Source organism: Pandoraea anapnoica (assembly GCF_902459765.1).
In the GTDB taxonomy this organism is placed as follows: Bacteria; Pseudomonadota; Gammaproteobacteria; order Burkholderiales; family Burkholderiaceae; genus Pandoraea; species Pandoraea anapnoica.
This window is the reverse complement of record NZ_CABPSP010000002.1, coordinates 1-230686: the sequence shown is the minus strand read 5'-3', so window position 1 is coordinate 230686 and position 230686 is coordinate 1. Positions and strand designations below refer to the sequence as shown.

The 230686-nt window shown below is 63.6% G+C and carries 200 protein-coding genes and 2 pseudogenes (1 of these 202 cut by a window edge); 119 read left to right on the top strand and 83 right to left on the bottom strand.

Annotated elements, in window-relative coordinates; genetic code table 11:
- Both purL and PAN31117_RS04165 read left to right on the top strand, forming a co-directional pair.
- Positions 1–3984, top strand: the 3' portion of a protein-coding gene (gene purL / locus PAN31117_RS04170; RefSeq protein WP_150737105.1) for a phosphoribosylformylglycinamidine synthase. 48 nt of this gene lie to the left of the window's left edge; the window shows 3984 of its 4032 coding nt (coding positions 49–4032); the start codon falls outside the window, past its left edge; its stop codon occupies positions 3982–3984.
- Positions 3985–4192: 208 nt separating this feature from the next.
- A complete protein-coding gene (locus tag PAN31117_RS04165) occupies positions 4193–5785 on the top strand; it encodes a hypothetical protein (RefSeq protein WP_150737104.1) in 1593 nt (530 codons plus the stop codon).
- A 117-nt stretch (positions 5786–5902) separates the two neighbouring features.
- Here PAN31117_RS04165 and PAN31117_RS04160 read toward each other — a convergent pair whose 3' ends face one another.
- The 6 genes from PAN31117_RS04160 to PAN31117_RS04135 all read right to left on the bottom strand — a co-directional run bounded on the left by PAN31117_RS04160 (position 5903) and on the right by PAN31117_RS04135 (position 10399).
- Entirely contained in the window at positions 5903–6697 is a 795-nt protein-coding gene (locus PAN31117_RS04160; RefSeq protein ID WP_150737103.1) for a peptidylprolyl isomerase, read from the bottom strand.
- Between the two features lie 62 nt (positions 6698–6759).
- Positions 6760–7023, bottom strand: a complete 264-nt coding sequence (locus tag PAN31117_RS04155; protein ID WP_150737102.1) for a BolA family protein — start codon at positions 7021–7023, stop codon at positions 6760–6762.
- 25 nt (positions 7024–7048) lie between these two features.
- Entirely contained in the window at positions 7049–7582 is a 534-nt protein-coding gene (locus tag PAN31117_RS04150) for a septation protein A (protein WP_150737101.1), read from the bottom strand.
- Between the two features lie 118 nt (positions 7583–7700).
- Positions 7701–8120: a YgiW/YdeI family stress tolerance OB fold protein gene (locus PAN31117_RS04145; protein WP_150737100.1), complete on the bottom strand. Its 420-nt coding sequence runs from the start codon at positions 8118–8120 to the stop codon at positions 7701–7703.
- Positions 8121–8284: 164 nt separating this feature from the next.
- The gene (gene msrB / locus PAN31117_RS04140) at positions 8285–8707 is read right to left on the bottom strand and encodes a peptide-methionine (R)-S-oxide reductase MsrB (RefSeq protein ID WP_150737099.1); all 423 of its coding nucleotides are present in this window, start codon (positions 8705–8707) and stop codon (positions 8285–8287) included.
- Between the two features lie 174 nt (positions 8708–8881).
- Complete coding sequence (locus PAN31117_RS04135; RefSeq protein ID WP_150737098.1) at positions 8882–10399, bottom strand: protein adenylyltransferase SelO; 1518 nt, start codon at positions 10397–10399, stop codon at positions 8882–8884.
- Between the two features lie 264 nt (positions 10400–10663).
- Between PAN31117_RS04135 and PAN31117_RS04130 the strand changes: the two genes are divergently transcribed.
- The 10 genes and pseudogenes from PAN31117_RS04130 (at position 10664) to PAN31117_RS04090 (ending at position 20785) form a co-directional block, all read left to right on the top strand.
- A complete protein-coding gene (locus PAN31117_RS04130) occupies positions 10664–12292 on the top strand; it encodes a 3-(methylthio)propionyl-CoA ligase (protein ID WP_150737097.1) in 1629 nt (542 codons plus the stop codon).
- Between the two features lie 208 nt (positions 12293–12500).
- The gene (locus PAN31117_RS04125; protein WP_281349130.1) at positions 12501–13466 is read left to right on the top strand and encodes a branched-chain amino acid ABC transporter permease; all 966 of its coding nucleotides are present in this window, start codon (positions 12501–12503) and stop codon (positions 13464–13466) included.
- Positions 13466–14749: a branched-chain amino acid ABC transporter permease gene (locus PAN31117_RS04120; RefSeq protein WP_150737095.1), complete on the top strand. Its 1284-nt coding sequence runs from the start codon at positions 13466–13468 to the stop codon at positions 14747–14749. The genes PAN31117_RS04125 and PAN31117_RS04120 overlap by 1 nt, the downstream gene beginning before the upstream one ends.
- Positions 14746–15300, top strand: a pseudogene (locus PAN31117_RS04115) (ATP-binding cassette domain-containing protein); the annotation flags it as partial. The gene PAN31117_RS04120 and the pseudogene PAN31117_RS04115, both read left to right, overlap by 4 nt.
- Positions 15289–15573 (top strand): ABC transporter ATP-binding protein C-terminal domain-containing protein, encoded by a 285-nt coding sequence (locus PAN31117_RS27915; protein WP_442417688.1) that lies wholly within the window; start codon positions 15289–15291, stop codon positions 15571–15573. The pseudogene PAN31117_RS04115 and the gene PAN31117_RS27915, both read left to right, overlap by 12 nt.
- A complete protein-coding gene (locus PAN31117_RS04110; RefSeq protein ID WP_150737093.1) occupies positions 15566–16282 on the top strand; it encodes an ABC transporter ATP-binding protein in 717 nt (238 codons plus the stop codon). The genes PAN31117_RS27915 and PAN31117_RS04110 overlap by 8 nt, the downstream gene beginning before the upstream one ends.
- Positions 16283–16373: 91 nt before the next feature.
- A complete protein-coding gene (locus PAN31117_RS04105; RefSeq protein ID WP_150737092.1) occupies positions 16374–18470 on the top strand; it encodes a 3-hydroxyacyl-CoA dehydrogenase NAD-binding domain-containing protein in 2097 nt (698 codons plus the stop codon).
- 16 nt (positions 18471–18486) lie between these two features.
- Positions 18487–19092 carry a bifunctional nicotinamidase/pyrazinamidase gene (gene pncA, locus PAN31117_RS04100; protein ID WP_150737091.1) on the top strand — a complete coding sequence of 202 codons (606 nt, stop codon included), beginning with the start codon at positions 18487–18489 and terminating at the stop codon, positions 19090–19092.
- Between the two features lie 138 nt (positions 19093–19230).
- Entirely contained in the window at positions 19231–19671 is a 441-nt protein-coding gene (locus PAN31117_RS04095; protein ID WP_150737090.1) for a PaaI family thioesterase, read from the top strand.
- 118 nt (positions 19672–19789) lie between these two features.
- Positions 19790–20785: an NADP-dependent oxidoreductase gene (locus tag PAN31117_RS04090; RefSeq protein ID WP_150737089.1), complete on the top strand. Its 996-nt coding sequence runs from the start codon at positions 19790–19792 to the stop codon at positions 20783–20785.
- Between the two features lie 65 nt (positions 20786–20850).
- On the opposite strand, the gene PAN31117_RS04085 is transcribed toward PAN31117_RS04090, so the two are convergent.
- The 3 genes from PAN31117_RS04085 to ygfZ are packed head-to-tail and all read right to left on the bottom strand — an operon-like array spanning position 20851 to position 23145.
- Positions 20851–21690 carry an NRDE family protein gene (locus tag PAN31117_RS04085; protein WP_150737088.1) on the bottom strand — a complete coding sequence of 280 codons (840 nt, stop codon included), beginning with the start codon at positions 21688–21690 and terminating at the stop codon, positions 20851–20853.
- On the bottom strand, positions 21681–21995 hold the full coding sequence (locus tag PAN31117_RS04080; protein ID WP_174990816.1) for a DUF4936 family protein: 315 nt from the start codon (positions 21993–21995) through the stop codon (positions 21681–21683). Before PAN31117_RS04080 ends, PAN31117_RS04085 begins: the two co-directional genes overlap by 10 nt.
- Positions 21996–22017: 22 nt before the next feature.
- Positions 22018–23145 (bottom strand): CAF17-like 4Fe-4S cluster assembly/insertion protein YgfZ, encoded by a 1128-nt coding sequence (gene ygfZ / locus PAN31117_RS04075; RefSeq protein WP_150737086.1) that lies wholly within the window; start codon positions 23143–23145, stop codon positions 22018–22020.
- Positions 23146–23330: 185 nt separating this feature from the next.
- Here ygfZ and mltG point away from each other — a divergent pair, with 185 nt between their 5' ends.
- The 5 genes from mltG to PAN31117_RS04050 all read left to right on the top strand — a co-directional run bounded on the left by mltG (position 23331) and on the right by PAN31117_RS04050 (position 27790).
- Positions 23331–24326, top strand: coding sequence for an endolytic transglycosylase MltG (gene mltG / locus PAN31117_RS04070; protein ID WP_150737085.1), 996 nt, complete (start codon positions 23331–23333; stop codon positions 24324–24326).
- Positions 24327–24349: 23 nt separating this feature from the next.
- The gene (tmk, locus tag PAN31117_RS04065; RefSeq protein ID WP_150737326.1) at positions 24350–24985 is read left to right on the top strand and encodes a dTMP kinase; all 636 of its coding nucleotides are present in this window, start codon (positions 24350–24352) and stop codon (positions 24983–24985) included.
- Between the two features lie 194 nt (positions 24986–25179).
- A complete protein-coding gene (gene holB / locus PAN31117_RS04060; protein ID WP_150737084.1) occupies positions 25180–26220 on the top strand; it encodes a DNA polymerase III subunit delta' in 1041 nt (346 codons plus the stop codon).
- A 29-nt stretch (positions 26221–26249) separates the two neighbouring features.
- Positions 26250–27032, top strand: coding sequence for a TatD family hydrolase (locus tag PAN31117_RS04055; protein ID WP_150737083.1), 783 nt, complete (start codon positions 26250–26252; stop codon positions 27030–27032).
- Positions 27033–27115: 83 nt separating this feature from the next.
- On the top strand, positions 27116–27790 hold the full coding sequence (locus PAN31117_RS04050) for an ankyrin repeat domain-containing protein (RefSeq protein WP_150737082.1): 675 nt from the start codon (positions 27116–27118) through the stop codon (positions 27788–27790).
- A gap of 62 nt (positions 27791–27852) precedes the next feature.
- Here the strand turns inward: PAN31117_RS04050 and PAN31117_RS04045 are convergent, their stop codons facing one another.
- The 3 genes from PAN31117_RS04045 to otsB form a co-directional block, all read right to left on the bottom strand.
- Positions 27853–28671: a crotonase/enoyl-CoA hydratase family protein gene (locus tag PAN31117_RS04045; protein ID WP_150737081.1), complete on the bottom strand. Its 819-nt coding sequence runs from the start codon at positions 28669–28671 to the stop codon at positions 27853–27855.
- A gap of 82 nt (positions 28672–28753) precedes the next feature.
- A complete protein-coding gene (gene otsA, locus PAN31117_RS04040; RefSeq protein WP_150737080.1) occupies positions 28754–30172 on the bottom strand; it encodes an alpha,alpha-trehalose-phosphate synthase (UDP-forming) in 1419 nt (472 codons plus the stop codon).
- Entirely contained in the window at positions 30169–31044 is an 876-nt protein-coding gene (otsB, locus tag PAN31117_RS04035; RefSeq protein WP_150737079.1) for a trehalose-phosphatase, read from the bottom strand. The genes otsA and otsB overlap by 4 nt, the downstream gene beginning before the upstream one ends.
- 388 nt (positions 31045–31432) lie before the next feature.
- Between otsB and PAN31117_RS04030 the strand changes: the two genes are divergently transcribed.
- Complete coding sequence (locus PAN31117_RS04030; protein WP_150737078.1) at positions 31433–34066, top strand: PepSY domain-containing protein; 2634 nt, start codon at positions 31433–31435, stop codon at positions 34064–34066.
- Positions 34067–34178: 112 nt separating this feature from the next.
- Entirely contained in the window at positions 34179–34463 is a 285-nt protein-coding gene (locus PAN31117_RS04025) for an acylphosphatase (protein ID WP_150737077.1), read from the top strand.
- 86 nt (positions 34464–34549) lie between these two features.
- On the opposite strand, the gene PAN31117_RS27675 is transcribed toward PAN31117_RS04025, so the two are convergent.
- Positions 34550–36193: a methyl-accepting chemotaxis protein gene (locus tag PAN31117_RS27675; RefSeq protein WP_150737076.1), complete on the bottom strand. Its 1644-nt coding sequence runs from the start codon at positions 36191–36193 to the stop codon at positions 34550–34552.
- 272 nt (positions 36194–36465) lie between these two features.
- On the opposite strand from PAN31117_RS27675, the gene PAN31117_RS04015 reads away from it, so the two are divergent.
- Positions 36466–38205 (top strand): hybrid sensor histidine kinase/response regulator, encoded by a 1740-nt coding sequence (locus PAN31117_RS04015; protein WP_150737075.1) that lies wholly within the window; start codon positions 36466–36468, stop codon positions 38203–38205.
- Between the two features lie 20 nt (positions 38206–38225).
- Here the strand turns inward: PAN31117_RS04015 and trhA are convergent, their stop codons facing one another.
- From trhA to PAN31117_RS04000, 3 genes are all read right to left on the bottom strand, one after another.
- Positions 38226–38891: a PAQR family membrane homeostasis protein TrhA gene (gene trhA / locus PAN31117_RS04010; RefSeq protein WP_150737074.1), complete on the bottom strand. Its 666-nt coding sequence runs from the start codon at positions 38889–38891 to the stop codon at positions 38226–38228.
- Between the two features lie 44 nt (positions 38892–38935).
- Positions 38936–39490, bottom strand: a complete 555-nt coding sequence (locus PAN31117_RS04005) for a peroxiredoxin (protein ID WP_150737073.1) — start codon at positions 39488–39490, stop codon at positions 38936–38938.
- A gap of 203 nt (positions 39491–39693) precedes the next feature.
- Positions 39694–40200, bottom strand: coding sequence for an Lrp/AsnC family transcriptional regulator (locus tag PAN31117_RS04000; protein WP_150737072.1), 507 nt, complete (start codon positions 40198–40200; stop codon positions 39694–39696).
- A 172-nt stretch (positions 40201–40372) separates the two neighbouring features.
- On the opposite strand from PAN31117_RS04000, the gene ilvB reads away from it, so the two are divergent.
- From ilvB to astA, 6 genes are all read left to right on the top strand, one after another.
- Positions 40373–42205, top strand: coding sequence for a biosynthetic-type acetolactate synthase large subunit (gene ilvB, locus PAN31117_RS03995; RefSeq protein WP_150737071.1), 1833 nt, complete (start codon positions 40373–40375; stop codon positions 42203–42205).
- A 137-nt stretch (positions 42206–42342) separates the two neighbouring features.
- Positions 42343–43122, top strand: a complete 780-nt coding sequence (locus PAN31117_RS03990; RefSeq protein WP_217424831.1) for a basic amino acid ABC transporter substrate-binding protein — start codon at positions 42343–42345, stop codon at positions 43120–43122.
- A gap of 152 nt (positions 43123–43274) precedes the next feature.
- Positions 43275–44027, top strand: a complete 753-nt coding sequence (locus PAN31117_RS03985; RefSeq protein WP_150737070.1) for an amino acid ABC transporter permease — start codon at positions 43275–43277, stop codon at positions 44025–44027.
- Entirely contained in the window at positions 44011–44733 is a 723-nt protein-coding gene (locus PAN31117_RS03980; protein WP_150737069.1) for an amino acid ABC transporter ATP-binding protein, read from the top strand. The genes PAN31117_RS03985 and PAN31117_RS03980 overlap by 17 nt, the downstream gene beginning before the upstream one ends.
- Before the next feature lie 201 nt (positions 44734–44934).
- The gene (locus PAN31117_RS03975) at positions 44935–46176 is read left to right on the top strand and encodes an aspartate aminotransferase family protein (RefSeq protein WP_150737068.1); all 1242 of its coding nucleotides are present in this window, start codon (positions 44935–44937) and stop codon (positions 46174–46176) included.
- Positions 46177–46374: 198 nt separating this feature from the next.
- Positions 46375–47439, top strand: coding sequence for an arginine N-succinyltransferase (gene astA, locus PAN31117_RS03970; protein WP_150737325.1), 1065 nt, complete (start codon positions 46375–46377; stop codon positions 47437–47439).
- A gap of 28 nt (positions 47440–47467) precedes the next feature.
- On the opposite strand, the gene PAN31117_RS03965 is transcribed toward astA, so the two are convergent.
- Genes PAN31117_RS03965 through PAN31117_RS03950 form a run of 4 tightly spaced genes read right to left on the bottom strand, consistent with a single transcriptional unit; the run spans position 47468 to position 52307 of the window.
- On the bottom strand, positions 47468–48442 hold the full coding sequence (locus PAN31117_RS03965) for a Csu type fimbrial protein (protein WP_174990814.1): 975 nt from the start codon (positions 48440–48442) through the stop codon (positions 47468–47470).
- A complete protein-coding gene (locus PAN31117_RS03960) occupies positions 48439–50991 on the bottom strand; it encodes a fimbria/pilus outer membrane usher protein (protein ID WP_150737066.1) in 2553 nt (850 codons plus the stop codon). Before PAN31117_RS03960 ends, PAN31117_RS03965 begins: the two co-directional genes overlap by 4 nt.
- 8 nt (positions 50992–50999) lie before the next feature.
- Positions 51000–51755 (bottom strand): fimbrial biogenesis chaperone, encoded by a 756-nt coding sequence (locus PAN31117_RS03955; protein WP_174990813.1) that lies wholly within the window; start codon positions 51753–51755, stop codon positions 51000–51002.
- Positions 51756–51779: 24 nt separating this feature from the next.
- On the bottom strand, positions 51780–52307 hold the full coding sequence (locus tag PAN31117_RS03950; protein ID WP_150737064.1) for a Csu type fimbrial protein: 528 nt from the start codon (positions 52305–52307) through the stop codon (positions 51780–51782).
- Between the two features lie 577 nt (positions 52308–52884).
- Between PAN31117_RS03950 and PAN31117_RS03945 the strand changes: the two genes are divergently transcribed.
- The 9 genes from PAN31117_RS03945 to PAN31117_RS03905 all read left to right on the top strand — a co-directional run bounded on the left by PAN31117_RS03945 (position 52885) and on the right by PAN31117_RS03905 (position 65979).
- Positions 52885–53457, top strand: a complete 573-nt coding sequence (locus PAN31117_RS03945; protein WP_150737063.1) for an HdeD family acid-resistance protein — start codon at positions 52885–52887, stop codon at positions 53455–53457.
- A gap of 95 nt (positions 53458–53552) precedes the next feature.
- The gene (gene dps, locus PAN31117_RS03940; RefSeq protein ID WP_039398040.1) at positions 53553–54038 is read left to right on the top strand and encodes a DNA starvation/stationary phase protection protein Dps; all 486 of its coding nucleotides are present in this window, start codon (positions 53553–53555) and stop codon (positions 54036–54038) included.
- Between the two features lie 184 nt (positions 54039–54222).
- Positions 54223–56928: a bifunctional acetate--CoA ligase family protein/GNAT family N-acetyltransferase gene (locus PAN31117_RS03935; protein ID WP_150737062.1), complete on the top strand. Its 2706-nt coding sequence runs from the start codon at positions 54223–54225 to the stop codon at positions 56926–56928.
- Between the two features lie 91 nt (positions 56929–57019).
- The gene (gene corA, locus PAN31117_RS03930) at positions 57020–57997 is read left to right on the top strand and encodes a magnesium/cobalt transporter CorA (protein WP_150737061.1); all 978 of its coding nucleotides are present in this window, start codon (positions 57020–57022) and stop codon (positions 57995–57997) included.
- Between the two features lie 237 nt (positions 57998–58234).
- The gene (locus PAN31117_RS03925) at positions 58235–59581 is read left to right on the top strand and encodes a CaiB/BaiF CoA transferase family protein (RefSeq protein ID WP_150737060.1); all 1347 of its coding nucleotides are present in this window, start codon (positions 58235–58237) and stop codon (positions 59579–59581) included.
- Positions 59582–59741: 160 nt separating this feature from the next.
- Positions 59742–60584, top strand: a complete 843-nt coding sequence (locus PAN31117_RS03920) for a sulfite exporter TauE/SafE family protein (protein ID WP_150737059.1) — start codon at positions 59742–59744, stop codon at positions 60582–60584.
- A gap of 585 nt (positions 60585–61169) precedes the next feature.
- On the top strand, positions 61170–61679 hold the full coding sequence (locus PAN31117_RS03915) for a hypothetical protein (protein WP_150737058.1): 510 nt from the start codon (positions 61170–61172) through the stop codon (positions 61677–61679).
- A gap of 206 nt (positions 61680–61885) precedes the next feature.
- Positions 61886–62560 carry a response regulator gene (locus PAN31117_RS03910; RefSeq protein ID WP_046292140.1) on the top strand — a complete coding sequence of 225 codons (675 nt, stop codon included), beginning with the start codon at positions 61886–61888 and terminating at the stop codon, positions 62558–62560.
- A gap of 29 nt (positions 62561–62589) precedes the next feature.
- Complete coding sequence (locus PAN31117_RS03905) at positions 62590–65979, top strand: hybrid sensor histidine kinase/response regulator (RefSeq protein WP_150737057.1); 3390 nt, start codon at positions 62590–62592, stop codon at positions 65977–65979.
- A 65-nt stretch (positions 65980–66044) separates the two neighbouring features.
- Here PAN31117_RS03905 and PAN31117_RS03900 read toward each other — a convergent pair whose 3' ends face one another.
- Positions 66045–66950, bottom strand: a complete 906-nt coding sequence (locus PAN31117_RS03900; RefSeq protein WP_150737056.1) for a LysR family transcriptional regulator — start codon at positions 66948–66950, stop codon at positions 66045–66047.
- Between the two features lie 129 nt (positions 66951–67079).
- Here PAN31117_RS03900 and hmgA point away from each other — a divergent pair, with 129 nt between their 5' ends.
- Together hmgA and fahA are read left to right on the top strand one after the other, a co-directional pair.
- Entirely contained in the window at positions 67080–68399 is a 1320-nt protein-coding gene (gene hmgA, locus PAN31117_RS03895; RefSeq protein ID WP_046292137.1) for a homogentisate 1,2-dioxygenase, read from the top strand.
- A 127-nt stretch (positions 68400–68526) separates the two neighbouring features.
- The gene (fahA, locus tag PAN31117_RS03890) at positions 68527–69801 is read left to right on the top strand and encodes a fumarylacetoacetase (RefSeq protein WP_150737055.1); all 1275 of its coding nucleotides are present in this window, start codon (positions 68527–68529) and stop codon (positions 69799–69801) included.
- A gap of 35 nt (positions 69802–69836) precedes the next feature.
- Here the strand turns inward: fahA and PAN31117_RS03885 are convergent, their stop codons facing one another.
- The 4 genes from PAN31117_RS03885 to astE form a co-directional block, all read right to left on the bottom strand.
- On the bottom strand, positions 69837–70037 hold the full coding sequence (locus PAN31117_RS03885) for a hypothetical protein (protein ID WP_150737054.1): 201 nt from the start codon (positions 70035–70037) through the stop codon (positions 69837–69839).
- Between the two features lie 137 nt (positions 70038–70174).
- The gene (ydiK, locus tag PAN31117_RS03880) at positions 70175–71359 is read right to left on the bottom strand and encodes an AI-2E family transporter YdiK (RefSeq protein WP_246188908.1); all 1185 of its coding nucleotides are present in this window, start codon (positions 71357–71359) and stop codon (positions 70175–70177) included.
- 128 nt (positions 71360–71487) lie between these two features.
- The gene (locus PAN31117_RS03875) at positions 71488–73449 is read right to left on the bottom strand and encodes a hypothetical protein (RefSeq protein ID WP_150737053.1); all 1962 of its coding nucleotides are present in this window, start codon (positions 73447–73449) and stop codon (positions 71488–71490) included.
- A gap of 245 nt (positions 73450–73694) precedes the next feature.
- Positions 73695–74765 (bottom strand): succinylglutamate desuccinylase, encoded by a 1071-nt coding sequence (astE, locus tag PAN31117_RS03870; protein ID WP_174990812.1) that lies wholly within the window; start codon positions 74763–74765, stop codon positions 73695–73697.
- Between the two features lie 197 nt (positions 74766–74962).
- Here astE and astD point away from each other — a divergent pair, with 197 nt between their 5' ends.
- From astD to PAN31117_RS03840, 6 genes are all read left to right on the top strand, one after another.
- Complete coding sequence (gene astD, locus PAN31117_RS03865; RefSeq protein ID WP_150737051.1) at positions 74963–76444, top strand: succinylglutamate-semialdehyde dehydrogenase; 1482 nt, start codon at positions 74963–74965, stop codon at positions 76442–76444.
- An 83-nt stretch (positions 76445–76527) separates the two neighbouring features.
- On the top strand, positions 76528–77889 hold the full coding sequence (astB, locus tag PAN31117_RS03860; protein ID WP_150737050.1) for an N-succinylarginine dihydrolase: 1362 nt from the start codon (positions 76528–76530) through the stop codon (positions 77887–77889).
- Positions 77890–77953: 64 nt separating this feature from the next.
- Complete coding sequence (locus tag PAN31117_RS03855) at positions 77954–78502, top strand: NADPH-dependent FMN reductase (RefSeq protein ID WP_150737049.1); 549 nt, start codon at positions 77954–77956, stop codon at positions 78500–78502.
- A 217-nt stretch (positions 78503–78719) separates the two neighbouring features.
- On the top strand, positions 78720–79013 hold the full coding sequence (locus PAN31117_RS03850; RefSeq protein WP_039403045.1) for a DUF1488 family protein: 294 nt from the start codon (positions 78720–78722) through the stop codon (positions 79011–79013).
- 271 nt (positions 79014–79284) lie between these two features.
- Positions 79285–79494: a DUF2964 family protein gene (locus PAN31117_RS03845; RefSeq protein WP_150662890.1), complete on the top strand. Its 210-nt coding sequence runs from the start codon at positions 79285–79287 to the stop codon at positions 79492–79494.
- Positions 79495–79710: 216 nt separating this feature from the next.
- On the top strand, positions 79711–79902 hold the full coding sequence (locus PAN31117_RS03840; protein WP_150574330.1) for a DUF2964 family protein: 192 nt from the start codon (positions 79711–79713) through the stop codon (positions 79900–79902).
- Between the two features lie 50 nt (positions 79903–79952).
- Here the strand turns inward: PAN31117_RS03840 and PAN31117_RS03835 are convergent, their stop codons facing one another.
- Complete coding sequence (locus tag PAN31117_RS03835; protein ID WP_150737048.1) at positions 79953–80702, bottom strand: class I SAM-dependent methyltransferase; 750 nt, start codon at positions 80700–80702, stop codon at positions 79953–79955.
- A gap of 261 nt (positions 80703–80963) precedes the next feature.
- Between PAN31117_RS03835 and PAN31117_RS03830 the strand changes: the two genes are divergently transcribed.
- On the top strand, positions 80964–82262 hold the full coding sequence (locus tag PAN31117_RS03830; RefSeq protein ID WP_150737047.1) for a TIGR03862 family flavoprotein: 1299 nt from the start codon (positions 80964–80966) through the stop codon (positions 82260–82262).
- Positions 82263–82331: 69 nt separating this feature from the next.
- Here the strand turns inward: PAN31117_RS03830 and PAN31117_RS03825 are convergent, their stop codons facing one another.
- The 4 genes from PAN31117_RS03825 to PAN31117_RS03810 all read right to left on the bottom strand — a co-directional run bounded on the left by PAN31117_RS03825 (position 82332) and on the right by PAN31117_RS03810 (position 86593).
- Positions 82332–83492, bottom strand: coding sequence for a methyltransferase (locus PAN31117_RS03825; RefSeq protein WP_150737046.1), 1161 nt, complete (start codon positions 83490–83492; stop codon positions 82332–82334).
- 118 nt (positions 83493–83610) lie between these two features.
- Positions 83611–85563, bottom strand: a complete 1953-nt coding sequence (locus PAN31117_RS03820) for an FUSC family protein (RefSeq protein WP_150737045.1) — start codon at positions 85561–85563, stop codon at positions 83611–83613.
- A gap of 22 nt (positions 85564–85585) precedes the next feature.
- Entirely contained in the window at positions 85586–86236 is a 651-nt protein-coding gene (locus tag PAN31117_RS03815; protein ID WP_150737044.1) for an HAD-IB family hydrolase, read from the bottom strand.
- A gap of 6 nt (positions 86237–86242) precedes the next feature.
- The gene (locus tag PAN31117_RS03810; RefSeq protein WP_150737043.1) at positions 86243–86593 is read right to left on the bottom strand and encodes a hypothetical protein; all 351 of its coding nucleotides are present in this window, start codon (positions 86591–86593) and stop codon (positions 86243–86245) included.
- 287 nt (positions 86594–86880) lie between these two features.
- Here PAN31117_RS03810 and bcsB point away from each other — a divergent pair, with 287 nt between their 5' ends.
- From bcsB to PAN31117_RS03770, 8 genes are all read left to right on the top strand, one after another.
- A complete protein-coding gene (gene bcsB, locus PAN31117_RS03805; protein ID WP_174990811.1) occupies positions 86881–89238 on the top strand; it encodes a cellulose biosynthesis cyclic di-GMP-binding regulatory protein BcsB in 2358 nt (785 codons plus the stop codon).
- Positions 89239–90468, top strand: coding sequence for a cellulose synthase complex periplasmic endoglucanase BcsZ (gene bcsZ / locus PAN31117_RS03800; RefSeq protein WP_174990810.1), 1230 nt, complete (start codon positions 89239–89241; stop codon positions 90466–90468).
- On the top strand, positions 90453–94307 hold the full coding sequence (locus PAN31117_RS03795) for a cellulose synthase subunit BcsC-related outer membrane protein (protein ID WP_150737041.1): 3855 nt from the start codon (positions 90453–90455) through the stop codon (positions 94305–94307). Before bcsZ ends, PAN31117_RS03795 begins: the two co-directional genes overlap by 16 nt.
- A gap of 80 nt (positions 94308–94387) precedes the next feature.
- Entirely contained in the window at positions 94388–95167 is a 780-nt protein-coding gene (locus PAN31117_RS03790; RefSeq protein WP_150737040.1) for a cellulose synthase operon protein YhjQ/BcsQ, read from the top strand.
- On the top strand, positions 95164–97839 hold the full coding sequence (bcsA, locus tag PAN31117_RS03785; RefSeq protein WP_150737039.1) for a UDP-forming cellulose synthase catalytic subunit: 2676 nt from the start codon (positions 95164–95166) through the stop codon (positions 97837–97839). The genes PAN31117_RS03790 and bcsA overlap by 4 nt, the downstream gene beginning before the upstream one ends.
- 18 nt (positions 97840–97857) lie before the next feature.
- Positions 97858–99498, top strand: coding sequence for a cellulose biosynthesis protein BcsG (bcsG, locus tag PAN31117_RS03780; protein WP_150737038.1), 1641 nt, complete (start codon positions 97858–97860; stop codon positions 99496–99498).
- 127 nt (positions 99499–99625) lie between these two features.
- Positions 99626–100624 carry an aldo/keto reductase gene (locus tag PAN31117_RS03775; protein ID WP_150737037.1) on the top strand — a complete coding sequence of 333 codons (999 nt, stop codon included), beginning with the start codon at positions 99626–99628 and terminating at the stop codon, positions 100622–100624.
- Between the two features lie 247 nt (positions 100625–100871).
- Complete coding sequence (locus PAN31117_RS03770) at positions 100872–101810, top strand: universal stress protein (RefSeq protein ID WP_174990809.1); 939 nt, start codon at positions 100872–100874, stop codon at positions 101808–101810.
- 36 nt (positions 101811–101846) lie between these two features.
- Here PAN31117_RS03770 and PAN31117_RS03765 read toward each other — a convergent pair whose 3' ends face one another.
- A complete protein-coding gene (locus tag PAN31117_RS03765) occupies positions 101847–103097 on the bottom strand; it encodes an NAD(P)/FAD-dependent oxidoreductase (protein WP_150737035.1) in 1251 nt (416 codons plus the stop codon).
- 324 nt (positions 103098–103421) lie between these two features.
- Between PAN31117_RS03765 and PAN31117_RS03760 the strand changes: the two genes are divergently transcribed.
- Positions 103422–104678 (top strand): MFS transporter, encoded by a 1257-nt coding sequence (locus tag PAN31117_RS03760; protein WP_150737034.1) that lies wholly within the window; start codon positions 103422–103424, stop codon positions 104676–104678.
- A gap of 70 nt (positions 104679–104748) precedes the next feature.
- Here the strand turns inward: PAN31117_RS03760 and PAN31117_RS03755 are convergent, their stop codons facing one another.
- From PAN31117_RS03755 to PAN31117_RS03740, 4 genes are read right to left on the bottom strand one after another with little or no spacing between them, the layout of a single operon-like run.
- Positions 104749–105399: a TetR/AcrR family transcriptional regulator gene (locus tag PAN31117_RS03755; RefSeq protein ID WP_150737033.1), complete on the bottom strand. Its 651-nt coding sequence runs from the start codon at positions 105397–105399 to the stop codon at positions 104749–104751.
- Positions 105396–106913 (bottom strand): efflux transporter outer membrane subunit, encoded by a 1518-nt coding sequence (locus tag PAN31117_RS03750; RefSeq protein ID WP_150737032.1) that lies wholly within the window; start codon positions 106911–106913, stop codon positions 105396–105398. Before PAN31117_RS03750 ends, PAN31117_RS03755 begins: the two co-directional genes overlap by 4 nt.
- On the bottom strand, positions 106910–110119 hold the full coding sequence (locus PAN31117_RS03745; protein ID WP_246188907.1) for an efflux RND transporter permease subunit: 3210 nt from the start codon (positions 110117–110119) through the stop codon (positions 106910–106912). Before PAN31117_RS03745 ends, PAN31117_RS03750 begins: the two co-directional genes overlap by 4 nt.
- Positions 110116–111318, bottom strand: coding sequence for an efflux RND transporter periplasmic adaptor subunit (locus tag PAN31117_RS03740; RefSeq protein ID WP_150737322.1), 1203 nt, complete (start codon positions 111316–111318; stop codon positions 110116–110118). Before PAN31117_RS03740 ends, PAN31117_RS03745 begins: the two co-directional genes overlap by 4 nt.
- A 683-nt stretch (positions 111319–112001) precedes the next feature.
- On the opposite strand from PAN31117_RS03740, the gene phbB reads away from it, so the two are divergent.
- Positions 112002–112745, top strand: a complete 744-nt coding sequence (phbB, locus tag PAN31117_RS03735; protein ID WP_150737031.1) for an acetoacetyl-CoA reductase — start codon at positions 112002–112004, stop codon at positions 112743–112745.
- Positions 112746–112787: 42 nt separating this feature from the next.
- Positions 112788–113378, top strand: coding sequence for a hypothetical protein (locus PAN31117_RS03730; protein ID WP_150737030.1), 591 nt, complete (start codon positions 112788–112790; stop codon positions 113376–113378).
- On the opposite strand, the gene PAN31117_RS03725 is transcribed toward PAN31117_RS03730, so the two are convergent.
- Positions 113360–115378 carry a PHA/PHB synthase family protein gene (locus tag PAN31117_RS03725; protein WP_246188906.1) on the bottom strand — a complete coding sequence of 673 codons (2019 nt, stop codon included), beginning with the start codon at positions 115376–115378 and terminating at the stop codon, positions 113360–113362. The two genes, PAN31117_RS03730 and PAN31117_RS03725, sit on opposite strands and share 19 nt — an antisense overlap.
- 111 nt (positions 115379–115489) lie before the next feature.
- Positions 115490–116173: a phosphatase PAP2 family protein gene (locus PAN31117_RS03720; protein ID WP_150737029.1), complete on the bottom strand. Its 684-nt coding sequence runs from the start codon at positions 116171–116173 to the stop codon at positions 115490–115492.
- A gap of 277 nt (positions 116174–116450) precedes the next feature.
- Between PAN31117_RS03720 and PAN31117_RS03715 the strand changes: the two genes are divergently transcribed.
- The 8 genes and pseudogenes from PAN31117_RS03715 to tam all read left to right on the top strand — a co-directional run bounded on the left by PAN31117_RS03715 (position 116451) and on the right by tam (position 123823).
- Positions 116451–117602: an acyltransferase family protein gene (locus tag PAN31117_RS03715; protein WP_150737028.1), complete on the top strand. Its 1152-nt coding sequence runs from the start codon at positions 116451–116453 to the stop codon at positions 117600–117602.
- A 125-nt stretch (positions 117603–117727) separates the two neighbouring features.
- Positions 117728–118720, top strand: a complete 993-nt coding sequence (locus PAN31117_RS03710; RefSeq protein ID WP_150737320.1) for a sensor domain-containing diguanylate cyclase — start codon at positions 117728–117730, stop codon at positions 118718–118720.
- A 169-nt stretch (positions 118721–118889) separates the two neighbouring features.
- The gene (locus tag PAN31117_RS03705; RefSeq protein ID WP_150737027.1) at positions 118890–119762 is read left to right on the top strand and encodes a M23 family metallopeptidase; all 873 of its coding nucleotides are present in this window, start codon (positions 118890–118892) and stop codon (positions 119760–119762) included.
- A 144-nt stretch (positions 119763–119906) separates the two neighbouring features.
- Entirely contained in the window at positions 119907–120893 is a 987-nt protein-coding gene (locus PAN31117_RS03700; RefSeq protein WP_174990808.1) for a metallophosphoesterase family protein, read from the top strand.
- 15 nt (positions 120894–120908) lie between these two features.
- The gene (locus PAN31117_RS03695; protein WP_150737026.1) at positions 120909–121307 is read left to right on the top strand and encodes a cupredoxin domain-containing protein; all 399 of its coding nucleotides are present in this window, start codon (positions 120909–120911) and stop codon (positions 121305–121307) included.
- 97 nt (positions 121308–121404) lie between these two features.
- Positions 121405–122115, top strand: a pseudogene (locus PAN31117_RS03690) (RNA polymerase sigma factor); the annotation flags it as partial.
- The gene (locus PAN31117_RS03685) at positions 122108–122953 is read left to right on the top strand and encodes an anti-sigma factor family protein (RefSeq protein WP_246188904.1); all 846 of its coding nucleotides are present in this window, start codon (positions 122108–122110) and stop codon (positions 122951–122953) included. The pseudogene PAN31117_RS03690 and the gene PAN31117_RS03685, both read left to right, overlap by 8 nt.
- A 54-nt stretch (positions 122954–123007) precedes the next feature.
- Positions 123008–123823, top strand: a complete 816-nt coding sequence (tam, locus tag PAN31117_RS03680; protein ID WP_150737024.1) for a trans-aconitate 2-methyltransferase — start codon at positions 123008–123010, stop codon at positions 123821–123823.
- On the opposite strand, the gene PAN31117_RS03675 is transcribed toward tam, so the two are convergent.
- On the bottom strand, positions 123754–125163 hold the full coding sequence (locus PAN31117_RS03675) for a chloride channel protein (RefSeq protein ID WP_150737023.1): 1410 nt from the start codon (positions 125161–125163) through the stop codon (positions 123754–123756). The genes tam and PAN31117_RS03675 overlap by 70 nt on opposite strands.
- A gap of 121 nt (positions 125164–125284) precedes the next feature.
- Between PAN31117_RS03675 and PAN31117_RS03670 the strand changes: the two genes are divergently transcribed.
- Together PAN31117_RS03670 and PAN31117_RS03665 are read left to right on the top strand one after the other, a co-directional pair.
- Positions 125285–125542, top strand: a complete 258-nt coding sequence (locus PAN31117_RS03670; RefSeq protein WP_150737022.1) for a hypothetical protein — start codon at positions 125285–125287, stop codon at positions 125540–125542.
- Between the two features lie 5 nt (positions 125543–125547).
- A complete protein-coding gene (locus tag PAN31117_RS03665; protein WP_150737021.1) occupies positions 125548–126447 on the top strand; it encodes a helix-turn-helix transcriptional regulator in 900 nt (299 codons plus the stop codon).
- Here PAN31117_RS03665 and PAN31117_RS03660 read toward each other — a convergent pair.
- The gene (locus tag PAN31117_RS03660; RefSeq protein ID WP_150737020.1) at positions 126380–127363 is read right to left on the bottom strand and encodes a LysR substrate-binding domain-containing protein; all 984 of its coding nucleotides are present in this window, start codon (positions 127361–127363) and stop codon (positions 126380–126382) included. The two genes, PAN31117_RS03665 and PAN31117_RS03660, sit on opposite strands and share 68 nt — an antisense overlap.
- A gap of 206 nt (positions 127364–127569) precedes the next feature.
- On the opposite strand from PAN31117_RS03660, the gene PAN31117_RS03655 reads away from it, so the two are divergent.
- Positions 127570–128286: a sulfite exporter TauE/SafE family protein gene (locus PAN31117_RS03655; RefSeq protein ID WP_150737317.1), complete on the top strand. Its 717-nt coding sequence runs from the start codon at positions 127570–127572 to the stop codon at positions 128284–128286.
- A gap of 42 nt (positions 128287–128328) precedes the next feature.
- Here PAN31117_RS03655 and PAN31117_RS03650 read toward each other — a convergent pair whose 3' ends face one another.
- On the bottom strand, positions 128329–129222 hold the full coding sequence (locus PAN31117_RS03650) for a LysR substrate-binding domain-containing protein (protein ID WP_150737019.1): 894 nt from the start codon (positions 129220–129222) through the stop codon (positions 128329–128331).
- Positions 129223–129371: 149 nt separating this feature from the next.
- Between PAN31117_RS03650 and PAN31117_RS03645 the strand changes: the two genes are divergently transcribed.
- Both PAN31117_RS03645 and PAN31117_RS03640 read left to right on the top strand, forming a co-directional pair.
- Complete coding sequence (locus PAN31117_RS03645; RefSeq protein ID WP_150737018.1) at positions 129372–129902, top strand: sugar ABC transporter; 531 nt, start codon at positions 129372–129374, stop codon at positions 129900–129902.
- Between the two features lie 48 nt (positions 129903–129950).
- Positions 129951–130796, top strand: a complete 846-nt coding sequence (locus PAN31117_RS03640) for an MBL fold metallo-hydrolase (protein ID WP_150737017.1) — start codon at positions 129951–129953, stop codon at positions 130794–130796.
- Positions 130797–130831: 35 nt separating this feature from the next.
- On the opposite strand, the gene PAN31117_RS03635 is transcribed toward PAN31117_RS03640, so the two are convergent.
- Positions 130832–132034: a YbfB/YjiJ family MFS transporter gene (locus PAN31117_RS03635; RefSeq protein ID WP_150737016.1), complete on the bottom strand. Its 1203-nt coding sequence runs from the start codon at positions 132032–132034 to the stop codon at positions 130832–130834.
- A 176-nt stretch (positions 132035–132210) separates the two neighbouring features.
- Positions 132211–133140 carry a LysR family transcriptional regulator gene (locus tag PAN31117_RS03630; RefSeq protein WP_150737015.1) on the bottom strand — a complete coding sequence of 310 codons (930 nt, stop codon included), beginning with the start codon at positions 133138–133140 and terminating at the stop codon, positions 132211–132213.
- 102 nt (positions 133141–133242) lie between these two features.
- Here PAN31117_RS03630 and PAN31117_RS03625 point away from each other — a divergent pair, with 102 nt between their 5' ends.
- A complete protein-coding gene (locus tag PAN31117_RS03625; protein ID WP_150737014.1) occupies positions 133243–133914 on the top strand; it encodes a glutathione S-transferase in 672 nt (223 codons plus the stop codon).
- A 119-nt stretch (positions 133915–134033) separates the two neighbouring features.
- Positions 134034–134498: a nuclear transport factor 2 family protein gene (locus PAN31117_RS03620; RefSeq protein WP_150737316.1), complete on the top strand. Its 465-nt coding sequence runs from the start codon at positions 134034–134036 to the stop codon at positions 134496–134498.
- A gap of 43 nt (positions 134499–134541) precedes the next feature.
- Here the strand turns inward: PAN31117_RS03620 and PAN31117_RS03615 are convergent, their stop codons facing one another.
- From PAN31117_RS03615 to PAN31117_RS03605, 3 genes are all read right to left on the bottom strand, one after another.
- On the bottom strand, positions 134542–135879 hold the full coding sequence (locus PAN31117_RS03615) for a DUF2252 family protein (protein WP_246188923.1): 1338 nt from the start codon (positions 135877–135879) through the stop codon (positions 134542–134544).
- A 76-nt stretch (positions 135880–135955) separates the two neighbouring features.
- Positions 135956–136402 (bottom strand): type II 3-dehydroquinate dehydratase, encoded by a 447-nt coding sequence (locus PAN31117_RS03610; RefSeq protein ID WP_150737012.1) that lies wholly within the window; start codon positions 136400–136402, stop codon positions 135956–135958.
- Positions 136403–136406: 4 nt separating this feature from the next.
- Positions 136407–137750: an MFS transporter gene (locus tag PAN31117_RS03605; protein WP_370855722.1), complete on the bottom strand. Its 1344-nt coding sequence runs from the start codon at positions 137748–137750 to the stop codon at positions 136407–136409.
- 128 nt (positions 137751–137878) lie between these two features.
- Between PAN31117_RS03605 and PAN31117_RS03600 the strand changes: the two genes are divergently transcribed.
- Both PAN31117_RS03600 and PAN31117_RS03595 read left to right on the top strand, forming a co-directional pair.
- The gene (locus tag PAN31117_RS03600; protein ID WP_039398139.1) at positions 137879–138664 is read left to right on the top strand and encodes an IclR family transcriptional regulator; all 786 of its coding nucleotides are present in this window, start codon (positions 137879–137881) and stop codon (positions 138662–138664) included.
- A gap of 68 nt (positions 138665–138732) precedes the next feature.
- The gene (locus tag PAN31117_RS03595; RefSeq protein ID WP_150737011.1) at positions 138733–139410 is read left to right on the top strand and encodes an HD domain-containing protein; all 678 of its coding nucleotides are present in this window, start codon (positions 138733–138735) and stop codon (positions 139408–139410) included.
- Positions 139411–139412: 2 nt separating this feature from the next.
- On the opposite strand, the gene PAN31117_RS03590 is transcribed toward PAN31117_RS03595, so the two are convergent.
- Complete coding sequence (locus PAN31117_RS03590; RefSeq protein ID WP_150737010.1) at positions 139413–140312, bottom strand: LysR family transcriptional regulator; 900 nt, start codon at positions 140310–140312, stop codon at positions 139413–139415.
- 109 nt (positions 140313–140421) lie between these two features.
- Between PAN31117_RS03590 and PAN31117_RS03585 the strand changes: the two genes are divergently transcribed.
- Complete coding sequence (locus PAN31117_RS03585; RefSeq protein WP_150737009.1) at positions 140422–140934, top strand: DMT family transporter; 513 nt, start codon at positions 140422–140424, stop codon at positions 140932–140934.
- Between the two features lie 325 nt (positions 140935–141259).
- The gene (locus PAN31117_RS03580) at positions 141260–142897 is read left to right on the top strand and encodes a methyl-accepting chemotaxis protein (protein WP_150737008.1); all 1638 of its coding nucleotides are present in this window, start codon (positions 141260–141262) and stop codon (positions 142895–142897) included.
- 25 nt (positions 142898–142922) lie between these two features.
- On the opposite strand, the gene dapA is transcribed toward PAN31117_RS03580, so the two are convergent.
- Positions 142923–143903 (bottom strand): 4-hydroxy-tetrahydrodipicolinate synthase, encoded by a 981-nt coding sequence (dapA, locus tag PAN31117_RS03575; RefSeq protein WP_150737007.1) that lies wholly within the window; start codon positions 143901–143903, stop codon positions 142923–142925.
- A gap of 577 nt (positions 143904–144480) precedes the next feature.
- Here dapA and PAN31117_RS03570 point away from each other — a divergent pair.
- Positions 144481–145581, top strand: coding sequence for a BON domain-containing protein (locus PAN31117_RS03570; RefSeq protein ID WP_150737006.1), 1101 nt, complete (start codon positions 144481–144483; stop codon positions 145579–145581).
- Positions 145582–145660: 79 nt separating this feature from the next.
- Here the strand turns inward: PAN31117_RS03570 and PAN31117_RS03565 are convergent, their stop codons facing one another.
- The gene (locus tag PAN31117_RS03565; protein WP_150737005.1) at positions 145661–146620 is read right to left on the bottom strand and encodes a sigma 54-interacting transcriptional regulator; all 960 of its coding nucleotides are present in this window, start codon (positions 146618–146620) and stop codon (positions 145661–145663) included.
- Between the two features lie 168 nt (positions 146621–146788).
- Between PAN31117_RS03565 and PAN31117_RS03560 the strand changes: the two genes are divergently transcribed.
- Together PAN31117_RS03560 and PAN31117_RS03555 are read left to right on the top strand one after the other, a co-directional pair.
- Positions 146789–148201 carry a sigma-54-dependent transcriptional regulator gene (locus PAN31117_RS03560; RefSeq protein WP_150737004.1) on the top strand — a complete coding sequence of 471 codons (1413 nt, stop codon included), beginning with the start codon at positions 146789–146791 and terminating at the stop codon, positions 148199–148201.
- A 28-nt stretch (positions 148202–148229) separates the two neighbouring features.
- Positions 148230–148871, top strand: coding sequence for a DUF4142 domain-containing protein (locus tag PAN31117_RS03555; protein ID WP_246188901.1), 642 nt, complete (start codon positions 148230–148232; stop codon positions 148869–148871).
- A 137-nt stretch (positions 148872–149008) separates the two neighbouring features.
- Here PAN31117_RS03555 and PAN31117_RS03550 read toward each other — a convergent pair whose 3' ends face one another.
- Together PAN31117_RS03550 and PAN31117_RS03545 are read right to left on the bottom strand one after the other, a co-directional pair.
- Positions 149009–149479, bottom strand: coding sequence for a VOC family protein (locus tag PAN31117_RS03550; RefSeq protein ID WP_150737003.1), 471 nt, complete (start codon positions 149477–149479; stop codon positions 149009–149011).
- A 50-nt stretch (positions 149480–149529) separates the two neighbouring features.
- Complete coding sequence (locus PAN31117_RS03545; protein WP_150737002.1) at positions 149530–149835, bottom strand: hypothetical protein; 306 nt, start codon at positions 149833–149835, stop codon at positions 149530–149532.
- An 80-nt stretch (positions 149836–149915) separates the two neighbouring features.
- On the opposite strand from PAN31117_RS03545, the gene PAN31117_RS03540 reads away from it, so the two are divergent.
- Entirely contained in the window at positions 149916–150164 is a 249-nt protein-coding gene (locus PAN31117_RS03540; RefSeq protein ID WP_150737001.1) for a hypothetical protein, read from the top strand.
- Positions 150165–150345: 181 nt separating this feature from the next.
- Positions 150346–151710 (top strand): GGDEF domain-containing protein, encoded by a 1365-nt coding sequence (locus tag PAN31117_RS03535; RefSeq protein ID WP_174990807.1) that lies wholly within the window; start codon positions 150346–150348, stop codon positions 151708–151710.
- Positions 151711–151752: 42 nt separating this feature from the next.
- Here PAN31117_RS03535 and PAN31117_RS03530 read toward each other — a convergent pair whose 3' ends face one another.
- A complete protein-coding gene (locus PAN31117_RS03530; protein WP_150574278.1) occupies positions 151753–152538 on the bottom strand; it encodes an FRG domain-containing protein in 786 nt (261 codons plus the stop codon).
- A 159-nt stretch (positions 152539–152697) separates the two neighbouring features.
- A complete protein-coding gene (locus PAN31117_RS03525; protein ID WP_150736999.1) occupies positions 152698–153204 on the bottom strand; it encodes a DUF2938 domain-containing protein in 507 nt (168 codons plus the stop codon).
- A 103-nt stretch (positions 153205–153307) separates the two neighbouring features.
- Here PAN31117_RS03525 and PAN31117_RS03520 point away from each other — a divergent pair, with 103 nt between their 5' ends.
- The gene (locus PAN31117_RS03520) at positions 153308–153769 is read left to right on the top strand and encodes a helix-turn-helix domain-containing protein (protein ID WP_150736998.1); all 462 of its coding nucleotides are present in this window, start codon (positions 153308–153310) and stop codon (positions 153767–153769) included.
- 2 nt (positions 153770–153771) lie between these two features.
- Here PAN31117_RS03520 and PAN31117_RS03515 read toward each other — a convergent pair whose 3' ends face one another.
- From PAN31117_RS03515 to PAN31117_RS03495, 5 genes are all read right to left on the bottom strand, one after another.
- Entirely contained in the window at positions 153772–155274 is a 1503-nt protein-coding gene (locus tag PAN31117_RS03515) for an enterochelin esterase domain-containing protein (protein ID WP_246188900.1), read from the bottom strand.
- 8 nt (positions 155275–155282) lie between these two features.
- Positions 155283–157838: a TonB-dependent receptor gene (locus PAN31117_RS03510; RefSeq protein ID WP_150736996.1), complete on the bottom strand. Its 2556-nt coding sequence runs from the start codon at positions 157836–157838 to the stop codon at positions 155283–155285.
- 143 nt (positions 157839–157981) lie between these two features.
- Positions 157982–158986: a FecR domain-containing protein gene (locus PAN31117_RS03505; RefSeq protein WP_150736995.1), complete on the bottom strand. Its 1005-nt coding sequence runs from the start codon at positions 158984–158986 to the stop codon at positions 157982–157984.
- Positions 158983–159492 (bottom strand): sigma-70 family RNA polymerase sigma factor, encoded by a 510-nt coding sequence (locus PAN31117_RS03500; protein ID WP_150736994.1) that lies wholly within the window; start codon positions 159490–159492, stop codon positions 158983–158985. The genes PAN31117_RS03505 and PAN31117_RS03500 overlap by 4 nt, the downstream gene beginning before the upstream one ends.
- A 153-nt stretch (positions 159493–159645) precedes the next feature.
- On the bottom strand, positions 159646–160563 hold the full coding sequence (locus PAN31117_RS03495; RefSeq protein ID WP_150736993.1) for a helix-turn-helix transcriptional regulator: 918 nt from the start codon (positions 160561–160563) through the stop codon (positions 159646–159648).
- A gap of 218 nt (positions 160564–160781) precedes the next feature.
- Between PAN31117_RS03495 and PAN31117_RS03490 the strand changes: the two genes are divergently transcribed.
- From PAN31117_RS03490 to PAN31117_RS03470, 5 genes are all read left to right on the top strand, one after another.
- On the top strand, positions 160782–161540 hold the full coding sequence (locus tag PAN31117_RS03490; protein ID WP_150736992.1) for a crotonase/enoyl-CoA hydratase family protein: 759 nt from the start codon (positions 160782–160784) through the stop codon (positions 161538–161540).
- A gap of 28 nt (positions 161541–161568) precedes the next feature.
- Entirely contained in the window at positions 161569–162495 is a 927-nt protein-coding gene (locus PAN31117_RS03485) for a 3-hydroxyacyl-CoA dehydrogenase NAD-binding domain-containing protein (protein ID WP_150736991.1), read from the top strand.
- A 61-nt stretch (positions 162496–162556) separates the two neighbouring features.
- A complete protein-coding gene (locus tag PAN31117_RS03480) occupies positions 162557–163477 on the top strand; it encodes a beta-keto acid cleavage family enzyme (RefSeq protein WP_150736990.1) in 921 nt (306 codons plus the stop codon).
- 64 nt (positions 163478–163541) lie between these two features.
- Complete coding sequence (locus PAN31117_RS03475; protein ID WP_150736989.1) at positions 163542–164723, top strand: ABC transporter substrate-binding protein; 1182 nt, start codon at positions 163542–163544, stop codon at positions 164721–164723.
- Positions 164720–166579, top strand: coding sequence for a feruloyl-CoA synthase (locus PAN31117_RS03470; RefSeq protein ID WP_246188899.1), 1860 nt, complete (start codon positions 164720–164722; stop codon positions 166577–166579). The genes PAN31117_RS03475 and PAN31117_RS03470 overlap by 4 nt, the downstream gene beginning before the upstream one ends.
- A gap of 110 nt (positions 166580–166689) precedes the next feature.
- On the opposite strand, the gene PAN31117_RS03465 is transcribed toward PAN31117_RS03470, so the two are convergent.
- Entirely contained in the window at positions 166690–167952 is a 1263-nt protein-coding gene (locus PAN31117_RS03465) for an MFS transporter (protein ID WP_150736987.1), read from the bottom strand.
- Between the two features lie 210 nt (positions 167953–168162).
- On the opposite strand from PAN31117_RS03465, the gene PAN31117_RS03460 reads away from it, so the two are divergent.
- Together PAN31117_RS03460 and PAN31117_RS03455 are read left to right on the top strand one after the other, a co-directional pair.
- Positions 168163–168840: a cupin domain-containing protein gene (locus tag PAN31117_RS03460; RefSeq protein WP_150736986.1), complete on the top strand. Its 678-nt coding sequence runs from the start codon at positions 168163–168165 to the stop codon at positions 168838–168840.
- Positions 168841–168873: 33 nt separating this feature from the next.
- Positions 168874–169731, top strand: coding sequence for an IclR family transcriptional regulator (locus tag PAN31117_RS03455; protein WP_150736985.1), 858 nt, complete (start codon positions 168874–168876; stop codon positions 169729–169731).
- An 18-nt stretch (positions 169732–169749) separates the two neighbouring features.
- Here the strand turns inward: PAN31117_RS03455 and PAN31117_RS27010 are convergent, their stop codons facing one another.
- The gene (locus tag PAN31117_RS27010) at positions 169750–169893 is read right to left on the bottom strand and encodes a hypothetical protein (RefSeq protein WP_174990806.1); all 144 of its coding nucleotides are present in this window, start codon (positions 169891–169893) and stop codon (positions 169750–169752) included.
- Between the two features lie 17 nt (positions 169894–169910).
- A complete protein-coding gene (locus tag PAN31117_RS03450; RefSeq protein ID WP_150736984.1) occupies positions 169911–170924 on the bottom strand; it encodes an NAD-dependent epimerase/dehydratase family protein in 1014 nt (337 codons plus the stop codon).
- Between the two features lie 96 nt (positions 170925–171020).
- On the opposite strand from PAN31117_RS03450, the gene PAN31117_RS03445 reads away from it, so the two are divergent.
- The 9 genes from PAN31117_RS03445 (at position 171021) to PAN31117_RS03405 (ending at position 181371) form a co-directional block, all read left to right on the top strand.
- Positions 171021–171911 (top strand): LysR family transcriptional regulator, encoded by an 891-nt coding sequence (locus tag PAN31117_RS03445; protein WP_150736983.1) that lies wholly within the window; start codon positions 171021–171023, stop codon positions 171909–171911.
- 104 nt (positions 171912–172015) lie between these two features.
- On the top strand, positions 172016–172747 hold the full coding sequence (locus PAN31117_RS03440) for an alpha/beta hydrolase (protein ID WP_246188898.1): 732 nt from the start codon (positions 172016–172018) through the stop codon (positions 172745–172747).
- A 29-nt stretch (positions 172748–172776) separates the two neighbouring features.
- Positions 172777–174402, top strand: a complete 1626-nt coding sequence (locus tag PAN31117_RS03435; RefSeq protein ID WP_150736982.1) for an AAA family ATPase — start codon at positions 172777–172779, stop codon at positions 174400–174402.
- 239 nt (positions 174403–174641) lie between these two features.
- The gene (locus tag PAN31117_RS03430) at positions 174642–175742 is read left to right on the top strand and encodes a PAS domain-containing sensor histidine kinase (RefSeq protein ID WP_150736981.1); all 1101 of its coding nucleotides are present in this window, start codon (positions 174642–174644) and stop codon (positions 175740–175742) included.
- Positions 175733–176377 carry a response regulator gene (locus PAN31117_RS03425; RefSeq protein WP_174990804.1) on the top strand — a complete coding sequence of 215 codons (645 nt, stop codon included), beginning with the start codon at positions 175733–175735 and terminating at the stop codon, positions 176375–176377. The genes PAN31117_RS03430 and PAN31117_RS03425 overlap by 10 nt, the downstream gene beginning before the upstream one ends.
- Positions 176378–176639: 262 nt before the next feature.
- Positions 176640–177911 carry an amidohydrolase family protein gene (locus tag PAN31117_RS03420; RefSeq protein ID WP_150659465.1) on the top strand — a complete coding sequence of 424 codons (1272 nt, stop codon included), beginning with the start codon at positions 176640–176642 and terminating at the stop codon, positions 177909–177911.
- 28 nt (positions 177912–177939) lie between these two features.
- The gene (locus PAN31117_RS03415) at positions 177940–178476 is read left to right on the top strand and encodes a DUF1097 domain-containing protein (RefSeq protein WP_039398196.1); all 537 of its coding nucleotides are present in this window, start codon (positions 177940–177942) and stop codon (positions 178474–178476) included.
- A gap of 208 nt (positions 178477–178684) precedes the next feature.
- Positions 178685–180355, top strand: a complete 1671-nt coding sequence (locus PAN31117_RS03410) for a gamma-glutamyltransferase family protein (RefSeq protein ID WP_174990841.1) — start codon at positions 178685–178687, stop codon at positions 180353–180355.
- Positions 180356–180480: 125 nt separating this feature from the next.
- Positions 180481–181371: a LysR substrate-binding domain-containing protein gene (locus PAN31117_RS03405; RefSeq protein ID WP_150736978.1), complete on the top strand. Its 891-nt coding sequence runs from the start codon at positions 180481–180483 to the stop codon at positions 181369–181371.
- Positions 181372–181419: 48 nt separating this feature from the next.
- Here the strand turns inward: PAN31117_RS03405 and PAN31117_RS03400 are convergent, their stop codons facing one another.
- From PAN31117_RS03400 to PAN31117_RS03380, 5 genes are all read right to left on the bottom strand, one after another.
- The gene (locus PAN31117_RS03400) at positions 181420–182259 is read right to left on the bottom strand and encodes a bifunctional allantoicase/(S)-ureidoglycine aminohydrolase (RefSeq protein ID WP_150736977.1); all 840 of its coding nucleotides are present in this window, start codon (positions 182257–182259) and stop codon (positions 181420–181422) included.
- Between the two features lie 175 nt (positions 182260–182434).
- Complete coding sequence (locus PAN31117_RS03395; RefSeq protein WP_150736976.1) at positions 182435–183670, bottom strand: amidohydrolase family protein; 1236 nt, start codon at positions 183668–183670, stop codon at positions 182435–182437.
- 219 nt (positions 183671–183889) lie between these two features.
- Positions 183890–184399 (bottom strand): AidA/PixA family protein, encoded by a 510-nt coding sequence (locus PAN31117_RS03390; protein WP_150736975.1) that lies wholly within the window; start codon positions 184397–184399, stop codon positions 183890–183892.
- A gap of 28 nt (positions 184400–184427) precedes the next feature.
- Positions 184428–184928: an inclusion body family protein gene (locus PAN31117_RS03385; RefSeq protein WP_150736974.1), complete on the bottom strand. Its 501-nt coding sequence runs from the start codon at positions 184926–184928 to the stop codon at positions 184428–184430.
- 368 nt (positions 184929–185296) lie between these two features.
- Positions 185297–185950, bottom strand: a complete 654-nt coding sequence (locus PAN31117_RS03380) for a GntR family transcriptional regulator (protein ID WP_150736973.1) — start codon at positions 185948–185950, stop codon at positions 185297–185299.
- Between the two features lie 262 nt (positions 185951–186212).
- On the opposite strand from PAN31117_RS03380, the gene PAN31117_RS03375 reads away from it, so the two are divergent.
- The 3 genes from PAN31117_RS03375 to PAN31117_RS03365 all read left to right on the top strand — a co-directional run bounded on the left by PAN31117_RS03375 (position 186213) and on the right by PAN31117_RS03365 (position 189934).
- Positions 186213–186680: a VOC family protein gene (locus PAN31117_RS03375; RefSeq protein WP_224786775.1), complete on the top strand. Its 468-nt coding sequence runs from the start codon at positions 186213–186215 to the stop codon at positions 186678–186680.
- 292 nt (positions 186681–186972) lie between these two features.
- On the top strand, positions 186973–188022 hold the full coding sequence (locus PAN31117_RS03370) for a porin (protein WP_150736972.1): 1050 nt from the start codon (positions 186973–186975) through the stop codon (positions 188020–188022).
- 106 nt (positions 188023–188128) lie between these two features.
- The gene (locus PAN31117_RS03365) at positions 188129–189934 is read left to right on the top strand and encodes an LVIVD repeat-containing protein (protein WP_150736971.1); all 1806 of its coding nucleotides are present in this window, start codon (positions 188129–188131) and stop codon (positions 189932–189934) included.
- Between the two features lie 135 nt (positions 189935–190069).
- Here PAN31117_RS03365 and PAN31117_RS03360 read toward each other — a convergent pair whose 3' ends face one another.
- Entirely contained in the window at positions 190070–191038 is a 969-nt protein-coding gene (locus tag PAN31117_RS03360) for a 2-hydroxyacid dehydrogenase (RefSeq protein WP_217429629.1), read from the bottom strand.
- A gap of 156 nt (positions 191039–191194) precedes the next feature.
- On the opposite strand from PAN31117_RS03360, the gene PAN31117_RS03355 reads away from it, so the two are divergent.
- From PAN31117_RS03355 to PAN31117_RS03315, 9 genes are all read left to right on the top strand, one after another.
- A complete protein-coding gene (locus PAN31117_RS03355; protein ID WP_150737311.1) occupies positions 191195–192151 on the top strand; it encodes a fumarylacetoacetate hydrolase family protein in 957 nt (318 codons plus the stop codon).
- A gap of 37 nt (positions 192152–192188) precedes the next feature.
- Positions 192189–193223, top strand: a complete 1035-nt coding sequence (locus tag PAN31117_RS03350; RefSeq protein ID WP_150736970.1) for an ABC transporter substrate-binding protein — start codon at positions 192189–192191, stop codon at positions 193221–193223.
- A gap of 62 nt (positions 193224–193285) precedes the next feature.
- Positions 193286–193843, top strand: coding sequence for a VOC family protein (locus PAN31117_RS03345; RefSeq protein ID WP_150736969.1), 558 nt, complete (start codon positions 193286–193288; stop codon positions 193841–193843).
- 29 nt (positions 193844–193872) lie between these two features.
- Complete coding sequence (locus PAN31117_RS03340; protein ID WP_150736968.1) at positions 193873–194616, top strand: ABC transporter permease; 744 nt, start codon at positions 193873–193875, stop codon at positions 194614–194616.
- Complete coding sequence (locus PAN31117_RS03335) at positions 194613–195473, top strand: ABC transporter ATP-binding protein (RefSeq protein WP_246188896.1); 861 nt, start codon at positions 194613–194615, stop codon at positions 195471–195473. Before PAN31117_RS03340 ends, PAN31117_RS03335 begins: the two co-directional genes overlap by 4 nt.
- On the top strand, positions 195473–196426 hold the full coding sequence (locus tag PAN31117_RS03330) for an alpha/beta hydrolase (RefSeq protein ID WP_150736967.1): 954 nt from the start codon (positions 195473–195475) through the stop codon (positions 196424–196426). Before PAN31117_RS03335 ends, PAN31117_RS03330 begins: the two co-directional genes overlap by 1 nt.
- A gap of 86 nt (positions 196427–196512) precedes the next feature.
- Positions 196513–197418, top strand: a complete 906-nt coding sequence (locus PAN31117_RS03325; RefSeq protein WP_150736966.1) for a dihydrodipicolinate synthase family protein — start codon at positions 196513–196515, stop codon at positions 197416–197418.
- Positions 197419–197511: 93 nt separating this feature from the next.
- Entirely contained in the window at positions 197512–198777 is a 1266-nt protein-coding gene (locus PAN31117_RS03320) for a porin (protein ID WP_174990802.1), read from the top strand.
- 50 nt (positions 198778–198827) lie between these two features.
- Complete coding sequence (locus PAN31117_RS03315; protein WP_150736964.1) at positions 198828–200237, top strand: amino acid permease; 1410 nt, start codon at positions 198828–198830, stop codon at positions 200235–200237.
- 74 nt (positions 200238–200311) lie between these two features.
- Here the strand turns inward: PAN31117_RS03315 and PAN31117_RS03310 are convergent, their stop codons facing one another.
- Positions 200312–201889 (bottom strand): hypothetical protein, encoded by a 1578-nt coding sequence (locus PAN31117_RS03310; protein WP_150736963.1) that lies wholly within the window; start codon positions 201887–201889, stop codon positions 200312–200314.
- 223 nt (positions 201890–202112) lie between these two features.
- On the opposite strand from PAN31117_RS03310, the gene PAN31117_RS03305 reads away from it, so the two are divergent.
- Positions 202113–202799 (top strand): class I SAM-dependent methyltransferase, encoded by a 687-nt coding sequence (locus PAN31117_RS03305; protein WP_150736962.1) that lies wholly within the window; start codon positions 202113–202115, stop codon positions 202797–202799.
- Positions 202800–202812: 13 nt separating this feature from the next.
- Positions 202813–203256, top strand: a complete 444-nt coding sequence (locus tag PAN31117_RS03300; protein WP_150736961.1) for an Rrf2 family transcriptional regulator — start codon at positions 202813–202815, stop codon at positions 203254–203256.
- Positions 203257–203382: 126 nt separating this feature from the next.
- On the opposite strand, the gene PAN31117_RS03295 is transcribed toward PAN31117_RS03300, so the two are convergent.
- A complete protein-coding gene (locus PAN31117_RS03295; RefSeq protein ID WP_150736960.1) occupies positions 203383–203913 on the bottom strand; it encodes a thioredoxin family protein in 531 nt (176 codons plus the stop codon).
- A 229-nt stretch (positions 203914–204142) separates the two neighbouring features.
- Between PAN31117_RS03295 and PAN31117_RS03290 the strand changes: the two genes are divergently transcribed.
- From PAN31117_RS03290 to PAN31117_RS03270, 5 genes are all read left to right on the top strand, one after another.
- Positions 204143–204511 (top strand): GFA family protein, encoded by a 369-nt coding sequence (locus PAN31117_RS03290; protein ID WP_150736959.1) that lies wholly within the window; start codon positions 204143–204145, stop codon positions 204509–204511.
- Entirely contained in the window at positions 204508–204699 is a 192-nt protein-coding gene (locus tag PAN31117_RS03285; protein WP_150736958.1) for a hypothetical protein, read from the top strand. The genes PAN31117_RS03290 and PAN31117_RS03285 overlap by 4 nt, the downstream gene beginning before the upstream one ends.
- An 8-nt stretch (positions 204700–204707) precedes the next feature.
- Positions 204708–205448, top strand: a complete 741-nt coding sequence (locus PAN31117_RS03280) for a response regulator (RefSeq protein WP_150736957.1) — start codon at positions 204708–204710, stop codon at positions 205446–205448.
- Complete coding sequence (locus PAN31117_RS03275) at positions 205445–206782, top strand: ATP-binding protein (RefSeq protein WP_150736956.1); 1338 nt, start codon at positions 205445–205447, stop codon at positions 206780–206782. The genes PAN31117_RS03280 and PAN31117_RS03275 overlap by 4 nt, the downstream gene beginning before the upstream one ends.
- Positions 206783–206971: 189 nt before the next feature.
- Positions 206972–207205 carry a DUF4148 domain-containing protein gene (locus PAN31117_RS03270; protein WP_174990800.1) on the top strand — a complete coding sequence of 78 codons (234 nt, stop codon included), beginning with the start codon at positions 206972–206974 and terminating at the stop codon, positions 207203–207205.
- Between the two features lie 127 nt (positions 207206–207332).
- On the opposite strand, the gene PAN31117_RS03265 is transcribed toward PAN31117_RS03270, so the two are convergent.
- Positions 207333–208310 (bottom strand): AraC family transcriptional regulator, encoded by a 978-nt coding sequence (locus tag PAN31117_RS03265; protein ID WP_150736954.1) that lies wholly within the window; start codon positions 208308–208310, stop codon positions 207333–207335.
- Between the two features lie 94 nt (positions 208311–208404).
- Between PAN31117_RS03265 and PAN31117_RS03260 the strand changes: the two genes are divergently transcribed.
- On the top strand, positions 208405–209238 hold the full coding sequence (locus tag PAN31117_RS03260) for an oxidoreductase (protein ID WP_150736953.1): 834 nt from the start codon (positions 208405–208407) through the stop codon (positions 209236–209238).
- 90 nt (positions 209239–209328) lie between these two features.
- On the opposite strand, the gene PAN31117_RS03255 is transcribed toward PAN31117_RS03260, so the two are convergent.
- Together PAN31117_RS03255 and PAN31117_RS03250 are read right to left on the bottom strand one after the other, a co-directional pair.
- Entirely contained in the window at positions 209329–209616 is a 288-nt protein-coding gene (locus PAN31117_RS03255; protein WP_150736952.1) for a YciI family protein, read from the bottom strand.
- A gap of 87 nt (positions 209617–209703) precedes the next feature.
- The gene (locus PAN31117_RS03250) at positions 209704–210120 is read right to left on the bottom strand and encodes a DUF4440 domain-containing protein (RefSeq protein ID WP_150736951.1); all 417 of its coding nucleotides are present in this window, start codon (positions 210118–210120) and stop codon (positions 209704–209706) included.
- Positions 210121–210529: 409 nt separating this feature from the next.
- On the opposite strand from PAN31117_RS03250, the gene PAN31117_RS03245 reads away from it, so the two are divergent.
- From PAN31117_RS03245 to PAN31117_RS03235, 3 genes are read left to right on the top strand one after another with little or no spacing between them, the layout of a single operon-like run.
- Complete coding sequence (locus PAN31117_RS03245; protein ID WP_246188895.1) at positions 210530–212536, top strand: TonB-dependent receptor plug domain-containing protein; 2007 nt, start codon at positions 210530–210532, stop codon at positions 212534–212536.
- An 11-nt stretch (positions 212537–212547) separates the two neighbouring features.
- Complete coding sequence (locus PAN31117_RS03240; protein ID WP_150736950.1) at positions 212548–213921, top strand: ABC transporter substrate-binding protein; 1374 nt, start codon at positions 212548–212550, stop codon at positions 213919–213921.
- On the top strand, positions 213909–215282 hold the full coding sequence (locus PAN31117_RS03235) for a di-heme oxidoreductase family protein (protein ID WP_150736949.1): 1374 nt from the start codon (positions 213909–213911) through the stop codon (positions 215280–215282). Before PAN31117_RS03240 ends, PAN31117_RS03235 begins: the two co-directional genes overlap by 13 nt.
- 24 nt (positions 215283–215306) lie before the next feature.
- Here the strand turns inward: PAN31117_RS03235 and PAN31117_RS03230 are convergent, their stop codons facing one another.
- The 12 genes from PAN31117_RS03230 to PAN31117_RS03175 all read right to left on the bottom strand — a co-directional run.
- The gene (locus PAN31117_RS03230; protein ID WP_150736948.1) at positions 215307–216635 is read right to left on the bottom strand and encodes an NAD(P)/FAD-dependent oxidoreductase; all 1329 of its coding nucleotides are present in this window, start codon (positions 216633–216635) and stop codon (positions 215307–215309) included.
- A 49-nt stretch (positions 216636–216684) separates the two neighbouring features.
- Positions 216685–217452 (bottom strand): ABC transporter ATP-binding protein, encoded by a 768-nt coding sequence (locus PAN31117_RS03225; RefSeq protein ID WP_150737308.1) that lies wholly within the window; start codon positions 217450–217452, stop codon positions 216685–216687.
- A 65-nt stretch (positions 217453–217517) separates the two neighbouring features.
- Positions 217518–218285 (bottom strand): ABC transporter permease, encoded by a 768-nt coding sequence (locus tag PAN31117_RS03220; protein ID WP_174984222.1) that lies wholly within the window; start codon positions 218283–218285, stop codon positions 217518–217520.
- 74 nt (positions 218286–218359) lie between these two features.
- The gene (locus tag PAN31117_RS03215; protein WP_150736947.1) at positions 218360–219373 is read right to left on the bottom strand and encodes an ABC transporter substrate-binding protein; all 1014 of its coding nucleotides are present in this window, start codon (positions 219371–219373) and stop codon (positions 218360–218362) included.
- 104 nt (positions 219374–219477) lie between these two features.
- A complete protein-coding gene (locus PAN31117_RS03210; protein WP_150736946.1) occupies positions 219478–220440 on the bottom strand; it encodes a LysR family transcriptional regulator in 963 nt (320 codons plus the stop codon).
- Positions 220441–220874: 434 nt separating this feature from the next.
- Complete coding sequence (hutG, locus tag PAN31117_RS03205; protein ID WP_150736945.1) at positions 220875–221837, bottom strand: formimidoylglutamase; 963 nt, start codon at positions 221835–221837, stop codon at positions 220875–220877.
- Positions 221838–221862: 25 nt separating this feature from the next.
- Positions 221863–223080: an imidazolonepropionase gene (gene hutI / locus PAN31117_RS03200; RefSeq protein ID WP_150736944.1), complete on the bottom strand. Its 1218-nt coding sequence runs from the start codon at positions 223078–223080 to the stop codon at positions 221863–221865.
- Positions 223081–223087: 7 nt separating this feature from the next.
- Entirely contained in the window at positions 223088–224467 is a 1380-nt protein-coding gene (locus PAN31117_RS03195; protein ID WP_150736943.1) for an L-histidine transporter HutT, read from the bottom strand.
- Between the two features lie 198 nt (positions 224468–224665).
- Positions 224666–226222 carry a histidine ammonia-lyase gene (gene hutH / locus PAN31117_RS03190; RefSeq protein WP_370855721.1) on the bottom strand — a complete coding sequence of 519 codons (1557 nt, stop codon included), beginning with the start codon at positions 226220–226222 and terminating at the stop codon, positions 224666–224668.
- 22 nt (positions 226223–226244) lie between these two features.
- Entirely contained in the window at positions 226245–227924 is a 1680-nt protein-coding gene (hutU, locus tag PAN31117_RS03185) for a urocanate hydratase (protein ID WP_150736941.1), read from the bottom strand.
- Between the two features lie 188 nt (positions 227925–228112).
- On the bottom strand, positions 228113–228868 hold the full coding sequence (gene hutC, locus PAN31117_RS03180) for a histidine utilization transcriptional repressor HutC (RefSeq protein WP_150736940.1): 756 nt from the start codon (positions 228866–228868) through the stop codon (positions 228113–228115).
- 117 nt (positions 228869–228985) lie between these two features.
- On the bottom strand, positions 228986–230686 hold a 1701-nt coding region (locus PAN31117_RS03175), incomplete at its 5' end, for an RCC1 domain-containing protein (RefSeq protein WP_370855720.1).

The following is a 230686-nucleotide window of genomic DNA, read 5'->3' as shown; positions in this document are numbered from 1 at the left end:
CGCCAGCAACGTCTTCTGCAGACCCTGCAAGCCATCGACAGTTCGATCGTGCGCATCGATGCGCGCTACGTCCACCTGGTCGCCAGCGCCGAGCCGCTGTCGGGTGACGATGTCGCTCGCGTCGCCGGTCTGCTCACTTACGGTGAACCGATGCGCGAAGAGCCGGTGGGTGACCAACTGCTGGTGATTCCGCGTCTGGGTACGATTTCGCCGTGGGCAAGCAAGGCGACGGATATCGCCCGCAACTGCGGCATCGATCATGTGCGCCGTATCGAGCGCGCAGTGGAATACACGATTGGCGTGAAGTCGGGCCTGCTGGGCGGCAAGAAGTCGCTCGCCGCCGACGTGCTCGCCCGAGTGGCCTCCGTCCTGCACGACCGCATGACCGAAACCGTCGTCGCGACGCGCAAGGATGCCGAGGCGCTCTTCGTCGAACTGCCGGCCAAGCCGCTGCAGACGGTCGACGTGATCGGCGTGGGCCGCAGCGCGCTCGAAGCGGCGAACCGCGATCTGGGTCTGGCGCTGGCCGAAGACGAAATCGACTATCTGGTCGACGCGTTCACCACCCTGAAGCGCAATCCGACCGACGTCGAACTGATGATGTTCGCGCAGGCCAACAGCGAGCACTGCCGTCACAAGATTTTCAATGCCGACTGGACCATCGACGGCGAGCGTCAGGACCTGACGCTGTTCAAGATGATCAAGAACACGCACCAACTGCACCCGCAGGGCACGGTGGTGGCGTATTCGGACAACGCTTCGGTGATGGAAGGCGCCGAAGTCGAGCGCTGGTATCCGCGCGGTGCCGACGGCAAGTACGGCCGCAGCGTCGAACTGACGCACACGCTGATGAAGGTCGAGACGCACAACCACCCGACGGCGATTTCGCCGTTCCCTGGCGCGTCGACGGGCGCGGGCGGTGAGATTCGCGACGAAGGTGCGACGGGCCGTGGATCCACGCCGAAGTCCGGTCTGACGGGTTTCACCGTCTCGAATCTGGCGCTGCCGGATGCGCGTGAATCGTGGGAAAACGACCGCGACGTGGCCGTGCCGCCGTCGCTGCGCAAGCCCGACGACACCGGTGCCGAATACGGTCGCCCGGACCGAATCGCGTCGCCGCTGCAAATCATGATCGACGGCCCGCTCGGCGGTGCTGCGTTCAACAACGAGTTCGGCCGTCCGAATCTGGGCGGCTACTTCCGTACCTACGAGCAGAATGTGGGCGGTCGTGTGCGTGGCTATCACAAGCCGATCATGATCGCGGGCGGCATGGGCAACATCGCCGCGCAACATACGCACAAGCATGACCTGCCGGCCGGCACGCTGCTGATCCAGATCGGCGGCCCGGGCATGCGCATCGGGATGGGCGGCGGTGCGGCCAGCTCGATGGCGACGGGCACCAACACGGCCGAACTCGACTTCGACTCGGTGCAGCGTGGCAACCCGGAAATCGAGCGCCGTGCGCAGGAAGTCATCAACTGGTGCTGGCGTCAGGGCGAAGCCAACCCGATCCTGTCGATTCACGATGTGGGCGCAGGTGGCATCTCGAATGCATTCCCCGAACTGGTCGACGGCGCAGGCAAGGGCGCACGTTTCGATTTGCGTCAGGTGCAGTTGGAAGAGTCGGGCATGTCGCCCGCCGAAATCTGGAGTAACGAAGCGCAGGAGCGCTACGTGCTCGCCATCGCACCGGACAGCTTCCCGGCATTCCAGGAAATCTGCCAGCGCGAGCGTTGCCCGGTGGCGGTCGTGGGTGTCGCTACGGACGAGCGTCAACTGAAGCTGGTCGATCCGATGCATCCGGAATCGCCGGACCCGGTCGACATGCCGATGGACGTGCTGCTCGGCAAGCCGCCGCGCATGCACCGTAGCGTCACGCGTGTGAAGCAAGAACTCCCGCCGGTGGATGTCACCGGCCTGTCGCTGGACGAAGTGGCGCGTGCCGTGCTACGTCACCCGACGGTAGCGAGCAAGTCGTTCCTCATCACCATTGGCGATCGTACCGTGGGCGGCCTGACGGCACGCGACCAGATGGTCGGCCCGTGGCAGGTGCCGGTGGCCGACTGCGCCATCTCGCTGATGGACTTCGCGGGTTATCGCGGCGAAGCGATGACGATGGGCGAGCGCACGCCGCTGGCGGTGATCGATGCACCGGCATCGGGCCGCATGGCGGTCGGTGAAGCCATCACCAACATTGCCGCAGCACCGATTACGTCGCTGGACCAGATCAAGCTGTCGGCCAACTGGATGGCCGCGTGCGGCACCGAAGGCGAAGACGCTGCGCTGTTCGACACGGTGAAGGCCGTCGGCATGGAACTGTGCCCGGCGCTGGGTCTGTCGATTCCGGTCGGCAAGGATTCGCTGTCGATGCGTACGAAGTGGGACGACGCCGGTCGCAACAAGGATGTTGTCGCGCCTGTGTCGCTGATCGTGTCGGCATTCGCACCGGTCGAAGACGTTCGCGGCCATCTCACGCCGCAACTGCGCTCGGTCGCTGACGCAGGCGAGACGGTCCTGATCGCCATCGATCTGGGCCACAACAAGAACCGTCTGGGCGGCAGTATCCTCGCGCAGGTGACGCAGCAGATCGGCGATGTGACGCCCGATCTGGACGATCCGGCGGATCTCAAGCGTTTCTTCGACGCCATCCAGAAACTCAACAGCGACGGCAAGCTGCTCGCGTACCACGATCGTTCGGACGGCGGTCTGTTCGCCACAGTTGCTGAAATGGCATTCGCCGGTCACGTCGGCGTGTCGCTCAACGTCGACATGCTTACGCTCGACGAAGGCTTCGAGTCGGATTATGGCGACGCCAAGGATTGGGCGAAGCAGACCGTCGGCCGTCGCGAAGACAAGACGCTGCGCGCGCTGTTCTCGGAAGAGCTCGGTGGCGTGATTCAGGTGCGTGCTTCGGAGCGCGACGCTGTGTTGCAGACGCTGCGTGAAGCGGGTCTGTCGTCGTGCACGAACGTGATCGGCAAGCCGAACACGAGCGACGTCATCGAAATCTATCGCGATGCCAAGAAGGTCTTTGGTGCGTCGCGCGCCGAACTGCAACGCGTGTGGACGGAAGTGAGCTGGCGCATTGCGCGTCTGCGCGACAATCCGGCCGCAGCGGACGCCGAGTACGAAGCGCTGAACGATACGAGCGACCCGGGCCTCTCGCCGAAGGTGACGTTCGATCCGAGGGAAGACATCGCGGCACCGTTCATTTCGTCGGGCGCGCGTCCGAAGGTGGCCGTCCTGCGCGAGCAGGGTGTGAACTCCCATCTGGAAATGGCCTACGTGCTGGACAAGGCTGGTTTCGAGGCCTACGACGTGCACATGAGCGATCTGCTCGCGGGCCGTCACTCGCTCGAAGCATTCAAGGGCTTCATCGCTTGCGGCGGTTTCTCGTACGGCGATACGCTGGGTGCAGGTGAAGGCTGGGCGAAGACGATCCTGTTCAATCCGTCGCTGGCCGAGCAATTCGCGGGCTTCTTCAATCGCGCCGACACATTCGCGCTGGGCGTGTGCAACGGTTGCCAGATGATGAGCAACCTGTCGAACCTGATTCCGGGTGCGGCGGCATGGCCGAAGTTCACGTACAACCAATCGAAGTACGAAGCGCGTCTGACGCAAGTGGAAGTGCTCGATTCGCCGTCGCTGTTCTTTAAGGACATGGCCGGCTCGCAATTGCCGATCGTGATCGCACACGGTGAGGGCTTTGCCAACTTCGGTCAGCAGGGCAACATCGATCAGGCGATTGCTGCGATGCGTTTCGTCGACCATCGTGGCCAGCCGACCGAGCAATATCCGTTCAACCCGAACGGTTCGCCTCGCGGTCTCACTGCAGTCACGACCGGCGACGGCCGATTCACGGTGATGATGCCGCATCCGGAGCGCGTGTTCCGCACCGTGCAGATGAGCTGGGCGCCGGAGCATTGGGGCGAAGACAGCCCGTGGATGCGTATGTTCCGTAACGCGCGCCGCTGGGTGGCCTAAAGCGTTAAATGAGGCGTCACGCATGACCGAATGACGTCGCGCGTGATAGGCACGTCTGAAAGACCGCCTTTCCCGAGAAGGGGAAGGCGGTTTTTTTACGTCCGAAGCCTCCATCGCCTGACGTCATGACCTGTCAAGGTTGACAGTTGTTGGCCGTTCTCGCGGCGTGGCCCAATGAGCGCGGGCGGACTTCTCGCGAGACAGTGTCATGGCGACTATCATTTCCCGCTGTGTTGCGGGTTTGTGCGCTTGCGCCTTGCGGTGCTTGCTGACGCTGGCATCCATCGGCATCGCCATGCACTGCGCGCAGGCGTTTGCCGTCTCCGGTTCGGATGTCGCGAAACTGATCAACCAACGATACGACTCGCGCGTCGAAAGATGCGCAGTCGACCGCCCGATATGGATGTGTAGTGGCCTGATCGTGCGTCCGCTCACGGGCGGTGCTTCGCAGCAGTTTGCGGCATTGAGCGCAGCGGAAACGCAGACCCAGTCGGTCAATCTCGCGTTTGTGCGAGGCGACTTGCGCTCGACGTCGTTGGGGGCCACGGCGGGTTTCATTCTTGCCGATGGACTGACCGCGACGGGTTGGCATAAGCCCTTCGACGTGCGCTGCGTGTATCCATTTTCGGTGAGCCCGCCGGGGACTTCCGGGTCGCACGGTTGCGACCTGCTGGGGAGCGCGCCGCCGATCCCGCCGGACTGGAGCTCGTGCGCGGCGAACGCCGTGATCGATGCAACATCGTGGGTCGCACACTTCGTTGCGAATGGCCAGAACGTGCTGCGTCAGTGCTCGCTGAGTGCATACATCGCCTCACAGTTTAACGTAGCGATGCAGGCGCACGAACAGGTGTCCGATGCACTCGCGCAGACATCTCTGTCGCTGTTGAGCGCGGCATGGAATCCGGCTGCACCGTCAAGCATCCCCATTCAGGCGTTCTATTACGACGTCGGCACACCTGGCCAGCTATTGCAGGCACAGCGCTACCAAATTCAGTACTTCACGGCGACTGGCGAATGGATGCCGATCCTGCGTGTGGCGTTCGTGCCGGGGCAAGGCGCTACATTCGGCTTCGACGAGACCGAGCAGATGGATGAGGGTTTTCGTGTCGCGGAGCAACTGACGAAGCGATATGCCGACACGTCACCGGACTGCAATGGCGGGACAAAGGCGGCGTATTACTGCAACGGGGTTTTGATTCGTATCGTCGCTATCAAGGATATGCCGATCTGGAATCCGCGTGCGGACTATATCGTTCGGGACGGCGTGTCTTTCAGCTTCCTACGCATCGATGCCAAGGTGACGTCACTGATCAGCGGGCGTGGAGGGACAGGGTTCATCATGAAGGAATTCAATGCGCCAACGGCTCAGGCGCTGGTCATGAAATGCGCATTTCCTGCCGACGGTGGAACCGCTGGGCGTCCCGACAGCTGTCTTGCTGCGGGCCAGACGAGGTACTGCGATGCACTTGGTGTCACGACTTACGCGGCTTGGCTGAACGCACGTTGCCCATTTCAAGCGACGCCAGCGCAATTTCAACTGAGTGTTACGGTGCGGCGCGATTATGTCAGCCCGGGGGCTTGGAATGAGCAGACGTTCAAACCGTGGCCTCCCAATATTCCTGAAAAGCTTCCATTAGAGGCCTTCGTTAATGTCGGAGACGGCGGAGCCGATGCTCGCGTGGTGCAACAAGGCTACTTCAATGCCACGGGACGCTTCTTGCCGATCATTCGCGTCAATGTCGTCGCTGCACCGGCGAGCATTTTTACCTATGTTCCGGGCGACCAGATCGGGGCGAACTAAGGTGCGGGGGCGATACGCTGTGTTTCATCGGCATGTTCGCTGCCCGATCAGCCAACAGCCGAACAAACAAAAATCCCGCCGAAAGGCGGGATTTTCGTATTGAATTGCGGCGCTGCCTTACTGAATCTTAGCCTTCTTTTCCAGGCCTTCGATAAAGCTTTGCAGCTTCTCTTCCTGCATCTGCTGCACGAGCTGCGGCTTGACGTCTGCGAGCGGCGGAATCTGCGCGTCGCGCACGTCGTCCAGTTCAAGCACGTGGTAGCCGAACTGCGTCTTCACCGGCGATTGCGAATACTGGCCCTTTTGCAGCTTTTGCAACGCGTCGGCGAACTCAGGCACGTAGGCATTGGCCGGCGACCAGTCGAGGTCGCCACCGTTTTGTGCCGAACCCGGATCCTTCGAGTACTGCTTGGCGAGGTCGGCGAATTTCGCGCCGCCCTTGAGCTTGGCGATGATGTCCTTGGCCGTGTCTTCGCTCGGCACCAGAATGTGGCGTGCGTGATATTCCTTGTCGCCGAACTGCTTCTTCAACTGGTCGTAACGCGCTTGCAGGTCAGCGTCCGTCACCGGCGACGTCTTCTGGAAGTCGGTGATGAGCGCGCGGATCAGCACGCCTTGCTCGGCCAGCTTGAGCTGCTGCTTGACGCCCGGGTCCGTAGCAAGCCCCTTGCTGATGGCTGCCTGCGCGAGCACTTCGCGCTTGACCAGTTCTTCGCGCACCTGCTGTTGCAGTTGCGGCGAGTTCGGCTGACCCTGACGGACCATCTCGCGCAACATGGCGTCGGCGCGGGCCACAGGCACCGGCGTGCCATTCACGACGGCAACGTTCTGGGCGAGGGCGGGGAGGGTGACGGCGGTCAGCGACACGGCTGCGCCGAGCGCCAGTGCCGTGCGGGCGAGTTTCAATGCCATGCTGTTTTTCCTAACGAATGACGAAGGCAAGATTAATCGACGGGGGACGCGTCGCAGGCTAGTTACGCTTCGCCAGGGGCGAGCGCAACGATGGCGAGGGCGTGAATGCCGTTCTGCATCAAATCGGCTAGCGCATCATACACCAGGCGGTGACGCGCAACGCGGTTACGTCCGGTAAACGCGGCGGATACGATGCGCACGTTGTAATGCCCGCCCGAGGCGGCGCCAGCGTGTCCGGCGTGCCGTGCGCTATCGTTCTCAAGCACAAACTCGAGGGGGGAGAGCGCAGCAGTGAGCCGCGCTTCGATTTGCTGTTCCATGGTCATGGCGGAGGCTTCCTGACAGACGACGTTACTCGTCCTGTTTGATGTACTTCGCGAGCCACAGGCTCTGCACGACGATGAACACGACCATGAGGCCCATGCCGCCGAAGAGCTTGAAGTCGACCCACGTGTCGGTGGAGAAGTGATAGGCGATGACCAGATTGAGCACGCCCATCGCGAGGAAGAAGAGCGCCCAGCTGAAGTTCACGGCGCGCCACAGATGCTCGGGGAGCGCCATTTGCTTTTCCATCATCGCGCGAATCAGATTCTTGTCGAACATCAGTTCGGCGACGAACAGCGTGATGCCGAAGAGCCAGTAAAGCGCGGTGGGCTTCCACTTGATGAAGGTCTCGTCGTGCAGCAGCATGGTCGCGCCGCCGAACACCACGATAATCGCAAGACTCACCCATTGCATGGGTTCCACCTTGCGGTGGCGCAACCACATCCAGATAACCTGAGCAATCGTCGTGACGATCGCGATGCCGGTCGCAACGTAAATGCCGGCGAATTTGAAGGCGACAAAAAACAGGATGACCGGTAACAGGTCGAAGAGAAATTTCATGAAGTCTCGGCTTGGGGGCTTCGGAGGTTTCCGCCCCCGGCGCAATGGCCGGGGCGCAAACCCGCATTATATTTCAAAGGGCCAGCTTCAACTTCGCTTCAACCTCGATTTGCCCCGCTTACTTGACGATTTCGATGCGCTTCACGTCAATATCGTTCGGCTTCATGCGGTGGGTGTCCACCTCGCCGATGATGCGCACCAGCGTCTCCGGGGTGATCTGCTGACCCGTCGGCAGGTACTTGTCGTCGAGTTCGATTTCAATCGAGCCGGAAGGGTCCTGGAACGTGTAGTGCTCGTGCTTGATCCGGTTGACGATGTGCCCCTCGATGACGGCCTCCATATCCTTCGGGGCCTTGAGCGCCTGTTCGACCGTCACGGCGCGCGGCATGACGGTCGGTACTGCCACCGTGCCTCCGGCCGTCGCACCGGCTTGCGGCACGTTGATTTGCGCGTGTACCGGAGCGCTAAGCATGACGCCGCCGGCAATTAGCGAGGCGGCGACGGTGAGGCTAAGGCGGCGTTCGGATTTCTTGGACATGACATGGGCTCCCAGTAGAAAGTCAGGTGGACGCAAGACTAAGGCCAGAAGTTGCCAATTGCCGGAGAAAGGCGCGAAATTCACGCCGATTCACCGTGATTCAGCGGCGTGTGACCGCCTTTTGAAAGCGGACGCCGTGGCGTCCGCTAGGCAGAAGATTACCCTCAGTCGTCTTTCGGCTTGTCGGACGCTCCCGCTTTGTCCTCAAAGTTCAACGATGCCGAGTTGATGCAATAGCGCAGGCCGGTTGGCTGCGGGCCGTCTTCAAAAACGTGCCCGAGGTGGGCGTCGCAATTGTGGCAGCGCACTTCTACACGCACCATGCCATGACTGTAATCGGCGATTTCGTCGATCCCGGCGCCGTCAATCGGCTTGGAATAGCTCGGCCAGCCGCATCCGGCATCGAACTTCTCGGTCGACTCGAACAGCGGCGCGCCGCAGCACACGCAGCGGTAAGTGCCGTCCTTCCAGTGATCCCAGTAACGACCGGTAAAGGCGCGCTCGGTCGCCGCGTGACGGGTGATCTGGTACTCGACATCGTCGAGTTGGGCACGCCATTCGGCATCGGTCTTTTCCACTTTGCTCATAGAAGTCTCCTGTGGGGCGCCAGCGCGGCGTTGGTCACCGTGCGTCGCATACGTTCAGTTGGATTCAAAAGGGTACAAAGGGGTTCGGTGCGTCAGGTAGCGAATGTGGGGACGAAACCCGGCTTTGCAACGGGCGTCCACGGCCCCCGGCTGCCCTGCGCCGAACCGGAAAGTTCAGGACGAGCAGCTCACTTCCAACTGACCAGCCCAGTCCGGCGGCAACTCGGCGTAGCGCTCGAATTCGGGTTGTTCGTCATATGGATGCGAAAGCACCTTGAGCAGCGTGTCGACCTCAGAGAAGTCCTTCTCGTTCGCGCGACGAATGGCCACTTCCGCCAGATGGTTGCGCAGGATGTATTTCGGATTGACGAGCCGCATCGCGACGGCGCGTTTCGTGTCGGTGCTGGCCTCGTGGCGCAGACGCGCGCGGTAATCGACCGCCCACGCGTCGAAGCCCGGACGGTCGATGAACATGTCGCGCAGCGGGGCGTCCGCGTCGGGGTTGTCCAGTTGCAACGTCGCCAGCGTGCGGAACAGACGCGTGAAATCGACGCGCCCTTCGTGCATCAGCTTGAACAGCCGGTTGATGAGCGCCTCGTCGTCGGCATGCGACTCGCGCAGGCCCAGCTTGGCGCGCATGCGCAGATCGATTTCTTCGGCAAAGCGCGTCTTGAAAACGGGCAGCACCGATTTCGCCTGTTCGACGGCCGCTTCGCCTTCGCCGAACAGCGGGAGCAGCGACTGCGCCAGACAGAACAGGTTCCAGTACGCGACGTTCGGCTGCGCCTGATAGGCGTAACGTCCCTGCGTATCGGAGTGATTGCAGATGTGATGTGCGTTGAAGCCATCGAGAAAACCGAACGGGCCGTAATCGATCGTCAGACCGAGAATCGACATGTTGTCGGTGTTCATCACGCCGTGGCAGAAACCCACGGCCTGCCAGTGCGCCACGAGCTCGGCCGTCGCGTCGCACACGGCGCTTAGCAGGGCGAGATAAGGATTGGCTTCCTCGCGACAGTGCGGATAGTGGTGATTGATCGTGAAGTCGGCAAGCTGACGCAAGGCTTCGTACTGATCGCCCGCCCAGAAGTGTTCGAAGTGGCCGAAGCGGATGAAACTCGGCGACAGACGCGTGACGACCGCTGCGGTCTCGATCGTCTCGCGGCGCACCGGCGCGTCCGAGCCGATGACGCACAGCGCGCGCGTGGTCGGCACGCCGAGGTGAAACATGGCTTCCGAGCCGAGAAATTCGCGGATCGACGAGCGCAGCACGGCGCGTCCGTCGCCCATGCGCGAATACGGCGTGAGACCGGCGCCCTTGAGCTGAATCTCCCAGCGCCCGCCGGGGCCGTCCGATTCACCGAGCAATAGCGCACGGCCGTCGCCCAACTGACCGGCCCACACGCCGAACTGATGCCCGGAGTAGACGCTGGCGAGCGGATCGCCACCGGCAAGCGGCGTATTGCCTGCGAACGTGGCGAGGAATTCAGGATCGCGCGCGGCGTCCGGCGACCAGCCGAGCAGACGCGCGGCATCGGCGGAGAAACCGACGAGGTAGGGCGCGGGGAGCGGTTGGGGCGGCAGACGGGTAAAGAACTCGGGGCCGAGCGTCGCGAAACGGTTCGCCAACGGTAGCGGTCCGAACGGCTTGGGCGAGGCGGAAACAGTGGCGGAGCGGTCGGTAGCCAGCATTGGGGATGTTCCTGATGGTGAACAAACATTCTACTTGAGGTGTCCGTTGCTTGCTGCCAGGTTGCGTACACTGGCGGGGCGTTGCCCGTGTTGCGCCGCACAAGCGATGAGCGTTGACCGGGCGAGCGTGCACGTCAAGAATGATTTACGAACACCGCTTTCGTATCGCCGCTGTTCAATCGCTCGCCGTTCAATCCTTCAATCGTTGTTCCCCGACGTATCCCCGTAATTCCGGTTTTTCCGACTTTTCTGGAGATTCGACGTATGGCAACACCGCTCCTCGGCCAGATGATGGCCGCGCCGCTCCTGATTTCCTCGCTGCTCAAGCATGCCGCTCGCCACCATGGCGACACCGAGATCGTGTCGCGCCGTGTCGAAGGCGATATCCATCGCTATACCTGGCGCGACGCTGAGCAGCGCGCGCGCCAACTGGCTCAGGCCCTGCGCCGCCTGGGCGTGAGCGACGGCGAGCGCGTGGGCACGCTGGCATGGAACGGTTACCGGCACCTTGAGTTGTACTACGCCGTCTCCGGCATGGGCAGCGTGGTGCATACCGTCAATCCGCGGCTGTTCCCGGAGCAGATCGCCTACATCGTGGGGCATGCCGAAGACCGCTACGTCGCGTTCGACATCAACTTCCTGCCACTGGTCGAAGCGATTGCGCCGCTGTGCCCGGGCGTGCAGGGCTGGATCGCGATGACCGATGCGGCACACATACCTGCGTCGAATTTGCCGTTGCTTTGTTATGAAAACCTGATTGCCGCTGAGGATGGTGACTTCGTGTGGCCGTCGATGGACGAGAACACGGCGTCCGGGCTTTGCTACACGTCGGGCACGACGGGCAATCCGAAAGGCGTGCTGTATAGCCATCGCTCGACGGTGCTGCATGCGTTCGGGGCGTCGCTGCCCGATGCCATGTGCATGTCGGCGCGCGACGCCGTTCTGCCCGTCGTCCCGATGTTTCATGTGAATGCGTGGGGACTGCCGTACTCCAGCGCGCTCACCGGCGCAAAGCTGGTGTTCCCCGGCAAGGATCTCGACGGCAAATCGCTTTACGAACTCTTCGAAGCCGAGGGTGTGACGTTCTCGGCAGGCGTGCCTACCGTCTGGCTCGGCCTGCTGACGTATGTGAAATCGATTGGGGCCCGTTTTTCCACGCTGGAGCGAACGGTCATCGGCGGTTCGGCATGCCCGCCCGCCATGTTGCAATCGTTCGAAAAGGATTATGGCGTTCGCGTCATTCATGCGTGGGGCATGAGCGAAATGTCGCCGCTCGGTACGTTGTGCCACCTTCGCAAGCATCATCGCGAACTGCCTGAGTCGGAGCAGCAGCGCATTCTTGAGAAGCAGGGGACGGCCATTTACGGTGTCGATCTGAAGATCGTCGGGCCCGATGGCGAGGCGTTGCCGTGGGACGGCAAAGCGTTCGGCGATCTGCACGCGCGCGGCCCCTGGGTGCTAGACCGTTATTTCCGCGCCGAGGCGTCGCCCCTGATCGATGGCTGGTTCCCGACCGGCGATGTGGCGACCATCGACCCGGAAGGCTACGTGCAGATCACGGACCGCAGCAAGGACGTCATCAAATCTGGCGGTGAGTGGATCAGTTCCATCGACGTCGAGAACGTCGCAATGGCGCATCCGGAGATTCACGAAGCCGCGTGCATCGCGATTCGTCACCCCAAATGGGAGGAGCGCCCGTTGCTGGTGGTCGTGCGTAAGCCCGGCTCGACGCTCAGCCGTGAGGACGTGCTGGCGTTCTATCAGGGGCGCGTCGTGAAATGGTGGATTCCGGATGACGTGGTCTTCGTCGACGAGATTCCACATACGGCGACAGGCAAGATGCTCAAGCTCAAGTTGCGGGAGAAATTCCGCGATTACGAGGCGGGGACGTGACGTTTCCGGTTTGAGGGCGGCGGGCACCGAAGACCGGATCGGAAGCTTCCGACTCAGCGCTGCTCGTCGTCCGAAATCCAGCATTTACGCCGTTTTTCGGGCGATACCGGGCCATTCCGGCGGCACGCCCCCTCTATAATGTCACCCTGAATTTCCCCCGATGCGGCGCTTGCGCCGCGTCTTTCATTGGCTTTCCGAAGGAGACGCAGTGCATCTGCTGAGTGCGACCGCCGGCCTCGTACTGGTAAACGGTGTGAGCTACGGCTTGCTGCTGTTTATGCTGTCGAGCGGGCTCACGCTGATTTTCAGCATGCTCGGCGTGCTGAACTTCGCGCATGCCAGTTTCTACATGCTCGGCGCGTACTTTGCTTATGCATTAACGGGCGCGGTCGGTTTCTGGGCGGCGTTGATCGTCGCGCCGCTGCTGGTCGGCGTCGCGGGTGCATTGTTTGAGCGCGTCGTCCTGCGACGTCTGCGTGCGCGTGGCGCGCTGGCGGAACTGCTCGCCACGTTCGGGCTGGCCTATATCGTGGTGGAGTTGGTGCAACTCGTATGGGGGCGCGGGCCGGTCGACTATGGCGTGCCGATAGCCTTCGAAGGCGTTCTCGTTCATGTGGGCGGGATTGCGTTGCCAGCCTATCGTCTGTTCCTGATGGGCCTTGCCTGTGCGATTGCGCTGCTCGTCTGGGTAGCCTTTCGTGCGACACGCGCCGGGCTGATCCTGCAGGCGGCGTTGTCGCAGCCTGCTATGACGCAGGCGCTGGGATACGACGTGCCGTCTCTGTACACAGGGGTGTTTGCGTGCGGTGCGGCGCTGGCCGCCCTTGCCGGCGCCGCAGGCGGCAACGTGCTGGTGACGGAGCCGGGCATGGCAGCGACGGTCGGCAGCGTGGTGTTCGTCGTCGTAGTCGTCGGTGGGCTCGGTTCGCTGGGCGGCGCGTTCGTCGCATCGTTGCTGATCGGGTTGCTGCAAACCTGGGCGGTGACGAGCGACGCGACACTCGATCAATGGTGGTCGCGAGGCGGGGCCGGTGACGCTGTCTCTCCCCTGTCGTTCCTCGCTCCCTTGTTGCATCTGAGCGTTGCGCAACTGGCACCGGCCGTCCCTTATCTGCTCATGGTCGCGGTGCTGTTGTGGCGGCCGCGCGGGCTATTCGGCGTGAGGGAGGGGTGATGGACGAGGTGGTCGTCAACGCACCGCATGCGCCGCACGCGAGTCCTGCGTCGTGGCGTCGCCGCACCGCCGTGTGGGGTGCCTTTGCCGCCATCTTGTGTGCGGCCCCATGGTGTTTCCCGTCCGACGCGGCGCTGACCCTGATGACGCAAATGGGAACCGCCGCGATCCTTGCGCTCTCCTTCAATCTGCTGCTTGGCTCGACGGGCCTGCTCAGCTTTTGTCATGCAACTTACGCGGGCATCGGCGCGTATGCCGCTGTGTGGTGCATGAATCGCATCGGTATTCAGGGGTTGCCGGTGTCGATGGTGCTCGTGCCGTTCGCGGGGGCGCTGGCGGGGGGCGTAGCGGGCGCCACGCTCGGCTATGTCACGACACGTCGCGCCGGCATGACATTCGCCATGATCACACTCGGTGTGGCTGAGCTTGTCTGGGTCATGGCCGCGATGCTGCCCGAGTGGTTTGGCGGAGAGCGTGGCATTCCCACCGACCGCACGCTTGGCGCTGCATGGTTCGGCGTCACGTTCGCGACGCAGCGCGAAGTCTATGGGCTGGTCGCTTTCTGGTTGTTCATCTCTGCAGGCATGATGTTTGGCGTGACACGCACGCCGTTGGGATTTCTGGCGCGCGCCGTGCGCGACAACCCGGTACGGGTCGCATTCCTCGGGCAGTCACCGACCGCTGTGCGATACCGCATGCAGATCATCGCGGCAGCGTTCGCCGGCGTGGCCGGCGCATTGGGCGCGATGAATTTCGAACTGGTGAGTGCCGACACATTCAGTCTGGAACGCTCGGGTGTTGTGCTCGTCTTTACGGTGCTGGGCGGGGTGTCGTATTTCGCCGGGCCGATGCTCGGGGCTGTCGTTGGCGTGTTTGCGACCGTCGTGCTCGCCACGATAACGCGTGCGTGGCAACTCTATCTCGGTCTGGGATTTCTGGTCGTCGTCGTGTTCGCGCCGGGCGGCATGGCGGGCCTGCTGGCGGCGCATTGGCAGGCATGGCGTGACGGTGCGCTTCGCAAGCTTTGGAAGCCCTACGCAGCCGTGTGTGTGGGTGTTGCGCTGACACTGTTTGGTGGCGTCGCGATCATCGAAATGATCTATGCCGCGCGCCTTGCCGTCGATGGCGTATCGACCGACGGCCTGAGCCACCGTTTTGGCGCGGGTGCGTGGATGCTCGCCGTTGTGGCGGGTTTTGCGGGCGGGGCCATCCTGACGGTTGCAGGGCGTCGCTTGCGCCGCAAGGTCAGCAACGTCGCGGTGACGGCGGAGGCCCTGCGATGAGCCCATTCGTCATGCGCGCGGTTCCGGCGGCGACCCCGGCTCAGGCGTTGAGCGTTCGGGGAGTCGGTAAAGCGTTCGGACGCACGCAGGTTCTCAATGGCGTCGATCTCACGCTCTCGCCCGGCGAGCGGCTTGGCATCATCGGACCCAATGGCGCAGGGAAAAGCACGCTGTTCGATGTCATCACGGGACGAACGCGTCCCGATAGTGGGCGGGTGCTGATGCATGGTCGCGATGTGACGGGCCGCCCGCCCCATGTCATCAGCAGGCTCGGGTTATCGCGCAGCTTTCAGACGTCGCAATTGTTCGGGCAGATGAGTGTGATCGACCATTTGCGGTGTGCCGGTCTTTGGCCGAGCGGCCATCGTTATACGTTCTGGCGGCGTACGCGCGGTCTGGACGATGTGACCCGGCGCAGCGAAGCATGGCTCGAACGTCTTGGGCTGGAGGCCCGGCGCGACGTTCCTGCGGGTGCGTTGAGTTACGCGGAGCAGCGTGTGCTGGAAGTCGGTTTGTGCGCGGCATCGGCGGGCGACGTGATGTTGCTCGACGAACCGACCGCTGGCATGAGTCAGTCGGAGTCCGTGCGCATGGTGTCCCTGATCGCCGAATTGAGCCGTGGGCGCTCGCTGCTCATGATCGAGCACGACATGCATGTCGTGTTCTCGCTTGCCGACCGAATCGCGGTGCTGGCGCGTGGTGCCGTGATCGCGTGCGATACGCCGGACCGGGTTCGTACGCATCCCGACGTGCGGATGGCGTATCTCGGCGAATTCGCGGATAGATTCGACGTCGACGCAACGAGCGAGGGCCGCGATGCTTGAGTTGATCGACGTCAGAGCCGGTTATCGCGGCAGTCGCGTGTTGCAAGGCGTGACGATGCGGGTCGCACCGGGCGAGATCGTGGCGGTGCTTGGACGTAATGGGGCGGGGCGCTCTACGCTGGCTCGCGCCATCATGGGGCAGGTGGCCCGCGAGGGAGAAATACGCTGGCACGGGCAATCGCTGACCGCACTGGCGTCACATCGGATCGCCAGACTGGGCGTTGGTTACGTGCCGGAGACGCGCGATGTCTTCGGGCCGCTGACGGTGCTCCAGAATCTGCAGCTTGGCCAGCGTGCTGTAAAGCAACGCACAGGTGCGGGCGACTCCGGCCGAGGAATGACGGTCGCGCAGGCCTTTGAGCGCTTTGAAGAGCTGGCGCCGCGACGCGATGCACCGGCCGCTTCGCTATCGGGTGGTGAGCAGCAATTGCTTTCCCTGTGCCGGGCCATGATGGCCGGGCCGGATTTGTTGATCGTCGACGAACCGACCGAGGGGCTCGCGCCGCGTGTGGTGGCACGCATTGGACGCATTCTCACGGACTTGCGGGCGACGGGCGTCGCCATTCTGTTGATCGAACAGAAGCTTTCGCTCGCGCTGAGTTGTGCGCAGCGCGTTGCCGTCATGGGGCGCGGAGCGCTGGTTTTCGAGGGCACGCCGGAGGCCCTTGCGGCCGCGCACGAGATCCGTCGCGAATGGCTTGAGGTGTAGCGCTGCGCTAGAATCGGACGATCGTCTTGCCGCAGCTTGCGGGATCGCGGCACCCCCAACCGACGCCAACACTATAAGGAAAGAGACAAGGATGAGCACGGCTTATGAGGTTCGTGACGGCGTGGCCGTCATCACGCTGGAGAATCCCCCGGTCAACGGTCTGGGGCATGCAACGCGTGCAGGCATTGCGCAAGGTCTGACGCAAGCCCAGGCGGATGCGCAGGTGCGCGCGATTGTGCTGATCGGTAGCGGTAAGGCGTTCTCCGGCGGAGCCGATATCCGTGAGTTCAATACGCCAAAAGCCACGCAAAGTCCGCTGCTCGTCGACGTGATCAATGCGCTCGATGCGTGCACCAAACCGGTCGTCGCGGCGGTGCATGCGGTCGCCATGGGCGGTGGTCTGGAACTGGCGCTCGCTTGTCACTACCGCGTGGCGTTGCCGGGCGCGCAAATTGCCTTGCCGGAAGTGAAGCTGGGCTTGCTCCCGGGGGCGGGCGGCACGCAACGCCTGCCGCGTGCTATCGGCGTCGCGCGTGCGCTCGACATGGTCGTCACGGGGCGCGTCGTGAAGTCCGAAACGCTCGTCGGTACGCTTTTTGCTGATGTTTTCGAGGGCAATCACGACGATCTGCTGGCGGGCGCAATCGCGTTTGCCAGTGACGTCGCCGACGCCGGGAACGCACTGCCGCGACTGCGCGACGTCGCAATCGAAGACGCCGATGGCTCGGCTCAATTGGCCATCGACGCCGCACGAGACAAGGTGCAGCGCGAGCAACCGCATTTTCCGGCGCCGCATAAGTGTGTGGCGGCAGTCGAAGCGGCGTTGCAGCGTCCATTCGACGAAGGCGTCAAATTCGAGCGCGAGTGTTTCGTCGCACTGGTGAGTTCGCCGGAGTCGAAGGCGCTGCGCCATGCGTTTCTCGGTGAGCGAGCGGCCGCCAAGATTGCGGACGTGCCCGACGATACGCCGGTGCGCAGCATTGAACGCGTGGCCGTCATCGGCGCGGGAACGATGGGCGGCGGTATTGCGATGACGTTTGCCAATGCGGGCATTCCCGTCACGCTGGTGGATACGACTGAAGCCTCGCTGGCGCGCGGCGTCGAGGCCATGCGCAGCAACTACGCTCGGGCTGTCACGCGCGGCAAGCTGTCGGCCGACGAGGCGGAGAAGCGGCTGGCACGTATTCACGGCAGCACCGATTTCGCAACGGTGGCCAACGCCGATCTGATCGTCGAAGCAGTTTTCGAAGACATGTCGATCAAGCAGGTTGTTTTCCGTGAGCTGGACAAAGTCGCGAAGTCCGGCGCAATTCTGGCATCGAACACCTCCACGCTGAATCTCGACGTGCTGGCGGAAGCGACTTCGCGTGCGGCGGACGTCATCGGCATGCATTTCTTCAGCCCGGCGAATGTCATGCGTCTGCTCGAAGTCGTGCGCGGCGGGCAGACGGGCAAGGATGTGCTTGCGACGGTGATGAAGCTTGCGAAGCGTATCGGCAAGCTGGCCGTGGTGGCGCGCGTGTGCGACGGGTTCATCGGCAACCGCATGCTCGAACCGTATTTCAAGCAATCGCAGTGGATGGTCGAGCAAGGCGCGACGCCTGCGCAGGTGGACGCCGCCATCGAACGTTTCGGCTTCGCGATGGGACCGTTCCGGACGAGCGATCTGGCGGGCAACGATGTCAGTTGGGCGATTCGTAAACGCCGTCATGCTGAGCAACCGGGGATCGCGTATCCGAAGATTGCCGACGTGCTTTGCGAAGCGGGGCGTTATGGCCAGAAGACGCACGCCGGCTGGTATGACTATGCCGACGGTGATCGTACGCCGCGAGAGTCCGCCAAAGTTGCACAAATGCTCGACGACTATCGCAAGACGAATGGCATTACGCCACGCGTCTTCTCGGATGACGAGATTATCGATCGCCTCGTGTACGCACTGGTGAACGAAGGCGCCAGAGTGCTGGCCGACGGAACAGCGGCGCGCGCGTCAGACATCGACATGGTGTATCTGAATGGCTACGGCTTCCCGTTGTGGCGCGGTGGCCCGATGCTGTACGCCGATACGGTCGGACTCGACAAGGTGCTCGCGCGTGTGAAGACTTTCGAAAGTGGCGAGCACGGCGAGGACTGGGTACCCGCCGCGCGACTGGTCGAACTGGCCGAAGCCGGGAAGCGTTTCAACGGCTAAGGGGGAGAGGCGGGACATGAAGCCAATGGACGAAGTGCTGCTTGTGATCGACGTGCAGAACGATTTCATGCCGGGCGGCGCGCTGGCGGTTCCCCATGGGGACGAGGTGGTCCCGGCGATCAACGCGCTGGCGAGTCAGTTCTCTCATGTGGTGATCACGCAGGACTGGCATCCGGCGGCGCACGTGTCGTTTTCAGACAATCATCCAGGACGTCAACCGTTCGAAACGATCACGTTGCCGTACGGGGAGCAGGTGCTGTGGCCGGCGCATTGTGTGCAGAACACGCAGGGCGCAGCGTTACATGCGGATTTGCATATTCCGCATGCGCAGGCGGTGGTGCGTAAGGGCTATCAGACGAGCGTCGACAGCTACTCGGCGTTTCTGGAGGCCGACCGCAAGACACCAACGGGCCTCGCGGGCTATTTGCGCGAAAAGGGCGTCAGGCGCGTGCATTGCGTGGGACTCGCGACGGATTTTTGCGTCGCGTGGAGCGCGCTCGACGCCAAAGCCGCAGGCTTCGATGCGTGTGTGATCGAACACGCGTGCCGCGCCATCGACCTGAACGGTTCGTTGGCCACGGCATGGGCGGCATTGGCCGCTGCGGGCGTGTCACGCGAGTAGATGTGCGTAGACGCGCCTCGGCGTGATCGCAGGTTCACCGATGAAAATCAGACGTTGCGCCGAATGGGCGACGTCGTTAGTTGAAGACAGGACGATGGACAAGTTTTACCGTGAAGGCCAATGTGGCCGGAGTTCCCTATGAGTGGGCTGACGATTCGTTCGGGATTTATCGATCATCTGGGCATCGAGTTGTTGCGCGCCGAGAACGGCGAGTCGGAGTTGCGTCTGGACTTGTCGGCCAAGCATCTCAATAGCTGGGAGGTGATGCACGGCGGCGTCACGATGGCGCTGCTCGATGTCGCACTGAGCACCGCAAGCCGTAGCGTTGCAACGGAAGGCACGGGCGTCGTAACTATCGAAATGAAGACGAGCTTCATGCAGCCCGGTTCAGGTGAAATGCGTGCGTTCGGCCGATTGTTGCATCGCTCGACGACGATGGCGTACTGCGAAGGTGAAGTGCGCGATGCTAACGGTAAGCTGGTCGCCAAGGCGATGGGCACGTTCAAGTATCTGCGTCGTTTGGCGGTCGGGCGCGAAGTGCACGAGCAACGCCGACCTGGCGAGCCAAGCGGGGATTGAGGTTGGGCTAAGCGCGACGGACGCAACCTGATCGCGCGGCCGGGTTACTCGTTCACGTGTTTCAGCCACGGAGCGCGTTCACGAAATTCATGCATGTCAATCATGCGGAGGAGGTCTCATGACGATCAATCGCCAGATTTTGCTGGTCTCCCGCCCGACGGGAGAAGCCACCCTCGATAACTTTCACCTTGCCGCCCCTGAGCTTCCGGAGCTGGGCGACGGGCAGGTGCTGGTGCGCAATTTCTACCTTTCCCTCGATCCGTACATGCGTGGCCGGATGAGCGACGCGAAGTCGTACGCGCCTCCGCAGCCGCTCGATACGGTGATGATCGGTGCGACCGTGGGTGAGGTGATCGAGTCGCGAAATCCGGACTGGCAACCGGGGGATGCCGTGACGGCCATGTTCGGCTGGCAGGAATACGGCATTTCGGACGGCAGCAATCTGCGTCGTCTTCACGATGCGAGTGTGCCGATGAGCGCTTATCTGGGTGCGGCCGGTATGCCGGGGGTAACGGCCTGGTACGGTCTGAACCGGATCATTGCGCCAAAGGCGGGCGAGACGGTTGTGGTGAGCGCTGCGTCCGGCGCGGTGGGTAGTGTTGTAGGGCAGTTGGCCAAGCGCGCAGGATGCCGTGTGATTGGCATCGCCGGTGGCGAGCAGAAGTGTGCATACGTCGTGGAGACGCTCGGCTTCGACGCGTGTGTCGATTACAAGGCGGGCAACGTCTACGAAGCATTGCGTGACGCGGCGCCTGACGGCATCGACGGATACTTCGAGAACGTGGGAGGCGAGGTGTTCGACGCCGTGATGCGCAACCTCAATGCGCATTCGCGCATCGCGCTGTGCGGCATGATCGCGGGGTACAACGGCGAGCCGATTCCGATGAAGTACCCTTCGCTGCTGCTCACGCAACGTGTGAAGCTCGAAGGCTTCATCATCATGGAACACCTGGATATCTGGCCGCAGGCGCTCAAGGAGCTGACCGAAGCGATCTCCGCCGGTGAGCTGCGTTACCGCGAGTCGATGACGCAGGGCATTGAGAGCGCACCCGCCGCATTCCTCGGATTGCTCAAGGGCGAGAACTTCGGCAAGCAGATCGTGCGGTTGGTTTAAGCCTCCGGCCGGGTGGCCGGATGGCGAATGCCGGTGACCCGGTGACGCCGTTGGGTCACCGTCGGTCAGGCGTGGTTGACGTCGAACCGGTAGTGCTGCAGATCGCGCAATTCGCTCGCAGGTTGCGACGGCGAGACGGTCGACTCGGTCACTTCGATTACGCCGTCGCGGTGATAACGCAGCAACGTCGTGCAACGCGTTCCGTAAGCCGGCGATGCGATGAACGCCGCCGAGAGTTTTTTCTCCCAGTCTCGCGTCACGCCGGTTTCCGGAAGTGATTCGTCGTCGGCTTCGGCGGCGTCGCGCATAACTTGCATGAGCGCGATGTCGTCGGCACCGTTCTCCAGCGCGTCGCGCAGCGCATTACGTCGACTCACCAGCTTGGGCCACGGCGTGTCCAGAAGCGCGTTCGACAGTCCGTGAAAGCCCGGCACGATCGCGTGGGCCACAGGAAGTGACGTTTGGCCTCCTGTTCGTTTCGCGGTCTGCTCATCTCCCGTAAGCGTCTCCCGATTCCCCAGCGAATACAACTTACCCGCCGGCAAATCGCCGGCAAGCAGGTTGAAGCCCGCATATTCGTGGGCATGCTTCTCTACGCGCGCCAGATCGTCATCAAATGAGGTCGCGTCGAGCATGGCGGACACGAGCAGGCCCCGCGACGGCGAATCCTTCGGTGTCATCGGAGCCCGCCCATCGCGGAAGTTGGTCAAGGCGGCGAAGCGTCCCGCACGATTGACACCCATCCACGTTCCGCCGCCGCGCAAATCGCGCCCGGCAAGCACATCGGGACGATCCGTCCACCAATGCAGCGGCTCGGCGGCGCGTTCGAAGAATTCGTCGCGGTTGGCAAGAACGATCAGCGGCGTGGCGGCATCGGGCTGCCAGGAGAAGACGATCAGGCACATGGGGAGGAGGGCGTCGGGATATCGACGAAGCATTCGACGTGGCGTCCGCCTTCGAGCAACGACGCCAGACCGGACTCGACGGCCAGTTCCGGCAGCGCCTCGACGAAGGCGGCATCGATGTCGTCGTATCGCTCCATCCAGGTGGTGCCGCCCTTGGCGACGTCATTGACTGAGACGTCGGCGCGCCATTGAATGCGGCCGGAAACGCCGAAGCGCCCGGCCGTCAATGCAAAGAGGCGCACGACAGCCTCACGGGCGGCGTCGGTCTGCGTTGTCGAGACACGGTAGTAGACGTAACAGTCCATCGGCGCTGGCTGTGAGGCCGACTCAGGACGCTGCGGCCGACGATGCCGACGACGGCGGCGCTTCCGTCGGATCGATGATCTCGTAAGGCAGCTCACCGAACGCCAGTGCCGGGCCGTCGACCGTGCCAAGGCGGACATCGTCGGCTTCGCGCGCGGTGAGTTTCAGCTCGACGAGGACGTCATAACCGCCATTCGGTGCGGGTGCAGCCTGCACGACCATGCCGCAGGGCTGCTCGGAATCACTCGTTTCGACCAGTTCCTGTCCCGGTGCCGGCAGCACGCCGTCAACATGGGCCAGATGGAGCCGACGCTTGATCGTGCCGCGATACTGGCTGCGTGCGACGACTTCCTGCCCCGGGTAGCAACCCTTGCGGAAGTTCACGCCGCCAACGACCTCCCAGTTGATCATCTGCGGCACGAACTGCTCTTGTGTTGCCATAGTGACACGGGCCACGCCGCTTTGAACGTCGAGCCAAGCTGCGAGCGTCGGGTCGACAGCGAGGACGCCTTCCGTGGCAACAAGCGAGTTCCAGGCTTCGGCGGCTTGCGCAACTGGGACGCTCCAAAGGAAGCGCGAAAGCGAGCGGGCCGTACCGGCATCAGGCAGACGAATCAGGCTGGTGCCGTTGCCGGGGGCATCGCCCATGGTGGCATGCGCGGCTGCCAGCGCGGCGGCGGGCAGCGACGCGAACGTCCGCGACAGCACGGCCTCAACGGCCGGGCCACCGACGTGCAGCAGGACATGCGTAGCCGTGCCGTCCGTCAGTTTCGCTTTCGCGCGCAGCACGAACATCGACAGACGTTTCTGAACGGCGGCTTGCACGGTGGCGTCGCTGGCGAGATAGATGGTGGCGTCGGGGGATGTGTCGCGCCACATCAGGAAGGTCGCGAGCAGGCGTCCCTTGGCCGAGCAATAGCCTGCCAGACGCGCCTGCACGGGCGAGAGACGTTCGACGTCGCTGGTCAACTGACCGTGCAGGAACGCGGCCGCGTCGGCGCCGTTCACGGCAATGAGGCCGGTGTCGCTCGCCAGGGCGACGAAGCTGCCCGTGCGCAACGCATCGAACTGTGCGGCGCGCGCATCGGACGAAATATCGGAAAGAGAAGCGGCTGCCGCTTGCGGCAGAAGATCACGCCATGTGGAGGTCATAAACGAAAGTGCCTGTCAATCTGTGAGGGTTCGGCAAGTCAAAGTATTATATTGGGTCTTCCGCCAGGACGTGCGAGCCCGGTTCGACGCGCAAATGCGCCGCCCGACACCGTTGCCGCCACGCGCGCCCGGCAGACGAGTCCCCCGAACCCGCTGTCGTCATTGCGCGACTTATCCTGCAATTCATGTACTTCATCAAACGTCTGTTTGTCCTGTTGATCGTCGCGGCACTGGCGGCCGGCGGCGCTTTCTATTATTGGGCACAAGCGCCGCTGCAACTGGGCAAGCCGACGCTGGACGTCACGATCAAGCCTTACAGCTCGGTGCGCAGTGTCGCCACGCAGTTGCGCTCGGGCGGCGTGCCGGTGCATCCGCTGCTATTCAATCTGCTCGCCCGCGTGATGGACGTGGGTACCAAGCTCAAGTCGGGCAACTACGAGTTCGCGACCGGCGTTACGCCCATGGAGGTCATGGACAAGCTTGCCCGCGGCGACGTCAACCAATACGTGGTGACGATCATCGAGGGCTGGACCTTCAAGAAGATGCGTTCCGAGATCGATGCCAACCCGGCATTGCGTCACGACACGGCCGGGCTGCCCGACGCCGACCTGATGCAACTCGTGGGCGCAGATCGCGCGGAAGCCGAAGGCATGTTCTTCCCCGACACGTACCTTTTTCCGAAAGGCACCAGCGACGTCGATATTTACAAGCGCGCTTATCGGCTGATGCAGAAGCGTCTGGACGAAGCCTGGGCGTCGCGTGCACCGGGCTTGCCGTACGCCACGCCGTACGAGGCGCTTATCATGGCCTCTCTCGTCGAGAAGGAGACGGGGCAGGCCGTCGAGCGCGGGCAAGTGGCGGCGGTGTTCGTCAATCGGCTGCGCAAGCGCATGCTGCTGCAGACCGACCCGACGGTGATCTACGGCATGGGCGATCTGTACACGGGACGTCTGCGCAAGCGCGACCTGCAAACGGATACGCCGTACAACACTTACACGCGCGCCGGCCTGCCGCCGACGCCGATTGCGCTGCCGGGCGTGGCGTCGCTGGCGGCGTCGCTCAACCCCGCGCCGACCGACGCCCTGTATTTCGTGGCGCGCGGCGACGGTACGAGCCACTTCTCGACCAATCTTCAGGAGCACAATCGCGCCGTGGACAAATATCAGCGAGGTGAGCAATGACGCAATCCCCGGACGCACCGGCCGTGGTGCCGGGCAAGTTCGTGACTTTCGAGGGCATCGACGGCGCGGGCAAGAGTACGCACGTGAATGCTTTTGTCGACGCACTGCGTCGGGGCCTCGCCACCGTTGGCCGTGACGTGGTGGCGACGCGCGAGCCGGGGGGGACGCCGCTGGGCGAAGCGCTGCGCAAGCTCGTGCTCGACGAGCCGATGGATATCGAAACCGAGGCGCTCCTGATGTTTGCGGGTCGCCGCGAACATCTGGTGAAGGTGATCGAGCCCGCGCTCGCACGTGGCGACTGGGTCGTCTCCGATCGTTTTACCGATGCGACGTTTGCGTATCAGGGCGGCGGGCGTGGCCTGTCACGCGACAAGCTGTCGATTCTTGAGCGCTGGGTGCAGGGCACGCGCCAGCCCGATCTGACGATTCTGTTCGATCTCGATCCGGCGATCGCCGCCGCGCGACTCGCCGGCGCCCGCGCGCCCGACAAGTTCGAACGGGAATCGGCCGCATTTTTCACCCGGGTGCGCGAGGAGTATCTTCGTCGTGCCGAGGAATCGGGCGGGCGCATCGTGCTGATCGATGCCGCGCAAAGCATCGACGCCATCGCAGAACAACTCGCCGACGTATTCGCACGGCTGGGATTGCCGGGGCACTAGGCAACACCAGGCGCGCTTGCGGAAAGAGACGGACTTCATCCGGTTTTCCCCGACGCGCGCATAATTCGGATATCCACGTCGATGGCTGACGTTGGGCACGTAACGATTTCCCGCGATCTCCCTCAGACACGCGAGTCGGTCGGCGCGCCCATGCAGCATCCGAAACACCTGCAACATCCGGCCAAGGAGCCCACATGCTGTATCCGTGGCAGTCAGAGGACTGGACACGCCTTAACGACCTGCGCACTCAGATGCCGCACGCCCTGCTATTGCAGGCGGTGCCGGGCATTGGCGAGGTGGTGCTTGCGCGGACGTTCGCGCAGGGCCTGCTGTGCGAATCACCGCGTGCCGATCATCTTCCATGCGGTACTTGCGGCGCATGCCAGTGGTTCGCGAGCGGCAATCACCCGGACTTCCGCGTGATTTGCCCCGAAGCGCTGGCGGACACGCTGCCCGGCGCAGACGCGCGCTCAGAGGCCGACGGCGACAAGAAGACGAAAACGCCGAGTAAGGAAATCAAGATCGAGCAGGTGCGCGAGGTCATCGACTTCGCCAGTCTTGGCTCGCATCGTCAGGGGCGTCGTGTCGTGTTGCTGTATCCGGCCGAGTCGCTCAACGTGCACGCGGCGAACGCCTTGCTAAAAACGTTGGAAGAGCCGCCCGAAGGCGTTGTGTTCCTGCTGGTGACGACGCAACCCGACCGCCTGCTGCCGACGATTCTGTCGCGCTGCCGTCGACTGGTGCTCACGCGTCCCGACGACGCGCAAGCCACGCAATGGTTGATGGGCGAGGCTGGCCTCAATGCAACCACCGCTGCGGCCGTGCTTGCGGAAGCAGGCGGTGCCCCGCTTGCCGCGCGCGCGCTGGCCGAGCCCGACGAGCGTGGCTGGCGCGACTGGCTGCTGGGGCAGCTCGCGCAAGGCGGCGCGATCGACGCTTTCGCCTGCGCCGAACAACTGCACAAGGGCAGCCTGCCGGGCATTCTGGAGACGTTGCAACGCTGGTGTTTCGACGTACTTGCCGAGCGCATGGCCGGTGCCGTTCGTTTCTTCCCGACGCAGGCACAGGCGTTGCGCCGCTGCGGCGATTCGACCGACGACGTCCGTCTGCTTGGCTTCCTGCGCGAGCTGGCGCAACAGCGTCAGGTGCAGAATCACCCGCTCAATACGCGCGTGCTGCTCGAAGCGCTTTTCCTGCAATACAAACAGTTGTTCGGTGGACCCGCATCGCTTTGATGCAGGTCGTCGGCAACCGATCGCACATCATGTTCATCGATTCGCACTGTCATATCAATTTCCCGGAGCTCTCCGAGCAGATGCCGGACTTGCTCGCCCGTATGCGCGAGAACAAGGTCAGCCATGCGCTGTGTGTCTCCGTCGATCTGCCGACGTTGCCGCAGGTGCTGGAGATCGCGGCGCAGTACGAAAATGTCTACGCGTCCGTAGGCGTGCATCCCGACTATGAGGACACACCCGAGCCGAGCGTCGACGATCTCGTGCGTCTCGCGGCCACACCGAAAGTCGTCGCCATCGGAGAAACCGGTCTCGACTACTACCGGCTCGAAGGCCGCAGCATCGAAGATATGGAATGGCAGCGCGAGCGGTTTCGCACGCACATTCGTGCTGCTCGCGCGACTGGCAAGCCGCTGATCATTCACACCCGCTCGGCCGCAGACGACACGCTGCGCCTTATGCGTGAGGAGGAGGCCGGCGAGCCGGCAGGCGTGATGCATTGCTTCACCGAGAGCTGGGATGTCGCGAAAGGCGCGCTCGATCAGAACTTTTACATCTCGTTCTCGGGCATCGTCACGTTCAAGAGCGCGCGCGATTTGCAGGACGTTGCGCGTCGCGTGCCACTCGATCGCATGCTGATCGAAACAGATTCGCCCTATCTCGCGCCGGTGCCGTATCGCGGCAAGCTCAATCAGCCGGGCTATGTACGTCATGTGGCGGAATTCATCGCGGATTTGCGTGGCGAGCCGTTGCAGAAGATTGCTGAGGCGACAAGCGAGAACTTTTTCCGCCTCTTTGCCACGGCGAAGCATTGAACTCGCATCGCGCGTAGCTTTCGAACCGACGTTTTTGCCGACGCTTTTAACTGAACTTCCCGGACGACCGATAGGAGCCCCCGATGCGTAAATTTTCAGTGATCCACGTCTTCACGCTGCTGAGCGTGTTGTGGCTGACGGCGTGTGCTACGGCCGCGACCTCCAATACGTCGCTGGTTAAGGCGGTCGTGTTTGACGACACCAACGCTGTGCAACAGGCGCTTAAGGCCGGTGTCGATCCGAACACGCGCGACGAGAAGGGCGATCCGTTGCTGGTAATTGCGATGCGCGAGAAGTCCGTTGGCGTCGCCAAATTGCTCATTGAAGACAAGCGTACCGATCTGGATGCCACGAATCGCGCGGGCGAGAACGCCATGATGATCGCGTCGCTGCAAGGCCTCACGCCGATGGTGAAGCTCCTGATCGACAAGGACGCCGAAGTCAACAAGAAGGGCTGGGCGCCGCTGCACTACGCGGCGACGAACGGTCATGACGACATCGTGCAAATGCTGCTCGATGCGTCGGCTTATGTCGATGCGGAATCGCCGAACGGCACGACGCCGCTCATGATGGCCGCGCGCGGTGGCCATATCAGCACGTGCAAGGTATTGCTCGACGGTGGGGCAGACGTTCGTCTCGCGAACCAGTTGAAGATGACGGCCATCGACTTTGCGAAGCAGGCCAATCAGAAGGAAATCGCAGACGGCCTGAGCAAGCGTCTGGCGCAACTGCCGCCGCTCCCCGCGCCGGCCCGATAAGGCCCTAAGCGTCGGTTGCTTTACTTCCCAACGCTGGGGTTACAGGCGGCACGAGGGCAGGGCTAAGGCGTCTCGCGCGGCGCACCGTGCCGGCCTGCCCCGGCCAGAAATGCACGGGCGCCGGCGACGCCTTCCGAGAACACGACCTCGTGTCCGGCGGCTCCCTCCTGACGCAGCGCTGCGTCCAACGGCAGATCCCACTGTGCGTAGGCCGCCCGGCGGTCGGCGCGCAGTGCGCCTTGCGGTAACTCGGCGATCTGATGCGCCAACGCAAGCGCACCCTGACACGCCATGCCTTCCGGCACCAGCCGGTTCACCAGCCCGATCTCGAATGCCTCCTGAGCGCCCACGGCGCGTCCGGTCAGGATCATGTCGAGTGCCCGGCTCATGCCGATCAGACGCGGCAGGCGAACCGTTCCCCCATCGATCAGCGGCACCCCGAAGCGGCGGCAGAAGACGCCGAACGTAGCGGAGTCGTCCGCGACGCGCAGGTCGCACCATAACGCCAGCTCCAGTCCACCCGCCACGGCATGACCGGTGACGGCCGCAATGACGGGCTTGTCCAGATGACGTCGCGTAAGGCCCATCGGGCCGTCGCCACTGCCATCGGGCGTGACGTCGTTGCGACGTTCGGGATCGTCGAAGGCCGAAAGATCCGCACCAGCGCAGAATGACGCACCCTTGCCGCATAGCACTGCGACGCGCGCGTTTTCGTCCTGCTCGAAGCCGAGCAGCGCGTCGCGCAACGCCGTCGCCATGTGGCGGTCGACGGCATTACGACGGGTCGGACGCGCAAGCGTGACGAGCGTCACCGGCCCGTCGGTCTCGACTTCGATGCACGGGGTGTCGGCAGGGTCAGAGGTGTGGCTCCGTTGGCGCATGGCATGCCTCCTTAGGGCGTCGTCCACGGCCGTCCTGCGTTGTCGTCGGACCGAATGTATCGGACCGGCGCAGGACCGGCAGTCAGGCCGCGGTGGGTTGGGCGCAGCGCAACAAGGCCGGAGTCGCGGCCGCCGGCGCGCGCAGATCGGTAATGAAACGGTCGCGCCACGTCGACAGGTTGTGCTCGCGCAAGGTACTCATCATGCTCTCGTGCCGCGACTGGCGCTCCGACAGCGACATGTTCAGCGCCGAGCGCAGGGCTTCGGCCATGCCGTCGATGTCGTAGGGATTCACAATCAGTGCGCCGTCGAGTTCCTGCGCCGCCCCGGCAAAACACGACAGCACCAGCACGCCGGGGTCGGCCGGATCCTGCGAGGCGACGTATTCCTTGGCGACGAGGTTCATGCCGTCACGCAACGGTGTGACGTATCCCACCTGCGATGCGCGGAAGAACGACATCAGCACTTCGTGATCGTAGCGCTTGTTGATGTAGCGCAGCGGCGTCCACGCCAGGTCCGAGAATCGGCCGTTGATATGACCGGCCAGCGTTTCCAATTGACGCCTGATTTCGCCATAACCCGCCACGTCGGAGCGGCTTGGCGGTGCCACCTGAACGAAGCTCACCGTCCCTTGCTGGTTCGGCCACAGCTCCAGCAGTCGTTCGAAAGCGCGAAAGCGTTCGAGCATCCCCTTCGAATAATCCAGACGGTCAACGCTCATGATGAGCTTGCGTTCCTGCAATCCTTGCTTCAGATCGAGGATGTGCTTGACGGTCGCGCGGGCAGTCGCCTGTTTCTGGATCTCGTCCGGATACACGCCGATCGGATAGACGCCCGTGCGCAAAGTTCGGCCGTACGCGGTGATCGTGCCGTCGCTGTTGAGCGTGGCGCCGCCGAGCCGGACCAGATAGTCGGTGAACGCAGTGCGGTCCGTCTCGGTCTGGAAGCCGACCAGATCGTATTCGCACATCGCGCGTACGAGCGCTTCATGCGGCGGCACCGTCATCAGGACTTGCGGCGACGGGAACGGGATGTGAAGAAAGAAGCCCAGTCGCTGGCGCAGCCCGATCTGACGACACGCCTGGGCGAAGGGCAGCAGATGATAGTCGTGCACCCAGATGAGATCGTCGTCTTTGAGCAGCGGGGCGAGCAGCGCAGCGAAGCGTGCGTTGACGTGGCGATAGCCGTTGTAATCGTCGCGTTGATACCGCGTGAGGTCGTCGCGGTAGTGAAACGTCGGCCACAGGGTCGCATTGGAGAAGCCGCGGTAGTACGTGTTGTAGTCGCGGCGGGTGAGCGGCACGGTGGCGAAGGTGACGTTGTTGCGATGCGCGATCTCGGGGGCGGTGGCGGGCGCCGCGTCGATCTCGCCGTTCCAGCCGAACCACATGCCTCCGGTGTCCTTGAGCGCATCGAACACGCCGATGGCCAGGCCGCCGGCAGTGGGTTTGCCCTCGGTCATGGGCGCGACCCGGTTCGATACGATGACTAAGCGACTCATACGTCTGTCTCCTGTGAGGGTTGAGGCGGGGCCGGGGAGGTGTCGCCGTGCAGCGTGAGCAGCCAGGCGGTGAGCGCCTCCGGCGAAGGCAGCCGGTGGTGCGCACAGGTTTCTCCGTCCCCGATCTTGATCGTGATGCCACCCAGCGCATTCACGTCGGCAAAACCGGCCTCGTCGGTGAGGTCGTCACCGGCAAACAGCGGCGTTCGACTCGCAAACGGGGCCTCGTTCAGAAGTGTCGAAATGGCGCGGCCCTTGCTGACATTGCTCGGGCGTAGTTCGAATACCAGCTTGCCCGGCTGTAGCGAGAACCGGTCGGCGTGCAGATCGGCCAGCGCGCGCATGGTGTCGCGCGCCACGCCTGCCAGTTCGGGCGCGCCGCGATAGTGAAGCGCCAGCGCACAGCCCTTGTTCTCGAGCAACAGCCCCGGATGTTGCGCGACCAGCGCTTGCAGCGGGGCGGCCATGGCGGCGACGCGTTCGGTGTCGGCCGCGTGACCTTCGGCACGCGCCAGCTTGCCGTTTGCATGACGAATCTCTGCACCGTGCAGGCCGGCGGCCGGCACGCGCAGCGGGGCGAGCAGGCCGTCGATCTCGTCAATGGCGCGACCCGATACGACAGCGATTGCACCGTTCGCCCGCTCGAACAGCCGCGCCAGCACACGGGCGGTGTCGCGAGGCAGTTTGACTGCGTCCGGACGCGCCGCCAGCGGTGCCAGGGTGCCGTCCAGATCGAAGAAGAATGCCACCGTGGCAATGTTGACGGCGTGCTGCGCAGGCGGATGGGCCGCGAACGCAGTCGCAGACGTCGCTGACGAGGGGACCGTTGGCGTCACGCTGGTGACGGGCGGGGAAGACGTTGTGGGTTGCATGGCTCTCCGTCGCTGTCGTGCCGCAGGTCCACAGGTCGTTCCAGGGCCAGCAGGAGGGCTAGGTATTGGGCAGACGAGACGTCACGTGCGGCGGTATTGAAGGGCGGGAGCGCGGATATCCGCGCGGAATGTATTCATCCTAGCCGCTCAAAAAGCGACAAGACGTCGTCCGATGTATGAAATTCCTGTCAGATGACGCCTACAGGCGGCGCGGCAGACGTTTGACGACATCCTCAAGACGAAGAAATATAAGTAGGTATTGAATATGAGAATCGTTTGCAATAACATTCGATAATTGCCGCATAGTGCTCCATCCGGGGAATGCGGCACGGCACACCTGCCACGCACGCGCCACCACCGGCGCACGGACGTGCGTCGGACGACAACAATGATGAAAAGACTGTGGTTTCAACTGCACTGGTTCTTCGGCATTACGGCCGGTCTGGTGCTTGCGGTGGTTGGCCTGACCGGCGCACTGCTTTCCTATTACGAAGAACTCACCCGCGCATTCAGCCCGGGTGTCATGACTGTGGCTGCGCGCGACACGGCACCTTTGACGGTACCTGACTTAGTCGCGCGCGTGCATGAGGCCGTACCCGACCGACGCATCTTGTTGATGACGGTCACGCGCAATCCCGAGGACGCCGTCGGTGTGCGACTCTCTATCGGTGACGGCACGCGCGGCGAGACCTATTTCGTCGACCCGTACACCGGGCAGATGCTCGGCCGCTCGCAGGCCGACGTCGTTTTCCGCTTCATCATGGACATCCACCGTTTCTTGACGGTGGACGGCATCGGCAAGCAGATCACGGGCGCGGCAACGCTGCTTCTGTTTCTGCTCGCGGCGAGCGGTTTATATCTGCGCTGGCCACGCCGGATCGGTAACTGGCGCGCATGGTTTCACATCGATTTCAAGAAGCAGGGACGTCCGTTCCTGTGGAATCTTCACGCCGTGATCGGCACGGTCGTGCTGGTGCCATATCTTTTGTCGGCGACGACGGGGCTGTACTGGTCGTACGACTGGTGGCGCGGCATGCTGTTCTCAATGGCTGGCGTCCAGCAGCCTGTGCGGAACAAGCAGCCGGAGAAGCCGAAGATGGCAAAGCAGGGCGACGCGAATGCCAAGGGCGAGCGCAAGAAGGCGTTGCCCGATCTGGCGTCGACCTCCGCAGACGACATGAGCACGGTGTGGGACAGCTTCGTCACACGCGTGCCCGATTACACGAAGGTCTATCTGCGCCCGTCGCAGAAGGCAGGCGGCCCGCTGCAAATGACGTGGCTCGACAAGTCCGTGCCGCATGAGCGTGCGTTCAGCCGGATGGATATCGAACCGGCGTCGGGTTCGATTCGCAACGAGGAGCGTTACGCGCAGAAGATGACCGGTGGCCAGTTGATGACGAGCATCTACGCGCTGCACCGTGGCAGTTTCTTCGGGCCGGCGGGCATCGTCGTCATGATGCTGTCGAGCCTGATGATGCCGGTGTTCTTCGTCACGGGCTGGATGCTTTATCTCGACCGGCGCAAGAAGAAGCGTGCATTGGCGGCGTCGCGCCCGGCGCAGGGTGCCGATGGCGTGAATGGCGAGAGTGGCCCGAGGGGGGGGAATGCACCGTCGAGCGGCGGTTCGTTCGCCGACGAAGGCGTGCTGATCGGATACGCAAGCCAGAGCGGTGTGGCTGAAGGTCTCGCCTGGCAGACGGCCGGTATGTTGCAGGGGGCGGGCGTGCCCGCACAAATTCAGCCGCTGGCGCGTATCGGACAGGCGCAGCTCGGCGCGGCCAAACGCGCGTTGTTCATCGTGAGCACGTTCGGTGACGGCGAGCCGCCCGACAGCGCGCGTCGTTTCTCCCAGCAACTGATGAATCAGGCGATGGCGCTGCCCAAGCTGCGCTTTGCCATGCTTTCGCTCGGTGATAGTCATTACGACACCTTCTGCGGTTTCGGCCGCAAGCTCGACGGCTGGCTGCGGGCGCAGGGCGGTGTGGCGGCGTTCGAACCGATTGAAGTCGACCGTGGCGATCCGGGCGCCTGGGCAAGCTGGCAGGAACGTCTGGGCGAATGGCTCGGTCGTCCGCTGGTTGCCATGAAGGCCGAGGATGGTCCGCGCTTTGCGTCCTGGACGCTTACCGAGCGCGAAGTACTCAATCCGGGCAGCACCGGTTTGCCTGCCTACCATCTCGCGTTCACGCCGCCGCAAGGCGCGCAGTGGGTGGCGGGCGATCTGGTCGAGGTGCTGCCGCGCCATACGGCCGCGCGTATCGATGCGTTCCTTTCGGGCAGCGTCTGGGCGTCGGACGTGCGCGTGAGCGTGGCCGGGCGCGAGGCGTTGCTGGGCGAGGCGTTGCGCGAGCGCGTACTGCCCGACGCCGCACCGCCGGCCGGCGTCGACTTGCAGGATTGGCTCGAACGTCTGGCACCGTTGCCCGAGCGCGAGTATTCGATTGCATCGACGCAGGACGAGGGCAAGCTGATGTTGCTCGTGCGTCAGACGCGCAATCCCGATGGCTCGCTGGGGCTCGGCTCGGGCTGGCTGACGCACGGTGTGGCGCTGGGCGATAGCGTGACGATGCGTGTGCGTCCGAATCCGGGCTTCCACGGCCCGGCAGACGCACGGGGCATGATTCTGATCGGCAACGGCACCGGGCTGGCCGGGCTGCGCGCCCATCTCTCGGCGCGCATCGCGAAGGGACAGGTTCGCAACTGGCTGATCTTCGGCGAGCGCCAGGCGAGTCACGACGCTTTCCACGACGCGACGTTGCGCGAGTGGCAGGCGCAAGGCGGTATCGCCCGTCTGGACCGCGTCTATTCGCGCGATCAGGCGGAGCGAATCTACGTACAGGATCACGTCCGCCAGTCGGCGCAAGAGATTGCGAAATGGGTGGCCGACGGTGCTTCGATCTACGTCTGCGGCAGTCTTGCGGGCATGGCCCCTGCGGTCGACGCGGCACTGGCCGAGGCCATCGGCGCAGACGCTCTGCTGGACCTCTCGGCACAGGGGCGCTATCGCCGCGACATCTATTAGACGTGCACCGGTGGTGTGCTAACGTAGTGACAGGGCTCGATAGTTATCGGGCCCTTTTTCCATCAGACGCCATCGAAGTTCATCGAACGTTCCGGCGACGGCAGGAGGCGCAATGACGACAACGTGGCAAATCGTGGTGCACGGGCTGGTGCAGGGCGTGGGGTACCGCGCTGCGTGCGTGGTCGAAGCGCGCAGGCTCGGTCTGGCGGGATGGGTGCGAAATCGCCGCGATGGTACCGTGGAAGTCATCGCGCAAGGCGAGGCTGCGCAGTTGCTGGCGCTGTGCGAGTGGATGCGTGAGGGGCCGCGAGGGGCGCAGGTGTCGTCCTGCGACGTTGACAAGGCGTGGGTGGCAGAGTCGCCGCTCAAAGGCTTCGAGCAGCGCGCCAGCATCTGAAGTCTCAGCGCGCCTGCCGCATTTGCATCCCCGCCGCAAGCCCGCCGAAGCGACGGCGGGCAGAGCGGGGCGGTACAACAGGGCTATCAGGCGGCGAGCGCCAGCGCGCCCGGTGCGCCGGCCGGAGCCGTGCCGCCCGTGCTGTGCGTCTGCGCGTGGCTGGCTTCGTGCGACGACAGACGGAACAGCGCCACCGACTCGCGCAGGCGGGCAGCCTGCGTTTCGAGCGCGGCCGCTGCGGCCGAGGCTTCTTCGACGAGCGCAGCGTTCTGCTGCGTCATCTCGTCCATCTGCGTGACGGCCATGTTGACCTGTTCGATACCGCTTGACTGCTCCACGCTCGCGGCGGAGATCTCGCCCATGATGTCGGTCACACGTTTGACGGACTGCACGACCTCCGCCATAGTCGAACCGGCACGCTCGACCAGACGCGTCCCGACCTCCACACGATTGCCCGACGCTTCGATCAATCCCTTGATCTCCTTGGCGGCCGAGGCGCTGCGCTGCGCCAGCGTGCGCACTTCGCCTGCGACCACGGCAAAGCCGCGGCCCTGTTCGCCCGCGCGTGCCGCTTCGACGGCCGCGTTCAGCGCCAGGATGTTCGTCTGGAAGGCGATGCCGTCAATGACCGTGAGGATGTCAGAGACCTTTTGCGAGGCTTCGGCGATGTCGCGCATCGTCGTCACGACTTCCTGAACGACGTCGCCACCGCGCGAGGCGGTTTCCGAGGCCGTGACGGCCAGCTGGCTGGCGGCACGAGCGTTCTCGGCGTTCTGTTTCACGACGGCGGTAAGTTCTTCCATGCTCGCGGCCGTTTGCTCCAGCGACGATGCCTGCGATTCCGTGCGACGCGACAGGTCGGCATTGCCATCGGCGATCTCACGGGCGCTGCCGTGAATGGCTTCGGTGCTCTCGCGCACCGTGCCCACCGTGCTGGCCAACCCGTCGCGCATGCGGCCGAGCGCACCGAAAAGCTGGCCCATCTCGTTGCGCGTACGTTGCTCGATGCGCTGGCTCAGATCGCCGGCGGCCATCCGCTCGAAGTACGCAATGACCTCGCGAATCGGGCGCAGGACGGCGCGCGCAAGCATGGCGCGGCCCCACAGGGCAAGCAGGAGTGCGATGACGAGCGTGGCGCCCATCGCGATGCGCATCACGTTGTAGCGCTGCTGAGCGGCGTCGTAGCGCGCTTGCTGACGCGCAACCTGAATGTCCTGAAGCTCGCGCATGAGCGTATCGACACCGTTGTAAGCGGCTGGTGCGACGCGCGCCTGAATCTGATGGAACCCGGCGACATCGCCTTGCTTGAGCGCGTTGAGCGCGGGCGTGATCACCTTATCGAAAAAGGCCTTGCGCTTTTCGTCGGCGGCCTTGGCCAACTCCGCTTCGTGTACATCTTCTTTGGGACGTTTCAGATAATCGTTCCAGAGGGCGTCGGAAGTGGCGATGTATTGGGTGCCTCGTTTGAGGACTTTGTCGGATTCTTCGGGATTGGCTCCGAGGCTGACGTACGACGCATAGGTCGCCATCGACAGGCGGGTTCGGAGGATTTGCTCGCCAGTTCCCTTGAGTTCGGCCAGGGCGGGGGTATCTTCCGTGGCCATCTTGCTCAGGGAGTCGTTGCTGGAACCGAGCGCCCAGAGGCCCAGCACGCTGGCGAGGACGAGAAGTGCACCAAGCAAACCTAGGACCAGTGTCAGGCTGGCCCGAATCGTAATGTTCTTATACATATTGATCGATGGATTGAATGCCCAGGCCGCGCCAGGAGATTGCGGGCCTCCCCGTCCATCGGTGAGTGCAAGACAGGGCATAGGGATTATCGGCATATGAGAAGCAGAACTTGAGCCATTCGGGCTCGGGGGATTCCGAAAGTGCGCCTGCGCGGGAAAAAGTTCGGAATTTGCGCAGTCGCAAGCGTCACGCAAACGGCCAGACTTAAAGGCTGTTTCACTTTCTTCAGTACGCCGAAGCGCGTGAATCGTGATGCGGCGTCAATGACGCGATGAATCCCGACAAATTCAAGTTCCGAAACAGAAGTGATGGAAGTCATGCCAACACCGCAAGCCCCGATCCGAAGGCGTATGCCTCGGAGGGCGACAGCCTGCCGGAAGGATTCGTAAGGAATGCTGCCGAACACGGCCCGGCAGACGCCGGCACGTTTCGCATGGCGCTGGTGCACGAGTTACGTGCACCGCTCCAGGTGCTACAGGGGCATCTCGATGCGCTGTGGGACGACGCTGGGGAGGTCGCCGGGGCGAAGGGCGTATCCGCGCCGCGCGAGCGGCTGGGCAACATGCGAAGCATGCTCGATGTACTCGCCGGGGCCGTAGACGATGTCTTGGACCTAGGGCAGGACGACGTTGCGCAGTTGCCGCTGCGAGAGGCGGTGTTCGAGGTGCGCCAGAGCCTCGATGCCGAAGTCGATGCCTTTGCCGAATTGGCGCGTCGCAAAGGGCTCGATCTGACGTGTGAGATCGCGGACGCAGTGCCCGTCTTTTTGTGGGGGGACGGCGCGCGTTTGCGGCAGATATTGCGCACGCTGATCGATAACGCGTTGAAGTACACGGTGTTCGGTGGCGTCGCGGTGAGGGTCGCATGGGCCTGCGAGGCGATGGGTTCGGATGAGGCGGACTCTGCCGATCTGCCTGACGGCGATGACACTGCCCACGCTCCGCATCTGACCATTCGCGTCACGGACACGGGGCCGGGCATTCCGGCTGGGATGGAAAACGCGGTGTTTGCCGCGTTCGCCCGCGCGCAAACGTCGGTGAAGGGCACGGGGCTTGGGCTTTGGGTGGCGCGCCAGTGGACGTGGCGTCTGCGGGGCACGCTCTGTGCCGAGCCTTGCGCGTCCGGTGCGCGATTCCGATTGTCGGTGCCATTCGCTTTGCCGGGAGGCGGTGAAACGGCCAAGGCCATGGACGACGCGCCTGCCGAGGGAAGTGCAACGTTACCTGGGGCATCGGCACCCTGGCCCGAGAGAGAGGTCGTCGAAGTGGCTGTGCGCCCCGGGTTACAGGCGCTTGTCGTGGACGACCATGTGATGAATCGAAGGATTCTGGCCGATCAGTTGACGTCGCTCGGATGCCATGTCGCCAGTGCGGAGGATCTGACGGACGCGCTCGTGCAATGGATTGCACTCGACGTCGATGTCGTGCTGACCGACGTGCACCTCGACGGCGTGAGCGGTCTGGCGCTCGCGAAGACGCTGCATGCGCTCGCCCCGATGCTGGGCCGCCGGGAGCCGGTCGTGTACGCGGTGACAGGCTCGGTGGTGGAGGCACGCGCCGCCCGTGAGGCCGGGCTGGACGGTGTGCTGACGAAGCCGGTTTCGCGTCAGCGGTTATCGCAAACGCTGGCGGTACGCTGGCCGGCGTTGGAGGAGGACGATGACGACCTCGCCCCCGATGTGACGTGCAGTGTCGGCAGCGATGCAACGTCGGAGGTGACGCTATCGCTCTGCCACGAGAAAAGCTCACCGAAATCGCGGTCGGCGCTAAGGGATGACCCCTACGCGCGACGTATGATGCGAGATGAAATGGCGAAGGATCTGGCGCGCTTTCGTCGTCTTTTGGCGAGACGCCGTCGCGAAGACCTTGAAGCCGCCCAGGGTCTCATTCATCGCATGCGAGGCGCGTGCCGCATGTTCGGCGATCCGGCGTTGACCGAGCGGTGCGACCGGCTCGCCGAAAGGCTGGCGAACTGCCGGTGCACTGCGCAGGGCGGAGGGGACGACGGATGATCGGAAAGAATCCGAAAGCGTCAGATGTAGCGCCAGACGGCGAGGTAATGACAGACGGTGCCGCCGATGGCGAAGAGGTGCCAGACGAGATGCCCGAATTTGATGTGTCCGTCGAGCGAATAGAAGATCGCCCCGATGGTGTAGGCGGCGCCACCGGCATATAGCCATCCTGCGCCGGGGCCGGGAATGGCGGCCAGCACCGGCCCGGCGACCAGGACCGCCATCCAGCCCAGTCCGATGTAGAGCAGCGTCGAGACGAGCGGGCGATCGAGCAACCCGAGCGACTTGGCGACGAGCCCCGCGATCGCCATCGCCCAGACGCCGGTGAGCAGAGGCCAGCCCCACGGATCGTGCAGGATCTTGACGGTGAAGGGTGTGTAAGTGCCTGCAATGAAGAGAAAGATGGCGCAATGGTCGACGCGCATGAACACGCGCTTCGCTCGTCCGTCCGGCAGCCCGTGGTACAGCGCGGATGCCAGATAGACCACGACCATCGTGACGGCGAACACGCCGATGCCGATCTGCTGCACGGTGCTCGGCAGAGGTGGGCGTACGGCGGTGAAGAGAAACGGGATCGCTGCGAGCGCGGCCAGACAGGCGAGGCCGTGGCTGAGGCTGTTGGCGAGTTCTTCGCTGCGGGTCTGTGCGCGGGCGATGGTCCTCGCCGTCGGTGTAGCCGTGGTCATGCCATCCTCATCGGGGAGTCGTCAGTGATGTCTGTGCGATGCCTTCAGTGATGCATCTCATGCCACTTGCGAACTGCATCCATCGTGTTCTGGACGTGCTTGTCCGGATCCATGCTGACGTAGCTGTAGATCACCTTTCCATCGGGCGCGATGACGTAGGAGATGCGATTGGCGATGTTCGGTTTGAGGGCGAGGACGGCGTCGTACGCCTTCATGATCTTCTGATCGGTGTCGGCCGCCACGGCAAACTTGCTGCGGCACTCGGACACGGAGAACTTGTTGAGCGTGTCGATGTTGTCGTGCGAAACGCCGATCACCGTCGCGCCCATCTCCTTGAACTTGTCGGTCGCTTCGGCAAAGTCATGCGCTTCGATCGTGCATCCGGTGGTGAATGCAGCGGGGTAGAAGTACAGCACGACGGGGCCCTGTTTGAGCGCGTCCGCGAGCGAGAACGTGAAGACTTTGCCGCCGAGCGAGGCTTGCGCCTTGAAGTCCGGCGCCGATGCGCCGTTCTGCAATGCCGCATGGGCGGGGATCATGCACCAGGCCGTGACACCGACAATCGCTGCAGCGGCGGTCATTCCTAACCAACGTTTCATGCAAGGCTCCCGAAGTGGATGCTTAAGGATAGAGGCTTGCGGGGGCGCTGTCCAACGTACTCCGCGTCGTTGACGAGGGCTTTTGCACCCCGTGAGGTGGCGAACCGCGCGTTGTTTATCAGGACGATCAAAGGGTGCCTGATGTTTAACGAACAGCCGACAGTTTACGGTCGGTTCTGTGACATGACTCTGTCAGCACTGCGTCATGAATTGCCGGAGGGCGCGTTGCCATGCGCGCCGGGCTGGCCACTGCCGATGGGCAACACTGTGGTGGACTTGATCTGCGAGAGCGCAATCATCGAGTTCACTTCCTGCACCATCGGCAGTTGTGACAGCCGCTCGAAGAAGAAGCGCTCGTAGGCGTCGACATCTCGCGTGACGATGCGAAGCAGAAAGTCGACGTTGCCCATGAGTACGTGGCATTCCAGGACCTCGGGAAAGTCCTGAATCGCCCTGGAGAATTCGGGCAGCGCGTTGCGGTTGTGTCCCGCGAGTTTTACGTGGGCAAACAACATGACGTTCAGCCCGACCTTCTTGCGGTCGACCAGCGCCACGCGCCGCTCAATCACGCCCTCGGCATCGAGCCGGTCGATGCGTCGCCAGCATTGCGATTGCGAAAGACCGATGCGCTCGCCGATCTGTGCGGCGGAAAGCGAGGCGTCTTCCTGCAGAATTGCGAGGATTTTTTCATCGAATTCGTCAATTTGCATGATTTATTCCTATGTATTGGTAAATTTGAATGAATCATGTGAAATTGATGGATTTTTGTCAACGATACGCGAAGCATTTACCGCTCGAACCCCGTAAACTTCACACCTATTAGTGATATTCGCCGCAACAATCCCCTCCCGTTCGACTGAATCAGCAGGAAAACACGTACCCATGAAACTCGATTTGACTTTGCCCGCTGCCGAAACCGCGACCGGTGCCGTCGCCCAGCCTGTTGCTCCGCTGTCTGCCAAAGGCGCAGACCTGATTGCGCGCACGCTGGTCGACATCGGCATTGACACGGTGTTCTGCTACCCGGGCGGGGCCAACCTCGAAATGCTCGATGCGCTCTCGCGCGTATCGATCACGCTGGTGCGTACGGAGCATGAGCAGGGCTCTGTCTTTGGGGCGCAAGGCTATGCGCGCGCGACCGGCAAGTTGGGCGTCTGCCTGGCGACGTCCGGCCCGGGGGCGACCAACCTTGTGACGGGCATCGCCGATGCCGCCAGCGATTCGGTGCCGATCCTGGCCATCACCGGCAATGTCGCCACGCACTGGCTGGGCAAGAACGCCTTCCAGGAAGTCGATATCGTCGCCATCACCAAGCCCGTCACGAAGCTCGCGCGTCAGGTGCGCGAAGCGCGGGATATCCCGGCTGCCCTGCGCGAAGCGGCGGCGTGTGCGCTCGCCGGCCGTCCCGGCCCGGTCTTGCTCGACTTTCCGAAGGACATTCAGCAGGCACGTCCCGAACAGCCGACGGACAAGCGCTTTACGTCCGCCGTGCCTGCGGGCATGAGCGACGAGACGGCGCAACGCATCGCTGCATTGCTCGCGCAGAGCGAGCGGCCGGTGCTTTACGCCGGTGGCGGGGTGATCGCGTCGGGGACGAGCGCGCAACTGGTCGCGCTGGCCGAAGCGCTCGACTGCCCGGTCGCGCTCACGATGATGGGACTTGGTGCGGTGCCCGACGACCATCCTCTGTTGCTCGGTCCGCTGGGTATGCACGGCGCGTATGCAGCAAACGTCGCGGTCAACGAAGCCGATCTCGTGCTGGCACTCGGCGTGCGTTTCGACGACCGGGTGATCGGTGATCCCGCTTCGTTCGCACGTCACGCGAAGATTGTCCATATCGACGTGGATGCCGCCGAGATCGGCAAGAACAAGCCGGTCACGCTGGGGGTGCACGCGGATCTGCGCGACGCGTTCGCTGGTCTGCTGGCGCACGCCAAACGGCGCGACGTGCCCGCGTGGCATACGTATCTTCGCGAGCGTCGCAACGCGCATCCGCTGCGTGCGCCGCAGACGGCAGGCGTGGCGGATGCGGGCAAGGACGCCGGTGTGCTGACCGGTGTGGACGTGATCGCCGCGCTGGCGGCGATGCTGCCGCCGGAAGCGGTGGTCACGACGGGCGTGGGGCAGCACCAGATGTGGGCCATGCAGCACCTGCGTTTGCGCGAGCCGCGCACGTTCCTGTCGAGCGCCGGATTCGGCACGATGGGCTTCGGTTTGCCGGCGGCCATCGGCGCGAAGGTCGCATTGCCGAACGTGCCGGTGATCGATATCGATGGCGACGGCAGCCTGAACATGTCCGTCAACGAGCTGTCCACTTGCCGTCGTTACGGCCTCGGCGTCAAGGTGCTGGTCATCAACAACCAGTGGCTGGGCATGGTGCGGCAGTGGCAGGACATGATCTATGCGCGCAACCGGGTGGCGTCGTCGCTGGTCGACCCGAACGTGCCCGATGGCGCAGACGACGGCCGTCCGTACCCGGATTTCGTGACGATTGCCGCCGGATACGGCGTGTCAGGCGCGCGCGTCACCCGTGCCGAAGAGCTGCCTGCCGCACTGGCACGCATGCTCGCGGACCCGAGTGAGCCGTATTTGCTCGACGTGCTGGTCGCTCGCGAGGACGACGTCTACCCGATGATTCCGGCGGGCAAAACATACCGCGACGTCGTCTTCGGGCCGGGGCAGGCCGCCGGGCCGATTGCTGCGGGCGCATTCTGAGGTTCTCATTCGATGAGAAACTGACGTCACGTCGCGAGATCGCAACGAGAGAACCCGCTTTGGCGGGTTTTTTTCGTTTCAGGGGCGCCGAGGAGTATCATTGCGCTCTTTCAAGAATTCTCGCCAAGGAAATCAATATGTTGACGAAGCGCCTGGTGCTGGCCGCCGCCTGTATTCTGACGACCTTTGCCGCGCTGCCGGCAGCGCAGGCCGCCGATCCGACCTACACCGTGGGCGCAGGCGGCACGTATCGTCCGTTCGAGTTCGAAACGCCGCAAAAGGAACTGGTCGGCTTCGATATCGACATCATCAAGGCCATTGGCAAGGCTGGCGGTTTCAACACCAAGCTGGTCAGCACCCCGTGGGAAGGCATCTTCGCCACGCTCGATCAGGGCGACCGCGACATCATCATTTCCGGCATCACCATTACCGACAAGCGTCGTGAAATGGTCGACTTCTCGGCCCCGTACTTCCCGGCCGATCAGGTCATCATCACCTCGCCGGGCGCGAAGGTCGCCGGTCTGGCTGACCTGAAGAAGCTGCAAGTCGGTGTGGTCAATTCGAGCACAGGCGACATCGCCGTCTCGGAAGAGCTGGGCAAGGCCAGCACCGCCATCCGTCGCTTCGACAACACGCCGCTCATGCTCGAAGAGCTGTATCGCGGGGGCGTGGACGCCGCCGTGGGCGACGTCGGCGTGATCAAGTTCTACATCAAGAGCCATCCGGAAAAGCCGTTCAAGCTCGTCTACGACAACAAGTTCAAGCGCCAGTACTTCGGTATCGCCGTGAAGAAGGGCAACAAGGTCGCGCTCGACAAGATCAATACCGGTCTGAAAAAGATCGTGGCTGACGGCACCTACGCCAAGATCTACAAGCAGTGGTTCGACGCCGACGTACCGACCCTCCCGCAACAGTAATCAACGCGTGTAAGATTCGCGCCACGCGCGCCAGAGATTCTGGCCACTCGCGGCCCGTGAGCTGATCGTCAACTACCGACGTCAACCCCCGGGCCGCGAGCGTTTTTCCGCCGGTCGGACCGGTCCGTTTCATTTTGTGAGAAAGGTGCTTCATGGGTGGGTTCCAGTGGAACATCATCAGCGAATACATGCCTCTGTTCGTCGAGGGCACGCTGATGACGCTCAAGTGCACGGTGATCTGTGTGATCGCCGGCACGTTACTTGGGCTCGTGCTTGGCGTTGGCCGTCTGGCCGAAGCGCGTCACGGCTTCTATAAGTATTTCCTGCGCTACGCGGTGCAATTCCCCGTGCGCTTCTACGTCAGCTTCTTCCGCGGCACGCCGCTGTTCGTGCAGATCCTGCTGATCCACTTCGCGTTGATGCCGTTGCTGATCAACCCGTCGGGTGGCTTGCTCGTGAGCGGTGATTTCGCCCGCGAAATTCGTTCACAGTACGGTGCGTTCATGTCGGCCGTGCTGGCGATCTCGCTGAACGCCGGTGCCTACGTGTCGGAAATCTTCCGCGCCGGTATTCAGTCGATCGACCGCGGCCAAGCCGAAGCGGCCCGTTCGCTCGGCATGACGTACATGCAGACGCTGCGCCGCGTGGTGCTGCCGCAGGCGTTCCGCCGCATGCTGCCGCCGCTGGGCAACAACGCCATTGCCATCGTGAAGGACTCGTCGCTCGCGTCGGCCATTGGTCTGGCCGAACTGGCGTACGCCGCACGCACGGTGTCGGGTGCCTACGCGCGCTACTGGGAGCCGTATCTGACGATTTCGCTCATCTATTGGGTGATCACACTGGTGCTGTCGGCATTTGTTCAACATCTGGAAACGAGGTACGGCAAAAGTGATCGTCGTCAATAACCTGCAAAAGCAGTACGGCGAGGCGCACGTGCTGCGCGGCATTTCATGTCGCATCGAAGAAAAGGAAGTGGTGTGTGTGATCGGACCGTCGGGTTCGGGCAAGAGCACCTTCCTGCGCTGCCTGAATGGTCTGGAAGACGTGAGCGGCGGTGAAGTGCTGGTCAACGGCTTTCACGTGGAAGATCCGAAGACTGACATGAACGCCATGCGCGCCAGCGTCGGCATGGTGTTCCAGCGCTTCAACCTGTTCCCGCATATGTCGGTGCTGGAGAACTTGATTCTCGCGCCGATGCAGGTCAATGGCATCAGGCGTGACGAAGCGGTGATCATCGCCGAAAAGTTGCTCAAGAAGGTGGGCCTGATCGAGAAGATCGATGCCTTCCCGAATCAGCTCTCCGGCGGTCAGCAGCAGCGCGTGGCGATTGCCCGCGCACTCGCCATGCAACCGACGGTCATGCTGTTCGACGAGCCGACCTCGGCGCTCGACCCGGAGCTGGTGGGCGAAGTGCTGGAAGTCATGAAGTCGCTCGCCGAAGAAGGGATGACGATGGTCGTCGTGACCCACGAAATGGGTTTCGCCCGTGAAGTCGCCGATCGCGTGTTGTTCATCGATCAGGGCGTGATCATGGAAGAGGGGCCGCCCGAGCAGATCTTCACGGCGCCGAAGCACGAGCGCACGCGTGAATTCCTGCGCAAAGTCCTGTAATTCTCACGATTGCGGTGCGCGCAAAGGTATATCCGCGCGCCGCATCTGATTACAATGCGAGGGTACGCGCGCCTAGTGACTTAGCGCACCGGCGCGTCGCAGGCACCCTGAGCGCCCCGCCAGGTTTTTTTCACAGGGCAGTGACCTTTGTCCGGGCCTGCCCCGCAATCGCAGATTGCACTCCGATTTCACGAGGTAGTCATGAGCCAGCAAATCGCTGTGACCCGCCAGACGTTCGACGACGTGATGGTGCCCAATTACGCTCCTGCCCAGATGGTGCCCGTGCGCGGCGAAGGCTCGCGCATGTGGGATCAGGAGGGTCGCGAGTATGTCGACTTCACCGGCGGTATTGCGGTCAACGCGCTCGGCCATGCCAATCCGGAATTGGTGAAGGTGATCGAAGAGCAGGCCCGCAAGGTCTGGCACATCGGTAACGGCTACACCAACGAACCCGTGCTGCGTCTGGCCACGGCGCTCACGCAAGCGACGTTCGCCGACAAGGCGTTCTTCTGCAATTCGGGACTCGAAGCGAACGAAGCCGCACTCAAGCTGGCGCGCCGCTACGCCTACGACCACGCCGCCGAGCGTGGCGGCAAGGAAAAGAGCGAGATCATCTCGTTCTACAACTCGTTCCACGGCCGTTCGCTGTTCACTGTGAGCGTGGGCGGTCAGGCCAAGTACACCGAAGGTTTCGGTCCGATTCCGGCTGGCATCATGCATCTGCCGTACAACGATCTGGAAACCGTCCGCGCGACGATTTCGGACGCCACGGCCGCTGTCATCGTCGAGCCGGTGCAGGGCGAGGGCGGCGTGCTGCCGGCCGATCCGGAATTCCTGAAGGGGCTGCGCGAGCTGTGCGATCAGCACGGTGCGCTGCTGATTTTCGACGAAGTGCAGACGGGCGTCGGTCGCACCGGCACGCTGTATGCCTACGAACAATACGGCGTGACGCCGGACATCCTGACCACCGCCAAGGCGCTGGGCAACGGCTATCCGATCGGCGGCATTCTCACGACGAGCAAGATTGCTGCGAGCTTCTCGCCGGGCACGCACGGTTGCACGTACGGCGGCAACCCGCTCGCGACGGCCATCGCCGGCCGCGTGCTGGAGCTGATCAACACGGCCGAGACGCTGAACGGCGTGAAGGCGCGTCACGATCATTTCATCAAGGGCATCGAAGCGATCAACGCGCGTCATGGCGTGTTCGATCAGGTGCGCGGTATGGGGCTGTTGATCGGTGCTGTGCTCAAGTCGGCGTTCGCTGGTCGTGCCAAGGACATCGTCGTCGAATCCGAGAAGAACGGTCTGATGCTGCTGGTGGCGGGCGGTGACGTCGTGCGTTTCGCGCCGGCGCTGAACATTCCGTTCGCCGACATCGACGCCGGTCTCGCCTCACTGGAGAAGGCGGTCGCAACGGTGGCCGCCACGGCGAAGGCCGCTTAAGAAGGCCGCTTAAACGCGCGGCGAACTTAACAAGACCTGCGCCGGTGCACAGGACTTCGGGCCGGATCGACGGATGACGTCGCTCCGGCCCTTGTTTTATCCAACTCACGGGATGCTTCCATGACGCGTCAATCGAAAGCGACGACGACCTCCGACGTATCTGTTGCTGCCGCCTCTGACGATATCGCCGCGAATTCGTTGCGCGTGGTGCGTCTCGCGCGTCCCGGCGATCTGCCCGCGCTGCTGGCGCTGGCAGCGATGGCCGGACCGGGCATGACGTCGTTCAAGCCCGACCGGGCGGCGCTCGAAGCGCGTCTGGCGCGCGTGGCGGCGACCGTCGAAGGCCAAGCGCCCACCGCGGAGCAAGGCTATCTGTTCGTGATGGAGGACGTCGACACCGGCGAGATCGCGGGCGTTTGCGGACTGGAAGCCGCCGTCGGCCTCGACCAGCCGTTCTACACCTATCGCAAGGACACGATTGTCCACGCGAGCCGCGAGCTGAATGTCTGGTCGCGCATGCTGACGCTCTCGCTCTCGAACGACCTCACCGGCTACAGCGAACTCTGCTCGCTGCTGCTCGACCCGAAATGGCGTGGACATGGCAACGGTGCGCTGCTCTCAAAGGCACGCTTTCTGTTCATGGCGCAGTTCCCCGAGCGTTTCGGTCCGCACGTGTGCGCCGAGTTGCGTGGATTTTTCGACGACGAGGGCCAGAGCCCGTTCTGGCAGTCGCTCGGACAGCACTTCTTCAAGATCGATTTCGATCAGGCGGACTACCTGACGTCTATCGGCAAGAAGTCGTTCGTGGCGGAGCTGATGCCCAAGTACCCGATTTACGTCGACTTTCTGTCGCCGCAAGCGCAAGCCGCCATCGGCGTGACGCACCGAGACACGCTGCCCGCACGGCGTCTGCTGGAGCAGGAAGGCATGCGCTTCGGATCGCATGTGGATATCTTCGACAGCGGGCCGGTGCTCGAGGCGCGTGTCGCCGATCTGCGTGCGGCGCGCGACAGCCGCTATCTGACGGCGAACGTCGTGGCCCCCGCAAGCGAGGATGGCAGCCCCGTACCGGCTACGCCGAACGCGGAACCGTATCTCGTGGCATGCCTCGGTCTCGAAGGTTTTCGCGCGACGCTGGTGAACGGTCGCCCCGAGCGCCGTGCGTTTGCGCTCAGCCCTCTGGCCGCGCAGGCGTTGGGCGTGAAGACGGGCGATCGCCTTCAGGTCTTGCCGCTCAAGCCGCCGCGCGCCGAAGCGGTCTGATCGCGTTCATCACGACCTCGGAGCTGCATCAGAACTGAATCGTCGCCGTGACCGTATCGGTATAGACCCCCGGGGCGGGCGTCGATTGAGACGGCACACGCGCATAGATCGGAATGGACTGCACGAGCCCTGTGCCGGTGCCGGTCAGTTGCGATGTCCCCGACGTCCCGTCCCCCCAGATCGTGGCGTAGCCGCTATCGAGATACAACTGATAGTCGATGCTCGACGTGAGGCCCGTCATCGTGCGCGACGTGACCGTTCCCTGTAGTCCGCCCGACAGGCTCACACGATAGGCGTCGTTATTCGTGCATTGCACCGAGAGTTGCCCGCCGCCGGTGACGGGACTGGCGAGCGCCGATTGCGTGGCAAAGGTGATGTTGGCGGCGGCGATGGTGCAGTTGTTGATGACCGTGACGCTAGCGGTGAACGGTGAACCGGGTGCGGCCGTCATGGCAGTGCCGCAAGCGGGCGCGGGAGAAAGGGCTGCGTACGACGCGTATTGCAGCGAAGTATCCGTCGACGCGAACGTCCGTGTATAGACCGTGTTGCTGCTGCCGGACGTGGGCACCGTCGTTTGCGACGCCGCGATCCTGCCGTAGAAGTTCACATTCTGTGTGACCGTGCCACCGAGCAGCGGCCGCGCCATCGTCAACGAGATCACGCTGCTCGTGTCGCTGCCCCACGCGTTTGAGTACGCAGGATCTGTGAAGAGTCCGAAATTGATAGCGTTACCTGCATTCGTCAGCGCGAGCGGCTGGGTGGCATTCAGCGCCAGACAGAGTTTGACGTTCGGATTGCCGGTGAGCACGGGCCAGTTGCACGACACGGGGATCGTACCGGTCGCCGAGAGCGCAAAGCCCGAGATCGGACTGAACGCAGCAAAGGCAAGCGTTGGCGTGCCGATGGAGCACGTCTGTGCCAGCGCACTCATCGACATCGCGAGACAGCCCGCGGCAATGGCGCAATGCCGTCGCACGATGCGAAGCAGGGTCGTAAGCGTCATGACTGGTCCTCCCGCACAGATGATGTCGAGGGCGCGGCCGGTGCGAGCCAATCCGATGCCGACTTTGCCTCCGCCGATCCCGACGACCTCGCCGATGTATCCCTTGCGAGCGTGCCGAACGCCACGCATTCCAGCGGACCGACGCGGGCGATGCGTCCTTCGGACGGCGTCGTCCAGTCGAAGGACGCGCGGCAACGCTGATGTCCGGCGCGCGATTCGAGGGTGTTGCGTGGGCCGAGCGCGTCGATGAACACCTCACCGTCGTAGCCGACCACCGTCACCATGCCGCTCTGCAAATGACGCACCGAGGTACCCGGGCGCAACGGTTGCCCTGAAGTGTCGACCAGCGTGACGAGCGCCGCGCGATAGCGTCGCACAGGGAAGTGGACAAGTACGCCGCTGTGCGACTGCGGCGCCACGCGGCGTTCGGTTGTCGTCACTTCCAGATCGGCGGGCAAATGTATGGGGTCGATGCCGATGCGCGACGCTTCGAAGCCGTTCAGATCTGGCACGAGGAAGTAGCCGCGCGCGTCGGTGCGGCCGACCTGCACCGATTCTCGCATCACAGGGACGTTGGCTTGCGCGTCGGTGCTCACGAGCGCAAACGCATCGTAGGTGCGGCGCGCGGCATGCAAGCTGTTGTCCATGACGACGAGCGCGCCGGTCATGCCCACGCCGACGCCGGACTGCCGTCCCACTTGCTGTGCCAGCGCCGAGACCTGACCGTGACGCCCGAGATACTGCACTTCGCCCTGCATCGTGCGTTGCGAGAAGGCGCGTCCGCCGAGCACCTGCCAGCCCCAGCCGCCTGCGTAGTCGGGCGTGCGGTTCGCGCCCGCCCACGCCTGCGTTTGTCCGTCTTGTTGACTGAACGATGCGTTCCCGAGCACCGCACTTGCGCCCTCGCTGCCGCCGCCAAGCAAGACGCTGAGCATCGCGAAGATGCCGTGCGAGCGACGCCGCGCAAAGTCGCGAAAGCCACCCATCGAAAGCATGCCGCGCGTGCCTGCGGGTAGCGTCAGGCTGGCGGACAGCACGCGCGTTGCTGGCTGACGCGGCACGCGTTGCGCGAACCAGGCGAGCGACGCGGTGCTGCCACGCGCAAACGGCACGGAGACGCTCACGCGATCGCTCGCACGGGGCACAGGCACGCCGTCCAACGTGGCGATATCGCGGTAGCGGCCGCTCGTGCGGATCATTTGCGCGTCGATGCTCACGCGGCGCGACAGGTACTGATAACCCGCGCTCCATTGGCTGCCGCCGCCACCGCCACCAGATACGGCGGTGGACGCGCTGACGACGCCCGCCTGACCTAGCGCCATCAACGCGCCTGCGCCCGCAAGGGCGAGCCGTCTCCCGGCTTGCGCCTGCGCTTCGACGGTCAGGGTGTCCGTCGCGCCGTAGCGCGCGGCTACCGACGCGACGGGATGACGCCGGTACGAAAACGAGCGCACGCCGTAGTCGTCGCGCGGCAGGCCCGCCTCCACGGAAAAGCTCGACAGACCACGTGCGAGCAGACGGGGATCGATGTACAGCGGCACGGTAGTGATCTGTTCGCGCCCGAGCGCGTCGCGCGTCACGACGCTCGCCTGCAAATCGCCCGTCAGGCCGGGCGTCTCCTGAATGACGAACGGACCGGGCGGCACGCGTGCGCCCATGCGGCGCACGCCGTCGAGATACAGATCGACGGAGGAAGGCACCACAGCGCTTCCATGCAGCGCCGGGATGGGGAACGTCACCAGATCGGGACGCAGCGCGAAGTTGCGGCGCCACTGGAGTCCGCCAATGCGCAGCGACCGGCTCCACGAGAGCGAGCCGGTGACGAGGTCGCCCGCGACCCACGTGGTCAGGCGCGACGGGTCGTCGTGTTGCCACCGGGTGTCGTAGCGTCGATAGCCACGACGCCACTGCGAATGCTCTGCTAGACCGGTCTGTTGTAGCGTGCCGCCCGACCAGAAGCCACGCACCTCACTCCAGACGGAGGCGCGCGTGAAACGGTCGCGCTGCACGTAGCCGTCATAGTTCACGAGCAGACCGGGGTCGGCCGTCGCGCCGATCACGACCGGTGCCGGGCTGCCCAGACGATAGGGTGAGAGCCAAGCGTCACCGACCTGAAGCGAGAGCGTCTGGTGCGTGGCGTCGTAGGATGTGCGCACGCCGTTCAACGAATCGAGTGCGACGTCGGCCGCATCGTTCTCGGGCAGGCCGCCGGATGGGGACGTCAGCCCGAGCGCGCGCAGATCGCCTGCGCGGGCGAACCAGCGGCCTTGCCGTCGCGCGAATGGGGCGATGCGCCCGGTCGATTCGCCGTTGATGATGACCTCCAGTACGTAGGGCCCATCGAGCCGGGAAATACCGGCCGTACTCGCCGTTCGCGTGGGCACGGTAGTGGGCGACGACGCTGTCGTTGTACGGGCGGCGGCCAGCGACGCGTCGTCGAACAGGGCTGCGCCGACGGCGCGTGGCTCGGCCGATATTGAGCCGGGCGCAAGTGCACCAATCGTCGTCAACGTGGCAAATGCGACGCTCATCGGCGTGGCGACGGCCACGGATACGCCTAGCGACGTTCGTCCGGCGCGACGCCTGCGACAAAGCGCATGGGCACCGCGTCGACGCGTGACTCCACCGTGAACGGTGCTACGGGGGGCGCACCGGCGGGCCAACGCACCGCGAATCGACGCGTTTGTCCGGCGAGCACGTAGCCGAGCAAACCGCGCGTGAGTTCCACGCTGCGTCCGGAAGCGTCGAGTACCCGTGTTGCCCCCAACTGAGCGTGACGCTCGCCGTCATTGCGCACTTCTAGCTCGCCCTGCGTCATGCGGACGTCGAAATGCAGTGAAGGCGAGCGCGTCTGATTCGCCTGCACGAACACCGGCAGCGAGTAACGCAGACGGATGGAGACACCCTCCGACAGCGTGGCATCGACAGGCGGCAACTCGTCCACCAGCAGCCGGTAGCTCTGCTCGTTCCCTTCGACGTTTTGCGCCACGACCAGCCGCACGATCTGCCGGTCGCCCGGTTCGATACGCACGATGGGCGGGCTGGCGATGAGCGCGTCGGTGGGGGTGAGCACGTTGTCGCCATTGCGTTGCGTCCATGCATACAGACGCAACTGGCCGTGGATCGGCAGATCGCCGGAGTTGCCCAGCGTGAGCGTGGTCGCAGGCTGCATCGGCAGGATGTTGACGATGACCGGTGAGACTTGCAGCGTCGCACCGTTGCCGTCGGTCACGCAAAGGGTGACCAGTGCGACGAACGCGCCGCCGCAGGCATACGCCGTCGGTCGCCGGGCGACCGGTCTGGGAGGGCTCATGTTCGCCATGATTGAGCTGATCCCTTAGAAGTAGACGGTTGCCGTGACGGTCGACGAGTAGACGTCCGGAGCAGGCATGGTGGCCGAGAGCGTCGCCTGACCGTAGACCGTGTACGTCTTGATCACGCCCGTGCCTGAGTCGCTGAGCGTGTTCGAGCCCTGCGTGTTGCCCCATGGCGTGGCGTAGCCCGCGTCCTGAAAAAGCCCGAACGGGATGGTCGTGGTGTTGCCTGTGAGCGTGCCTGCCAGCAGACGGTTGGTCTCGGTGGAGTTCGGCACGGTGCCCGCATTCAGGCCGATGTTGTAACCCGTCGACGCGGTACAGATCACGGTGAGCGACGAGGTGCTCGCCACCGGTCCTGTCGCCGAGCCCTGTACCGCGTTGAATGTCATGGGCGTGGCGGCGATGGTGCACCCGGGCAGGATCGTCAACTGAACGCGCATCTGTGTGGTTGCCGACCCGTTGGAGTAAACGGCGGCATGGGTCGGTGCGCTCTGTCCAAGCGCGGCGACGATTCCCGTAAGGGCCAGACGAAGCAACGGTCGGTTCATGATGTTTCTCCTTTGGAGTCCTATTCGAAAGTGAAATGATTCACCTTGGGGGCTACGTAAATATCGTTCTCATAACGTCAGTGCATGCACCGCATTTCGGACGCTTTTTACGTAGTCTATGAAGGCATTTGCCCGAAATGCGCGCGCACAAAGGGCTTTCGGAAAGATCCCAATTGAGAGGCGAGGCAGCGCGTCGGGTGTCTCGGCGATATACGCGCAAAGCGCACGTTTTTGATGGACGCATTGCGCATGCGATGAATGATTGAGGGCAACGATGGCGGGGTAACGCGTGTGAATGCGACGCATTGCCGCAGCGATGGCGGGGCAATCGCGGGTGTCGGTGCGGAAATGCCGTTGGCGTGCGGGGCGGAGATTTGAGGTCGGATGACGTCTGTCAAAGCGAATGCGAATGACACAAGCATTCGCGTATATTTCACTTGATCTCACGTCGAAGCCGTCTCTAGAATGGGTTCTTGACGCCCATCTGACGCCCCCATTCACACCAAACGTATCGAAGGTGTGATAGGTGCCAGTCGTCCTGATTCGCTACCTGCGGATATTTCACGAGAGGGATGCCATGCTCAGACTTCTGTCGAAATACTGGTGGTTGCTTGTGTTGCGCGGTGTGTTGGCCGTGATCTTCGGTATCGCGGCTTTTGCGTTACCCGGCGTGACGATTGCGGTGCTGGTGCTGTGTTTCGGCGCGTTTTCGTTCGTGGACGGGGTCTTCTCGCTCAGCGGCGCATGGAGTGCGCGCCAGGAGCATGCCGATTGGTGGCTGCCGTTGCTGCAAGGCATTGCGGGCATAGTGATCGGAGTCCTGACTTATCTCAACCCGGCGTTGACCGCCGTCGCGTTGCTTATCTATATCGTGGCCTGGAGTTTCGTCACCGGCGTGTTGCAGGTGGCGGCCGGTATCGCGTTGCGTCGCGAGATCAAGGGCGAACTGTGGGTCATTCTCTCCGGTGTGTTCAGCATTCTGTTTGCCATCTTCATCATGTGGCAACCGGGCGCGGGCGCGTTAGCGCTGATCTGGGCCATCGGTTCGTGGGCCATCATCTGGGGCGTTTTGCTGGTGCTGGCGGGTGTCAAACTGCGAGGTGCCGCGCATGGCGTGCCGCATGCGCCGCCGGGACACCTCAGGTCGTAGTCGCATTGTCTCCGTTCGTCCGCATGGGCGCCGAGCGCCCGTTGCCGACGGCTTCCCCCGGCAACCTGCGGGTTGTCAGACATCAGGAGTGTCAAATGGCTTTGAACCATACGCGTAACACCCTCGGTGAGAAGATCCGTATCGAATCGGTGAACCAGCTCAATCGCGGGCTGATCAACGGCATCGATGTGCAGCGTCAGGCGAAGCAGGCGCACTGGAATGTGCACGGCCCGGGCTTCATCGAACTGCACTTGCTTTTCGACGAGGTTTATAACGCGGCCATCGAGTGGGCCGATCTGTGCGCTGAGCGTCTGGTTGCGCTGGGTGGCGTGGCCGACGGCCGCGTGCAGACCGTTGCACAGAAGACCGAATTGCCGACATACAAGAACGAATTCAAACGCGGTCTCGATCATGCTGCCGCGTTGGCCGAAGCCCTCGCGGCCTACGGCGAGATCATTCGCGGCCTGATCGATGCGTCCGCCGAGATTGGCGACGCCACTACGTCGGACGTCTTCACCGAAATCTCGCGCGGCGTCGACGACCACCTGTGGAAGGTCGAAGCGCACCTGCGCGGCGAGTGACGATATGCCCGGGCGCCTGTGCGGCCTCCCGGGCTACTTACCCATCTTTCGACGTCGACGGTTTCGCCGATAGCTCTGCATCACAGACGACGATGAACGCGCGCGCCGCTTGAGCCGGAGCGCGCGTTCTCACGTTCTCAGCTTCGCTGTTTTTCACGCTGTCTTACCCACCCCCGGAGTCGCTATGACCACCCGTAACCTGAGCCAGATGTTCCAGCCAAAGTCGGTCGCCGTGATCGGCGCGTCCCGTCGCGAGCGACGCGTGGGGACGACCGTGCTGCAAAACATCATCGACGGGGGCTTCAAGGGCGACATCTATCCGGTCAATCCGAAGTATTCGACGCTCGCGGATCTCAAGTGCTACCGAGACGTCGCCGATTTGCCGCAGGCACCCGACCTCGCGGTGATCTGCACGCCGGCGTCGACCGTGCCCGATCTGATTCGCGATCTGGGTGAGCGTGGCACGCGCGCAGTGGTCGTGCTGACCTCGGGCCTTGCCAGAGAAAAGGATCGTCAGGGTGTGACGTTGCAGGAACGCATGCTAAAAAACGCGAAGCCGCACGTGCTGCGCATCCTCGGACCGAACTGCATCGGGCTGCTGAGTCCCGGCATCGGCCTGAACGCCAGCTTCGCGCATATGGGTGCGCGCGCAGGAAAACTCGCGTTCGTCTCCCAGTCGGGGGCGCTCACGACAGCCGTGCTCGACTGGGCCGACGCGCGTGAAATCGGCTTCTCGCATTTCGTGTCGATGGGCGACAGTGCCGACGTGGATTTCGGCGACATGCTCGACTATCTGGCGAGCGATCCCGGCACCGACGCCATTCTGATGTACATGGAATCGATTCGCGACGCGCGCAAGTTTATGTCCGCCGCACGCGCCGCAGCACGCAACAAGCCGGTCGTCGTGATCAAGTCCGGACGCGTGCCTGAAGGCGCGCAGGCGGCGGCGTCGCACACCGGCGCGCTGGCGGGGTCGGACGACGTGTACGACGCCGCGATCCGTCGCGCGGGGATGTTGCGTGTGGACACCACCGATGAACTGTTTGCTGCCGTCGAGACGCTGGCGCGCCTGCGTCCGTTCGCAGGCGACAAGCTGTCGATCATGACCAACGGCGGCGGCGCGGGCGTGATGGCGACCGACGCGCTGGTGCTCGACGGTGGCAAGCTTGCCCATCTGACGGAAAAGACTCGTGCGGCGCTCGACGTCGCGTTGCCGAAAACGCTGGGCCGCGTGAACCCAGTGGACATCGGTGGCGATGCGGATCTCGAACGCTACACGGCCACGCTCGCGGCGCTGTGCGAAGACCCCGAGACGGCGGCCGTCCTCTTCATTCAGGCACCCACCGCCGTGATGCCGAGTCTCGACGTGGCGAACGCGCTTGCGGCGCTGCCGCGTCCGTCGAAGAACGTCTTCACCTGCTGGCTCGGTGGCGAGACGGCCGAGCGCGCCCGCCGCATCTGTCGCGAGGCCGGGCTGCCGACCTACGACACACCGGAGAACGCCGCGCGTGCCTTTCTCGAAGCCGTCAACTATCGACGTAACCAGGCGCTGCTGATGGAGACGCCGCCGTCGATCCCGCCGGGCTTTGCGCCGGATGTGGCGCGCGTACGCGCGATTGTCGACAGCGCCATGCGTGAGGGCAGGGCCTTGCTGACCGAACCGGAAGCGAAAGGTGTGCTGGCGGCTTACGGGATTCCGGTGGTCGAGACGCTCGTGGCCGAGACACCGGAGCTGGCGGGCGAGATCGCCAAAGGCATCGGCTTTCCCGTCGCAGTCAAACTGATTTCGCCGGACATCACGCATAAGTCCGATGTGGGAGGTGTGGTGCTCAACATCGAAACTGCGGAGCAGGCGAGCGACGCGGCACGCCAAATTCGCAAGCGCGCACTGGCTGCGAAACCCGATGCGCGTGTGACCGGCTATTCGGTCCAGCGCATGGCTAACGGTGCCGAAGCCTTCGAACTGATCGTGGGGGTGGCCACCGATAACGTCTTCGGTCCGGTGCTGCTATTCGGGCAGGGCGGCACAGCCGTCGAAGTCATCGCCGATCGCACCATCGGCCTGCCGCCGCTGAACCTGAACCTCGCGCGCGACATGGTGGCGCGCGCCCGTGTGTCGAAGTTGCTCGCGGGCTATCGCAGCCGTCCGGCCGCCGATCACGAGGCGATTTATCTGACGTTGGTGAAGCTCTCGCAGCTCGTGTGCGATGTGCCGGAGATCGCCGAGCTGGACATTAATCCGTTGTTTGCCGATGCGCGTGGTGTGCTGGCACTCGATGCGCGGATTGTGGCGCGAAAGCCGTCGCTCCCCGGGCACGGACGTCTGTCGATCGCGCCGTATCCGCAGGAGCTGGAAAGTACCGTCGATGCTGGCGGAAAGCCCGTGCGCGTGCGTCCCATCCGCCCGGAGGACGAACCGGCTTACAACGCGTTCTTCCACACGCTGACACCGCAGGACATCCAGTTCCGCTATTTCGGCCTGATCAAGGAGCTATCGCATTCGCAGATGGCGCGCGTCACGCAGATCGACTATGACCGCGCAATGACGTTCGTCGCTACGGAAAAGGACGAGGCGGGCAACACACGATTGCTAGGCGTGGTGCAGGCGATGGCCGACCCGGACAATACCGTCGCCGAGTTCGCGGTGACGGTGAGTCCCGCGGCGCAGGGGCGAGGGCTGGGGCGCGCGCTCATGGAGCATATCGTCGACTACAGCCGCAAGCGGGGCACCGGGGAACTCATCGGCTATGTGCTTACGGCAAATACGCGTATGCTGACACTCGCCCGTCATCTCGGCTTTGTCGAAGACAAGGAGATGGAGGCGGGCATCGTTCATATCCGGCTGCCGCTGCAACAGACGGCGCAGGCGCGGGAGACACGCAAGGGCTGACGCTCGCGAGGGTGGCGGCGGTAGCGTGCGCAGTGCCCGGCGCTCGCGCCACGCGCAGAGTGCAGGGCGGCCGCCTCGACCAGGAAGACGCATGCTAGTGAACTGTGTGGCCTATGAGGATGGCCGCAAGATTGCCGATCTGCACCCCGATGAAATCTCGGACTATCTCGAACGTCCCGACGGCTTTGTCTGGGTGGCGCTCAAGGATCCCGGTCCGGGCGAACTGGCGCAGATGCAGCACGAATTCGGGCTGCACGACCTTGCCGTCGAAGACGCCCAGCACGGACATCAGCGTCCGAAAATCGAGCAATACGGCGACTCGCTCTTTGCCGTGCTGCACGTGCTCAACAAGGACGCCGACGGCGATTTCACGATTGGCGAAGTCGCGATTTTCGCGGGGCACAACTATGTGCTCTCGGTGCGCTCGAACGCCACGCAGGGACTGGGCGCGGTGCGTGCGCGGGCGGAGAAGGAGCCGAATTTGCTGCGCCAGGGCTCGATCTTCGTCCTCTATGCTCTGATGGACGCCATCGTCGACAGTTACTTCCCCGTGTTCAACGACCTCGAAGCGCAGCTCGAAGCCATCGAAGAGCAGATCTTTACCCCGAACACGCCGAACAAGGGGCGCGCGATCATCGAGGATCTGTATCAGCTCAAGCGTCGGCTCATTACGCTGCAACACGCGTGCGTGCCGCTCATGGAAGCGGTCAGTAAGTTGTTCGGGGCCATGGCACCCAAGCTGTGCGGCGGCATGCAGGAGTACTTCCGCGACGTCTTCGATCATCTTCAACGCATTTCGAAAAACGTCGATCTGCTGCGTGAAATGGTCACGACGGCGCTTTCCGTCAATCTCGGCATGATTTCGCTCTCCGAGAACGAAACGACGAAGCGGCTCGGGTCGTTCGCGGCGCTCTTTGCCGTGCCGACGATGATTGCCGGGATCTACGGCATGAATTTCGCCGACATTCCCGAGCTGAAATTCCAATACGGGTATCCGGTCTGTATTGCCGCGATGGCTGTCATCGACGTCTTGCTATTCATGAAATTCCGCAAGGCCGGCTGGCTGTAGCGCCCCTTTAGAGGCTACGACGGCAAACGGGCGGGCGCGGTGTCTGTGTCAGGCGCGTGTCCCGGCGGGCGTTGCCACCCGGGCTGTTGCCCGGTGGCAACGTGCGGTGCGACCTCCATTTTTTCGCAGTGACCAGCGTTGAATAACTGTTCTAGAATGCGCTCAATGCCGCGTCAGACGGCTGCCAAGGGTTGAAAACAACAACAAACCGCCAGGCAAGCAAATAGGGGTCAGATATTGAATGCACCACTTACGGGGATCCGCGTCATTGAGTTCTGTCGTGGCGCGGCGGGTGCCTATTGCGGCATGCTGCTTGCCGACATGGGCGCGGACGTCATCATGGTCGACGATCCCGTCGACGATATTTCCAACGAATACCAAAGCACGATCGGCGAATCGGCACAGGTCGGATTGCGTCGCAACAAGCGCTCCGTCGCGCTGGATCTGCTGACGCTCGAAGGCCGCAGTCTCGCTCACACACTAGTGCGCGGCGCGGACGTCGTCATCGAGTGCCTGCCACCCGGCACGTTAGCGCGTGCCGGGCTTGGCTACGATGCGCTATTAGCTGTGCAACCGCATCTCGTCTACGTTTCCATTTCCGCATTCGGACAGGATGGCCCGCGCTCCGTGCCGCAGCCGGGGGTGCCCGCGCTCGAGGCGCTCAGGGGCATGCTGGGGGCGGTGCCAAGCGGTGCCGAGCCACCGCGCGATCTGCCCATTGCCGATCTGGCCGCAGGACTGTACGCCGCGTTTTCCGTCTCGGCGGCGCTCGTCGCAGCGAAGCAGCAGGGCGTGGGCGTGCACATCGATGTGCCTATGCTCGGCGCGACGCTGGCGATTGCCGCTTTGCGAGCGGGCGATGCCGGGGCCGAGGCGGCCCATCGCGCAGGACTCGTGCCGGCAGCGGCCATGGCAGGATCGGAAGCGGGCGACGCGGCGCAGGTCGACGCCGAGTTGTCGGCCGTGACGCGTCAGCGTCGGGCGCTGGCTGACGCAGCGGGCCATGGCAAGGTGTCGCCGCTGGCCGTGCCTCTGCCCGGTGAGGGCGAGCGTTTTGGCGGTCCGTCGGCCCCTTGGCCGACCTTCCGGGCGCGCGACGGCTACTTCGGCATGGATCTGGACGTCCAGACGCATTGGGAGGCGATTTGCGCCCTCGTGCACCGTGTGGATCTGCTCGACGACCCGCGCTTCAGCAGTGCGCGGGAGCGGGCGCGTCATCAGGCGGCGTTGCGCGACGTGCTCGAAGCGGTATTCGTGCTGGACGACCGTGATGTCTGGCTCGCGCGACTGGTGGCCGTCGGTGTCCCGTGCACGGAAATCAGCACCTATTCCCGTGTGCTATCCGATCCGCAGGTGGCCCACATGGGTTGGGTGCGCCCGATGGTGCTGCCCAGCGGCGAGACGACCCACACGATCGTCTCGCCCGTGCGTCTTAATGGACAAAGCCCCGTCACCCGTCTCGATCCACCCGCACCGGGCGCTCACACCGGAGACATCATTGCGGAACTCGACGCGGAACTCGATGCTGGGCCCGGTGCCAGCGAGGTGCCGGTCGACATCAGTGTCCGGACGTCCTCGTCATAGGCACTTTTGGTTGTTTCCCGCATTTCCGGACACGGCGGCGCTTAGTTAGCGCCGCTGTTCTTTTCTGTCGCCTGAGGCTTCTATATAATCCAGCGTCATAAGCTTATGACAAATAGTGATTTGGTTTTGCTGTCAAGTCACTCTCTGCTGGATATCGCCCATGTTCCCCGACCTCTCGAGTGTTTCGCCCACGGCCGCCCTGCTCGGTGCAGCGGTGGGGCTGGTGTTGGGTTTGACGGGCGCGGGTGGTGGCATCTTTGCGGTGCCGGCGCTGGTGTTCGGACTCGGTTGGGGCGTGCCGCAGGCGGGGCCCGTCGCCCTGCTTGCCGTCGGCGCGAGTGCCGCCGTGGGCAGTGCGCAAGGCTTGCGGGCCGGCATTGTGCGCTATCGTGCGGCGATGCTGATGGCGGGCATCGGGGTTTGTCTCGCGCCGCTGGGCTCATGGATGGCGCATCGGCTACCGGAGCGTTGGCTCGTCGGGCTGTTCGCCATGGCGATGCTGATCGTGGCCGCACGGATGTATCGGGCTTCCCGAAGTGGCGGGCGCAGTGCGGAGGCGGGTGGCACCGCGGGTGCTGGTACACCGTTGCCGCTATGCCGGATGGACCCGGCGACGGGGCGCTTGCATTGGACCCGGCAAGTGGCGAGCACGCTGGGTGCGATTGGTGGTATCTCGGGCTTTGCATCGGGGCTGCTCGGCGTTGGCGGCGGTTTCGTCATCGTGCCTGCATTGCGGCGCTTCACCGACATTTCGGTGCACGGCGTCGTGGCGACGTCACTTTTCGTCATTGCACTGATTTCCGCAGGCACCGTTGCCAATGCGTGGTGGCATGGCATGCATCCGGGAACGCAGGGATGGACGTTTGTCGTGGGTGCTGTGGTGGGCATGTTACTGGGGCGTGCGCTCGCGCCACGTCTGGCAGCATCACGCCTTCAGCAGATCTTCTCTGCGCTCATGGCCGTCGTGGCATTCGGCATGTTCGTCAAAGCGTTTGGCGCTTGAATCTATTTGTTCAAAGTCGCTAAGTCTCTGCGATTCTGGATTTCCTTCAGCTTATCTCCCGCTTTAATGGCATTTAAGCGCTGGCGGTGTCGACCGCGTTGACGCGCTTTACGTCTCACAGTCAAAAGACGAAAGGTATTTCGAAAGTCGCAACGTCTTTCGAGTGACTTTTTACCATTTCAGTACCGACGTACTACGCCGCGTGCAGCCAGTGGCTGACATGATTCGCCTCTTACAAATGAATCTTTTCCTCACTTGCGTGTCAATTGGAACGCTGCCTGAGCGTCCACGCTACGTCATCTGAGTTATTTCCGCACTGAATTCGATGGCGGCGCGCGAGCTGTGTAAGGCGCGAACGGTATTCCTCCTAATTTGGGCTAGGATGTTTCCTATAAAGAGATCCAAAACGGTAGGGATTTGTAGATTTATCCTATATTTCCGCTGGTCGTAAAAACGACGCGTAACGTTCCTTTGTCACGCGGCGAGACGATTGGTAATGGACCGATGACCCCAACATACGTTGACGATTTCCTGCCCAGCCAATGCTTTCGCTCAAGTGCCACACAAGCGATGGGACGGCGCGCTGTGACGACACTAATAAGCTTTGGCAGCGCGCTGGCGATGGCGCTGCTTGCGGGATGTAGCGAATACAAAGCGTCGACGGCGAATGTGACGGGACTCACGATGGAATCGGAGAGCGAGAGGGCTTCGCTGGCGCGGGTAGAGCCTCCAGTTGCGTCATCGCGAGAGGTCGAAACGCGGATGCGCCCGGTGGCAGCAGCGGTGAAGCTGAGCGACACGCCGAGGGTGGGCGCGGTCGTGAGCGGTTCGTACCGATGGATGGCGGATTGGCCCGAGACCGATAGCGTACATCTGTGGGAAGCGGCCGCCGGACCGACACGCATTCGCATCGTCGGACGGGCGCGCGAGATGATGCCCTCGGCAGGTTTGCACGGCGTTCGCATTCGTTACTGTGTCAAGCCGGTCATCGGCGCGGGCACAACTCGGTTGACAGGGCACAAGACGTGCTCGGCGTGGACCACTGTCGATGGACCCGGTGCGGTCGTCGCCGGGAGTGTCGGGAGCGCCGGATAAGGCAGGCAGCGGGCGAGGGGCCGTGAGCGCCCAGCGCGCCGGACTGCCGGTCCCGCAATCGTCGCCCAGCAGCAATGCGGTCACGCCTTCGTGACCAACGCGTGCGTCGGCAAGACGCACATTCCTCTTTTGGGAAGCCATGACGCGAAGACACGGCGAGGGATCGCGCGCGCCCACGGCTGACTTCTTTTAAAAGGATCCAGCAAATGATGGTAAAGATTCTGATTGCGGACGATCACCCGATTGTCGCCTCCACGTTACGTGAAATGCTGTCCCCGGACCCGGGTTTTCACGTGCTGCCTCCTGTCTCGAATTCGACCGAGTTGTTCAAGGCGCTCGAAACGAATTCCGTCGACGTCCTCATTACCGATTACTGCATGCCCGGTGGCGCATTCGGCGATGGCCTCGTCATGATCAACCGTGTCCGTCGCAAGTATCCCGACGTCAAGATCATCGTGTTCACGTCGATCGAACAGCCGGCCATCATTCACGCACTCGATAGCTGTGGCGTCTTGGGTGTGATGACCAAGTCCGACGATCTGCGTGAAATTACCGTGTGTGTGGAACGTTGCCGTCGCGGCATGAGCTATCGCGGCGGGCGCGCAGAGCAGATTCTCGAGGAGCAGATGCGCCGCAAGCCGACGGCACGACGCCCGCTCTCGCCCAAGGAAATGGAAGTGCTGCGCATGTATCTGGATGGTCAGAACGTGTCGCAAATTGCGGGCGCGCTCAAGCGTTCTGCCAAGACGATCAACAACCAGAAACGCATGGCCATGTGCAAGTTGGGTTGCCGCACCGACATGGAGTTGTTCAAGCTGCATGTGTCGAGCCCGGTTCAGTTTGCGCGTGACGGCGATGCCGAAGCGCCGAGTGCCGCCTGAGTCCGCCCCGACCACAGACGTTGGAGTCTATGCCTGCCAGAACGATGACGCGCGACATCGCGATCGCCGGCCGCCTGCTTCGCATTGGTGGCTTACTGGCCCTGCTATTCGGTTTGTCGGTGTGGGTCGCAGCGGTTTCCTATGCGCTCTTCGGCACACTCTGGCAAAGCGGACAAAAGACGGAGTCGTTCTTCGCGGCTGTCGGGCGAGAAATCCGGGACCTCGAAATCTTCAACGAACAGGCACGCGCGATGGCGCAGGCTACCCAGGCAAGCGCCGTGCGTCCCGGCGGCGCCACGCAGGCGCTGACCGACCGCATTCTCAAGCCGCTTGTCTCCATGCCGGTGGGCACTGCGCGACGCATCAGCGGGGTGGGTTGGGACAGCGAATTCGAAATCGTCAAACTGGCCGATATCACGCAAGAGCGTGCGGCGTTGCTCGCGCGTCTGACGTTGCGCCTCATGGTGCTCGACGCCAACTTCTGGAGTCCGCTCGACGCACAGGACGAGACTTTCATCATTTCGGCAGACGGCGCGTTTGCGACCTACCGTCCCGCCGTTGGCCGGGAAGCCTTCAGTCCGGCCGATCTGGCGCGCGACACGCAGGCGATGCTCGCAGAAATCAACAAGGTCGAACGCTATCACGCGCGTATCCGGGGCAACAGTGAAGGTCCGTTCTGGACTTACAACTACACGCATCCCGTCACGCATCTGAAGACCGTTTCGAGTTTCGTGCCGATCCGCGATCTCGATGGCCATCTGGTGCTTTATGTCGGCACCAGCATGTCGCCGGACATGATCGTGCCGCCGCGCATGCGCAACCTTGAACGTTCCGGCGAAGCACTTCAGTTGATATCAGAAGACGGCCTTGTCATCGCGAGCGCCGGGCTCCCGATGTCGTCACTGGGTCATTTGCGTACGCTGGTCACGCTGCCGCTCTTTGGCGGTGCGCAGATGACTTTGCGCTCCGACGGCCAGCGTCTGGTGTTCGAGCGGCGACTGGCGTCTACGCCGTGGTTCGTACGTTATGCCGTGCGCCCCGCGCAGTTGCTACGAGAGAATGCCACGTTGCTGCTCGGCGCGACGTTGCTGTTGCTTCTGTACGCTGGTGGCGTCTATGCGGGCATGCGCTATATGCGTCAACGGATCATCGAGCCGGCCCGTCAACGCACGACGGCGTTGCTGGAGCGCGATGCCTTCACCCAGACCCTCATCGAGACGGCGCCCGTCGGTATGGCGATCATCGATCCGTTCGAGCCGGCCGTTGTGATGAGTAATCCGGCCTATGCCGGCACGGTCGATTTGCTCAGACATCTTGGCGATGGCGAGTTGACGCGGATGTACCGTCAACTGCACAGCGGTGTGGTGGCGCGTCCTGTCCGGCGTCTGCTCAGTGCCCTCGACGACGCAGGTGAGCGCCACTATGCGGTGAGCTTCGTCGATACGGTGTTTCGTGAGCAACCAGTGTTGATCGGCACGCTGTCGGACGTCACCGAGCAGCGCCGCTTCGAGCTGGAGCAACGCAAGGCACGTCTTGCGGCGGAGAGCGCCAATCGTGCGAAGGACGTGTTCCTCACGACCGTCAGCCATGAAATGCGCACGCCACTGTATGGCACGCTGGCGTCGCTCGAATTGCTCAGCGCGCAGAACCTTGGCGACGACCATCGCTATTACGTGGATGTGATGGAGAGTTCGACGCGCAATCTGCTCGATCTCATCAACGATCTTCTCGACTATTCGCGCATTCAGGTGGGCCGCTTCGAACTGAATTCGCGCGATTGCTCACTGCTCAAGGAGCTTGAGGCGGTGGGGCTGTCGTTTACGGGCCGCGCGCGTTTGCAGGGTCTCACGCTGGACTGGATGATCGATCCGCTCCTCGCGCGTGCAGTGCACACGGATGCGCTGCGTCTCGGACAAGTCGTGACCAACCTTGTCGGCAACGCCATCAAGTTCACCGAAAAAGGGCACGTGGCGTTCAGTGCGATGGTGACACGCTCGGACATGCAGGGCTGCGACGTGGCTTTTACAGTGGGCGATAGCGGGGTAGGCATTGCGGCCGCGGATCTGGCCGATCTGTTCCGGCCATTCGGCAAGAGCACCACTGAGCCGGGCATGCAGCATGGCACGGGGTTGGGGCTAGCGATTTCGCATCAGTTCGTCGGCATGCTTGGCGGCGTTCTGGCCGTCGACAGCGAGGAGGGGCAAGGGACGACCATGCGCTTCACGCTGCATCTGCCGTGGGCGCACGATAGCGTGGCGCCGCCTGTCGTGGATTCGCAGGACACGTTCGCTTATGTGAGCGCATTGTCGCGTCGTCACTGGTACCTCGATGCGTTGGTCCGTCGTGCGGGTTTCGTCCCGGTTCGATATGACGACGCCGTGTCGTGGTCGATGGGGGCCGGTCGCGAGCAGGATTCCGGTCTTCTGATGTTCGCAGACGAGTGGCCGGTGCGGGGCATGGCAGGCGCGGAAGTCTACTTACTCCGTGCAACGCCCGTGGACCGTCCGGCTGGCAGCACACCGACCTGGCCGCGCGACATCGCCATGCTGCAACAGGCCGAACTTTGGGAGGCGCTGGGCTTGACGCCACGCCCGGGTCTGTCGGCTAACGGCGACCTGCCGGTGCCGGGCACGGCCAATGCGCAGACGCGGGTGAAGCCGCTGGCCGGTTGGTACGTGCTGGTCGCAGACGATCATCCGATCAGCGGCATGTTGCTGTCACGCCAGTTGGAAGGGCTCGGCGCGATGGTGGATTGCTATCACGACCCTCGCGAAGCGCTCGATGCATTCGATGCCGAGTCGCACATGCTTGTCGTCACCGACGCCAACATGCCACACATTTCAGGGCACGCGCTGGCGACCGAGATCAAAGCACGCGCACCGCACGTTCCGGTGGTGGTGGCCACGGCCGACGTAACGCTGCGCAATGATCGCGAGGCGAAATCGCCTTACGACGCGGTCGTCTACAAACCCGTGGACGCCCGTTCGTTGTTGCGTGTCATCGAACTGGTTCGCTCGCGCTACCCGTCGCTTTGCGTGGAGATCGCGCCGCTGCCTGCGTCGTCGCGACTGATCGAGAATGCGCCCAAGCCTGTGCCTGAGGCGGCGTCACCCAAGAACTGGCGCTTGCCCTTGTCGGAAATGCTCGACACCTTTGTCAAAATCGCGGATCAGGACATCGCGAATTGCCGGGCGGTGCTCGCCGAGTCCTCGCGCGAGACACTCCGTCACTCGGCGCACCGGCTGCGTGGGGGCTTCATGGCGTTTGGCCTGAGTTCGCTGGCGTCCCTGGCCGCACAGCTCGAGCATCTTGCGCCGCAGGCATCGGTCGGACAGATGGAGGCTGCTTTCGACGCACTCGATACCGCCTGGAACGATTGGCTGCGCTCGCAAGGGCACGCCATCGCCAGCGACGCGTGAGAGTGAGGTGGAAAGGGAAGGCGGCGGTTGGCAGTTGGCGGTGCCGGGAAAAGGTGCCCGCCGCGCTATTCCACGAAGTGCTCCGATATCAACTGACGTAGCCACTGATTGCCAGCGTCCTGATGGTAGCGACGGTGCCAGAACACATTGGTTTGCAGCGCCGGAAGACGCAGGGGTGGTTTGACAAAGTGCAGCCCGAACGGCGCGGCGGCGCGTTCGGCAAACTTCTGCGGCACCGTCACCACCAGATCGTTCGTGCTGACAATGTAGGGCACCGCGATGAAGTGGGGTACCCAGAAATTGGCGTCGCAACCGAAGCCAGCCTGTGCGAGAAGCTGATTGACGCGCGCGTAGGGGTTGTCGCCGGTGGCGACGAACAGATGGCGAGCCGCTTTGAATTCGGGCAGCCCTGCGTCCGGCGAATCAAGCGCGTGACCGATGCGGAACATGCTCACATATTGCTGCCGGAACAATCGTCGCTGGAAAAACGGCCCCGTCAGATCGTCGAAAGCTCCCACCGCAAGATCGATGCGTCCAGCGGCCATCGCCTCCTTCAGATCGGGCAACGACGCCCGAACCGTGCTGATACGCACCCCCGGTGCCAGTTGTGTGCACAGGTCGATCAGCGCGGGCATGAAGTACACCTCGCCGACGTCCGTCATCGCCAACGTAAATTCCCGTTGACTACTCACCGGGTCGAACGCCTCACGATGGTTGATGGCCCGCGAAATGCCTGCCAATGCAGCCGACACGGGTTCAGCCAGCGCTTCGGCGAACGGCGTGGGCTGCATGCCGGTGCCCGTGCGCGTGAACAACTCATCTTCGAACGTCTGCCGCAGTCGTGCGAGGCCGTTGCTTACGGCGGGCTGCGATAGTCCCAGCTCCCGTGCCGCCTGAGAGATGCTCCGGTGCGTGAGCACCGCATGGAACACCACCAGCAGGTTCAAATCGACGTCGCGTAAGGAAATCATAAAGAAAGCGTCAGCGACTCACTGGAGTGATATTCGCATTGTGAATATAGTAGATTTGTCTATTTATATCGCAAAATGTGGTCGCTTGGCGGACAATTGTTGCATTCGAAAACAGGAGACGAGGCACTCATGCGTCAAGCAGACCAAATTCAGGGGGAACTGGGCTATTTGTCCGGTTTCGCCAACGAGTTCGCGACCGAGGCATTGCCGGGCGCGCTGCCGATCGGGCAAAACTCGCCGCAACGTGCGCCTTACGGCCTCTATGCGGAGCAACTCTCCGGTACGGCGTTCACGGCACCTCGCGGTCACAATCGCCGCTCGTGGGTGTACCGCATTCGTCCTGCCGCCATGCACAAGCCGTTCACCGCGATCGAGAACACGCGCTGGTTGAGCCGCTTCGATGAGGTGCCCACGCCGCCGAATCAGATGCGCTGGGATCCGCTGCCGATGCCTGAAGCGCCGACCGATTTTGTCGACGGCATGGTCACGATGGCCGGTAACGGCGGTCCGGACGCCGGTCACGGCTGCGGCATTCACGTGTATGCGGCCAACAAGTCGATGGACGGCCGCTTCTTCTACAACGCCGACGGCGAATTGCTGGTCGTGCCGCAAGAAGGGCGTCTGCGTATCGCCACCGAATTCGGCGTGCTGGAAGTCGAGCCGTACGAAATTGCCGTGCTGCCGCGCGGCGTGCGTTTCCGCGTGACGCTGCCCGACGGCCGCGCCCGTGGCTACATCTGTGAGAACTACGGCGCATTGTTCCGTCTGCCGGATCTGGGCCCGATCGGCTCCAACGGTCTCGCGAATCCGCGCGACTTCCTGACGCCTGTGGCGGCTTACGAAGATGTCGAGGGCGACTTCGAGCTCGTGGCGAAGTTCGGTGGGGCGCTGTGGCGTGCCGATATCGGCCATTCGCCGCTGGACGTGGTGGCCTGGCACGGCAACTACGCGCCGTACAAATACGATCTTCGTCATTTCAACACGATCGGCTCGATCAGCTACGACCATCCGGATCCGTCGATCTTCCTGGTGCTGCAATCGCAAAGCAATGCCCCGGGCGTCGACGATATCGACTTCGTGATTTTCCCGCCGCGCTGGCTGGCGATGGAAAACTCGTTCCGCCCGCCCTGGTTCCACCGCAACATTGCGAGCGAGTTCATGGGCCTGATCCATGGCGTGTACGACGCCAAGGCCGAGGGCTTTGTGCCGGGGGGCGCGAGCCTGCACAACTGCATGTCGGGTCATGGCCCCGATGCGGGAACGTTTGAGAAGGCCTCCGCGGCCGACACCAGCAAGCCGCACAAGGTCGACGCCACGATGGCCTTCATGTTCGAAACGCCGGCGGTGATTCGTCCGACGCGTTTCGCACTGGAGACCAAGCAGTTGCAGGACAACTACTACACCTGCTGGCAGGACTTGAAGAAGCACTTCAACCCCAACCAGAAGTGAGGGACGTTGTTGGCGTGAAAGGCTCAGACGCCATCGCGCCACGACGCCTTTGATCATCCCGACGGCCGGCCCGGCGCTTGTCTCGCGCACGGTCGGCCGAAGCGTTATCTCGAACAAGGAATTCCACATGTCTGCTCTCCTGCAAAGCTGGGTCGCGTCCGCCAACACCGGTGTGACGGACTTTCCGCTGCAAAACCTGCCCTACGGTGTGTTCAGCACGCAAGCACAGCCCACGCCGCGCGTTGGCGTCGCGATTGGCGATCAGGTGCTCGATCTGGCGGCGCTCGAAGCCGCCGGCGTGCTCAAGGCAGGCGACACGCCCGTCTTCGCGCAAGCGTCGATCAATGCGTTCGTGGCGCTCGGTAGTGCCGCCTGGCGTGCAACGCGTGCTCGCCTGACGTCGCTACTGGCTATCGACGGCGACGCCGCACTGCGTGAGAACGCAGCGCTCAAGTCGCAAGCGCTCGTGCCGCTGTCGCAAGCCACGCTCCATCTTCCGGTGCAGGTGCCGGGCTATACCGACTTCTACTCGTCCAAAGAACACGCGACCAATGTTGGCAGCATGTTCCGTGATCCGGCGAACGCGTTGCTGCCGAACTGGCTCGAAATTCCGATCGGTTACAACGGCCGGGCCAGCTCGGTGGTCGTGAGCGGCACGCCGCTGCACCGTCCGAACGGCCAGATCAAGCTGCCGGATCAGCCGCGCCCGATTTTCGACGCCTGCCGCAAGCTCGACTTCGAACTGGAGACCGGCTTCATCGTCGGTCGCGAAACGGCCATTGGCGAAGCACTGAACGTGGAAGACGCCGAGGCCGCCATCTTTGGCATGGTGGTCCTCAACGACTGGTCCGCCCGCGATCTTCAGCAGTGGGAATACGTGCCGCTCGGCCCGTTCAACGCGAAGACGTTCGGTACGTCCATCTCTCCGTGGGTCGTGACGATGGAAGCCCTCGAACCGTTCCGCGTGGCCGGTCCGGCGCAATCGCCCGAGCCGCTGTCGTATCTGCAACAGCAAGGCAAGCACGCGTTCGATATCGAACTCGAAGTCCTGCTGCAAGCTGAAGGCGATGCCGAGGCGACGTCGATTTGCCGCACGAACTTCCGTCACATGTACTGGAGCATGGCACAGCAATTTGCCCATCACACGGTCTCGGGCTGCAACGTACGTGTGGGCGATCTGATGGGCTCGGGCACGATCAGTGGCCCGACGCCTGACTCGTTCGGTAGCCTGCTCGAACTCACGTGGAACGGCAAGAATCCGATCACGCTGGCCAGCGGCGCGAAGCGCTCGTTCATCGAAGACGGCGACACCGTCGTGATGAGCGGCTGGTGCCAGGGCAACGGCTATCGCATCGGCTTCGGCGACGTGTCCGGCAAGATCCTGCCTGCCAAGGCGCGCTGAACGCACGGGTCGGGCCCGATCCCGACCTGATCCCGCTATGCTTGCAAGCGTTGCCACCACGGATTGACGCGTCCCACGAGCAGACTCGCAGTGACACGGCAACGTGTCGGCGTGTAGGCCAGTTCATTGGCGACGCGTCGCAGTAGTGGCGGATCCCCCAGGCGGGCGCGACGCGGCACGCGTAGCGAGCGCCGGGTGCGCGGCGTGGTCTGGACGGTGGTCTTGGTGGATGGCATGGCGTGGCTCCCGAAGGCGTATGAGTGTGAGAGCCATTTAGCCACGTCGCGGTGATACGCGACAGGTGAAGGAATCCGAAAAATGGGTACGGGGCGCGTGACGTACGTGCCCCGCGTTCACCCCTCCGACTGGGCATTCAGCGAGGTTTCTTGACGTCCGGTGCGGCCGTCGAGAGTGCCTTAGGTGCCGCATCCGGCGTACCTTCCGGCAAGGCCTTCCCGTCTGCAGGCGACGCCAGCGGTGCACCGCTCGGTGCCGTCGCCGGACGATTCAGTCCCTCGTTGATCCACGCCATCAGCAGCGTGTACGTCACGGCGAGAATCACCGGACCGACAAACAGTCCGACGATGCCGAACGTCAGCATCCCCCCGAGTACCCCCGCAAGAATCAGCGTCATCGGCAGATCGGCACCCCGGCGAATGAGCATCGGTCGCATGACGTTATCGAGCATGCCGATGAAGATCGACAGCACCAGCAGCAACGTGGCGAGCGTCGGGCTGTCTTGCCAGTAGAGCCATGCCACGCTCGAGAGCAGGACCGGGAACGGCCCGATCTGCGCGATACACAGCACTAGCATCAGCGCCGTCAGGAAACCTGGCAACGGGACGCCGGTGAGCCACAGGCCGAGTCCGCCGAGCAACGACTGTGTGACGGCCGTCACGACGATCCCAAGCGCGACCGCGCGAATCGACATGCCCGCAAGTCGCACCGACTCCTCGCCGCGATCGCCACCAAGGCGACGCGCAATACGGATCAGTGCCCGTGCGGCACGTTCACCCTGCATGAAAAGAATGCCGGAGATGATCAGCGTCAGGCCGAGGTGGACCACCAGCAAGCCGATGGACCCCAGCTTGGAAAATCCCCATGACGCCGCCTTGACGGCATACGGCTGAACCTTGGAGACCAGGCCGCCGGGACCCGCGGCCGCGAGCGACTGCCATTCTTCGCTGGCGCGCTGGCCGACCACGGGAATGCGCGCGAGCCATTCGGGCGGCATGGGGAGTCCGTGCTGGCCGAAGGAATGTACCTGATCGCTGATGTCCGAAGCGTGGCCGATCAGGGTGCCGATCGCTGCCGAGAGCGGTGCCACCACGATGATCAGCATGCCGACGATCATGATGGTCGTGGCAAGCCACCGTTTGCCCCACAGGCGACGCTGGAGACCGATGAGCAACGGCCAGGTCGAGGCGACGATCGTTACGGCCCAGATGAATGCGGGCAGGAACGGCAGCAACACCCATAAAGTGCCGACGATCAGCAGTCCGAGGACCAGCACGATCAGCAGGTTACGAGCGAGTTCGCTCGGCGTGGAATTAAGCATAGGCGCTCCGGCAGGCAGGGGACGGCGCGTCTTGCGGTGCGTCCGTCAGAAGTGTCATGCGCAAAGAACGCGCTTGGAGAGCAAGATGCCACGCCGGGGCATTCACGGCAAGTGCGCGCAACACTTCGTCACAAAGCCGTCTGGATGTCCTCGCGTTCGCCGTCTTCGTCCGGGGCCGCGGCAGTCTGGTGTCTCACTGGCGGCAACACACCGGCGGGCGGGATCGACGTCCCCCGTTTGCGTGCCTGAAAACTCTGATGTCCGGGATGCGGGTCATGTGGAGCGGCCGATACAGGACTACTGACGTCGCTGTCCGACGACGTGCTGATGGCGTCGTTCATCGGCAGGAAGACGGCGTCGTCGCCGGATGTGTCACCGGCATCGGTGTGTTGCCCATTGGCGGCGGAAAAGGCGTTCGTACGGTTGCTAGTCGGGCTGGCCGGGGTGACCGGACTGTCAAGCAGATCGGAGTGAGAGCTTCCGGAGGAGTGCCCCGAATCAATCTGCGAGGTCAGTGTGACGGTGCTGATCTTCGGCCGTCCCCGCCGACGGGTATAGGCCGTGGCAATCGCCTCGTGCCGCGACGCCATGCCCTGCATCGACACGAAGGACGCAATCAGTCCGTAAAGCACGCTGAGCACCGCCTGTGTGTGCCAGTCGACGCCTTCGCCCTCAGCGCTGCCTGTGTCCGGGGGCGTGGTCGCGTTAGCGCGGAGCGCCAGCGCGTTTTCCCAGACGGTCTCGTCGGCGCCGGATGCGTCGAATGCATCGTCGATCTCCCGGGGCGCGGAAGCACCGCTGTGGAACGTCGACAGGAAATAGAAGCCGAGGGTCAGCGTGAGCCAGATCGCCTTCGGCGCGCCGGAGCGCAGTAACTCCCCGAAGGCGGCCTGAAACGCGGGCCAGAACGACTCGCCGCCCTCCGGCGGGACATCGTCGCTCATCTTGCAGATCAAATCGGCAAAGCGATCCTGCAACAGCGGTTCGAGCCGGGCATGGTCCGGATCCAGCGCGATGCGGTCGATGATCGGCCCGAGGAGCGCGCCTGGGATCGGACACAACAAGATCTCGAGCGCGGCGTGGATCGTGTTACCGAACCGATACGCCATGATGCCCGGCACGGCACTCGACAGCCCGGCTTCGACGGCGATTCGCGCCAGGTTGCGCACGACACCGTAGCAAAACACGAATCCGATCACGTGCGCGGCAACGTCTCGTACCGGATGTCGCAGCATGGCGCTAACGGCTTCGAGCGACTGTGTTGGTGTGATACGCGCCATCCGGCTCGCCAGTTCCGGATGCCCGGCGGTAAAGCGCGCCATGCCGATCAGGTTGATCAGCACAACCCCGGCCGCTTCGATGGGCGGCCACATGAGGGCGAGACGCCGCTGAGGATCGACGGTGTCCGCAAGTACGGAGAGTACGGTGGCGCCGAGGGCGAAGGGAAGCGCGTCGCGCTCCAGGCCGATTTGCATCGCCCGCCAGGAGACCCCGGGGTGCTCGTGACGAACGAGCGCATCGAGCCGATGCCTGACCTTGTCGACGCACAGACCGCGTTGCGCCAGCAGTTGCGATTCCGTGCGCAGATGGGGGAGCAGTTCGTCGAACCACGGCGGCGTGGCCGTCATTGCGTGCGGGCGAGCGCCATTGCGCGACGCGGGCGCTCCTGACCGGCTGCGCGATGCGTCGTTGCAGTGCAGGCGTTCAAAGCGGCGCAGGGCGGGCACGGCGACCTCGTCACGCAACATCGTGTAGATCTGATCGGCAGCGGCGGGGGCATCCCGTGCGATGGATAGGCCTGACGCAAGGGCGCGTCCCCGTTGTGCACCCCGCGACGATGCCAGGTTGGTAGTGCGTCGCAGCACTAGCGAGAGTTCGTCGCCATGTTCGCGGTGAATTGCCTGTGCGACAGCGGTGATCCGGGGGGCGCGATGGCCCAGCGTCAGCATAAGGGGCGTCTGTTGCGCGCGGGCGAAATCGTCTACGAGGTGACGCGCCGGTTCGGTCGATGGTGCGGCAGTCGTGTGGTTGACGCTCAACGCGTTGACGCGCGAAAAGTGAGAGGAGGCGAGCGAGAGTTCGTGAGGCATGTCGTCGGTGGACGGCCGGACAGGCGCGTTTTCCCGATTCCCTTTATCCGCGCCGCCCGCGGCCGTTTCGCAGGAGAAATGAAGTGGGCGATGCTACCCGTATCCCCGCGCGACGACGACGCCCGGACAGGCGTTTAAAAACGTTCATTCGCAATCCTGCGTAGGTGTCGTCGCGCATTGCCAGTGACACGTCACCGGCAATCACACAAAACGTCGTCGACGGTCGGCGTGTCCCGCGCCTCAATTTACTCGGGCACGACCATGACGCCTGCACGCAGACCGTTTGCCACATTCGGATTGGGAAACACGATGCGTTCTTCCGGATGCGAAACGGTGTAGGTGTTCTCACCGTCGCGCGCCAGTACGGTGCCTGCGGGATATGCCGTGAAGTTCGGCGTGTCGGCGGGCACGTCGAGGACGAACGCATCCGTATGGCGCACGATTTCGGCGGCCACTCGAAAGCGCTTCGTCTGCAGCACCTGTCCATCTTCGCGCGCCGCCATGTCACCCCCGGACAACCATCGGCGCAACGCCGCGTCGATGCCCGCGAAGTCCGCCAGCCGGTTCTCACCGAAGGGCGCGACCTTGCCCAGCTCCAGCGTGCAACTCTCGGCCCCGAAGCGGGCGCAAGTGTAGTAGGAGAACGTGACGGACGGCTGTTCGGTGCGCATCGTCGCTTCGATATCGGCGGCGGCGAGGGCGTCGAACCAGGCGGCCTGAGGGGGGCGTTCCGGGGTGCCCGGGACGACGGCAAAGCGAGGAAACAGCGAAGCGCGAATGGCAGTGTGCATGTCGACGTGACGTCGCTGACGGCGCACGCCGTCCACCCCCGCAAAGAACTGCGCCACGATGACTTCCAGCTCGCGTGCGCGCTGAACGGCCGGCGACTCGGCACGCTTGGCATGCGCGCCTTGAAACAGGCGATTGAGGTCGTACTCGAGATATCGCTTGCCTGCCCGAACGGCATCCGGGTTGCCGAGCACGACGAGCACACGCTCGCGCAGCGTCAATTTTCCGTCGGCGATGTCGCGCAAGATCCCGTCGACGATTTCGATGGGCGCCGTCTCGTCCCCGTGAATTCCGCAGGAGAGGACGGCGTCATAACGGTGGCCTGCTGCGGATGGGGATGTACCGTCGGACGCATCTGACGTCGTGGAGGCCGCAACCATCCCGTGCGGCGTCAATTCCAACACGCCCTCTGCGTGCCGCTGCCAGTGCACACCGCAAGGATCGATGCCTGCATCGTGCGGGTGATCTCGCGATTCGCGTACGTCACTGAGCCAATGACGAAGGGCCGAACGTTTGGCGTCGGTCATGATGAGCATTCTCCTAAAGCTGACTCGCATTCTATGCGTGTCCACGGCGTGAGTGTCATGTGACGTTGCGCATGCCCGGGGGACAAGCGTTTGCCGCCGCGTGCAACGGCCGCGCATTGTTCCGTCTGTCGAATCCGTGTCATCATGATCCGCATCGCACGCCGCACCATCGGGCGTGGCCTCCGGGACTGCGATTCATGACCGATCTGTATATCGAAGGTGTCTGGCGCGCTGGCAACGGTGCGCAATTTCGCTCTCTCGATCCGATGTCGGGCGACGTCGTCTGGCGCGGACATGGTGCCGATGCGGCGGACATCGACGCTGCGGTGCAGGCCGCGCGTCGCGTCCAACGCGACTGGGCGCGGCTCGGCGTCGATGCGCGTCTGGCCATATTGCAGCGCTTCGCGGCCATCGTGACCGCGAACACGGAAACATTGGCGGACGCCATCGGCCGCGAAACCGGAAAGCCACTCTGGGAAGCTCGCACTGAAGTCGCGACGATGTCCGCCAAAGTGGTCAACTCAGCCAGGGCCTATCAGGAGCGAACCGGCGAGCGACGCAGTCCGGTCGCCGACGGTGAGAGTGTCGTGCGGCACCGCGCTCACGGCGTAATGGCGGTCTTCGGGCCGTACAACTTCCCCGGGCATCTCCCTAATGGGCACATCGTGCCAGCGCTGCTCGCGGGTAATACGGTGGTGTTCAAACCCAGCGAACTGGCACCCGGCGTCGCACAGCGCACGCTGGCATGCTGGATTGAAGCCGGTTTGCCGCCGGGTGTTCTCAATCTTGTGCAAGGTGGGCGCGACACCGGCGTCGCACTGGCCGCGCACGATGCTATCGACGGCGTGTGTTTCACCGGCAGCTCCGCCACGGGGCGGGCGCTCCATCAGCAATTCGCTGGCAGGCCGGACAAGATGCTCGCGCTGGAGATGGGCGGCAATAATCCGTTGATCGTCGACACGCCAGCGGACGTCGACGCCGCAGTGCACGTCGCCGTCCAGTCGGCCTTTCTCTCTGCCGGACAGCGATGCACCTGCGCGCGGCGGCTGCTGGTGCCCAAAGGCGGGCAGGGTGATGCGTTTGTCGAACGGCTGGCCTACGTTACGCAACGCATCAGCGTCGGGCGCTACGACGCCGAACCGCAGCCGTTCATGGGCGCGGTGGTGTCGTTGCAGGCCGCACGTCGCATGACGGCTGCGCAAGCCGATTTGATGGGGTTGGGGGCGCGCGCCATTGTGCCGCTGTCTCAGCCCGATGGTCGCTCTGCGTTGCTGACACCGGGGCTGATCGATGCGACGACGCTCGCCGAGCGCGATGCCTTGCCCGACGAGGAATACTTTGGACCGTTGCTTCAGGTACTCCGCTACGACACGTTCGATGACGCTATCCAGCTCGCGAACCGCACCCGCTATGGACTTGCCGCCGGGTTACTGTCCGACGATCCCGCGCGGTACGAACAGTTTCTCGCCGAGATTCGGGCAGGCGTCGTCAACTGGAACCGTCCGACGACAGGGGCGGCCGGTGCTGCGCCGTTCGGTGGGGTGGGGGCGTCGGGTAATCATCGGCCGAGTGCGTGGTACGCCGCCGATTACTGCGCGTACCCAATAGCGTCAATGGAGGCCGACCGCCTGGCGATGCCGGAGCGCCTGAGTCCCGGGCTGGATTTTGGCGCGGCCTGATTCAGGCACAATGCCGCAGATTGCTGTACGCAATGCCGTAAGTTTTTCGTCTCAGGATTTGGGTTTTTCTCTCAGGATTTCACATGACGCGCTTTGCCATCGAAGCCAACTTCGACGGATTGGTCGGCCCCACGCACAACTACGCGGGTTTGTCGTTCGGCAATGTGGCGTCGGCCAACAACGCCAATCGCGTTTCGAACCCGCGCGAGGCCGCGTTACAGGGGCTTGCCAAGATGAAAGCGCTCGCCGACATGGGCTATGCGCAGGGCGTGTTACCGCCTCAGGAGCGCCCGTCGATCGCGTTGTTGCGCACGCTCGGGTTTTCGGGGGACGACGGCAACGTCATTCGCGAGGCCGCCCGCAGTGCACCGGGATTGCTGGGAGCCGCCTGCTCAGCGGCGAGCATGTGGACAGCCAATGCCGCCACCGTCAGTCCGTCGGCCGACACGTCCGACGGTCGCGTGCACTTCACTGCAGCAAACCTTTGCAGCAAGTTGCATCGCGCCATCGAACACGAAACCACGTCGCGCGTGCTGCGTGCTGCGTTTCCCGACGAAGCCCGCTTTGCGCATCACGACGCGTTGCCCGGCTGGCCGTCGCTCGGAGATGAGGGCGCCGCTAACCACACGCGGCTATGTGGCGCGTATGGCGAGCGCGGCGTCGAGTTCTTCGTCTACGGTCGCGACGACCTTGCCACCGCCGCAGCGCCGCGGCGCTTTCCCGCGCGTCAGACGCTGCAGGCGAGTCAGGCCATCGCCCGCCTGCATGGATTGAACGAGGCGGATGTCGTCTTCGCCCAGCAACATCCCGACGCCATCGACGCCGGTGTCTTCCATAACGACGTGATCGCGGTGGGCAACGGCAACGTGCTGTTCTGCCATGCACAGGCATTCCTCGATCAGGCAGCCGTGCTGGATACGCTGCGCGAGCGGCTGACTGCACAGGGCGCGACGCTCGAAGTCATCGAGGTGTCGGCGACCGATGTGTCGATGGAAGACACCGTGGGCAGTTACCTTTTCAACAGCCAGTTGTTGGCGCGCTCGCCGGAGGCCGGCGGCGGAATGCGGCTGGTCGTGCCACAGGAATGCCGCGAGCGGCCAGCAGTCTGGCGTTATCTGGAGGCGCTGGTTGCCGGTGGCGGTCCGATTCGCGAGCTGCACGTCTTCGATTTGCGCGAAAGCATGCGTAACGGCGGTGGACCGGCGTGTTTGCGGCTGCGTGTAGTGCTCACCGACGAAGAGCGCCAGGCGGCGCACGAGGGGCTATGGATCGACGACGCACGCTACGCCACGTTGACCGATTGGGTGAAACGTCACTACCGCGACCGGTTGGCGGTGGCCGATCTGGCCGATCCGGCCTTGCTGGACGAGTGCCGCACCGCACTCGACGAACTGACGCAATTGCTCGGTCTCGGCAGCCTGTACCCCTTCCAGCGCTTGACGTGAGCCGTGCCGAGCGTCGCGCCGCCGTCAACATATTCCGTTTTGCAACGAAAAAGGAGTCGATTCGATGACGACGATCATTGGTTTGTCCGGCAGCCTGCGCAAGGGCTCTTACAACACGGCATTGCTGATGGCCGCCAAGGCGGTGGCACCGGCGGGCGTCACCCTGGACGTCAGAACGCTTCATGGCATTCCGCTGTATGACGGCGATCTCGAAGCGAGCGAGGGGATCCCTGCGGCGGTCACGGCCCTGAAGGACGCCATCGCACAGGCCGACGGCCTGCTGCTCGCGACGCCCGAGTACAACAACGGCATGCCGGGCGTGTTCAAGAATGCGTTGGATTGGCTATCGCGTCCGCCAGCAGATAGTGCACGGGTGTTCCGCGACAAGCCGGTGGTGATCATGGGCGCATCGCCTGGCGGTTTCGGCACCATCCTGAGCCAGAACGCCTGGTTGCCGGTGCTGCGCACGTTGCAAACCACGCCCTGGTGGCAGGGCCGGTTGATGGTGTCGCATGCGAACAAGGCCGTCGACGCGGATGGCAATCTCGTGGACGACGCTGTGCGTCAGCAACTAAAGGATTTTGTCGCTGGCTTCGTCGAGTTTCTCGGTTAGTACAACCTTTTTTAGTAATTTGTCGTTATTAATCATGAAGTTGCGATGATTGATTAACGTTGAATGTCGAGAGTCGAATGATCCGGAACCTTCCCCAATCGATCGTGACGAACCGATAAGCGACGCAATTTTCCGATCGTCCAGCGATGCACTATGCTGGATGGAACGTGTCGGCCGACACGTCGATTGCGTCCTTTCGTCAACCGGGGGTGCCGCCATGCAGATCGAGTTTCCGGATCACCGTCCCATGTTCAATTACGAAGAGCTGACGATCGAGTTTGCTGTCGTCGTCAATGGTCGGCCGATCGATTGTGCCGTCTCCGCCGAAGCGCTGGAATCCCACTTCCACGCCCACTCGGCACGCGCCGACGACCTGCTTCACGCGTTCGAACACGGTCGCAGCCGCATCCATGCCCTCACGCGTGAATACCTCGCGATGGGACTTCCCGGTCCCGTCCTGCTGCGCAGCGGACATTTCCGCTGGGCGCAAAGTCAGAGCGCACGCCGTTAAGCGACAACTGAGCGACAGTAGAACGACATCCCGCCAGCCTGCCTTCTTCCCATGAGGTGAGGGCAGGACTCGGCGAGGTTTCGCCTGGCCACAAAGGGCCGAGATATTGACGCGCATCAAACCCCGGAAGGTTAGGCATACGACTCAATTGGCGCGCCATAGCGTTCGGCGTACACTGGTGTTGCCGCGAAAGAAGTTACTCAGCGATCTGATGTATCGAACGGATCAGCTTTGCGCGCGGCGCCATTGCCGATAACTATAAGGAGTCGCTATGGGCTCGGAATTTCGCGTCGTCATCGCCTCGATTGCGGCCTTCATGACGCTCGGCGGGGCATTCGCCACCATTCACGGACTGCTTTACGACAAGACGCACGTGATGCACGGCGGCGTAGTCACGGTGCTGTTCGGCATCTTGTTCGTCGTCGTGATGCTCACACCCTGGCCACGCGACAGCGAGGCCGAGACCAAGACAAAGTCCTGACTTCTGCTATTTTCGCCGCACGAAGGCCGGACCGGCGACTGACGGCTAACCGTTTGCGCAACGGCGTCCTACACTGAAATCGAGGGACGCCGTCGAAGCCATCCGAAGTTTGCGCGGCCCCGGCGTGCGCAGATGTGGCGACGCCGCCGGTCTCGTGAAGTCTCGCGATCGAAGCATTGGCTTCGCAACGGGCGTGGCCTCGTTGCGAGGTGACGTATGTGCTCCGATACCCGCGTCTGCATTGCCTCCATCGCCGCGTTCGTGATGCTGGGAGGCATTTTCGCCACAATCCACGGTTTGCTCTTCAACCTGCCCGAGGTGTCCCGCTACGGCGTGGCCGCCGTGCTGGCAGGGGCGACGTGCACCGCCACGATGCTGATTCCGTGGGGCGCGCGCGACGAATCGTGACGACGCGTCCGAACGTGGCCCGCGTCGGGCCTCCACGAAGCCCACGAATCTTATGGCGCGGGCTTCTGTAGCCGTGCCCGCAGACACATGAAGGCGGGGGCTTGCGATAGCTCGTCATAAAGCCGGGGGCTGACGGCTTTCATCTCCGGCAGCGGAAGCGGTTCGACCATCTGTTCGAGCTGCCAGCCAGCCGCCGCAGCGGCGTTGAGAATGCCCGCCAGCGGACGACGGTAAGACTCGACAAAGGGCTTCGGCTCGCCGAAGCCACTCCAGTACATTCCGAAGCGTGTGATCTCGAAATAGGTGCGGTTGCGTCGCGTGCGCTCGTCGAGCCAGTCGCGCATGGGGTGTCCCATCGACCAGACCAGCGTTGCGCCGGGTTTGGCGACGCGCGCAAATTCACGGAACGTCGGGCCGAGGTCCTCCACGTAATCGAGTGCGAGAGCGCTGACGATTGCGTCGAAGCGATCGTCGGCGAGTGTGGCGAATGGTGCGCCGAGGTCCTGTACGTCGAAGGCGGCGGCCATGCCCTGACAACGCTCGCGCGCCAGCGCGATCATTTCGGGCGTCACGTCGATGCCATGGACAGTGGCCCCTTGCTCGACAAGCCACGCGCTGTTGATGCCCGGTCCACATCCGGCATCGAGCACGTGCAGACCGGCGACGTCGCCAAGCAACCGGCGCGTGGCAGGGCGCTCATACAGCGCGTTGTGCGGCTTGGTGACGGCAATCTCAGCGTAACGTTCGGCGAAACTGGCGTAAGCGGTGCGTCCCATCGACGACGGTTCGGATGACGACATGCGCGACTCCACGTGTGACGTCCTTAGCGCGAACGGCGAGCGTGCACCGGCAGCGGCGGCCGGGCAGGCGTCTCGATGGCGACAGGACGGATGAAAAATGCGGGGGAGGGATTGTAACGCCAAAGCGTCGAATATTCCGTGAATACCGGCTCCCTTGCGTCACATCGACGGGGCGTTTGAGGGCTTCATACGTCACCGATGTGGGACAATGTCGGCCTTGCCGCGCGGGCTTCCCGCCGCCGGTCTTCTTCATATTCCAGCATGCCCCCATTGAACGCACCCCATTCCCCGTCCGACGATCAGAACACTGCACCGACCGACGCCATCGATGTTGTCGATGTGGCGGTGATCGGCGCGGGACCGGCCGGTCTGATGGCGGCTGAAGTGCTGTCGGCGGCGGGCTGGCGCGTGGACGTGTACGACGCCATGCCCTCGGTCGGACGCAAGTTCCTGATGGCGGGCAAGGGAGGCATGAACCTCACGCATAGCGAACCCGCCGAGCCGTTCGTGGCGCGCTACGGCAAGCGCGCCGGGGCCGTCGGTCAGTGGTTGCGCCGTTTCAGCGCGGACGACGTGCGCTCGTGGTCGCACCGCTTGGGCGTCGACACGTTCGTCGGCACGTCCGGCCGTGTGTTTCCCGTCGACATGAAAGCGGCACCGTTGTTGCGCGCGTGGCTATCGCGACTGCGCGCGGCGGGCGTGCGTCTGCATGTGCGACACCGTTGGCTTGGATGGGACGAGAACGCCGCCGCAGGGCCAAACCATCTGCGCTTTTCCACACCGAACGGCGAACGTCAGGTCCGTGCGAAAGCGGTGGTGCTGACGCTTGGCGGTGCCAGTTGGCCGCAACTGGGATCGGACGCCGCGTGGGTGCCGTCATTGCGCGAGCACGGCGTGAGTGTCGCGCCGCTGATTCCGGCGAATGCGGGCTTCGAGACGGACTGGACGCCGCACATGCGCGAGCGCTTCGCGGGCCATCCCATCAAGTCGGTCACGATGACCTTGCCCGACGGCACCACGCGCCAGGGCGAATTCGTGATTTCCGAACACGGCATCGAGGGCAGTCTCGTCTATGCGATGTGCGCGCCGATTCGCGACGCTATCCGGTCGAGCGGCAGTGCGCAGGTCTATCTGGATTTGCTGCCGGACTGGAGCGCAGAGCGCGTGGCGGGCGAAGTGGGGCGTCCGCGCGGGTCACGTTCGATGGCGAGCCACTTGCAGAGTCGTCTGGGCATCGCGGGCGTGAAGGCGGCGCTGCTGCGCGAATGTTTGTCTCGCGAGACGTTCAACGATCCCACAGCGCTGGCCGCAGGGATCAAACGCTTGCCGCTGACGTTGCTCAGGGTCCGGCCAATTGCCGAAGTCATCAGCAGTGCCGGGGGCGTGTCGCTGGAATCGCTGGATGCACAACTAATGGTGAAGGCGCTGCCCGGCGTGTTCTGCGCAGGCGAGATGCTGGACTGGGAAGCGCCGACTGGCGGCTACCTGCTGACGGCTTGCTTTGCGAGCGCCTGTGTGGCGGGAGATGGTGCGGCCGCTTATCTCGACGCGCACCGCTGATCCATCGTTGCCCGACGGCGTTCGCCGTCGGGTCTTCCTGAATCAAATACGACTCAGCCGTCTCCGAGCTTAGGCGGGACGCACACCCAGACGCCACAGCGACGTGACTTCGGCACGACGGGCGGCATGCAACGGATCGTTGGCGTCGGCCGCTTTCGGATGATTGGCACGCACGTCGTGACGTGCCAGTACCACGAGCCCCGCACCGTGAATCCACGACAGCAGCGCCTCACGCGTGCGCAAGCCCAGATGCTCGGCGAGATCGGACATCACCAGCCAGCCTTCGCCGCCCGGGCTCAGATGCGCAGCGAGCCCGTTCAGGAAACCCTTGAGCATCTGGCTGTCGGGGTCGTAAATGGCGTGCTCGATGGGCGCGTTGGCCTTCGCAGGCAACCACGGCGGATTACAAACGATCAGGGGCGCCTTGCCCTCCGGGAACAGGTCGGCGTCGACGATCTTCACGGTGCGGTCGTAGCCAAGACGCGCGATGTTTTCTCGCGCACAGGCCAGTGCACGGGCGTCGCGATCGGTGCCGATGACTTGCTGAACGCCGCGACGCGCCAGCAGTGCTGCGATCACCCCCGTACCCGTACCGACGTCGAAAGCAAGCGATGTGGCGGGCAGCGGTGCCTGATCGATCAGTTGCAGATACTCGCCGCGCACGGGTGAGAACACGCCGTACCACGGGTGGATGGAAGCACCCAAGGCCGGAATCGCGACACCCTTCTTGCGCCACTCGTGCGCACCGATCAGGCCGAGAATTTCACGCAGCGAGGCGACCGAGGCGTTAGCGTCCGGAGCGCCCCACGCTTCGGTGCAGGCTTCACGTACGTCCGGGGCGCGACGCAGCGGAATGCCGTAGTCGGCGTCCAGCGGGATCAGCACCATGCCGAGAATGCGCGCGCGTTGCGCCTGTGCCATGCGGTGCTTGTGGAAGCCCTCGGCGGGACTCGGCGCGGGGGCCTCCTTGGCGGCTGGTTTGCGGCGCGGGCGATGCTGCGGACGGTCGACGCGACGCGCCATCGCCTGCATCAGCTGACGTGCGTTCTGGTAATCGCCGCGATAGAGCAGGGCGGTGCCGCCGCAGGCGAGTTGATAGGCTTCGTCGGCCGTCACGGTGTCGTCGACGACTTCGACGCGACGCGGCGGCGTGACGCCGGCTTCTGAGCGCCAGCGGGCGGTGACGGGGCGACCGTCTTCGGTCCAGTCTAGCGTCGGGGTATTGTTCATGCGGGGTCTTCTGAAAGGCGTGGCGGCGCACCGGGGGCGCGCCGTAATCCGGCATTATGCCTGCGTTGGCACGTGTCCGGGCCGAAAGCCGGTCGCGAGCGGGCCGAAAACCGGTTTTTCAGTCGGATGCGTCCGGTGCGTTGAAGAGCATGCCGATGGCCTCGCGCAACACGCGGTCGAGTATCGGGTCGACGCCGTCGATGGGCCCGTCGGGCAGCACGGGCACGGGGCCGCTGTGACGCAATGCGGCGGCCATGTGCGTGAGAATCGCCGCGCCAGGATGCGCCGGCGCGTCGTGATCGTCCCCATGCGGGACGGTGTCGGTGATCGCATTTGCCACCCGCTCCAGCGACACCAGCGCGGGCCACCAGCGCGCGGCGCGCCGACTCACCAGAGGCGGTTCGGAGAGCGCACGCTGCAAGGCGATGCGCGTGTCGTCCAGCGCCTTGTAAGCCGCGCGTCGCGCCGCAAACGCAGCGTCCGCGTCATGCGTGTCCGCCAGTGCTGCGTAACGGCCAAGCGCGTCGAGAGCGTTTGCAACCCGTTCGTCCAGTTGACGGCGCTCCCACTTCGCCCATGGCAGATAGCCGACGAGCAACACGATGGCGCAGGCCGCAACGGCGTCGATGAAACGCGCCAGCGCAATGTCCTGACTTCCCGGCTGTAACGCCCCCATCACCAGCATCAGGATCGGCAAAAGCAACGCGCTGAACAGTCCATAGTTGCGCCGCAAGGCCCACGGCAGGCAGGCCGCCAACGGCACCAGCGTGACGAGATTGAACCAGCCGTTGCGGTCGATGGCGACGACGGCGGCCGACACCGCCACGCCGACGATACTGCCCACGCCGCTTTGCAGCGCACGCGCAAACACGGAGCCGTAGTTCGGCTTGAAGATCACCACGACGATCAGCGGCACCCAGTACGAGCGCGGGAGCGCCGTCACGGCGATGAAGATCTGTGCGACTAGCACGCACAAGCCAATACGCACGAGGTAACGCCATACGTCCGGCCACGGCCACTTGGGCATCCAGCGCGGGTGCACCGCGGCGCGTGCCTGATGGCGGGCCAGCGCCACGAGCGGGGCTTCGGACGCATGTACGACACCGGTGAGCAGCGGCTCGGCGCGATGCAGGGCGGCAGCCAGCGTAGGGGCGTCGTTTTCTTTAGCGGCCGCAACGGCGGTGTCGAGCGCCACCGGCCGGTCGCGCGCAATGTTGCGTGCCACGCCGTAGAGTGCCTTGCCCAGCGGCGCGGGCACCGGCTGTCCGCTTTGCACTAGCCCGATGACCGCCGACGTGATCGGCTCGGCGGCAAGGATCTGCGCGGCGCGGCGCTCCAGCACTTCCCAGCCGCTCGACGTGCTTGCCCGTGCGGTGAGCAACGTGTCGTAGGCAGCAGCAATGGCGTTTTCGAGCGAGCGCCGGGCCAGCCTCACGCGCGGTGTACCGCTCGCATCGAGCACGTTCGCCAACTGTTGATAGATGGCGGCGACGGCATCGCGCTCGGCCGCACCGGGGTGCCGTAACCAATGGATCGCCATGAGCAGCATGCTGAAGATGCCGCCTGCGGCGAGCAGCAACGGCGCGCGCCATTCGGGCGGCGGCAACGCGAGGCCCCAGCCGACGATCAGGTAGACCGCGCCCTGCAGCGTTGCCGCAGACGTCACGTTCCCGAACGTGCCGATGAAGCTGAAGAGCAGGATGGCGATTTGCAGCAGCACGTGGGCCAGCCACGGATGGGTCTCGCCCACGGTGTGGATCAGCATCCCGGCGTGAAAGCCGAGCACGCCGGTCACGATGGTGATCAGGATGGAGCGGGCGCGCGAGCGATAAGGGCCGGTGCGGTCGCCCGTGATGGCGGGCAGTGCGCCGAGGGCGATGAGCGAGGCGTCGGCACCGTAGCCGATGGATGCGCCGATGGCCGTGGGCACGGCGACGGACAGGGCGGCGTGCACGGCGTCCCAGCGCGAGAACGCCACCGGCTCCAGACGCGCCAGACGCGACATCCATGCAACGCGCCGACCCGGTGGCGGCAATTCAGGTGTTGGAGGTGTCGGAGGCGTGGGCGTCATCGGGATGGAAGCGCTCCCGGACTCACGAGGCGCGCGTCTGCGTGTCGGCATCCGTCAGAGGCATCAGCTTGCCCTGACCCCGGATCCACGCATGGTCGGCACGCTCGGCCATCTCCTTGTCGCCACGGCTGTCGCCGTAAGCGAAGAGCACGCGCGGCGGCGCATCGCCCCACCACGCTTCGAGGCGTCTCACCTTTTCGGGGCCCCAGCAGTTCGGTTGGGCGAAGGTCCCGGTGAAGCGATCCTGCGCATCGAAGGCCAGTTCGGTACTGAGCACGACCTCGAAACCGACGCTTGCCGCCCAGGGCCGCAGGTACAAGCCCGGCGACGCGCTCACGAGCACGATACGGTGGCCCAGCGCCCGGTGCTGGCGCACACGCGCGAGCATCTCGGGACGGAGCAGGCCGGGCAACTGATGTGCGATGAAGTCTTGCGCGTCGGCTTCGAGTTGCGCGCGGGCGCGTCCCGCAAAGACTGCGCGCAGGAAAGCCGCTTTAGCCGTGCCCCGGTCGGTGAGCTTCAGGGCGGCTCCGATCAGCCAGGGGGACGCGAGCACGGCGCCAGCCACGAAGCGCGGTGTGCCGACGGTGCGGCGCACGAACACGCGCAGGCTGTCGGTGCTGGAGATAGTCCCGTCGAAATCGAACGCGGCGACGATGGAAGCGTCTCGCATGCCGGGTCAGCGCTTCCCGGCCGAATATTTCGAAGATTGAGCGAGTGGCGAGACCGACGCTGCACCTGCACGGGCGTCCGCGACGGCCACCAGATGCGGCCAGCGCTCACTGGCCTGCTCGCTTGCAGCGATCGCCTGCTCGTCGCGGTAGTGAGGCAGCACGTCGGTGCCGACGACTTCGCGCAGGCGGTCGATATCCGACGGATAACGTCGCCCGATCATCGCATCGGCTGCGTGCTCGGCCGCGTGCTCATCCACAGGATCGACAGCAGGGTCGGCAACAGACCCTGCCGCATGTTCGACCATGCGCGCGTCGGACGCACCGGTAGCGGAGGAGGAGAGTTCGGTCTGGCTCATGCCGGGCATTCTATACGGTGCGTCGCACACCGGGCAATTCCCATGCCGACCGGCCGACCGATGTACCCGCCACACGACACTCGGAGGCAAACGTCTGCTTGCTCACCCGCACCGAGGCAAGCTAGCATGGCGCAACGTGCCATTTCCAAACACATGAACTGCGCTGTCCCGCCGGGCCTTGGCAAATCTTCGGATTGCCTGACAACGTGATGTGACGTCGGGTCAATGGGGCGTCGTTCGTGTGGATGTGGCGAACATGCAGCGCAAGAACAGACGAGGCATCACACATGCAGCTTCGAGCGTCTTGGTCGCGTTATACGAAGGTCTCAGCCATCTGTCTGCTGGTCGCCGCAGCGATGGACCCGGCGGGTGTCATGCTGGCGGGAGCAGCGCCCACCGGAGGCCGAACAGGAAAAGCCCCGGCGTCGGCCGGTACTAACGCAACACCGGAGGTCGCCTCTGGCGCGAGCGCGGCAGCAGATGCGTCCGGCGCAACGGCGGCGGTCATCGCGCCTGTGCCCGGCACGAGTCAGCGCACCGTCACGTTCGCCCAACTGGGGCAGACTAACGGGCTGCGTCTGCGCGGCACCGAAGGGGCGGGCGACGTCAACTTCGGGATCCGACTCGATCAGTCGGTCGCATCGGCGTTGCTCCGGTTGCGGTACACCTATTCCCCGGCACTGATTCCCGATCTCTCACAGCTCAAGGTCTATCTGAACGATGAGCTGATCGCGACGTTGCCGTTCAACAAGCAGGACGGCGGCAAGAATCTCGTGCGCGACATTCCGCTCGACGCGCGCATGCTCTCGGGCTTCAATCGTGTACGCCTCGTACTCATCGGGCATTACACGATGGAGTGCGAAGATCCGATGCATTCGAGTCTGTGGGCCGATATCAGCCCGCAGAGCGAGATCGTCACAAGCACGCAGCCGCTCGCGCTGCGCAACGATCTCTCGACGCTGCCCGCCCCGTTCTTCGACCGTCACGACAACCGCGATCAGGCCGTGCCGTTCGTGTTCGGTGCGCCGCCGTCGCTGGCGGTGGTCCACGCCGCCGGCGTGGTGGCGACGTGGGCCGGTGCGATTGGCGACTACCGTCGCACGCGCTTCCCGGTCAGCGTGAACGCGTTTCCGTCCAAGCATGGCATTGCATTCGTGACGAACGACACGATGCTGCCCGGTCTCGATCTGCCAAAGGTCGACGCGCCGACGTTGCGCATGGTCTCGAATCCTAGCGACACGTCGCTCAAACTGCTGGTAATTCAGGGGCGCGACGCGAAGGATCTGGAGACGGCGGCGCTTGCGCTGGTCTCGGGCCGGGCGGCGCTCTCGGGCGACGCGACCCGCATTGCAGAACTTCAGCAGTTGCCGCCGCGTCCGGCTTACGACGCGCCGCGCTGGGTGCGCACCGACCGTCCGGTGAAGCTGGGCGAACTGGTCGACAACCCGAGCGACTTGCAGGCGAACGGCTACATGCCGTGGCCGATCCGTATCCAGCTCAATCTCCCGGCTGACTTGCTGACGTGGCAAAACACCGGCGTGCCGATGGATCTGAAGTATCGCTACACGCCGCCGGTCAAGCCGGACGACTCGTCGATGAGCGTGTCGATCAACGACCAGTTCGTGCGCGCGTATCGTCTGCGCTCGGCGGGTGCGAGCAGCGACAAGAGCCATATGCTCGTCGAATTGCTGTCGGATGGCACGACGGCCGACCGCAAGGAAGTGCGCATTCCGGCGTTCCAGGTCGCTTCGCGCAACTCGCTGTCGTTCCAGTTCGCGATGGAGCCGCACAAGGATGGCATGTGCAGCCAGACCATCACCAACGCGGCACGCTCGGCCATCGACGCCGATTCGACCATCGACTTCAGCGGATTGCCGCATTACGCCGAGTTGCCGAATCTGAGCTTTTTCGCGGGCAGCGGCTTCCCGTTCACCAAATACGCCGACCTTGCGCAGACGGCTGTCGTCATGTCGAAGACGCCGGACAAGGCGGAGCTTGAAACGGTGTTTTCGGCGCTCGGTCAGTTCGGCCGCTCCACCGGCGTGTATGCCGATCGCTTCGAAGTGCTCGACACCACGCAGACGGACCGCTTCAAAGATCGCGACCTGCTGGTCGTCGGCGGGAAAGATGCCGCCGATCTGCTGACCAAGTGGGGCAAGAATCTGCCGCTCGTGATCGACCAGACGCGTCGCGTCATGCAAGCGGAGCCCCAGGGCTATCGTGGCGATGGCGCGACCGGCTCGGCGCTCGCGGCCAGCCGTATCGGCCCGCAACGTATGGACGCGGTCTCACAAGGTCCGCTCGCAGCGCTGGTCGGCTTCGAATCGCCGGTGAGCAGTTCGCGCTCGGTGGTCGCGATCAACGCGTCGAGCGACGACGGACTGCTGAGCGTGGTCGACGCGATCGACACGCAGGGCAATGCGATCCACGGCGATCTGGCGGTCGTCAACGGTGCCAGTACGGCGTCGTACCGATTGGGGAAGACGTACTTCGTGGGCGACGTGAGCTGGTGGACGCGCATTCGTTACCACCTCTCGAGTCACCCGATTCTGGTCGGTCTCGTCGCGTTGCTGGCGGCGTTCGCGATAGCGCTCAAGTGTTTCGGCTGGTTGCAGCGTCGCGCCGCACGTCGACTGGAGAAGTAAATGACACGCACCGATGCTGACAGGCGGCGCCGTCGGGCCGTGCTGCGGGCGCTGGCCGTCTGTAGCGCAGGACCGGCGCTCGCCGGTCTGACGCCCGCCGCGCAGGCTGCGGCCGCGAAGCCGTCGGGGGCGTCTGCGCCTGCCGCCGGTGGCAAAGCGTGCCCGCCGGTCGACTGGCCGTCGTGGACGCGCTTTAAGTCGAGCTTTCTGAGCGACGACGGCCGCGTGGTCGATCACAGCATGGCCGACCAGCGCACCGTTTCCGAGGGGCAAGCGTACGCACTGACGTTCGCCGTCATCGCCAACGACCGGGCCACCTTCGACAAGGTGCTCGACTGGACGGTCGACAATCTCGCGCAGGGTGACCTCACCGCACATCTGCCCGCCTGGCTGTGGGGCAAGAAGGACGACGGTCAGTGGGGCGTGCTCGACAGCAATCCCGCCAGCGACGCCGATATGTGGATCGCCTATGCGCTGGGCGAGGCGGGACGACTCTGGAGCGTGCGTCGCTACACGGCGCTCGGCGCGCTTGTCGCCCGTCGCATCGCGTCGGAAGAAACCGACTTCATCCCCGGACTCGGGCGCACGCTACTGCCCGCGCCTGTCGGCTTCCATCCCGCAAAGGATATCTGGCGTCTTAATCCCAGCTATGTGCCGATGCAAGTAGTGCGGCGTCTGGCGGGGCTCTTTCCCGAGAGCGGCTGGGGGCAATTGATTGCGTCCTCCCTCAAGCAGATTACATTGACTGCACCGCCGCTGGGCTTCGCACCCGAGTGGGCGATATACCGCGCGGGACGAGGTTTCGACATCGATCCCGAGACGCAGGGCGAGGGGAGCTACAACGCCATTCGTGTCTACCTATGGGCGGGCATGCTGGCCTCGGGCAGCGACGATTTTCGGGCACTGATGCACACGTTCCCCGGCATGCTCAAGTATGTGGCTGCGCACGGCGCGCCGCCCGAGCGGGTGAACACGCGCGACGGCACGGCGAAGCAGGACGGCGGTTCGGGCTTCTCGGCGGCGCTCGTGCCGCTGCTGCAAGCTGTCGGCGACACCGCGCTTGCACGCGCGCAGGCTGATCGGGCTCGCTCACTGGATGCCCAGTCGCCCCCCGGCTACTACAGTTCCGTGCTCTCGCTGTTCGGCCTGGGATGGCAAGAAGCGCGTTTCCGTTTTGCGGCTGACGGCACGTTGCAGGTGCCCTGGGAGGCGGTTTGCGCGACACGCTGATCTGCTCTGCTTGCATGACGTGCCTGCTGATGGCCGCAGGCGGTGGACATGTGCGTGCTGCGCCCGCGCCTGCGAACAATACGGCCACGCCCGCCGTCACCGCGAACCGTGACGTCAGCAACCTGCTCTCGAGCGCGACCCTGTGGCATTCGCGTCATCGCAACGACCTTGCGCGCGCCGCACTGGAAAAGGCGTTGCTCGTGCAGCCAGAACAGCCGGAAGTCCTGTCGTTGCTCGGACAGATCGACATCGAAGAGAACAAACCCGCGGAGGCAAACAAGGCATTGCAGACGCTGCGTGCCCGCTATCCGAACGCCCCGGCGACGAAGGCGCTGGCCGACGTGATTCGCATCAACACCGTCGACAAATCGCGCATCGCTCGTGCCCGGCTGCTGCAACGTAGTGGTCAGGCCGATGCCGCGTTCGCCGAATACAAGGCGCTGTTTCCCGACGGTCCGCCGACTGGCGATCTAGGTGTCGAGTACTACCGCGCGCAGGCCAACGCCACGAACGGCTGGCCTGCGGCGCAGCAGGGGCTGGCGAACTTGTCGAAGGCGTCGCCCGAGGATTCGCGTGCGTCGCAGTCGCTGGCCGAGCTGATGATCGACCGGCCGTCGAGCCGTCTCGCGGGCACGCGGATGGTCGCAGATCTCGCTGCGCGCCCGAATGCCGACCTGAACGCCTTGCTGCCGCTCTGGCAAAAGGGGCTTTCCAAAGCCGACGGCAATCTTGCATGGTTGCCACTCTATCAACGCTACCTCGCACTCGCGCCGAACGACGCCGACATCCGCGCGGCCTACGACAAGCTGAACGCCCAGCAGGCCGCACGCACGCGCATGCTCAACGACCCTGCATACAAGTCGCGTCAGGCGGGCATCAAGGCGCTTGATCAGGGGCGTCTTAACGACGCTGAGAAGTCGCTCGATGCCGCGCGCGTCAAGCGACCCAACGATGGGGAACTGCTCGGCTCGCTGGGTCTGGTGAAGATGCGTCAGGGCGATCACAAGGGTGCGCAGGAACTGTTCGCGCAGGCCGTGCGAAAGGACCCCGATAACGCGGGCAAGTGGCGCAGCCTGTTGAAGACGTCGCAGTTCTGGGGCGCGATGTCGCAGGCGCGCGACGCCCGCGATGCCGGACGTCTGGACGAAGCGGACCGCCTTGTGCGCGGCGCGCTCGCCAGCGACCCAAACAACCCCGACGGGCTGGCGCTGCTTGGCGACATCGCGCTCGACGACAAGCGCGACAAGGACGCCGAGCGCCTCTTCCAGCAGGCGCTGAAGGTCGAGCCGGACAACGACACGGCGTTGCGCGGCATGATCACGCTGTACTCGCGTCAGCAACGCCGCACGGAACTGGCGAACCTGCTGGGCGATCTGCGACGCCGGTTTCCGCGGGACTTGGCGCGCTTCGACAAGGCCGAAGCGGCGGCGCTGTCCGACGACGCCGATCGCGCCATCGCCGAAGGGCACAACGGTCCCGCACTCGCCGCGCTTGAGCGTGCCGTCGTGCTCGATCCGGGCAACGCGTGGACGCGCTATTCGCTCGCCAGCCTCTATCGCAAGCTCCGTCTGCCGCAGATCGGGCGCGAAGTCATGGCCGAAGGCATGCGTCAGCCGATGGAGCCCGACGACCGCGCGCAGATGCTCTACGCGCAGGCCATCTATCTCAATGTGATCGACGACGAAGCCGGTGCCCGCGAATCGCTCGCGCAGATTCCGGCGGCGAACGTCACGCCGTCGATCAAGCGCATGCAGACGACGCTGGCGATTCGCGATACGGCGCGTCTGGCGCGCGAGGCGCATGCGGCGGGTAACGACGACGAGAGCGAGCGCCGCTATGGCGAAGCCCTCACGATGGCGGGCGACGATCCCGAGCTGATCGGCGAGGTCGCACGGGCACGCGTATCGGCGGGGCAGCCCGATCAGGGGCTTGCGCTCATGCGCGACTGGCTCGCGGCGCACGCCGACAAGCCCCAGCCCGACGCACAACTGCGCTACGCCGAGTTGCTCAGCACCGCCGAGCGCGATGAGGAACTGGGCACCTTCCTCGCGAGCATGGACCCGTCCACGCTCGGTGCCGACCAGCGCGACGAATGGCAGGATCTTCAGGATCGGCTGGCACTCCGTCAGGCGGACCGTGCCCGCGCGTTGGGCGACTTCGACACGGCGCAGCGAAAGCTCGAACCGCTGCTCTCGCGTCAACCGCCTGACAAACGCGCGTTGTCGACCCTGGGCGACATTTATTTCGACGAACGCCGTTTCGACGACGCCCGCAAGATTGCGGAAGACCAGATCCGACAGGATCCAACGAATCAGGATGCGCGTCTGTCGCTCGTGCGCGTGCTCTACGAACAGCAGGACGACGAGGCCGCCAACCGCGAACTCGATCGTGCGCTCGCTGAAGCTTCGCCTGACGACGTCTGGACGCAACTCGCCGCCGTGCGGCGTCTGACTGCCATGGAGCGCTACGACGAAGCCATCGCGCTCAACGACCGGCTGCGCACACAGTTCCCCGACACCTCGGCTGTTACCGTTCAGCGCGGACGCATCGCGCAGTCGCAACGTCACTACAACGAAGCTAAGGGATGGTACGACCAGGCGCGCAAGGAGGAGATCGTGCAGGGCGCGCTGCCGGGTTACGACGGCATGACGTCGGCCGAGTCCGCCATCGATTCGCTGGAGTCGCGCCGCAATACCTACGTCGCGGCCGGGTACGAAATCGATCAGAAGAAGGGCGACGGCGGCATCTCGATGTTCAACGCCCGCGCCGTCCCGCTCTACGGTCAATACGCCGTGGGCTACGACGGCCATGTCTTCGCGCAGACGGATTACGTCAGCGCCGATTCGGGAGACTTGCCGCTCAATGGCACCTCGGAATTCGGCACGCTGCCGTTCCTGAACGTGCCGTCGTTTCGAGCGGCGAATCCCGGTGTGCAGAGCGACTACGGCACGAAGCGTCAGAAGGCGCACGGACAGGCGCTCATGCTCGGCTATGAGAACGACTGGATTCGCGCCGACATCGGCCACACGCCGGTCGGCTTCCCGATTTCCTACGTAACGGGCGGCGTGCGACTGTTCGGTAATCTCGGGCGTTACAACTATTGGGTCGACGCGTCACGTCGGCCGATGACCGGCAGCATGGTGTCCTACGCCGGGGCGTATCTGCCGCTGCCCGAAGTGTTCGGCGACGGCAAGTGGGGCGGTGTGCGTCGCGATGCGATCACGTTCCACGCGTCGCGCGACTTCCTGAAGTGGGGCATCTTCGGCGAGGCGAGCGTGGCGCGTCTCACGGGCGAGAACGTGCTGAACAACTCGGAAGTGTCGGCCCGCGCGGGTGTCGACCTGCCACTGATCTACAAGCGCGATATGCGCCTGAATACTGGCCTCACGCTGTTTTTCGACAGCTTCGCGCAGAACGAACGCTATTACACGTACGGTCACGGCGGGTACTACAGCCCGCAAACCTATGTGTCGCTCACGCTGCCGCTCGAATGGTATGGCCGCACGCAACGCTGGTCGTATTACCTGCGTGGTTCGGTGTCGTTCTCGCAGAGTCAGGAAAAAGCCATGCCGTACTTCCCGACGAACGGCGCGTTGCAGGCCGCGAGCGGCGATCTGACCTACGGTTCCGGCGGCGGCTTCGGTGTGGGCTTCTCCTTGACGGGACGCGCCGAGTACTGGGTCAATCGCCATTGGGTGATCGGCGGACAGGTGCAGTTCGAGCGTTCCGACTACTACGCGCCGAATCGTTTCCTTGTCTACATGCGCTATCACTTCGACGCCCGCCGTGGCGATGTGCCGATGCCGCCGTCGCCGGTCCGCCCGATCTGGAGTTACTGACACATGAGCGCTCGCGTCGATACCGAATTCATGATGACGAACGGCGTTGTTCGGCCTGAGATCCCGGCCGGGGAGGGCGCATGCTGACGCTTATCGCCATCGTTTCCACCGCGGGCGGCGCGGGACGAAGCACCGTGACGGCGCATCTCGCTGCGCAACTCGCCCATGCCGGACAGCCGGTCGCCGTGCTTGAACTCGACGCGCAGAACGCGATCGGTGCGCTGCTCGGGTTGCGTGAGACATGCGAGACGGGCGTGCTGTCGCCCGGCGTGGCACCGGATGGCTGGCGCGCGGTGTTGCGCGACACGCCCGCCGGGGTGCCTTTGCTTCCGGCGGGCCGGACACGCGTCTCCAATCTGGCTGCGATGGGGCAATGGTTGCAGGGCGATGTGGGTGGATTGCGTCGTCAGTTGACGGCCGTTGGCTTGCCCGAAGGCGCGCGGGTCCTGATCGACACGCAGCGTTTGCCCGATGCCATTGCCTTGGCTGCCGTTGCGGCGGCTGATCTGGTGCTGGGCGTGGTACCCGTTACGACGGCGGGCTACGTCACGCAACCGGATCTGATGACCGCGTGCGATGGTCGAGTGCAGATCGTGCCTAACGTGGCGGCTGCCAATTCGTCGCTCAACAACGATCTGCTGAATCTGATTCAGGGACGCGGTGGCGACGCCGTTGTCCCCGTGCGCATCCATCGCGACATCGCCGTCGGTATGGCAGCGGCGAACGGTGTGACGCTGGCCAAAGCGGGCAACGGCTCGCAGGCCGCACTCGACTTCATTCATCTCGAAGCGTGGTTGCAGCGCGCGACGGAAGTTGATGACGGAAGTGCCGGACCCGGCAAGGGAGGCATTCGCCGATGATCAGCGACGCGCTGCGCTCCCTCTATCGGCTCGGACGCGACATCCTTGCGGTGCGTCTGGTCGTGCCGCATCGTCCGGACGGGCGTCCCCCGGGCGTCATGCAGTGGATGCTGGCAGCGACGGTGCGATCGCCGCAGCACCGGCTGTGGCTCTCGCAGATGTCGGACCATGTCGCGGCGCGTCTGGCCATGCGACTCGACGTCCGTCAGTTGGACGAATGGCGCGACTGGTGGCTGCGCGTGGTGTTTCAACCGGCGCGCCCCGGTCGTCCCGACTACCCGGGCCGGGCCTTCGCATGGTTCAACGAACGTCTGACGCAACGGCTCGACGTGCCAGCCGACGCGGGCTTCTGGCACATCGTGGGGGCGATGATGTGGCGTCGCGCCGACCGGCGCCCGGCGTTCCCTCCCTATACCGCGTGGCTCGCGTTCCGACGGGCCAACGAACGGCTGCGTCTGTGGCTCGTGCAGTCGCTCTTCGGCATTCCGCCCGACACGCCCGCCGAACTCGCGCATCGCTTCGACCGGAAGCTGGAAAAGGTCATGCAATGGCGCGTGACGTCGACCATCGTCGCATTGCTGGGGTTGTTCGGCGTGTTCTGGATCGTCACCACGCCGTTCGATCCGTTCTCGCAGTTGCTGTTCTCGATTTGCACGCTCACGCTGGCACTGGTGTTCCGGCGGCTCGACAGCCAGTACTCGGTTTTGGTGCTGATCGGCCTGTCGCTCACGTCGACGGTGCGTTATGTGTGGTGGCGTCTCACGCAGTCGCTCGCGTTCGACACCGTGGCGGAAGCGACCGTCGGTTACACGCTGGTCGCGGCCGAGATGTACACGTGGATGATTCTGCTGTTCGGCTACATCCAGACGATCTGGCCGCTGCATCGTCGCATCACGCCGCTGCCGCCGGACACGCGCGAATGGCCGACCGTCGACGTCTACATCCCGACCTACAACGAGGGGCTGGATGTGGTGCGCCCGACCGTGTATGCCGCATGCGGCATCGACTGGCCGCCCGAGAAGCTCAACATCTATCTGCTCGACGACGGACGCCGCGAGGAGATGCGCGAGTTCGCTGCGCAAGCCGGGGTGCATTACATGACGCGCCCCGACAATCGTCACGCGAAGGCGGGCAACATCAACCATGCGCTCGGCAAGACGCACGGCGAGTTCATCGCGATCTTCGACTGCGATCACATTCCCGTGCGCTCTTTCCTGCAAACGACGATGGGGTCGTTCCTCAAGGATGAGCGATGCTCGCTCGTGCAGACGCCTCACCACTTCTTCTCCGACGACCCGTTCGAGCGCAACCTCGCCACACGCGGTGCGGTGCCGAACGAAGGGCGTCTGTTTTACGGGATCGTGCAGGACGGCAATGACTTCTGGAATGCCTCGTTCTTCTGCGGTTCGTGCGCGGTGTTGCGTCGCACGGCGCTCGACGAGGTCGGGGGCGTGGCGGTCGAGACGGTGACGGAGGACGCGCATACGGCGCTCAAGATGCACCGTCGCGGCTGGAACACGGTGTACCTCAAGGTCGTGCAGGCCGCAGGTCTGGCGACTGAATCGCTGTCGGGTCACGTCGGGCAGCGGATTCGCTGGGCGCGCGGCATGGCGCAGATCTTCCGCGTAGACAACCCGCTGTTCGGCCGAGGCCTGAAGCTCGGTCAGCGCATCTGCTACGCGAACGGCATGCTGCACTTCTTCTACGGCATTCCGCGCATCATTTTCCTGCTTGCACCGATCTGCTACCTGTTCTTCGGGCTGCATATCGTGCAGGCAGCGGCATTAAGCATCTGCGCTTACGTGCTGCCGCATATCGCGCACGCGAACATCGCCAACTCGCGCATTCAGGGCAAGTACCGGCACTCGTTCTGGTCGGATGTCTACGAAGCGGTGCTGGCCTGGTACGTCGCGCTGCCGACGACCGTCGCTTTTATCAACCCGCGTTACGGCAAATTCAACGTGACCGCGAAGGGCGGGCTGATCGAACAGAGCTTCTTCGACTGGAGCATTTCAAAGCCTTATCTGGTGCTGCTCGGCTTTAACGTCGCGGGTTTTCTCGCGGGCATTCTGCGCTACTTCTACGGTCCCGCACACGAGTCGGGCGCGTTGGTGTTCAACCTGCTCTGGGTGATGTTCAACCTCGCCGTGCTGGGGGCGGCGGTGGCCGTGGCGACGGAAGTGAAGCAGGTGCGACGCACGCATCGGGTGTCGATGCGCATGCCAGCCACGCTTTATCTGCCGGACGGCCGCACCGTAGCCTGTCACACCCGCGACTTCTCGGGCGGTGGGCTGGCGCTGGTGCTGCCGGTCGCGGTCGATCCTGCCGTGGGCACCGAAGCCCACGTAGCGCTCGCACGGGGCGCGACCGAGTACGGCTTCCCGGTGAGTGTCGTCGGTGCGCGCGGCAACCAGCTCTTCCTCGCGTTCATGCCGCTCACCGCCGAGCAGGACAAACATCTCGTGCAATTCACGTTCGGGCGCGCGGACGCGTGGCGCGACTGGGATGCCGAGCGAACGCGCGACGAACCGATTAAGGCGTTGTTCGACATGCTCGCGATGGGGCTGCGAGGGTATCAAGTGCTGGCCAATTACCTCCTGAGCAAGCTGGTAACGCGCTGGCAGAATAGTCTGCGTGGGGCACGGCAGGCGTGGCGCGATACGCGTGCGTGAGACCAAGGAAACCATACGATGGGTATCTGGAACCTCTATTTCATTCTGAAGCTGTTGCTGCTTTGGGCAGGCATCCTCGGCTTTCACGTGCTGCCGAACTTCGTCTTCGCACTGTTCCTCGTGGTAAGGCTGCGCCCGCGCTGGGCGCGTATTGCACGACAGGTCATCGCCATCCCAGTCGGCGCGGCGCTGCTTTACTACGACTCGAATTTGCCGCCGTTCGGACGCTTCATCGAACAGTTGCCTGCACTGATGCAGTTCCGCTTCTCGTACATCGTCGAACTGCTCGGCCGCTTCGTTTCGGCGCGCGACTGGTTGCTACTTGCGATCATGGTGCTGGTCTACTGGATCGTGAACCGCTGGGTGCGCGTGACGACCTTCGTCCTGCTGGCCTTGCTGATCGTGCCGGGGGTGCTGCGTGTCGGCACGCTCGTCTCCGTCTCACCGGTCGTGGCCGCGCAGGGCGATACCGCGGCGCTGGCGCCCGGTGCCGCGACGGGGGCACCCGCAGCAGGGGCGGCCGGCGGCAGCAGCGAGTTCCTGACAGGCGACGGCGAGGTGCCGCCGGGCGCGAACCCGAACGCAGCGCTTAACAGTTTCTATTCGCGCGAACTCACGCGCTCGGTCTCGTTGCCCGCGCAGGCGGGCGCAGGCCCCGATTACGACATCATCTTCCTGCACATCTGTTCGCTCGCGCAGGACGACCTCGACGTCGACAACCTTGACAACCTGCCATTGCTCTCGAAGTTCGATTTCATCTTCAAGAACTTCAACTCGGCCGCCAGCTACAGCGGCCCGGCGGCGATTCGCGTGCTGCGCGCCGGTTGCGGACAGCCGGAGCATAAGGCGCTGTACGACCCGGCCGGTCCGCAGTGTTACATCATGAGCAGTCTGAAGACCCTCGGTTTCACGCCGACGCTCGCGATGAACCACGACGGTCACTTCGACAACTTCATGCAGGAAGTGCAGCAGAATTTCAACGTGCAGGGCGTCACGCCCTTCGACAACACGCGCACCCGTGTGGCGATGCGCGCGTTCGACGAGACGCCGATCCGCTCGGACGGCGACGTGCTGCAATCGTGGTGGAAGCAGCGCACGGCCATGCCGGACAAGCGCGTGGCGCTTTACTACAACACGATCTCACTGCACGACGGCAACCGTTTCGAAGGCTCGAAGCTCAGCAGCGTGCAGAGTTATCCGTTGCGCGCGAAGACGATGTTCGACGACTTCGGTCAGTTTATCGACACTATTGCGAAGTCGGGACGCAAGGCGGTGGTCGTGTTCGTGCCGGAACACGGCGCGGCACTGCGCGGCAGCAAGCTGCAGATCTCAGGCATGCGCGAGATCCCGCTGCCGGAGATTACGCACGTGCCGGTGGCGGTGAAGCTCGTTGGCTTCGGCGACGGGGCGGGCGCGTCGCACGGCACGCCGGTGACCATCTCCACGCCCACGAGCTATCTGGCGATGATGACGCTCATCTCGCATCTGATCGCCAACAACCCGTTCGCGGGCACGCCGGATCTCGCGCAGTACGCCAACGATCTGCCGCAGACGGCCTTCGTGTCGGCCAACGAGCAGACGACCGTCATGAAGTACGGCGGCAAGATGATGATCCGCGGCGCGGATGGCGTCTGGCTCGATCTGAAGTCGCTGGAATAACACACGAAGCGCGTGTGCTGCGATAGCGTTGGGCGGCGCACGCGTTTTCCCGGAATCGCGCATACTGTGCACCTTGTCCGCGACGCCGGGCATCGCTATTCACCAGTACTTGCCTCCGGGAGTTACCGTGCAATACACGAAATTCGGCCGCACCGGCCTGACCGTTTCCCGCCTGTGCCTGGGCACCATGACGTTCGGTCTGCAAACCGAAGAAGCCGCCAGCCACGCCATTCTCGACCGCACGGCAGAGGCGGGCGTCAACTTCATCGATCTCGCCGACGTCTATCCGCTGGGGGCCGACAATTCGCTCGTCGGCCGTACCGAAGAAGTGGTGGGCCGCTGGCTCAAGGGCCGTCGCGACCAGTTCATCGTGGCGACGAAGGCCTGCGGTCAGATGGGGCCGTCGCCGTGGGACAAGGGCGCGTCGCGCAAGCACTTGCTGAGTGCCATCGACGCGTCGCTCAACCGCATCGGCACCGATTACGTCGACCTGTATCAACTGCACTCGGACGACACCGACACGCCCATCGACGAAACGCTTGAAGCGCTCGACACCATCGTGAAGTCGGGCAAGGCCCGTTACGTCGGCGTGTCGAACTATCTCGCGTATCGTCTCGCACGTGCGCTGGGCCGTGCCGACGTGCTGCGCGTCGCGCGTTTCGTGTCGGTCCAGCCGCGCTACAACCTCCTGTTCCGTCAGATCGAACGCGAACTGCTGCCGCTGGCGAGCGAAGAAGGGCTGGCGGTCATTCCCTACAACCCGCTCGCAGGCGGCCTGCTGACCGGCAAGTACCGCCACGACGCTGCGCCTACCGAGGGCCGCTTCACGTCGGCTACCGTGGGCAAGGCGGGGGCGATGTACCAGCAACGCTACTGGCATGAGCGTGAATTCGAGACCATCGAAGCGCTCAAGGGCATTGCGAAGGACGCAGGCGAGTCGCTCACGCGTCTGTCGCTCGCATGGGTGCTGGCGAACCCGAGCGTGACCTCGGCCATCATCGGCGCAAGCCGCGTCGAGCAACTGACCGAGACGCTGGGCACGATCGACTACGCGCTGCCGCCGGAACTCAAGGCAAAGCTCGACGACGCGTCGCACGCCTATCGCTGGGGCGACGCTGCACGCTGAGCGCTCGCCGCAAGCTTCGTCTCACTCTGACGCCACAGGCCCGCTTTGCCGGGCCTGTGGCGTTTTTGCGTTGCGTCAAAGGAAGCGAAGTCCAATGGCCATCCCGGTCGCACAGGGCGCGCGGAGGGTGGCCTTCGCGCCCTATCGAGCAGTATAGTGGGAGCGTCGTGCAAGGTTCGTCAGATGGAACATCGGGATGACCGGACACGCGCATGGCATTCCTTCGACTATCAACGCGAGGCTGCTCATGACAAAACGCATTCTGCTGGCGACCGACGGTAGCGAGTCGTCACGCCGCGCATTGCGCGAGGCCGCTGCCTTTGCGCGGCACGGTGACGCGATCCGCGTCATTCACACCGTGGAAGACCCCGTCAATCTGCTCACGGCCGCTTTCGGCAAACTCATCGATCTGGAACAGGTACGCCGTGACATGCAGCGCGAAGGCGAAGAACATCTCGCACGGGCGGTCCTGTACTTGCGCGAAGAAGGCTTCGACGCACAGGCGCATCTGCTCGACTTGCGCACCACCGGAGAAACCGTGCCCGAAGCGATGACCCGCGAGGCCATCGAATGGGGTGCCGACATCATCGTCGTCGGAACACACGGCCGCAGTGGCGTGCGCCGCGCGATGCTCGGCAGCGTCGCGGAACAGATCCTGCGCAGCGCGGAAGTGCCGGTGATGCTGGTGGCGGGCGAGGCGCGGCCGCATCAGCCGCTGCGCGCGGGCGGCCATTACGAACGCATTCTCGTCGCGCTGGACGACAGCGAGACCTCGCGGCTTGCCTTCGAGTATGCGTTGGCGTTGGCGCGCACGCATGGCGCGTCGATGCGGGTGGTGCACGTGCTGGACTTACCGGGACCGTTCCTCGCAGGTTTCGATCCTGAGCCATTGCTCGACGCGGTGCGCGCCGTGGCCGAACAGGTGCGAAGCTGGGCGCAGAAACGTTTGAAAGAGGCGGAAGTGCCCGGTGAGATCGAGATGCGGGAGATTGAGCCGGTGGGCGAGGGCGTCGCGGATCAGATCATCGCTGCGGGCCGCGATGCCGACGTCGACCTGATCGTGCTGGGCACGCACGGCCGACGTGGATTCCGGCGCTTCACGCTAGGCAGCGTGGCGGAAGATACGGCCCGTCATGCGGGCCGTCCGGTGCTGCTGCTGCCCGCCCATGCGCCGTCCGCCAAGTAAGGTCGACGGCGCGAGGCCGATGGCAAGTCGGCGTGATCAGCCGAGCTCGGTCAGCAGCGTCTTGAGCGGCGTGGCGGCATCGGCCAGACGCGCCGGATCGACCACCGCACGGCGGCCGACGAGTTCGCGTGCCGTCATGAATTCCTGCGCGCGGTTGATGCTTGCAGCGGCCACGATCGCGCCATCACGCAGATAGAAGAGCATGAAAACGGCGGCACCCTGTGCATCAGGCAGACGGCGTTCGATCACGGCGTCGTGGCCATCGGTCATACCGACCATCTGCAACTTCGCGTTGAACTGATCCGACCAGAACCACGGAGCGGTCGCGACGGCCTTCGGTGCGTCGCCATGCACGACGCTGGCGGCCACCTTCGCCATTTCGCTGGCGCTCGGTACCGATTCCAGACGGATGCGACGGCCGAGTGCCGGGTGTTCGTGATGCGCGCAATCGCCCACGGCAAGAATCGCCGGATCGCTGGTGCGGGCAAACTCGTCCACGACGATGCCGTTGTCGACGGCCAGACCGGCGGATTGCGCGAGTTCGGTGTTCGGGATCAGACCGATACCGACGACGACCACGTCCGCTTCCAGACGCTTCTCACCGGCCACCACGGCTACCACATTGCCTGCGGCATCCTGTTCGAGGGCGGTGACGCCCACACCCACTTGCACGTCCACACCGTTCTCGCGGTGCAGCGTCGCAAAGAAGCCTGCGAGATCCGCTTCGGCCACGCGGGCGAGCAGACGCGGCGCCGCTTCGAGTACCGTCACCGAAGCGCCTGCCTTGACGGCGCTAGCGGCCACTTCCAGACCGATGTAACCGCCGCCGACGACCACGACGCGCTTACCCGGAGCGAGCGCTTCACGCAGGCGCTGTGCATCGGCGATGTTGCGCAGGTAGTAGACGTTGGATGCATCGCCACCAGGAATCGGCAGGGGACGCACACGGCCGCCGAGCGCGAGCACGAGGTGGTCGTAACCGAGCGTCTGGCCGTCGTCGAACGCGACGGTGCGCGCCGTGCGGTCGATGGCGGTGGCCGTCACGCCGAGGCGCACGTCGATCTCGGCTTTCTCATAGGCGTCCGCCGGGCGGATCAGCAGACTGGCTTCGTCGGCCTGACCCGCGAGGAACGCTTTCGAGAGGGGGGGGCGGCGATACGGCAGATGGGTTTCGCTGCCAGCAAGCACAATGCGGCCGGTATAGCCGAGCTGACGCAGCGCGAGGGCGGTTTCGCCGCCGGCTTGACCGGCGCCGAGAATGACGGTGGTGGAGGTGGCTTCGGACATGGAATTGGAGACGTAGGAAGCTTGAACAAAGCGAGTGAATTTGGCCGCCAGTGTAATGCATCGGCGTCGTCAGAGCGTCTCGGATACCGTCAGATGGCGCTTGCGTCTCTCGATCTGGCGCATCCGGGCACGCAGCGCAGTGGGCGGACTTCGCACATTTCGCTCGCCTGGCACACGGGTTTGGACAGGCAAAACCCCCGTCATTGCGCGGTGTCCTAGCACCCATGCGGGCTGCGGGCCGGTTTTGGACTCGCTTGCATCATGGTCGGTTTTCAGGCGTAGAGTGATTTCGTCGCGCAACATTGCCGCCGATGGAGGGACACCATGGCCTGGACTAAAGAACAGAAGCATGTGGTAACGGCAAGCTATCTTGGGTGGACGCTCGACGCGTTCGATTTCTTCCTGATGGTGTTCGTGCTCAAGGACATCGCGAAGGAGTTCAATACCGAGCTGGGCAGTGTGGCGTTCGCGCTGTTGCTCACGCTGGCGATGCGTCCGGTCGGCGCGTTCGTCTTCGGTCGACTGGGCGACAAAGTCGGACGCCGCCCGGCCATGATGGCAAGCGTGCTGCTGTACGCATTGCTTGAGCTGGCCTCCGGCTTTGCGCCAAGTCTCACTGTACTGCTGATCCTACGCGCGCTCTTCGGTATCGCGATGGGCGGCGAATGGGGTGTGGGTGCGGCGCTCACGATGGAGAGTGTGCCGACGCACTCGCGCGGCATCGTCTCCGGGCTGCTTCAAGCGGGATATCCGAGCGGGTATCTGCTGGCGTCGGTCGTCTACGGGCTCTTCTACGACAGCATTGGCTGGCGCGGCATGTTCTTCGTCGGTGTACTCCCAGCGTTGCTCGTGCTCTACATCCGACGGCACGTGCCCGAGTCGCCCGCTTGGCGCAAGGGCGAGGCGGCCAGTGCTGCGCCGCGCGCCAACTTCGTGCAGGTGCTGTCACGCGACTGGAAACTGGCGTTGTACGCCATCGTGTTGATGACGGCCTTCAACTTCTTCTCGCACGGCACGCAGGATCTGTATCCGACCTTCCTGCAAGTGCAGCACAAGTTCGATACTCACACCGTGAGCTGGATCGCCATCACTTACAACATCGGCGCCATCATTGGCGGGCTGTTCTTCGGTGCGATTTCGGAGAAGATCGGACGCCGTCGCGCCATCATCATTGCGTCGCTGATCGCGTTACCGGTACTGCCGTTGTGGGCATTTTCCAGCGGCGCGGTGCTGTTGGCGCTCGGCGCGTTCCTGATGCAGATTTCGGTGCAAGGGGCGTGGGGCGTGATTCCTGCGCACCTTAACGAGCTGTCGCCCGACGAGATTCGCGCCACGTTCCCGGGGCTCGTCTATCAGTTGGGCAATTTGTTTGCGTCGATCAACGGGAATCTGCAGACGACCATCGCGAAGGCGCACGACGGCAACTTCGGTTTGGCGATGGCACTTGTGGCCGGGACGGTCGCAGTGGTAATCGCCGTCATGATCTATTTCGGACGCGAGCGGCGCGGCGTGGTGCTGGGTACTGGTGCCGATACGCCGCAGGCAGGGGCGATGCCGCCGGGCGCATCGATGTCGCACTAGCGCGATAGCGATCGGTGCGTGCCGGAGATGACGGCGCCGGCATGCACTGCCATGACATTCGAGCGTCGGTTTAATCGTCGGTTTGTGGCGGTGTGAAGAACACCATCTCGACTTGCTTGAGCAACGCCGGGCCGAACGCTTCGCCGCCGACTTCCGGTGCGATCACCTGCATGAGCACCGGCGAGCCGGGCGGCGGATGCAGTGCATGGGCGAGTACGCAGAAGTACATCGCCGGATGCTCGGCACGAATCACGCCCGCCGCCATCCCTTCCACGATGAGCTTTTCCATGCAGTTGTAGACCGGTTCGAGCAGATGGCGGTAAAGCACCGCGCCACGCTCGCCCGTCTCGGACGCATGCAGCGAAATGAAGCACTTGTGTTCGGGGTGCTGCACCGCGTAGGCCGCGATGAGCCCGATGGCGTCGCGAAGGCGGTCTCTAACCGGGCGCGTTTCATCGACCGAAATCGCGCGGAGCGTTTCGACGGGGGCCGCCAGCGCGGCTTCGAGCGTATCGACGCAGGCGCGCCAAAGCTGTTCCTTCGAGCCGAAGTGCACGCGCACGAGGCTCGCGTCGACCTTGGCGGCCGCGGCTATACCGCGCAGGTTCGCGCCGTCGTAGCCGAGGTGCGAGAAAGCGTCGATGGCCGCGTTGAGCAAGGCGGCGCGGCCATCGGGGAGGTGTTTGGGGCGTCGGCCCCGGGTCGTGGTTCGGGTGGTCATCGTCTGGCTACGTCTTGCGACGGGGCCGGTAGTGCCGCTGCCGGGGCCTGCGTCGGTGCAGCGTCGGCGGGCTCGGGCGGCACGCCCATCGCGTAAAACAGTAGCGCAGTATCCGACAAACGCGCGCCGGTTGCACGCACCGTCGTCAGGTAGGCGTTCCAGTACTGCTGCTCGCGGCCGCGTGCGGACGACACCGGCAAGGCCCCGAGACGCACCCGTGCCGCCGTATCGCGATAGATCTGCTCGGCGGCCGCACTGGCGCTATCGGCGTGCAATAGCGACGTATTGTCCGCTTCGAGCGACGCGAGCGTGTCCGCCACATTCTTGAACGCCGTCAGCACGGTTTGCTTGTACTGTTCGACGGCCGCCTCGTACGTTGCCTGCGCCGCGCGACGCTGCGCAAGCAACGCGCCGCCGTGGAAGATCGGCTGCGAGATCGACGCCGCGATGCTCCACAACGACCCGGCGTTGGACATCACCGTCGGCCAGTTGAAGCCGCCTTTGCCCATCGACGCGCTGAGCGACAAGCTCGGGAACATTTGCGCGGTCGCCACGCCGACCTCGGCCGAGGCAGCCTTGAGTGCCATCTCCGCCGCCTGAATATCGGGGCGCGATTGCAGCAGCGTCGATGGCACGACCACCGGCACGGCGCGCGGCACCTTCAACTCGCCTAGCGCCAGATCGTCCGGTGCCTGATCGGGCGTACGGCCGAGCAGGACGGCGAGCGCATGGCGCGTCGATTGCCACTGCGCACGCAACCCCGGCAGCGATGAGGCCAGCGATTCGGCATTCTGGGCCGACGCCAGCGCATCGGCGCGCGACACCGCCCCGAGGGCTTCGCGTCGGGCCATATCGGTGGCATCCGCCTGCGCCAGCTCCACGAGCCGCTCGGTCGCTTTGACCTGCGCACCGAGCACCGACGCGCCAATCGCACCGGAGACGATATTCGCCGCGAGTGCCTGACGCGCCGATGCAAGTTGGAACGCTTGCTGATCGACTTGCGCGGCGAGCGCCGCATTGGCGAAGCGCGACGCCCCGAAGAAGTCGAATGTGTAGCGCGCCTGAATCTGTCCGACGAACATGTTGTACAGCGCTGTCGGCGGCCGGATGTTCGGAATGCCGAGATTGCGCTCGCGGGCCACTTCCCCGCCAAGATCGATGGAAGGGAATAGCGACGAGCCGATCTGCGCCTTCAACTGCTCACGCGCTGCTTGCAGTGCGCGATCGGACGCCGCCAGATTCGGACTGTTGCGCAGGCCCTCGTCGACCAGTGCATTGAGTTTGTCCGACTCGTAGGCTTGCCACCAGGCTTTCACCGGCTGTGCGCCTACGTCGAAGCGTTGCGAAGCCCCCTGCGCCGTGACCGTGCGCTCGGGCAGGGCATTCGCGCCGTAGTGCGACGGCGACGGCATCGCCGGTGGCTTATCGCCCGGCGTGAACGAGCAGGCGCTCAGCCAGAACATGGGGGCGAGTGGGGCGCACCGCAGTGCGCGTGAAACGATGCGCGAAGTCATGAGCGGTCTCCTTGCGAACTGCCGGACGATGCATGCGAGGGATGATCGGCACGTTCGTCGTGACGAATACGGAACGCCGTCGCGTACAACGCGGGCAGGAAGAACACGGTCAGAATGGTGGCGCTGGTGATACCGCCCATCAGGGCTGTCGCCATCGGTCCGAAGAAGTTGCTGCGCAGCAGCGGGATCAGGGCGAGCACGGCGGCGGCCGCCGTGAGCGTAATCGGTCGGAAGCGTCGTACCGTCGCGCTGACGATGGCGTCAAAGCGCGGGCGTCCTGCCGAAATGTCCTGCTCGATCTGATCGACCAGAATCACCGAGTTACGCATGATGATCCCGAACATGGCGATCACGCCGAGCATCGCAACGAAGCCGAACGGTTTGCCAAACAGCAGCAGCGTGGCGACGACCCCGATCATGCCGAGCGGCGCGGTCAGCACCACCAGCATGGTGCGTGCGAAGCTCTGCAACTGAATCATCAGCAGCGTGAGCACCGCGATCACCATGATCGGCATTTGCGCGTTGATCGATGCCTGGCCCTTGCCGGATTCTTCGACCGATCCGCCGATCTCGATGCGATAGCCGACCGGTAGCGCCTTGCGAATATCGCCGAGCTTCTTGTAGACGGCTTCTGTGACGTCGATCCCTTGCTTTCCTGCGCGCACGTCGGAGCGCACGGTGATGGTCGGTTGACGGTCGCGCTCCCAGATCACACCGTATTCCAGTTCGTCCACCACACGGCCGAGCGTGGCGAGCGGCACCGGGCCGTTGGGTGTGGGCATGGCCAGCGTTGCGAGCTTCGCCGGGTCCACGCGTTCGGCCTTCGGCGAGCGCAGCGTGATCGAGATCAGCTTGTCGCGTTCGCGGTACTGACTGATGTCGTAGCCCGTCAGCGTCATGGCGATGAAGTTCGCGATGTCCGACGAACCGACGTTCAGCGCACGCGCCTTCTGCTGATCCACTTCGAAGCGCACCGAGCGTTGCGAAGGCTCGTCCCAGTCGAACTGGACGTCGACCGTGTCGCCGTTATTGCGCATCACGTCCGCCACTTGCTCGGAGATCTTGCGCACGGTGCCGATGTCGTCGCCGCTCACACGGAACTGCACCGGGAAGCCGACCGGCGGGCCGTTCTCGAGACGCGACAGGCGGGTGCGCACGCCCGGCATGGTCTCGCGCAGCTTCGGTTCGAGCCACTGCGCGAGTGCCTCGCGCTCTTCCACCGATTTGGCGGTGATCACGAGCTGCGCGAAGTTCGGCGTGGGCAGTTGCTGGTCGAGCGGCAGATAAAAGCGGGGCGCACCGGTGCCCACGAAGCTCACCGTGTGATCGATCTCCTTGCGGCCTTCGAGCAGCTTTTCGAGGCGTTCCGTCTCGCGCAGCGTGGCCTGATATGACGCGCCTTCCTGCAAGCGCAAGTCCACCATCAGTTCAGGCCGGTCGGAGCTTGGGAAGAACTGTTGCGGCACGAGCGAGAAGCCTGCCATCGCGATCAGGAACAGCACGACGGTGATGACGAGCACGATGAACTTGCGCTCGATGCACCACGTAAGCCAGCCGCGCAGACGGTTGTAGAACTTCGTGTCGTAGACCTCGTGCTCGTGATCGTCGCCGTGATGCGCTTCGCGTGGGCGCTCCGGCAGCATCTTATAGCCGAGCAGGGGAATGAGCACCACAGCGGCGAGCCATGAAGCGAGCAGGGCAATCGCTGAAACTTCGAAGATCGAGCGCGTGTATTCGCCGGTGCTCGACTTGGCGAGTGCGATCGGCAGGAAGCCGGAGACGGTCACGAGCGTGCCGGTGAGCATCGGGAACGCGGTGCTGGTGTACGCGAACGCTGCGGCCCGCTTGCGATCCCAGCCCTGTGCGAGCTTCACCGCCATCATTTCAACGGCGATGATCGCATCGTCCACCAACAGACCGAGCGCGAGAATCAGCGTGCCGAGCGAGACCTTGTGCAGCCCGATGTCGAAGATATACATGAACAGCGATGTGACGGCGAGCACGACCGGGATCGAAATCACCACCACCATGCCCGTGCGGAAGCCGAGCGAGACGAGGCTCACGACCAGCACGATAGCGACGGCTTCGGCCACGGCTTCGAGGAAGTCGTCGACCGAGTGCGACACGGACTGCGACATGCTCGCGACTTCCGTCAGCTTCAACCCGGCGGGCAACTGCGCGCGCAACTCGCCCATAGTGTTCGCGAGCGCTTTGCCGAGGTGGATGACGTCCTGCCCCTTTTGCATCGTGATGCCGATGCCGAGCACGGGCTTGCCGCCGAAGCGCATCTCCGAGACGGGCGGATCGACGTAGCCACGCTTGATCGTTGCAATGTCACCGAGGCGGAACGTGCGGTTGTTCACGCGGATGAGCGTGTCGGCGAGTTCGTCGACATTGCGGTACTGACCGCTCGGGCGCACGACCACGCGATCGTTCGGCGCTTCGATCGTGCCGGTCGGCGAGACCGCGTTCTGGCCGTTGACGGCCTGTGCAATCTGGTTCGGCGAGATGCCCAGACGGGTGAGTTGCGTGTTGCTGATTTCGACGTAGATGCGCTGATCCTGATCGCCGAAGTAATCGACCTTCGCCACGCCAGGCACGCGCAACAGCACGGTACGTAGCGCGTCGGCATAGTCACGCAGTTGGGCGGGGCCAAAGCCGTCGCCTTCGAGCGTGAAGATGTGCGTGTAGACGTCGCCGAATTCGTCGTTAAAGAACGGCCCCTGCACGCCCTGCGGCAGCGTGTAGGCAATATCGCCGACTTTTTTGCGAACCTGATACCACTCCTCGGGCACCTCGTTGGGCGGCGCGGAATCCTTCATCGAGAAGAACAACAAGGACTCACCGGGGCGCGAATAACTGCGCTGGAAGTCGATGTTGGGCATTTCCTGAAGCTTGCGTGCGATCCGGTCGGTGACTTGCTCCTGCACCTGCTTGGCCGTCGCACCCGGCCAGAACGTGCGAATCACCATCACGCGGAAGGTGAACGGCGGATCCTCCGATTGCGCGAGACGCGAGTAGGCCAGAATGCCGAAGATCGTCGCCATCGCGATCAGGAAGATCACGAGCGACCTGTGACGTAGCGCCCACGCCGAGAGGTTGAAATGCCCCTCCTCGTGACGATAGTCCTTCAGTGCATCGGTGGGGGCGGCTGGACCCGTTTGCGGATCCTGGGGTACGGGCGGCTTCCCGTCCTGCGTGCTCATGACGCAAAGTCCTCAGGATGCAGCGGCGCGACCACACGCACTTTCTGACCTGCGGTCACGGTGTGCACGCCTTGCCAGACGATGCGTTCGCCGGGCTCGATGCCCCCCGCGACCGTGACAGTGCGCTCGCCGTAGCGAACGATCGTCACACGGCGCAGGGCGAGCGTGTCGTCCTGCTTGACGACCCACACGGCAGGTTGATTGCCATCGTGGAAGAGTGCGGTGGAGGGCAGCGTGATGGGGTGCGTGTTGGCAGCAGCGGCGGTGGCCGTCGCGCCGGATGCCGCAACCGGTGCAGACGCATTCGCCACGGGAGCAGCGCCCGTCGGCAGCGGCTGGGCGAAGGCCACGTTGGCCGTCATGCCGAGTTTGACCTCGTTGCCGGGGGACAGCAGCGAAAGCTTCGCGCGATACGTGCGGCTCATCGGATCGGCCGCGGGCGAGATTTCGCGCACGCGCGCCTGCCACGTCTTGCCCGGAATCGCAGGGAGAGAAACGGTGGCCGTCTGCCCGATGCGGAACGCGCCGAGCGCGACTTCAGGGACGTCGGCAATCACGTCGACGTCACCCGTCCAGGCCAACTGATATACCGGCTGACCGGCACTGACGTTCTGTCCGGTGTCGGCTTGCTCGGCGGTGATGACGCCGTCGCGGTCCGCCTTGAGGTTGCCGTAGCTCAACTGATCACCCGCGAGTGCGGCTTGTTGCGTGGCCTGATTGCGCTGCGCGAGGGCACTGGCATACGCGTTCTCGGACTGTTCGAGCTGCGCGGGGGCGATCAGATTCTCGCGCGCCTGCGCGCGGTCACGGTTGACCGTCTGCGTCGCGTAATCGAGTTGATGCTGCGCGGCGTCGAGCTGTGCCCGCGCGCTGGCGGCATTCTTCGACAAGTCGGCGGGGTCGAGTCTGGCGACGACCTGACCTGCCTTGACGGCGTCGCCAAGGCGCACCGAGCGGTCGACGATCTTGCCTGCCACGCGGAACGACAGCGGCGTGGTGTAACGCGCTTCGATCTGCGCGGGCAGCGATGCAATCGGCGTTTGTTCGGTGAGTTTCGCAGCGACGGCGACGACTGGTCGCGGTGGCGGCTCCGGCGGTGCTTTGCGTGAGCAGGCGGCTAGTGCGGCGGTGGCAATGGCGGTGGTGGCGACGGCCAGCACGAGCCGGCGTCGGGGAGCGGTATCAGGTAGAAAGGACATCATGCGCTCGTGACCCACAAAATAGGAATTCGGGTTGGAAAAACAACGAGTTACGACGACTTCAACGACGTGATCGCAATTGTGGTGTCCGCCCCGAGGACGGCTGTCTCCGCGCGATCCGGAAAAAATCTACGGGCGATGATATATGGATTGCCGGTGCGCTGCAACGGCCACGAAACCGCTCGACGCGCACCCCTGTGACTATCGATAGGGGCGGGTCATTGGATTGTTGTTGATGAGGTGCGAATGACCAACCAACAAATTATTTTGGAGTACGATGTCTGACAGGCGTATCCGCAAGCGTGTACGCGAGTGTAGTGTCAGCAGATGTCACATTGCATGCAATCGACGTGGTGCTGACGCGCATGTCAGAAAGGCTACTCTCCGGGACAAATTGTCACAACCGAGGAACGTTGTCGTGCGCATCGAGTCGCACTCGGGCCAGTTGCAATGACTGGCGACATCGCAGCGCTGACACCCGGCAGTTCATAAAAAGAGCAGCACAGGAGGTCGATGCCGGCAGCGCGCTTTTCGATGCTGACGGTGCCGAGTGGCGCTGCGGCTTGACCAGGGTCAAGCGAAGTCTTTGCCGGGGTGTCGATTGCTACAGCAAGTCGGTCGTTCGCGACTATGCTGGATGTATCCGAAGTTTAACGACAGACGTTAACCAGAGACGGATAGCCATGACAACACGAACAGCATTGGTGACAGGTGGCATGGGCGGTTTGGGCGAGGCGATCAGCCTGCGTCTTGCCGATGTCGGCTACCGCGTTGCGGTCACTTGTTCACCCCAAAATCACGATTGCGAAGGATGGGTCGAGCGCATGCGCGCTACAGGCCACAATTTCGCCGCCTATCGTGTCGACGTTGCCGACTTCGCGTCCTGCGAGGCTTGTGCGAAAGCCGTCGAATCGGACTCCGGTCCGGTGGATATTCTCATCAACAATGCGGGGATTACGCGCGATGCCACCATGCGCAAGATGACAGTCGAAGACTGGCAGTCGGTATTGCGCACGGATCTGGATAGCGTTTTCAACATGACCCGGCCGCTTTTTGGCGGCATGGTCGCGCGTGGCTGGGGACGCATCGTCAACATCTCCTCAGTCAACGGCAGTCGCGGCGCTTTTGGGCAAGCAAACTATGCGGCCGCGAAGGCGGGTATGCACGGCTTCACCAAGGCGCTCGCACTGGAAGTCGCCAAATCGGGGGTGACGGTCAACACAATCTCGCCCGGCTATCTCGCGACGAAGATGGTCACGGTCGTGCCGCAAGACGTGCTCGAATCGCGCATTCTTCCGCAGATTCCGGTCGGCCGACTTGGCCGTCCCGACGAAGTGGCTGCGCTCGTCGCCTTTCTTGTGTCGGACGACGCAGGTTTCATCACCGGCAGCAACCTCGCCATCAATGGCGGCATGCATATGGAGTGACGTGCAGCGACGCATCAAAACTACTGACTTAGGAGATTGACGATGTCAAAGGAAACGAATCCGGCACTGGCGCTGGTCAAACTGGGTACGGCGAGCGCGCTGGATGCTTACGGGATTCTGCTTGAAGCCGCGCAACGCACGCATCAATTGCAAGTGGAGCGCGACGGCGGGTTGCTCAAAGCCCATTCGGAAGCCGCCAAATCGCTGGGCGGTGCGAAAGACTTCAATGGTCTGCTGACGGCCCATCTGCAACTGCTCAATGGCCAGATCGCTCAGCAGAACGAGTTCTGGCGCGAGTGGCTGGCCGTATGTGCGAACAACCAGTTGCTGTGGGCGGAGCATTGCCGCAAGACGGCTGAGGAGCTACAGCACGGCATGGCTGGCGCAATGACGTTGCCCGACCTGATCGGTGCGGGCACGGCCGCAGGTGCGGCGACGCAGGCGGGCGAAGCGCCGTTGCAGAAGTGGTTCCAGGCATTCAACGAGGCGACGCAGGGCACGATGGATGCGTGGCGTCGCATGTCGACGGAAGCCGCCCAGGCGACCGAAGCCGCGGTGTCGCAGCAGTCGCCGCTTAACGGTCGCGTGCCGCCCAAGCGCGGCGGCAGCCACGCTCAGCGTTCGAGCACGTAAGTACCAGGCGCGTCGCCGAGCGAAGTCGCCGGCGGCCAGGGGGCTGCGACGGGTTTGTCGCCGCCCCCGTGTTTGCCTTGCGCCAGCAGCCACGCCTGCCATGCGGGCCACCAGGAACTTTGCATAGCGGGTGTCGTATCGAACCATTCGTCCGGGTCGCGATAGGCCGAACCGGCCACGCGCGTGGCGACCCGGTGATGACTGCGAGCATGTCCCGGCTCGCACACCACCCCCACATTGTGCCCGCCCGAGACGAGCGCGAACGTCAGATCGCCGTGGTTCAGCAGGTGCATCTTGTAGACCGAGCGCCATGGAGAAATGTGATCGCGCTCGGTCGCCACGACGAACATCGGTACACGAATATCCGAGAGTGCCACCGGTTGCCCGCCGATTTTGAGCGTGCCCGTCGCCAGCGCGTTGTTCAGATACAGTTCGCGCAGACATTGACTGTGCAGGCGTGCGGGAATGCGCGTGGTGTCCGCGTTCCAGACGGTGAAGTCGGTCGTCTGTGCAGGTGCGCCGAGCAGGTAGTCGCGCATGAGGCGCGACCAGATCAGGTCGCGCGAATTGAGCAACTGGAAGGTGCCTGCAAGTTGTTCTCCACCGATGAATCCTTGCCGCCACATCATCGCTTCGAGATACGCGACCTGACTCGCGTCGATGAACAGGCCCAACTCTCCCGGTTCGCTGAAGTCCGTTTGCGCGGCTAGCAATGTGACGCTGGCGAGCATCCCGGCATCGTCTGCTTTGCGCTTCGTTTGCCCTGACTGACCGGCCGATCCCGATTGACGCGCCAGCGTCGCCGCAGCGATGGCGAGCAGGGTGCCGCCGAGACAGTAGCCGCAGGCGTGGACGGGAACATCGCCGGTCATGCGACGCACTTCGCGCAAGGCCGTCAACAGGCCCGACTCCAGATAGTCTTCGAGGCCTCGGTCACGATCTTCCGGTCCAGGGTTATGCCACGAGATCATGAAGACGCTATGGCCTTGCGACACCAGATAGGCCACCAGCGAATGTTGCGCTTCCAGATCGAGGATGTAGTACTTCAGCAGCCACGACGGCACGATCAGTATGGGTTCACGCCAGGTCTGCGCCTGCGAAGGCGCGTATTGGAGAAGCTCGAAGAACGCATTGCGATAGACAACCTTGCCCGGTGTGGCGGCGATTTCGTGTCCGACACGAAACGCCTGACACGCCGCGGGGCCTGCGCCGGGGGCGTTGCCTGCCGCCATATCCCGCAGATCCGACCACCAGCGTTGTACACCCTTGACGAGGTTCTGCCCCTGCGTCTCGCGAATCGACGAGAGCACTTCGGGGTTCACCCACCACTGATTGCTCGGTGAAAAGACGTCGAGCCACTGCCGCGCAATGAAGCGCACGACATCGCGATGGTGCGGGTCGACACCGGGGATCTCGCCGGTCATCTCGTCGACAAATGCCTGCGTGTGCAGGAATCGCTCGCGCCACCAGGAGAACGGCGGCTTGTCCCACGACGGATCGCGAAAGCGTCGGTCGACTTCGTGCGGACCGCTGGTGTTCGTCGCACCGGTGCTTGCTGGCTTGTCGATGGCGGCGAACGCCTTGAACACGTTCAACTGATGGCCGGGCGCTGTCACCGCGTGCATGGCCCAGTCGGCCCATGCGAGGGCGACGGCGGCGGGCGAGACGTTGCCGGTGAAACGCGCGGTCGTCGCCATTGCGGCACGGTCGAGATGGTCGGTGAACGAGGTGGGTGGTGTGGCAGAGGGGGATGAGGAGGACGAGGGCGCTTCCGATGGCCTCGACTCGGGCGTGGCTGGCGTTGCCTTGCGCGTCACTGAGGGATCGGCAGTTGCCCCATGCGGCACCGTCCGACGCGTGGGCGGGTTGGCCGTCTTGGGCGCGCCACGAGACCTTGAGGCTGTGGACGAAGTCGGTGGCGGCGGCACTTCCGCCGTGATGCGGGACTTGTTGGATCGGGAAGTCGTGGAGCGGGACGTCTTGTCACTGCGAGCAGGCATGGCGGACTCCGTTCGGTCGCACGACGTGGGGCGTGCGTTTCACTGAATATAACGCACGCCACGTATGTCTACTCTGATCTACGACAAGTTGCCCCCGTGCGCAGCGACCGCCTAGCGCACTGAGGCAGGGCTCGGCGTCGGAAGCGCAGGCGTCACCGGTATCGCCGGTGCGGGCGCGGGCTTGCGGGCCAGCCAGCTATAGCGTTTGAAGGGCTGTTCGCGGCCCGACATGATAAGCGCGATGTCGGTGATCCAGCGTTGCGTCGGCACACTCTCGCCGTGCAGCCACATCATGAGCACGAACAGACTCGCGGCCATCGGCAGCGTCTTCAGGTTAGGCGCATCGTCGCCGCGCGTGTACCACGCGAATGCTGCACAGACCGAGAATCCGACGATACAGCCCGCAATCGACTCCGAGACCGAATGCGCCGACAGCGCAACCCGGGAGACGCCCACGGCCACGCTCCCGGCAGCCGCGAGCACGGTGCCGAGCACCCGCCACGGCCATGGCAGCTTGCTCAGCAGCAACCACGCGATGACCGGATAGACGGTCGCGGCAAAAAACGTATGGCCGCTGACGCCCGTGAAGTCGATTTCGCGAACGCCGAGTCCCCAGCCGAGGAACATGACCTTGGAGGCCGCCACGACGAGCGAACCCGCGCCAAACAGCGCAATCCAGGCGAAGGCGGCGTGCCATGCGCGTGCGGAAAGCAACCAGAGGATGAGGGCGGCGGCCAGCGGCACCGTGACGGCGGCGCTACCGAAATCGGTAATGGTGATCCAGAAGTTAGACATGACTGCCGAATGACGGCCCGGGAGCAGGGCGCTCCGGGCGAAAGCGCTATCTTACGCGCGCCGCGGTGACGAAACCAAATTGTCATTTGGCGGTGCGATCTTGGGGGCTTAATGGCGTCGGACAGCGCCGATGGCGGTTCGTTCGACCAAAGGGGGCGGTTTGCGACGGCGTGGTATGCCCCCCCGGTAACCCCGTCGAATTCGATGGGGTGTCACTGGGGCAGCGGCATAGTACGATGTCTGCGGTGTGACCCCCCGCACACCTTCCGGAGTTTTCATGGATTTACCCTCGGCGCAAGCGCCTGCGCTGCGCACGCGCAACGACGGCATCGACCTGCTGCGCGGCTTGTCCATTCTGTTCGTGGTCGTTCACCACCTCGCCCTGAAGTTTCGTCTGCCGCTCGGCCCGAGTTTGTTGGGCGACGTATTGCCCGAGCGCATCGTCAAGGGCATCAGTTTCAACGGTTACGAAGCCGTGTTTGTCTTCTTCGTGATTTCCGGCTTTGTGATTACGCGTCGTTCGCTGGAGCGTTACGGCTCGCTCGACGCTATGCGCTGGCGTCACTTCTATGCGCTGCGCGCCGTTCGCATCTTCCCGTTGCTGCTTCTGCTGCTGGCCGTGCTGTCGGTGATGCACCTGCTCGGCGTGCCGACGTTCGTGATCAACAAGCCGGGGCAATCGCTCTCCGGTGCCGTGACGTCGGCGCTCACGATGACCCTCAACTGGTACGAGGGCCGCACAAACTGGCTGCCGGGCGGATGGGATGTGCTTTGGTCGCTCTCCATCGAAGAGTGCTTCTATCTGGCGTTCCCATTGCTCTGCCTGTTGCTGCGCGGGCCGTGGCGCGTGCTCGCGCTTGTGGCGCTTGCCATCTCGTTACCGTGGACGCGCGCGGCGCTGGCAGGCAACGAGATCTGGCAGGAGAAGGCTTATCTTCCGGGCATGGCGGCGATCGCCTGGGGCGTGCTCGCGGCATTGCTGACGCAACGTGTGACGCTCGCGCGCGGTGTTGCCCGAGGCCTCGGCGCGCTGGGCGTGGCAGGGTTGCTTGCCGTCGTGTTTTTCAACGACGTGTTGTGGCCGCCTCTGCATGACCACGTCATGTTGCTGCTGTGTCTGAGTGCGGCGCTGTGGCTCGTCGCCGCGCATGGCTCCACGCGTGCCATGCCGATCGGTTTCGGCTGGCTGACGCAAATGGGCCGCTGGAGTTACGAGATCTACCTCAGCCACATGTTCGTCGTGCTGGCCGTGACGCCAGCGTACCGTGCGCTTGCGGGCGACGACATGCGCTGGACGTTCCTCGTCTACGTGCCCGTGCTGATCGTCTGCACGCTGCTCGGTGGCGCGCTGCATCGGCATGTGAGCAGACCGGCTGCGCGGCGTCTGCTGCCGCGTCAGCCAGGTGTGATGCCAGCCGCAGCGTTGTGATTCGTTGGCGCTTGCGGTGCTGCAACGGGCGTTTTGAGGTGAGTTTCCAAACGCGCGATGGTACATTTCGGGTTCACGCTTTTTGAAGAACAGGATAGGTCGTGACCCAAAACGCCGTCGCCGTGATGCCCGAAAGCAATACGCTTTTGGAGATCGTCAAAACACAAACCGAAATTGCCAAACTCGGCCTGGATCTCGGCGGCGTGATGGCCTTCGTGGCGGAGCGGGTGCAACATCTGACGCAAGCCAATGGCGCGGTGGTGGAACTGGCCGAAGGCGACGACATGGTGTACCGGGCGGCGTCCGGTGTCGCGGCCAACCTGTTGGGCATGCGCCTGTCGCGCGACGGCTCGCTCTCGGGCCAGTGCGTGAAGACAGGCGAGATTCTTCGCTGCGACGATTCCGAGACCGATCCGCGCGTCGACCGCGAGGCCTGCCGCAAGGTCGGTCTGCGCTCGATGATCGTCACACCGCTCAAGCATCTGGACACGACCGTCGGTGTGCTCAAAGTCTTCGCGCCGGACCCGTCGGCGTTCCCCGATGCCGACGTCCGCACGCTTGAACTGATGAGCGAACTCATCGCGGCGGCGATGTTCCATGCGGCGCGCTTCGAGACGAGTCAGCTCTATTTGCAAGCCACGCACGATGCGCTCACCGGCCTGCCCAATCGCGCGTTGTTCTACGACCGTTTGCGTCAGGCCGTGCATCTGGCACTGCGTTCGTCGTCGCGGCTCGGCATTCTGAACATCGATATGGACGGGCTCAAGCCCATCAACGACCGCTACGGCCATCGTGCGGGCGACGCCGCCATTCGTGCCGCCGCGGAGCGCATGAACGCCACGGCGCGACGCTCGGACACGATCGCCCGCGTGGGCGGCGACGAGTTCGGCATGATTCTGTGCGGTATCCATTCGCGCGAAGACGCCGAGGCGCACAGCCAGCGACTGGCACAGGAAGTGGGCGCGCCGTTTGAGTTCGAAGGCAGGCCGCTCGAACTGGGGGTGAGTGTGGGCATTGCCATGCTGCCCGACGACGGCACCGATATGACGCAACTGATGGATCACGCCGACGAGGCGATGTACGCGATCAAACGCACGCGTCCCGGCACGCGACGCTGATCGGCGCGGCGGCGCAGCGCTCGGCACTCGTAAGTCCGCACATTGCGTTGTGCAAATTCCCAATTTCCCTAGTTTTGGCCGCGATCTGCGGTTAGGTTGGGCCATTTCCTACTAAGTTTCGCCCCTTCGCCCCGTAGACTGCGTCGTTTCCGATTCAGTCTGTCGAGCGATGTCTTTCTCTATTCCTTTCGCCAAGCGCACGCGCGCAGCGTTGGACAGCGGTTTGGCCGCGACCGTCTTCGGTCTCTGGATGGTCGCGCCGCTATCGGCGACGGCGGCCGCGGGAGCGCCGTTGCATCTGCATCCGCGTCTGACGGGGCCACTGTTTGCTCACAACGGTCCGTCTGCGGTGTTGCCTGCGGTGTCGGTCAATCAGTCAGTCTGCGGCAAGATCACGCCGTTGTCTCCGATTCCCGTGTCGGCGGCCAGCCGCTGGCATACGTCGGCGGTGCAGGGGCGCGCCAGCCTGTTTGTCCCGTCGACGGCTGCCCGTGCGGTGTCATCGGCCACGTCGTTCGTTACGCCGGTGGCAGGCGCGCGCGTGTCGTCGGAATTCGGCACACGGCGCCATCCCGTGCGCCGCGTGTCGCATACCCATACCGGCGTCGATTTTGCGGCACCGGCCGGCACCCCGGTGCTTGCGGCTGCTGACGGCCGTGTGAAGTTCATCGGTTTCGAGCGTCGCGGGTTCGGACACTACGTGGTGATCTCGCATCGCTATGGCAGCGAGACTGTCTACGCGCATTTGTCCGCCATGGAGCGTGGCCTGCGCGTCGGCGATGCCGTCGTGGCCGGCAAGCAGATCGGTGCAGTCGGTCAGACGGGCATGGCGACCGGCCCACATCTGCATTTCGAACTGCGTCGAAACGGCAATCCGGTCGACCCGCGTCCTTTGCTGAGCCCGCGCGGAGCGGATGCTGTCAAAGCCCAAACAATCGCTACAGCCGATAGTGGGTGCCAGAGCGTGCTCAACGTTGTGCCGTCGTGGCACACGCATGGCCGCACCGGCGCACTGCCTCGGTGGAACGACTCGCCGCTCTGATCCCGGCTTCGATGTTCGTCTCTTCGCAACGTCGCTCAGGCGTTCGGGAATAAATCGTCGGGTGCGCCGGTATTACAGATAACGGCGCGCTCGAAACTCTGTCATGGTGACGAACCGGGCGCCCTCATTCTGTGGAGGTGTGCCATGAGCGATCGTGATCCGAATGACGGTGGGAAAGACGTAGCCGACGCGCCAGCGATGTCGCGTCGTCGTGCGATGGCCTGTCTGGCGTGGGCCGGGGCGGGCATTTTATGGACGCTCGACGGCGGCGTGCCGCGCGGCCTCCCGCTCGCGACGATGCTGGGCGGTACGACGGCCTCGGCTGCCGAGAAGCCGTCGTCCGGCACGCTCTCGTTCGTCCAGATCAGTGACAGCCATATCGGCTTCAACAAGGCCCCGAATCCCGATCCGGCCGCCACGCTTCAATCCGCCATCGAGCGTATCCGCAGTGCCGCACAGCGGCCTGCGTTCATGCTGCACACCGGCGACGTCAGCCATCTTTCCCGGGCCGAAGAGTTCGACACGGCGCAGCAGATCGTGAACGGCGCGGGTCTCGAGACCCACTATGTGCCGGGCGAGCATGACGTTATCGGCGACGACGGTCGTGCCTTCTTCAGCCGCTTTTCCCCCCGCAGCGGGGGCAATGGCTGGTACAGCTTCGATCAGCAGGGCGTGCACTTCATTGCGCTCGTGAACGTCCTCAATCTCAAGGCGGGTGGCATGGGCTACCTCGGCGACACGCAACTCGACTGGCTCGCCGCCGATCTCAAGGGCCGCTCCCGCAGCACGCCGCTCGTCGTATTCACCCACATGCCGCTCTGGTCCGTCTATCCGGCGTGGGGATGGGGGACCGACGACGGCGACCGCGCGCTTGCGTTACTGCGTCCGTTCGGATCGGTGACGGTGCTCAATGGCCACATCCATCAGGTATTGCAAAAGGTCGAAGGCAACGTGCGATTGCAGACGGCGATGTCGACGGCGTTTCCGCAGCCTGCGCCGGGTGACGGTCCGGGGCCGGGACCGTTGAAGGTCGACGCATCGCAACTGCGGCAGACGTTGGGAATTCGCCGCGTCGATTTCACTTCGCTGGACGGTGCACCGCTGTTGGGCGACACCACGCTGGCGTCATGACCCGGAGGTGCCGCCATGAAATCGTCCTCTTTGTTCTCTTCGTCTCCTTCGTCACGCCTGAGCCCGCATGCCGCGCAACGTCGCACGCTGCTGGCAGGTCTCGCCGTCGCGGCGACCGGTATGCTCGTGGTCGCCGGGCGAGCCGAGGCCGCTGCCGCAGATCCGGGCGCAGTCCACATCGAGAACTTCACCTTTTCGCCCGCAACGCTCACGATCAAAGCTGGCACGCGTGTAACGTGGACCAATCGCGACGACGAGCCGCACACCGTCACGAGTTCGTCGAATCCACGCACGTTTGCGTCCGGCGCGCTCGATACCGACGGCACGTTCGCGTTCACCTTCGACAAGCCGGGAACGTACCCGTACTACTGTGCGATTCATCCCCATATGACAGGGGTGATCGTCGTGAAATGACCGTTCGCGCGTGCAGATGTGATTCAATGAGCCCACTGACGTTGTTTGCAGATGGCTGCGACGATCATCGAGATATCGTTCGCGATGTCACGTGTAGCGTCAGTCCGACTCACGCGGGCACAGTGTTGCCCGATCTCGGGAGATCCTGGTGACCGATGCGGACACCCCTGGCGCTCAGGCGTCAGGACGATTCGAAGCACTGGCCTTGCCGCATCTCGATGCGGCCTACAACCTTGCGCGCTGGCTCTCGGGCAGCGCAAGCGATGCGGATGACATCGTGCAGGAGGCCTATCTGCGTGCGCTGCGCTTTTTCGACGGTTTTCGTGGCGAGAATGCGGGGGCGTGGCTGCTGGCCATCGTGCGCAATACCTGGATGACCGAGTGGCGACGCCGCTCCGACGCTGCCGACGGCACGCCGTTCGACGAAGCGATGCACGGCTTGCACGAGGCGGATCGTCTGCCGGGGTGGGATGACGCGTCACCGGGAGATCCGGAAATGCTGGCCGTGCGCCGCGACGAATGTGCGCTGGTGCGCGAGGCGCTTGCTGGCTTGCCCGTCGTGTTCCGCGAAGTGCTGGTTTTGCGTGAGATGGAGGATATGAGCTACCGGGAAATCGAGACGATCGTCGGCGTGCCTGCGGGCACGGTCATGTCGCGGCTCGCGCGCGGCAGACAGATGCTCGCGGCGGCATTGCGCGCTGCGCAGGAGGGCGGGGCGGCAGCAGCTTCTTCGTCCTCATCTGCGCAAGTGACACGCCTGACGCGCTTGCCGCTCGACGGCACGACTCGGGGAGGACGCGATGAGTAAGCATGACGACATGCACGACGATCCCAAAGACCTGCCGACGACAAGCGAAACCACCACGCTGGGCAAGATGCTTCGGGACGGCTCGTTGCATCACAACGCGCCGCAAGCATTGCGTGAACGGCTTCGCGACGAGTTGGCGAATGCCGAGCGCCGTGCCGTCGCGCAGGAGGCGGTGAGCGCATCGTCGGCTTCCGACTTCCAGCGCGAAGTCAGGCAGGATGATAAGAAGGGAGCGAAGCCGGAAACCAGACCTGCGAAACCCGTCAAGTCCACTGGTGTGGAAACCGCGTGGGGGCCGAGTCTTGCGCCGTGGCTGTTCGGTGGCGCGGGCGGTGCGATCCTCGGCGGGCTGGCGGTGGCGATGGCGTTGCTGGTGGCGCGTCCGCCAGCACCCACGCAGGCGCCTGAACCGGCTGCTCAGAGCGGCTTGCAGCCGCAGGAGATCGTGTCGAGTCACGTGCGCGCGTTGTTGTCGCAGCATCCGATTGACGTGATTTCGACGGACCAGCATACCGTCAAGCCGTGGTTCAACGGACGCCTCGACTACGCACCGCCGGTCGTCGATCTGGCGGACAAGGGATTCCCGCTCGCGGGCGGACGTCTGGATTATGTCGGCGGTCGCACGGTGTCGGTACTCATCTATTACACCGACAAGCATCCGATCGACGTCTACGTATATCCGGCACGCGACAAGGCGTCTGCTGCGCCCATGATCACCGGCAGCGACGGCTATGCGATTGCCCGCTGGCGACGCAATGGCATGACGTACTGGGCGATCACTGACGCAGAGCCGTCGCATCTGCGTGTATTCGTGGAGGCGTTACAGGCGGCGACCTGATATCGTGACGGCTGTTGATCGATATTGATCGATAGCCGCCTGAAGGAGTGATTCATGTCGCAAAACCAGTCGTCGACGACTTCGCACGCCCCGACCAATCCCGCGTGGCAGGCGTCGCAGTACGTCAAGTTCGAAGACGAGCGCACGCGTCCCGTGCGCGATCTCGTCGCTGCGATCCCTGAGCTTCCCGGCCGCGATGCCGCACGCGTCGTGGATATCGGGTGCGGCCCCGGCAACTCGACCGAAGTGCTGGCGGCGCGCTATGCGCAGGCAGAAGTACTCGGGCTGGACAGTTCGCAGGATATGGTCGACGCGGCGCGCAAACGTCTTCCGCAGTTTCATTTCGACGTCGCGGATATCGGTGCGTGGAAAGACGGCCCGTTCGACGTGATTCTCGCGAACGCCGTGTTGCAATGGCTGCCCGATCACGAAACGCTGTATCCGCGTCTCGTCGCGTGTCTTGCGCCCGGTGGTTCATTGGCCGTGCAGACGCCCGACAATCTCGACGAACCCGCTCACCGGCTGATGCGTGAAGTTGCCGCGGACCCGCGCTGGGCGGAGACGCTCAAAGGCACGGAGCGCACTGCACGTCATGGCGCGGCGTTCTACTATCCGATGCTGCGTGCCGTGTGCTCGCGCGTCGATATCTGGCGCACAACTTACTACCATCCGCTCGCAGGCGGCGCACCGGCTGTCGTCGAATGGTTCAAGGGCAGCGCGCTGCGTCCGTTCCTGACGAAGCTGGACGACGCTTCGCGCGAGGCGTTCCTCGCGCGTTACACGGAAGAAATCGCGAAGGCTTATCCGGCACTGGCCGACGGCACGGTACTGCTGCCGTTCCCGCGGCTCTTCGTCGTGGCCACGCGCTGATCGAGCCAGCGTGCCGTGCAGGCGGCACCGGCGACAGCCAGCAACATCGGCGCGAGGAAATCCTGATTCACGTGCGTGAATTCCAGCGCCAGCACCACGGCCGTGATCGGCATGCGCATCGATACGGCGAGGAAGGCGGTCGCCCCGATGAGGGCTGCCGCGCCGAGTGCAACTTCCATCTCCTGCGGCAACGCGCCATTCCAAAATCCCGCCAGCACGACCGCGAGTAACGCGCCGTTCGCCAGTCCCGGTGTGAGCAGACCGCCTGCCGCCCCGGCGCGCAGACTACTCCACGTAAAGAGCACGCGCAGCACCAGCAGCACGAATGCCAGTGCCGTCACCAGTTCGCCGTTGAATGCGAGCGATGCCGGGCCCTTGCCGTTGCCCGGCAATTGCGGGTACCAGGCGATGACCAGGCCCAGCACCATGAAGTTGGCCAGTGCGAAGACCGGCGCACGCCAGTCGCGCGGCGCGGCGGCGCGGGCGCTTTCGGTCAGACGCGCGAATGCCCACGCGGCGACCCCGACGAGCGGGCCGCACACGAGCGCCCAGCCGACGAGCGGCGCGGTGACGTCGAACGCCGGGAGGGTGTATTGCTGTTCCGCCCCCATGCCGATCCAGGCGACAGCGGCCGCAATCGCCGAGGTCGCAAAGGCGGGCAGCACCGCGCGCCACGCGAACGTACCGAGCAGCACTTCCAGCACGAAGATCGCGCCACCGAGCGGCACGTTATAGACGGCAGCGAGTCCCGCGCCTGCTCCACACGCGACGAGCAGACGACATTGTTCGGCAGACAGCCCGGCGCGACGCGCCAGTTGGTCGCCGATCAGCGCACCGATTTCACGCGGTGCGACTTCGCGCCCGAGCGGCGAGCCCAGCGCGACCGTCACGATCTGCAACACCGCATGCGCGAGCGTGCTGCCGACGGGCATCGGGCGTGAGCGTCCGACCGCTTCTTTGATTGAGACGAGCTTTGCGCCGTGGCGATGCACGGCATACCAGCCGAGCCCGGCAACAACACCGCACGCTGTCAGCACGGCAAAGCGACGCTCGGGCGATGCGGCTGCAACGCCACTCAGAAAGCTCTGCGCACCGAAGACCTGATCCTCGGCATAGCCGAAGGCCAGATGCTGAACGATGTGGAGCAGGGCGGCGAGCACTGTGCCGCCGATGCCTGCGCCAATCCCCGTCAGCACAGTGACGACGGCGAGCGTCACGAGCGGGGTGGCTCGGACGCCCTCCGCCTGCGCGGTCTCACGGCCGGTCGGCGCGATGGCAGTGCGCGAGGTCGGTTGCTCGGTCTGTTGCGTTGGGATTTGCGTGGCTTGCGGGGTGTTCATCGTGCTACGCCTTAACTCCGGATACTCAGGACGTCCCTGCTAATCAGGGAATACCCGGAGTGTATGGCGCGATGCAACATAAGAGAAATGAATATTATGTTGATATTTATGATTATTTTGCATGGATGTCGAGTGCGATGTCCGGACCGGCGACCGGCTGGTGCCGTTCGGCGCGTCGCTCGACGGCTTCCAGTTGTACGGCGTGCCGGGCCCAGGAGAAAGCACAATGATGATCGAGATTCCCGCCGCAAAGGCCAAGGAAAACCGGCAGCTTTCGGAAGACGATCCGTGGAGGCGTCGTCTGGGCGACGAGATTCTGCGACGTCTGTCGCAGGACGCGGTGTTCATGTCGGCTGCGCTGCGGCTCAGTGTAAAGTAGCGGGCATGGATGCCTTGTTTCAGCCCGTTCAACCGTTTCAGCCGTTCCGCAATGCCCCTTTGTACTGGCGCTCGACGCTCGTGCCCGGAGGCGACATGCTCACGGCCGAATACAACGATCATACGTTCGCGCCGCACTGGCACGACACGTACACGTTCGCGTGCATCGTGGCCGGGGCGGAGCGCTACGCCTATCGTGGCGGCGAGCACGTGGCGGACGCCGGGTCGATCGCCATCATCCATCCCGGCGAAGTTCACACGGGCGCGCGGGAAACCGACTTTGGCTGGCGTTACCGTGTGTTTTACCTGCCCGTCGGTTTCGTGCAGGGCGTGCAACGTCAGTTGGAAAGTCCGCTGGATCCGCTGGAGACGCCGGGTGGGTCGACATCGGTGGACGAAGCGATGCCCTGGTTCGGCGAACACGTCATTTACGACGTGCAGGCCATGGAGCGGCTGCTCGAAGCGCATCGGTTGCTTCAGATCGGCGCAGATCCGCTGTTGGCCGAAAGCGTGCTGATCGATGCCGTATCGATGATGCTGGTCCGTCATGCGCAGGCGCACGTGCCGCTGTTGGAAATGCATCGCGACGCGGTGCGCGTCGAGACGATGAAAGCGCGTCTGTCGGCCGATCTCACCGAATCGCTTTCACTGACGGCAGTCGCCGAAGCCGTCGATCTTTCGCCGTTCCATGCGGCGCGCCTATTCTCCCGCGAGACTGGACTGGCACCACATGCGTGGCGCAATCAGTTGCGTCTCGTGCGCGCGTTGCCCGCACTGCGCGCCGGGGCCTCGGCGACGGACGTCGCGCTAGCACAGGGCTTCAACGATCTGTCGCACTTCACCCGGTACTTCCGTCGCGCGTTCGGCGTGTCGCCCGGGAAGTGGAGCGTCGGACCGGGGGCGTAACCTCTGCGGCAGGGGCGTGTGCTGCTTCATGTGCTGCTTCATGCACCCACGTCAGGAAATCCCGCAACGGTCTCGATTTGTCGGCGTCGCGCGGCACGAGCGTGACGTAGGTTGCGCCGTCGGCCTGAATGTCCGGAAACGGCATCACGAGACGACCGGCCGCCAGTTCTCGATCGAGCGTCGGCGTGCAGCCAATCCCTAACCCCAGTCCATCCACCACGGCCTGCAAGCTCACGTGATAGTGGTCGAAGCGATGGAATCGCACCGGCCGAAGCGCAGGCACACCCGCCACGCTCAACCAGTCTTCCCACGCACCGACGCGTGTTTGCGTGGCGACGAACGTGTGCTTTGCAAGATCCTTCAACCGCCGTAACGGCAGCGCTTCCAGCAGTGAAGGAGCGGCCACGACGCTTGCACTTTCGGTGAACAACAGCGTCCTTTCATAAGGCTGCCATTCGGGACGTGGAGGCGGATCGCGCCGGATGGCGACGTCGAACCCGCCGCGAAACGCCGGATCGGCCCCGCTCGACGTGGTGACGACTACCTGCACATCCGGGTGGGCCGCATGAAACGCGGGCAGCCGTGCGATGAGCCAGTGCATGGCAAGCGTGGTCTGGGCGTTGACGCGCACCACGCGCGTTTGCGGCGCCTTGCCGAAGCGCAGTGCCGCGTCGCCAATGAGGTCGAACGCTGCGCTGATCTCGGCCGCGAAGGCCCGTGCGTGGTCCGTCGCGACATTACGCTGCCCCTGACGGACGAACAACGTTTGCCCCAGCCACGCTTCGAGCAAGGCGATCTGACGGCTCACGGCACCATGCGTGATCGACAATTCCTGCGCGGCGGCGCTGAGGCTCTCGGCACGTGCGGCGGTTTCGAAAACACGTAGGGCATGCAACGGCGGTAATTGGCGCGACATGTTGGGACTCTGAAAGGCGACGTCGACAATGAACTGTGACTTTTTATCACAGAAGGGTAGCGAATTTGTCGATGGTGTGAGTGTGCATCATGCTTTATCGTCGCGGCTAAGGCTCACGCTGCATGAGATGGCTTGATAGCGTGAGGGAATCGGCAAATCGCGAGGCATGGATGTTGGCAGGATTCTTGGCGGGACACGCTTGGGGCATGGTCATGATCGCCATCGTCGGGACGGCGGCGGGGGCGGTCAGCGGGGTAGTCGGCACGGGATCGTCGATGATGCTGCTACCGGTGCTGGTGTACACATACGGCCCGAAGCAGGCGGTGCCGATCATGGCCGTCGCGGCCATCGTCGGCAATCTCTCGAAGGTCGTGGCGTGGTGGCGTGAGATCGACTGGCGCGCCGTGCTGGCCTACTCGGTGCCGGGTGCGCCTGCGGCAGCCCTCGGTGCGAAGACGCTCTGGAGCCTCCCGTCGACCGCCGTCGATATCGCGCTGGGATTGTTCTTCGTCGCCATGGTGCCGACCCGGCACTTCCTTCGACGCCATCAATTTCGTCTGTCGCTCTGGCAGTTGGCGGCGGTGGGCACAGTGATTGGTTTCCTGACCGGCATCGTGCTGTCGACGGGGCCGCTCAGCGTTCCCGCATTCGCCGCGTACGGCCTGTCGGGCGGTGCGTTCCTCGGCGCGGAGTCGGCCAGCTCCGTCTTCATCTACGTGGCCAAGGTGTTGATGTTCTCGGGACTGGGTGCGCTGCCACCCGCAGCCTGGGCCAATGGTCTCATCGTCGGCATGACGCTGATGCTGGGCACCATGCTCGGCAAGCGCTTTGTCCTCGGTATAACGCCGACCGTCTTTCAGCGCTTGCTCGATACGATGCTGGTCGTCTCCGGAGGCGTGATGCTGAGTGCGGCGTGGCGCTGAGTTGAGTGAGGGCGCATCTGTCGCCCACTTGACCGTGGGACTTCAGGCAGGCATTGCGCCTGCCTCATTGAGCAGCCAGTCCGAGAACGTGCGAATCGGTCCCTGGCGCAATTCGAGCGGTTCGGGCAGCACGAGGCAGAAGTTCTTCGCCACCTTGCTGTCCTGCGGCCACGGTGCAACCAAACGGCCTTGTTCAAGCTCGGTGCTGACGTAAAGGCGCGGCACCAGCGCCACACCCAGACCTGCCAATGCGGCTTCGATCAGCATCGAGTGAAGGTCGTAACGGGCGCCTACGGCAGAGTTCGTCAGTGTAATGCCAGTGCCCTGCGCGTAGTGTTGCCAGGCGTCCGGATTCTGGCGACGATGTAGACGCGGCAGATCGTCCAGCGACGCGCCTTCCCCCGCGCGGACCAACAGCGACGGACTGCACACCGGAATCAGCACTTCCTCCAGCAGACGATGCACGTGCATCCCGGCCCACGCCGGATGCTCGAAATGGATCGCCGCATCAAATCCGCTCCCCGCCAGCAGAAACGGCTCCATGCATTCCGAAAGGTGGACCGTGATATTCGGATGCTTGTCCTGAAAACGCGCCAACCGAGGGATCAGCCAGCGCGTGGCGAAGGTCGGTGTCGCCGCAATATCGAGACTCGCGCCCTCGGTCGGTTGTCCCATCAGATACAGGCTGTCCCGCTCCAGCCGGTCCAGCGTTTCGCGCACCTGTGCGGCATATCGCGCACCGTTCGGCAGCAACCGTACCCGATTGCCGATGCGCTCGAACAACGTCACTCCCAGAAATTCCTCCAACCGCCCGATCTGACGGCTGACGGCGCCTTCGGTGCGGGCCAGCTCGTCGGCCGCACGCGCGAAGCTCCCATGCCGGGCGGCGGCCTCGAAGGCGAGTAGTGCGGAATGGCTCGGGATCTTGCGTCGCATCTGGGTTCGGTCGGTGGGAAGGCAATGGTAGTCAGCTTGACTAAATATCAATGAAGACTGATCGGAAATCGTTATGGACGTCGAAAACGCCAGATTAGCATTACGTTCATGCAATGAAAACGCACAACCTCCCGGAACGACGACACATCATGATCTACACCGTCGAATGCACCTTCGCCGACCCTGCAAGCGAGGCCGAATGGAACGACTTTTATAGTCGCGAAAAACTGCCCGCTCTTATTTCGGTAACGGGCTTTCAATCGTCGCAACGATTCAGAGCGGTCACCGGGGGATGCCCGGTGTATCTCGCCATCCATACGGTCGACGGGCCGGAGGTGCTGATCAGCGACGAATACCGCCAGAAGGGCGGCGGCAACTTCGCGCGGTGGCAGCAGCACATCACGGACTGGCACCGAAATCTGTACGGCGACATCGGCTTGGCACCTGCCGTGCGGATGAACGAGCGTCTGGCGCTCTGCGCGAGCGGACCTGAGTCGCTGATCGACATGGGGCTTAAGCCGCTCGCCCTGCAAGCGGTGGCGTTGGAGCAGGTTCCGACGCACCGCTGGCTTGCCGTAGTGTCCGCCGACGATGCCGTGCGTCTCGCCGAGCCACCGCAAGGTGTGCATCTCTATGTGCCGATGGGCGAACAACTGACTCGCGGCGAGACGCGGCGCTGAGGCGCGCCGAATTCCGGCGTGCGCCACTATCCATTCAGGAGTCGCAAAATGTCTCTCCCTAACTTCCCGCGCCAGCAGATCGGCGATTTCACCGTGACCGCCATCAGCGACGGCTACCTCACGGCGAGTTTCGACGTCCTGTCGAATATCGACGCCGCCGACGCGGACAGTATCCAGCGTGCGGCCGGTGAGCCCAATCCCTCTGCCGTACACATCAACTGCTACGTGGTGCAAGGCGCTGGACGCACGGTCCTCATCGACAGCGGGGCGGGTGGCATCAAGCAGTGGGGGGGACATCTGAGCGCGAACCTTCGGCACGCGGGCATCGCACCGGAAGCCATCGATACGGTGCTGCTCACGCATGCGCATCCGGATCACGTCGGTGGGTTGAGGACGCTGGACGGTCAGCGGGCATTTCTGAACGCCGAGCTTGCCGTCAACGAGAGAGAGCTTGCTTTCTGGCAGGACGATGCCAATCTGGCACGCGCCAGCGAGAGGGCGCGGGGCAACTTTCAGATCGCGCGCGGCGTTTTCGATGGCTACCGCGAACAACTGCGCACCTTTGGCGCCGGTGAAGTGCTCCCCGGCATTCAGGCGATGTCGCTGCCCGGGCACACGGAGGGCCACACCGGTTTTCTCATCGAATCGCGCGACGCGGGGCTGCTCGTCTGGGGCGACATCGTGCACTTCCCGAACATCCAGATTCAGCGGCCCGAGGTCACGATTGCGTTCGATCAGGATGCCTCGCTTGCCGCGGCGACCCGCTCGCGGTTGCTCGACAGCGTCAGCGCTGACGGCGTGTTGATCGCAGGGATGCATCTGGGCGAGCTTGGCTTTGCGAGGATCCGCCGCTCGAAGGGCGAGTACGGTCTCGCGTACGAGACCGATGCGTAACGCGTGAGTAATCGGTGAATCGGGTGAGCGCGGCGTCAGGCCCGCGCCATTCTCGCCGCGATGAGGTTCACCGCCAATCCGAGCGTCATGGCGACACCGCCCACGACAAACAGCAGCGAGTAGTTGCCGGACGTCGCCGCGAAGAGGAACGACAGCCCGTAGGCAGCGCCTGCCTGAAAGGTGGCGAAGCTGGTCGTCGCGGTACTCCACGCCCCCTTCTGCGAGGCAGGATGATGAGCGAGGAGTTCGTTCACACGCCCCAGAACGAGCGGCACGATGCCCGGCGTGAAAGCCCCCATCACCATGCTGGAGACGATCAGGGCGGGCAGCCCCAGGCCAAGCACCGGCAGGATCACGGAAAACATCTGCGCGACGTACGCGACCCGCAATGCGCGCGCAAAGCCAATGCGATCGGCGAGGTGCCCCACGAAGAGCGGTCCGACGATGGCCCCCAGTCCGTACAGCACCCAGTAGTTCGCGCCTGCATCGAGCCCTTTGCCCAGACCGCGTGCGACGTAATCGACCAGGAAGATCATGTGCGGCACCAGCGCCACGGCGTTCAGTGCATATTCGATGTAGAGCGAGCGCAGCGTGATGGGGGCGGCAGGCCGGTGTTTCGGATGCGCGGCCGTCGCTGCTGTCGTGGGTGCACTCGTGGGCCAGCCGCGCCATGCCACGACCGTGAGGAGCAGCGACAACACGCCGAGCCCGATCCATGTTTGCGCGAGGCCCTGACGCAACAACAGCGGCACGAGCGTGCCCGACGCGGCGATCCCCAACCCGAGACCCGCGAAGATCGCGCCGCTCACAATGCCGCGTCGCGATGGTGTGACGTGTGCGAGCACCGAAGGTGCGGCAATGACCATCAACACGCCACCCGCAAAACCTGAGACGAAGCGCCACGCGAAGAACCACAGGAACGAAAGCGGCCACGCACAGGCAAAGAATGCCGCGACGACCAGCAGCATCATCACGCGCAAAATCGTCACATTCGACGCATGGCGCGACAGCACGCGAGCGCCCAGCGCACCGGCGAGGTAGCCGCCGAGGTTTGCGGCACCCAGATAGGCCGCCGTGGAGGGCGCGAACCAGTGTGCACCAATGATCGCGGGGAGAAGAGCGGTGTAGGCGAAGCGGGCAAAGCCGATACCGATGAGACTCGCGCAGGCGGCGCAAAGTGTGGCGCGCCAGGCGTTGAAAGGGGCGGTCGATGTGCCGCCGAGGACTGCATTGGACATGAGGACTCCGGGGATGCTGCGTCGCGTCGCGCATCGAACGGCGTGGCGCGCAAAGGCGATGGAGTCAGTGTAGGCGGTGGCAACGCGCTGGAGAACGGCTGTGCGTCGGAAGTCATTCTTCCGCGAGGCGTACGAATCGACGCCCGTTTTGCCCGTCCGGTGTGGCGGGTCGCCCCTTAGCGCTTGCCTGCCGCCAGCTTGTGCGCGTGCGAGAAGTGCTTGCGCAGACGCGGCACTGCGAAGTCCACGAACGCGCGCACTTTCGGCACGGCCAGCCGTCCCTGAGGCGTGATGACGTGCACCGGCATTGGCGGATGCTCAAAGTTCTGAAGAACGATTTTCAGTGCCCCGCGCTCCAGTTCGTCGACGATGTGATACGAGAGCATGCGCGCCACGCCGTGCCCAGCTACGACCGACGCAATGGCTGCCCGGATCGAGTTGACGATCAGACGCGGCGTGAACTGGACGATCTGCGGCACGGTGCTGCGCCCTGTGGGCGGGAAGCGCCACGCGTCGATGCCGAAATACGTCATGGAAACGATGCGATGTTTCGACAGATCGGCGGGCGTTTCGATGGGCGGGTGCGCGGCCAGATATTCGGGGGATGCAGCAATGATGCGTCGCACTTCGCCGACCTGCGTCGCAATCAGCGACGAGTCGGGCAGGTGTGCCACGCGTACCGCCACATCGACGCCTTCGTCGATCAGGTTCACCGGCAGGTCGCTCATCTGCAGACGTACTACAACGTCCGGGTAGCGCTCGATGAACGCCTCGGCGATCTCGCGCATGAACGTCTCACCAGCGGCGAGCGACATGGAGACGGTCAGTTGCCCACGTGGTGCTGAGCGCTCACCGGCAGCGATGACGTCGGCTTCATCGAGGTCGAGCAGAATGCGCCGACAGGCGGCCGCATAGCGCTCGCCAGCGGCGCTGAGCTTGAGCGTGCGCGTGGTGCGATGGAGCAGCGCGGTGCCGGTGTGCGTCTCCAGATAGGCGATGGCGCGGCTCACGGCGGCGGCCGAGCGTCCGAGACGCCTGGCTGCACCGGCGAGGCTGCCTTCGTCGACGGTGGCGACGAAGACCTTCATGGCGTCGATTCGGTCCATGAGCTAAAGATGATGGCGAAGACGGCCAAGCGTACCCGAAACCCCTGAAACCCGCCAATGCGGCGACAATGGCGTGCGGATTTCCCGCCGGAGCCAGACACCATGCTGACGGTTCATCATCTGAACAACTCCCGCTCGCAGCGCGTGCTGTGGATGCTCGAAGAACTTGGGGTGCCGTACGAGCTGCAACGCTACGAGCGCGATCCGAAGACGATGCTCGCGCCACCGGAATTGCGCTGCATTCATCCGCTCGGAAAATCCCCGGTCGTCACCGACGGCGACCTGACGCTGGCCGAATCGGGCGCGATCATCGAGTATCTGACCGACCGTTATGGACAGGGGCGTCTCACGCCGCCGCGCGACACACCCGAGCGTCTGCGCTGGACGTACTGGTTGCATTACGCCGAGGGCTCCGCGATGCCGCCGTTGCTGCTCAAGCTGGTCGCCCTGCGTATTGCCAGCGCGCCGATGCCGTTCTTTGTCCGGCCCATCGCACGCAAGATCAGCAGCACGCTGCAATCGAGTTTCGTCGATCCGCAACTGACGCTGCATTTCGGTTACGTCAACGACGCCCTGAGCAAGACCGGATGGTTCGTCGGCGACACCTTCAGTGCGGCCGATATTCAGATGAGTTTTCCGCTAGAGGCCGTTGCGGCACGTGGGGACGCGAAAGATCGCTGGCCCGCCATCGCGGATTTCCTTGAACGTATCCACGCACGCGACGCCTACCAGCGTGCCCTGACGCGCGGCGGTCCTTACGAACTGCTAAGCTGATCACTCGCCCGCGCCACACCACACATCCGCCAAACGCTATGAAAAATCCGATTGCTTCGTTGCTCGCCACCGCCGCTGTCTGCCTTGTCGCAACGGCATCCGTCCATGCCGCAGAAGGCATGGCGCCGTTGCCCGGTTCGGCGATTTCAGCGGCCGCCACCGAGGGATTGGGGACGTCCGGGAGTGCGACCCCCGCCGTGCCTGCGTCGCAGTTGGCCGCGAACAAACAGGCCGTGCTGGCCTTCTATGAAGCGGGTCTGAATCGCAAGGACTTCACCGCCGCGCGTCAGTATCTGGGGGACAAGTACGTTCAGCACAATCCGAATGCGCCCGACGGCGTCGAGGGTTTCGGCAAGTTCGTCGACTTCCTGCGCAAGAATCAGCCGGACTCGCATAGCGACATCGTGCGGGCGTTCGCCGACGGCGATTTCGTCATTCTGCATGTGCGCAAGGTGCCGCATCCCGGCGATCTGCCGATTGCCATCGTCGACATCTTCCGTCTGGAAAAGGGCAAGATTGTGGAGCATTGGGACGTCTCGCAGCAGACACCCGCGAAGACCGTCAGCGGTAACTCGATGTTCTGATTTTTCGGCTAACGACACGCGGCCGCGCGGCCGCGCGCCCGCATTAGCCGGGTGCGCCGCCGGAGAACAGGCGTTTGCAGTGTTCGAGGTAAGCGGCTTCGTGTTCGCTTGTGAGCTGGACCACGCTGTTCCAGAGCCAGACCGGCGAGTCGATGGTCTTCGAGCGGTTGCGTTGCAAGTCGGCGAGCCACGCGCGACAGGTGGCGTCGTCCATTTGCCTTGCGTGCGCGTGGCCGACGACACCCCCGAGGTACTGCGCCACTTCGGCGGCATCGTGCTGCGTGAGGGTGTCGATCTCAAGCTTCAGATCCTGCGGCAGCAATTCGCGAATCACGATGGAGCGATCCATCAGACGCGCCGCACGCATGCGTTCACCAAGCGACGGCGATAGATGCCGCGCGCCGGTGACGACACGTTCGGCGTTGTCGCGAGGCATGCGAACGCCCGCATAGCGAGGCGCTGCCGCCTTCACGCCTTCTTTCAAGTCCATGAGGCAGAGATCGTCGCCCTGCACGACGCCACCGTCCACGTCGAGCAACACGGCGTAACGCAGCCGCCCGAGCGAGCTGCATCCCTTCACCCAGTAGGCGGCGTCGAGCACTTCGACGGCACCGTCGTTGGGCCGTCCGCGCAATGACGTAGCAAGACTCGCGATGGTGTCGAGCTGAAACAACGCGTCGATCTGCTTTTGCTCGGTCGTGCTGAGGGGCCAGAAGCGTCTGCCCAATGGAATCTTCGGACGGATGTCCTCGATGCGCTCCAGCGCCAGATGCTTCCACGAACGTTTGACCGCGCGCCGCATGATCAGATCGACAATCTCGGGGCGCTCGTCTTGCGCCTTCGCGCTGCGCGATTTGCCATGCCGCTTGCCGATTTTCGTGCCGTGCGATTTTCCGCCTTTCGGATCGTCCTTGCCATCGCCGCGATCGAACGCCGCCATATAGCCGTGCGTGAGCGCTTCGAGCATGCGGATGATGGTCAGTCCGGAGAGCGCCGAGCCGCGTGCGGCGCTGGCCAGCGAGAGGGCGAGGCGGATGAGGTCGTGTACGGGGTTGCCGATGACGGTCTGGTCGAGATCGCGAATTAGCACGTCGACGTGCCCGTGAGCATCTGCGAGCGGGCCGAGATTGCCGGTGTGACAGTCCCCACAAATCCAGATCGCGGGGCCTTGCGGCAAATTGACGTCGGCTTTGGCCAGCCATTCGTAAAATCGCGCGGTGCTGCCCCGCACATAAGCATGGGGTGAACGCGCCATCTTGCGATCGCGTTCACTGGTAAGTCGCTCCAACCGGGCCTTGGGCGTGGCCCATTGCTTCTTCTTGCCAGCTTTGACGCGCTTGCCGTTCGCCATTCGACACTCCCTGAGGGCGCGCCGCGCCAGCCACGCATGTGGCTGGACGCGATGCAATGTCCCCAGTGTCCGGCAAACGTTGCGTCAATGGCAAGCGGCGAGTCGTTCAGCGCGGGGCGTTCCACAGATCGTCAATCGCGCGGATGGCGAGCAGATACCCGTTCGCCCCCGCGCCGCAGATCACCGCCGTCGCCGCGACGGAAATCGTCGAATGGCGATACTCCTCCGAGCGTCGATGAATGTTGGTGATGTGCAGCTCCACCACGGGCCGCACCAATAGCTTGACGGCGTCGAGTACGGGAATCCGTCCGAATGAAAAACCGGCGGGATTCAGGATCAGCGCCGCGTCCTGAAGAAACGCTTCCTGAATCCAGCCGACCAGTTCGCTCTCGCTGTTCGTTTGACGGAACACGCAATCGAGTTCGAGCGTCGTGGCCAGCTTCAGACAGTTCTGTTCGATGTCCGCCAGCGTGGTGGTGCCGTAGAGTTGCGGCTCTCGCAAACCCAGCATGTTCAGGTTCGCGCCGTTGAGGATGTAGAGTTTTCGGGTCATGACGTCAGTGAGTGGATGATCGGTCCAGGGGGGTGCCCTTCGTTTCGGGCGAAATGGCGATCATCAGGAAGGAAAGCAGATTCAGCGAGCCGCACACTGCGACGATGGCCCAGGGCGAACCGTGGAAGGCATTGAGTAGTGCCACGGCGACGATGGGCATCGGTCCGCCCGTCAGCAGATTGGCCCCGGAGTACGACAGGGCAGATCCGGTGTAGCGGGCTTCGGTCGGGAAGGACTCCGCGAACCACACGGGCTGAATGCCGCTCTGGAATTGTGTGAAGCCGAGGAACGCGCCCATCACGGCCATCGTCAGGGCCAGCGAGTTCTGACCCAGAATCGGGAAGTAGATCAGGCAGCAGACCAACGTACAGAACGAACCGAGCAGCAGCGCGCGCTTGCGTCCGATCCGGTCGCTCAGATAACCGCCTGCCAGCGCGCCTACGATGGCGCAGACGTTAGCCACCATCAACAGCATGAACCCCGTTTGCTTGGGCACGCCGAGCTGTTTAGTCAGGTAGCTGAGCGAGAACACCACGATCAGATAGAACAGCGCGGCGGGTCCACAGAAGAACAGCGTCAGACGCAGCGCCGTGCGCCAGTGATGTTTGAAGACGATGCCCAGCGGGTTCGATACGCGGGCGCGTTGCCCGTTTTTTTTGAGCGCTTCGAACGCGGGCGTCTCGCTGACTTTGCGGCGAATGTAGATCCCCAACAGCACGAGCACGAAGCTGGCGAGGAACGGCACGCGCCATCCCCACGATTCGAAGGCGTCCGGCGAGAGCAGACCGGCCAGCGCGAAGAGCGAGAAGTTGGCGAGGATCTGGCTCAGCGGCGAGCAGATGCCCAGCAGGCCGGAATACCACCCGCGCCGCTCCACGCTCGCGTGTTCCACGGCCATCAGTTGCGCACCGGTCGACTCGCCGCCAAGGGCGAAGCCCTGAATGATGCGCAGGGTCACCAGCAGCGTCGGCGCAATGATGCCGACTTGCGCATAGGTCGGCAGTAGCCCCATCAGAAACGACGAAGCGCCCATCACCGACACAGTAATCAGCATCAGCTTGCGACGTCCCCAGCGGTCGCCGAGCATGCCGCAGATCACTGCGCCAAGCGGGCGTGCGGCGAGTCCGGCCCAGAAGCTCGCGAGCGAGGCGAGCAGCGACGCCGTCGGATCGAGCGACGGGAAAAACAGCTTGGGAAAGATTGTGGCCGCGACCACACCATAGAGCGCGAAGTCGAACCATTCGAGCGCGGTGCCGACCGTCGCCCCCGCGACCGCCCGACGCGCCATCAATTGGGCCTGCGTGGATTGTGCATCCACGTTCAGGTCCGAATCCACCAAAGTTGACATGTTGTCTCCTGAGTTCTCGATATATTGAAACGTTCGTTTCTGGCGACGAACAAGTGCTATTGTTTGCGCGCACCGGAGAGGTCGTTCCAGACCGGAACTCCATTCCACATTATGGAAGATGACATCGGATGTCACTGAAAAACGGGCTGAGAATTCTCGATTTGCTGGCGTCGGAAGGTGAGGGCGCGGGCCTTGTCGCGATTGCCGAAGCACTGTCGTTGCCGCGAAGCACGTGTCACCGCGTGCTGACCGAACTGGTCGAGAGTGGGTACGTCAGGCAACTGGTCGATCACGGCCGCTACATCCTCACGATGCGCATGACGTCGAACGGACTCGAATTCCTGAGTCTGACGGGCATCGCGGACATCGCGCAGCCGATCATCGAACGTCTCGCTGCGCAGACGGCCGGGCTGGTGCGTCTGTCGCTGGTCGACTGCGACGCCATCATCTGGGTGGGCCGCGCCGACGGGCAGCGAACGGGCTTTCGCTACGACCCGGACATGGGGCATGCCGCGCAACTCTCCTGCACGTCGACGGGCCATGCGTGGCTCATGACGATGACCGACGAACAGGCGGCGTCGCTCGTCCTTAAGCAAGGCTTCGGGCAGCCGAACGAGTTCGGACCGAACGCGCCGACGACGCTCAAGGCATTGCTGGGTTTTCTGCATGCCGCGCGCGTGCGGGGTTACGCAATGATTGACGAAGTCTTCGCGCCACGCATGGCGGCGGTGGCGGTGCCTGTCGTGAGCGGCTCGCGTTGCGTGGGCGTCATCAGTCTCGCAGCGCCCCGGGTGCGGCTCACGGCGAAGAAGATCCACGAGTTCTCCGGACTGATGCTTGAAGCGGCCAACGAGCTGGCGCAACTGAGCAATATGGCGGGCTTTCCGAGCCGTCCGCCGTTGGGCAAGGGATAGGCGCTCACGCTGATGCGCCGTGAACGGCAATCGCGGCGATAATCGTGGGCTACCCAATGGAGCATCAGATGGACAAGCGTAATCAACGCGATGCGGCGCACGCGGAACCGGAGCCGGTGAGCGTGAACATTCCGAGCGATTTCAGCAGAATCGACGTGCCCGAGCGTCTTAAAGCACAGTTGTTGTTCATGCGTGAAGTGGATGCGCTTAAAGAGACCTGGCGCAACACGTTGCTGATCACCGGCAAGCGTTTCGAGAACGATGCCGAGCACAGCTGGGAAATGGCGTTGATGGCGACGGTGCTGGCCGAGTACGCGCCGCAGGGCACCCAGATTCCCCGCGTCATGCTCATGCTGCTGATCCACGACCTGGTCGAGATCGATGCGGGCGACACCTACGCTTACGACGCCGTGGCTGCGCAGGATCAGCACGAACGCGAGCAGGCGGCGGCCGAGCGCATCTTCAATCTGTTGCCCACGGATCAGGCGAAATCGTATCGTGCGCTGTGGGAGGAATTCGAAGCGCGCGAGACAGTCGATGCCAAGTTCGCGCGCGCGATGGACCGGCTCCAGCCGTTGCTGCACAGCTATCACACGCACGGTCGGGTCTGGGCCGAACGCTCGATCAAAGCGTCGCAGGTGCGCAAGCTGATGCATGTGATCGGCGACGCGTCCCCCGCGCTCGGGCAACTCGCCGATCGGATGATCGCCGACGCCATCGCCAGCGGCTTCCTCGAAGACAACTGACCTTAGCGGCAGATCTCTGCGATCTGCTCGCGCAGCCATCGATGCGCGGGGTCGACGTCGCGACGGGCGTGCCATGCGGCCTGAAACAGAAACGGCGGTATCGCAAACGGCGCGGCGAAGCGTCGTAACTGCCGGTCGTGACGCAGATGTGCGACGGCCGTTTGCGCGACCGTTAGAATCAGATCCGTCCCCGCAATCAACTCCGGCGCGATGCTCCAATGCGGCAGCGTGACGGCCACGCGCCGCGTGTGTCCCAGCTCCCCTAGTGCCTGATCGATTTCGTTGTCCGCCCCCGGACGCATCGCGACCAGCACGTGCGGGCGCGCCAGCCATGCCGCCATCGTCAGACCGCCGCGCGAAGGCAGCGTGGAGCGATCCGCCAGACAGACGAACGTTTCTTCGAACAGCGTCTGCGTCTCCAATTCCCCCGGAAATTCGTGAAACACGCCCAACGCCAGATCGATTTCGCCGTCGAGTAGCTGGGTGAGCATCGCTTCGCGGCTCGCTTGCGTTGCCGCAAGATCGATGCCCGGTGCTTGCTCTCGCACGCGACGCGTCAGTTGAGGCAGTGAGACGCGCGAGCCGTAATCGGACAGCGCAATACGGAAAGTCCGCTTCGCCCGGCGCGGATCGAACGCCGGTGCGTGCAACAACCCTTGTAACTGATCGAGCGCGTCTTCAAGCGGCCGTTGCAGTTCCACCGCCCGCGAAGTCAGGGCGAGGCCGCCGTCGCGTCGCACCAGCAACGGGTCATCGAAGATGCCGCGCAACTGCGCGAGCGCATGGCTCACCGCAGGCTGACTGCGATGCAGACGTAGCGCTGCGCGCGACACATGGCGCTCCGCCAGCAAGGCGTGCAGCGTCAGCAATAGATTGAGGTCGATTCGACGCAAATCATCCATGTGACGAATAGTTTGTGTGATGGATTCGAATTTCCATTATTGGAATGGATGACTCATGCTGAGGGCAAGCGATATTTACGAATAGAGAGATCACCTCATGAATGCGTCAATGACACCCCAAATCCCCGCGACAGTCCTGTTGCCGCTCGTCATCGCGATGCTCGCCGGTGCTGTTGTCCCGTTCCAGGCTGGCAGCAACGCGGCGCTCGGGCGCGTGCTGGGTCATCCGCTGTGGGCGACGGTGGCGTCATTGCTCGTGAGTCTTATCGTTGTGCTGCCCGTGCTGATCGGCATGCGCGCCGGATTGCCGGACATCGGTAGCGCCGCGCGCGGGCCGTGGTGGCTGTGGATCGGCGGCATTGCGGGCGTGGCCTACATCACAGCGGCGCTGGTGCTCACGCCGCGTCTGGGGGCGGCGAACTTCATCGTATGTGTGGTGGCGGGTCAGGTCGTCGCGTCGCTGATCATTGACCACTTCGGGCTGATGGGACTTGCCGCCAGGCCCGTCAATCTCGCGCGCATTGGCGGTGTAGCGCTCATTGTCCTGGGCATGCTAGTTGTGCAATGGGGAACACGTGCCGTCTCGACAGGGGCAGTTGCGGCGAAGTCCATCGTTTCCTGAGAGGAACGCAACTCGCATCGTCGTCACCCGTTCGGCATTGCGCTCAACGTCGATGTAATCAGGTGGCTTGATATATTTGATGGATACGCAATTAGCGTTGCTCGTCCCCCAATTCGGTGCGCGTTTCCACCGGTGGAACGCCTTGCCTGGCGGGCGTTTGCGGGGTATCGCGCGAAATTGTTGCAGCAAGGCTCAAGTTTCGTCAAAAGCACTCGTTAAGTCTCGTCAGAGGTACCGAAAGCGGTACGGAGAGAGACAGTGACCTGCCGCACGTGCTGGCGGCAGGGCGAAACCAAGACCCCCAGGACGAATCGCGCACCCACCGATGTTCAAGAATCTGAGTATCAGCAAACGGCTCGCCGCCGCCTTTTCCCTCAACGTTCTCATGCTGTTGGTCGTGGCGGTCGTCGCCGTGACGAAGATGGCGACGATGGACACGAACACGCAGCTCATCGTGTCAGACCTGAACAACAAGATTCTCGAATTCCATAACCTGAAGGATCGCGCGTCCCATGTGGCCGTGCTGCTGCGCGACATCGCGATGTCTGAAGACGCGTCGCAGCTCGACACGCGTCTGAAGAAGATCGACGAGTTGCGTCAGGCGAACCTGAAGAGCATCGACGGCATGGCGACGATGTTCTACACGGAGAAGGGCAAGGCGCTCTATCAAACGCTCACGCAGGCCAGCGCGGAGTACGGCAAGCAACTCGACGCGTTCAAAACGCTTGTGCACAACGGCGACTACGTTGGTGCCAAGGCGCAACTGCTGGGCAGTCTCCAGAAGACCCAACTGGCGTTCTTCTCGCCGCTCGACGACCTGATGGGCGTCGGCAAGGCAGTGAGCGCGAAGGAAGCGGCCGACGCTAACGACGCCTATCTGTCCGCCCGCGTTTGGTTGTTCGCCACGTTGTTGTTGTCGGTGACGTTGTCCGTAGTGGCCGGTGTGGCGATTGCGCGTTCGGTGACGCGTCCGGTGCGCGCCGTCTCGGAAGGGGCTTCGGCGCTCGCCAACGGCGACCTGACGCATCGCGTGCAAGTGGAAAGCCGCGACGAAATTGGCGAGATGGCCAGCGCGCTGGACACGGCCATCGCACAACTGAGCCATCTGGTGCGCAACATTCAGGGCGCATCGGGCGCCATCGACACCGCCGCGCGTGAGATCGCACAGGGCAACACCGATTTGTCGCAGCGCACGGAGGAGCAAGCCGCATCGCTAGAGGAGACGGCAGCGTCGATGGAAGAACTGACGTCGACCGTGCGTCAGAACGTGGAGCATGCGGTCGAGGCGAAGCGTCTGTCGCAAGAGGCGTCGGGCGTGGCCGATGCCGGAGCGCACAGTGTGCGTGCAGTCGTAGAGACGATGCAGGCGATGGCCAGCGCCTCGGCTCGCATGAGCGAGATGATCACCGCTATCGAAGGCATTGCGTTCCAGACCAATATTCTCGCGCTCAATGCGGCGGTGGAAGCCGCGCGTGCGGGCGAGCAAGGCCGCGGGTTCGCTGTCGTAGCGGGCGAGGTGCGCACGCTGGCGCAGCGCTCGGCGGGCACGGCCAAGGACATTCGCGAGCTGATCGCGGCGTCTGTTCAGCAAGTGCAGGACGGCTCGTCGCGCGTGGAAGTCGCCGGTCGCACGATGGATCAGATTGTGGTGTCCGTGCGTCGTGTGAGCGAACTCATCACCGAAATCGCGGCGGCGAGCGACGAGCAGGCGCGCGGTATCGAACAGGTCAATCAGGCCGTCGCGCAGATGGATCAGGTGACGCAACAGAATGGCGCGCTCGTCGAAGAGGCTGCGGCGGCGGCCGAGCATATGCGTCAGCAGGCCGCAGACCTCGTGAGCGAGACGTCGAAGTTCCGCGTGAATGGTAGCGTCGGCGTGCACGGTGACTTTGCGCATCATCCTGCGTCCATGACGCCCAAGCTTGCAGCCCCCGACGACAGGCATTTGCGCGTCGTCGCCTGACGACACGCGCTCTGCCGTCTGTCCGTCAAGCGGCCTCTGCGACGGTGGCCCCTTGCGCTACGTTCGCACCGAATGCAGTGTCGATGGCGGCGACTGCATCCACCAACTGCTGCGCAAGCGCCGGTGACGCACTCGTCATCGGTGCACGCAGCACGTCTTCCAGCCAGCCTTCACGTGCGAGCCACGCCTTCACCGGGCCGGGGTTCGCTTCGGCAAACAGCAGCTTCACGACCGGCATGAGCGCATGAAAGAGCACGCGCGCGACGTCGAGCTGCTGCGCGCGTACGGCACGATAGAGGGCCGCGAAATGGGCCGGGCGGCAATGCGACGACGCAATGATCGCGCCATGGCCGCCCATCGTTAGCGTCGACAGCAGTTGATGATCTTCACCGGCGAGGACAGACAGACGCCCATCGGCAATTAGCGCCTGCGTCGTGTGCGCGTTGCCGCCACAATCCTTGATACCGCGAATATTGGCGTGACCGGCCAGCGTGAGCAGTGTCTCTAACGTCAGCGTGGCCCCTGTGCGATACGGAATGTCGTAGAGCACCAGCGGCGCGGCCGAGCGGTCGGCCAGCGCATTGAACCAGCCGACGAGCCCCGCCTGCGACGGGCGGATGTAATACGGCGCGGGTGTCAGCACACCGGCGAGCGGCAGTGCGTTCAGGGCGTCCATGCGCGTAAGCGTATGCCCGAGATGATTCCCAGCGAGACCGGCGATGACAGGTAGGTCACCGGCTTCCGCCAACACGGTCTCAAGCACGGCGATTTGTTCGACATCTTCCAGCGCGGCCGCTTCACCGGTCGTGCCACAGATCACGAAGCCCGCAATCCCCGAGTGACGATAGTGCGCAACGATCCCCCGCAGTGCCGTGTGATCGACCGGCGTGTGAGCGCCGTCGCGCTTGAAGGGCGTGATGAGCGGCAGCCAGATACCGCGAAAGCTGGACGATGCGTGAAGCGAGGTCGACTGGGCGGCGGCGATAGGCGATTGCGTGTCTTGCATGGTGTCTCCCTGATACGAATGCGATGAACGTGTGGTGACCTTGTACGGAAACCGTTCAGCAGGGCGACGCAAGATTTGACGCGTGGCGTTCGGGGCAGATTGGCCGGTGATGCGAGGCGGTGCAGGTATTACAGGCGCGCACTGGGCGCTGGGCGGGACTGCCGGTCCACGTGGCTATTCCGTCGCTCAACTGACGGAACAGCACGCTCCGGTCAGTTGAGCGACTGTTTTTTGCTTTTGACGAACACGCCCCGTTGTCCCGAAAGGACAACGCGCAGAGTCTGCGAACGGAGGAGGGCGGAATTCATCATGCGGTGACTCTATACGCAATGCGCGGGTAACGTCAAGCGTGTCAACGCAAAACGTCAAGGCGAGGCCCGCACGGTCCCAGACAGGACGAACTTGCCACGAATGGAAAAAAAGCCTCGGCGGCCGTCCACCCGACCGGGATTTGCGAACGTCGTGTCTATGTCCGACGCATGGCATGCGACTTGCACAAGGATTTGTCCGGTGCCGGATTGGTTGAACAGGAGCCGTTGCTTCTGGACCGCTGGTGCTGCTCATCTGGAGAATCATCATGCAACGACGATACGCAACGCGCGATAACGAACGGCAAATGCAAGGTGGCGGACAGCGCAGCCAATACCGTCGCGATTTCGACGAGGAGGCCATGCAGCGGGACTTCTCCGCGTACGACCAGGAAGACGAGTACGGCACGCAGTCTTCGCGCGAGCGTGGCGATCGAGGAGGACAAGGGGAATGGCGAGGCGATTGGAGCGAAGCGGGCCGTGCGCGTATCGACGATCCGCGCAATGAGCGTAACGAACGCTACGGCAATAGCGGCGATCCGCGCTACGGCTATTCCCGCGACACGTATGGCCGTTCGAACGGCGGGCAAAACCGCGATACCTACGGGGCACGCAGCGGTTCAGGTGGCGCGGGCGGCTATGGACGCAGCTACGGTCGAGATTATGAGGACGCCTTCATGGGCGAATACGGCGGCGACTACAGTGGCGACTTCAGCTCCAACTATAGTCGTGACTATGGTCGAGATTACGGGCGCGACTATGACCGCGATTACGGTAGCCGGATGTCGCAAGGCGGAGGTCGCCAGGGCTTCGGCGGGCAGTCGATGCAGCGCGGGCCGCAAGGCTGGGAATCGCAGGCGCAGCAGCGGGGTTACGGCAACTATGGCAGCTACGGAAGTCAAAGCAGTCACGGTGGCCTGGGCGGTCCAGGCAGCGCGCCGATGGATATGCGTCATCGTCAGGGGCCAAAGGGCTACAGCCGCTCGGACGAACGCATTCGTGAGGACGTCTGCGAACGCCTCTGCATGGCGCACGAGCTTGAGGTCCACGACGTCAGCGTGCAGGTGAACGACGGTCGCGTCGACTTGCAGGGCAGCGTGCCGGAGCGCTGGATGAAGCACGCCATCGAAGACTGCGCCGAGCAGTGCTTCGGCGTGCAGGACGTCGAGAACCGCATTCGTACGCAGTCGTCGCACGCCGACCACCCACACGGTGGCACTGGTGCGGGCACGTCGGCGTCGCAACGTTCGGCGGGGCAGACGGGTACGGTCGGCACGGCCGGGGCGCACACAGCGTCAGGCGCAGCAGGTTCGAGCGGCACGTCGTCGGGGACGTCCAGCACGGGCAACGACGCAGGCAAGCACCACTAAGCAGGATCGCGGCCGCCACGCAGCACGTTCACAGGGGCGGCGGCCGCGACTCCTCAACAATGCCGGGACATTCGCAGACTCAATGTCCGGTAGACGTCGCCAGCCGGTTGTATAGCGTTTTCAGACTGACACCGAGTGAGCGCGCGGTGCTTGGCTTGTCATTCTCGTGATGGACCAGCGATGCCGCGATGAAGTGATGTTGTGCGTCGGCAAGCGTGATGACGCGCGGCAATTCGAGCGTGCCGTGATGAACGACGGGGCCGGCGGGGGGCACGGTATCGGTCGTCACGTGCAGCACGTCGTCCGAGAGAATGAACGCGCGCTCGATCACGTGATGCAGTTCGCGCACGTTACCCGGCCACGCATGCGCGCCGAGCGCACGCACCGATGTGGCCGACAGGCGCTTCGACGTTCTCGCCCGCGCATTGAGCACGTCGACGTGAGCATGCGCGAGCGTCGCGATATCCCCATCGCGATGGCGTAGCGCGGGCACGTGCAACACGAACGCGGCGAGCCGGTAGAGCAGGTCGTCGCGCAACGCACCGCTACGCAGCGCCTCGGCAACGTCGTGACGCGTCGCCGCAATCACACGTACATCTACAGGGACCGCCTGACTGCCGCCAACGCGGCACAGCGTGCCCGATTCGAGCGCCCGCAGGAGCTTCACCTGCATAGCTGGTGGCATATCGCCGATTTCGTCGAGGAACAACGTGCCGCCATGTGCCGCTTCGAAGTACCCACGCCGCTGATCGACAGCCCCCGTGAAGCTGCCACGCTCATGCCCGAACCACTGGGATTCGGCGAGGTCCGCGGGCATTGCACCGCAGGGTACGGCAACGAACGCCCCGTTTCGACGATCGCTCGCAGCATGCAACGCGCGCGCAGCAAGCTCCTTTCCACTGCCACTTTCGCCGAGTATGAGGACACTGACCGACGTTCGCGCAACACGCTCGATCTGCGCGCGCAACGTACGAATCGCTGTCGAGTTGCCGAGCAGCGAAGTGTCGGGTGTGTCAGGAATGCCGTGCTGACGTGTCATGCCGTTGTGACGCGAAGTGCGCCGTGAATATCCCGTCCGATCCGAAATTCCACATTGAAATTCTGTAGCCGATGCGCGTATCGCATAGGAAGTTTCGATGACATCGCGCCGAACGGCATCGCAGATTACGTAGTCGAACAGAGCATCTGCAGTACCCCGGAGGAGTTCATGTCAGTCTTTTCTGACGCGTCACGCCGTGCTGCCGACCGGTCGCCCATCTTGTTGGTCGGCGCAGATACGGCGACACGCGATGCGCTGTCCGATCTGTGTCGCGCTGTCTGCCCGCCGACGTTTCCGCCGCCCGCATGGGCCGGTACGCTGGCCGAGGCCGATGCGTGTCTCTCGCACCTCTCAGATGCACCGCCTTCGCTCGTGATGACCGACGTCGACATGCCGGACGGTTCCGGTTTCGACGTGCTCGACGGCTGGGCGAATCATCGCAACCTAGATGTGGTGATGTGCACGGCGCGTCCCGGCTGGGAAAGCGCCGTGCAGGCGTTGCGCCGGGGAGCAAGCGACTATCTCGTGCTGCCAGGGGACCGACAGCGCGCGGGCGAGTGGATCGCGAAGGCGTCGGTGAGCTTGGTGGGCAACGAGGCTTTCAGGAGGGCGGCGGCTTCGGTCGTCGGCGCGTCGACCACCGAAGCATTCGCCGGATTGCTCGGCAAGTCTGTGGCCATGCAGCGTGTCTTCAATGCACTCTCACGCGTTGCGCCCACCGATGCCGCCGTGCTGCTCACCGGGGAATCAGGCACCGGCAAGGAACTGGCGGCACGCGCAGTGCACGATCTCAGCGAGCGCCGGGAGGGGCCTTTCCTTGCCGTGAACTGTGGTGCCATCGCGCCGAACCTCGTCGAGAGTGAAGTGTTCGGTCACGACCGTGGCAGCTTCACCGGGGCCGAACGCCGTCATCGCGGCTTCTTCGAACGCGCCCACGGCGGCACGCTGTTTCTGGACGAAGTGGCTGAAATGCCTCTCGCGTCGCAAGTCAATCTGTTGCGCGTACTGGAGACCGGCAGGCTCATGCGGCTCGGGGGCTCGGAGGAAATTGCGGTGGACGTGCGCATCGTCGCGGCCACCAACGTGTCGCCCGATGCCGCCATGCGTGCGGGCAAGCTGCGCCCCGATCTCTACCATCGGCTGAACGTCTTTCCGGTCACCATGCCGCCGTTGCGCGAGCGTGAGGACGATGTGACGCTGCTCGCACAAACGATGCTGAGCGAGGCCAATGCCCGCGATGGTCGCGCGATGCGATTCGCGCCGCATGTGTTGACGGCGTTGCGCCGTCACGAATGGCCGGGCAATGTGCGCGAGCTTCGCAACTTCATTCAGCGCGTTCGCATTCTGAGCGCGACATCCGTTATCGATTCTCTACCGCCGCCGATTTTCGACGAACTCGCGGGCTTTCCGGTGCGCGACGACCGCACGACCATCGCACTCGACGCGCCGCTGGCCGACCTCGACCGTCAGGTCATTCTCGGTGCGCTTTCGCAATGCGGTGGTGTCAAGGCACAGGCCGCGAGACAGCTCGGCATCAGTCTGAAAACGCTGTACGCGCGGCTGGCGCAGATGCAGGCATAGAGATCTCATAACAATGCCGGGAGGGCATATGTATCCACGAATCGCGAAAGCGCAGAAAGTACGTATGACGTGTGTGCTGAGCGCTGCGCTCATGGCGAGTCCGTTCGTCATCGCGCAGGAACTGCCGAAGGGAGAACCGGGGCAGGGAGGTGGCACCGATCAGGCGTCCCCGACGGCGGGCGTCGAAGTAACGCAACCGGCCCCGAAGGCCATGCGAGCGGCACAGTCCAGCGCGGGCATCGACGTCGAATTCGTCGACAAGGCGCAAAAGGCGGGCAAGGCAGAAGTGCAGGCGAGTCAGGTGGCTGTGCAACGCTCCAGCAACCCTGCCGTCAAGCGCTTCGCCCGGCAAATGGTGACGGATCACAGCAAGGCGAACGAAGCCCTGCGTCAGTTGGGTGCCAAGAAGGGCGTGAGTGTGCCGAACGACGCCGCCGTCGATCCGGATATCGAAGCGCTCAAGCGCAAGAAGGGCCGCGAGTTCGACGTGGCCTACATGGCGCTCGCCGGTCCCGAGGCGCATGAACAGGCCGTCGCGCTCTTTCAGACGGAGTCAGAGAAGGGGCAAGACCCCGATCTGAAGGCCTTCGCCACGAAGACGCTGCCGACACTTCGTCATCACCTGAGCGAAGCCCGGGAGGTGTCCGCGAAGGTCGAAATGGGGAAGTAAGTGCCCGGCGCGACTAGGCACGAACGTCGCTCGGCGCGGTGGCCGGGTATGGCGTCGGCCGAACGCTGGGACGCGTCCCAGCGAGAGCGACGCAAGCCGTAGCCGCTGTCGCGGGGTGGACGCTGACTCGACCCGCTTCAGCCCGTTGCTGCTCGATCGAGCGTGGCGATATCGATCTTGTGCATGGTCATCATGGCTTCCATCGCACGTCGCGCTTTGGCGACATCGGGATCGGCCATGAGATCGAGCAGCCGCTTCGGGGTGATCTGCCACGAGAATCCCCAGCGGTCCTTGCACCAGCCGCAGGCCGATTCGGCGCCGCCGTTGCCGATGATGGCGTTCCAGTACCGGTCGGTTTCTTCCTGATCCTTCGTGACGACCATGAAGCTGATCGCCTCGTTCGGCTTGAACTCCGGGCCGCCATTCAGGCCGACAAACGGCTGACCCAGCACGGTGAACTCGACCGTCAGTTCCTGCCCGGCGCCAATGCCCGGAATGGGCGAGACGTGGCGCGCCTGAACGTGACTGTCGGGAAAGGTGGCTGCGTAGAATTCGGCGGCCTGGCGGGCTTCACCATTGAACCAAGCACATGTGACGAGCTTCGTCATGAATGCCTCCTGTCGTGAATCGCCGACGCGAAGAAGAGGGCGAAGGCGAGTCAGGTTACTACACCGGTTCGCTGGGGAAATCGGGCGTCCCACGGCTGATGTAAAGCGGCATCGCGACGCGTGAGTATGCCGCCGCGACGCACAACAATCATCGGCGATGAATTTTCGATCTTTTCAGGATATTTAATTCGTATTCCGATGTAGTTGAAAGGGTAAAAATAACGAATGAATTCCTGTGACGCCTGCCTCGACGTCGCATGGCGAGCGGTCCGTCCGAGCATCGGCAGTTTGCCCGGAAAGCCCCGTCGCGCGGGCGCCACGGTCTGTTTTGCCGGTTGCTTATTTGAAAAGTCCAAGTGACAATCACCGAAACCCGGGCAGTCAAAAATATCGGGGGGAAGAAGGGCGGGCAATAACGAATAAGAATCGGGACAAGATGGCAGCCAAAGTGATGAAGTATTCGCGCGACGGGGTAATTTTTTACGAAATTCGAGGCGCTTTACCGGACGGCACGCGATATGTCGACCGGGTGGGCTTCAGCGAACGGGAGTTGAGATTTCGTCACCTGGTGGCGGCGAGAATCAGGCTGCTGCGCGCCGAGTACGCGACGGCGTGCAGCAAGGTGCGGGCGGAATGCGCGGTCGATGTCGTTACGCCGCGTTGGGTCAAGCAATTGATTTTTTAAGCGAAATCGGTCGATACGGCTGGTCGGTCCTGGCAGCGGCCGTCGCAGGAAGGCAATCGCAGGTCGTGCGTTGTCATGGTGATGAAATAGTCACATGTTGAGATTGCCATATAGAGGCCGGGTGCTTCATGGCCGTTCGAAATAAATGGAATTCGTAACAAAAGACGTCCTGGCAAGTTGCATGGAGTTGCTGCTGGACGCAGTGTTTCTCGTTAATCGGTCCGGAACTCTCGTGTACGTGAGTCCGGCCTGCGAAGCTATTCTCGGCTATAGCGCGCAAGAGTTGATGGGGCGCTCGATGATCGATTTCGTGGCGAAGGAAGACCGCGACAGGACCATCGAAGAATCGAAGCTGGTCATGGCGGGACGACCTAGGATCGGGTTCGAAAACCGTTACATCCACAAAGACGGTCATTACGTCCATATCATGTGGTCGGCGCGCTGGTCTGAAGAGCACGGCATGCGTATCGGCGTCGCCCGCGACGTCTCGGCCCGCAAACGAGCCGAAGCGTTGCAGCGCGCCACCTACTCGATTTCCGAAGCAGCTCACGACGCCGCCGACATCCGCTTCCTCTGCAAGGCCGTCCACGACACGCTGGGCACGCTCTTTCCCATCGACGCCATTGTCGTTGCGACCTGCGACGCGGACCTGCGCGTGTGGGACAAGGCCTATCAGTACCGCGACAGCACGGACGTCCCGCTGCTCGATTGGACGCAGGCGGAGGCGCTCTCGACGCACGCCACCAATGCGCAGGAACCGCTCTGGCAACTGATCGAAGCGGTGCACGATGCCGATCCCGGGACGGATGCGGTGCAAGTGCGCACTGAGCCATTCTCGCTGGACGATAACGTCGATTCCGCGCGGCACGCACTGGCCGTGTTACCCATGCATACCGCGCGCCGTGCCGTCGGCACGCTCATGATCTATGGACCCGTGAGGGCTTTGCAGGCGGAAGCGGCACAACGGCTGCTGGCGTTCGTTTGCGATCAGACGGCGCTCGCCATCGAGCGCAAGCAACTCATCGACGATCTCTACAAGGCCGCGCGGTTCGACGAACTGACCGGACTGCCGAATCGCCGCACGTTCGGCGAATTCGCCAGCGAAGCGGTACGCTGCGCGCAGCGCACCAACGGCAAGCTGGCGCTGCTCTTCGCCGATATCGATGGATTCAAGGGCGTGAACGACAGCCTCGGGCACGCGACCGGCGATCTGCTGCTCAAGGAGATCGGACGCCGCATGAAGGTCGGGGTGTCGGACTGCGGATTCGTGGCGCGGCATTCGGGCGACGAGTTTGTCGCCATCGTGCAGGACGCCGAGATCGTCGAGCGCATCGACTTCGCCGTGAACCGGCTGCGCGCGGAGATCGAACAGGCGATCTCGGTAAACGATGCGAGCCTGACGGTGCGGGTGAGCGTGGGCGTCGCCGTGTTCCCTGACGATGGCGAGTCGATGAGCGAACTGATCCGCGTGGCCGATCAGCGCATGTACGCCAACAAGGCTGCGCGCAAGTCGGGTGGTGCGAGTTTTCTCGAACAGTTGATGTGACGCGGCGCTGAACATCGCCGTATCGCCCTCGTCACCGTAGCGTTACCCCAGCGTCTGCGTCGGCCAGACCATTTCGATTTCGACGGCAATCGAGCGCGCGAGTCCGTCGAGATCCGGGAACAGCGACGCGTTCGTGACGTTCATCCGGTAGAGCCACTTCATGGCATCGGCGCGCAGCGCGACCGGCAGCACGATCTTGCGCAGCAGCGGTTCGTCGCTCTCGTAGCCGTCCAGAATGCGATGCATCGGCCGGTCGATCACACCGGGAACGACGAAGGTGCCGGACTGCGCAATCAGACGACCATCCATTTCCTCCGGCTCGCCGAACCAGACCACCTCGTTGTCGTTGCCGAGGAAGTACTTCTCCATATTCCCTTTGACGCGTGGGTCGATCGTATCGCGTGTGAGCCACGGCGCATGACGCGGGCGTGCGCGGTCGTCGTACAGCGCGGGGGTGTTCAGCGCAAAGATGGCGGAGTCGGACGTGGCGCGTTCCAGTGCGAAGAACGCCGCCACGAACGGTGACTTGGTGAAATCGAGCAGACGGGTTGGCGCGCCATGGTGTTGCATCAGCCCGAGGCAGCGCAGGTCGTCGTGCAGCAGTTCGGGCCAGGGCACGTGGTTGTGCGCCTTGCGACGGAAGATGCGAATCGCGCGGGCCTCACGGCTGCGCCACTGCTCCTTGTCCGACACGTAGGCGTGCAGGTAGCGAGACAGCGAACTTTGCAGATGCCAGCGGGCGTCTTGCTGCCCGCGAAACGCCCAGCCTTCGAAGCGGGAGGACAGCTCCATGAAATCCTTCCAGCTCTCGACGACAGTGGTGTCCATAGTGGGCGAAATCCTTGAGTCGGCGTGCCACGGTGCTCTGTGCCGCCATGCAATTTTGTGAGGACGCCACGGCGCAACGAGTGCGACATGGCGTCGGCCACTATAGTACGGCGTCCGTGACAGCTCAAGCGCGAAGGGCTCGTTCGCGCGGACATGTGCTCAGCCCATTGCGGCCATTGCGGCGCTCACCACGCACGCACCGGCATACAAGCCCAGACCGAATACAGCGTGCGTCATCAGACTGCGCAGTCGCGCCTGCGCCGGTTTGGGTGTTTTGCTAGCGGCAACGCCGGCCCCGAACGCGGGTTGCATAACGAAGAAGGGCATTACGACGGTGGCCACGCCGAACGCGAGCGCCGGGGGCCACGTTGGCGCGTCCAGCCACACGGAACCCGCGAGCATGACGAGGGTGGCCGCGAAGCCGACACCGATGGCGTAGTGTGCGAACCACCCGAGCGCCCTCTCGCCGGGGACGGGCGTCGCACGGGCGATGCCAGCGTGGGCGAAACGACCGGCAGGCATATGCCCGAGCCAGCGCCCGACCATCGAAAACTCGAGCGATGGGATGCCGAAGACGCGGCGAAGCAACAGCGCCCAGAGGTCCGTCATAACTGTGGCGAATACGCCGATCGCAAGGATCTGCGCGGCGAGCGTGAGCGTTGTCATTGTCATCTCCTGAATCGGCAGTGCGTGCACGCCGTGACGGCGAGTCCGCGATTAGGGCACTATACGAATTCAAGTCAACTTGAAGTCAAGCGGGAGTCTCGACATGACACTGGACATTGGCGACGTTGTTGCGCGCGCGGGTGTGCCGCCGTCCACGCTGCGGTTCTACGAAGCGAAGGGGCTGATTGCTGCGACAGGTCGACGCGGTTTGCGTCGCCAATACGATGAGTCGGTCTTGCAGACGCTGTCCCTTATCGCACTGGGCCGCACGGCCGGATTCTCGCTGGATGACATCGCCGGTATGTTGTTGCCGCAAGGCAAGGCGAACATCGACCGCGAGCGATTGCAGGCGAAGGCGGAGGACATCGACAAGACGATCCGGCAACTGAGCGCGTTGCGTGACGGCTTGCGACACGCGGCGGAGTGTCCGGCGACGGAGCATCTGGCATGCCCGCAGTTTCAGCGTCTGATGCGGCTTGCCAGCGCGAAGGGGGCGAGGGGCGTGAACGCGTCCTCGCTGGAGACGCGTGCACCCCGGCCCGGCAAGCCCGCAAAGTTGCGCTGACGCTAGTGCTGTTCGGCACCGTTCCCGAGCGACGGCATCGAGCACACGGCAGCCAGACTTCCCGGCGCGGCCGGACGTGCTAGCAAGGCTTGTTGCGTTTCCGGAGTGCCGATGAGCGCCATCAATCCACACGCCAGTGAGCCGCGCCAGTGCAGGTAGTCGTGCCCGGTGGCGGTCGATGTGTACGTCACGAGGTAGCCCTTCGCGCGCAACACATCGCGCATGTGACGGCCGGACGTGCCGATACCCGTCGGCCCGCGCCGGTCTTCGAACAACCCCGATTCAAGGTAGAACCTCACCGGCAGACGCGGGCCTTCGGCGTACTGACGGATCAACCAGCCGGATTCGCGCGCGTCGGCATCGCCCGTCGACGGTGCCCACCAATACGACCCCGACTGCGAGAGCGCGTTGCCGAACCACTGCGGCGCTTCATGGGCCACCCATGCCGACGCCAGTCCCCCATAACTCGATCCGGCCACCACCGTGTGATCGGCGGACGCGGACACACCCTGTGCTTTGGCCCACGGCATCAATTCGTCGGACAGGAAGCGCGCGAACGCCGGATTCGGCGGCAGTTCCTTGCCCCGGGTGCTGCCATCGATCACGCCGACGATGAGCGCAGCCGTTCGCGGGATCCGTCCCTCGGCGATCAGGTTGTCGAGAATGACCGGTGTGGGCACAGTGTTCACGTAGGCGTGCGCGTCGAACACCACGAGCAGGCCCCGCGAAGCATCATCCGCACGATATCCCGCAGGACGATAGACGTAGACATCGCGCGTATTGCCGAGCACTTTGCTGGTGAAGCGTGTGGCTTGCAGGGTACCCGTCGGCACATCGGCGCGGCGTTCGATCCACGGTTGCGCCGGTGCGTCGGGCAGGACGACCGACGACTTCACGCTGCGCTTGCCGTCGAAGCCTTCCACCGTGAACGGATGGCGGTTGAGCGGGTCGGCCTGCAGCGTCTTCAGGACTGCCCGGCGACGGGCCATTGGCGTGCCTTCGATGTCGGGGACGTTCGGCGCGAGCTGGTAGGACAGCCGAGTGCTGTCGGGTACGACATAGCTGCGGTACCAGACGTCGCTGTTGCCCAACTGACGCATGTCGTCGTGATCGCCGGACGGCGCGCCCAGAATGCGCACGTTGTGCGGATGGCCGCGCCAGAGGAAGGTCATCAGCGACACCTTGCCGGGCGGTGGTGCGAGCGGCGAGGCCATCTCGTCGCCGGTAATGGTACCCGGCGCAACCGCTTCGATCATCGGCGTGCCAGTCGCGCTGACTTCTTGCCAGAAGGCGTCTGTATTGCCACCAGCGCATAGCGTCGCATTCAATGCGAGCAGGCGCGGGCTGACGAGTCCAAGTCGGTATTGCGGTGCGTGAGGATCGCTTGCGCAAGCGGCGCGCGCGGTGTCGGAGTGTACGGGGGCTGCCAGTGCGAGGTTCGTCATGCCACCGGAACCCGCGAGCGCAACGGCGACCGCCGTGGCCCGAATCATAGGAAATGTCATGGCGAACCTCAGAAGTCGACGCTGGCGGAGAGCTTGAACGTGCGCGGGGCGTTCTGGATCACATAACCGTCGTTGAACGTGCCCGACCATGCAATGCGGTTGGTGACGTTTTCGACCGCCGCGCGGACCACCACGCCCTTACCGTAGACACGTGTGGCATAGCGCGCGCCGACGTCATAACGCGTCCACCCGCCGATCTTCTGTGTGTTGGACGAGTTCACATACTGCGAACTGGTCGTGATCATGCGGCCCGTGAGCGTCACACCCGGTACCCACGGCAAGTCCCACTCCGTGCCCAGATTGGCCGTCCACTTCGGCACACCGTACGGCGTATTGCCGTTGTAGAGATTGCCGGCGGTCTTGGTCAGTTCACCGCGCGTGTAGGCCACACCGCCCAGCACGCGCCAGCGCGGCGTGAATTCGCCGAAGACGTTCCATTCCACGCCACGGTTGCGCTGCTCGCCGTCCGGGTTGTACGTGTTGGTCGCGACGTCCTTGATCATGCCCGGCTTGGTGATCTGGAAGAACGAGAGCGTGTTCGTGAAGCTGCCAGCGTCCCACTTCACGCCGAACTCGGCCTGCTTGCTGCGATACGGGGCGAAGACCTGTCCATAGTTGGCGGCACTCACATCGGTGACCATACCGCCTTGCGTGAGGCCTTCGATGTAATTGCCGTACAGCGAAACGTTCGGCCCGAACGGCTTGAGCACGAGACCGAAGGCCGGGGTAATGGCGTTCTCGTCGTAGTTGGACGTGCGCGCGCCGGTCGTCGCCGAGAAGGCGGCTGCGCGAACGCGCTGGCTGCGCAAACCGGCGATCAGCGTCACGCGGTCCTGGAGCATCGAGACGGTGTCGGCCATTGCAAAGCTGGAGAGCGTGGACTCGGCGGTTTTCGGGGCCGATCCCGAGTCCTTCGCCAGCGTCGGATTGACCGGGGCGTAGATGTTCGAGTTGTAGTTCGCGCTCGTGGTGAAGACGTTGCCGCTGGTCGTGTCGAGCGAGGTGGCCGAGAGCGTCAGCTCATGCTTGAGCGGGCCGGTGCGAAAACGCGTACGAACGCCTGCGTCGAGCGAGAGGGTATCGGTCCAGCCGCGCTGGAAGTAGGTCGCGCCGGTGTAGCTGCCGTCCGCCTTGATCGGGCCGGTGCGCGTGCCGGTGATAAAGCCGGAGTAGCGATAGCTCAGCGCGCCGATGCCTGCGTAGGCCGTGACGGCGTCGGTCACGTCGACCTCGCCGCGCAGTTGTACGCCGGTGCTTTCCAGATTGCCGAACTCTCCGCGCAGCACGTTGGTGCCCGAGGCGGGCGGCGCGACGACTTTCGTTGCGAAGGTCGCCATCCACGGACTGCCGCCGGTGTACTTCTCCGAGTCGGTGTAGGCGTCGAGGCCGATACGGACGCGATCCGTCTTCAGATCCAGTGCGACGGAGCCGAACTCGCGGCGCTTGTTCTGACCTTCGAGCGTGGTGCGCCCGTCGCGCAGTGCGCCGTTAAAGCGAATGCCGATCTGTTCGTTGTCGCCGAAGCGGCGGCCGACGTCAGCCTGCACGCCGAATTGCGAGTCCGACAGGTAGTCTGCCGTCACGCGCGTGAGCGGCGTGCTTTCCGCCTTCTTCGTCACCACATTGATCGCGCCGCCGACCGCCCCCGAAGGCGACATGCCGTTGAGTAGCGCGTTCGGTCCCTTGAGCACTTCGACGCGCTCGATGAACTCGGTTGGCACGTGGCCGTATGGCGACAGGCCGAACATGCCGTTGAGCGAGACCTCGTCGGCCGTCAGCGGAAAGCCGCGCACGCTGAAGTTCTCGTACATGTGGCCGCTCGACGTCGTGAAGCGGACCGACGGGTCGTTGTCGAGCACGTCGGCCAGCGTGGTCGATTGCTGGTCCTGAATCGTCTTGGCCGTATAGGACGTGACGTTGAACGGCACATCCATGAAGTCCTTGTTGCCGAGCAGGCCGAGACGTCCGCCGCGTGCCACCTGTCCGCCGTCGTACGCTTCCGGCAGGCCGACGGCCTGCGCGACGACGTGCGTGGTCGGCAGCAGCACGCCGTCGCCTGCGACCGCAGCGCCGGTGTCTTGCGAGGTGGCGCGCAGGGTGTAGACGCCCTGACTGCTGCGCATCGCCTGCAACTGATGCGGCGAAAGCAGTTGGTACAACGCCTGCGTCAACGTGTAATCGCCGTGCAGGCCGGTGCTCTGACGCCCTTGCGTGAGCGACGCGTCGACGACCAGCTCGATGCCTGCCGCGTTGGCAAAACGGTTGAGCACGGCGTCGAGCGTGCCCGGGGCGATCTGCCACGCGCGGTGCGCATCGGCGGCGCTTTGCGCGACGGGGGAGGATGTGGACGCGGGTGCAGCGCTGGCCCGGTCGGCAACGCTTGCGGCCGCGAGGGCGATCAGCAGCGCGACAGCGGGACGAAGGGCTGCGGAAGAGGGCTTCAGGCGGGGCTTCAGGCGCTGCGTCGGACGCAGCAAGGCGGCTTCGGGAGTCAACACGTTCGTGAACACGGTGGTCAGGTCTGGAGAGCCAGAAGATTCGGAAAGGGATGCCGGTGCGGTCATGCCGCACCGGCGCATACAGGTATTCCGAACGAGATCGGCAAACCCTCAACCGATTTGGAAAAAATCTGAAAAAAGTTGGCGGGACGTTGCGAGGTGGGGTGATGCCCGAGGCGGCAAGCGTGTCGTCCCTCGCGGGTATTGCGCTATCGCGCCTTGACCGTCACCCAGTACCGCGTGCGATAGACCGTCTCGACAGGCAGGCCGACGGCAAGACTCGCCAGCGCCCGGTCGGTGTCGGCGAGCGAGAACACGCCGCTCACCGGCAGATCGGCCACGGCGGCATCGCAACGGACGACGCCGCGCCGATAGTGCGAAAGCGTCTCGACGAGATCGCCGAGGCGAACGCGTTCGACGATGAGTTGAGCACGCGTCCATGCTGCGGCGTTTTCGTCGAACGGTGTCGACTCGGCCAACGGCTCGATGGCGCTAGACGAGAAGCTCGCCGCCTGCCCGGCGTCGAGCCGTTGCGTTTGCGCGCCGTGTGTGGGGCGCACGAGCACTATGCCGTCGAAGACAGCGACCTGCGTGTGTGCGCCGTCGTCGCGCACAGCAAAGCGTGTGCCGATATCGCGAATCTCGCCCTGGCGGGTGGCGACGACCAGCGGTGCGCTGTGAGTGCTATTGGACCGACCGGTCTCGATGCAGATACGACCGCGTCGCAACGAGATGCGACGCTCGTCCGGCGAGAAACGCACGTCAACCGACGAGGCCGTGTCGAGCCACAGCTGTGTGCCGTCGGCCAGCGTGACCCGCCGCACTTCTCCCACGCCGGTCGAATAGTCTGCTGTCACGGTGTCCCACATCGGCGAGCGACGCAGCGTGTAACCCGCTCCGGCTAGCGTGACGACACCGCCGAACACGCGCAGCGCGCGGCGGCGTCCGGCATCGCTCACGCGCGGGGCCGGGCGGGCGGTCAGCGTGTCGAAGGCCACACGTGGCGGTAGCTTGTCGAGCGCTTCGAACTTCTGTCCGATGATACCCAGACGTTGCCACGCACGCTCGTGATCGGGATGTGCGGCGCGCCAGCGCTCGCACGCGGCAATGTCTTCAGCGGTCGCGGCGTCGGACCAGAGCCGGGCGAGCCAGAGGCTTGCACGCTCGACGACTTCCGGTGCGAGGGGCGCAACGGGGGCGCTCGGCAAGCTCATACGTCGCTCCCGAACTGCACGGCATAGCACTCGCGCAACGCTTGCGCGATGTACTTTTCCACTGACGACACCGAAACCTGCAACTGCTCGGCTATCTCCCGATAGCCCAACCCTTCGAGCTTGCAAAGCAGGAACGCAGTGCGCGCTTTGGCGGGCAGACGCGAGAGAAGGGTATCGATTTCGATGAGCGCTTCAAGCACGAGGGCGCGTGTTTCAGGCGACGAGGCGACAGGCTCGGGCAGAGCGGCCAGCGTTTCGAGATAGGCCGTCTCGATGTGACGCCGCCGGAACAGATCGATCACCAGACAGTTGGCGATGCGCGCCAGATAGCGACGGGAATCTTCGATATGCGGCGCGCGTCCGGTGGAAAGCACGCGCAGGTAGGTGTCGTGCGCAAGGTCGGCGGCGTCGAACGCATTGCCGAGCTTTTTGCGTAACCAGCCGCGCAGCCAGCCGTGATGATCGCGGTAAAGCGCGCCCACCTCGCGCTGAAAATGACTTTCCATGATTCCCCGTGTTTGCATGACGCGTATTCCACGGGCGATGCCGCTCAAGAAAAGACGCTGATCCGCAAATGATAATGATTCTTATTAATTCTAAGCGTGAATCGTGGGGCGACGCAATAGGCGTGACACGGGGCTGGGAATCGTGGGCTGAATTCAGGCTGCGAGGGAAGGGGACAAGCGGGCCTGGAGGTCGGCAAGCGCTGCCTCCGGTGTGATGTCCGACGTGTCGAGCGTGATGTCGGCCAGCCGGTATAGCGACTCGCGGGCGTCGAGCATACGGTGAATGTGATCGAGCGCCTCGTTGCGCAGGGCTTCGGTTGCGATGCGCGCGTCGTTCTGCTGCATCACTCGCTGGAAGTGGACCTCCGGGCGCGCGCGCAGCCACACCGTACGGAACGCGCGCAGCACGCGCTCGAAGGTCGGGGCTTCCGAGACGATGCCGCCGCCGGTGGCCAGCACGACGTGCTCATGCTCGCCGATGATCCGCTCGATGCACTGCCGCTCGATGCGACGCATCGCGGCCTGGCCGTATAGGGTGATGACTTCGCCGATGGCAATGCCAGCTTCGCGTTCGACTTCCTTGTCGAGTTCGATGAAAGGCGCGCCGATGGCTTGCGCCAGTTGAGGGCCGAGCGTCGACTTCCCCGCTCCGCGCAGCCCGATGAGCGCGATGCGTTGGCCCATCCGCGCGGCGTCGGCCGCGACAGGCACAACGAGCTGGCGGCGCAGCCGCGAGAGCACCTCAGGCGATTGCTGACGCAGGTACTCGATCAGGATGAGCAGATCGCCGTCGTGAATGGAACGTTCGGCGACCAGCGTTTCGACGCCCACGTTCAGGGCCTCGGCCAGTTTGTGCAGCACCGCCAGAGACACGTTGCCGGTACCGGCCTCCACTCGGGCGAGATACGGCAGCGAGACGCCCGACTGCGCGGCGAGCTGCTTGCGCGTCATGCCGCGCTGAGCGCGCAGCATGCGCACCTGACGTGCGAGCGACGCCAGACGCGACGTCACCCCGGCGTCGACGTCTTCGGCCGGATCGGGCTGTGGCGTGGCGGTGGGCGGTGTTTTCATGGGCTAACGGGGCATGGTGCGGTTGCTGGCAAATATACTATGAGATAGCACGTACGGAAGTGCCTCGCTGTGCGCTTCCTGCGGTGAAAGGGTATTATATGCATTAAATTGCCTTTATTGGCAAAATATCCCTGTTAACCCTGAACTGCATTGCACAAGCTGCGCAACGGCGAAAATATCTTATAAGATACTTTTCACGATTTGGAGCGATGCAGACCATGACCTATCCCCACCTGCGTGTGCGCGTCGAAGACGCTATCGCGTTCGTCACCCTCGACCGCGCCGAGAAGCGCAATGCGCTTTGCGATGCGGCCATCGATTCGCTCGAAGCCGCCTTCCGTGATTTCGACGACAGCGTCAGAGCCGTAGTCCTGAGCGGTGCTGGCGAGCACTTTTGCGCCGGGCTCGATCTCTCGGAGAACAGCACGCGCGATCCCATCGACGTGCTGCGCGTCTCGCAGCGCTGGCACAAGGTCTTCCACGAGATCCAGTTTGGCGGACGTCCGGTGGTCGCTGTTCTGCAAGGCGCTGTCATTGGTGGCGGGCTGGAACTGGCGCTGGCTGCCCACGTACGCGTCATCGAGCGCAACGCGTTCTTCCAACTGCCCGAGGGCAAGCGCGGAATCTTTGTCGGCGGCGGTGCCTCGGTACGTGTGGCGCGCATTCTCGGCCCGGACCGCATGACGGAAATGATGCTGACGGGGCGCCGTTACGACGCTGTCGACGGTGAACGTTTGGGCCTCGGCCACTATCTGGCGGAGGTCGGCGACGGACTCGCGCTGGCGACACAACTGGCGCGCGACACGGCGGCGAACAGCCCGCTGTCGAATTGGGCGACGATACATGCGCTGTCGCGCATTCACGATATGTCGATGGCCGACGGCCTCTTCACCGAATCGGTGACGAGCGCACTCATGCTCGCCACGCCCGAAGCGCGCGAGCGTATGGAACGCTTTCTGGGTCGCGCGGCGCGCTAGCCGTCCGGCCATCCCCACGGAGACGAATGTGAAATACGACAACATCGAGCAGGTCGCCGTTATCGGCACCGGTGTCATCGGCGCGAGCTGGGCCGCGTACTTTCTGGCGCGCGGTCTGCGCGTGAGTGCCTGGGACCCCGCACCGGGCGCACGCGAGCGCCTGCGTGACGCCGTCGATGCGCACTGGCCCACGCTCATCCGCATCGGGCTGACGGCGGGCGCGACACGTGACAGCCTCACGTTCCACGACACGCTCGACGCCGCGCTCGAAGGGGCTGACTTCGTCCAGGAGAGCGGCCCCGAGCGCGAAGACCTCAAGCAGGATCTTTTCCGCAAGATGGACGATGCGTTGCCGCCGTCGGTCGTGATTGCGTCGAGTTCGTCGGGGTTGTTGATGAGCCGGGTGCAGTCGGTGTGCGCGCATCCCGAGCGTGTGGTGCTCGGGCACCCGTTCAATCCACCGCACCTGATTCCGCTCGTCGAGGTGATCGGTGGTGAACAGTCGTCGCAAGCGGCAATCGACACCGCCATGCAGTTCTACCGCGCCATCGGAAAGCGTGCGATCCACGTCCGCAAGGAAGTGAAAGGCCATATCGCGAACCGTCTGCAAGCGGCGCTGTGGCGCGAAGCGATTCATCTGGTGGATACCGGCGTGGCATCGGTTGCAGACATCGACGACGCCATCGCTTACGGCCCGGGTCTGCGCTGGGCGGCGCTGGGGCCGTTTCTGAATCTGCATTTGTCCGGCGGCGCGGGCGGCATTGCCCATCTGCTCGAACACCTCGGCCCGCCCATCGAATCGTGGTGGGCGGACCTTGGCGAGCCGGTGCTGACGGACGACCTCAAGGCGCGCATCACCGCGGGTGTTGAAGCCGAGTTGGCCGGGCGGGGCAATGCGCGTCTCGAAGCACAGCGAGACGCCGTCATCCTCGGCATTCTCGCGAGCAAGCCCTGAACACTCCCCCCTCTGAAAGCATCCGATCCAACGAACGACCGATTCGAAGAAGGAGACACGCATGAGCAAACCCAAAGTCATCGTCACCATCGCGCCCACCGGCGGCATGGCGTACAAGTCGCAGAACCCCCATCTGCCCACGCAGCCGGACGAAATCGCGCGCGATGTCTACGACTGCTACAACGCTGGCGCGAGCGTCGTGGCGGTTCACGCGCGGCGTCCGGGCGACGACGGTGCGACGTGCGATCCGGCGATTTATCGCGACATCAACCACCGCATTCGCGACAAGTGCGACATCGTCATCAATAACTCGACGGGCGGCGGCGTCCACGGCGACATGATCGGGCAGGCCGACAACGGCTATTGGGAAATCCTCTGGGAAGAACGCCTGAAAGGCATGGATGCGGGTGCCGAGATGTGCACGCTCGATGCCACGACCATCATCGCGAGCTTCGGCGGCAAGGAGCTGCTGATGCACACGTCGCCCGAGCGCTCGAAGCATCTCGCCATCGAGATGAAGAAGCGCGGCATCAAGCCGGAGTGGGAAGTGTTCAGCCCCACGCACATTGTGCAGGACCTCGCCACGCTGACCGCCGCCGGATTCGACGACGAGCCGTTCTTCGTCAACCTGGTGCTGGGCGTGCATCGCGGCTTCCAGAACGCTATGCCGTACACGCCTCGCGTGTTGCAGTCGATGGTCGATCTGTTGCCCAAGGGCAGCATCTTCTGCGTGAGCGGCATCGGCCCGGCGCAACTCCCGTCGGCGATGAATTCGCTGCTGCTCGGCGGCCACGTGCGGGTCGGACTGGAAGACAACCTGTACTACGAGCACGGCGTGCCTGCGACGAACCAGCAACTCACCGAGCGCGTCGTGCGGCTTGTGCGCGAGATGGGTTACGAGCCTGCCACGCCGACGGAAGCCCGCGAAATCATGGGCCTGCCGCGCAACCGTGAAGTACTGCCGGAGTTCGCCGTGCGGTAAGGCGAAGGTGTGCGTCGCAAGCTGTCCGGCCCCTAGAACGAAAACATCCCAGGAGACAAGTCACATGGCGGCAAACAGGTTCACACGCGGTTTCGCGCTATCTCGCGTTCTTTCGTTGTCGACGCTCGCCGGTGTGGCGATGCTCTGCGCGACCTCGCAGGCGAACGCCCAACCGGCGGGCGTCACCGTTGGCGTCACGCTCTCGACGACGGGCCCGGGCGCGTCGCTCGGCATTCCGGAGAAGCAGGCCATCGGCATGCTGCCGCAGACACTTGGCGGGCTGCCTGCGCGCTACATCGTGCTCGACGACGCCACCGACCCGACGACGGCGACGAAGAACGCGCGCCGTCTTGCGACGGAAGACAAGGTCGACGCGATCATCGGGTCGTCGACCACGCCCGCGTGTCTGGCCGTCGCCGCCGTGGCAGCCGATACCCGCACCCCGCAGCTCGGCCTGTGTCCGTTCGTGCCGAGCGCCACACAGATGCGTTACGTCTTCTCGCTGCCGCAATCGGTCGCCGTCATGGCCGATGCCGTACTCGACGACATGAAGGCGCACAAGGTGAAGACGCTGGGCTTCATTGGCTTCAACGACTCCTACGGCGAAGCGTGGCTCAAGGACATTCAGGCGCGAGCCGTCGCCCGTCAGATTCAGGTCGCACCGGTCGAACGGTACGCGCGCAACGATCAGTCCGTGACGGCGCAGGTACTCAAGGTCATGTCGTCGAACGCGGACGCTGTCATCATCGCGGCGAGCGGCACCCCGGGTGCGCTGCCCATGAGCACGTTGCGCGAGCGCGGCTACAAGGGGCGTATCTATCAGACGCACGGTGTCGCCAACAACGACTTCCTGCGCGTCGCAGGCAAGAGTGCAGAGGGGGCGATTCTGCCGGTGGGCAACATCCTCGTCGCCGAGCAATTGTCGGCGAACCATCCGGGCAAGGCCGTCGCCACCGACTTCGCGAAGCGTTACGAAGCACAGTACGGTGCGGGCTCGCGCAACCTGTTCGCCGGTTACGCATACGACGCTTATCTTGTCCTCGATCGTGCCGTCGCGGTGGCGGCAAAGCAGGCGCAACCGGGCACGCAGGCGTTTCGCGACGCACTCGTCACCGCCGTCGAACAGACGCGCGGCCTGGCGGCCACGCACGGCATGATCAATGTCAACGCACAGGACCACTCGGCTTATGGCGAAGACGGTCGCGTGCTCGTCACGGTGAAGGGCGGAAAGTGGACCATCGAGTGAACCTCGCGACGGGCGCGCGCCGTCTCGCCCGGCCCGACATCGAACGCGAGGTGCGCGCAGACGGCAGCTTCGTGATTCGCTCGCGCACTGTGCTCGGCGAGTTCGCGCGCAGCCCGGCCGACTGGCTCGTGCAATGGGCATCGAGGACGCCGGAGGCTGTGTTCGTGGCCGAACGGCGGCAGCCCGGCGATGCCACGTCCGGTGCAGGCCTCTGGCGTGAGGTCACCTATGGCGAAGGGCTCGCGACGGCACGCGGCATCGGGCAGGCGTTGCTCGACCTCGACGTGCCGCGTGAGCGTCCCGTGGTGATTCTGTCGGACAACAGCGTCAATCACGCGCTGCTCGTGCTCGGCGCGATGATGGCGGGGCGCCAGACGGCCATTGTGTCGTCTGCATACTCGCGCATCGCCAAGGACATGAGCAAGCTGCACGGCATTCTCGCGCGACTCGATCCGGCGCTCGTGTATGTCGAAGATGGGGATGCCTATGCGCGCGCGCTGGACGGTGCGCCGATCCGATGCCCCGTCGTCGCCACGCGCAATGGGCGTGCGGAGTGGTTGCGCTTTGACACGCTTGCATCGACGTCGGCATCCGCGGCACTGGATGCCGCCTTCGCACAAGTGCGCCCCGAGGACACGGCCAAGCTACTACTGACCTCCGGATCGACCGGTAAGCCGAAGATCGTCGTCAACACGCATCGCATGCTGGCAGCTAATCAGCAGATGATTGCGCAGTGCTGGCATTTCCTCGACGAGACGCCGCCGGTCGTGGTCGACTGGCTGCCGTGGAGCCATACGTTCGGCGCGAACCACAACTTCCACATGGCGTTGCGCAATGGCGGAGCGTTCTACGTGGACGACGGTCGTCCTGTGCCCGAACTCGTGGGCCGCTCCGTCGAAGCGCTGCGCGACGTGTCGCCCACGCTGCACTTCAATGTCCCGAAGGGGTTCGAAGCGCTCGCGCCTTTTCTCGAAGAGGACGAGGCATTCGCAGCACGCTTCTTCGGCCGTCTGCAAGTGTTGTTCTACGCGGCGGCGAGTTTGCCCCCGACGGTGTGGCAGCGCTTCGAGCGACTGGCGTCGCGCTATTGCGAAACGCTGCCGTTCTTCACGTCGGCGTGGGGGGCGACCGAGACGTCACCGCTGATCACCAGCGTTCACTTTCCGATTCCGGGCGCGGGCAATATCGGTCTGCCCGCGCCGGGTAACGAGCTGAAGTTCGTGCCCAACGGCGACAAGCTGGAGATGCGCGTGCGGGGGCCGTCGGTATTTCGCAGTTATGCAGGCGATCCGGAGGCGACGGCGCAGGCGTTCGACGAAGAGGGCTTCTATCGCACCGGCGATGCGGGCCGTCTGTCGGACGTGAATGATCCCGGCGCGGGTGTGATATTCGACGGCCGTGTGTCGGAAGATTTCAAGCTGACGAGCGGTACCTGGGTTTCCGTGGGCTCGTTGCGGCTGCGGGCCGTGACCGCGTTGGCCCCTTATGCGTCGGACGTAGTGATCGCCGGACACGATCGCGACGAAATCGGGTTGCTGATTTTCCCGAGCCCGGCCATGCGAGCCAAGGTGGCATCTGTCGAGGGATCCCCGCATCATCACGCAGGCAAGACGCTCGCGATGCACGACGAGGTCCGCTCGCTCATCGCACAGGCGCTCGCGCAACTGGCGCACGACGCCGGGAGTTCGCAGCGCGCGGCGCGCGCGGCCATCCTCGCATCGCCGCCGTCGCTGGAACAAGGGGAGATCACAGATAAGGGATACGTGAATCAGCGCGCGGTGCTGACGCTGCGCGCCGACGACGTCACACGTCTTTACTCGGACTGCCCGTCGGTCATTCGCTTACCCTCGTTCTGAGGTGACTGCGACAACTTGAGATGTGGGGGAAGTGAGAGCGACGGCGCGCCGGTGGCGGGGAATGCCACCGGCGCGTCAGATCGCCGGAACTGCGGGCCTGCGTTCTGCGATCAGGCGAGCGCTTCGCCGTGACTTTCCGGCAGGAAGAAGTAGACGATGATGGCGGCGAGGAGGAAAAAGCCTGCCGTGGCACCCAGTGCGACGCTTACGTTCTCCCCGCGCGACAGCAGGCCGACGGCTGCCGGGGCGAGGGCGCTCGCGGCGCGTCCCGTGTTGTAGATGAAGCCTTGTGCCGTGGCGCGCACTTGCGTCGGAAACATCTCGGCGAACGTCGGGGCGAAGCCGCTATAGAAGCCCGTGCCGAAGAACGCCACGACCGGACCGAATACGAGCAACAGCATCGGCTCGCGAATCGCGACATAAAGCGGCACAGTAATCGCCGACACGATGAAGAACAGCAGGAACGACTTACGGCAACCGATGCGATCTGCGATGTAGCCGAAGCACACGAACCCTGCCGCTGCGCCGATCTGCATGATGACGATCCACGTCGTCGAGCGCATCAGATCGAAGCCCGGGCCACCCTGATCGACCGGCGTCGAGAGATATGCCGGAATCCACGTGAACAATCCCCAGTAACCGCACATCGCCGCCGCCGTGAAGGCGAGGCCGACGATCGTGCTGCGCGCATACGGCCCGAACAGCATGCCGAGCGTCTGGCCGAGCGTGAGACGCACGCGCTGCTCGCGCCAGATCGCAGGCTCTTCCACGTGACGACGCACCCAGAACGCCAGCACCGTGGGCACCAGGCCGAAGGCGAACACCCAGCGCCAGCCGAAGTGCGGCAGGATGACGGCCGCCACGATGGCGGCGACCGCATAACCCACAGCAAACGCGCTTTGCACCCAAGCCATCACCTTGGCGCGATGCTCGGCCGGCCACGTTTCGGTAATCAGTGCCGCGCCCGCCGACCACTCACCGCCGATGCCCAGACCCAGCAGGAAACGGAAGATGAGGAGCGACGTCACCGAATCGGCGAAGCCGCACAGCGCGGTGCCGATGGAGTAACACAGGATCGAGAGAATCATCGACTTCGTACGGCCGATGCGGTCGGCGAGGAAACCGAAGAACAACCCACCGAAGGCCGTCGCCAGCAGCGTGAGCGAAGCGATGATGCCCGCCACGCCCTTGTCGAAATGCAGGTCGACGCTGATGTAGCGAATCACCATCGCAAACAGCATCAGATCCATGATGTCGAGCATCCAGCCGATATAGGCCGAACCAAATGCTCGCCATTGCGCAGGGCTCGCGCCGCGATACCACGGTCGACGAGCCGCGCCCGCCGCTTTCAGGGCGGTCGTGCCAGTGTCCATTCTTGTCTCCTTCATGGAACTATCCTAATGTCAGTCCTCGTGTATCGACTATCGATACTCATGGGAATGATTTCGTTCGAATAGTATCAGCACATTCCTCAGTCGGGTCTCGTGGTAAACCATAAATGGTGCTTTGTGTATCGATGATCGATACTCTTTGTCAGTGTTGTCTCGATGGTCGGGGCAATCGACTGGTCACAGGAGATCGAAGTGAAGCCGTTTCAATTGCGTCTGTACGAGGATGTCATCGCACCGAACCATCCGCCCGTGTATCTGCCGTCTGCGCGTCGCGCGATTTATGTCGTACGTGGCGACATCGCTATCGAGTTCGACACGGGCGCGCAGCATCATCCGGCTGAGAGTGCCTGGCTGGGGGAGGACAGCGTTGCGCTGATCGCCGGAAGTGAAGGGGCGACGCTATGGCGTTGGGAACTGATGTCGGGCAACGAGCCGACGCCGGGTGAGATAGCGTCGGCACCGGGCGCATCGTCGACACTCAAGCTCGACGCGCCTGTCGAGCTGGACCCGCGTCAACAGTGGCTCATGCGTTGCGACAAGGTACAATTCCCTCCCGGCGGCGTGGCGCATACGCACGTGCATCAGGGGCCCGGCGTGCGTTGCACGCTCGAAGGCGAGATCACGATCGAGACGTTGGGCGCGTCGCACACTCATGCGGCAGGGCAAGCCTGGCTCGAACTCGGACATGCGCCGGTGCTCGCACCGACGACCGAGGCACGCGATACGACGTTCATCCGCTGCTTCATCCTGCCGCGGGCGTGCCGTAACCGCAGCTCGATCCGTTACGTGCGCCCCGAGGACGCAAACAAGAACAAGCCGCAGCGCTATCACGTGTTCGGCGAGCGTTTCATCTCGCTCGACGCACAGTAATCGGCGTGCGACGACAGTGACAAAGGACACGCAGTGAAAGGATCGAAGGACACCCCGAACGACGTCATCCGCCGCCCGCGCGCGGCCGCTGTGCCGAGTGCCGCCAGCGACGAACAGGGCGGCGACGAAATCAACACGTCGTCGACTTCGGTCATTTCGTTGCGCATTCTGGAGTTGCTGGCCGAGCGCAATGCCGAGTGCGGCGTCACGCACCTGGCAGAAGCGCTCGGCGTCCCCAAAGCACGGGTTCACCGACATCTCACGGCACTGCGTCAGGAAGGCTATGTGGTGCAGAACCCACGCACGAGCCGTTACCGGATCGGTTGGCGTCTCTTTTTACTCGGACAAAAGCTCGTCAAACAGTTCGACGTGGTGGGGCTGGCACGTCCGGTCATGGAAGAATTGCGCGACGCCGTGGGACAGACCATCGTCATCAGTTCGTTCACCGAGACCGATGTGGTGGTGCTCGACGTGATGCGTGGCCGCAGTCCGCTGGAGATCCTGCTGCACCCCGGCACGCAGTTCAAACTGCACAGCGTGGCGCAGGGCAAGATTGCGCTGGCATTCGGCGCAGAGGAGCGGCGCGACGCGGTACTCGAAGGTCCGCTCGATGCCTGTACGCCGCACACCATCACCGATGCGATGCGCCTGTCGCACGAACTCGCGCTGGTGCGCGAGCGTGGCTGGGCGGATGCGCCGGAAGAGGTGTTTCTCGGCGTGAATGCGCTGGCGGCACCGATTATGCAGGACGACGGAACGCTCTTCGGCACACTCGCCATCGTCGGCTCGATTCACTATTTGCCTGCGCACCCGAACCCGCAGACGGTCGCAGCGCTCACCGATGCGGCACGGCGCATCTCGCTTCTGCTCGGGAGCGGGCGCGGCAACTGAGCGCCACGTTCACGGCCCTCACATCCGCAAGACGGCGGCCGTGGCAATCTTCAGCGTTCGTTCGATGGGCCACGACGACGCGCCGAACGTCACCACGTTGTTCAACGCGGCAATGGCCGACCATAACGTAAGGCCGGTCACGAGCACCAGCTCGAATATCACGAACGCATCGAAGGCAATCAGGGGTATGCGAAACCTTTGGCGGACGGCTTTCCCGGCAGGCATCCGAGGCCTTCGAGGGTCGTGTGGACGGCGACGTCGAGCGGCGTGTGTGGCTCCTCGCCGAGCGCATCGACCAGACGCGCGTTGTCCATGCGAACGGGCTGCTTCCAGAGATAGCGCATCTCCTGCAACTCGCGCAGCGTCGTGACGAAGGGCGACGCCAGCGTCATCAGCCACCACGGGAAACGGCGCGTCTTGACGTCAACGCCGTGACGCGCCATCACACGCGTAATCGCTGCGGCCATTTCCGTGCCGTCAGCATCCCAATGCCCGGCCATGTGGAAGTTTGCGAACGCGTCGAGCGTGTGGCGGCGTTCGATCAGCATGACCATCGCGCGGGCCACGTCGGGCAGATACGACCATTGATGGCCGACGCCGGGGGCGTTGGGGATTTGCACTACGCGTGTCGTCTGTCCCGGCTTCACCAGTCCCTGAGCGAACCAGCTATTGCGGGTCAGCGGGCCGAAGAAGTCACCCGCACGCACGATGATGGTTTGCACACCGTTGCGACTCGCATCACGCAGACGGCCTTCCATCGTCGCGCGGATACGGCCCTTGCGGGTCAGCGGCCGTTGGGGCGCGTCTTCATACAGCATGGGGAACGTCTCCGGACCGTAGTTGTAGACGGTGCCTGGCAGGACGACGGTTGCACCATAGCGTGTGGCAGCGGCAATCGTATTGTCGAGCATGGGCAGCACCTGCGTGCTCCAGTTGCGATAGCCCGGTGGGTTGACGGCGTGCACGATCACGGCGCAATCGCGGGCAGCGGCGAGAACGTCGTCGGCGCGCATTGCATCGCCGTCGATCCATTCGATGGCGGTTTCCGTCGTCGAATCGGGGGCGCCGCCCCGGCGCAGGGCACGCACTTGCCAGCCCGCCGCGAGCAACTGCCGCGCGACTTCGCCGCCGATGCCGCCCGTCGCGCCAAGCACCAGTGCGCGGGATGTTGTCTGTTGATTGGAATGGCTCATGGGGAGGCTCCTCGTTCGTTGTCGGTGATGCCATTCTCCGCGCGAGGTGATTAAAATAAAATTGCCTAAAACAATCTATCGGCTATACATTTTTGTATGACATCGAATCTCAGTTGGGATCTCTACCGAACGTTTCTCGCCGTGCTGACGGAGGGCTCGCTCTCGGGCGCGGCACGTGCGCTGGGTATCACACAACCAACGGCGGGACGACACATCGCAGCGCTGGAGCAAGCGCTGGGTCAGACGCTCTTCACGCGCTCGCAAACGGGCTTGCTGCCGACGGACGCGGCGCAGTCGCTACGCTCGCATGCGCAGGCGATGCAGCACACGGCGCTGGCCTTCGAGCGGGCGGCGGCGAGTCATGGCGCCGGGGTGAACGGGGTGGTGCGCATCTCGGCGAGCGAGGTCGTCGGGGTGGAAGTCTTGCCGCCGATCCTGACGGCGTTACGTCGCGCGCACCCGGATCTGACCATCGAGCTGGTGCCGACGAACCGCATTCAGGATTTGTTGCATCGTGAAGTGGACATTGCGGTGCGCATGGCGCCGCCCCAGCAGGACGCGTTGATTGCCCGCCGTATTGGCGTCATCGACGTCGGCCTGCACGCGCGCGACGACTATGTCGCCCGCTACGGCGCACCGGCATCGCTTGCGGACCTCGCGCATCACACGGTGATCGGGTTCGATAAATTGACGCCGTTCCTGCGCGAGGCGACGCGCGGCGTGCCGATGTGGGCGCGGGAGACGTTCGCGTTCCGGGCCGACAGCGATCTGGCGCAACTGGCGATGATTCGCGCCGGATACGGAATAGGCGGGTGTCAGGTGCCGCTGGCCAGACGTGACCCGCGACTAGTGCGTCTGCTGCCGAGCGCCTTCCGATTCCGGCTACAGACGTGGGTCACGATGCACGAAGACCTGCGCGCCAATCCGCGCTGCAAAGTCGCGTTCGATGCGCTCGTGGCCGGATTAACCGCCTACATGGCCGGATAAGACGCAGAGAAGTCGCGAGCGCGACAAATAACGAACGTCATCGATGATGTGTGTGATATACAATATATCAATAACATCAACGATTACGGGACAATCACCGCGCCATGTTCGACCCTTCCTTGTTCGGACGCATGCCACCGGACGTCATCGCGTCCGCCGCCCCGAGCGCGCCAGCGTCGGCCTGCGCTTCGTCGCCATCTTCCGACCTTCCGCCTGAACCGTTCGCACCCGGCCGCCATTCACTGGGCTTGAGCGAAACACGCGACGCAGTCCTATACGTTCCCGCCGATCTGCCCACCGACAAACCGGTGCCGCTGTTCGTAATGTTTCACGGCGCAGGCGGTTTCCCGGAGAAGGTGTTGCCGTTCATCGAGCCGCACGCGGATCAGCACAAGTTTCTCGTGCTCGCGCCGCATTCGACCTTCCCAACGTGGGACATCGTGATCGGTGGCAACGGCCCCGATCTGGAGCGTCTGCAAGCGGCATTGCGCGCGGTCGCTGCGCGCTATTGCATCGATGCTCAGCATGTGGCCTTCGCGGGATTCTCCGACGGCGCGAGTTACGCGCTGTCGATTGGCGTGACGAACGGCGACATTGCGAGCCACGTCATCGCGTTCTCCGGCGGTTTCATGTCGATCTTCGTGCAGGAAGGGCTGCCGAAAGTGTTCATCGCCCACGGGCTGATCGACGAACAACTACCGATCGCCACGAGCGGCCGTCAAAACGCAAACAAACTCAAAGCGGCGGGCTACGACGTGCAGTACGTCGAATTCGACGGGCTGCACATCATCGAGCCGGGCGTCGTGGCGCGTGCCATCGACTTCTTCCTCGCCTGAACCGACACGCCATACGGGGAGTGCCGTCCATGGATTTCGAAATTCCCGAATCACTGATTCATCCGCTGATGCAACTGATCGGCACCGACTCGCCACTGGGCAAGCAACTGACGGCTTACGGCGTGTGTCGCGGCAATATGCTGGTCTCCAGCGAATGGTTCGACGCAAAGTCGCTCAACACGCTTTACGTACTGAGCAAGTCGCAGAACGAGCGCGCATTGATGTTCCAGATGCTCGCACTCGATAACGTCTACAACGCGCCGCAAGCGCGCGTGATTCCCAGTCTGGACAAACTCGTGCCTGGGCTGGTCGCCTACCTCGCACGCGACGTGATCGACGGCTGGCTGTATCAGCGTCATCGCGACGGTGCGTTGTTGCCGTGGCTGGTGCGACGGTTGCGCTACGTCGAGCCGGATCAGGGCTCGCCGTACGTCGTCGTCGACATGCTGGCGAACACCATGCAGTCGGCGAACCTGAGTCCGACGGAGCATCGCCCGCGTCGCTCGGGCATGACCACGTCGCTCGTCTTCACACGCGACGACATTGCGAATCGCACCATTCCCGAACTGCTCGCGGAGTTCGGTTTCTACAAGGAATGCGCGGAGTTCAAGACCGAATACGAACAGCATGCGCAGCGCTTCCTGCGCGTGCAGCGCGCGTTCGGTGCGCAGTTCGTGCTGAGCCGCGCCGCGTTCTCCGTCGATCCGAAGGGAGTGACGGAACTGATTCGTGTGGGCGACGGCGTAACGGCCAAGTGCGTCAACGACGAAGAGCGGCTGGAGCGCAACTTCGAGATGGCTTGCGATGCCGACTTCTGGCGCAACGCCGAGATCGGGCAGGCGTTCGAGACGATTCCGCTGCACTGCTACGTGCATGTGTTCCATCTCGACTGGCACCGCAATCTCTGGGTCCACGTACAGAACATGACCGAGTACGAATATCAGCCGAGTCTGCGCGACAAGCTGGTGTTGCCTGCGCACCATCACGATCTCATCGACATCCTGACGTCGAATATGGACGTGATGATGCCGGACTTCGTCCCGGGCAAATCGGGGGGCGCGACGATCCTGTGTCAGGGTGCACCGGGCCTCGGCAAGACGCTGACGGCGGAGATCTATTCGGAAGTGGTCGGCAAGCCACTGTATCGCGTGCACTCGGGGCAGTTGGGCACGACGGCGGCGTCCGTGGGCGCAACGCTCATGAGCATCTTGCGACGCGCCATGCGCTGGAACGCGATCCTGTTGCTCGACGAGGCCGACGTGTACATCCGGCGTCGCGACAACGATCTGGAGCACAACGCCATCGTCGCGGAGTTCCTTCGCTCGCTGGAGTACTTCCATGGGTTGTTGTTCATGACGACGAACCGCATTGGCGACGTGGACGACGCGATCCTCTCGCGCTGCATCGCCACGATTCACTATGAAGTGCCGTCGGCGGCGGATGCGCGCAGGCTCTGGCGCATGCAGGCGGATCAGGTGGGCGCGCATCTCGACGATGGGCTAATCGAGACGCTGGCAGCGCGATATCCGAAAGCGAGCGGGCGCGACATCAAGGAGTTGATGAAACTCGCGAGCCGCTATTGCAAGGTCAAGCAACTACCTTACACGGAAGACGTGTTCCGCTTGTGCGGCCTGTTCCGTGGCTATGACGCGTGACGTTTCCAGCACCTGTTAGTCGTTCCAGTCACGCAGCGGCATCCATCAGAAAAACTCATGAAGCAACGCAGCATGACGATATGCGGGAAAACTAGAGGCGCGCCCGCGCGCCGGTCTGGCTATATTGGGGGCGGACCGGTGTCGACGTCATGGCGGACCTCTGGTAAGGCGCACGCCTTGTTTGCCAGCCGCTGACTGTGCTGCACCGCGCCATTTCATCGGTACGGCAAGGAGACGCAGTGGAGACGCATGGCGAACTGCACCGGGCGATTCTGAACAACATCCCGGATCAGGCGTGGCTCAAAGACACCGAGTCGCGCTACATCCTCGTCAACGACGCCTTCATGGCCGCATGCGGGCGCACCGAGGCTGACATCATTGGCAGCACGCCGGACAAGGTCTGGTCCTCCGAGTGGGGACGTGTGTACCTTGCCACCGACCGTGCCGTCGTCGCGAGCGGCGTGCGTCGTCGCTACGAAGAGAGCCGTCCGGGGGCGGACGGGGCACCGCGCTGGTTCGACACCGTCAAGATGCCCGTGCGCGATGCCCACGGACGCATCGTCGGCACCGTCGGCATCTCTCGCGATATCACCGACCGCAAGCGCTCCGAAATGGCGCTGCTCGATTCGCGCGCACAACTACGTCAACTCTCGGCGTATCTGCAAACCGTACGTGAAGCCGAACGCACGCGACTGTCGCGCGAATTGCATGACGAACTCGGCCAGTGGCTGGGCGGCCTGCGTCTCGGTCTGAATTATCTGGAAACGCAACCGGATCTGCCTGCCGCAGATCAGTCCGCCCAGATCCAGATGCTCAAGGAGCTGGTCGACGAGACCATCGACGCCGTGCATCGCATTGCGGCGGACTTGCGCCCGGCGGTACTCGACGAACTCGGCCTGCACGCCGCGCTGGAATGGCTCACGGAATCGTTTGCACAGCGTCACGGCTTGCCTTGCGAACTGATGATGCCCGAGTCGGTGACGGCGTGTCTCGATAGCGAGTGCAGCACGGCCATCTTCCGCATCGTGCAGGAGTCGCTCACGAACGCAAGCCGTCACGGACAGCCGACGCAGGTTCGCGTGACGCTCGAATTGCGCGACGGTCACTGCCACGTGTGCATCAGCGACGACGGGCGGGGCATGGACCCGTTGCGCGCTGGACACGGGCAGCGGCTCGGTCTCATGGGCATGCGCGAGCGGGCGCTGATGCTGGGCGGTGCCTTCGATATCGAAAGTGCGCCAGGGCAGGGCACGCGGATCGTCGTTCGGATTCCGGCACGGCCTGCCACGCACGCCGCGACGATTCCGGCAACTCACGATGCGGGGTGGCCATGCGTGTGATGATTGCCGACGACCACGCGATCATTCGCGACGGTCTGAAAAAGATCATTTCGATGGCCCCCGACATGGCCGTCGTGTCCGAGGCAGTGGACGGCGAAGACGTCCTGAAGCGCCTGCGCCTGACTACCATCGACGTGCTGTTGCTCGATATGTCGATGCCCGGCAAGAGCGGCATTGCGCTCATCGCCCAGATCAAGGCGAGCTATCCGTCGCTGCCGATTCTGGTGCTCAGCATGTATCGCGAGTCGCAATATGCGGTGCAGGCCATTCGCGCTGGCGCATCGGGCTATCTGACGAAGAACGCCGAATCCGAGCAACTGATGAGCGCCATCCGGCGCGTGGCGCGTGGCGGTACCGTCGTGTCGCCGCTGGTGGCCGACAAGCTAGTGCGCCAGTTGCAACAACCGGCCGAGGCGCTACCACACACGCATCTGACCGCGCGCGAGTTCCAGATTTTCCAAATGCTGGTCGAAGGCAACGGCATCAACGACATCGCCCGTTGCCTGTCGTTGTCGGCCAAGACCGTCAGCACGCACAAGGCCAACATCCTGACCAAGATGGACATTCCGTCGACGGCGGGGCTGGTGCATTACGCCATCGAACATGGCCTGATCGTCGCCGGTACCGACGCCTGATTCGGCATCTGCTTCCCAGCGCCGGACGTTCTGTCCGGCCGCCCCTTTCCCCCATGTTTTGAATGCTGCACTGCGTCTAGGGAAATTCTTAGACGAAAACCAGCAAATCCCGATGCCCCGTATCCGGGCGCTCCTCTAATCTTGGTTCAAGCCTTTCAGAACTTTTGCCACCCCGGCCGCCGATGCACTCCGGCCAAACTCATCAACCTCACTCTGCGACGCTATTCGCAAGTGCTTCTCGTGACGTAAGGAGACCCGCACCATGCATGTGGACCTGCTGATCAACAACGTGTGCGTACGCGACGACGCGCCGCTCGTGGACATCGCCATCAAGGGCGGACGCATTGCCGCGATAGAGCCGGGCATCGACGCCACCGCCGACGAGCAGATCGACGCGCAGGGCAGGGCCGCGATTCCCGGCCTCGTCGAAGCGCATCTGCATCTCGACAAGGCGCTGCTGCACCGCCGTCTGCCCGCGCGCTTCGGCACGCTCGACGAGGCGATTCGCGTGACCGGCATTCTCAAGAGCAAGCAGGAGCGCGAAGACGTGCTCGACCGCTCGCGTCAGGTACTCGACATGGCGGTCAAGAACGGTACGGTCGCAGTGCGCGCACACCCCGACGTCGACCTGATTCAGGGCCTCATCGGTGTGGAAACGCTGCTCACGCTCAAGGACGAATACGACAGCCTGCTCGACCTGCAAATCGTGGCGTTCCCGCAGGAGGGCATTCTCAAGTCGAAAGGTACCTATGAGCTGATGATCGACGCGCTGCGCATGGGCGCGGACGTCGTGGGCGGCTGCCCGTACAACGAGCTGAACTGGGAAGACACGAAGCGCCACATCGATATCGTGTTCGAGCTGGCGCAGCGCTTCGATGCGCCTATCGATATGCATGCGGACTTCGCGGACGACACCAGCGATCAGCGCTTCGCTGCGATCTCCTACATCGCGCAACGGACCATCGACACGGGCTATCAGGGACGGGTGTCGCTCGGCCACGTGACGAGTCTGGGCGCGCTCGACAACGACGAACTCGCACCGGTGATCGAACAGATCCGGCTGGCGGGCATCAGCATCGTCACGTTGCCAGCGACGGATCTGTATCTCGGCGGACGCAAGGATGTGCAGAACCAGCGGCGTGGACTGACCCCTGTGAAGGCGTTGCATAGTGCGGGCGTGAACGTCGCTTACTCGTCGAACAACGTGCGCAACGCGTTCACCCCGTTCGGCAAGGCCGACATGTTGCAGATCGGCAACCTGCTCGCGCACGTGGCGCAGTTCGGCGTGCCCGAGCATCAACAGGCGATTCTGGACATGGGCACGCATAACGCCGCGCGCGCCATCGGACTGTCGCACGACTATGGCATCGCCGTGGGCAAGCAGGCCGATCTGATCATTCTCGATACGTTCCGGGTGGCCGACGCGCTGCTCGATATCCCGCCACGTCTGTGGGTCATCAAACGCGGCCGCATTACGGTCGTGACGCAGCACAGCTGCGAGATTCACCGGCATTCATGTTGTTGTGCGCAATGAAGTTCTTATAAAACTCAAGGAGACAATCATGAAGAAGCTGCCTGCGGAAGTCGTTGCCTCACTACTTGCTGTCACCACCATCCCGATTGCGATGCTGCCGTTGCATCTGCCGCCATGGGCGATCTTTATTAGCTGGGCAGCCACGTTCGCGATGGGCGGCCCGACGCTGGTGAACCTCAAACGCATCTGGGCGACGCTACCGATCGGATCGTTCTTCGCGTTCCTGATCGTGCTGGGCTTCAAACAGGCCGCGACGCAGTTCAGCGGCAACACGCTGGTGGTCGCGGAGATGGTGATTCTCTTCGCAGGCAACGGCTCGATGATGGCGCTGGCTCGCTTCTTCCCCGGCCTGAACTTCATCCCGGGCATGTTCTTCGGCTTCGCGACTTACTTCGCCACGCTGTTCGGCGGCTTCGGTCCCGTTGCTCAGGATCCGTTGGCCGCACTGGCCGCGGCCGTGGCGATGAACGCTCTCGGTCCGGTGTACGCCTGGGTCAAGGAGCGCTACTCCGCCCCGGAAGTCTCGCATCAGCGCAACTGGAAGGGCTGGAAGGCGGAAGTCTGACCACCAACCCTTTGACGATTTAACGATGTAAGGGCGAAGCGCTGCCAGTGTCGGGTGCGCTTCGCTTTCCAATGACATCCCCAAGGGAGACGGCATGACGTTCGCACCAAAACCGGCCGATGGCCTCAATCCGACACCACCACAATCGCCGCCGCAACCAACTGCTGCTGGCGATGCGACCAGCCTCAACGCACGTCGTAGTTTTCTGATGGGGACGGCGGCGCTGGCGGGCAGCGCCGTCCTACCGCTCTCGGCTGCTGAGGCCGTGGCGACCAAAGCCGAGACGAACGCAAAGCCGGACGGACGGCTGGCGCAATCGACGCGCGGTATGGTGACAAGTCCGCATGAGCTGGCGAGCGAAGCGGGGCTGGAAGTGCTGCGCGCGGGCGGGAACGCCATCGAAGCGGCGATTGCTATCGGCGCGGTGCTGAGCGTGACGTATCCGCACTTCACCGGTCTGGGCGGCGACGCCTTCATGGTCATCAGCGATCGTGACGGCAACGTGCGCACGCTCTCAGGCATCGGTCAGGCCGCGGCACAAACGCCCGAGTACGGCAGCACGATTCCTGTGCGCGGCCCCGGCGCGACGCTGACCACTGCCGCGACCGTCGCCATCTGGGACAAGGCATTTGAATTGAGTCGCACGCAGTGGGGTGGTCAGCAGTCGTGGCCATCGCTCTTTTCGCGTGCGACTGAGTACGCCGCGAACGGCTTTCCGGTCACGCCGTCGCAGCATTTCTGGCAGACGTTCCGCGCCAACGAGTTGTCCGGCTGGGAGGGTTTTTCGTCCACCTTCATGCCGAACGGGCGCATCCCGCAGGCGGGCGAGCGCTTCCATCAGCCTGCGCTGGCCCGAAGTCTCGACAGCATCGCGACCCACGGCGGACGCGAATTCTATGAAGGGGATCTGGCCGGACGCATCGCCGCCGGTCTGAAGAAGGTCGGTTCGCCCTTGCGCGCGAGCGATCTGTCGCGCGCGCAGGCACGTGAGGAAGTGCCGTTGCGCGTGGCGTATCGGGACGGCGAGTTGCTTGGGCTGCGTCCGCCGACACAGGGCGTAACGACGCTTGAGATCATGGGGATCCTCAATCGTTTCGATCTGAAGTCGATGCCGGAGGGCAGCGCCGACTACTATCACGTGCTGGTCGAAGCGGTGAAGCTCGCGTTTCTCGACCGCAACCGCTACGTGGCCGATCCCGATTTCGTCGACGTGCCGGTGGATCGTCTGCTGTCCAGTGCGAATCTCGACGCCCATGCGCGCAGCATCCGCATGGACCGCGCGATGCCGTGGCCGCACGTCTTCAAGACGGGCGACACGGTGTACATCGGGGCGGCGGACGGTCAGGGCAACTGCGTGAGCATGCTGCAAACCGTCTACTTCGACTGGGGCAGCGGTGTGGTGCTGGGGGACACCGGCGTGCTGTGGCACAACCGGGGTGCGTCTTTCAGCATGGACCCGGCGAGTCCCAACGTGCTGCGCGGCGGCAAGCGTCCGTTCCATACGCTCAATCCCGGCATGTACCTGAAGGGCGGACGTCCGCAATTGCTTTACGGCACGCAAGGCGCAGACGGGCAGCCGCAGACGCTCGCGGCCGTGCTCACCCGTCTCATCGACTACGACATGGATCCGTTGACGGCATTGAAGCGCCCGCGCTTCCTGCTGGGCAAGACGTTCTCGGATTCGCGCGACAGCCTCAAGCTGGAGCAGGACGCCGGGGCGGGGGTGTTCACCGCGCTGGCGGCGCGCGGGCACGAGATGAGCCCGCTGCCGCCGCAAAGCCAACTGGCGGGGCATCCCGGCGCGATTCGTATCGGCCCGCAAGGGCAGATGAGCGGCGCGCACGATCCGCGCAGCGACGGACGAGCGTTGGGCGTCTAGCCAAGCGCTACATGCACAACGCGGTGCCAGTAGCCATCATGGCGCTGGCACCGCCGAAAACCCCAGTTGCCGGGCGTTCGTCGCGCGTGATACAAGTTCAGCCATTCATCTAATAAATATGAAACATGGCTGGTAGTGTGAAATCGAATCGACCGCTGTTCGATCTGGACCTCTTGCGCTCGATCATCATGGTGGCCGATTGCGGCAGCTTCACGACGGCGGCCGCCCGTCTGCACTCGACGCAGTCCACCGTCAGTCAGAAGGTGAAGCGTCTGGAGGACATGGTCGGCCACAAGTTGCTCGACCGTGGCAATCGCGAGGTGCACGCGACCGATGCGGGCGAGTTGTTGCTCGGTTACGCGCGTCAGATGCTCGCGCTCAACGATCAGATGTTCGAAGCGCTCTCGGGGGCGGTGGTGGCGGTGACGGTGCGCCTCGGGGTGCCGGAGGATTTCGCCACGGGCGCGACGACGCAGGTGCTCGCCCGTTTCAACCGTCAGTATCCGCAGGTCAAGCTCGAAGTCACGAGCGGCCTGAGTCGCGATTTGCTGGGCAGTTACGATCACGGCGAACTGGATCTCGTGCTGGTCAAGCAGCGCCGCAATAGTCGCGAGTCGGTGGCGAGCAGTCCGGAAAAGCTGGCGTGGATCGACAGTGCGAAGCATCCGTCGTTCGGTCTCGATCCCGTACCACTCGTGACGTTCCCGACGCGAGGGCTGTACCGCGACGACATGATCAATGCGCTCGAAGCGATGGGGCGCAACTGGCGCATCAGCTTCACGAGTTCGAGTCTGAGCGGCATTCAGGGCGCTGTGGCCGATGGCATGGGGATCAGTCTGGTGCCGCCGCGCGCGGTGCTGCCGGGGCATGTGGTGCTCGGTCGTGGGCAGGGGTTGCCTGTTGTCGACACGTTCGAGCTGGCGATCTTTCACCGGCCGACGGCCGACCCGATGGTGGGCGCGCTCGCCAAGGTACTTGTGGGGATGCTGGCATCGAAACCGCGTGCGTCGAAGTGATCAGGATGCACGCGGCTTATTTACTATTTAGCTACGGCTGAATGCCGCTTACTTCGGCTGAGCGCCCAGCGTCAGATTCATGTGACGGTTGACGTCTTTGTACAGCAGGTAGCGGAACGGACCGGGGCCACCGGCATAGCAGGCCTGCGGGCAGAACGCACGCAACCACATGAAGTCACCGGCTTCGACTTCCACCCAATCCTGATTCAGACGGTAGACGGCCTTGCCTTCGAGCACATACAGGCCGTGCTCCATCACGTGCGTTTCCGCGAACGGGATGACGCCGCCCGGCTGGAACGTCACGATGTTGACGTGCATGTCGTGGCGCATGTCCTGAATGTCGACGAAGCGCGTGGTCACCCAGCGACCGTCGGTGCCCGGCATGGCGATCGGCTCGACGTCCTGCTCGTTCTTCACGAACGGTTCCGGATACGGCAGACCTTCCACGGCCTGATAGTGCTTGCGGATCCAGTGGAAGCGCGCGGTGTTCTGGCTGTTGTTGCGCAGTTGCCAGTCGGTCGCGGGCGGAATGAACGCGTAGCCGCCCGGGGTGAGCGTGTTCGCCTTGCCCTGAATCGTCACGGTGATTTCGCCTTCCACGACAAACAGCACGCCTTCGGCCTTGTCGTCCTGCTCGGGCTTGTCGCTACCGCCACCTGCGCCGACTTCCATGATGTATTGCGCGAACGTCTCGGCGAAACCCGAGAGCGGACGTGCCAGCACCCACAAACGCGTGTTGTCCCAGAACGGGAGGTGGCTGGTCACGATGTCGCGCATCACGCCCTTCGGGATGACGGCGTACGCTTCGGTGAACATGGCGCGGTCGGTGAGCAGTTCCGTTTGGCCCGGGTGCCCGCCGTGCGGCGCGTAATACGTAGTCTTCGACATGCTTGTTAGCTCCTGATGATTCCGATGCGTCGTTCTGTTTTTTCTCCCCATCGTCCGCCGCCGGGTTCCTGGGTTTCGATCTGCGCTTAGGGGCGCGCACGGATCGCTTCACCTCGGTGCGACGAACGTGAGCGACGCCGTCGCCTTGCGCAGGCGGCAGCGTCGCGCATGACAGTCAGGTCGGGGTGGCCCCTGCTGTGTCCTTGAGCAGGGCGGGGTCCAGCGCGAGTTGCGCCGGGCCGCCCCAGTAACGTCCGTGACGAATCACCGCGCGCGCCGCCGGTGCTGCTGCCACAGCGGCGGCCGCGTTCGGTGCGTCGAAGACGACGAAGCTGGCTTCGTTGCCCGCGTGCAGACCGTAGTCCGCTTTGCCGATCACGGCAGCCGCCGCAGTCGTCGCCATTTCGAGTGCGACGTGCAAGTCTTCGTCTGTATAGAAACCCGAGCGATAGCCGATGAGCATCGCGCGTTGCAGCATGTCGCCGTTGCCGTACGGCCACCAGCTGTCCTGAATGTTGTCGTTGCCCGTGAAGACACGCACACCTGCTTCGCGCAAGCGCAGAATCGGCGGGAAGGCGCGGTCGCCCGGGGCGTTGGTCATGATCGAGATGTCGGCGTCGGCCAGTGCACGGGCGATGGTGTCGAGTTCTTCCGGGCCGATGTCGCCCAGTCCGTAGGCATGGCTGACGGACACACGTCCCTGCAACCCGGCCGCCTGCGTGCGTGCCGCAATGCGATGCAGCTGTGCAAGACCGATGTCGCCGGGCTCATGCAGGTGGATGTCGATCTTCGTGCCGTGCTTCTCCGCGATGCCGAAGATCACGCTCAGTTGGCCGTGCGGGTCGCCGTCGAGCGTAGTCGGGTCGATGCCGCCCACGACCTGCACACCGGCGCGAACGGCGTCTTCCAGGACCTCGGCCGTGCCGGGGCACGTCATCACACCCGCTTGCGGGAACGCGACGAGTTCGATATCCAGCCATTCGCGCCACTTTTCACGCATGGCCAGGACTTCGTTCAGGTGCGTGAGGCCGGTGCTGGCGTCGACGTCCACATGACAGCGCATGGCCACGGTGCCGAACGACACTGTTTGACGCATGAGGGCGTCGGCACGTTGTGCCATCGGCGCGGCGGCGGCGATTTCCTGTTTCTCGGCAGCAAGACGCTCGCGCAGGGTCGCGGCGGGACGGTGCGCACGCCAGCGATCGCCGACGAAGCTTTTGTCCAGATGGATGTGGCCATCGACGAAACCGGGCAGCACGAGCTTGCCTCGCAGATCGATAATCTGAGCGCCGGTGGTGTCGGACGTGTACGACTCGTGCGCGCCGACGTAGGTGAAGCGTCCGTCGCGCATAGCAAGGGTAATGGGGTTGCCGTCGGCACCGACGGCGCCGACGAAAACGCGGTGAGTCATTGGGAACGCCTCTATGCTGCCCGGGGCCTCGCTGGCGCTGCCTCACAACATTGTCGTATGAACATGTCGTGTGGCGGGACACAGCCGCGCTGCGGGGTCTCGTGGGGGGTGAAACTGCGGGGTAAGACTTACAAGATAGCGAACCGATCCGGCATCGACAAATTAAATATCACAATGCATGCCATTCGATTTCTAAATAGTTGGCGGTGAGTGAATCCATCAGCCCGCAACGATGGACAGCGGCCATCGAAATGTGCCGATGACCTCCGCATTTCGATCCGTCACGATCGCCTCGATCTGCATGTCGACGCTTCCCTCCGCAACAACGTCGACCTCCCAACATGCGTCAAGCGTGGTGCGCGTTTCGAGTTTGGTGGGGTCATCCATTTGCGGAACGAAGAGCGTCACGTCGGGGTTCGTCGTCAGGACCAGATTGGAGAGCACGTCGTCATTGGGCAAATGCAGGTCAAGCAGGATCGCCTGCTCACCGCGCACCGATGTGGGGGACCAGCGGATGCTGACACGCTCGCCAGGTATCGCATTCAGGTGAAGTTGCCCGCCGTTGCTGGTCAGCAGAGAATCCAGCCCGGTGCATAGCGCGTAGCAGCAATCGGAGGCGGACGCTCCCGCAAGCAATGCTGCGGCGTCGATAATCAACAGAACATCCGCGCTGGTTTGGGATTCGGGCATAGCGGATTCCTTGCCTTGGGCAGTGGATTTGCGATCCACCGGCCGGTGGATCGCTGCCGTCAGTGATTTAGTCGTTGCGAATGCTGATGAACGGATCCCATTGGTAGCAGCCGCAAAGATTGCCGCTGCGATCCAGAATCTGGAACTGGAAGTGATAGGTCACGCGTCCGGTCTTGAGCGTTTCGCACGACCAGAAGTAGTTGGACACCTGCTGCTTCTTCGGATGCGTGGGGTCCTGCGGATTCGGCACCGGGATCTTGACTTCCGATTCGCGCGGTGAGGGCTCGGAGATGAGATTGACCTGGCCGCTGACGAACTTGTAGAAGATGCATGACTCCTCGAAGCCCAACGAGAGGGAATTTTCACGCCAGCGGATCACGTCGCCAATCCGAGCGGCAACATCGAGTTCGCCACCGGCCTGACCGCTGACCACGTTCTTCTGCGTCACGATCATGAAAACGTGCTTGGCGTCGATGAGCGGAGGATTCGACAGACTGCTGTTCTTGCCATACCGGTCGAGAATCGCCCTGGTGTCAATGGCAACGAGTACGTCAGTGACTTCAGACATGTGAGTCTCCCAAGAGGTGGAGTGATATGCCGTCGCAGAAGAGCGACGTCGTGGCGCGTAGCGATAGCGGTGCTTCGCGACCCACTCGTGCAGGCTAGAAGCCGGTGCGGAAGACAGCAACCTTCTTGGGGCGCAGAAAAATGCGCTATCCGAGTGACGAACACGCGGAATACGTGATGAGCGTTGGGCCGGTGCCGTGAGAGGTCTTATCGGTCGAGTATCACCAAACGATGAATTGAATCGCCCGGCAATGTCTTTTCGCATGGTGCGAAGTCCGAAAGGTGGCTTCGGAGACGGTGCAATGGCGGGGGAGAGAGAGCGTCACCCGGCCGCAGGCGGGCCGGGTGTACGTAAAGTGAACGTGAGGATTACGCGTCCTTGCGGCTATGTTGCAGACGTTCGAGTACGTGAATGCTCAGACGCGCCGTGTGGCTGCGCATCGCGTTATAGGCGGCTTCGGCATCGGCGGCCAACACGGCTTCCACGACGCGGTCGTGTTCGTCGAACGACACAGTGAAGCGTTCTTCGACGTCGGACTGCGCCGCCCGGAACGGCGCGAGCCGTTCGCGATGGCTATCGATCAGGGCCATGAGCGTCTTGTTCTGCGTACCTGCGCTCAGCAACTGATGGAACTCACGGTTGAGCGCGAGATAACCGGCTTCGTCGCCCGCGTCCATGCACTGCTTGCTCTGGACGTGAATCATCTCGAGCTGCTTCTTCTGCATGGCGCTCATGCGCTGTGCACTCAGGCGGCAGCAAAGCGCGTCGAGTTCGCACATCGCTTCGAGCATGTCGGACAGGTCATCGACGCTGATGCTCGCGACGACACCGCCCTTGTGCGGCGTGAGTTCGATGAGGCCACGGGCGTTCAGCTCGCGCAGCGCTTCGCGAATGGGCGTGCGTGACGCCTTGAAGCGCTCGGCCAGCACGACCTCTTCAAGCTTCTGGCCGGGGGGCAGGCGGCCGTCGATGATTTCGCCCGTCAATACGCGGCAGATCCGTGCGGCAATGGTTTCGGCCATGCTGGTTTATCTCGCTCCGTAGATGCGTCGTTTTAGTCGGATTGTATACATGCGGATTATACGAGTATTTTTCCTTATGTTCTCGTGTAAAAAGGGCGCAACGCCATAAGAGACGGGGCTTGATTGATTTCCGGAGCGGTGGGAGGCTCAATATGCATTCAAAAATACGTTTTTGAATGCAATGTGCTGAGATAGTATACATAAGCCATTCGCCGGAGGTGCCGGCGAGGCCTATCACCTCAATCCGAAGGAGACATTCATCATGGCCAAACTGCGTCACATTGCGCTTTCCGTGCCGGACCCCTGGAAGGCAGCCGAGTTCTATATGCAGGCGTTCGATTTCAAGAAGGTCGGGGAGACAGATTCCTCGCTCGCCCGGGGTGTCTATCTCTCGGACGGTGTCATCAACCTCGCGCTGCTCAACTATAAGAACGACGAAGCGGCGGGCGACCGCGGGCGCGAGTTTGTCGGTCTGCATCACATCGGCATCTGGGTGGAGGACGTGGCCGCCACGCGCGCGAAGATCGAAGCGGCTGGCGGACGCTATTACATGGGCGAAGTGCCCGTGAAGAGCAACATCTTCTACGAAGTTAAATTCTTCGACCCGAACGGTGTGATCTTCGACGTCACCGCGCACGGCTGGGGCGGCGCTTCGAAAGACGGTACGGGTAACGACAACGCGCCGAAGCTGCGCCACGAAGGCCTCCAGGCCGACCGCAGCGGACTTTGATCCGCGCGCGACGCATCTCGACATTCCCTACGGTAGTGCCTCAAATCGCCGCCGGCCACCTCGCGTGCATCGCGCCGGGTGTGTCGGTGGCGATTCATCATCCAAAGTCCTAAGGGGTAACCCGCTATAAAAAAATAGCCCGTTTGTATAAGTAAATAGCAGTAGAAATTCAATTTCTTTGATATGTATAATCCATCGAAAGATTGTATACATACAACGGGCGAGCGACAGACATCCCGGCAGTTCGACAGGGGAGGCGTCGCAAATAAAACGAGAAACATCAGGAGACAGCATGAAGAAGCGAGTGTTGTGTGCATTGCTGCTGGGTGCAATGCAGGGCGGTGCGTACGCGCAGTCTTCCGGGGGTGTCACGCTCTCGGGGTTCATCGACCTGAACATGGAACAACTGTGGGGGTCGGGCGCGAATGGCGGCAAGGTCACGAGAATGTCCAGTGGTGGGCTGAACAACTCTCGTTTCAACCTGAGCGGCTATGAAGAACTTGGCGGCGGGAACCGCGCGTTCTTCACGTACGAGCCGATGTTCTCAGCCAACAACGGCACACAATCGACGCAGGCGCGTCAGTCGTTCGTGGGGATCAAGGGGCCGTGGGGCGATCTGTCGCTGGGCCGTCAGTTCACGCCGTCGTACTGGATCGCGGGTTACGCCGATCCGAGCTGGGCGGCTGACTTCAGTATGGTCAACAACATGGAGTTCTTCTACGCGTCGTATCGTGTGGACAACTCCATCCAGTACAAGACGCCGACCTGGTACGGCCTGAACGCACGCTTCATGGCGACGACCGGTGTGGGGGACGGCACGCGCTCCGGCCGCTTCTACTCCGCTGCGCTGGAATATCGCCAGGGCGGCATTTTCCTGGGCGCAGTCAGCGAGTTGCAATACACCCGCGACATCTATTCGGCAAGCCAGATCCGTTCGTCGCGCGACAACTACTTCGCTGCGACGTACAAGTTCGGCAGCATCGAGCCGACGTTCATCTACCACACGTACAACGGCTACTACGCTTATCCCCCGTACGTCGCGTTCAACGTGCGCGGCTGGGACATTCAGGCGGGCGTGCGTTATGCGCTGACCGACCGCCATCGTTTCTACGCGAGCTTTGTCCACCGTCAGGACGACAACAACAAGGCGCTCTCCAACGCCAACGGCTTCGTGGTCGGCTACATGTACGGCTTGTCCAAGCGCACCACGCTGTATGCGACCTACGCTCGCGTGCAGCACAGCAACGACACGACCGTCCATTACCCGGTGACGTTCCAGGTCACGCCGACCGGCACGCAGAACCCGTCGGGCGTGCAGTTCGGTATTCGTCACGCGTTCTGACGCGGAACGCCGTTCGCCATCCGCATTCCCGCTTTTCAGTAATACGCCGCCGGAGAAGGTTGTTCACAGCGCCGGCGAGAAGACTTTTGAGACGAAGGAGGAAGACATGTTTCGCATGCAGACACGCGGTGCAGCCCCCGCCATGTTGACGGCCACGGCAGTGCTCGCGGCGCTCACGATGACGCTTGCCGCGCACGCCTCGGCCCCTGAGAGCGCGCCGGTCGCGCAGCCGGCGCCCGCCGAGAATCCGTCGGGTACGCCTGGCACGCCGAACGTCAAGGACCCGTATCTGGCCGGATGGCTACGCCTCACGCCGGACCGCGAACCGAAGCCGCTCAAGGCCGGTGTCGACTACGGCATGGACCCGGCCACGGGCAAGTTCATCTGGCCGAAGGCGTCGCCCGAAATTCACACGGGCCAGCGCTTCCCCGGGGAATTGACCACGTGGGACAAGAAGAGCTATTCGAAGAACGTGAAGGTGCTGGCGTTCTATCCGGGCGTCGATTCGCCGTTCCACGCGTGGAACAACATCGCCGACTTCAACGGCAAGCGCTATCTGTACATCCATGACCGCGACTATCTGCGCATCATGGACGTGACCGATCCGGCCAACGGCAAGGTCGTCTATTCCAAGGGCGGCGTGTGGGGACCGAAGGGATCGAGCGAGAAGTTCGACGCCAACAACGTGCAGGACTACCTTGGCGGCGCCACCATCGTGTGGAACAAGAAGCTGGGCAAGCCGATCCTCGTCGCGTCGTTCGAAATCGGCCGCTACGGTCTGATGCAGGACAAGTCGAAGCAGCCGGACAAGGTGGCAGCGCAACGCAATTACAACTCGCTCAAGGGCTTCAAGGTCTTCGTGATGGACGGCCCGTTGCCGTCCGACTGGAAGCTGATCGCCACGCGCACGACCGACTACAAGCATCCGAACGCGCCTGTCGGCCAGCAGCAAGGCTCGGGTTCGCTCGACTCGCCCGAGTTCTACGGCGGCAAGTACATGATTCTCTCGTCGGCGCCGGACGACAGCTACGCGCTCACCGAATACCCGAACTATCTCTACTCGCCGGGCTATCAGGTGTGGGATATGTCGGACCCCGCGAATCCGAAGTTCATCTCGCAGATTTCGGTGCCGGGCCAGATTCTCGGCAACGAAGAGCATGAGCAGGCATACCTGCAAAACCCGCGTGCGGGCAACCGTACGTCGTGGATGGGTTCGCGTATGCCGATCTTCCTGCCCAAGCCGCTGGAGCAGGGCGGCAAGGTGGGGTTCGGTGCGATGGGTGGCCTCGGACTGTGGTCGTTCGATCTGTCGGATCCGGCCCATCCGAAGGTGGTGGGCAACGTGAACACGGCACCGAGCTTCGCAGGCACGGAGTATGACAACGCCGACGTCAGCCAGTACGAGCGCACCGGTTATGTGCTCACCAGCGGCTACCCGATGAACCGCGACTGCTACGAGCCGTACAAGGACATCTTCGTCGTCGACGCGCGCAATCCCGCGAAGATGAAAGTGGCCGGCAAGCTGCCTGAGCCGGAAGTGCCCGAAGGCGCGCCGTTCACCAGCTTCTGTCAGCGTGGCGGCAACTACGGTCCGAAGCGTTCGAACTCTATCGGTCAGCCGGGGACGTGGCGCCAGGGCATCGTGCCGTACTCGTTCTACAACGCAGGCGTGCAGATTTTTGACGTGAAGGATCCGACCAAGCCGCGTATCGCCGGTTATTTCGTACCGGGGCTGGCCGACGAAACGGAACTGCCGGTCTACACGCTGGGTAAGGGCGTGTTCGCGATGTACACCGAGTACGACCGCAACATCATGTGGGCCTTCACCGAGAACGGCGCCTATGCATTGTCGAGCCCGCTGCTGGGTGAGCCGGTGATGGGCGCACCGGCCAAGCCGTACCCGGCACGCTAACGAACGATTCGACGTCAAGGGCGGCGCGACCGGATGTATCGGTTCGCGTCGTCACCGCCGACTTCACAGGGCCTCCAAAGCGTGAAGTTTTGAAGCGGGCAACCTCCGATGGTCTCCCGGTTGCCCGCTTCTTTTTTATTTCGACGCGTTGCGATGTTCGACGGCGTTGACGGCAGCCGGCAGCGACGTGCCAGCGAGATGGGCGCGCACGTTGGCCAGCAGCAAGTCGATCTGTGCTTGCAGTGCGGCGGGAGAGCGGCCCGAGATGTGCGGCGTCAGCACCACGTTCTCAAGCATGCGCAATGAGGATGGCACCTCGGGTTCGGTCTCGAAGACGTCGAGCGCGGCACCGGCGATCACGCCGTCACAAAGCGCTTCGATCAGCGCCACCGTATCGACCACGCTGCCTCGGGCCACATTGACGAGGAAGCCGTGTGCGCCCAGACGTGCCAGCACGTCGGTGTTCACGAGGTGATGCGTGGCCGGGCCGCCGGGACAGGCGAGCACGAGGAAGTCGCTCGCGTCGGCCAGTGCGCCGATGTCGTCGAAATGCTGCCAGCGACAGTTCGTGCGGGCTGTACGCGTGTGATAGCCGATGGACATGCCGAAGGCTTCCGCGCGCGTCGCGATGGCCTGACCGATGTTGCCGAGGCCGACAATGCCGAGTCGTGCACCGTTCAACGTGGGGCGCGGTGCGCGATGTTTCGCCCAGCCGCCAGCTTTCACGGCGCGGTCGAGCGTGACGAGTCCGCGTGCGCTGGCAAGCATCAGTGCGAGCGCGTGATCGGCGACGGTCTCGCCGTTTGTGTTCGGCGCATGGGCCACGGCGATGCCGCGCTGCGTGGCGGCGTCGACGTCGATGTTTTCAAAGCCCGCGCCGAAGGCGCAGATGAGTTCGAGCTGAGGGAGCGCGTTCATTTGTGCAGCCGTGAGGCCGGTGGTGCCGTTGGTCAGCACGAGGCGCACATGCGGCGTAACGGGGTCACCGTCGACGCAAAGCAGGGTTGCGTCGACGTCATGCAGACGCAGTCCGGCAGCAAGCAATTGCGCGCGGGCGAGCGGTTCGAGCGGGATGAGATTGAGCAGCAGCGGCATGTCGTTCATGGGCCCTAATCGTCTTGAAGAAATGGATTGAAAAATAAAATACAAATCAGTTGCTATGTATACATATGCTATGTATTGTGTTTCAACATAGCAATCAAAAAGACAGCCGATACGTGAAAACGAGATCGGTTACCGATGGAAGACAAGGAGGAAGGTGTGACCTGGTTTGGATTGGCAACTTATGAATCGCTGGCGCCGGGCGCCGTGGCCGCTCGTCGTACGGCACTGGTGCAGCACGGCCGTCTGTATGACCTCGAAGCGGTGCTGCGTCACATGGGCGCGAGTGCGGAAGACGGGCTCGCGTCGGCACAAGACCTGACGGCGCTTCTCTCGGATTGGTATGTGCATGGCGAGGCCGTGTCGGCCGCCGTGCGTCGCGCGCTGGACGCAGGTGTTCCGGCCAAGGTGGGGGCGCTGGCGACCGACAGCTATCGTCTGTGCGTGCCGTATCAGCCGGGCCGCATCTTTGCCACGGCGTCCAACTTCTACGAACACGCGGCGGAAATGGGCACCAAGCTCGCGCCGCGCAGCGAAAGCTCGCCGTACATGTTCATGAAGGCCGAGACGAGCGTGACGGCGACCGGTACCGATGTGGTGCTGCCGCCGCATGCCGAGCGCGTCGACTGGGAGGTCGAGCTGGCCGTGGTGATCGGCCGTCCGGGCCGTCATGTGCCGGTCGAACAGGCCCATGAATGGATCGCCGGTTACACCGTCATCAACGACGTGAGCGCACGGGATTTGAACCGTCGCACCGACTATCCGTTCACGCACGACTGGTTTCGCGGCAAGAGTTTCGATACCTTCGCTCCTCTGGGACCGTGGTTTGTGCCGCGCGACGTCATTCGCGATCCCCAGAACCTGCGTATGACGCTGTCGGTGAACGGCGAGTCGATGCAGGACGACACGACGGCAGGGATGATCTTCAACATTGCGGAGCAGATCGCTTACCTGTCGGAAATCCTCACGCTCAAGCCTGGCGATCTGATCGCCACGGGTACGCCGACCGGCGTGGGCATGGGGCGTGGCGTGTATCTCAAGGCGGGTGACGTGATGGTGGCGGGTATCGAGGGCATCGGCGCCATCGAGAACCGCGTCGTGGCACAACGCAAATAAGAAAGACCGCTCATGTGGCGGTCAGGAGGAGGCAGCAATGCAGCAGTGGCAGTGGACCCGGCGCTGGTGGACGGCGCTCGCATGTGCCGGCACGATCGGCACGGCAGGGATTGTCGGCGCAGGCGCGTTGTGGGCGACGCCGGTCGCCGCACAGGACAAGGTCAAGTTCAACCTCTCATGGCTGCCACAGGGCAGTACCGGCGGCGTGCTCGTCGCGATCAACAAGGGCTATTACCGCGAGGCGGGGCTGGAGGTGTCGGCCATCGTCGGTCACGGCGGGCAACGCACCGTCAATGAAGTCGATCAGGGTCTGTTCGAGTTCGGCTACGGCGACCCGATCAGCGTCATGCTCAATCGCGCACAGGGCGGCAAGACCCGCATGGTCGGTTCGATCAACGCGGTCTGGCCCGGCGCGATCTGCTATCTCGCAAAGCCCGGACGCACCATCACCAAGCCCGCCGATCTTAAAGGCATGTCGATGGGCGGTGGCGGCGCGTCGCCGTTGCAGAACATCGTGCCAGCGTGGCTCAAGGCGAATGGCCTGCCGCCGACGGCCGTCAAGCTGCTCCGCCTTGATCCGTCCACCATCAATCCTTCGTTTCTTCAAGGGCGCGTGGATCTGACCGAATGCTGGGAAGGCGCGAATCTGCCGGTGCTCAGGTCGCTGGCGTCGAAGCAGGGACGCGAGATCGGCTCGCTACGCTATCGCGATTTCGGGCTGGACATGGTTGGTAACGGGATCGTCACGACCGAAACGATGATCGCGCAGAAGCCGGACGTGGTGCGTCGCTTCGTGCAGGCGACCTACCGGGGCTATGCCTGGATGCGCGAGCACCCGGAGGAGTCCGCCGGTGTGATCGTCTCGCAGTACCCGATGCTCGACAAGCAGGTCATGATCGAACAGATTCGACAGATTGGCGCGCTGGAGACCGACAGCGAAACGAAGGGCCACAAGCCGGGCTGGCTGCCGGTGCCGCGTATGGAGTCCACTGCGAAGTTCGTGCGCGATGCCTTCAATCTCGCGCCGACGCTCAAAGCCACCGACATCTATACCAATCAGTTCGTCGAGTGATTCCCGGTGTTCGGGAATTCGTTCGATAGCCGATGAGAACTGTTGCAATGCAAGGAGTAGAGATGACAAGCCCCAAACCCAAACTCAATCCGAAGCGTCTCGGCCATCTGGTGCTGGTCGTGCGCGATATTCAGAAGTCGGTGAAGTTCTATACCGAAGTGCTCGGCCTCACGGTCTCCGACTGGATCGACGACCAGATGGTGTTCCTGCGTGCGGGCAGCGATCACCACGATTTGGCGCTTTCGCAGATTCCGAAAAACTCGCCCGACATCGACGATCTGCCGCGCTATAGCCGTCCCGGCATGGAGCATTTCTCGTATCTGGTCGACAGCGTCGAGGAGATGGAGAAGGCCGTGGAAGTGCTGCGGGCGCATGAGGTCGAGATCGTACGAGGCATCGGCCGCCACGGCCCGGGTGCGAATTACTTCCTCGTGTTCAAGGATCCGGACGGCAACAACGTCGAGCTGTATTGCGAGATGACGCAGATCGACGCCGAGCATCCGTACGAGGCGAAGGTGTGGGAGCGCAACATCGAGAGCTTCGACCGGTTCCGGTTCGAGCGTTTCGTCGTGCCGCCCCCGCCGGGGATGGTCAAGGAGAAGTCGGGCGGCAACGCTTAAGGCCCCGTCCATCCGGAGGAGACATTCGAATGAAACGCATCGCACAGACGATCGTATTCTGGGGCGTGTTGCTTGCCCTGTGGGAAATGGCCGTGACGTACTTCAAGGTGCAGTCGTACCTGATGCCGCCGCCGTCGGCCATCTTTCGTGCCGCGTGGGAAGTGCACCCGCAGATGCTGGCGGACACGTGGGTGACGACCGTCGAAGTGCTGACGGGGTTCGTCGCCGCCGTCGCCGGCGGGCTGGTGATCGGTGTGGTCATCCGCTACAGCGCGTTCGCGCGCCGTACGCTGTACCCGCTCGTCACTGCTTTGCAAAGCATGCCGAAGATCGCGCTCGCGCCGCTCATGATCGTGTGGTTCGGCTACGGCTTTGCCTCGAAGCTGGCGTCGACGTTCCTGTTCGCCTTCTTCCCGGTCGTGGTGGCGACGATGGGCGGTCTCGCGTCCGTGGCCCGCAATCTCGACGAGCACTTCCGTGCGCTGGGTGCAAGCCCGTGGGACACCTTCTGGCGGTTGTACCTCCCGGCGGCGCTGCCTGCGTTTGCCGACGGTCTCAAGATCGCTATGCCGCTCGCGGTCATCGGCGCCATCGTCGGTGAGTTCATCGGGTCGGAAGAAGGGCTGGGGCATCTGATCGTGTTCGCCTCGGCGGCGGCACGCACCGACGTGATGTTCGCGGCGATTCTGATGGTGACGTTGCTGGCGGTGGTGCTCTATTGGGCCATCGAGCGGCTGGCGCGGTTTGTCTGGTGGCGGGGGATCAACGTATGAGCGGTCTGACCAATTCGAAAGCGAACATCGTGACGCCTCTGCATTCGACGCGCGCAGCTGTTGTACCGTCCGCGGCCTCCCATACGTCGGAAGCCATGATCGAAGTGCGCCACATCGACAAGACCTTTCCGGCGAAGAACCGCAAGACTGCGCCGGTGAAGATTCTCGACGACGTGTCGCTCTCCATCGCGGACCAGGAGTTCGTGTCGATTCTCGGCACCAGCGGCTGCGGCAAGAGCACGCTGTTGCGCATCGTGGCGGGCTTGGTGACGCACGACGGCGGTGAAGTGCGCGTGGCGGGTCAGCGCGTGTCGCGTCCGGTGCCCGAGATCGGCGTCGTCTTCCAGACGAGCAACATGCTGCCGTGGCTCACGGTGCGACAGAACCTGCTGCTCGGCACCAGTCTGCGCAAGATTCCGAAAGAGAAGAGCGAGCCGCGCGTAGCGGCGCTGCTGGAGATGCTGGGACTCGCGCAGTTCGCAGACCATCATCCGCACGAGCTGTCCGGCGGCATGCGTCAGCGCGCGTCCATCGGCCAGATTCTGGCGCTCGAACCTAAAGTGCTGCTCATGGACGAGCCGTTCGGCGCGCTCGACGCGCTCACCCGCGACAACCTGAACGTCGAGCTGCTGCGCATCTGGCAGGAGCATCGGCAGACGGTGTTGCTCGTCACGCACAGCATCGAGGAAGCGGTGTTCCTGTCGGATCGCGTGATCGTGATGTCGGCGCGTCCGGGCAAGGTCGAGCAGGAGGTGGTGATCGATCTGCCGCGGCCGCGCTCGCCGCAGACGATCAAGCAGCATCCGCGCTACGCCGGGTACATCGCGCAGCTGTCGCAGTTGATGGGAGTCTATTGATGGACGGACAGACGTCTGCTGCCGCCGAATGGGAAGTCGCGCGCGCGCTCATGCGGGTGCTCGGCCCCTCGTGGACCGACGACATCGCCGCTGGACGCCGTGCTGTGCTCGACACCTATACGCCGTTGCTGGCGAAGGCGTCGACGGAAGGCTTCGCCATCGAGCGGGACCTGGCCTATGGTCCGCATGCGCGGCATCGGCTCGACGTCTACCGTCCGACAGCGCCGGTCGGACCGGCGAGCGCACCCGCACCCGCACCCGTTGTGGTCTTCGTTCATGGCGGCGGGTTTGTGCGCGGGGATATGAACGCCAACGCGCAGATCTACGGCAACGTGCCGCGCTACTTCGCGCGTCACGGCTGCGTGGCCGCCAACGTGGAGTATCGGCTCGCGCCGGAGGCCGCGTTCCCGGGCGGCGCAGAGGATGTCGGGCTGGCGATGCGGTGGATCCGCAAGCACATCGCGCAATATGCGGGTGAGGGCGGGGCCGACTTGTCCCGCATCCTGCTGATCGGGCATTCGGCGGGCGGTTCGCACGTCGCCAGCTATCTGTGCGATCCACGTGTGCGTCCGGCGGCACCTGAAGTGGCAGGGGCCGTGCTGATCAGTGCGCGGCTGCGTGCCGACGTTCTGCCGGACAATCCGAACGCCCCGGGTGTCATCGCTTACTACGGCGACGACGCAGCGCGTCACGAGGCGGACGCCCCGATGGCGCACGTCGATGCCATGCCGGTGCCGGTGATGACGGTCGTTGCCGAGTTCGAGAATCCCCATCTCGATACTTACGCGCTCGAATTCTGTCATCGGCTGTCCCGACGCGATGCGCACGCGCCGCGCTTCGTTCAGGTACACGACCACAACCACACGTCGGTCGTCGCGCATCTCGACACGGGCGACGATTCGCTCGGCCGCGAAATTCTGCAATTCCTGCACGAAATCAACCCATCTCCCTGATGCGGTCCGCGCCTGCCTGAATCGCTGAACGGGGACGTTCGGCGACGGCAGCGCCGCAGCTCTCTCCCTCTCTCTTAGGAACTGTCATGGTCGATCACGAATTGACCGGGGCGTTTGCGCCCGTCGTCACGCCGTTTCACGCGGATCTGACGCCGGATGCCCCCCGTTTTCTCGCACATTGCGAATGGTTGCTCTCGCAAGGTGTCGGTCTCGCGCCGTTCGGCACGAACAGCGAAGCGAACTCGCTCGGACTTGGTGAGCGCATGGCGTTGCTCGACCTGCTCGTCGACAACGGTCTCGACACGCGTCGCATGCTGCCCGGCACGGGTTGCTGCTCGTTGCCGGAAACGGTGGCGCTCACGCGTCATGCCGTCGAGCGCGGCTGCGCCGGTGTGCTGATGTTGCCGCCGTTCTTCTACAAGGGCATCTCGGACGACGGTCTCTACGACTACTACGCCCGCGTGATCGAGCAAGTGGCCGATGCGCGTCTGCGGCTGTACCTGTATCACATCCCCGCGTTGTCGGGCGTGCCGATCACACTGTCGGTAATCGAGCGGCTGATTCGCGACTTCCCGCAGACGGTCGTCGGTATCAAAGACAGCTCGGGCGACTGGAACAACCTGAACGCCATGCTCGACGCGTTCCCCGGCTTCGGCATCTTCCCGGCGTCCGAGTCGCTCGTGTCGCGCGCGTCGGCCAAAGGCGCGAAGGGATGCATCTCGGCGACGGTCAACGTCAACCCGCAAGTCATCGGACGGTTGTGTCGCGAGTGGGCGGGCGATGCGGGCGCTGCGCTTCAGGCGCAAGCGGACGCCGTGCGCAGCATCGTGCAGTCGTACCCCATGATTCCGGCGCTCAAGGCTGTGCTGGCGTCGCATCGCGACGACCCTGCGTGGTCGCGCGTGCGTCCGCCGCTCACGCAGTTGTCGGATGAGCAACACGAGCGGCTGCTTGCGCAGTTGGCCGCTTGCGGTTTCACGTTGCCGGGTTAAGCGACGATGCGCGGCGCGTTGCGGCATCGGTTCTCACGCCGACGGGACACTCGTCGTGCAGCACGTTCGGGGTCTGCGCGCGTTGGCGCGCGCATGCCAGGTGCGATGCTGGCGATGGCCGTCGGACTCGGCGCTTGCGAGATGTCGCAGGCGCAGGTGCAGATCTACGGACATCTCACGCCGATGACGGACTGGGTCAGCGTGAGCGGACGTCAGGCGCCGGCCTCCGCGCCGCGTCCGACGCAAGCGCCCGCAGGCGCGATCAACGTGCCGGAGATGAGCGGCACACGCATGCTCTCGAGCATTTCGTACTTCGGCATGCGAGGCAAGGAAGATCTCGGCGACGGTTATACCGCCATCTGGCAGATCGAAACGCCGGTCTCCATCGACGGCAAGGCCGCCGGTTCCATCGGCAATCGCAACTCGAACGTTGGGCTGAAGGGGCCGTTCGGCACGGCATTTCTGGGCAACTGGGACACGCCGTATCAGTGGTCGACGCTGTCCGTCGGCTCGCCGGTGCGCAATCCCTACACGGGCGACCTCAGCACCATCCTGAGCAATCCGGGCTTCAACGTGCCGAATACGACGACGCAATCCGGGCGCGTCAACAACGCGTCGGATGCGACGTTCAACCGACGTCAGGGCAACAGCCTTCAGTACTGGACACCCGAGTGGTACGGGTTGCAAATGCGCTTCTCGTACTCGCTGTCGAACGGCAGCGTGACGACACCGGCCGGCAGCATTTCTCCACAAGTGTTCGGCGCGGGGCTGGAGTACGTAAACGGTCCGCTGCGCGTGCGTTACGCGTACGAGATGCACAAGGACTACTTCGGTCTCGCGTGGCTCGGCGCACCGGCGAGCGCGAATCCGTCGAATGTCGGTTCACGTGCCAAAGGGTCTCGCGACGACGGCCACAAGGTGCTGGTCGTCTTCACGTACGCCAACACGAAGTGGGTGGCGGGCTGGGACCGGCTGACTTATCGCACGGACGACGGGACCAGCGGCAACCTTAACCACTACCGCCGCGACGCCGTCTACGCGATGGTCCAGCACTTCTTCGGCGGGGGACGCCACTCCGTCTGGCTCGGCGGCGGCTATGCGATGAACGGCTCTTGCTCGCGTGTGGGCGGTGCGGTGTGTAGCACCGCTGACCTCGGCGCGACGCAGATGAACCTCGGCTATCGCTACGACTTCTCGAAACGCACCGACGTGTACCTCGCCTATTACCAGGTCATTAACCGGGCCTGGGGAAGCTATGGCTTTTCGCCACGTCCGAACTTCAGCGCCACCAATGGCGGTGCGGCACCGCCCGGTGCGCACTACCGGGGCATCGGCTTCGGCATCGAACACACTTTTTAGTCATTTCAATACCGCAATAGCGAAGTAACGCAAGGAATAAGGAGACGATCTTGAGTACGACACAACCGGGCTTCGACAGCATTGTCGAGCGAGAAAAGGGGCTGCACCGCGGCCTGACCAGCGGGCAGTTATCGATGATTGCGATTGGCGGTGCGATCGGCACCGGCCTCTTTCTGGGCAGCGCGTTCGCCATCGGCTTTGCCGGGCCGAGCGTCCTGCTGAGCTATGCCATTGGCGGTGCGATTGCGCTGCTGCTCATGGGCTGCCTCGCGGAGATGACCGTGGCGCATCCGACGTCCGGCTCGTTCGGCGCGTACGCCGAGCACTACATCGGGCCGTTGGCCGGGTTTCTGGTGCGCTACGGCTACTGGTCGTCGATTGTCTTCGCCGTGGGTACGGAAGTCACGGCCATTGCCGTCTACATGAAGTACTGGTTTCCGGCCGTGCCGGGCTGGTACTGGATCGTCGGCTTCTCGGTCGGCCTCATCGCGATCAATGCGGCGAGCGTCAAGGTGTTCGGCGCGGTCGAGTACGCGTTTTCGATGCTCAAGATCGTTGCCATCGTCGCGTTCCTGATCCTCGGCGCGTACATCGTGTTCCGCGCCCCGGCGGAGAGTGGCATCGGGCTGGCGAATTACACGTCGCACGGCGGCTTCTTCCCGAAGGGGGCGTGGGGCATGTGGGTGGCGGTGATCGTGTCGATCTTCAGCTATCTGAGCATCGAGATGATTGCCGTGGCGGCGGGGGAGGCACAGGACCCGCAGCGCGCGATCACGCGGGCCTTCCGCGCGACGATGTTCCGTCTCGTGTTCTTCTATCTGCTCACGCTCGCGCTGACGCTCGCTATCGTGCCGTGGAACGCAGCAGGTGAGGACGGCAGTCCGTTCGTGAAGGTGATGGCCGCGACGCATATTCCGGGCGCAGCGGGCGTGATCAATCTGGTGATTCTGGTCGCGGCGCTGTCCGCGATGAACAGCCAGCTCTACATCACCACACGCATGATGTTCTCGCTCTCACGTGCAGGGTATGCGCCACGCCGCTTCGGCGAAGTCAGCCGCAACGGCGTGCCGGTCGCCGCGCTCATGCTCTCGACCATCGGGATTGCATTGGCCGTGGCGCTCAACGTGCTCGCACCGCAGGCGTCGTTCACGCTGATGATGTCGGTGTCGATGTTCGGTGCGATGTTTACGTGGCTGATGATCTTCGTCACGCATCTGTTCTTCCGTCGTGCGCACGACGCGAAATCGCTGAGCTTCCGCATGTGGGGGTATCCGTACGCCAGTCTGGCGGGCGCGTTGCTGATGCTGGCTACGCTCGTCACGACGTACTTCACCGACGAGTTCCGCATGACCTTGGTCTACGGTGTGCCGTTCGTCATCGCGTTGTCGGTGGTGTATGCGGTCTGGTACCGCCAGCGTGGCAACGCCGCCGCGGTTTCTGCTCAAGGGCAGGGTAACTGACGTTGCCAGGCGTCAACTGGTATTAGGGGGGAACGCACCGCGCCGAGAGCAATGGCGCGGTGCGAATGTCGTGCTTACGACTTGCGCTTGCCGTCCAGACGAAGGGGATCGATCTCCAGCGTAGTGCGCTTGCGCACGGCGTCGGTCGCTGTGTCGTCGCCGGTGCCCGCTGCATCGTTCTGCATGATGGACTGAAGCAACGTCATCAGATCGGACGTGCTCGACGCCGACAGCGGCGTGGTGACGTCGCTCACCAGCTTGGCCATTTCATAGCGCTGCACTTGCGTCTTCTGGCTGGCCGAGCGGCTGACGTGAGCATGGGCAAGCAGACCGTCGCGATAGCTCACGTCGACATTGCTCGATGCCGAATCCTGCACCTTCACGTATTCGTAGTTCTGCGACTTCGGATCGCTCGTCAATTGCAACGGCACCCCAGCCCAGAGCGAGCGGTGATAGCTCGCGCTCAGCGTGGCCTGCGTTTGCTGCTGAATCTTGCGGTTAAGCGTATCGGTGCCGCCGATCTGAGTGCTCTGCGAGATCTGGTAATCGAAGCCGTCGACTTCCGACGGACGCATCGGATTCGGCGACGTCTTCGTCTGCGACAGCGAAGCGCTGAAGTCTGCAAGACCGCTCAGCGTAGCCTTGTCCGCGTTGCTAAGCGTGATGCGCGGCAGGTTGGACGCGCTCGGGTAATGGCTGTTCAGACCCGTGAACGCGGCCTTGAACATATTCATGAGCGACGCATCGCCGTTGCCTCGCGCCTGCGCGGTGTCGAAGCGGGTGAGCCAGGCGTTCAGTGCGGCAGCTTGCGCCTTCGGGCTACCAATGGTTTGCAAGTTCTTCAGGTCGACGTCGACGTCGAACTTGCCGCTCGCGCCGTCGACGTGCATCGAACGTTGCGTGGCGTCCGCGTGGAACACGAAGGGCTGCGGCGTGGTGCCGTTGGCATTCAGCGTAGCGTTCAGATCTACCGACGTGAGCACGGACGTGTCGAAGCCCGTCAGTGCGCTGAAGTCCACAACCGGCGGTTGCTTGGCGAGACCGTTCACGGCCGTCTGGAAGGCGTCTCCCAGCTTGCCGAGCTGGTCTCGTTCGGCGTCGGTCAACGTGCCTTTCGTGACGGAGAACTCGACGGACAGGCCGTCGTCGCTGCTGCCCAGCTTGACGTTGATCTGCGCGCCGCTGGCGGTCGTGACCGTCAGCGCGAACTGATGATCGGCGCTCGTTTGCTGCTTGAATTGCTGTAGCGCCAGATCGGCTTCGGTGGCGGGCGTGGCAGATGTCGAGCGCACCACGCTTTGCGAGAAGGACGTAGCGCCCGTCGCGATGGTCGACATCAGCTTCGATCCAAGCTGATCGAGGCGATTGCCCAGCGATGTCGTCGACAGGTTGCCCGACATCAGTAGCGAGATGGCATCCGAGGGCAACTGCCGCCAGTTCAGCGCGGCGCCGTTGGCGACAGGCTGGGTGTACGTCGGCCAGTTGGCGACGGGCGGGGTCTGCGTGAGTGTGACGCGGGTGGATTCCGCGACTGCCGAAGCACCGGAGCCAGTGGGGACCGTGCCGGACACTGCGCTCGGACTTGTGGCACGCGACGCAATGTCGCTCGTCGTCAGAGGAATCAGATTCGCTGCTGTGTTGATAGACGTCATCGGGGGGACGTGTCGTCGAGAGGGTTCTGGTAAGGCCCGGTAAGGAAAGCGGGCCAATCCTATGCATTAACGACCCGAAGTCGCCAATATTTAGCGGTACCCATCAAATTGCATGGGCCTCGATGGCGCTCCCGGTGCAGCCTTGTCGAGCAAGGCACTTGCATCCATCGCATCTCCCATGGCATGATGAAACATCAAAAGTTACGTGAATGTGGAGCCAGCCATGCAGCAAGACACCATCGCGATGTTTGACCAGCACGCAGCCACGTACGACCAAACCTGGAGCGCCATGACGCCGTTGCGCGATGCGCTGCAACTGGTGCTGGACAACGTTTTCGCGTCGCTGCCGCCTGAGGCGAGGGTCTTGTGTGTCGGTGCCGGAACGGGCGCGGAGATTCTGTATCTTGCTGAGCGCCATCCGGCGTGGCGTTTCACCGCCGTCGAACCGTCGGGGCCGATGCTGGACGTGTTTCGCGGCAAAGCCGAAGCGCAAGGCATTGCGTCGCGCTGTGTCTTTCATCAGGGCTTTCTCGACTCGCTGCCCGAGAGCGAACCGTTCGACGGCGCGACGTCGATTCTCGTCTCCCAGTTCGTGACGGACCCGGTCGAGCGGCGGGCGTTCTTCCGCGGGATTGCAGACCGGCTGAAACCGGGTGGCTACCTTGCGAGCGCGGATCTGGCGTGCGACATGACGTCGGAAGCGGGGCGACGGCTGCTGGAAGTCTGGTTCGGAATGATGTCGGTGTCGCCCGAGGCGCGTGAGCGGGCGAAGGCCATCTATGGGACGCAGGTGGCTGTTGTGCCGCCGGAGGCGATGGACGACATCATCTGGGAAGGCGGCTTCGACGAGCCGGTGCGCTTCTTCCAGAGCGGGCTGATTCACGCGTGGTTCGCGCGTCAGGCGCTGTGAGCGAGGGGCGACGATGAGAAGCGACAGTCGACTCTCGCGCATGCTCCACGTGCTGCTCCATATGGCGCGGCATGACGCACCGTTCACGTCCGAACAGCTCGCGCAGATGCTGCGCACCAATCCCGTTGTGGTCCGGCGCACGATGGCGGGGTTGCGCGAGGCCGGGTATGTTCGCTCGGACAAAGGGCATGGGGGCGGCTGGAGCATCGCCTGTGATTTGCACAAGGTGACGCTGCTCGACATTCATCGCGCTGTCGGTGGTCCGAACATCTTCGCCATCGGCGTGGAAAGCGACAACCCCGAATGCGCCGTCGAGCGCGCGGTGAACGCGGCGCTCGACGGGGCGTTGCGCGAGGCGGAAGCGATCCTTATCGCAAGGCTCGGTGCCGTGTCGCTCGCCGATCTGGCGCAGAACTTCGATGCGTTGTGCTCGCAGCACGAGGCATTGGTGCGTTAAGCCCTCGATTGGCTGTCCGAGACCGTAACCGGGACATATTCGTCGATCTTCAGAAGCGGCGAGAGCCGTTCACCGTCCCGCCACTGAAGGGTTCACGCTTACGAAATTGACACTCTTGCGACCTGATTACGACGGTTGGGCCGCCAACTGCGCCTTGATAGCCGCTTCCGTCTTGTCGTAATCGCCCTCGCCGAAGTGGGTGTAGACGATCTTGCCCGACTTGTCGACGAGATAGAACGCGGGCCAGTAGAGGTTGTCGTAGGCCTTCCACGTGGCGTAGCGATTGTCCTGCGCGACCGGGTATGTAATGCCTGCGCGGCGCACGGCATCCCGCACGTTTTTGGTATCGCGCTCATAAGCGTATTCCGGCGTGTGCACCCCGACCACGACCAGCCCCTGGTCCTTGTACTTCTCGTACCACTGCTTCACGTAAGGCGTGGTGTGGATGCAGTTAATGCAGGAGTACGTCCAGAAATCGACCAGCACGACCTTGCCGCGCAACTGCGACAGAGTGAGCGGCTGGCTGTTGATCCAGTTGTCGATGCCGGTGAACTCGGGCGCGGTGCCGCCGGAGATCGGACGAGCCTGCGACGGCGCGCAAGCGGTAAGGCCGGTGAGGGCGAGGGCGACGAAGGCACTTCTGAGTAGCGTCAACATGGCAGTTCTTCTCCTGTGAACAGTGCAACGGGTTTGGTGAGTCGGTAGCCGTATTTCACTGTCCGCGCGTATCTGCCATGTGTGCAAAAAGCCTCATTTCGGCAATGTCGTGTATCGGAGCGCCATCCAGATACATTGAGATACAAACGGGGATAACAGGCGCGACCGATTGCGCTATAAAGCTCCCAACGACCGTGCCGTCGGCGCGGGCTTATCCGGGAGTCGATCCATGTCCGAAACGTTGCAAGGTTCCTGCCACTGTGGCGCTGTCCGATTTGAAGTAGTCACGCCGGTCGAACCGGCCGCGCGTTGTAATTGCAGTCTGTGCCGTCGCAAGGGGGCGTTGATGACGCCCGCATTCCCGGAAGCCAATCTGCGCATTCTCTCCGGTGCGGACGACCTGACCTGCTATCAGTTCAATACGCGCGTGGCAAAGCACTACTTCTGCAAGCACTGCGGCATTTACCCGTTCCACGCGTCGCGCACCATGCCCGGCATGTGGCGCGCGAATATCGGATGTCTCGACGGCATCGACCCTTACGCTCTGGAAGCCTCTGTGGCCGACGGCCAAAAGCTCTCCGTGGTGGGGGACGCATGAAACGTCTGCTGAGCGTGCTTGCATTTCTGGCGGGTGGCCTGACGACGGAAGCCGTCCATCCGCTGCAATGCGATCTGGCCCCGGCGAGCCGCCGCGTGTTGCCGGAGATGGAGCGTTCACGGCGTCGTAAAACCCCCGATCTGGCGGGTGCCGGTGACGACCGTGGACGTAGGGACTCGTCGCTATAATCGTTCACATGGAAAAAATCGATCATGTGCTGATCGTCGACGACGATCGCGGGATTCGGGAGTTGCTCGCCGACTACCTCGAAAAAAACGGCATGCGTGTGAGCGTGGCTGCCAATGGGCGTGAGATGCGCGCCGTGCTTGCCGATGGTGCCCCCGATCTCATCGTGCTCGACCTGATGCTGCCCGGCGACGACGGCCTTGTGCTGTGCCGCGAGCTTCGCGCGGGCAAGTTCAGGGCGGTGCCGGTGCTCATGCTCACCGCGCGCAGCGAAGAGACCGACCGCATCGTCGGCCTCGAAATGGGCGCGGACGATTACCTGGCCAAACCGTTCGCCGTGCGTGAGTTGCTGGCGCGCATCAAGTCGGTGCTGCGTCGCACGCGCATGTTGCCGCCGGGGATGCAGGTCACGGAGACGGCCGAGATTCTCGGCTTCGGGGAATGGCAGCTCGACACGACGGCGCGTCACCTGCTCGATACCGACGGCACGCAGGTCGCGCTCAGCGGCGCGGAGTATCGCCTGCTGCGCGTACTGCTCGATCATCCGCAACGCGTGCTCACGCGCGACCAGTTGCTCAATCTCACGCAGGGCAGACAGGCCGACGCCTTCGACCGGTCCATCGATCTGCTCATCAGCCGGTTGCGCCAGCGCTTGCGCGACGGCGCGCGTGAGCCTCGCTACATCAAGACGCTGCGCAACGAAGGCTATGTGTTCTGCTCGGCTGTCACCATCGTCGCCGCGCCCGAATGACTCCAACCCTGACACAAGACCCCGCTCCCGCGGCGTTCCAATGGCGCTGGCCGCGCTCGCTGTTCGCGCGGCTCGCGCTTATCCTCTTCGTGGGGCTGGCGCTCGCGCAGGCGCTCTCGTTCTGGCTCACCATGACCGAGCGCAATCGCGTGACGTCGAACATGATGAGCGTGTACATCGAGAGCGAAGTCGCCAGTTCCGTCGCGTTGCTCGATCATTTGCCAGCCGCCGAGCGGGCGCAGTGGTTGCCACGTCTGGCGCGTCGCAGCTATCGCTTCGAACTCGGCACCGGTGCGGCAGGTGGCAAGCCCGATGCGGGCGCGGCCGCGCAGGTCGCACGCGTCATCGAAGATTCCATCGGTGTGTCGTATCCCGTGACGGTCAATAGCGTGCCCGGCGACCCGGATCGGCTTCAGGCGCACGTGCGTCTGAGCGATGGCTCGCCGTTGACCATCGACGTCTTCCCCACGCCGACCTTGCCGCTTTCCGGATGGCTGCCTGCGATGCTGGTCCTGCAACTGGTGCTGATTGCCGGGTGCTGCTGGCTGGCGGTGCGTGTCGCGACGCGTCCGCTGAATGCGCTGGCGAAGGCTGCCGATACGTTGGGGCCGGATTTGCGGGCGGAGCGTCTGAGCGAAGACGGTCCGTCGGAAGTGGCGCGTGCCGCGCGGGCTTTCAATGCGATGCAGGATCGCATCGGCGGCTACATGACCGAGCGCATGCAGATTCTCGCGGCCATCTCGCACGACTTGCAGACGCCGATCACGCGCATGCGCCTGCGTGTCGACACGATGGAGGACGAAACCTCGGCGGTGCGTCTGCAACAGGATCTGAAGGAGATGGAGTCGCTGGTCAAGGAAGGGGTGACGTACGCCCGAACGCTGCACGGGGCGTCCGAAGCACCTTGCAAGGTGGATCTCGATTCGCTGCTGGATAGTCTTGTCTGCGACTACGTGGACGCGGGGTCGCCCGTCACGCTCACCGGGCAGGTGGGGCAGCCGATCGTGACGCGTCCGCAGGCGTTGCGGCGCATTGTGGGCAACCTCGTGGACAACGCGCTCAAGTACGGCAACGAGGCGCATCTCGACGTGACGCGCCGCGCCGGAGGGATCGACGTGATCGTGACTGACAGCGGTCCGGGCATTCCGGAGAACATGCTGGAAGCGGTGTTCGCGCCGTTCGTGAGGGTGGAGACGTCGCGCAACCGTCACACCGGCGGTACGGGGCTGGGGCTGGCGATTGCACGTCAGCTTGCGCAGGCGATGGACGCGACGCTCACCCTGCGCAACCGCGAGGGCGGCGGGTTAGAGGCACGATTGTCACTCAAGGCCTGAGCCGGAACTACGGATTCGACGGTCGTTTTGTATCGCAGTTTGTCTGGCAGCGTTGCAGGTACTTACGATTGCACTGGACGCTGCATCGGACAAATGCCAGATACCTCCGAGAGGTCTAATGGTTTCAACGGCGGAGGAACAGAAACACACCGCGCGTTACCTAACCTTTACATCCTCTGGAGTTACACCATGAAAGCCCTTCTGATCGCAGTTTCGCTCGCTACCCTCGGCACCGCTGGCGTCGCTTACGCCGCAGGCACCGATGAAATCCTGACGAGTACCGGTAATTCGCTGTCGGCCGCTCACTGGACGCCGGACAACGGTTCGACGCTCAGCGCGGCGCAAGTGCAGGCGCAACTGAAGAGCGCCGAAGCCTCGGGCCAGATCGACCACCTGAACATGACGCTGTACAAGGGTGCATGAACTGCATCGATAGGCGATGCCGAGCGCACATGCCCGGCATTGCCGAACGGCTTGCTGGCTCGAAACGGGCTGGGTTCTGTCCTGCGCAGATCTCAGCCCGTTTTCCTTTGGTGGCGTCGCCACAACGTCAATGAGACGACACATAGATCCCATCCGCGAACGCCTCTGGAATCGCGAAACTCTCACGCATGCGCCTCGTTTCGGCGGCTGGCGTCAGACCGAATAGGCGCTTGAACTCCCGGCTGAATTGAGACGGGCTCGTGTAACCGACGGCGTGGCTTGCCGCCTCAACCGTCAGATCCTGACGTACCATCAACAGCCGTGCCTGATGCAGGCGCGTCGACTTGACGTATTGCATCGGTGAGACCTGCGTAATCGTCTTGAAATGACTGTGGAAGCTCGGCACGCTCATGCCTGCCTCGTCTGCAAGCTGCGTCACGTCGAGCGGCTGGGCGTAACCGGTATGAATCAAACGCAGCGACCGACCGATCCGGCCGAACTGTCCGCGCATCGAAAGCGCTTCGCGCATCGCGCCGCCTTGCGCCCCGGTGAGTACCCGGAAGTAGAGTTCACGCAGCAGACCATGTCCGAGGACGGCGGCTTCAAGCGGATCGCTCATTGCTTCCAGAAAGCGGAGTACGGACGTTTGCATCCGTGCGTCCATCGGCGTGGACATCATGCTTTGCGGTGCGGCTTCATGCGTGGCAATGCCTTCCCGATCGATCTGCGCCGCGAGTTCTGCGGCCAGCGTGAAATCCAAATGCAGATAGAGCGCCAGCAGCGGCCGCTCGCGCGTCGCGTCCGTCTCCATGCTGAAAGGGACGGGGACGGAGACGGCCAGATAGTGGTCTTCGTCGTACTCGTACAACTGCTCACCGAAATATCCCCGCTTGCGCCCCTGACACACGATCACGATGCCCGGGTCGTACAGGACCGGCGTGCGCGACAGCGCCCGGTCGGAACGCAGAATGCGGACGCTGGGCAACGCCGTCAGGTTGTAGCCCTCCGCCGGCGCGAGGTCGCGCAACAAGGCGATGGTGCGTGAGCGAGTGTCGGTGCCTGTGCCTGTGCCTGATGGTTTGCGTAGCGACGTCTTTCCGTTCATAGTTTTAGGCAAGAAAATTAGCGAATCACGGCTTAAATGGCACTATCGATGAGACTAGTATGCACTCTCTGGTTATCTATTGGGAGCAGCGGTGATGTCATCCGGGAAAATCTTGCTTATTACGGGCGTGAGTAGCGGTTTCGGTCGTGCGCTGGCGCAAGAAGCGCTAGCGGCAGGACACAAAGTCGTTGGGACGGTGCGCAATGAGCAGGCGAAGCGAGACTTCGAATCGCTTTCGCCGACATCGGCGTTTGGTCGCCTGCTCGATGTCACCGACTTCGACGCCATCGATGGTGTGGTGGCGGAGATCGAGGCCAACGTCGGCCCCGTCGATGCGCTGATCAACAATGCCGGATACGGGCACGAAGGCATCATGGAAGAATCGCCGCTGTCCGAGATGCGCCGACAGTTCGACGTCAACGTCTTCGGCGCTGTAGCGATGATGAAGGCAGTGCTGCCGTTCATGCGCGAGCGTCGGCGCGGTCACATTCTGAACATTACGTCGATGGGCGGGCATATCACGATGCCGGGCATCGCGTATTACTGCGGCAGTAAGTTCGCGCTGGAGGGGATTTCGTCGAGTCTCGCCAAAGAGGTCAAGCCTTTCGGGGTCGCGGTCACTGCCGTCGCACCGGGCTCGTTCCGAACGGACTGGGCGGGACGTTCGATGGCGCGCACCCCGCGCTCAATTCCGGACTACGACGCCAGCTTCGATCCGGTGCGTCGCGCCCGCGAGGAGAAGAGCGGAAAGCAGCTTGGCGACCCGGTGAAGGCTGCGCGCGCCATGCTCGCCGCGATCGACTCGGCCCATCCGCCTGCGCACCTCTTGCTCGGTAGCGATGCGCTCAAACTTGTCCGGGAGAATCTGAAGGCGTTGGAATGCGAGTTCAGCCAATGGGAGACGGTCACGCTCTCGACGGACGGTTGAAGCAAGAGCCCAAGGCGCTAACGAATCGGCCCGCGCGACGCGAGAACACCTTGGGGTGTCGCGAACACGCGGGCCGGTAGTCGATGCCGCTCAGAGCAGATCGGCGATCTGCGGATGGAACTTGACCGGATCGAAGACGGTGACGCGATAGTCGGCGAGACCATGAATTCGGAACGGGTCTTGCTCGATAAGCGCGTCGAGTTCGTCACGCGAAACCTTACCGGAGACGATAAAGATGCCACCGTTACGCGGCTCCTTCGGTCCGGAGGCGATGAAGATCCCGCGCTCGTACTGCGTGGAGAGAAACGCGCGATGCGCCTGCAACTGCGCATCGATAGCGCTCAACGGTTGAATGTAGGTCAGTTCGACGATGTACATCAGGGTGGCCCCAACAGGAAAATATACGGCGATTGCCGCTTGACGGCCAGTGTAGCAATTCACCTATGGACGCGTGCAGCACATCGATCAATTGGCGATAACCGGTGTTTCGTGCAGGTGACGCCAAACGATGTGTCCGTCTGTCTCGCGCTCGAACACCGCCGTGGAGCGACGCACCGACGTATGGCCTTCGCCGTCGGTTTGCGTTTCCCGGTACACCACGACACCGCCCGTCGGAGACTCCGCGAGTGTGTCGACCTCGTCAACGACGATTTGCAATCCGGGACGCTTGCCGTGTCCCTGACCGAACAAGGTGTCGAGCGCGGCGCGATTAACCCGAGTGCCCGGTAGCGCGATCATCGAAAACGCCGGTGAGAATCGCGCCAGCAGCGATTCGAGCGCCGTGGGTTCGGCGCGGCCGCTCAGCCACTGTTCGATGGCAATGTGAGCGTCGATGACCTCCTGAGCCAATGCGGACGAGCACTGAGGGCGATGGTTTGACATGACGTGGCAGGCGCAAATGTGAAGCCGGACATTCTAGCGAGGCCGCATCCGACCTGCACGGTGCGTTACAGCCCTCGCGTGCGCGTAGATGTCCTGAGGATGTATTGAGCACGTCCGTCGCCGTCTCGAAAAGCGTTATCACGGACGCCGAATGTTCGTCATAGGGCTGGATCCGCTTCACATGCCGCGTCGTTTCCCCTACACTCGCAACGCCGTATTTGTTTCGTACGGCGCAACCGCGTTTCACGCGAACCGTTCCCAAATTGCCCAGGCCGGACCCGACGGGGTCCTGTTGCGCCTTGCCGCGCCGGGCATTTGGCACAGCAATCGTTATATAAATAAATATATAACGATGCCGGACGGCGACGAACAACAAGAACGAGAGGGGACAAAAGCAGTGCGCTTTACGATGAGAAAACTGTCGAAGCGAAAGCTTCCGTGGATGGTGGCGGCCGCGATGTCGTCAACGGTGGGGTATGCGGCCGAAGACCCGGTCTTCGAGCTGGGCCGGGTGGATGTGACGGCAAAGAGCGAACGGGTTCCTGTCGGCACCGAGACGCTCGATGCCGAACAGATCGAGCAGGCAAGCCGCCTGACGGTCGGAGCGGCGCTCGACATGCTGCCGGGCGTTAACATCTCCAAGGTCGGGCCGCGTAATGAAGAGATGGTCTACGTTCGCGGCTTCGACATGCGTCAGGTGCCGTTGCTGATCGACGGCATTCCCGTCTACGTGTCCTACGACGGCTATGTCGACCTCGGACGTTTCACGACATTCGACATCGGCGCGATCGATGTGCAGAAGGGTTACAGCACCGTGCTCGCTGGTCCGAACACGCTGGGCGGCGTGATCAATCTGGTCAGCAAGCGTCCGCAGAGCAAATTCGAAGGCAACATCGGCGGCGGGCTGATGTTCGACCGCCAGATGGCCAATAGCGGTTATCAAGGCAACTTCAATCTCGGCAGCAACCAGGGCATGTGGTACTTCCAGGTGAGCGGTTCCTACCTGGAACGTGACTTCTACACGCTCTCGGACGCCTTCAAAGGCGTGCCGACACAAGGCCCGGGACGGCGCAACAACTCAGACAATCGCGACAAGAAGATCAACGTCAAGATCGGTCTGACACCGAACGCCACCGACGAATACTCGCTCAACTACATCAACCAGCAGGGCTCCAAGGGCAATCCGCCGTACGCGGGCACCGACCCTGCGCAGACCCCGCGCTACTGGCGCTGGCCCTACTGGGACAAGGAGAGCGTGTATTACATCTCGCGCACCCAGATCGGGGACGATAGCTACGTGAAACTGCGCGCGTACTACGACCGTTACAAGAACGGCCTGAGCATCTATGACGATGCCACTTACTCGACGCAACTCAAGAAGTCGTCTTCGAATTCGTCCTACGATGACCACACCTGGGGCGCGAGCGCCGAAGTCGGCACGAAGCTGTTCACAGCGAACGCGCTCAAGTTCGCCGCGCACATCAAGAACGACTACCACCACGAAACCAACGCGGGCAAGCCGGACCAGCATTTCGAGGACGCGACGCTGTCTTTCGGCATCGAAGACACCCACGAATTCACCGACCGGTTCTCGGCGCAGGTGGGGCTGAGTTACGACAAGCGCATTACGCGCAAGGCAGAAGACGTCAACTCGGCGAACCAGATCGTGGGCTTCCCGAAGGACAACGTCGACGCCTGGAATCCGCAGGTCGGGTTCGTCTACAAGACGTCGTCGACGGGCAAGGTGCACTTTGGTGTCGCGGAGAAGAGTCGCTTTCCGACGATCAAGGATCGCTACTCGTATCGCATGGGGACGGCGATTCCCAACGCAGGTCTCAAGCCCGAGCGCGCGACCAACGTCGAGCTGGGTTACAGCGAGCGCATCGCGCCGGGCACGATGGGCGCAGTGAATCTGTTCTATAGCGACATCCGGAATCTGATTCAGGGCGCGTCCATTCCGGCCAGCGCTTGCAGCAGCCCGCCGTGTACGCAGATGCAGAACGTCGGCCACGTGGTTGCGCAGGGTATCGAGCTGTCCGTCAACAGTCAGATCGGCGATGCCGTCGAAGTCGGAGGCAATTACACGTATCTGAATCGACAGAATCGTAGCGATCCGTCCATCGTGCTGACCGACGTGCCGCGTCACAAGCTGTTCCTGTACGGCAAGTGGAACATCACGTCGAAGGTGGCGTTGAGTGGCGATACGGAGTTCACGTCGTCGCGCGTGAGTTCGAGTGACGGCCGACGCGTGGCGGCAGGTTTCGGTATCGCGAACGCCAAGCTGGCCTGGAAGGTCGTGCACAACGTCACAGCAGAGCTGGGTGTGCGCAACATCTTCGATCGTAATTACGCTTACACCGAAGGGTATCCCGAGGCGGGGCGCAACTATTACGTCAACCTGAACTACGCGTTCTGACGGAGACGGCCATGCGCGAACGAGAGAATGGGTTCTGGGTGAAGCGGCTGCGCGCGTCGGCGGCGCTTGTGCTGGCGGTGGTGGCGGGCGGCGCGGTTGGTGCGGTTGGTGCGCCGCGAGAGACGATCACCGTCCTGACGAGTTATCCGGAAGAAGTGGTGGCGACGTTCGAGCGCGCGTTCGAGCGTCGGCATCCTGAGATCGGCTTGCAGATTCTTTGGCGGCAGCATCGCGACGCCTACGACTACCTGCAAGGACCGGCGCAGGGGGGCGTCGATGTGTACTGGTCGCCCGCCGTGCGCAACTTTGCCGACCTGGGCGAAGAGGGTTCGCTGCGAAAGCTCGACGTCGACCTGAACGGGTTGCCGTCTCACGTCGGCAAATTCCGCATCTCGGATCCGGGCGGGCGCTTCGTGGCGTCCGAGATCGCAGGCTTCGGTTTCATGATCGACCCGGCCGCGCTTGCCCGACAGGGGTTGCCTGCGCCGAAAACGTGGCAAGACCTGACGGACCCTCGTTATCGTGGACGCATTCTGTTCCCGGTGCCGAGCCGCGTCGGTTTCTCGCCGACGTTACTCGATGTGCTGCTTCAGTCGCAAGGCTGGAACGACGGATGGGCCTTACTATCGGAGGCCGCGCCGAACTTCGTCTTCGCAGAAACCGGCGGCGCTTTCGCCAGCTTGTCGCAAGGTATGCGTGCACCGATTTCGGTGGCCGTGACGATCGACTTCTTCGCCAGTTCGGCGATCGCCAACGGTGCGCCGCTGGCATTCGTCTATCCACCGGGCACGGGATTCTCGCCAGCGCACATCGGCATCCTGCGTGACACGAAGCATCTCGATGCGGCACGGACGTTCGTCACCTTTGTCCTGTCGGACGAGGGGCAGCGTCTGCTGTTCGCGCCGGACGTGCGCAAGCTGCCCGTGCGTCCGGGCGTGTACCGCGACGCGCCCAAAGGAACCTACGATCCGTTCGCGGCCAACGCTGCCACGGCCAACGTGACGTATGAGGAGACGTTGGGGCTGTCGCGGTACGCGCTGGATAACGCACTGTTCGACGTCTTCGTCACGCGCCGCAAGGCCGACCTGACCTCACTGTGGACCCGTTGGCAGACGATGTCCTCGGCGTCTGGCGATACGGTGCGCGTCACGAGTCCAGTCGATGCACGGTGCGTCGCGAAGGCACGCCAGCTGTTGGCACAAGCGCCGGTCGATGCGGCGACGGCCGCGGATCCGGCACTTCAAAAAACGTTCGACCGTCGACGTAGCGATCCGCAGGCCAAGGCGCAAGCCGAAGCATTGGAAGACCGCTGGTCACAGGTGCTCGACGGACGTACGACGCAAGTTCGACAGTGGCTCGCGGACGGCGCGCAATGTCAGGATTGAAGCGATATGCACGCTTGGCGTCGCGCGTATGCCTGACGACGGCCGTCATCGCCTGGACGCTTGCCAGCGACGCCATCGCGCAAACGCCAGCGCCGCTGACACGCGAGGCGTTCGGTCAGCCGATGGCACTGATGGATGAAAGCGACGCATCCCTCGCGATGTTCGCCGAGGGGCGCTCGTTGTTCCGGCAGAGCTGGGTCGTGTATCCGTCGGCGGACCGCCGCAACGCGGGCCTTGGTCCGGTCTACAACCAGATTTCGTGCGTTGCCTGTCACGTCAAATTCGGTCGCGGCAACGCCCCGGCTGGTCCGGACGAGGCGCCGCGAGGTCTGCTGGTTCGCTTGAGCGTGCCGGGCAAGAGTGCGACGGGTGCGCCTCGCGAGCATCCGAATTACGGCGACCAACTGGGCGACAAGGCGATTCCGGGCGTTCCTGCCGAAGCGCGGGTGCGCATCCGATACACCGAGCGAAAGGAAACGCTGGCGGGCGGCGAGACCGTAGCATTGCGCGTGCCGCATCTGCGCATCGACGCGTTGGCGTTCGGTTCGCTGGGGCAAGGCACGATGACGTCGGTACGTGTCGGTTCTCCTGTCTACGGATTGGGATGGCTCGAAGCCGTGGACGACGACACGCTTCGTGCGCTGGCGGCGCGTCGCTTGCCGGACGGCGTGCGTGGTCGCGTCAATCGCGTCTGGGATGCGAGTGCGAAGCGGCAGGTCGTCGGGCGTTTTGGATGGAAGGCGAACCAGCCGTCGATTCGTCAGCAGATCGCCAGCGCCTTCGTGGGCGATCTGGGCATCACGTCACCGATCTTTCCCACGAAGTCGTGCCCGGCGGTACAGACTGAGTGCCGGGCTGCGCCGACCGACGGCCAGCCGGATCTGACCGTGGTGCAGCTCGACGCCATCGAGTACTTCCAGCGCACGCTCGACGTGCCGCCGCGACGCGACGTCGACGATGCGCAGGTCCGGCGAGGCGAGCGCCACTTCGGTCAGGCCGGGTGTGCCGCGTGTCATGTGCCGTCGATGCGCACGGGCGCCTTCGCGCCGCTACGCGCGATGGCCAACCGCGACATCGCGCCATACACGGACATGCTTTTGCACGACATGGGGGGCGGGCTGGCGGACGGGCGTCCGGATTTTCTCGCGGGTCCGAGAGACTGGCGCACGCCGCCGCTGTGGGGATTGGGGTTGAGCGCGATGGTCAACCCCGACGCCACGTTCCTGCATGACGGCCGCGCCCGCACCGTGCAAGAAGCGATTCTCTGGCATGGCGGCGAAGCGCAGGCGTCCCGCGAGCGTTTCCGTGCGATGACGCCGCAGGCGCGCGCGGATCTCCTGCGCTTCCTCATGTCGCTGTGATGGTGTGGGGCAGGGCGTGTCGGTCTATCGCTCCAGCCCCGCGCGATGCTTCTGATATTGGATCGCGGAGACGATGGCCACGCGCCGGATCGGTTCGGGCGGCAACCACGTCGGGCGCTCGAAGCCCAGCGCGTCCGCCAGCTCCGGCGATTGTTGGCCGCAGGCCATCTCGCCGAGCAGCTTGCCGAACATGCTGCCCTTGAGCACACCCGCGCCGTTACATCCGAGCGAGGCGAACAGGCCTTGCCGGACCTCACCGAAGTACAGCGCGCCGTTGCGGGTGAGCGCAGTCACGCCGCCCCACACATGCTCGAACTTGTGCGAAGCCATCTGCGCATAGCGGCGCCGATAGGCGTCGGTGAGCATGGCGTTGACGTCGCCCAGTGGACGCTCCTTCTCGTACGAGTACGCGCTACGCACGACGAAACGGCCGCCGAGCGTCTTGCGCAGCGTCGTCCCCAAACGGTTCGCCGGGATCACGCCCCATTCGGGGGCTGGCCCCAGCTTGGCGAGTTCGTCGGCGGACAGCGCGGGGGTCATCGCCGCGTACGTGTAGATCGTGAAGACACGATCGCGCGCGAGCCCCAGCTTGCTGGCAAAGCCGTTGTTGGCGACGATCACTTGCCCGGCGCGCAGTTGCGTCGTCGCTGTCGTCACCGTGAAGGGGCCACTGCCGTCGAGCGTCACGACCGGTTCGTTTTCCCAGAGCCGGACATTCGCAGGCAGGCTGTCGGCGAGTCCGCGCACGAGGGCGGCCGGTTGGACGAAGACGTTGTTGTCCGAGTGGTAGCCGTAGCCGTAGTAACCGGTGCCGATCTCGTTGCGCAGGGCGTCGCGCGACAACTCACGGTAGGTCACCCCCCATTCGCGGTACTGCGCGAGCGTGTCGCGCAGACGTCGCTCGCCGTCAGGCGTGGCGGCCGCATGGTACTTGCCGACCGGGTTCCATCCGCAATCGATGCCATACGTCGTCACGAGTTCGTGCAGCCATTTCAGACCGAGGTCGTACAGGCGGATCTGTTTGCGGGCGACCTCGACCGGGCTGCCGTGTCCGCCCATGCCGGTGTTATGCGGCAGGTTGATGAGAAAGCCCGAGTTGCGTCCTGCCGATCCGTTACCGACGGTGGTGGCGTCGATCACGAGCACCGTGGCGTCCGGGCGGAGTTCCGCCACACGACGGGCCGCCGCCAGCCCGGTGAAGCCCGCACCGATGACGATGACGTCGAAGCTACGTGCGACCGGCGCTTGCGTGTGAGGCACGCGAGACGGCAGCAGCGCGTTCCAGCCTGCACCCGCCTGATAGGCGGGGAAAGTGCCCCGCGAAGCGCGGGAGAGAGTGACTTGATTGGACATGACGATTGAAGTGCGGGGGCTTGCGAAACGTTGCTGAGGTAGTGAAGCCTTATGCCGCCTGACTCTCCAGACTGCGCATGACTTCGGTTTGCACCGTGTTCCAGATTTGCGATTTGAGTTCGTTGTACCGCGGTGAGAGCTGCACCTGCGCGTCGCGCGGCATCGGGAGATCGTTTGTCAGATCGCAGGCCACACGACCCGGGCGGGCGCTCATGATCACCATACGCGTCGAGAGCATCAGTGCTTCGTCGATGGAGTGCGTGATGAAGACGATGGTCTTGCCGCTCTTCTGATAGATCTGGAGCAATTCCTCCTGCAACACCTGACGCGTCATGGCGTCGAGCGCGGCAAACGGCTCGTCGAGCAGAATCACGTCCGGATCGTTCGCGAGCACGCGTGCAATCGACACGCGCTGACGCATACCGCCTGAGAGCGCCTTCGGGTAGCGATCTTCGAAGCCTTTGAGGCCGACCATATCGATGTAGCGCCGGGCCGTGGCGTAACGCGTAGCCTTGTCGATGCCTTTCATCTTCAGACCGAACGCCACGTTATCGAGCACGCTCAGCCAGGGAAACAGCGCGTACTGCTGGAAGACCATGCCGCAATGCGGGTCGATGCCTTTCACTTCGCGGCCGTTCACACGGATTCGGCCTGTGGTCGGCTCGTCGAAACCGGTGATCAGATTGAGCAGCGTCGACTTGCCGCAGCCCGATGCGCCGAGCAGCACCACGAACTCGCCACGAGCGATGTCCATGTCGACGCGCTCGAGCGCCTGAAAGTCGCCATACCGCTTCGATACGCCTTCGATAGCGATCATCGTGTCGGACGAGCCGTTGCCGCGATGCGCCGCTTGTGCGCCTGCGTGGGAATTGATGCGATCGTTCATGCTTGCCACCTCAACACCTTGCGCTCGATGGCGCGAAATACGATATCCGTCACGAGCACCGTGACGCTGATCATCACCATGCCGAGTACGACGACTTCCGTCTGGAAGAACTCCTTGCCGTTCATGATGAGAAAGCCCAGACCTTCGCGCGCGGCGACCAGCTCGGCGGAAATCACGCACGTCCACGAAAGACCGAGAATGATCTTCATCCCCGAGAGGATCTGCGGCAGGCTGGCGGGCAGAATGACCTCGCGCATGACTTGCCAGTTGCTCGCGCCGAGGTTTTTGGCGGCGCGCACCAGCAACGGATCGACGTTGCGCGTGGCCTCGATCACATAGACCAGCGCCGGGGCGAACGTCCCCATGAACACGATGCTGTACTTCTGCGTCTCCGAGATCCCGAACCACAGCAGCGAGAGCGGAATCCAGCTCATCGACGGTAGCGGACGCAGGAACGACAGAATCGGGTCGAAGGCGGCGCGTGCGTAGCTCGACGTACCCAGCACGATGCCCAGCGGAATCGCCACGACCGTTGCGGCGATGAAGCCGGTCATCACGCGACGCGTGGAGGCGAGCACGTTCGAGAGCAGCGTGCCGTCGCTCAGCATGGCGACGATGCGCTCGCCGACCGCGGAGGGCGGCGGCAGGAACAGGGGATCGATGACCCCGGTGCGGCAGGCCGCTTCCCACGCCAGCAGGAAGACGACCACGGACGCAAATCCCACACTCAGCAGCGTGGCGCGGGACGGTTGACGATGATTCACAATCAGACTCCTCAGGCGGATGCCGGTACGTGTCGGTGGTGTAGAGGGGGACGTACCGGCGCGCGGATGCTTACTTACAGATACGACGTGTTGATCCACTGGCGCACGGCGGGCGCCTTGTCGATCTGCTTGTACGTCACGAGCATTTCGGCCAGACGCTGGAGGCCGTCGACATAGCTGCCCGGCGACTTCAGCAACTGTGTCTGTTGCGCGTGGCTGTACCACTCCGCGCCCTTGATCGTCTCGATCTGGTCGAGCGCCGACATGCTGGTGAGGCCAACCAGCGTGCGTGCGGCTTCGTCCGGTTTGTCGCGCAGGGTCTGGCAGGCGTCGAAATAGACCTTCAGGTACTTACGCACCACGTCCGCGTTCTTCTCTGCCCACGCATTGCGAACGATCAGGACGTCCGGCCCCGGCGTCACGTTGTACTTCTTGTAGAGCGAGAATTGCGTGTCGTCGGCGAGCAGTTTCATGCCCGTCATCGCGCGGATGCGGTTGAACTGCGGCGTCCAGGCGGCTGCGGCGTCGATCTGGCCCGACTGAATGGCACCGGGAATTTCCGGCGCGGGAACGTTCAGCACAGTGACGTCGTTCGACAGACCGGCGCTGCCCAGCAGATCCAGCACCAGCAAATGCGCGCTCGACGCGAACGTCACGCCCAGCTTTTTGCCCTTGAGGTCCTGGAGCGAGTTCACACCGTCACGCACGAACAGGCCTTCGACGCGACCGAAGCTCTCCGGCACGGCTACGATCGAGAAATGCTTCGAGCCGCGCGCCATCAGCGCGAGTGCCGAGACGATCCCCGTGCAAGCGATGTCGATGCCCCCGGAGAGCACCGCGCTCATGCGAGCCGACGACGTGCCGAACGATTGCCACTGCTGATCGATGCCAGCGGCGCTCAGTGCGCCCGACTTCATGGCGAGATACGCCGGATAGTGGCCCAGCCAGGCCGAGCCGCCGTACTGGAGCGTCGTGGCGTCTGCAGCGCGGGCGATGCCCGACAGCGACAGACCACCGACGGCGGCAGCGGCGGGCAGGGCCGAGAGTGCAGCGCTCGTGTGGAGGAATTTGCGTCGTGAAAGGTTCATGCGTGTCTCCTTTGTAGGCTATGTGTTATTCGCGTTGAACGGTGGGCGCACTTCAGGTGAGGTTCGGTGTGAAATTCATCTGGCCCGGCGCCCTGGGCTGTGGATCAGCAGAGCGCCAGTCGCTCGCCCAGCCAGGGCATGATGCGGCGCAGTTCCGGGAACGCTTCCTGTGCGAGTGCGAGACGCCCGGCAAGAAAGCATTGCGAAGCCATCTCTGAGACCTCGCCTTCGCGCGAGACCTGATAGATCGTTCGCGAGAGTGCGGGGCCGGGCAGCGGCAGGGCGGCGACTTGCGAGAGCGACGCGCGGCCTTGCAGCAGACAAAGCGGTGTCGCAATCGTGAAACCGACCTCGGCGGCGACCATCGACATCACCACGTCGGACGTATCGATTTCGAGGTGCATGCGTGGCGAGTGTCCGGTGCGGCGCAGGTGGCGCTCGATCACCGCGCCGAAGTGGGAACGTCCGGAAAAACGAATCAGCGGCATCGAACGAATCAATTCGCTGAGATCGGCGTTCGCAAGCTCGGCTTCGCGCGCCTTCGGCACCACGACGATGAACGGCTCGGTAAAAATCGGACGGCGCACGAGACGTTCCATGTCGTGCATCGGATCGCTGGTGACGATCAGATCGAGTTGACGGGCGAGAAGCGCTTGCGCATGACCGTTAGCGAGGCCGGACCAAAGAAGCAACTCGCTGGTGCTCCCCGACATCTGCTTGACGATGGAGGGGCCGACCGTGGCGGCGAAGGAGTCGATCATGCCGACGCGCACGGCGGCGCGGCTGGCGACGTCGGCGTCCTGCACCTGAGCGATGAGCCGGTCCATATCGTCGACGATCTGGCGGGCGTGACGCGAGAGTGCGAGGCCAGCGGGCGTGAGTTTCAGCGGGCGGCGTGACCGGTCGAGCACACGGGTGCCGACGGTTTGCTCGATCTGTGCGATGGCTTGAGAGATGGCGGACTGGGTGACGCCGAGGGATTCGGCGGCGCCGGAGAGGCTACCGGCGCTGGCGACGGCTTCGAAGATCCGGAGTGATCGGACGTCGAGGTCTGCGCGCTTTTTCATCGGCGTGTCTCCATTCGGGGCGGCGAGTATCAGGCGGCGATAACGACTTTCCTGAGGCGCTGCGGTGAATCGGTATAAGAATTTCTGGCGATTGTAGGGATATGATGGGTCAAAACAAAACTAAGTTAAGTAAAACTAATACTTTGTATTAGGCGGTGGGAATTCGAAGCATGCGGAGGGAGAAGAGCGGCGGTGTCGGTCTCAGTGGATGAAATCGGTGAGACAAGGGAAGGAAAGGGGGAGGTTTCGGTTGAGGGACTGATAGAGATGAGAGGGACGGACCGGCGCCCCCTTCTGAATCGAGTTGGGTTTATGTCTGAGAGGCGGAAGGGGGCGGCGGTCCGTCGGACTGCGGGCGGTTGAAGTGGGTCAGTCTAAAGAGAAGTGCCGAGGCATAAGACAATGCCTCGGCGGGGTGACATCAAAAAACCAAGTCAGAACAACCGATAAGCCAACCGCGCTGCCACACGTGCCCCGGTTCCTTGTGCATCGAAGCGCGGGTTGTACTCGGCGAGATCGGCCACGCGCAGCTTGCCGGAGCGGCGAACGTAGGTGACGATGGCTTCGATGACGGAGATCGGCACGCCATAGGCCGCCGGGGCGGAGACACCGGGCATGACGGGGGCGGGAAGCACGTCGAGATCGATGGTGAGGTAGACGTGGCTAACGTCGGCAATCAGTGCGTCGATCTGTGCAAGACGCTCGTCGAGATGGCGGTCCTGCATTTCCGTATCTTCGACGTACGTCACCTTTAACGCATCGGCGCGCTCGAACAGCGACGCTGTATTGCTCAACCGGCTGACCCCAAGACATGCATAGTCGAACGCAAGCCCAGCGGTCTCGCACGCCTGCGCGATCTGATCGAACGGCGTGCCCGACGTACCGGGTCGTGCTGTACGCAAGTCGAAATGCGCGTCGAGGTTCAGGATGAGCACCCGCGAGCGATCACCCCGGGCGTCGAGGTGGGCGCGCAGGCCCTGCCAAGTTCCCCACGCAATCTCGTGTCCACCGCCAAGCACCACCGGCTGTGCCCCGGCGTCGAGTTGTCGGCGCACAGTGTCGGCGAGGGCCTGTTGAGCGGCTTCGAGGGCGTCGCCGTCGCAGACCACGTCGCCTGCGTCATACAGACAGGCGATGTCGTGCGTGGGCAGGTTCGCCAATGCACGGCGAATCGCAAGCGGCCCTTCGGCGGCGCCGATGCGTCCCTGATTGCGTTTGACGCCGGCGTCGCTTGCAAACCCGAGCAACACGGGGGCGCCGCTCGCCGGGGCGTCCGTCAGCGCATCGATCTCGCGCACGACATTAAAGAGACGGCGCGTGTCGCCGTGCTCGCCGACGTCCGTACGGCCGTGCCAGATCGGCGTGTCGCCGGACACCGGTTTCAATTGCGTTGCCATGAAAATGTCTCCAGTTCGCGGAGGCTCAGCGTGTCGAGAGATCGCGCCACTCACCGTTGCGCACCGTGCGCGAGGGCAGTTCACCGCCCAGCCAGTAAGCCAGCTCCGCCGGACGCTCGATTTCCCATGCCACGAAGTCCGCCGCCTTGCCCGCTTCGATCGTGCCGTGCGTATCGAGCATGCCGAGCGCCTTGGCTGCGTTGCGTGTCACGCCTGCCAGGGCTTCTTCCGGCGTCAGCCCGAAAAGCGTGCAGGCCATGTTCAGCATCAGACGCAGCGACAGCGCAGGCGAGGTGCCCGGATTCAGATCCGAGGCCACCGCAATGTCCACGTTGTGACGCCGCAGCAAGTCCACCGGCGGACGACGCGTCTCCTGCAACATATGGAACGCGCCAGGCAGCAGCACGGCTACCGTGCCCGCGCGGCCCATCGCGGCAGCGTCCTCGGGCGTCATGTACTCCAGATGGTCCGCCGACAATGCGCCTAGCTCTGCGGCCATGCTCGATCCGCCGAGCGGGGACAACTGCTCCGCATGCAGCTTCACCGGCAGCTTCAGCTTTTGTGCGCGAAGCAGCACACGCATGACCTGCGCCGGTGAGAACGCAATCGTTTCGCAGAAGGCATCGACCGCGTCAACCAGACGTTCTTCCGCGAGCGTTGGCAGAATTTCGGAGCAAACATAATTCACATACTCGTCCGCCTTGCCTGCGAACTCCGACGGCACCGTGTGTGCGGCCAGACACGTCGTCTTCACCGTGACCGGTAGCGTCTCACCGAGACGACGTGCCACGCGCAACATCTTGCGTTCGCTGTTCAGATCCAGCCCGTACCCGGACTTGATCTCGACGGTGGTCACGCCGTCGCGCATCAGCGCGAGCAAACGCTTGCGGGCGGATTCGTAGAGGGCGTCCTCCGTGGCGTCGCGGGTGTGACGCACTGTGTGCCTGATGCCGCCCCCGGCCGCCGAAATCTCCGCGTAACTCACGCCTTGCAACCGCTGCTCGAACTCGAGACTGCGATTGCCGCCGAACACCAGATGCGTGTGGCAATCGATCAGACCGGGCGTGACCCACGCCCCCTGAAGATCGATGCACTCATCCGCGCCAGAAGCCGAGCGCTCGCCGCGCGGACCAACCCATTCGATCTGCTTGCCGCGCGTGACGATCACGGCGTCTTCGATAGTGTTGTAGCGGCCGTCGCACATCGTCGCGACATGGCAGTGCTTCCAGTAGGTACGTTTCATGTGAGGCTTATTCCAGACTCATATGGTTGCGCAATTGCGCTTCCTTGGGTTTGACACCGAATTGATACGCCACCGACATCAGCACGATCCAGCCTGCACCGACGTAGAGCGCGACGCGCGTGTCTTCCATATACCCGAGCACACCGATCACGAAGAGCATGAAAGCGATGGCGAGCGCCGGGCCGACCGGCCACAGCGGCACCTTGAACTTCAGCGCAGCCACTTCCTCTACCGACAGACGACGGCGCATCGCCACTTGCGAGAGCAGAATCATCAGCCACACCCAGACCGTCGCAAACGTAGCGATGGACGCGATGATCAGGAACACGCCCTCCGGAATCAGGTAGTTCAGCACCACGCCGCCGAGCAGCGCGAACGTCATCACCAGCACCGTGACCCAGGGCACGCCGTGGCGCGACGTCGCTGAGAAGGCAGCCGGGGCCTGACCATGCTCGGCCATGCCGAACATCATGCGCCCGGCGCCGAAGATGTTGCTGTTGATGGCCGAGATCGCCGCCGAAATCACGATCACGTTGAGAATCGCCGCCGCCGACTTGATGCCGAGGCCTGAGAAGATCTGCACGAACGGGCTACCCTGACTGCCGATGCCGGTCCACGGGAAGATCGTCATGAGCACGCACATCGTGAGCACGTAGAACAGCAGAATACGGGCCGGCACTGCGTTGATCGCACGCGGAATCACCTTCTCCGGATTCTTCGCTTCGCCGCCCGTAATGCCGATGATCTCGATGCCGCCGTAAGCGAACATCACCACCGCCAGCGAGGCCACCAGCCCACCCCAGCCATTCGGCAGGAAACCACCGTGCGACCACAGATTGCTCACTGCCGGAGCATGCTCGCTGTGCAGTTGCACACCGGCAAAGAGAATGACACCTCCGCCCACAATCATCGCGACGATGGCGAGAATCTTCACCAGCGCCAGCCAGAACTCCATCTCGCCGTAGACCTTGACGTTGCAGAGGTTCAGCCCGCAGATCAGCATCACGATGCCGAGTACCCAGATCCATTGGGGGACGTCCGGAAACCAGAAGCCCATGTAAATCCCGAAGGCGGTCACGTCCGCAAGACAGACGATCACCATCTCCAGAATGTAAGTCCAGCCGGTGAGGAAGCCCGCCAGCGGGCCGAGGTTGTCGCGTGCGTAGCGACCGAACGAGCCGGACACCGGCTGACGAACAACCATTTCGCCGAGGGCACGCATCACCATATAGACGGCGGCGCCGCCCACGATGTACGCAAGAATGACCGCCGGGCCTGCGAGTTGGATGGCCGACGCCGAGCCGTAGAACAGACCGGTGCCAATGGCTGAGCCGAGCGCCAGAAAGCGGATATGCCGCGCGCTCAGATTGCGTTGCAGGTTTTTCAAGCTGTCTCCTGAATGCCTAATGAGCCGGCCCGCGTGTGCGGGCGGCAGATGAACTGGGGTTGTGCGTGGACCGGTCCGAGGGGCGAACCCGAAGACCGGCGAACGAGGGGGCAACCCGGTACGCCACTATGCCGGTGCGCGAATCACTGTTCGTTTCGCCCCGGCAAGGGGCCAATTCAAACGCGAATCAACGGTGAATCAGACGCTCGGCAACGTACCGGCGGGCACAAGTGCGCTCAGTTGTCGTTGCGCAATCAGTTCGCTAGCGCCCTCGATGTCCGGGGCGAAGTAGCGATCCTTATCGTAGAACGGAACCGACTGGCGCAGCAGTGCGCGTGCCTTTTCAAGGGCCGGCGTGGTCTTCACGCCTTCGCGGAAGTCCAGTCCCTGCGTGGCGCTGAGCCATTCGATCGCAATGATGCCCTTGACGTTATCGGCCATCTCCCAAAGCCGCTTACCGGCATTCGGGGCCATCGAGACGTGGTCTTCCTGGTTGGCCGAGGTCGGGAGACTATCAACGCTGGCCGGATGTGCCAAGGCTTTGTTGTCGGATGCGAGCGCGGCGGCCGTCACTTGCGCGATCATGAAGCCGGAGTTCACGCCGCCGTTGGCCACGAGAAACGCGGGCAATTGCGACATGTGCTTGTCCATCATCAGCGAGATGCGGCGCTCGCTCAGCGCGCCGATTTCGGCCAGCGCCAGCGCGAGATTGTCGGCCGCCATCGCTACCGGCTCGGCGTGGAAGTTGCCACCGGAGATCACGTCGCCCTGTTCCCAGAAGACGAGCGGGTTGTCCGACACCGCGTTCGCTTCGACGGCAAGGACTTCCGCTGCCTGACGGATCTGCGTCAGACACGCGCCCATCACCTGCGGCTGGCAGCGCAGCGAGTACGGATCCTGCACCTTCTCGCAATTGGCGTGCGACTGACCGACTTCGCTCGTCTCGCCCAGCAGATGACGGAACACCGCAGCCGCGTCGATCTGGCCGCGCTGACCGCGTGCCGAGTGAATACGGGCGTCGAACGGTGCACGCGAACCGAGCATCGCTTCGACCGTCATCGCGCCGCAGACGCTGGCGGCGGCGTACATGTCTTCCGCTTCGAACAGGCCGCGCAGTGCGTATGCCGTCGAGACCTGCGTGCCGTTGAGCAATGCGAGGCCTTCCTTAGCGGCGAGCGTCAGCGGTTCCAGACCGGCGATGGTGAGCGCCTCACGGGCGTTCATCCACTGGCCGCGATAGCGCGCCTGACCTTCACCGAGCAATAGCAGCGACATATGGGCGAGCGGGGCGAGGTCGCCCGACGCGCCGACCGAGCCCTTGAGCGGAATACGCGGATAGACTTCGGCGTTCACCAGCGTGACGAGCGCGTCGATCACCTTGCGGCGAATGCCCGAGAAGCCGCGCGCCAGGCTATTGATCTTGAGGACCATGATGAGACGCACGAGGGCGTCGTCGAGCGGTGCGCCCACGCCCGCAGCGTGCGAGAGCACGAGCGAGCGTTGCAGGTTCTCGAGGTCGTCGTGTGCGATGCGCGTGGAGGCGAGCAGACCGAAGCCGGTGTTGATGCCGTAAGCGGTGCGGCCTTCGGCCACGATGGCTTCCACACAGGCCACGCTCTTGTCGATGGCGGCGTATGCCTTCTCATCGAGCGTAACGGTGGTCGGGTGCTGATAGACGTCGCGCAGTTGCGCCAGTGTGAGGGTGCCGGGCGTCACGAACAGTTGTGCCATGGACGGATTTCCTTGATTCGACATATCGGGGGGCTTGTCTTGATGTTTACTTTGCGGTGTTCAGCATCGGCAGATTGAGGCCGTGTTCGCGGGCGCAATCGATGGCGATGTCGTACCCGGCGTCGGCGTGACGCATGACGCCGGTCGCCGGATCGTTATTCAGCACGCGGGCGATGCGCGCGGCTGCGGCATCGGTGCCGTCGCACACGATCACCACGCCGGAGTGTTGCGAGAAGCCCATGCCGACGCCGCCGCCGTGGTGCAACGAGACCCACGTTGCGCCGCTGGCCGTGTTGAGCAGCGCGTTGAGCAGCGGCCAGTCGGACACGGCGTCCGAGCCGTCGCGCATGGCTTCCGTTTCACGGTTGGGGCTGGCGACCGAGCCGGAATCCAGATGGTCGCGGCCGATCACCACGGGTGCCGAGAGTTCTCCCGAGCGTACCATTTCGTTGAACGCCAGGCCGAGCTTCGCGCGCAAGCCCAGTCCAACCCAGCAGATACGCGCAGGCAGGCCCTGGAAGGCGATGCGCTCGCGCGCCATGTCGAGCCAGCGGTGCAGGTGGGCGTCGTCAGGGATCAGTTCCTTGACCTTGGCGTCCGTTTTGTAGATGTCTTGCGGATCGCCCGAGAGCGCAGCCCAACGGAACGGGCCGACACCACGGCAGAACAGCGGACGGATATACGCGGGCACAAAGCCGGGGAAATCGAACGCGTTCTGCACGCCTTCTTCCTTGGCCATCTGACGGATGTTGTTGCCGTAGTCGAACGTCGGCACGCCCATGGCCTTGAAGTCCAGCATGGCCTTCACATGAACGGCCATCGATTGCTTGGCGGCCTTCACGACCTCGGCGGGCTTCGAGCGGGCGCGTTCGCGGTATTCGTCCCATGTCCAGCCGATCGGCAGATAGCCGTTGAGCGGATCGTGCGCGCTGGTCTGGTCGGTAACCATGTCCGGACGTACGCCGCGACGCACCAGTTCCGGCAGAATCTCGGCCGCGTTACCGCATAGCGCGATGGAGACGGCCTGACCTTCGGCCGTGTACTTGGCGATGCGGGCGAGGGCGTCGTCGAGATCCTTGGCTTGCTCGTCGACGTAGCGCGTGCGCAGGCGGAAGTCGATGCTCGTCTGCTGGCACTCGATGTTCAGCGAGCAAGCACCGGCCAGCGTAGCGGCCAGTGGTTGGGCGCCGCCCATGCCGCCCAGACCGGCGGTCAGCACCCAGCGGCCCTTTAGGTTGCCGCCGTAGTGCTGACGTCCCGCTTCCACGAACGTCTCATAGGTGCCTTGCACGATGCCCTGGCTGCCGATGTAGATCCACGAGCCGGCGGTCATCTGGCCGTACATGGCCAGCCCCTTGGCGTCGAGTTCGTTGAAGTGCTCCCAGGTGGCCCAGTGCGGCACCAGATTCGAATTGGCGATGAGCACGCGCGGTGCGTCGGCATGCGTCTTGAACACGCCGACCGGCTTGCCCGACTGGACGAGCAGCGTTTCGTCGTCGCCCAGCGTCTTGAGGGTCTCGACGATCTTGTCGAAGCACTCCCAGTTGCGTGCAGCGCGGCCGATGCCACCGTAGACCACGAGCGCGTTCGGATTCTCGGCGACGTCCGGGTCGAGGTTGTTCATCAGCATGCGCAGCGGGGCTTCGGTCAGCCAGCTTTTGGCATTGAGCTGCGTGCCGCGCGGGGCGCGGATCGTGACGTCGCGATATCGGGTGAATTGGCTCACGGTAAGTCCTCTAGTTCTGAGCAGATGATGGCTTGTACAGTATTGTATATACAACCAATGGTGAACTAGGGTTTTCACGAACGCCGAACCCGAGTAGGGCGCTCGTCCGAGGCGACTTGTTGATGGGCTTATTCGTGAGGGCGCGTGATCACGCGTGATGACTCGCGATGATTCGCGATGATTCGCAATTACTCGGCGTCGCCGAAACGCCCTTCGAGACGATGGCGCGAACCCGGATGCAGCAGCCGGGCGACGGAGACGACGCGCTTACCCGACCACGTCCGCCGGCGAATCAGCAGGCAGGGCTCGGTGCGGTGGATTTGCAGCATGTGCGCTTCGTCCGGCGTCGCTGTGACGGCTTCGACCACATGCTCGCCCGACGTCAGCGGCGAGGTGCGCTGCAGGTACGCGTTGGGCGTGAGCTTGGTGAAGTCCTGTTCGAGGTAGTTCGGTGCGAGCGCGGGATTGACGAAGCGGTCTTCGATCTGCACCGGGATGTTGTCCTGATAGTGGACGATGACCGAATGGAACAGCTTCTCGCGTTCCTGTAATCCCATCGACAGTGCGCGCTCAGGCCCGGCCAGTTCCTCGCGCAGTAACTTCACTTCGGCGCGGTGACGGTGTCCATGCTCGGAGATTTCGTCGGCAATATTGTTGACGGCGAGCAGCGGCGAGTGCGACTTCGGTTCAGCGACGAACGTGCCTACGCCCTGCATGCGCACGAGCCGACCTTCGGCGGTCAGCTCACGCAGCGCGCGATTGACCGTCATACGGCTCACGCCCGACTGTTCGACGAGTTCGTTTTCCGACGGCACGCGGTGGTGCGGCGGCCAGGCGCCCGTGTCGATCTGACGGCAGATAAACTGCTTGAGCTGCAAATAGCGCGGCGCAGGCCCCTGTTCGTTGAGCGTTGCGGCAGTGGGCTGAGCAGTTTGGCGTGGCACCTTGTTGGCCTCTCCGGTCACGAGTGTGCAGGTGGGAAAGCCTGAAGGATAAGCCAATCGCCTTCCGGAGACGAGCAAAAAGGTTCGTTCGATGTGGGGATTGCGCAAGTGTCTTCATCACGACACTGCCGACGCGACCATCCGGCGCTTCTTGAATGCAGCGAGCGCACGTCCCTGCGGCGAGGACGCCGACACGGCCGATCCGGGAGTGTCGTAGCGTAGGTAGGCGCTCAGAACGGCCTTTTGATCCGGTGTCAACATGCCTCCTCCTGCCGCCAGGCCCCACGTGACCACGCCTCCGCCTGCCGGGATAGCCGCAAACGCCTGACTGTTGGCGTATATCGCCCGAATGTCGACCAACTCCGACTGCACCAGCGATGAGTCGCCACCGCGATCACCCTTGCCCCACGTCACTACCGTGCCATCTGCCCTGAGCGCAGCGAATGCCACCGCCGTTCCCGTCACTTGAACGAACTTTTCCTGCGCGTACTCAGGCGGACGCACGCCACCATAGTCTGCGAGTCCCCAGCACACGATCTGGCCCCCTTCACGGCGCGCGCAGAAGGCATAATCTATCCCCACGACCTCGACAATGTCGTTGTATTGCTTGATGAAGTCCGGTACCAATCCGCCATAATCGTGACGCCCCCAGGCCAGAACTTTGCGCTCGGACGTCAGCACCGCAAACGCACCGTACGTCGAAGCAGCGATCTCGACAATGTTGCTCGCGTTCTCCACTTCCGTCGAGAGCTTGCCCCCGTTGTTTTGGTCCCCCCAGGCCTTGACAACACCGGTGGTGCGCAACGCACAAAAGGCGCTACTGTTGCCGCGCACACTCATGTGGGGGTATGGCTTTAGTTCTGTGGGTATTTCGCCGCCGTAATTCTTCGGCCCCCATGACAGCAGATGGCCGTTTGTTCGCATCGCACAAAATCCCCAGGCGTTGGCGAAGACGCTTTTCGCATCGCTCACCGCACTCGCCTCCTGTGTCAACGTGCCGCCGGAGGTGGGTTCGCCCCAAGCCTGAAGTCTCCCATCGCGCTTGACGCACGCGAACGCCATGTGACTACCTGTCAGTTGCGCGACATTGGTCGGCAATGGCGTCGTTCCACCGCCAAGGTCCCGATCACCCCACAGCACAACATCGCCGTTGCTTCGGAGAGCCCCAAACGCAAAGGTGGTGAGGTGGAGCTCCTCAATATCCAGTTCCATGAGGCTCGGCGGAATATACCCGCCATGATCGAAGTGGCCCCATGCATATGGCTTACCGGTACTGAGCCGCGCGGCGAAGGCGGCAGCGCCGTTGGCCGAGGAGTTATTGAGTCCATTGCCGACCAGATGTAAGGGAAGCACGGACAGGGACGCGTTTTCAGTTCTCACGTGAAGCAGTCGCCCTGGTTCCTTGTCGAGGAATGACACCCCGGACTCGGACGTCACATCCCCCTCGTATCGCCACTCGGCCACGATGTCGTCGCGCGTCGTGGCGCTCACAGCGCGCAGATATCGGCCCGATCCCGACATGCGTAGGTCCAACTCGCCATTGCGGGTACCAAGGACGATCAGGTCTGCGCCGCCCGACTCGCGATACACCTCATAAACCGAGAGAGGCGATTCTTCGGTGTCTCCTGTCAGCTCTCGCCAGATGGTGTAATACACAGTGACGACCGTATCGTTACTCTCTACCACCTGGGCTTTCGGCACCTTCATCACAAGGCTGCTCCCGACATCGGCGGCCGTGATTGTATGAGACGTCGAGTACTCGGTCGTACCTCTCCAGATGAGCGTCACGACATCGTCGAGCGCGAATAGCGCGGTCGA

Coding starts and splice junctions, on each gene's coding strand:
- PAN31117_RS03945 (WP_150737063.1), top strand. CDS start 52,885: ATGCTCAGACTTCTGTCGAAATACTGGTGGTTGCTTGTGTTGCGCGGT.
- PAN31117_RS03255 (WP_150736952.1), bottom strand. CDS start 209,616: ATGTACATCGTCGAACTGACCTACATTCAACCGTTGAGCGCTATCGAT.
- PAN31117_RS03535 (WP_174990807.1), top strand. CDS start 150,346: ATGGAGTTGCTGCTGGACGCAGTGTTTCTCGTTAATCGGTCCGGAACT.
- PAN31117_RS03845 (WP_150662890.1), top strand. CDS start 79,285: ATGGGCTCGGAATTTCGCGTCGTCATCGCCTCGATTGCGGCCTTCATG.
- PAN31117_RS03630 (WP_150737015.1), bottom strand. CDS start 133,140: ATGGACCGAATCGACGCCATGAAGGTCTTCGTCGCCACCGTCGACGAA.
- PAN31117_RS03225 (WP_150737308.1), bottom strand. CDS start 217,452: ATGATCGCTATCGAAGGCGTATCGAAGCGGTATGGCGACTTTCAGGCG.
- PAN31117_RS03510 (WP_150736996.1), bottom strand. CDS start 157,838: ATGACCGCACCGGCATCCCTTTCCGAATCTTCTGGCTCTCCAGACCTG.
- PAN31117_RS03715 (WP_150737028.1), top strand. CDS start 116,451: ATGGATTTACCCTCGGCGCAAGCGCCTGCGCTGCGCACGCGCAACGAC.
- PAN31117_RS03695 (WP_150737026.1), top strand. CDS start 120,909: ATGAAATCGTCCTCTTTGTTCTCTTCGTCTCCTTCGTCACGCCTGAGC.
- PAN31117_RS03825 (WP_150737046.1), bottom strand. CDS start 83,492: ATGAACAATACCCCGACGCTAGACTGGACCGAAGACGGTCGCCCCGTC.
- PAN31117_RS04000 (WP_150737072.1), bottom strand. CDS start 40,200: ATGCAAATTGACGAATTCGATGAAAAAATCCTCGCAATTCTGCAGGAA.
- PAN31117_RS03640 (WP_150737017.1), top strand. CDS start 129,951: ATGTCTCTCCCTAACTTCCCGCGCCAGCAGATCGGCGATTTCACCGTG.
- hmgA (WP_046292137.1), top strand. CDS start 67,080: ATGCGTCAAGCAGACCAAATTCAGGGGGAACTGGGCTATTTGTCCGGT.
- PAN31117_RS03675 (WP_150737023.1), bottom strand. CDS start 125,163: ATGAACACCCCGCAAGCCACGCAAATCCCAACGCAACAGACCGAGCAA.
- PAN31117_RS03360 (WP_217429629.1), bottom strand. CDS start 191,038: ATGAACGACATGCCGCTGCTGCTCAATCTCATCCCGCTCGAACCGCTC.
- PAN31117_RS03770 (WP_174990809.1), top strand. CDS start 100,872: ATGACAAAACGCATTCTGCTGGCGACCGACGGTAGCGAGTCGTCACGC.
- PAN31117_RS03290 (WP_150736959.1), top strand. CDS start 204,143: ATGTCCGAAACGTTGCAAGGTTCCTGCCACTGTGGCGCTGTCCGATTT.
- PAN31117_RS03975 (WP_150737068.1), top strand. CDS start 44,935: ATGAGCCAGCAAATCGCTGTGACCCGCCAGACGTTCGACGACGTGATG.
- holB (WP_150737084.1), top strand. CDS start 25,180: ATGCTGTATCCGTGGCAGTCAGAGGACTGGACACGCCTTAACGACCTG.
- PAN31117_RS04150 (WP_150737101.1), bottom strand. CDS start 7,582: ATGAAATTTCTCTTCGACCTGTTACCGGTCATCCTGTTTTTTGTCGCC.
- PAN31117_RS04015 (WP_150737075.1), top strand. CDS start 36,466: ATGAATCCCGACAAATTCAAGTTCCGAAACAGAAGTGATGGAAGTCAT.
- PAN31117_RS04095 (WP_150737090.1), top strand. CDS start 19,231: ATGAGTGGGCTGACGATTCGTTCGGGATTTATCGATCATCTGGGCATC.
- PAN31117_RS03280 (WP_150736957.1), top strand. CDS start 204,708: ATGGAAAAAATCGATCATGTGCTGATCGTCGACGACGATCGCGGGATT.
- PAN31117_RS03395 (WP_150736976.1), bottom strand. CDS start 183,670: ATGACTCACCGCGTTTTCGTCGGCGCCGTCGGTGCCGACGGCAACCCC.
- dps (WP_039398040.1), top strand. CDS start 53,553: ATGGCTTTGAACCATACGCGTAACACCCTCGGTGAGAAGATCCGTATC.
- PAN31117_RS04050 (WP_150737082.1), top strand. CDS start 27,116: ATGCGTAAATTTTCAGTGATCCACGTCTTCACGCTGCTGAGCGTGTTG.
- PAN31117_RS03240 (WP_150736950.1), top strand. CDS start 212,548: ATGCGCGAACGAGAGAATGGGTTCTGGGTGAAGCGGCTGCGCGCGTCG.
- PAN31117_RS03670 (WP_150737022.1), top strand. CDS start 125,285: ATGGATGTCGAGTGCGATGTCCGGACCGGCGACCGGCTGGTGCCGTTC.
- PAN31117_RS03275 (WP_150736956.1), top strand. CDS start 205,445: ATGACTCCAACCCTGACACAAGACCCCGCTCCCGCGGCGTTCCAATGG.
- PAN31117_RS03265 (WP_150736954.1), bottom strand. CDS start 208,310: ATGAACGGAAAGACGTCGCTACGCAAACCATCAGGCACAGGCACAGGC.
- astD (WP_150737051.1), top strand. CDS start 74,963: ATGACCGATCTGTATATCGAAGGTGTCTGGCGCGCTGGCAACGGTGCG.
- PAN31117_RS03445 (WP_150736983.1), top strand. CDS start 171,021: ATGACATCGAATCTCAGTTGGGATCTCTACCGAACGTTTCTCGCCGTG.
- PAN31117_RS03500 (WP_150736994.1), bottom strand. CDS start 159,492: ATGGAAAGTCATTTTCAGCGCGAGGTGGGCGCGCTTTACCGCGATCAT.
- PAN31117_RS03985 (WP_150737070.1), top strand. CDS start 43,275: ATGGGTGGGTTCCAGTGGAACATCATCAGCGAATACATGCCTCTGTTC.
- bcsG (WP_150737038.1), top strand. CDS start 97,858: ATGGGTATCTGGAACCTCTATTTCATTCTGAAGCTGTTGCTGCTTTGG.
- PAN31117_RS03855 (WP_150737049.1), top strand. CDS start 77,954: ATGACGACGATCATTGGTTTGTCCGGCAGCCTGCGCAAGGGCTCTTAC.
- PAN31117_RS03340 (WP_150736968.1), top strand. CDS start 193,873: ATGAAACGCATCGCACAGACGATCGTATTCTGGGGCGTGTTGCTTGCC.
- PAN31117_RS03505 (WP_150736995.1), bottom strand. CDS start 158,986: ATGAGCTTGCCGAGCGCCCCCGTTGCGCCCCTCGCACCGGAAGTCGTC.
- PAN31117_RS03435 (WP_150736982.1), top strand. CDS start 172,777: ATGGATTTCGAAATTCCCGAATCACTGATTCATCCGCTGATGCAACTG.
- PAN31117_RS03480 (WP_150736990.1), top strand. CDS start 162,557: ATGAGCAAACCCAAAGTCATCGTCACCATCGCGCCCACCGGCGGCATG.
- ygfZ (WP_150737086.1), bottom strand. CDS start 23,145: ATGACCTCCACATGGCGTGATCTTCTGCCGCAAGCGGCAGCCGCTTCT.
- PAN31117_RS03370 (WP_150736972.1), top strand. CDS start 186,973: ATGAAGAAGCGAGTGTTGTGTGCATTGCTGCTGGGTGCAATGCAGGGC.
- PAN31117_RS03450 (WP_150736984.1), bottom strand. CDS start 170,924: ATGAGCCATTCCAATCAACAGACAACATCCCGCGCACTGGTGCTTGGC.
- otsA (WP_150737080.1), bottom strand. CDS start 30,172: ATGAGTCGCTTAGTCATCGTATCGAACCGGGTCGCGCCCATGACCGAG.
- PAN31117_RS03590 (WP_150737010.1), bottom strand. CDS start 140,312: ATGGATGATTTGCGTCGAATCGACCTCAATCTATTGCTGACGCTGCAC.
- PAN31117_RS03745 (WP_246188907.1), bottom strand. CDS start 110,119: ATGAGCACGCAGGACGGGAAGCCGCCCGTACCCCAGGATCCGCAAACG.
- mltG (WP_150737085.1), top strand. CDS start 23,331: ATGTACTTCATCAAACGTCTGTTTGTCCTGTTGATCGTCGCGGCACTG.
- PAN31117_RS04105 (WP_150737092.1), top strand. CDS start 16,374: ATGAGCACGGCTTATGAGGTTCGTGACGGCGTGGCCGTCATCACGCTG.
- PAN31117_RS03250 (WP_150736951.1), bottom strand. CDS start 210,120: ATGTCAAACCATCGCCCTCAGTGCTCGTCCGCATTGGCTCAGGAGGTC.
- PAN31117_RS03415 (WP_039398196.1), top strand. CDS start 177,940: ATGAAGAAGCTGCCTGCGGAAGTCGTTGCCTCACTACTTGCTGTCACC.
- PAN31117_RS04110 (WP_150737093.1), top strand. CDS start 15,566: ATGCTTGAGTTGATCGACGTCAGAGCCGGTTATCGCGGCAGTCGCGTG.
- PAN31117_RS03635 (WP_150737016.1), bottom strand. CDS start 132,034: ATGTCCAATGCAGTCCTCGGCGGCACATCGACCGCCCCTTTCAACGCC.
- PAN31117_RS04045 (WP_150737081.1), bottom strand. CDS start 28,671: ATGCGCCAACGGAGCCACACCTCTGACCCTGCCGACACCCCGTGCATC.
- PAN31117_RS04155 (WP_150737102.1), bottom strand. CDS start 7,023: ATGACCATGGAACAGCAAATCGAAGCGCGGCTCACTGCTGCGCTCTCC.
- PAN31117_RS03730 (WP_150737030.1), top strand. CDS start 112,788: ATGTCAAAGGAAACGAATCCGGCACTGGCGCTGGTCAAACTGGGTACG.
- PAN31117_RS03540 (WP_150737001.1), top strand. CDS start 149,916: ATGGCAGCCAAAGTGATGAAGTATTCGCGCGACGGGGTAATTTTTTAC.
- PAN31117_RS03725 (WP_246188906.1), bottom strand. CDS start 115,378: ATGCCTGCTCGCAGTGACAAGACGTCCCGCTCCACGACTTCCCGATCC.
- PAN31117_RS03650 (WP_150737019.1), bottom strand. CDS start 129,222: ATGCGACGCAAGATCCCGAGCCATTCCGCACTACTCGCCTTCGAGGCC.
- PAN31117_RS03215 (WP_150736947.1), bottom strand. CDS start 219,373: ATGAACCTTTCACGACGCAAATTCCTCCACACGAGCGCTGCACTCTCG.
- PAN31117_RS03740 (WP_150737322.1), bottom strand. CDS start 111,318: ATGTCCTTTCTACCTGATACCGCTCCCCGACGCCGGCTCGTGCTGGCC.
- PAN31117_RS03755 (WP_150737033.1), bottom strand. CDS start 105,399: ATGACCACCCGAACCACGACCCGGGGCCGACGCCCCAAACACCTCCCC.
- PAN31117_RS03990 (WP_217424831.1), top strand. CDS start 42,343: ATGTTGACGAAGCGCCTGGTGCTGGCCGCCGCCTGTATTCTGACGACC.
- PAN31117_RS04160 (WP_150737103.1), bottom strand. CDS start 6,697: ATGGCATTGAAACTCGCCCGCACGGCACTGGCGCTCGGCGCAGCCGTG.
- PAN31117_RS03420 (WP_150659465.1), top strand. CDS start 176,640: ATGCATGTGGACCTGCTGATCAACAACGTGTGCGTACGCGACGACGCG.
- PAN31117_RS27675 (WP_150737076.1), bottom strand. CDS start 36,193: ATGTATAAGAACATTACGATTCGGGCCAGCCTGACACTGGTCCTAGGT.
- PAN31117_RS03320 (WP_174990802.1), top strand. CDS start 197,512: ATGCCAGGTGCGATGCTGGCGATGGCCGTCGGACTCGGCGCTTGCGAG.
- PAN31117_RS03955 (WP_174990813.1), bottom strand. CDS start 51,755: ATGAGCCCTCCCAGACCGGTCGCCCGGCGACCGACGGCGTATGCCTGC.
- trhA (WP_150737074.1), bottom strand. CDS start 38,891: ATGACCACGGCTACACCGACGGCGAGGACCATCGCCCGCGCACAGACC.
- PAN31117_RS03525 (WP_150736999.1), bottom strand. CDS start 153,204: ATGACAACGCTCACGCTCGCCGCGCAGATCCTTGCGATCGGCGTATTC.
- bcsA (WP_150737039.1), top strand. CDS start 95,164: ATGATCAGCGACGCGCTGCGCTCCCTCTATCGGCTCGGACGCGACATC.
- PAN31117_RS03520 (WP_150736998.1), top strand. CDS start 153,308: ATGACACTGGACATTGGCGACGTTGTTGCGCGCGCGGGTGTGCCGCCG.
- PAN31117_RS03580 (WP_150737008.1), top strand. CDS start 141,260: ATGTTCAAGAATCTGAGTATCAGCAAACGGCTCGCCGCCGCCTTTTCC.
- PAN31117_RS03585 (WP_150737009.1), top strand. CDS start 140,422: ATGACACCCCAAATCCCCGCGACAGTCCTGTTGCCGCTCGTCATCGCG.
- PAN31117_RS03300 (WP_150736961.1), top strand. CDS start 202,813: ATGAGAAGCGACAGTCGACTCTCGCGCATGCTCCACGTGCTGCTCCAT.
- PAN31117_RS03230 (WP_150736948.1), bottom strand. CDS start 216,635: ATGTCCAATCAAGTCACTCTCTCCCGCGCTTCGCGGGGCACTTTCCCC.
- PAN31117_RS03705 (WP_150737027.1), top strand. CDS start 118,890: ATGTCTTTCTCTATTCCTTTCGCCAAGCGCACGCGCGCAGCGTTGGAC.
- PAN31117_RS03380 (WP_150736973.1), bottom strand. CDS start 185,950: ATGGCCGAAACCATTGCCGCACGGATCTGCCGCGTATTGACGGGCGAA.
- PAN31117_RS03350 (WP_150736970.1), top strand. CDS start 192,189: ATGCAGCAGTGGCAGTGGACCCGGCGCTGGTGGACGGCGCTCGCATGT.
- PAN31117_RS03900 (WP_150737056.1), bottom strand. CDS start 66,950: ATGATTTCCTTACGCGACGTCGATTTGAACCTGCTGGTGGTGTTCCAT.
- PAN31117_RS04085 (WP_150737088.1), bottom strand. CDS start 21,690: ATGTGCCTGATCGTCTTCTCCTGGCAGCCCGATGCCGCCACGCCGCTG.
- PAN31117_RS03685 (WP_246188904.1), top strand. CDS start 122,108: ATGAGTAAGCATGACGACATGCACGACGATCCCAAAGACCTGCCGACG.
- PAN31117_RS03950 (WP_150737064.1), bottom strand. CDS start 52,307: ATGAACCGACCGTTGCTTCGTCTGGCCCTTACGGGAATCGTCGCCGCG.
- PAN31117_RS03565 (WP_150737005.1), bottom strand. CDS start 146,620: ATGACACGTCAGCACGGCATTCCTGACACACCCGACACTTCGCTGCTC.
- PAN31117_RS03305 (WP_150736962.1), top strand. CDS start 202,113: ATGCAGCAAGACACCATCGCGATGTTTGACCAGCACGCAGCCACGTAC.
- PAN31117_RS03310 (WP_150736963.1), bottom strand. CDS start 201,889: ATGACGTCTATCAACACAGCAGCGAATCTGATTCCTCTGACGACGAGC.
- fahA (WP_150737055.1), top strand. CDS start 68,527: ATGTCTGCTCTCCTGCAAAGCTGGGTCGCGTCCGCCAACACCGGTGTG.
- PAN31117_RS03325 (WP_150736966.1), top strand. CDS start 196,513: ATGGTCGATCACGAATTGACCGGGGCGTTTGCGCCCGTCGTCACGCCG.
- PAN31117_RS03465 (WP_150736987.1), bottom strand. CDS start 167,952: ATGGACACTGGCACGACCGCCCTGAAAGCGGCGGGCGCGGCTCGTCGA.
- PAN31117_RS03490 (WP_150736992.1), top strand. CDS start 160,782: ATGACCTATCCCCACCTGCGTGTGCGCGTCGAAGACGCTATCGCGTTC.
- PAN31117_RS03400 (WP_150736977.1), bottom strand. CDS start 182,259: ATGTCGAAGACTACGTATTACGCGCCGCACGGCGGGCACCCGGGCCAA.
- PAN31117_RS03365 (WP_150736971.1), top strand. CDS start 188,129: ATGTTTCGCATGCAGACACGCGGTGCAGCCCCCGCCATGTTGACGGCC.
- PAN31117_RS04080 (WP_174990816.1), bottom strand. CDS start 21,995: ATGGACTGTTACGTCTACTACCGTGTCTCGACAACGCAGACCGACGCC.
- PAN31117_RS03405 (WP_150736978.1), top strand. CDS start 180,481: ATGGCTGGTAGTGTGAAATCGAATCGACCGCTGTTCGATCTGGACCTC.
- hutH (WP_370855721.1), bottom strand. CDS start 226,222: ATGTCGAATCAAGGAAATCCGTCCATGGCACAACTGTTCGTGACGCCC.
- pncA (WP_150737091.1), top strand. CDS start 18,487: ATGAAGCCAATGGACGAAGTGCTGCTTGTGATCGACGTGCAGAACGAT.
- PAN31117_RS03620 (WP_150737316.1), top strand. CDS start 134,034: ATGGCGCCGTTGCCCGGTTCGGCGATTTCAGCGGCCGCCACCGAGGGA.
- PAN31117_RS03935 (WP_150737062.1), top strand. CDS start 54,223: ATGACCACCCGTAACCTGAGCCAGATGTTCCAGCCAAAGTCGGTCGCC.
- PAN31117_RS27915 (WP_442417688.1), top strand. CDS start 15,289: ATGTTGCTCGACGAACCGACCGCTGGCATGAGTCAGTCGGAGTCCGTG.
- PAN31117_RS03530 (WP_150574278.1), bottom strand. CDS start 152,538: ATGGACACCACTGTCGTCGAGAGCTGGAAGGATTTCATGGAGCTGTCC.
- corA (WP_150737061.1), top strand. CDS start 57,020: ATGCTAGTGAACTGTGTGGCCTATGAGGATGGCCGCAAGATTGCCGAT.
- phbB (WP_150737031.1), top strand. CDS start 112,002: ATGACAACACGAACAGCATTGGTGACAGGTGGCATGGGCGGTTTGGGC.
- PAN31117_RS03885 (WP_150737054.1), bottom strand. CDS start 70,037: ATGCCATCCACCAAGACCACCGTCCAGACCACGCCGCGCACCCGGCGC.
- PAN31117_RS03235 (WP_150736949.1), top strand. CDS start 213,909: ATGTCAGGATTGAAGCGATATGCACGCTTGGCGTCGCGCGTATGCCTG.
- bcsB (WP_174990811.1), top strand. CDS start 86,881: ATGCAGCTTCGAGCGTCTTGGTCGCGTTATACGAAGGTCTCAGCCATC.
- PAN31117_RS03345 (WP_150736969.1), top strand. CDS start 193,286: ATGACAAGCCCCAAACCCAAACTCAATCCGAAGCGTCTCGGCCATCTG.
- astE (WP_174990812.1), bottom strand. CDS start 74,765: ATGACCGACGCCAAACGTTCGGCCCTTCGTCATTGGCTCAGTGACGTA.
- msrB (WP_150737099.1), bottom strand. CDS start 8,707: ATGAGCAAAGTGGAAAAGACCGATGCCGAATGGCGTGCCCAACTCGAC.
- PAN31117_RS03830 (WP_150737047.1), top strand. CDS start 80,964: ATGCCCCCATTGAACGCACCCCATTCCCCGTCCGACGATCAGAACACT.
- ydiK (WP_246188908.1), bottom strand. CDS start 71,359: ATGCTTAATTCCACGCCGAGCGAACTCGCTCGTAACCTGCTGATCGTG.
- PAN31117_RS04145 (WP_150737100.1), bottom strand. CDS start 8,120: ATGTCCAAGAAATCCGAACGCCGCCTTAGCCTCACCGTCGCCGCCTCG.
- PAN31117_RS03655 (WP_150737317.1), top strand. CDS start 127,570: ATGGTCATGATCGCCATCGTCGGGACGGCGGCGGGGGCGGTCAGCGGG.
- PAN31117_RS03295 (WP_150736960.1), bottom strand. CDS start 203,913: ATGTTGACGCTACTCAGAAGTGCCTTCGTCGCCCTCGCCCTCACCGGC.
- PAN31117_RS03375 (WP_224786775.1), top strand. CDS start 186,213: ATGGCCAAACTGCGTCACATTGCGCTTTCCGTGCCGGACCCCTGGAAG.
- PAN31117_RS03555 (WP_246188901.1), top strand. CDS start 148,230: ATGTATCCACGAATCGCGAAAGCGCAGAAAGTACGTATGACGTGTGTG.
- PAN31117_RS03410 (WP_174990841.1), top strand. CDS start 178,685: ATGGGGACGGCGGCGCTGGCGGGCAGCGCCGTCCTACCGCTCTCGGCT.
- PAN31117_RS03440 (WP_246188898.1), top strand. CDS start 172,016: ATGTTCGACCCTTCCTTGTTCGGACGCATGCCACCGGACGTCATCGCG.
- bcsZ (WP_174990810.1), top strand. CDS start 89,239: ATGACACGCACCGATGCTGACAGGCGGCGCCGTCGGGCCGTGCTGCGG.
- PAN31117_RS03875 (WP_150737053.1), bottom strand. CDS start 73,449: ATGCCTCACGAACTCTCGCTCGCCTCCTCTCACTTTTCGCGCGTCAAC.
- PAN31117_RS03810 (WP_150737043.1), bottom strand. CDS start 86,593: ATGAGCCAGACCGAACTCTCCTCCTCCGCTACCGGTGCGTCCGACGCG.
- PAN31117_RS03700 (WP_174990808.1), top strand. CDS start 119,907: ATGAGCGATCGTGATCCGAATGACGGTGGGAAAGACGTAGCCGACGCG.
- PAN31117_RS03840 (WP_150574330.1), top strand. CDS start 79,711: ATGTGCTCCGATACCCGCGTCTGCATTGCCTCCATCGCCGCGTTCGTG.
- PAN31117_RS04090 (WP_150737089.1), top strand. CDS start 19,790: ATGACGATCAATCGCCAGATTTTGCTGGTCTCCCGCCCGACGGGAGAA.
- PAN31117_RS03750 (WP_150737032.1), bottom strand. CDS start 106,913: ATGACTTCGCGCATCGTTTCACGCGCACTGCGGTGCGCCCCACTCGCC.
- PAN31117_RS03385 (WP_150736974.1), bottom strand. CDS start 184,928: ATGTCTGAAGTCACTGACGTACTCGTTGCCATTGACACCAGGGCGATT.
- PAN31117_RS03610 (WP_150737012.1), bottom strand. CDS start 136,402: ATGACCCGAAAACTCTACATCCTCAACGGCGCGAACCTGAACATGCTG.
- PAN31117_RS04055 (WP_150737083.1), top strand. CDS start 26,250: ATGTTCATCGATTCGCACTGTCATATCAATTTCCCGGAGCTCTCCGAG.
- PAN31117_RS03815 (WP_150737044.1), bottom strand. CDS start 86,236: ATGCGAGACGCTTCCATCGTCGCCGCGTTCGATTTCGACGGGACTATC.
- PAN31117_RS03720 (WP_150737029.1), bottom strand. CDS start 116,173: ATGTCTAACTTCTGGATCACCATTACCGATTTCGGTAGCGCCGCCGTC.
- PAN31117_RS04130 (WP_150737097.1), top strand. CDS start 10,664: ATGGCAACACCGCTCCTCGGCCAGATGATGGCCGCGCCGCTCCTGATT.
- PAN31117_RS03335 (WP_246188896.1), top strand. CDS start 194,613: ATGAGCGGTCTGACCAATTCGAAAGCGAACATCGTGACGCCTCTGCAT.
- PAN31117_RS04005 (WP_150737073.1), bottom strand. CDS start 39,490: ATGAAACGTTGGTTAGGAATGACCGCCGCTGCAGCGATTGTCGGTGTC.
- PAN31117_RS03425 (WP_174990804.1), top strand. CDS start 175,733: ATGCGTGTGATGATTGCCGACGACCACGCGATCATTCGCGACGGTCTG.
- PAN31117_RS03790 (WP_150737040.1), top strand. CDS start 94,388: ATGCTGACGCTTATCGCCATCGTTTCCACCGCGGGCGGCGCGGGACGA.
- PAN31117_RS03330 (WP_150736967.1), top strand. CDS start 195,473: ATGGACGGACAGACGTCTGCTGCCGCCGAATGGGAAGTCGCGCGCGCG.
- PAN31117_RS03570 (WP_150737006.1), top strand. CDS start 144,481: ATGCAACGACGATACGCAACGCGCGATAACGAACGGCAAATGCAAGGT.
- PAN31117_RS03820 (WP_150737045.1), bottom strand. CDS start 85,563: ATGACGCCCACGCCTCCGACACCTCCAACACCTGAATTGCCGCCACCG.
- PAN31117_RS03660 (WP_150737020.1), bottom strand. CDS start 127,363: ATGTCGCGCCAATTACCGCCGTTGCATGCCCTACGTGTTTTCGAAACC.
- PAN31117_RS03515 (WP_246188900.1), bottom strand. CDS start 155,274: ATGACATTTCCTATGATTCGGGCCACGGCGGTCGCCGTTGCGCTCGCG.
- PAN31117_RS03550 (WP_150737003.1), bottom strand. CDS start 149,479: ATGACGAAGCTCGTCACATGTGCTTGGTTCAATGGTGAAGCCCGCCAG.
- hutG (WP_150736945.1), bottom strand. CDS start 221,837: ATGGCAACGCAATTGAAACCGGTGTCCGGCGACACGCCGATCTGGCAC.
- PAN31117_RS03625 (WP_150737014.1), top strand. CDS start 133,243: ATGCTGACGGTTCATCATCTGAACAACTCCCGCTCGCAGCGCGTGCTG.
- PAN31117_RS03645 (WP_150737018.1), top strand. CDS start 129,372: ATGATCTACACCGTCGAATGCACCTTCGCCGACCCTGCAAGCGAGGCC.
- PAN31117_RS03285 (WP_150736958.1), top strand. CDS start 204,508: ATGAAACGTCTGCTGAGCGTGCTTGCATTTCTGGCGGGTGGCCTGACG.
- astB (WP_150737050.1), top strand. CDS start 76,528: ATGACGCGCTTTGCCATCGAAGCCAACTTCGACGGATTGGTCGGCCCC.
- PAN31117_RS03910 (WP_046292140.1), top strand. CDS start 61,886: ATGATGGTAAAGATTCTGATTGCGGACGATCACCCGATTGTCGCCTCC.
- PAN31117_RS03595 (WP_150737011.1), top strand. CDS start 138,733: ATGGACAAGCGTAATCAACGCGATGCGGCGCACGCGGAACCGGAGCCG.
- PAN31117_RS03665 (WP_150737021.1), top strand. CDS start 125,548: ATGGATGCCTTGTTTCAGCCCGTTCAACCGTTTCAGCCGTTCCGCAAT.
- PAN31117_RS03905 (WP_150737057.1), top strand. CDS start 62,590: ATGCCTGCCAGAACGATGACGCGCGACATCGCGATCGCCGGCCGCCTG.
- PAN31117_RS03495 (WP_150736993.1), bottom strand. CDS start 160,563: ATGAAAACACCGCCCACCGCCACGCCACAGCCCGATCCGGCCGAAGAC.
- PAN31117_RS03260 (WP_150736953.1), top strand. CDS start 208,405: ATGTCATCCGGGAAAATCTTGCTTATTACGGGCGTGAGTAGCGGTTTC.
- dapA (WP_150737007.1), bottom strand. CDS start 143,903: ATGCAAGACACGCAATCGCCTATCGCCGCCGCCCAGTCGACCTCGCTT.
- PAN31117_RS03965 (WP_174990814.1), bottom strand. CDS start 48,442: ATGACGCTTACGACCCTGCTTCGCATCGTGCGACGGCATTGCGCCATT.
- PAN31117_RS03835 (WP_150737048.1), bottom strand. CDS start 80,702: ATGTCGTCATCCGAACCGTCGTCGATGGGACGCACCGCTTACGCCAGT.
- PAN31117_RS03245 (WP_246188895.1), top strand. CDS start 210,530: ATGAGAAAACTGTCGAAGCGAAAGCTTCCGTGGATGGTGGCGGCCGCG.
- PAN31117_RS04165 (WP_150737104.1), top strand. CDS start 4,193: ATGGCGACTATCATTTCCCGCTGTGTTGCGGGTTTGTGCGCTTGCGCC.
- PAN31117_RS03270 (WP_174990800.1), top strand. CDS start 206,972: ATGAAAGCCCTTCTGATCGCAGTTTCGCTCGCTACCCTCGGCACCGCT.
- PAN31117_RS04120 (WP_150737095.1), top strand. CDS start 13,466: ATGGACGAGGTGGTCGTCAACGCACCGCATGCGCCGCACGCGAGTCCT.
- otsB (WP_150737079.1), bottom strand. CDS start 31,044: ATGCAACCCACAACGTCTTCCCCGCCCGTCACCAGCGTGACGCCAACG.
- PAN31117_RS03560 (WP_150737004.1), top strand. CDS start 146,789: ATGTCAGTCTTTTCTGACGCGTCACGCCGTGCTGCCGACCGGTCGCCC.
- tam (WP_150737024.1), top strand. CDS start 123,008: ATGTCGCAAAACCAGTCGTCGACGACTTCGCACGCCCCGACCAATCCC.
- PAN31117_RS03920 (WP_150737059.1), top strand. CDS start 59,742: ATGTTCCCCGACCTCTCGAGTGTTTCGCCCACGGCCGCCCTGCTCGGT.
- ilvB (WP_150737071.1), top strand. CDS start 40,373: ATGAAACTCGATTTGACTTTGCCCGCTGCCGAAACCGCGACCGGTGCC.
- PAN31117_RS04025 (WP_150737077.1), top strand. CDS start 34,179: ATGACGACAACGTGGCAAATCGTGGTGCACGGGCTGGTGCAGGGCGTG.
- PAN31117_RS03850 (WP_039403045.1), top strand. CDS start 78,720: ATGCAGATCGAGTTTCCGGATCACCGTCCCATGTTCAATTACGAAGAG.
- PAN31117_RS03710 (WP_150737320.1), top strand. CDS start 117,728: ATGCCCGAAAGCAATACGCTTTTGGAGATCGTCAAAACACAAACCGAA.
- PAN31117_RS03760 (WP_150737034.1), top strand. CDS start 103,422: ATGGCCTGGACTAAAGAACAGAAGCATGTGGTAACGGCAAGCTATCTT.
- PAN31117_RS03475 (WP_150736989.1), top strand. CDS start 163,542: ATGGCGGCAAACAGGTTCACACGCGGTTTCGCGCTATCTCGCGTTCTT.
- PAN31117_RS03765 (WP_150737035.1), bottom strand. CDS start 103,097: ATGTCCGAAGCCACCTCCACCACCGTCATTCTCGGCGCCGGTCAAGCC.
- PAN31117_RS04135 (WP_150737098.1), bottom strand. CDS start 10,399: ATGCTGGCTACCGACCGCTCCGCCACTGTTTCCGCCTCGCCCAAGCCG.
- PAN31117_RS03210 (WP_150736946.1), bottom strand. CDS start 220,440: ATGAAAAAGCGCGCAGACCTCGACGTCCGATCACTCCGGATCTTCGAA.
- PAN31117_RS03605 (WP_370855722.1), bottom strand. CDS start 137,750: ATGTCAACTTTGGTGGATTCGGACCTGAACGTGGATGCACAATCCACG.
- PAN31117_RS03600 (WP_039398139.1), top strand. CDS start 137,879: ATGTCACTGAAAAACGGGCTGAGAATTCTCGATTTGCTGGCGTCGGAA.
- hutI (WP_150736944.1), bottom strand. CDS start 223,080: ATGAAACGTACCTACTGGAAGCACTGCCATGTCGCGACGATGTGCGAC.
- PAN31117_RS04030 (WP_150737078.1), top strand. CDS start 31,433: ATGATGAAAAGACTGTGGTTTCAACTGCACTGGTTCTTCGGCATTACG.